The 230,686-nt window shown below is 41.2% G+C and carries 245 protein-coding genes, 1 tRNA gene, 1 other RNA gene, 1 pseudogene, 3 riboswitches and 1 other annotated feature (2 of these 252 cut by a window edge); of the genes and pseudogenes, 36 read left to right on the top strand and 212 right to left on the bottom strand.

What is annotated here, in order from left to right:
• From ACCB35_RS13400 to ACCB35_RS13445, 10 genes are all read right to left on the bottom strand, one after another.
• Window positions 1–783: the 5' portion of a carboxypeptidase M32 gene (locus ACCB35_RS13400; RefSeq protein ID WP_374054136.1), read on the bottom strand. The gene continues 732 nt to the left of window position 1, outside the view; 783 of the gene's 1,515 nt are visible here — the first part of the coding sequence; its start codon is at window positions 781–783; its stop codon lies beyond the left edge, outside the window.
• A gap of 368 nt (window positions 784–1,151) precedes the next feature.
• Window positions 1,152–3,077, bottom strand: a complete 1,926-nt coding sequence (locus ACCB35_RS13405) for an ATP-dependent DNA helicase (RefSeq protein WP_374054137.1) — start codon at window positions 3,075–3,077, stop codon at window positions 1,152–1,154.
• 203 nt (window positions 3,078–3,280) lie between these two features.
• Complete coding sequence (locus ACCB35_RS13410; RefSeq protein ID WP_374054138.1) at window positions 3,281–3,454, bottom strand: hypothetical protein; 174 nt, start codon at window positions 3,452–3,454, stop codon at window positions 3,281–3,283.
• 95 nt (window positions 3,455–3,549) lie between these two features.
• Window positions 3,550–4,689: a class I SAM-dependent RNA methyltransferase gene (locus tag ACCB35_RS13415; protein WP_374054139.1), complete on the bottom strand. Its 1,140-nt coding sequence runs from the start codon at window positions 4,687–4,689 to the stop codon at window positions 3,550–3,552.
• Between the two features lie 150 nt (window positions 4,690–4,839).
• An RNA gene (gene rnpB, locus ACCB35_RS13420) (RNase P RNA component class B) lies at window positions 4,840–5,225 on the bottom strand.
• Window positions 5,226–5,285: 60 nt separating this feature from the next.
• Entirely contained in the window at window positions 5,286–5,594 is a 309-nt protein-coding gene (gpsB, locus tag ACCB35_RS13425; RefSeq protein WP_044336402.1) for a cell division regulator GpsB, read from the bottom strand.
• Window positions 5,595–5,710: 116 nt separating this feature from the next.
• The gene (locus ACCB35_RS13430) at window positions 5,711–6,268 is read right to left on the bottom strand and encodes a DUF1273 domain-containing protein (protein ID WP_374054140.1); all 558 of its coding nucleotides are present in this window, start codon (window positions 6,266–6,268) and stop codon (window positions 5,711–5,713) included.
• 256 nt (window positions 6,269–6,524) lie between these two features.
• Entirely contained in the window at window positions 6,525–6,878 is a 354-nt protein-coding gene (locus ACCB35_RS13435) for a CotD family spore coat protein (RefSeq protein ID WP_044336400.1), read from the bottom strand.
• 332 nt (window positions 6,879–7,210) lie between these two features.
• The gene (locus ACCB35_RS13440) at window positions 7,211–8,470 is read right to left on the bottom strand and encodes a ribonuclease H-like domain-containing protein (protein ID WP_374054141.1); all 1,260 of its coding nucleotides are present in this window, start codon (window positions 8,468–8,470) and stop codon (window positions 7,211–7,213) included.
• Between the two features lie 44 nt (window positions 8,471–8,514).
• Window positions 8,515–10,752, bottom strand: coding sequence for a DEAD/DEAH box helicase (locus ACCB35_RS13445; protein WP_374057023.1), 2,238 nt, complete (start codon window positions 10,750–10,752; stop codon window positions 8,515–8,517).
• Window positions 10,753–11,014: 262 nt separating this feature from the next.
• Between ACCB35_RS13445 and ACCB35_RS13450 the strand changes: the two genes are divergently transcribed.
• Window positions 11,015–11,458 (top strand): Hsp20/alpha crystallin family protein, encoded by a 444-nt coding sequence (locus ACCB35_RS13450; protein WP_374054142.1) that lies wholly within the window; start codon window positions 11,015–11,017, stop codon window positions 11,456–11,458.
• Window positions 11,459–11,514: 56 nt separating this feature from the next.
• On the opposite strand, the gene ACCB35_RS13455 is transcribed toward ACCB35_RS13450, so the two are convergent.
• The gene (locus ACCB35_RS13455) at window positions 11,515–12,003 is read right to left on the bottom strand and encodes a YppG family protein (RefSeq protein ID WP_374054143.1); all 489 of its coding nucleotides are present in this window, start codon (window positions 12,001–12,003) and stop codon (window positions 11,515–11,517) included.
• A gap of 203 nt (window positions 12,004–12,206) precedes the next feature.
• On the opposite strand from ACCB35_RS13455, the gene yppF reads away from it, so the two are divergent.
• Window positions 12,207–12,389, top strand: a complete 183-nt coding sequence (gene yppF / locus ACCB35_RS13460) for a YppF family protein (protein ID WP_374054144.1) — start codon at window positions 12,207–12,209, stop codon at window positions 12,387–12,389.
• Between the two features lie 26 nt (window positions 12,390–12,415).
• On the opposite strand, the gene ACCB35_RS13465 is transcribed toward yppF, so the two are convergent.
• The 3 genes from ACCB35_RS13465 to ACCB35_RS13475 form a co-directional block, all read right to left on the bottom strand.
• Complete coding sequence (locus tag ACCB35_RS13465; protein WP_374054145.1) at window positions 12,416–12,772, bottom strand: YppE family protein; 357 nt, start codon at window positions 12,770–12,772, stop codon at window positions 12,416–12,418.
• Between the two features lie 70 nt (window positions 12,773–12,842).
• A complete protein-coding gene (locus ACCB35_RS13470; RefSeq protein ID WP_374054146.1) occupies window positions 12,843–13,097 on the bottom strand; it encodes a hypothetical protein in 255 nt (84 codons plus the stop codon).
• A 487-nt stretch (window positions 13,098–13,584) separates the two neighbouring features.
• Complete coding sequence (locus tag ACCB35_RS13475) at window positions 13,585–14,622, bottom strand: DUF2515 family protein (protein WP_374054147.1); 1,038 nt, start codon at window positions 14,620–14,622, stop codon at window positions 13,585–13,587.
• A 115-nt stretch (window positions 14,623–14,737) separates the two neighbouring features.
• On the opposite strand from ACCB35_RS13475, the gene recU reads away from it, so the two are divergent.
• The gene (recU, locus tag ACCB35_RS13480) at window positions 14,738–15,346 is read left to right on the top strand and encodes a Holliday junction resolvase RecU (protein ID WP_374054148.1); all 609 of its coding nucleotides are present in this window, start codon (window positions 14,738–14,740) and stop codon (window positions 15,344–15,346) included.
• A 103-nt stretch (window positions 15,347–15,449) separates the two neighbouring features.
• The gene (locus tag ACCB35_RS13485; protein ID WP_374054149.1) at window positions 15,450–18,164 is read left to right on the top strand and encodes a transglycosylase domain-containing protein; all 2,715 of its coding nucleotides are present in this window, start codon (window positions 15,450–15,452) and stop codon (window positions 18,162–18,164) included.
• A 284-nt stretch (window positions 18,165–18,448) separates the two neighbouring features.
• On the opposite strand, the gene ACCB35_RS13490 is transcribed toward ACCB35_RS13485, so the two are convergent.
• From ACCB35_RS13490 to ACCB35_RS13585, 20 genes are all read right to left on the bottom strand, one after another.
• Window positions 18,449–19,099, bottom strand: coding sequence for a hypothetical protein (locus tag ACCB35_RS13490; RefSeq protein WP_374054150.1), 651 nt, complete (start codon window positions 19,097–19,099; stop codon window positions 18,449–18,451).
• A 381-nt stretch (window positions 19,100–19,480) separates the two neighbouring features.
• Entirely contained in the window at window positions 19,481–19,996 is a 516-nt protein-coding gene (locus ACCB35_RS13495) for a YpoC family protein (RefSeq protein ID WP_374054151.1), read from the bottom strand.
• Complete coding sequence (nth, locus tag ACCB35_RS13500) at window positions 19,993–20,649, bottom strand: endonuclease III (RefSeq protein WP_374054152.1); 657 nt, start codon at window positions 20,647–20,649, stop codon at window positions 19,993–19,995. Before nth ends, ACCB35_RS13495 begins: the two co-directional genes overlap by 4 nt.
• Window positions 20,650–20,747: 98 nt before the next feature.
• Window positions 20,748–21,458: a DnaD domain-containing protein gene (locus ACCB35_RS13505; protein ID WP_374054153.1), complete on the bottom strand. Its 711-nt coding sequence runs from the start codon at window positions 21,456–21,458 to the stop codon at window positions 20,748–20,750.
• A gap of 140 nt (window positions 21,459–21,598) precedes the next feature.
• Window positions 21,599–22,891 carry an asparagine--tRNA ligase gene (gene asnS, locus ACCB35_RS13510; RefSeq protein WP_156142288.1) on the bottom strand — a complete coding sequence of 431 codons (1,293 nt, stop codon included), beginning with the start codon at window positions 22,889–22,891 and terminating at the stop codon, window positions 21,599–21,601.
• A gap of 145 nt (window positions 22,892–23,036) precedes the next feature.
• Window positions 23,037–24,227 (bottom strand): pyridoxal phosphate-dependent aminotransferase, encoded by a 1,191-nt coding sequence (locus ACCB35_RS13515; RefSeq protein WP_374054154.1) that lies wholly within the window; start codon window positions 24,225–24,227, stop codon window positions 23,037–23,039.
• A gap of 17 nt (window positions 24,228–24,244) precedes the next feature.
• Window positions 24,245–24,721, bottom strand: coding sequence for a DUF5590 domain-containing protein (locus tag ACCB35_RS13520; RefSeq protein WP_044336384.1), 477 nt, complete (start codon window positions 24,719–24,721; stop codon window positions 24,245–24,247).
• 12 nt (window positions 24,722–24,733) lie between these two features.
• Window positions 24,734–24,904, bottom strand: coding sequence for a YpmA family protein (locus ACCB35_RS13525; RefSeq protein WP_082051082.1), 171 nt, complete (start codon window positions 24,902–24,904; stop codon window positions 24,734–24,736).
• Window positions 24,905–25,072: 168 nt separating this feature from the next.
• Window positions 25,073–25,918, bottom strand: coding sequence for a hypothetical protein (locus ACCB35_RS13530; RefSeq protein WP_374054155.1), 846 nt, complete (start codon window positions 25,916–25,918; stop codon window positions 25,073–25,075).
• 76 nt (window positions 25,919–25,994) lie between these two features.
• Window positions 25,995–28,796, bottom strand: a complete 2,802-nt coding sequence (gene dinG, locus ACCB35_RS13535) for an ATP-dependent DNA helicase DinG (protein ID WP_374054156.1) — start codon at window positions 28,794–28,796, stop codon at window positions 25,995–25,997.
• A gap of 115 nt (window positions 28,797–28,911) precedes the next feature.
• Entirely contained in the window at window positions 28,912–29,295 is a 384-nt protein-coding gene (gene panD / locus ACCB35_RS13540; protein ID WP_044336378.1) for an aspartate 1-decarboxylase, read from the bottom strand.
• The gene (gene panC, locus ACCB35_RS13545; RefSeq protein ID WP_374054157.1) at window positions 29,280–30,158 is read right to left on the bottom strand and encodes a pantoate--beta-alanine ligase; all 879 of its coding nucleotides are present in this window, start codon (window positions 30,156–30,158) and stop codon (window positions 29,280–29,282) included. Before panC ends, panD begins: the two co-directional genes overlap by 16 nt.
• Window positions 30,155–30,994 (bottom strand): 3-methyl-2-oxobutanoate hydroxymethyltransferase, encoded by an 840-nt coding sequence (gene panB / locus ACCB35_RS13550; RefSeq protein WP_374054158.1) that lies wholly within the window; start codon window positions 30,992–30,994, stop codon window positions 30,155–30,157. Before panB ends, panC begins: the two co-directional genes overlap by 4 nt.
• Window positions 30,995–31,267: 273 nt before the next feature.
• Complete coding sequence (locus ACCB35_RS13555; RefSeq protein WP_374054159.1) at window positions 31,268–32,251, bottom strand: biotin--[acetyl-CoA-carboxylase] ligase; 984 nt, start codon at window positions 32,249–32,251, stop codon at window positions 31,268–31,270.
• Window positions 32,236–33,432 (bottom strand): CCA tRNA nucleotidyltransferase, encoded by a 1,197-nt coding sequence (locus ACCB35_RS13560; RefSeq protein WP_374054160.1) that lies wholly within the window; start codon window positions 33,430–33,432, stop codon window positions 32,236–32,238. The genes ACCB35_RS13555 and ACCB35_RS13560 overlap by 16 nt, the downstream gene beginning before the upstream one ends.
• Before the next feature lie 45 nt (window positions 33,433–33,477).
• Window positions 33,478–34,599, bottom strand: a complete 1,122-nt coding sequence (gene bshA, locus ACCB35_RS13565; RefSeq protein WP_374054161.1) for an N-acetyl-alpha-D-glucosaminyl L-malate synthase BshA — start codon at window positions 34,597–34,599, stop codon at window positions 33,478–33,480.
• 4 nt (window positions 34,600–34,603) lie between these two features.
• Window positions 34,604–35,305 carry a bacillithiol biosynthesis deacetylase BshB1 gene (bshB1, locus tag ACCB35_RS13570; protein WP_374054162.1) on the bottom strand — a complete coding sequence of 234 codons (702 nt, stop codon included), beginning with the start codon at window positions 35,303–35,305 and terminating at the stop codon, window positions 34,604–34,606.
• Window position 35,306: 1 nt separating this feature from the next.
• Window positions 35,307–35,714, bottom strand: a complete 408-nt coding sequence (gene mgsA, locus ACCB35_RS13575; RefSeq protein WP_044336365.1) for a methylglyoxal synthase — start codon at window positions 35,712–35,714, stop codon at window positions 35,307–35,309.
• Between the two features lie 12 nt (window positions 35,715–35,726).
• On the bottom strand, window positions 35,727–36,497 hold the full coding sequence (gene dapB / locus ACCB35_RS13580; protein WP_374054163.1) for a 4-hydroxy-tetrahydrodipicolinate reductase: 771 nt from the start codon (window positions 36,495–36,497) through the stop codon (window positions 35,727–35,729).
• Complete coding sequence (locus ACCB35_RS13585) at window positions 36,484–36,837, bottom strand: nucleotide pyrophosphohydrolase (RefSeq protein WP_044336361.1); 354 nt, start codon at window positions 36,835–36,837, stop codon at window positions 36,484–36,486. Before ACCB35_RS13585 ends, dapB begins: the two co-directional genes overlap by 14 nt.
• A 161-nt stretch (window positions 36,838–36,998) precedes the next feature.
• On the opposite strand from ACCB35_RS13585, the gene ACCB35_RS13590 reads away from it, so the two are divergent.
• The gene (locus ACCB35_RS13590; protein WP_044336359.1) at window positions 36,999–37,868 is read left to right on the top strand and encodes a YitT family protein; all 870 of its coding nucleotides are present in this window, start codon (window positions 36,999–37,001) and stop codon (window positions 37,866–37,868) included.
• 80 nt (window positions 37,869–37,948) lie between these two features.
• Here ACCB35_RS13590 and ACCB35_RS13595 read toward each other — a convergent pair whose 3' ends face one another.
• The 32 genes from ACCB35_RS13595 to ACCB35_RS13750 all read right to left on the bottom strand — a co-directional run bounded on the left by ACCB35_RS13595 (window position 37,949) and on the right by ACCB35_RS13750 (window position 65,944).
• Window positions 37,949–38,629 (bottom strand): zinc metallopeptidase, encoded by a 681-nt coding sequence (locus tag ACCB35_RS13595; RefSeq protein ID WP_044336358.1) that lies wholly within the window; start codon window positions 38,627–38,629, stop codon window positions 37,949–37,951.
• Window positions 38,630–38,688: 59 nt separating this feature from the next.
• Window positions 38,689–39,480, bottom strand: a complete 792-nt coding sequence (ypjB, locus tag ACCB35_RS13600) for a sporulation protein YpjB (protein WP_374054164.1) — start codon at window positions 39,478–39,480, stop codon at window positions 38,689–38,691.
• Window positions 39,481–39,546: 66 nt separating this feature from the next.
• Window positions 39,547–40,131: a DUF1405 domain-containing protein gene (locus tag ACCB35_RS13605; RefSeq protein ID WP_374054165.1), complete on the bottom strand. Its 585-nt coding sequence runs from the start codon at window positions 40,129–40,131 to the stop codon at window positions 39,547–39,549.
• 75 nt (window positions 40,132–40,206) lie between these two features.
• Complete coding sequence (locus tag ACCB35_RS13610; RefSeq protein WP_374054166.1) at window positions 40,207–40,977, bottom strand: c-type cytochrome; 771 nt, start codon at window positions 40,975–40,977, stop codon at window positions 40,207–40,209.
• A 48-nt stretch (window positions 40,978–41,025) separates the two neighbouring features.
• Window positions 41,026–41,700 carry a menaquinol-cytochrome c reductase cytochrome b subunit gene (gene qcrB, locus ACCB35_RS13615; RefSeq protein WP_044336350.1) on the bottom strand — a complete coding sequence of 225 codons (675 nt, stop codon included), beginning with the start codon at window positions 41,698–41,700 and terminating at the stop codon, window positions 41,026–41,028.
• Between the two features lie 13 nt (window positions 41,701–41,713).
• On the bottom strand, window positions 41,714–42,223 hold the full coding sequence (locus tag ACCB35_RS13620; protein WP_044336348.1) for a ubiquinol-cytochrome c reductase iron-sulfur subunit: 510 nt from the start codon (window positions 42,221–42,223) through the stop codon (window positions 41,714–41,716).
• Window positions 42,224–42,363: 140 nt separating this feature from the next.
• Window positions 42,364–42,828, bottom strand: coding sequence for a YpiF family protein (locus ACCB35_RS13625; protein WP_044336346.1), 465 nt, complete (start codon window positions 42,826–42,828; stop codon window positions 42,364–42,366).
• A 173-nt stretch (window positions 42,829–43,001) separates the two neighbouring features.
• Entirely contained in the window at window positions 43,002–43,541 is a 540-nt protein-coding gene (locus ACCB35_RS13630; RefSeq protein ID WP_044336344.1) for a ReoY family proteolytic degradation factor, read from the bottom strand.
• A gap of 130 nt (window positions 43,542–43,671) precedes the next feature.
• The gene (locus ACCB35_RS13635; protein ID WP_374054167.1) at window positions 43,672–44,913 is read right to left on the bottom strand and encodes a tetratricopeptide repeat protein; all 1,242 of its coding nucleotides are present in this window, start codon (window positions 44,911–44,913) and stop codon (window positions 43,672–43,674) included.
• 53 nt (window positions 44,914–44,966) lie between these two features.
• The gene (locus tag ACCB35_RS13640; protein ID WP_374054168.1) at window positions 44,967–45,890 is read right to left on the bottom strand and encodes a hypothetical protein; all 924 of its coding nucleotides are present in this window, start codon (window positions 45,888–45,890) and stop codon (window positions 44,967–44,969) included.
• 102 nt (window positions 45,891–45,992) lie between these two features.
• A complete protein-coding gene (aroA, locus tag ACCB35_RS13645; protein WP_374054169.1) occupies window positions 45,993–47,285 on the bottom strand; it encodes a 3-phosphoshikimate 1-carboxyvinyltransferase in 1,293 nt (430 codons plus the stop codon).
• A 12-nt stretch (window positions 47,286–47,297) separates the two neighbouring features.
• Window positions 47,298–48,401, bottom strand: coding sequence for a prephenate dehydrogenase (locus tag ACCB35_RS13650; RefSeq protein WP_374054170.1), 1,104 nt, complete (start codon window positions 48,399–48,401; stop codon window positions 47,298–47,300).
• 78 nt (window positions 48,402–48,479) lie between these two features.
• A complete protein-coding gene (gene hisC, locus ACCB35_RS13655; protein WP_374054171.1) occupies window positions 48,480–49,580 on the bottom strand; it encodes a histidinol-phosphate transaminase in 1,101 nt (366 codons plus the stop codon).
• Window positions 49,581–49,617: 37 nt separating this feature from the next.
• Complete coding sequence (aroH, locus tag ACCB35_RS13660) at window positions 49,618–49,983, bottom strand: chorismate mutase (protein WP_374054172.1); 366 nt, start codon at window positions 49,981–49,983, stop codon at window positions 49,618–49,620.
• 77 nt (window positions 49,984–50,060) lie between these two features.
• Window positions 50,061–51,143, bottom strand: coding sequence for a 3-dehydroquinate synthase (aroB, locus tag ACCB35_RS13665; protein WP_374054173.1), 1,083 nt, complete (start codon window positions 51,141–51,143; stop codon window positions 50,061–50,063).
• Between the two features lie 3 nt (window positions 51,144–51,146).
• Window positions 51,147–52,319 (bottom strand): chorismate synthase, encoded by a 1,173-nt coding sequence (gene aroC, locus ACCB35_RS13670; protein ID WP_374054174.1) that lies wholly within the window; start codon window positions 52,317–52,319, stop codon window positions 51,147–51,149.
• A 214-nt stretch (window positions 52,320–52,533) separates the two neighbouring features.
• Window positions 52,534–53,307 (bottom strand): protein-glutamate O-methyltransferase CheR, encoded by a 774-nt coding sequence (locus ACCB35_RS13675; protein ID WP_374057024.1) that lies wholly within the window; start codon window positions 53,305–53,307, stop codon window positions 52,534–52,536.
• 134 nt (window positions 53,308–53,441) lie between these two features.
• Entirely contained in the window at window positions 53,442–53,888 is a 447-nt protein-coding gene (gene ndk, locus ACCB35_RS13680; RefSeq protein ID WP_044336325.1) for a nucleoside-diphosphate kinase, read from the bottom strand.
• Window positions 53,889–53,990: 102 nt separating this feature from the next.
• Window positions 53,991–54,953 (bottom strand): heptaprenyl diphosphate synthase component II, encoded by a 963-nt coding sequence (gene hepT, locus ACCB35_RS13685; protein ID WP_374054175.1) that lies wholly within the window; start codon window positions 54,951–54,953, stop codon window positions 53,991–53,993.
• A 27-nt stretch (window positions 54,954–54,980) separates the two neighbouring features.
• Window positions 54,981–55,682 carry a demethylmenaquinone methyltransferase gene (locus ACCB35_RS13690; protein WP_044336321.1) on the bottom strand — a complete coding sequence of 234 codons (702 nt, stop codon included), beginning with the start codon at window positions 55,680–55,682 and terminating at the stop codon, window positions 54,981–54,983.
• Window positions 55,683–55,687: 5 nt separating this feature from the next.
• Window positions 55,688–56,521 (bottom strand): heptaprenyl diphosphate synthase component 1, encoded by an 834-nt coding sequence (locus ACCB35_RS13695; protein ID WP_374054176.1) that lies wholly within the window; start codon window positions 56,519–56,521, stop codon window positions 55,688–55,690.
• A 196-nt stretch (window positions 56,522–56,717) separates the two neighbouring features.
• Window positions 56,718–56,942 carry a trp RNA-binding attenuation protein MtrB gene (gene mtrB, locus ACCB35_RS13700; protein WP_044336317.1) on the bottom strand — a complete coding sequence of 75 codons (225 nt, stop codon included), beginning with the start codon at window positions 56,940–56,942 and terminating at the stop codon, window positions 56,718–56,720.
• Window positions 56,943–56,952: 10 nt separating this feature from the next.
• Window positions 56,953–57,519 (bottom strand): GTP cyclohydrolase I FolE, encoded by a 567-nt coding sequence (folE, locus tag ACCB35_RS13705; protein ID WP_374054177.1) that lies wholly within the window; start codon window positions 57,517–57,519, stop codon window positions 56,953–56,955.
• A gap of 223 nt (window positions 57,520–57,742) precedes the next feature.
• Window positions 57,743–58,015 (bottom strand): HU family DNA-binding protein, encoded by a 273-nt coding sequence (locus ACCB35_RS13710; RefSeq protein ID WP_034758336.1) that lies wholly within the window; start codon window positions 58,013–58,015, stop codon window positions 57,743–57,745.
• 690 nt (window positions 58,016–58,705) lie between these two features.
• Window positions 58,706–60,184, bottom strand: coding sequence for a stage IV sporulation protein A (gene spoIVA, locus ACCB35_RS13715; protein WP_044336311.1), 1,479 nt, complete (start codon window positions 60,182–60,184; stop codon window positions 58,706–58,708).
• 251 nt (window positions 60,185–60,435) lie between these two features.
• The gene (locus tag ACCB35_RS13720) at window positions 60,436–61,146 is read right to left on the bottom strand and encodes a hypothetical protein (protein ID WP_374054178.1); all 711 of its coding nucleotides are present in this window, start codon (window positions 61,144–61,146) and stop codon (window positions 60,436–60,438) included.
• Window positions 61,147–61,177: 31 nt separating this feature from the next.
• Window positions 61,178–61,378: a DUF2768 domain-containing protein gene (locus ACCB35_RS13725; protein ID WP_044336309.1), complete on the bottom strand. Its 201-nt coding sequence runs from the start codon at window positions 61,376–61,378 to the stop codon at window positions 61,178–61,180.
• A 389-nt stretch (window positions 61,379–61,767) separates the two neighbouring features.
• Window positions 61,768–62,814, bottom strand: a complete 1,047-nt coding sequence (locus ACCB35_RS13730; RefSeq protein ID WP_374054179.1) for an NAD(P)H-dependent glycerol-3-phosphate dehydrogenase — start codon at window positions 62,812–62,814, stop codon at window positions 61,768–61,770.
• 16 nt (window positions 62,815–62,830) lie between these two features.
• Window positions 62,831–64,141, bottom strand: a complete 1,311-nt coding sequence (gene der / locus ACCB35_RS13735) for a ribosome biogenesis GTPase Der (RefSeq protein WP_374054180.1) — start codon at window positions 64,139–64,141, stop codon at window positions 62,831–62,833.
• Window positions 64,142–64,309: 168 nt separating this feature from the next.
• Window positions 64,310–64,501: a hypothetical protein gene (locus ACCB35_RS13740; protein WP_044336302.1), complete on the bottom strand. Its 192-nt coding sequence runs from the start codon at window positions 64,499–64,501 to the stop codon at window positions 64,310–64,312.
• A gap of 1 nt (window position 64,502) precedes the next feature.
• A complete protein-coding gene (locus tag ACCB35_RS13745; protein ID WP_374054181.1) occupies window positions 64,503–65,393 on the bottom strand; it encodes a YIEGIA family protein in 891 nt (296 codons plus the stop codon).
• Window positions 65,390–65,944: a hypothetical protein gene (locus ACCB35_RS13750; RefSeq protein ID WP_374054182.1), complete on the bottom strand. Its 555-nt coding sequence runs from the start codon at window positions 65,942–65,944 to the stop codon at window positions 65,390–65,392. Before ACCB35_RS13750 ends, ACCB35_RS13745 begins: the two co-directional genes overlap by 4 nt.
• A gap of 163 nt (window positions 65,945–66,107) precedes the next feature.
• Here ACCB35_RS13750 and ACCB35_RS13755 point away from each other — a divergent pair, with 163 nt between their 5' ends.
• Window positions 66,108–66,239, top strand: a complete 132-nt coding sequence (locus ACCB35_RS13755) for a YpzI family protein (protein WP_082051080.1) — start codon at window positions 66,108–66,110, stop codon at window positions 66,237–66,239.
• Window positions 66,240–66,762: 523 nt separating this feature from the next.
• On the opposite strand, the gene fni is transcribed toward ACCB35_RS13755, so the two are convergent.
• The 8 genes from fni to sleB all read right to left on the bottom strand — a co-directional run bounded on the left by fni (window position 66,763) and on the right by sleB (window position 73,668).
• Window positions 66,763–67,821: a type 2 isopentenyl-diphosphate Delta-isomerase gene (gene fni / locus ACCB35_RS13760; protein WP_374054183.1), complete on the bottom strand. Its 1,059-nt coding sequence runs from the start codon at window positions 67,819–67,821 to the stop codon at window positions 66,763–66,765.
• 12 nt (window positions 67,822–67,833) lie between these two features.
• Window positions 67,834–68,967 carry a 30S ribosomal protein S1 gene (gene rpsA, locus ACCB35_RS13765; protein ID WP_044337917.1) on the bottom strand — a complete coding sequence of 378 codons (1,134 nt, stop codon included), beginning with the start codon at window positions 68,965–68,967 and terminating at the stop codon, window positions 67,834–67,836.
• 122 nt (window positions 68,968–69,089) lie between these two features.
• Entirely contained in the window at window positions 69,090–69,668 is a 579-nt protein-coding gene (locus ACCB35_RS13770) for a 1-acyl-sn-glycerol-3-phosphate acyltransferase (protein ID WP_044336292.1), read from the bottom strand.
• Between the two features lies 1 nt (window position 69,669).
• Window positions 69,670–70,338, bottom strand: a complete 669-nt coding sequence (gene cmk, locus ACCB35_RS13775; protein ID WP_374054184.1) for a (d)CMP kinase — start codon at window positions 70,336–70,338, stop codon at window positions 69,670–69,672.
• Between the two features lie 101 nt (window positions 70,339–70,439).
• Window positions 70,440–70,652, bottom strand: a complete 213-nt coding sequence (locus ACCB35_RS13780; protein WP_374054185.1) for a YpfB family protein — start codon at window positions 70,650–70,652, stop codon at window positions 70,440–70,442.
• Window positions 70,653–70,686: 34 nt separating this feature from the next.
• Window positions 70,687–71,334: a flagellar brake protein gene (locus ACCB35_RS13785; protein WP_374054186.1), complete on the bottom strand. Its 648-nt coding sequence runs from the start codon at window positions 71,332–71,334 to the stop codon at window positions 70,687–70,689.
• Between the two features lie 151 nt (window positions 71,335–71,485).
• A complete protein-coding gene (ypeB, locus tag ACCB35_RS13790) occupies window positions 71,486–72,832 on the bottom strand; it encodes a germination protein YpeB (RefSeq protein ID WP_374054187.1) in 1,347 nt (448 codons plus the stop codon).
• 14 nt (window positions 72,833–72,846) lie between these two features.
• Window positions 72,847–73,668, bottom strand: coding sequence for a spore cortex-lytic enzyme (gene sleB / locus ACCB35_RS13795; protein ID WP_253275476.1), 822 nt, complete (start codon window positions 73,666–73,668; stop codon window positions 72,847–72,849).
• Window positions 73,669–73,936: 268 nt separating this feature from the next.
• Between sleB and ACCB35_RS13800 the strand changes: the two genes are divergently transcribed.
• Window positions 73,937–74,281, top strand: a complete 345-nt coding sequence (locus ACCB35_RS13800) for a hypothetical protein (RefSeq protein ID WP_044336282.1) — start codon at window positions 73,937–73,939, stop codon at window positions 74,279–74,281.
• 99 nt (window positions 74,282–74,380) lie between these two features.
• Here ACCB35_RS13800 and prsW read toward each other — a convergent pair whose 3' ends face one another.
• Window positions 74,381–75,067: a glutamic-type intramembrane protease PrsW gene (gene prsW / locus ACCB35_RS13805; protein ID WP_374054188.1), complete on the bottom strand. Its 687-nt coding sequence runs from the start codon at window positions 75,065–75,067 to the stop codon at window positions 74,381–74,383.
• 87 nt (window positions 75,068–75,154) lie between these two features.
• Here prsW and ACCB35_RS13810 point away from each other — a divergent pair, with 87 nt between their 5' ends.
• Window positions 75,155–76,132, top strand: a complete 978-nt coding sequence (locus ACCB35_RS13810; protein ID WP_374054189.1) for an asparaginase — start codon at window positions 75,155–75,157, stop codon at window positions 76,130–76,132.
• Window positions 76,133–76,207: 75 nt separating this feature from the next.
• Here the strand turns inward: ACCB35_RS13810 and ACCB35_RS13815 are convergent, their stop codons facing one another.
• From ACCB35_RS13815 to ACCB35_RS13845, 7 genes are all read right to left on the bottom strand, one after another.
• Window positions 76,208–77,173, bottom strand: coding sequence for a YpdA family putative bacillithiol disulfide reductase (locus ACCB35_RS13815; RefSeq protein WP_374054190.1), 966 nt, complete (start codon window positions 77,171–77,173; stop codon window positions 76,208–76,210).
• A 258-nt stretch (window positions 77,174–77,431) separates the two neighbouring features.
• Window positions 77,432–78,709, bottom strand: a complete 1,278-nt coding sequence (locus tag ACCB35_RS13820) for a Glu/Leu/Phe/Val dehydrogenase (protein WP_374054191.1) — start codon at window positions 78,707–78,709, stop codon at window positions 77,432–77,434.
• A 699-nt stretch (window positions 78,710–79,408) separates the two neighbouring features.
• Window positions 79,409–79,993 carry an adaptor protein MecA gene (locus ACCB35_RS13825; protein ID WP_374054192.1) on the bottom strand — a complete coding sequence of 195 codons (585 nt, stop codon included), beginning with the start codon at window positions 79,991–79,993 and terminating at the stop codon, window positions 79,409–79,411.
• Window positions 79,994–80,063: 70 nt separating this feature from the next.
• A complete protein-coding gene (locus ACCB35_RS13830) occupies window positions 80,064–80,975 on the bottom strand; it encodes a B12-binding domain-containing protein (protein ID WP_374054193.1) in 912 nt (303 codons plus the stop codon).
• Between the two features lie 97 nt (window positions 80,976–81,072).
• Window positions 81,073–81,837: a metallophosphoesterase gene (locus ACCB35_RS13835; protein WP_374054194.1), complete on the bottom strand. Its 765-nt coding sequence runs from the start codon at window positions 81,835–81,837 to the stop codon at window positions 81,073–81,075.
• Window positions 81,830–82,213 (bottom strand): hypothetical protein, encoded by a 384-nt coding sequence (locus ACCB35_RS13840; protein WP_374054195.1) that lies wholly within the window; start codon window positions 82,211–82,213, stop codon window positions 81,830–81,832. Before ACCB35_RS13840 ends, ACCB35_RS13835 begins: the two co-directional genes overlap by 8 nt.
• A 59-nt stretch (window positions 82,214–82,272) precedes the next feature.
• The gene (locus tag ACCB35_RS13845; RefSeq protein ID WP_374054196.1) at window positions 82,273–82,908 is read right to left on the bottom strand and encodes an HPP family protein; all 636 of its coding nucleotides are present in this window, start codon (window positions 82,906–82,908) and stop codon (window positions 82,273–82,275) included.
• Between the two features lie 151 nt (window positions 82,909–83,059).
• Here ACCB35_RS13845 and ACCB35_RS13850 point away from each other — a divergent pair, with 151 nt between their 5' ends.
• The 3 genes from ACCB35_RS13850 to ACCB35_RS13860 are packed head-to-tail and all read left to right on the top strand — an operon-like array spanning window position 83,060 to window position 84,141.
• Complete coding sequence (locus tag ACCB35_RS13850; protein ID WP_044340146.1) at window positions 83,060–83,281, top strand: spore coat associated protein CotJA; 222 nt, start codon at window positions 83,060–83,062, stop codon at window positions 83,279–83,281.
• A gap of 6 nt (window positions 83,282–83,287) precedes the next feature.
• Complete coding sequence (locus tag ACCB35_RS13855) at window positions 83,288–83,548, top strand: spore coat protein CotJB (RefSeq protein ID WP_044340145.1); 261 nt, start codon at window positions 83,288–83,290, stop codon at window positions 83,546–83,548.
• 23 nt (window positions 83,549–83,571) lie between these two features.
• Window positions 83,572–84,141: a manganese catalase family protein gene (locus tag ACCB35_RS13860; RefSeq protein WP_044340144.1), complete on the top strand. Its 570-nt coding sequence runs from the start codon at window positions 83,572–83,574 to the stop codon at window positions 84,139–84,141.
• Window positions 84,142–84,265: 124 nt separating this feature from the next.
• On the opposite strand, the gene ACCB35_RS13865 is transcribed toward ACCB35_RS13860, so the two are convergent.
• The 7 genes from ACCB35_RS13865 to ACCB35_RS13895 all read right to left on the bottom strand — a co-directional run bounded on the left by ACCB35_RS13865 (window position 84,266) and on the right by ACCB35_RS13895 (window position 90,549).
• The gene (locus tag ACCB35_RS13865) at window positions 84,266–84,721 is read right to left on the bottom strand and encodes a DUF2663 family protein (RefSeq protein WP_374054197.1); all 456 of its coding nucleotides are present in this window, start codon (window positions 84,719–84,721) and stop codon (window positions 84,266–84,268) included.
• Between the two features lie 129 nt (window positions 84,722–84,850).
• On the bottom strand, window positions 84,851–85,996 hold the full coding sequence (locus ACCB35_RS13870) for a glycosyltransferase family 4 protein (RefSeq protein WP_374054198.1): 1,146 nt from the start codon (window positions 85,994–85,996) through the stop codon (window positions 84,851–84,853).
• Window positions 85,997–86,047: 51 nt separating this feature from the next.
• Complete coding sequence (locus ACCB35_RS13875; protein ID WP_374054199.1) at window positions 86,048–86,563, bottom strand: phosphatase PAP2 family protein; 516 nt, start codon at window positions 86,561–86,563, stop codon at window positions 86,048–86,050.
• A gap of 180 nt (window positions 86,564–86,743) precedes the next feature.
• Complete coding sequence (locus ACCB35_RS13880; protein WP_374054200.1) at window positions 86,744–87,433, bottom strand: LysM peptidoglycan-binding domain-containing protein; 690 nt, start codon at window positions 87,431–87,433, stop codon at window positions 86,744–86,746.
• A complete protein-coding gene (locus ACCB35_RS13885; RefSeq protein WP_374054201.1) occupies window positions 87,426–88,025 on the bottom strand; it encodes a lysostaphin resistance A-like protein in 600 nt (199 codons plus the stop codon). The genes ACCB35_RS13880 and ACCB35_RS13885 overlap by 8 nt, the downstream gene beginning before the upstream one ends.
• A 9-nt stretch (window positions 88,026–88,034) precedes the next feature.
• Window positions 88,035–89,501 carry an ATP-dependent DNA helicase RecQ gene (locus ACCB35_RS13890; protein ID WP_374054202.1) on the bottom strand — a complete coding sequence of 489 codons (1,467 nt, stop codon included), beginning with the start codon at window positions 89,499–89,501 and terminating at the stop codon, window positions 88,035–88,037.
• A complete protein-coding gene (locus ACCB35_RS13895; RefSeq protein WP_374054203.1) occupies window positions 89,479–90,549 on the bottom strand; it encodes a helix-turn-helix domain-containing protein in 1,071 nt (356 codons plus the stop codon). Before ACCB35_RS13895 ends, ACCB35_RS13890 begins: the two co-directional genes overlap by 23 nt.
• Window positions 90,550–90,773: 224 nt before the next feature.
• Here ACCB35_RS13895 and ACCB35_RS13900 point away from each other — a divergent pair, with 224 nt between their 5' ends.
• A complete protein-coding gene (locus ACCB35_RS13900; RefSeq protein WP_032087848.1) occupies window positions 90,774–91,022 on the top strand; it encodes a ferredoxin in 249 nt (82 codons plus the stop codon).
• A 110-nt stretch (window positions 91,023–91,132) separates the two neighbouring features.
• Here the strand turns inward: ACCB35_RS13900 and ACCB35_RS13905 are convergent, their stop codons facing one another.
• From ACCB35_RS13905 to ACCB35_RS13985, 17 genes are all read right to left on the bottom strand, one after another.
• Window positions 91,133–91,702, bottom strand: a complete 570-nt coding sequence (locus tag ACCB35_RS13905) for an ECF transporter S component (protein ID WP_374054204.1) — start codon at window positions 91,700–91,702, stop codon at window positions 91,133–91,135.
• Between the two features lie 154 nt (window positions 91,703–91,856).
• Window positions 91,857–91,990: riboswitch (FMN riboswitch) on the bottom strand.
• A gap of 113 nt (window positions 91,991–92,103) precedes the next feature.
• A complete protein-coding gene (locus ACCB35_RS13910; protein ID WP_374054205.1) occupies window positions 92,104–93,021 on the bottom strand; it encodes a peptidoglycan DD-metalloendopeptidase family protein in 918 nt (305 codons plus the stop codon).
• Between the two features lie 385 nt (window positions 93,022–93,406).
• Window positions 93,407–94,645, bottom strand: a complete 1,239-nt coding sequence (locus ACCB35_RS13915; RefSeq protein ID WP_374054206.1) for a hypothetical protein — start codon at window positions 94,643–94,645, stop codon at window positions 93,407–93,409.
• Window positions 94,617–95,171, bottom strand: a complete 555-nt coding sequence (gene sigX, locus ACCB35_RS13920) for an RNA polymerase sigma factor SigX (RefSeq protein WP_374054207.1) — start codon at window positions 95,169–95,171, stop codon at window positions 94,617–94,619. Before sigX ends, ACCB35_RS13915 begins: the two co-directional genes overlap by 29 nt.
• A gap of 283 nt (window positions 95,172–95,454) precedes the next feature.
• A complete protein-coding gene (locus tag ACCB35_RS13925) occupies window positions 95,455–97,221 on the bottom strand; it encodes an ATP-binding protein (protein ID WP_044340135.1) in 1,767 nt (588 codons plus the stop codon).
• Window positions 97,218–97,934 (bottom strand): response regulator transcription factor, encoded by a 717-nt coding sequence (locus ACCB35_RS13930; RefSeq protein ID WP_044340134.1) that lies wholly within the window; start codon window positions 97,932–97,934, stop codon window positions 97,218–97,220. The genes ACCB35_RS13925 and ACCB35_RS13930 overlap by 4 nt, the downstream gene beginning before the upstream one ends.
• 116 nt (window positions 97,935–98,050) lie before the next feature.
• Window positions 98,051–99,226 (bottom strand): c-type cytochrome biogenesis protein CcsB, encoded by a 1,176-nt coding sequence (gene ccsB, locus ACCB35_RS13935; protein ID WP_374057025.1) that lies wholly within the window; start codon window positions 99,224–99,226, stop codon window positions 98,051–98,053.
• Window positions 99,210–100,877, bottom strand: coding sequence for a cytochrome c biogenesis protein ResB (locus ACCB35_RS13940; RefSeq protein ID WP_374054208.1), 1,668 nt, complete (start codon window positions 100,875–100,877; stop codon window positions 99,210–99,212). The genes ccsB and ACCB35_RS13940 overlap by 17 nt, the downstream gene beginning before the upstream one ends.
• Before the next feature lie 34 nt (window positions 100,878–100,911).
• Window positions 100,912–101,442 carry a thiol-disulfide oxidoreductase ResA gene (gene resA, locus ACCB35_RS13945; RefSeq protein ID WP_374054209.1) on the bottom strand — a complete coding sequence of 177 codons (531 nt, stop codon included), beginning with the start codon at window positions 101,440–101,442 and terminating at the stop codon, window positions 100,912–100,914.
• 257 nt (window positions 101,443–101,699) lie between these two features.
• Window positions 101,700–102,431, bottom strand: coding sequence for a pseudouridine synthase (locus ACCB35_RS13950; protein ID WP_374054210.1), 732 nt, complete (start codon window positions 102,429–102,431; stop codon window positions 101,700–101,702).
• A gap of 147 nt (window positions 102,432–102,578) precedes the next feature.
• Window positions 102,579–103,106, bottom strand: a complete 528-nt coding sequence (locus ACCB35_RS13955) for a spore maturation protein (RefSeq protein WP_044340130.1) — start codon at window positions 103,104–103,106, stop codon at window positions 102,579–102,581.
• The gene (locus ACCB35_RS13960) at window positions 103,107–103,700 is read right to left on the bottom strand and encodes a nucleoside recognition domain-containing protein (RefSeq protein WP_044340129.1); all 594 of its coding nucleotides are present in this window, start codon (window positions 103,698–103,700) and stop codon (window positions 103,107–103,109) included. It lies immediately after the preceding gene.
• Window positions 103,693–104,853 carry a D-alanyl-D-alanine carboxypeptidase family protein gene (locus tag ACCB35_RS13965; RefSeq protein ID WP_374054211.1) on the bottom strand — a complete coding sequence of 387 codons (1,161 nt, stop codon included), beginning with the start codon at window positions 104,851–104,853 and terminating at the stop codon, window positions 103,693–103,695. The genes ACCB35_RS13960 and ACCB35_RS13965 overlap by 8 nt, the downstream gene beginning before the upstream one ends.
• Window positions 104,854–105,002: 149 nt before the next feature.
• Window positions 105,003–105,494, bottom strand: a complete 492-nt coding sequence (locus ACCB35_RS13970; RefSeq protein WP_374054212.1) for a DUF3907 family protein — start codon at window positions 105,492–105,494, stop codon at window positions 105,003–105,005.
• Entirely contained in the window at window positions 105,495–105,647 is a 153-nt protein-coding gene (locus ACCB35_RS13975; RefSeq protein WP_374054213.1) for a hypothetical protein, read from the bottom strand.
• 13 nt (window positions 105,648–105,660) lie between these two features.
• Entirely contained in the window at window positions 105,661–106,254 is a 594-nt protein-coding gene (gene scpB / locus ACCB35_RS13980; RefSeq protein WP_374054214.1) for an SMC-Scp complex subunit ScpB, read from the bottom strand.
• Window positions 106,247–107,005: a segregation/condensation protein A gene (locus ACCB35_RS13985; protein WP_374054215.1), complete on the bottom strand. Its 759-nt coding sequence runs from the start codon at window positions 107,003–107,005 to the stop codon at window positions 106,247–106,249. The genes scpB and ACCB35_RS13985 overlap by 8 nt, the downstream gene beginning before the upstream one ends.
• Before the next feature lie 181 nt (window positions 107,006–107,186).
• On the opposite strand from ACCB35_RS13985, the gene ACCB35_RS13990 reads away from it, so the two are divergent.
• A complete protein-coding gene (locus ACCB35_RS13990) occupies window positions 107,187–107,708 on the top strand; it encodes a DUF309 domain-containing protein (RefSeq protein WP_374054216.1) in 522 nt (173 codons plus the stop codon).
• 29 nt (window positions 107,709–107,737) lie between these two features.
• On the opposite strand, the gene ACCB35_RS13995 is transcribed toward ACCB35_RS13990, so the two are convergent.
• From ACCB35_RS13995 to spoIIM, 17 genes are all read right to left on the bottom strand, one after another.
• On the bottom strand, window positions 107,738–108,109 hold the full coding sequence (locus ACCB35_RS13995; RefSeq protein WP_374054217.1) for a GNAT family N-acetyltransferase: 372 nt from the start codon (window positions 108,107–108,109) through the stop codon (window positions 107,738–107,740).
• A gap of 362 nt (window positions 108,110–108,471) precedes the next feature.
• Window positions 108,472–109,773: a diaminopimelate decarboxylase gene (gene lysA / locus ACCB35_RS14000; RefSeq protein WP_374057026.1), complete on the bottom strand. Its 1,302-nt coding sequence runs from the start codon at window positions 109,771–109,773 to the stop codon at window positions 108,472–108,474.
• A 77-nt stretch (window positions 109,774–109,850) separates the two neighbouring features.
• Window positions 109,851–111,329, bottom strand: coding sequence for a spore germination protein (locus ACCB35_RS14005; protein WP_044340122.1), 1,479 nt, complete (start codon window positions 111,327–111,329; stop codon window positions 109,851–109,853).
• Window positions 111,322–111,891, bottom strand: a complete 570-nt coding sequence (locus ACCB35_RS14010) for a stage V sporulation protein AE (protein ID WP_044340121.1) — start codon at window positions 111,889–111,891, stop codon at window positions 111,322–111,324. Before ACCB35_RS14010 ends, ACCB35_RS14005 begins: the two co-directional genes overlap by 8 nt.
• A gap of 22 nt (window positions 111,892–111,913) precedes the next feature.
• On the bottom strand, window positions 111,914–112,336 hold the full coding sequence (locus ACCB35_RS14015) for a stage V sporulation protein AB (protein WP_374054218.1): 423 nt from the start codon (window positions 112,334–112,336) through the stop codon (window positions 111,914–111,916).
• Window positions 112,326–112,946, bottom strand: coding sequence for a stage V sporulation protein AA (locus ACCB35_RS14020; RefSeq protein ID WP_044340119.1), 621 nt, complete (start codon window positions 112,944–112,946; stop codon window positions 112,326–112,328). The genes ACCB35_RS14015 and ACCB35_RS14020 overlap by 11 nt, the downstream gene beginning before the upstream one ends.
• A 253-nt stretch (window positions 112,947–113,199) precedes the next feature.
• A complete protein-coding gene (gene sigF / locus ACCB35_RS14025) occupies window positions 113,200–113,964 on the bottom strand; it encodes an RNA polymerase sporulation sigma factor SigF (RefSeq protein WP_044340118.1) in 765 nt (254 codons plus the stop codon).
• A gap of 12 nt (window positions 113,965–113,976) precedes the next feature.
• Window positions 113,977–114,420, bottom strand: coding sequence for an anti-sigma F factor (spoIIAB, locus tag ACCB35_RS14030; protein WP_044340117.1), 444 nt, complete (start codon window positions 114,418–114,420; stop codon window positions 113,977–113,979).
• Window position 114,421: 1 nt separating this feature from the next.
• Window positions 114,422–114,772, bottom strand: a complete 351-nt coding sequence (gene spoIIAA / locus ACCB35_RS14035; RefSeq protein ID WP_044340116.1) for an anti-sigma F factor antagonist — start codon at window positions 114,770–114,772, stop codon at window positions 114,422–114,424.
• 128 nt (window positions 114,773–114,900) lie between these two features.
• Window positions 114,901–116,067 (bottom strand): D-alanyl-D-alanine carboxypeptidase family protein, encoded by a 1,167-nt coding sequence (locus tag ACCB35_RS14040; protein ID WP_044340115.1) that lies wholly within the window; start codon window positions 116,065–116,067, stop codon window positions 114,901–114,903.
• A gap of 488 nt (window positions 116,068–116,555) precedes the next feature.
• Window positions 116,556–117,860, bottom strand: coding sequence for a pyrimidine-nucleoside phosphorylase (locus ACCB35_RS14045; RefSeq protein WP_374057027.1), 1,305 nt, complete (start codon window positions 117,858–117,860; stop codon window positions 116,556–116,558).
• 59 nt (window positions 117,861–117,919) lie between these two features.
• On the bottom strand, window positions 117,920–118,735 hold the full coding sequence (locus ACCB35_RS14050; RefSeq protein WP_374054219.1) for a purine-nucleoside phosphorylase: 816 nt from the start codon (window positions 118,733–118,735) through the stop codon (window positions 117,920–117,922).
• A 101-nt stretch (window positions 118,736–118,836) separates the two neighbouring features.
• Window positions 118,837–120,021, bottom strand: coding sequence for a phosphopentomutase (gene deoB, locus ACCB35_RS14055; protein ID WP_374054220.1), 1,185 nt, complete (start codon window positions 120,019–120,021; stop codon window positions 118,837–118,839).
• Between the two features lie 208 nt (window positions 120,022–120,229).
• Window positions 120,230–121,123: a site-specific tyrosine recombinase XerD gene (gene xerD / locus ACCB35_RS14060; protein WP_044340111.1), complete on the bottom strand. Its 894-nt coding sequence runs from the start codon at window positions 121,121–121,123 to the stop codon at window positions 120,230–120,232.
• A gap of 6 nt (window positions 121,124–121,129) precedes the next feature.
• Complete coding sequence (locus ACCB35_RS14065) at window positions 121,130–121,357, bottom strand: YqzK family protein (RefSeq protein WP_374054221.1); 228 nt, start codon at window positions 121,355–121,357, stop codon at window positions 121,130–121,132.
• A gap of 201 nt (window positions 121,358–121,558) precedes the next feature.
• Entirely contained in the window at window positions 121,559–122,017 is a 459-nt protein-coding gene (locus ACCB35_RS14070) for a Fur family transcriptional regulator (RefSeq protein WP_044340109.1), read from the bottom strand.
• 111 nt (window positions 122,018–122,128) lie between these two features.
• The gene (gene spoIIM, locus ACCB35_RS14075; RefSeq protein WP_044340108.1) at window positions 122,129–122,782 is read right to left on the bottom strand and encodes a stage II sporulation protein M; all 654 of its coding nucleotides are present in this window, start codon (window positions 122,780–122,782) and stop codon (window positions 122,129–122,131) included.
• 139 nt (window positions 122,783–122,921) lie between these two features.
• On the opposite strand from spoIIM, the gene ACCB35_RS14080 reads away from it, so the two are divergent.
• Complete coding sequence (locus tag ACCB35_RS14080) at window positions 122,922–123,500, top strand: GNAT family N-acetyltransferase (protein WP_374054222.1); 579 nt, start codon at window positions 122,922–122,924, stop codon at window positions 123,498–123,500.
• A gap of 54 nt (window positions 123,501–123,554) precedes the next feature.
• Here ACCB35_RS14080 and ACCB35_RS14085 read toward each other — a convergent pair whose 3' ends face one another.
• Window positions 123,555–124,103, bottom strand: coding sequence for an NUDIX hydrolase (locus ACCB35_RS14085; protein WP_374054223.1), 549 nt, complete (start codon window positions 124,101–124,103; stop codon window positions 123,555–123,557).
• An 82-nt stretch (window positions 124,104–124,185) separates the two neighbouring features.
• Here ACCB35_RS14085 and mciZ point away from each other — a divergent pair, with 82 nt between their 5' ends.
• Window positions 124,186–124,311: a Z-ring formation inhibitor MciZ gene (gene mciZ / locus ACCB35_RS14090; protein ID WP_044340105.1), complete on the top strand. Its 126-nt coding sequence runs from the start codon at window positions 124,186–124,188 to the stop codon at window positions 124,309–124,311.
• A 79-nt stretch (window positions 124,312–124,390) separates the two neighbouring features.
• Window positions 124,391–125,314: an aldo/keto reductase gene (locus ACCB35_RS14095; RefSeq protein ID WP_374054224.1), complete on the top strand. Its 924-nt coding sequence runs from the start codon at window positions 124,391–124,393 to the stop codon at window positions 125,312–125,314.
• A gap of 89 nt (window positions 125,315–125,403) precedes the next feature.
• On the opposite strand, the gene ACCB35_RS14100 is transcribed toward ACCB35_RS14095, so the two are convergent.
• The 4 genes from ACCB35_RS14100 to ACCB35_RS14115 form a co-directional block, all read right to left on the bottom strand.
• On the bottom strand, window positions 125,404–125,634 hold the full coding sequence (locus ACCB35_RS14100) for a YqkE family protein (RefSeq protein WP_082051340.1): 231 nt from the start codon (window positions 125,632–125,634) through the stop codon (window positions 125,404–125,406).
• A gap of 136 nt (window positions 125,635–125,770) precedes the next feature.
• Window positions 125,771–126,433 carry a CoA transferase subunit B gene (locus ACCB35_RS14105; protein WP_374054225.1) on the bottom strand — a complete coding sequence of 221 codons (663 nt, stop codon included), beginning with the start codon at window positions 126,431–126,433 and terminating at the stop codon, window positions 125,771–125,773.
• A gap of 18 nt (window positions 126,434–126,451) precedes the next feature.
• Window positions 126,452–127,144 (bottom strand): CoA transferase subunit A, encoded by a 693-nt coding sequence (locus tag ACCB35_RS14110; protein ID WP_044340101.1) that lies wholly within the window; start codon window positions 127,142–127,144, stop codon window positions 126,452–126,454.
• A gap of 38 nt (window positions 127,145–127,182) precedes the next feature.
• A complete protein-coding gene (locus ACCB35_RS14115; protein ID WP_374054226.1) occupies window positions 127,183–128,370 on the bottom strand; it encodes an acetyl-CoA C-acetyltransferase in 1,188 nt (395 codons plus the stop codon).
• 174 nt (window positions 128,371–128,544) lie between these two features.
• On the opposite strand from ACCB35_RS14115, the gene ACCB35_RS14120 reads away from it, so the two are divergent.
• The 4 genes from ACCB35_RS14120 (at window position 128,545) to ACCB35_RS14135 (ending at window position 131,594) form a co-directional block, all read left to right on the top strand.
• Entirely contained in the window at window positions 128,545–129,447 is a 903-nt protein-coding gene (locus ACCB35_RS14120; RefSeq protein WP_374057028.1) for a hydroxymethylglutaryl-CoA lyase, read from the top strand.
• Window positions 129,448–129,505: 58 nt separating this feature from the next.
• Window positions 129,506–129,637, top strand: a complete 132-nt coding sequence (locus tag ACCB35_RS14125; RefSeq protein WP_257141176.1) for a hypothetical protein — start codon at window positions 129,506–129,508, stop codon at window positions 129,635–129,637.
• Window positions 129,638–129,756: 119 nt separating this feature from the next.
• The gene (locus tag ACCB35_RS14130; protein WP_374054227.1) at window positions 129,757–130,683 is read left to right on the top strand and encodes an alpha/beta hydrolase; all 927 of its coding nucleotides are present in this window, start codon (window positions 129,757–129,759) and stop codon (window positions 130,681–130,683) included.
• A gap of 23 nt (window positions 130,684–130,706) precedes the next feature.
• Window positions 130,707–131,594, top strand: a complete 888-nt coding sequence (locus tag ACCB35_RS14135) for an aminoglycoside phosphotransferase family protein (protein ID WP_374054228.1) — start codon at window positions 130,707–130,709, stop codon at window positions 131,592–131,594.
• 28 nt (window positions 131,595–131,622) lie between these two features.
• Here the strand turns inward: ACCB35_RS14135 and ACCB35_RS14140 are convergent, their stop codons facing one another.
• The gene (locus ACCB35_RS14140; protein WP_374054229.1) at window positions 131,623–131,955 is read right to left on the bottom strand and encodes an iron-sulfur cluster biosynthesis family protein; all 333 of its coding nucleotides are present in this window, start codon (window positions 131,953–131,955) and stop codon (window positions 131,623–131,625) included.
• A 130-nt stretch (window positions 131,956–132,085) separates the two neighbouring features.
• Here ACCB35_RS14140 and ACCB35_RS14145 point away from each other — a divergent pair, with 130 nt between their 5' ends.
• Window positions 132,086–132,301, top strand: a complete 216-nt coding sequence (locus ACCB35_RS14145) for a CDGSH iron-sulfur domain-containing protein (RefSeq protein WP_034758155.1) — start codon at window positions 132,086–132,088, stop codon at window positions 132,299–132,301.
• Window positions 132,302–132,351: 50 nt separating this feature from the next.
• Here the strand turns inward: ACCB35_RS14145 and ACCB35_RS14150 are convergent, their stop codons facing one another.
• Complete coding sequence (locus ACCB35_RS14150; RefSeq protein WP_374054230.1) at window positions 132,352–132,684, bottom strand: YolD-like family protein; 333 nt, start codon at window positions 132,682–132,684, stop codon at window positions 132,352–132,354.
• Window positions 132,685–132,704: 20 nt separating this feature from the next.
• Window positions 132,705–133,967 (bottom strand): UV damage repair protein UvrX, encoded by a 1,263-nt coding sequence (locus ACCB35_RS14155; RefSeq protein WP_374054231.1) that lies wholly within the window; start codon window positions 133,965–133,967, stop codon window positions 132,705–132,707.
• A gap of 273 nt (window positions 133,968–134,240) precedes the next feature.
• Here ACCB35_RS14155 and ACCB35_RS14160 point away from each other — a divergent pair, with 273 nt between their 5' ends.
• Window positions 134,241–134,543: an EthD family reductase gene (locus ACCB35_RS14160; protein ID WP_374054232.1), complete on the top strand. Its 303-nt coding sequence runs from the start codon at window positions 134,241–134,243 to the stop codon at window positions 134,541–134,543.
• A 73-nt stretch (window positions 134,544–134,616) separates the two neighbouring features.
• Here ACCB35_RS14160 and ACCB35_RS14165 read toward each other — a convergent pair whose 3' ends face one another.
• The 5 genes from ACCB35_RS14165 to ACCB35_RS14185 form a co-directional block, all read right to left on the bottom strand.
• The gene (locus ACCB35_RS14165; RefSeq protein ID WP_374054233.1) at window positions 134,617–135,402 is read right to left on the bottom strand and encodes a glucose-1-dehydrogenase; all 786 of its coding nucleotides are present in this window, start codon (window positions 135,400–135,402) and stop codon (window positions 134,617–134,619) included.
• 12 nt (window positions 135,403–135,414) lie between these two features.
• Window positions 135,415–136,266, bottom strand: coding sequence for a GRP family sugar transporter (locus tag ACCB35_RS14170; RefSeq protein WP_044340155.1), 852 nt, complete (start codon window positions 136,264–136,266; stop codon window positions 135,415–135,417).
• A gap of 251 nt (window positions 136,267–136,517) precedes the next feature.
• Window positions 136,518–137,042: a hypothetical protein gene (locus ACCB35_RS14175; protein WP_374054234.1), complete on the bottom strand. Its 525-nt coding sequence runs from the start codon at window positions 137,040–137,042 to the stop codon at window positions 136,518–136,520.
• A 49-nt stretch (window positions 137,043–137,091) separates the two neighbouring features.
• Window positions 137,092–137,886, bottom strand: a complete 795-nt coding sequence (locus ACCB35_RS14180; protein ID WP_374054235.1) for an SDR family NAD(P)-dependent oxidoreductase — start codon at window positions 137,884–137,886, stop codon at window positions 137,092–137,094.
• A 16-nt stretch (window positions 137,887–137,902) separates the two neighbouring features.
• Entirely contained in the window at window positions 137,903–138,862 is a 960-nt protein-coding gene (locus ACCB35_RS14185) for an MBL fold metallo-hydrolase (protein ID WP_374054236.1), read from the bottom strand.
• Window positions 138,863–139,128: 266 nt separating this feature from the next.
• Window positions 139,129–139,352 (top strand) — a binding site (T-box leader).
• Between the two features lie 48 nt (window positions 139,353–139,400).
• Between ACCB35_RS14185 and proC the strand changes: the two genes are divergently transcribed.
• The 3 genes from proC (at window position 139,401) to namA (ending at window position 142,553) form a co-directional block, all read left to right on the top strand.
• Entirely contained in the window at window positions 139,401–140,210 is an 810-nt protein-coding gene (proC, locus tag ACCB35_RS14190; protein WP_374054237.1) for a pyrroline-5-carboxylate reductase, read from the top strand.
• Window positions 140,211–140,283: 73 nt separating this feature from the next.
• A complete protein-coding gene (locus ACCB35_RS14195; RefSeq protein ID WP_374054238.1) occupies window positions 140,284–141,438 on the top strand; it encodes a glycosyltransferase in 1,155 nt (384 codons plus the stop codon).
• A gap of 98 nt (window positions 141,439–141,536) precedes the next feature.
• Window positions 141,537–142,553: an NADPH dehydrogenase NamA gene (namA, locus tag ACCB35_RS14200; protein ID WP_374054239.1), complete on the top strand. Its 1,017-nt coding sequence runs from the start codon at window positions 141,537–141,539 to the stop codon at window positions 142,551–142,553.
• A 54-nt stretch (window positions 142,554–142,607) separates the two neighbouring features.
• On the opposite strand, the gene ACCB35_RS14205 is transcribed toward namA, so the two are convergent.
• The 4 genes from ACCB35_RS14205 to rnz all read right to left on the bottom strand — a co-directional run bounded on the left by ACCB35_RS14205 (window position 142,608) and on the right by rnz (window position 146,864).
• Window positions 142,608–144,236, bottom strand: a complete 1,629-nt coding sequence (locus ACCB35_RS14205) for a peptide ABC transporter substrate-binding protein (protein ID WP_374057029.1) — start codon at window positions 144,234–144,236, stop codon at window positions 142,608–142,610.
• Between the two features lie 168 nt (window positions 144,237–144,404).
• Window positions 144,405–144,508, bottom strand: a riboswitch (SAM riboswitch).
• Between the two features lie 80 nt (window positions 144,509–144,588).
• Window positions 144,589–145,359, bottom strand: coding sequence for a GNAT family N-acetyltransferase (locus tag ACCB35_RS14210; protein WP_374054240.1), 771 nt, complete (start codon window positions 145,357–145,359; stop codon window positions 144,589–144,591).
• A gap of 26 nt (window positions 145,360–145,385) precedes the next feature.
• Window positions 145,386–145,925, bottom strand: coding sequence for a histidine phosphatase family protein (locus ACCB35_RS14215; protein WP_374054241.1), 540 nt, complete (start codon window positions 145,923–145,925; stop codon window positions 145,386–145,388).
• Window positions 145,926–145,937: 12 nt separating this feature from the next.
• Entirely contained in the window at window positions 145,938–146,864 is a 927-nt protein-coding gene (rnz, locus tag ACCB35_RS14220; protein WP_374054242.1) for a ribonuclease Z, read from the bottom strand.
• Between the two features lie 313 nt (window positions 146,865–147,177).
• On the opposite strand from rnz, the gene zwf reads away from it, so the two are divergent.
• Both zwf and ACCB35_RS14230 read left to right on the top strand, forming a co-directional pair.
• Entirely contained in the window at window positions 147,178–148,686 is a 1,509-nt protein-coding gene (zwf, locus tag ACCB35_RS14225) for a glucose-6-phosphate dehydrogenase (RefSeq protein ID WP_374054243.1), read from the top strand.
• A 16-nt stretch (window positions 148,687–148,702) separates the two neighbouring features.
• On the top strand, window positions 148,703–149,323 hold the full coding sequence (locus ACCB35_RS14230; protein ID WP_374054244.1) for a cyclase family protein: 621 nt from the start codon (window positions 148,703–148,705) through the stop codon (window positions 149,321–149,323).
• 61 nt (window positions 149,324–149,384) lie between these two features.
• Here ACCB35_RS14230 and ACCB35_RS14235 read toward each other — a convergent pair whose 3' ends face one another.
• From ACCB35_RS14235 to mce, 10 genes are all read right to left on the bottom strand, one after another.
• A complete protein-coding gene (locus ACCB35_RS14235; protein ID WP_374054245.1) occupies window positions 149,385–149,948 on the bottom strand; it encodes an ATP-binding protein in 564 nt (187 codons plus the stop codon).
• Window positions 149,949–150,040: 92 nt separating this feature from the next.
• The gene (locus tag ACCB35_RS14240; protein ID WP_374057030.1) at window positions 150,041–151,060 is read right to left on the bottom strand and encodes a serine hydrolase domain-containing protein; all 1,020 of its coding nucleotides are present in this window, start codon (window positions 151,058–151,060) and stop codon (window positions 150,041–150,043) included.
• Window positions 151,061–151,105: 45 nt separating this feature from the next.
• Complete coding sequence (locus ACCB35_RS14245; protein ID WP_374054246.1) at window positions 151,106–151,666, bottom strand: GNAT family N-acetyltransferase; 561 nt, start codon at window positions 151,664–151,666, stop codon at window positions 151,106–151,108.
• Between the two features lie 257 nt (window positions 151,667–151,923).
• On the bottom strand, window positions 151,924–153,330 hold the full coding sequence (gene gndA, locus ACCB35_RS14250; protein WP_374054247.1) for an NADP-dependent phosphogluconate dehydrogenase: 1,407 nt from the start codon (window positions 153,328–153,330) through the stop codon (window positions 151,924–151,926).
• Window positions 153,331–153,525: 195 nt separating this feature from the next.
• Window positions 153,526–154,779, bottom strand: a complete 1,254-nt coding sequence (locus tag ACCB35_RS14255; protein WP_374054248.1) for a DNA polymerase IV — start codon at window positions 154,777–154,779, stop codon at window positions 153,526–153,528.
• 21 nt (window positions 154,780–154,800) lie between these two features.
• On the bottom strand, window positions 154,801–155,031 hold the full coding sequence (locus ACCB35_RS14260) for a chemotaxis protein CheW (RefSeq protein WP_374054249.1): 231 nt from the start codon (window positions 155,029–155,031) through the stop codon (window positions 154,801–154,803).
• The gene (locus ACCB35_RS14265; RefSeq protein WP_374054250.1) at window positions 154,988–155,272 is read right to left on the bottom strand and encodes a chemotaxis protein CheW; all 285 of its coding nucleotides are present in this window, start codon (window positions 155,270–155,272) and stop codon (window positions 154,988–154,990) included. The genes ACCB35_RS14260 and ACCB35_RS14265 overlap by 44 nt, the downstream gene beginning before the upstream one ends.
• Window positions 155,273–155,450: 178 nt before the next feature.
• On the bottom strand, window positions 155,451–156,575 hold the full coding sequence (locus ACCB35_RS14270; protein WP_374054251.1) for a tripeptidase T: 1,125 nt from the start codon (window positions 156,573–156,575) through the stop codon (window positions 155,451–155,453).
• Window positions 156,576–156,650: 75 nt separating this feature from the next.
• Entirely contained in the window at window positions 156,651–158,198 is a 1,548-nt protein-coding gene (locus ACCB35_RS14275) for an acyl-CoA carboxylase subunit beta (protein WP_374054252.1), read from the bottom strand.
• 4 nt (window positions 158,199–158,202) lie between these two features.
• A complete protein-coding gene (gene mce / locus ACCB35_RS14280) occupies window positions 158,203–158,616 on the bottom strand; it encodes a methylmalonyl-CoA epimerase (protein ID WP_374054253.1) in 414 nt (137 codons plus the stop codon).
• A gap of 190 nt (window positions 158,617–158,806) precedes the next feature.
• Here mce and prli42 point away from each other — a divergent pair, with 190 nt between their 5' ends.
• Window positions 158,807–158,902: a stressosome-associated protein Prli42 gene (gene prli42 / locus ACCB35_RS14285; RefSeq protein WP_148969555.1), complete on the top strand. Its 96-nt coding sequence runs from the start codon at window positions 158,807–158,809 to the stop codon at window positions 158,900–158,902.
• A gap of 83 nt (window positions 158,903–158,985) precedes the next feature.
• Here prli42 and ACCB35_RS14290 read toward each other — a convergent pair whose 3' ends face one another.
• From ACCB35_RS14290 to ACCB35_RS14375, 18 genes are all read right to left on the bottom strand, one after another.
• On the bottom strand, window positions 158,986–159,489 hold the full coding sequence (locus ACCB35_RS14290) for a L,D-transpeptidase (protein ID WP_374054254.1): 504 nt from the start codon (window positions 159,487–159,489) through the stop codon (window positions 158,986–158,988).
• Window positions 159,490–159,510: 21 nt separating this feature from the next.
• Window positions 159,511–160,497, bottom strand: a complete 987-nt coding sequence (locus ACCB35_RS14295; RefSeq protein ID WP_044340074.1) for an aromatic acid exporter family protein — start codon at window positions 160,495–160,497, stop codon at window positions 159,511–159,513.
• Window positions 160,498–160,603: 106 nt separating this feature from the next.
• Entirely contained in the window at window positions 160,604–161,320 is a 717-nt protein-coding gene (locus tag ACCB35_RS14300; protein WP_374054255.1) for an amino acid ABC transporter ATP-binding protein, read from the bottom strand.
• Complete coding sequence (locus tag ACCB35_RS14305) at window positions 161,313–161,972, bottom strand: amino acid ABC transporter permease (RefSeq protein WP_044340072.1); 660 nt, start codon at window positions 161,970–161,972, stop codon at window positions 161,313–161,315. Before ACCB35_RS14305 ends, ACCB35_RS14300 begins: the two co-directional genes overlap by 8 nt.
• 69 nt (window positions 161,973–162,041) lie before the next feature.
• On the bottom strand, window positions 162,042–162,824 hold the full coding sequence (locus ACCB35_RS14310) for a transporter substrate-binding domain-containing protein (RefSeq protein ID WP_374054256.1): 783 nt from the start codon (window positions 162,822–162,824) through the stop codon (window positions 162,042–162,044).
• Between the two features lie 563 nt (window positions 162,825–163,387).
• Window positions 163,388–163,825, bottom strand: coding sequence for a BrxA/BrxB family bacilliredoxin (locus ACCB35_RS14315; RefSeq protein ID WP_044340070.1), 438 nt, complete (start codon window positions 163,823–163,825; stop codon window positions 163,388–163,390).
• Window positions 163,826–163,941: 116 nt separating this feature from the next.
• Window positions 163,942–164,979, bottom strand: a complete 1,038-nt coding sequence (gene meaB / locus ACCB35_RS14320; RefSeq protein ID WP_374054257.1) for a methylmalonyl Co-A mutase-associated GTPase MeaB — start codon at window positions 164,977–164,979, stop codon at window positions 163,942–163,944.
• The gene (scpA, locus tag ACCB35_RS14325) at window positions 164,979–167,135 is read right to left on the bottom strand and encodes a methylmalonyl-CoA mutase (RefSeq protein ID WP_374054258.1); all 2,157 of its coding nucleotides are present in this window, start codon (window positions 167,133–167,135) and stop codon (window positions 164,979–164,981) included. The genes meaB and scpA overlap by 1 nt, the downstream gene beginning before the upstream one ends.
• Window positions 167,122–168,903 (bottom strand): methylmalonyl-CoA mutase family protein, encoded by a 1,782-nt coding sequence (locus ACCB35_RS14330; protein ID WP_374054259.1) that lies wholly within the window; start codon window positions 168,901–168,903, stop codon window positions 167,122–167,124. Before ACCB35_RS14330 ends, scpA begins: the two co-directional genes overlap by 14 nt.
• A gap of 211 nt (window positions 168,904–169,114) precedes the next feature.
• Window positions 169,115–173,461, bottom strand: coding sequence for a S8 family serine peptidase (locus ACCB35_RS14335; RefSeq protein ID WP_374054260.1), 4,347 nt, complete (start codon window positions 173,459–173,461; stop codon window positions 169,115–169,117).
• 514 nt (window positions 173,462–173,975) lie between these two features.
• Window positions 173,976–175,295 carry a dihydrolipoamide acetyltransferase family protein gene (locus ACCB35_RS14340; RefSeq protein WP_374054261.1) on the bottom strand — a complete coding sequence of 440 codons (1,320 nt, stop codon included), beginning with the start codon at window positions 175,293–175,295 and terminating at the stop codon, window positions 173,976–173,978.
• Between the two features lie 29 nt (window positions 175,296–175,324).
• Entirely contained in the window at window positions 175,325–176,308 is a 984-nt protein-coding gene (locus ACCB35_RS14345; protein WP_044340065.1) for an alpha-ketoacid dehydrogenase subunit beta, read from the bottom strand.
• Window positions 176,309–176,322: 14 nt separating this feature from the next.
• Window positions 176,323–177,321, bottom strand: coding sequence for a thiamine pyrophosphate-dependent dehydrogenase E1 component subunit alpha (locus ACCB35_RS14350; RefSeq protein WP_044340064.1), 999 nt, complete (start codon window positions 177,319–177,321; stop codon window positions 176,323–176,325).
• Between the two features lie 110 nt (window positions 177,322–177,431).
• Window positions 177,432–178,856 (bottom strand): dihydrolipoyl dehydrogenase, encoded by a 1,425-nt coding sequence (gene lpdA, locus ACCB35_RS14355; RefSeq protein ID WP_044340063.1) that lies wholly within the window; start codon window positions 178,854–178,856, stop codon window positions 177,432–177,434.
• A gap of 19 nt (window positions 178,857–178,875) precedes the next feature.
• The gene (gene buk / locus ACCB35_RS14360) at window positions 178,876–179,997 is read right to left on the bottom strand and encodes a butyrate kinase (protein ID WP_374054262.1); all 1,122 of its coding nucleotides are present in this window, start codon (window positions 179,995–179,997) and stop codon (window positions 178,876–178,878) included.
• Between the two features lie 136 nt (window positions 179,998–180,133).
• Entirely contained in the window at window positions 180,134–181,231 is a 1,098-nt protein-coding gene (gene bcd, locus ACCB35_RS14365; RefSeq protein ID WP_044340061.1) for a branched-chain amino acid dehydrogenase, read from the bottom strand.
• Window positions 181,232–181,273: 42 nt separating this feature from the next.
• The gene (gene yqiS, locus ACCB35_RS14370) at window positions 181,274–182,182 is read right to left on the bottom strand and encodes a phosphate butyryltransferase (RefSeq protein WP_374054263.1); all 909 of its coding nucleotides are present in this window, start codon (window positions 182,180–182,182) and stop codon (window positions 181,274–181,276) included.
• A 136-nt stretch (window positions 182,183–182,318) separates the two neighbouring features.
• On the bottom strand, window positions 182,319–184,388 hold the full coding sequence (locus tag ACCB35_RS14375; protein ID WP_374057031.1) for a sigma 54-interacting transcriptional regulator: 2,070 nt from the start codon (window positions 184,386–184,388) through the stop codon (window positions 182,319–182,321).
• Window positions 184,389–184,521: 133 nt separating this feature from the next.
• Here ACCB35_RS14375 and ACCB35_RS14380 point away from each other — a divergent pair, with 133 nt between their 5' ends.
• On the top strand, window positions 184,522–184,761 hold the full coding sequence (locus tag ACCB35_RS14380) for a DUF2627 domain-containing protein (protein WP_044340058.1): 240 nt from the start codon (window positions 184,522–184,524) through the stop codon (window positions 184,759–184,761).
• A gap of 13 nt (window positions 184,762–184,774) precedes the next feature.
• Here the strand turns inward: ACCB35_RS14380 and ACCB35_RS14385 are convergent, their stop codons facing one another.
• Complete coding sequence (locus tag ACCB35_RS14385; protein WP_374054264.1) at window positions 184,775–185,509, bottom strand: glycerophosphodiester phosphodiesterase; 735 nt, start codon at window positions 185,507–185,509, stop codon at window positions 184,775–184,777.
• 182 nt (window positions 185,510–185,691) lie between these two features.
• Here ACCB35_RS14385 and ACCB35_RS14390 point away from each other — a divergent pair, with 182 nt between their 5' ends.
• Entirely contained in the window at window positions 185,692–185,955 is a 264-nt protein-coding gene (locus ACCB35_RS14390; RefSeq protein WP_374054265.1) for a hypothetical protein, read from the top strand.
• 164 nt (window positions 185,956–186,119) lie between these two features.
• Here the strand turns inward: ACCB35_RS14390 and spo0A are convergent.
• The 27 genes and pseudogenes from spo0A to ACCB35_RS14525 form a co-directional block, all read right to left on the bottom strand.
• Window positions 186,120–186,898, bottom strand: a pseudogene (gene spo0A, locus ACCB35_RS14395) (sporulation transcription factor Spo0A).
• Between the two features lie 312 nt (window positions 186,899–187,210).
• Window positions 187,211–188,500, bottom strand: coding sequence for a SpoIVB peptidase (gene spoIVB / locus ACCB35_RS14400; protein WP_044340054.1), 1,290 nt, complete (start codon window positions 188,498–188,500; stop codon window positions 187,211–187,213).
• Window positions 188,501–188,625: 125 nt separating this feature from the next.
• Window positions 188,626–190,335 carry a DNA repair protein RecN gene (recN, locus tag ACCB35_RS14405; RefSeq protein ID WP_374054266.1) on the bottom strand — a complete coding sequence of 570 codons (1,710 nt, stop codon included), beginning with the start codon at window positions 190,333–190,335 and terminating at the stop codon, window positions 188,626–188,628.
• Window positions 190,336–190,452: 117 nt separating this feature from the next.
• Window positions 190,453–190,902, bottom strand: coding sequence for a transcriptional regulator AhrC/ArgR (gene ahrC, locus ACCB35_RS14410; RefSeq protein ID WP_044340153.1), 450 nt, complete (start codon window positions 190,900–190,902; stop codon window positions 190,453–190,455).
• Between the two features lie 569 nt (window positions 190,903–191,471).
• Window positions 191,472–192,308 (bottom strand): TlyA family RNA methyltransferase, encoded by an 837-nt coding sequence (locus ACCB35_RS14415; protein WP_374057032.1) that lies wholly within the window; start codon window positions 192,306–192,308, stop codon window positions 191,472–191,474.
• 2 nt (window positions 192,309–192,310) lie between these two features.
• The gene (gene dxs / locus ACCB35_RS14420) at window positions 192,311–194,203 is read right to left on the bottom strand and encodes a 1-deoxy-D-xylulose-5-phosphate synthase (RefSeq protein ID WP_374054267.1); all 1,893 of its coding nucleotides are present in this window, start codon (window positions 194,201–194,203) and stop codon (window positions 192,311–192,313) included.
• A 21-nt stretch (window positions 194,204–194,224) separates the two neighbouring features.
• Window positions 194,225–194,857 carry a hypothetical protein gene (locus ACCB35_RS14425; RefSeq protein WP_044340050.1) on the bottom strand — a complete coding sequence of 211 codons (633 nt, stop codon included), beginning with the start codon at window positions 194,855–194,857 and terminating at the stop codon, window positions 194,225–194,227.
• Between the two features lie 703 nt (window positions 194,858–195,560).
• Window positions 195,561–196,433, bottom strand: coding sequence for a polyprenyl synthetase family protein (locus tag ACCB35_RS14430; RefSeq protein ID WP_374057033.1), 873 nt, complete (start codon window positions 196,431–196,433; stop codon window positions 195,561–195,563).
• Window positions 196,434–196,454: 21 nt separating this feature from the next.
• Window positions 196,455–196,688 carry an exodeoxyribonuclease VII small subunit gene (gene xseB / locus ACCB35_RS14435; RefSeq protein WP_044340049.1) on the bottom strand — a complete coding sequence of 78 codons (234 nt, stop codon included), beginning with the start codon at window positions 196,686–196,688 and terminating at the stop codon, window positions 196,455–196,457.
• On the bottom strand, window positions 196,675–198,042 hold the full coding sequence (xseA, locus tag ACCB35_RS14440; protein ID WP_374054268.1) for an exodeoxyribonuclease VII large subunit: 1,368 nt from the start codon (window positions 198,040–198,042) through the stop codon (window positions 196,675–196,677). Before xseA ends, xseB begins: the two co-directional genes overlap by 14 nt.
• A 117-nt stretch (window positions 198,043–198,159) precedes the next feature.
• The gene (gene folD / locus ACCB35_RS14445) at window positions 198,160–199,026 is read right to left on the bottom strand and encodes a bifunctional methylenetetrahydrofolate dehydrogenase/methenyltetrahydrofolate cyclohydrolase FolD (RefSeq protein WP_374054269.1); all 867 of its coding nucleotides are present in this window, start codon (window positions 199,024–199,026) and stop codon (window positions 198,160–198,162) included.
• Between the two features lie 21 nt (window positions 199,027–199,047).
• On the bottom strand, window positions 199,048–199,434 hold the full coding sequence (gene nusB / locus ACCB35_RS14450; protein ID WP_044340046.1) for a transcription antitermination factor NusB: 387 nt from the start codon (window positions 199,432–199,434) through the stop codon (window positions 199,048–199,050).
• 492 nt (window positions 199,435–199,926) lie between these two features.
• On the bottom strand, window positions 199,927–200,337 hold the full coding sequence (locus ACCB35_RS14455; protein ID WP_034758025.1) for an Asp23/Gls24 family envelope stress response protein: 411 nt from the start codon (window positions 200,335–200,337) through the stop codon (window positions 199,927–199,929).
• A 23-nt stretch (window positions 200,338–200,360) separates the two neighbouring features.
• Entirely contained in the window at window positions 200,361–201,713 is a 1,353-nt protein-coding gene (accC, locus tag ACCB35_RS14460; RefSeq protein WP_374054270.1) for an acetyl-CoA carboxylase biotin carboxylase subunit, read from the bottom strand.
• 15 nt (window positions 201,714–201,728) lie between these two features.
• The gene (gene accB, locus ACCB35_RS14465) at window positions 201,729–202,238 is read right to left on the bottom strand and encodes an acetyl-CoA carboxylase biotin carboxyl carrier protein (RefSeq protein WP_044340043.1); all 510 of its coding nucleotides are present in this window, start codon (window positions 202,236–202,238) and stop codon (window positions 201,729–201,731) included.
• Window positions 202,239–202,549: 311 nt separating this feature from the next.
• The gene (locus ACCB35_RS14470; RefSeq protein ID WP_044340042.1) at window positions 202,550–203,098 is read right to left on the bottom strand and encodes a SpoIIIAH-like family protein; all 549 of its coding nucleotides are present in this window, start codon (window positions 203,096–203,098) and stop codon (window positions 202,550–202,552) included.
• 14 nt (window positions 203,099–203,112) lie between these two features.
• A complete protein-coding gene (spoIIIAG, locus tag ACCB35_RS14475) occupies window positions 203,113–203,766 on the bottom strand; it encodes a stage III sporulation protein AG (protein ID WP_374054271.1) in 654 nt (217 codons plus the stop codon).
• On the bottom strand, window positions 203,756–204,379 hold the full coding sequence (gene spoIIIAF, locus ACCB35_RS14480; protein WP_374054272.1) for a stage III sporulation protein AF: 624 nt from the start codon (window positions 204,377–204,379) through the stop codon (window positions 203,756–203,758). The genes spoIIIAG and spoIIIAF overlap by 11 nt, the downstream gene beginning before the upstream one ends.
• An 18-nt stretch (window positions 204,380–204,397) precedes the next feature.
• The gene (gene spoIIIAE, locus ACCB35_RS14485; protein WP_374054273.1) at window positions 204,398–205,594 is read right to left on the bottom strand and encodes a stage III sporulation protein AE; all 1,197 of its coding nucleotides are present in this window, start codon (window positions 205,592–205,594) and stop codon (window positions 204,398–204,400) included.
• A gap of 28 nt (window positions 205,595–205,622) precedes the next feature.
• Window positions 205,623–206,015: a stage III sporulation protein AD gene (gene spoIIIAD / locus ACCB35_RS14490; RefSeq protein WP_172655798.1), complete on the bottom strand. Its 393-nt coding sequence runs from the start codon at window positions 206,013–206,015 to the stop codon at window positions 205,623–205,625.
• A 14-nt stretch (window positions 206,016–206,029) separates the two neighbouring features.
• Window positions 206,030–206,236 (bottom strand): stage III sporulation protein AC, encoded by a 207-nt coding sequence (spoIIIAC, locus tag ACCB35_RS14495; RefSeq protein WP_034758004.1) that lies wholly within the window; start codon window positions 206,234–206,236, stop codon window positions 206,030–206,032.
• Between the two features lie 72 nt (window positions 206,237–206,308).
• Window positions 206,309–206,824, bottom strand: a complete 516-nt coding sequence (gene spoIIIAB / locus ACCB35_RS14500; protein ID WP_374054274.1) for a stage III sporulation protein SpoIIIAB — start codon at window positions 206,822–206,824, stop codon at window positions 206,309–206,311.
• A complete protein-coding gene (gene spoIIIAA / locus ACCB35_RS14505) occupies window positions 206,825–207,748 on the bottom strand; it encodes a stage III sporulation protein AA (RefSeq protein WP_374054275.1) in 924 nt (307 codons plus the stop codon). It lies immediately after the preceding gene.
• A 248-nt stretch (window positions 207,749–207,996) separates the two neighbouring features.
• The gene (gene efp, locus ACCB35_RS14510) at window positions 207,997–208,554 is read right to left on the bottom strand and encodes an elongation factor P (protein WP_034757996.1); all 558 of its coding nucleotides are present in this window, start codon (window positions 208,552–208,554) and stop codon (window positions 207,997–207,999) included.
• A 38-nt stretch (window positions 208,555–208,592) separates the two neighbouring features.
• On the bottom strand, window positions 208,593–209,657 hold the full coding sequence (locus ACCB35_RS14515; protein ID WP_374054276.1) for a M24 family metallopeptidase: 1,065 nt from the start codon (window positions 209,655–209,657) through the stop codon (window positions 208,593–208,595).
• Between the two features lies 1 nt (window position 209,658).
• Entirely contained in the window at window positions 209,659–210,105 is a 447-nt protein-coding gene (gene aroQ / locus ACCB35_RS14520) for a type II 3-dehydroquinate dehydratase (RefSeq protein WP_374054277.1), read from the bottom strand.
• A gap of 94 nt (window positions 210,106–210,199) precedes the next feature.
• A complete protein-coding gene (locus ACCB35_RS14525) occupies window positions 210,200–210,769 on the bottom strand; it encodes a YqhR family membrane protein (RefSeq protein ID WP_374054278.1) in 570 nt (189 codons plus the stop codon).
• 284 nt (window positions 210,770–211,053) lie between these two features.
• On the opposite strand from ACCB35_RS14525, the gene ACCB35_RS14530 reads away from it, so the two are divergent.
• On the top strand, window positions 211,054–211,416 hold the full coding sequence (locus ACCB35_RS14530; RefSeq protein WP_374054279.1) for an SA1362 family protein: 363 nt from the start codon (window positions 211,054–211,056) through the stop codon (window positions 211,414–211,416).
• A gap of 16 nt (window positions 211,417–211,432) precedes the next feature.
• Here ACCB35_RS14530 and ACCB35_RS14535 read toward each other — a convergent pair whose 3' ends face one another.
• The 3 genes from ACCB35_RS14535 to ACCB35_RS14545 form a co-directional block, all read right to left on the bottom strand.
• The gene (locus tag ACCB35_RS14535) at window positions 211,433–212,314 is read right to left on the bottom strand and encodes a patatin-like phospholipase family protein (RefSeq protein ID WP_044340031.1); all 882 of its coding nucleotides are present in this window, start codon (window positions 212,312–212,314) and stop codon (window positions 211,433–211,435) included.
• Window positions 212,315–212,418: 104 nt separating this feature from the next.
• Complete coding sequence (locus ACCB35_RS14540) at window positions 212,419–214,989, bottom strand: vitamin B12-dependent ribonucleotide reductase (protein WP_374054280.1); 2,571 nt, start codon at window positions 214,987–214,989, stop codon at window positions 212,419–212,421.
• Window positions 214,990–215,340: 351 nt separating this feature from the next.
• Window positions 215,341–216,177 carry a biotin/lipoate A/B protein ligase family protein gene (locus tag ACCB35_RS14545; protein ID WP_374054281.1) on the bottom strand — a complete coding sequence of 279 codons (837 nt, stop codon included), beginning with the start codon at window positions 216,175–216,177 and terminating at the stop codon, window positions 215,341–215,343.
• A gap of 212 nt (window positions 216,178–216,389) precedes the next feature.
• Here ACCB35_RS14545 and ACCB35_RS14550 point away from each other — a divergent pair, with 212 nt between their 5' ends.
• A complete protein-coding gene (locus ACCB35_RS14550) occupies window positions 216,390–216,773 on the top strand; it encodes a rhodanese-like domain-containing protein (protein ID WP_044340028.1) in 384 nt (127 codons plus the stop codon).
• Window positions 216,774–217,234: 461 nt separating this feature from the next.
• On the opposite strand, the gene gcvPB is transcribed toward ACCB35_RS14550, so the two are convergent.
• From gcvPB to gcvT, 3 genes are read right to left on the bottom strand one after another with little or no spacing between them, the layout of a single operon-like run.
• On the bottom strand, window positions 217,235–218,698 hold the full coding sequence (gene gcvPB, locus ACCB35_RS14555) for an aminomethyl-transferring glycine dehydrogenase subunit GcvPB (protein ID WP_374054282.1): 1,464 nt from the start codon (window positions 218,696–218,698) through the stop codon (window positions 217,235–217,237).
• A complete protein-coding gene (gene gcvPA / locus ACCB35_RS14560; RefSeq protein WP_374054283.1) occupies window positions 218,691–220,037 on the bottom strand; it encodes an aminomethyl-transferring glycine dehydrogenase subunit GcvPA in 1,347 nt (448 codons plus the stop codon). Before gcvPA ends, gcvPB begins: the two co-directional genes overlap by 8 nt.
• A gap of 16 nt (window positions 220,038–220,053) precedes the next feature.
• The gene (gene gcvT, locus ACCB35_RS14565; protein ID WP_374054284.1) at window positions 220,054–221,160 is read right to left on the bottom strand and encodes a glycine cleavage system aminomethyltransferase GcvT; all 1,107 of its coding nucleotides are present in this window, start codon (window positions 221,158–221,160) and stop codon (window positions 220,054–220,056) included.
• 179 nt (window positions 221,161–221,339) lie between these two features.
• A riboswitch (glycine riboswitch) is annotated at window positions 221,340–221,431 on the bottom strand.
• Window positions 221,432–221,605: 174 nt separating this feature from the next.
• Here gcvT and ACCB35_RS14570 point away from each other — a divergent pair.
• Window positions 221,606–223,306 carry a DEAD/DEAH box helicase gene (locus ACCB35_RS14570; protein WP_374054285.1) on the top strand — a complete coding sequence of 567 codons (1,701 nt, stop codon included), beginning with the start codon at window positions 221,606–221,608 and terminating at the stop codon, window positions 223,304–223,306.
• Entirely contained in the window at window positions 223,275–224,066 is a 792-nt protein-coding gene (locus ACCB35_RS14575; protein WP_374054286.1) for a YqhG family protein, read from the top strand. The genes ACCB35_RS14570 and ACCB35_RS14575 overlap by 32 nt, the downstream gene beginning before the upstream one ends.
• Window positions 224,067–224,149: 83 nt before the next feature.
• On the opposite strand, the gene ACCB35_RS14580 is transcribed toward ACCB35_RS14575, so the two are convergent.
• The 9 genes from ACCB35_RS14580 to comGA form a co-directional block, all read right to left on the bottom strand.
• On the bottom strand, window positions 224,150–224,329 hold the full coding sequence (locus ACCB35_RS14580; RefSeq protein WP_044340022.1) for a YqzE family protein: 180 nt from the start codon (window positions 224,327–224,329) through the stop codon (window positions 224,150–224,152).
• Window positions 224,330–224,377: 48 nt separating this feature from the next.
• Window positions 224,378–224,887 carry a shikimate kinase gene (locus ACCB35_RS14585; RefSeq protein ID WP_374054287.1) on the bottom strand — a complete coding sequence of 170 codons (510 nt, stop codon included), beginning with the start codon at window positions 224,885–224,887 and terminating at the stop codon, window positions 224,378–224,380.
• Window positions 224,888–224,890: 3 nt separating this feature from the next.
• Window positions 224,891–225,130 carry a hypothetical protein gene (locus ACCB35_RS14590; protein ID WP_374054288.1) on the bottom strand — a complete coding sequence of 80 codons (240 nt, stop codon included), beginning with the start codon at window positions 225,128–225,130 and terminating at the stop codon, window positions 224,891–224,893.
• 109 nt (window positions 225,131–225,239) lie between these two features.
• Window positions 225,240–225,743: a competence type IV pilus minor pilin ComGF gene (gene comGF / locus ACCB35_RS14595; protein WP_374054289.1), complete on the bottom strand. Its 504-nt coding sequence runs from the start codon at window positions 225,741–225,743 to the stop codon at window positions 225,240–225,242.
• Entirely contained in the window at window positions 225,670–225,996 is a 327-nt protein-coding gene (locus tag ACCB35_RS14600; RefSeq protein WP_374054290.1) for a hypothetical protein, read from the bottom strand. The genes comGF and ACCB35_RS14600 overlap by 74 nt, the downstream gene beginning before the upstream one ends.
• The gene (gene comGD, locus ACCB35_RS14605) at window positions 225,980–226,420 is read right to left on the bottom strand and encodes a competence type IV pilus minor pilin ComGD (RefSeq protein ID WP_374054291.1); all 441 of its coding nucleotides are present in this window, start codon (window positions 226,418–226,420) and stop codon (window positions 225,980–225,982) included. Before comGD ends, ACCB35_RS14600 begins: the two co-directional genes overlap by 17 nt.
• A complete protein-coding gene (gene comGC / locus ACCB35_RS14610) occupies window positions 226,420–226,725 on the bottom strand; it encodes a competence type IV pilus major pilin ComGC (protein WP_044340016.1) in 306 nt (101 codons plus the stop codon). Before comGC ends, comGD begins: the two co-directional genes overlap by 1 nt.
• 103 nt (window positions 226,726–226,828) lie before the next feature.
• Window positions 226,829–227,851 carry a competence type IV pilus assembly protein ComGB gene (gene comGB / locus ACCB35_RS14615; protein WP_374054292.1) on the bottom strand — a complete coding sequence of 341 codons (1,023 nt, stop codon included), beginning with the start codon at window positions 227,849–227,851 and terminating at the stop codon, window positions 226,829–226,831.
• Complete coding sequence (gene comGA / locus ACCB35_RS14620) at window positions 227,835–228,875, bottom strand: competence type IV pilus ATPase ComGA (RefSeq protein ID WP_044340151.1); 1,041 nt, start codon at window positions 228,873–228,875, stop codon at window positions 227,835–227,837. The genes comGB and comGA overlap by 17 nt, the downstream gene beginning before the upstream one ends.
• A gap of 165 nt (window positions 228,876–229,040) precedes the next feature.
• Here comGA and ACCB35_RS14625 point away from each other — a divergent pair.
• Window positions 229,041–229,112 (top strand) — tRNA-Gln (locus tag ACCB35_RS14625).
• 354 nt (window positions 229,113–229,466) lie between these two features.
• Here the strand turns inward: ACCB35_RS14625 and ACCB35_RS14630 are convergent.
• Window positions 229,467–229,847, bottom strand: coding sequence for a Spx/MgsR family RNA polymerase-binding regulatory protein (locus ACCB35_RS14630; protein WP_374054293.1), 381 nt, complete (start codon window positions 229,845–229,847; stop codon window positions 229,467–229,469).
• A 219-nt stretch (window positions 229,848–230,066) separates the two neighbouring features.
• Between ACCB35_RS14630 and ACCB35_RS14635 the strand changes: the two genes are divergently transcribed.
• Window positions 230,067–230,686: the 5' portion of a helix-turn-helix transcriptional regulator gene (locus ACCB35_RS14635; RefSeq protein WP_374054294.1), read on the top strand. Its footprint extends 79 nt past the window's final position; the window shows 620 of its 699 coding nt (coding positions 1–620); its start codon is at window positions 230,067–230,069; its stop codon lies beyond the right edge, outside the window.

Consider the following 230,686-nt stretch of genomic DNA (forward strand, 5'->3'; position numbering starts at 1 on the left):
AGCTGTTCTCCAATCCTTCTCGTCATATTTAGTTGTTACCCTTACGTCACCAGGGTTTAAACCAATCGCAAACGGATGGACCGTTTCATCAAGTCTTCCTGAGTTGAAATCATATCCCATTTGTTCAAGAATCTTTAAACTGAATTCCTTTTGCTTAGCCTTTGGAAAGTGTTCAAAAAGGAAATCGGTTTTCGGCTTATTTTCCGAATCGGAAATTTTATGTACTAGTGGGACTATTTGATCCCGTAGATCACCAAATACTTTATCTAACACTTCTACCGTTACACCTGGCTCATACATATCCAGTAACGTATTATATTTATTATCTTCGTAGCCCCAATAATCAATAAATCGTTTTGTGAATGCCACCAGTTTTTCTAAATAAGGCTGAAACATGGTGAAATCCGCTTTTTCTTTTGCCTCTTCCCAGACACCTTCTGCTTTCGACTGTAACACTACATACTCCCTGTATTCAGAGGCAGGAATTTTTTTATTCCGATCATACTCTTTTTGACACTCTTCCAATAATTTTTGTGTCATCTCATCCAACTGATTCAATACTGGAGTGAGTTTTGCTAAGTAAGCTGCCATTTCATTGGAAGTGGACATTTCAAACAGCTCAGAGGAAAGCATCCCTATGACTTCAGACCGTTGTTCTGCACCATTCTTTGGAGCGCCGGTCCGTAAATCCCAGAACATCAAACCAAGTGCTTCGTTGTAGGCCGACATTTTTTTAACATAATCATGAAATTGATCTTTTGTCTCTAGTATTGATTCTTTCATTTTTTAAAAGCCCCCTTTTTAACATTCAATCTATTTTATCATATTTTTCTGGCAACTTGGGTTCGGAAAGATTGATAGGAGAGGGAATTATCATTGAAGAAAAGTAATCATGGCCCTTTTATTGTCTAGTTTCAACTGTATTTTACGACTTTTCCAGGTTTATTATCGACTCTTCCAGGTTTATTATCGACTTTTAAGATATATTATCGACTTTGAACCATTTATTATCGACTTTTATAATATATTATCGACTTCGACTCATTTATTATCGAATTTGATTCATTTATTATCGTTCACGAACGTAAGCTCTTACACCCAGAAGATCCATTAAAAAAACCGCCCATTAAGGCGGTTTCAACTTTATTTGGCTATGCGTTCAATACTTCAATCCCAACGGGTAAAACGGATTCTACCAATTCTTTATGTGAAGTTTCTGCATCATTCATCAGAACATGGATGCTCCCCTTGTCTTCACTCGTCCGAATCAGACGTCCGACTCCTTGTCTCAAGCGAAGGATCATGTAAGGAATATCCACTTCTTCCACAGAATGAGTGGCATGCTTGCGTTTCGCATCAAAGACAGGGTCCTTTGGAGGGAATGGAAGTGAGTAGATAATGACCTGTGAAAGGGACTCTCCTGGCACGTCCAAGCCTTCCCATAAGTGATAAGAGCACAGGACCGTTGACGTTTCCTGCTGGAACTGCTCTACTGTATCACTGATTTCTCTGTCACCTTCATATATCACATTCCATGCTTGATCAGCCTGTTGCATCTGATACGACCTAAAGGCATTCATTTCATCCTTGGAGGTGAAAAGAATCAACGATTTCCCTTGATTACTCTTCAGTTTGTCCAATACATACTGATTTTTGGAATGTACTCCGGAATTCAGTGAAGGAAGATACGCTTTCATCATGTTCTCGTATTCATATGGGGATTCCACTGAAAATTTTTCATATTTCTCAATCCCCAGTGATTGAGAAACATAAGAGAAGTCTCCTTTATAGGAAAGTGTTGCCGAAGAAAAAATAAATGGGATATTTTGAGAAAAAACCTGTTCTCTGAGAATCTCCTCGACTAATCTCGGCATCACCACAAAGGTGTGCTCTTCCTCTGATGTTTCCAACCAGTAAATTCCTTTTTCATCGTCTAAAAACAGTTTCAACGAATACTGGATCTGTTCCAGATATTCTTCCACTACCTTTAAAAGATAATCATCCATAACGTACATTTCAGATTCAAAAACGAGTTCATTCAACAGGTTTTCTATTTTCTCCGTTATAGCCCTTCCTTGCTTTAATATAGCTTCTGTCCGAATGATGTATTGTCTATCGGAGCCTGACTCCCCTTTGGATTCCTTCTCTAGTAGCCCAAACCACTTTTCATTGTCGAGCATGATATCTTCAATGATATAAAGGGTCTCCTCCCTCATATCTGATGATGACAGCTTCTCCAATAATCCTTCAAGTGTCTCCATCCTCATCCGATAAGTCATCGCTTTTTGAGAAGCAAATTCCAATAAGTGACCTTCGTCAAATACTACAGAGCTTGCTTCCGGCAAAAGTGGTAGCTGGCCTTCCCGTTTACGGGAGTCTTTCGTCCAAATATGTTCCATATAAAAATCATGGGAACAGATGATCAAGTCTGCTGCACTTCGGTAATGTTCGCGATGAAGGGTAAGGCCGCATCGATGACGGTAGGCACATGACATACAATCCTGAAGAGAATCCCAGCCTACACTATTCCATTCATCGTCAGATAGATGAGCATATTCTCTTCTATCTCCATAATGACTGAAGCTTTTCATGGAAGAGTTTTCGTGGACAAAACCCGGTAATTCCTCCCACATGTCCTGGAAATCCTCGTTCAGAGGAAGGTTTTCTTCTAGTTTCTTTATACATAGATATTGCTCTCTGGATTTTGCCAATCGAACATCTATATCAAGGTCCAGTGCCTTCTCAAGCTTCTGGATGTCCCCTTCTTTTTTTACAATCTGCTCAATGAGTGTTTCATCAGCACACGCAATGATTGCCGGCTTACCTGTATATCTGGCATACGATAACGCATATAAGAGATATACAAGGGTTTTCCCCGTACCCACACCTGCTTCTGCAAACATAACCTGTTTGTTTTTATAGGCTTGATTAAGCTGAAAGGCCATAAATACCTGTTCATCCCGTAAATCAAATCCCTTTTCAGGCAATAAATCATAAAACACGTCACCGATCCAGTCGGATAATGCTTCATAAAAGGATTGCTCTTTGGTTAATTCAAATGGTAATTTTCTTCTCATGAGGACCTCCTGCGTTACACAATATTTCTAATTTACTAGAATTCTTTCGAATTGAAAAGATAAAAACGTAATTTATTCATGGCTCTTAAGATGAGCCTTTAGTTTAAAGTTTTCCGATGCCCTTAACAAAAGAAAAGAGACGCTCCATATCAAGGGTAGATCTACCACTTGTATGGATGTCCCTAGTCTCCTTTAGAATACACTCAGTCGTATATTCTCTTTTTTCTTAACAATTCATATTGAAAAGCCTGATCCAGGTTTTTCGCCGCTTCGTGTAAGTCTGGTTGAATGGCTGTTCCTTCTTCACCTGCAGTGGAAGAAATAGAGCTTTGTAATGCCTGATAGATTTTGTGATAATCGATGAAAGAATGGTCCATCCTCTTTCACTCCTCTAAAAATGATAGAACTATTATACGCAGGAATTGAAGAGGATATTCTGACCTTCTTTAACTTTTTTTCGGACTTAAAATGGTTACCCTTTTCTCGGAGGACGCGGGCCAAAGTATTGGTAGTAATCCGTTCGTATAAATCCGTTGAACAATTTACGTTTTTTGGTGGCTTGCTTCCCATAAAATTGTTCAAAATTTTCATGGGACGTCATCATATATACCGACCAGGTTTCCAGTTTTTCAAAGGCTTTGCCCATTTCTTGATACATTTTCTCAACCTCTTTACGTTCACCTAGACGTTCACCGTAAGGAGGATTTCCGACAATGATGCCATACTCCAAATCTGAAGTGAAGTCTCGTACTTGCATTTGCTTAAATTTCACTAAATCCCCAAGACCTGCCTCCATTGCATTCTCTTTCGATACTTCTATCATCCGGTGATCGATATCGGTTCCCAATATTTCAAGAGGCTGGTCGTAGTCAGCCAAATCTTCTGCTTCCAGACGCGTTTTTTCCCATACATCCTCAGGCATCATCGGCCATCTCTCGGACAAAAACTCTCGGTTAAATCCAGGGGCAATGTTTTGACCGATCAATGCCGCTTCGATTGGAATGGTACCTGACCCGCAGAATGGGTCCACAAATGGACGATCAGGATTCCAGGTCGTTAGTTGAATCAGTGCTGCAGCCAGCGTTTCTTTTAAAGGAGCTTCACCTTGTCCAATTCGATATCCCCTTTTGTGAAGACCTTGTCCACTAGTATCGAGGGTGATGCTTGCCACATCTTTATGGATCGCCACCTCAATTTTAAACAAGGGGCCCGTTTCCTCAAGCCAAGATGTACGTTTGTATGCCGTACGTAAACGTTCAACGATTGCCTTTTTTACGATCGCCTGGCAATCAGGTACACTGTATAGCTTGGATTTAACTGATTTGCCCTGTACTGGGAATTCTGCATCGACAGGAAGGAAATTCTCCCACGGCAGTTTCTTTGTATTTTCAAATAGTTCATCAAAGGAGTACGCTTTAAAGTCTCCAACAAGTATCTTGATTCTGTCAGCAGTTCTTAGCCACATATTGGCTCTTGCTATAGCCGTTTCGTCACCTTTGAAGATGACTTTCCCGTTCTCCACCTGACAATCGTAGCCCAGGTCCTTCACTTCTTTCGCGACAATCGCTTCCAAGCCCATCGCTGCCGTCGCTATTAATGTATATGTATTCATTTTGTCACCTCGTTATTGAGTATCTCTATTTAATAGTATTGTCTTGTTTCCCATAAAATAAAAAGGACTGATACAAAAGAGCAGTGTATTACCTGCATGTATCAGTCACTTGCATTATTTAAGCCATATTGCTCTTATCCCGTAATAGTGTTCTGTAAGCCATGTTTTGTTCCGTTGTACTGCAGGCGACTGTTCGTCTCGTACTCGGGTGGTAATCATCTATCTACAAAGGAAATTCCTTTGTCCCTCTCTTCGTTCAATTCCTCCGAGAGGATTCCCCTACCAAATTTGGGTTTCTCGCTCGTGGGGTTTACCTCGTTCCACTCCTGCCATTTCTAACAGGACTTCGTCACTGTGGCACTTTCAAGGTAGTCACACCATATCCAAAAGGACTTAGGTGATTTCCCTGCCGTCAACTCAATACTTGAGCTGCCCTAGCTTATGAATTGGCTAGGCACGAACACTACGTGCATCTCAGCACCGTGCGAGCATGGACTTTCCTCTACAACATTAAGTTGCAGCGATTACCCAAACACCATTAAGGATCAGCAATAACTAATTATACTGTAGTTCCCCCAAGAATTCAACTGGAAATATTAGTCGTATAATTTGTTGCCAAATACATGTTTTTCTAAATTAGACAAGCGCTTGAGAATATCGAAATTCGTTGTGCCTGTCTGTTGAGCAGGAGCAGCGGACCGTTGCTTACTGGCACCCTCTACTTGCTTCTTCAATCGCAGGTTTTCTTGTTGAAGATCTTCTATTTCTTGATGAAAGGTTTCATAATCTTTAATAATCAAATCTAAAAATTTATCTACGTCTTCTTGCTTGTATCCCCTCATACCACTTTTAAATTCTTTTTCAAGGATATCCTTAGCCGTTAATTTCACTTTATCTGAAATCATTATTTTCACCTCTATATTTATCACTATCATTTTTTCAAATAACCATCATTTTGTCAATTGTAATTGTTATCGGGGGTTATAAATTTCCGAATGGTCAATGAGTGATAAAGCCCCCTCTACTCATTCTTCCATTGCTCTTCTTCGACAACCCATTGCAGATCATGGAAGGTAATCGCCCTTATTTCAAAAGATGGATCGGACTCTTTCTTCTTCTTCGCTTCTTGATAGAAGTATTTAGGAGAGCCTTCTTTTTCTTCATCGTACAGTATCACTAACGTTTGGCTTTTTTGCAAGAATAATTGATTTTTGTTTCGAAACTGCTGAGGGCTCTTATAGGGTTCTTTCGAAATAGATTCGATAAAATCCGCTTGAGAAAGGATGAGTTCATAGTATTCCTTATTCTGGTCGTTCCAGTTTTCCTCTTGAGAGATAAAAGGAGTCAGTATAGCCAGTTTAAGATCTGGATAATCTTCTTGAAGTTCAAACACCACTTCTGCCCCCCAAAGTTCTACGCCAAGCTGCCCACTAATGAGCACCCATTCTAATTCTTCATCCAAAAGAGATACTAATTCTTTCTTTAGAGCTTGCTTTATGTAGTAAATCGCTTTGTCATCCTGCTTGAAAATTCCTAACTCAAAGGATTTATACCCGGTTATGCATGCAACATTACTCAAATGCAAAACTCCTTTAGTAAACTTTCAGGGCAAACACGTCTATTTAAAGCTTAGTATACCCTAATCCTTTACACTCTATTGTAACATATTTTACGAATTGCGACGTCATCAATCCTTATATCATATAATATTTACAATCATAAAGAAGAGATGACTCTAATAAGCCTTAGTCACTTTAGCAGAGTAACACGGCGTGTCACTCTGCATTTGAAACTAATCTTTTAGAGGCATCCCTCTGTTATCTTAACTCTGAATATTACCGTCCCATACCATACGGTCCGAATGGTGGTCTTGGACGAGGTCCGAATCCCGGTCCACCTGGGCCTCCTGGGCCAAATCCTGGGCCACCTGGTCCAAATCCTGGTCCAGCAGGTCCTCCTGGTCCCCCTGGTCCACCGCCACAATTAAAGTGTTGGTGTGAAACACTGTCTACTTGTGATTGTGTTTGCGGGAAATAATGTTTATGTTGATACATAACATTATTTACATTTGTCGTGTGAGTAGGGTGAATGTGCGGCACCTCAAAGGTATTGCATGTATGTTTCACACAACATTTCGTCGGGTGCATGACTGCAGGAAGTACTTGATTAGGTCTTGGTCTTTTATACATAGAAACGCTCTCCTTTCATCTCTTAGTTGTTACACTAATAGCCTATGAAAGGGAGAGGGTACATGTACTAATGAAAATACCTATTTTTAGGAAAACAATTCGTAATCTTACATAAAGCTATATAAAGTTTCCGGATAATTGGTAAACACAAAAGCCGTTAAACCAATGACGACAAAGAACAAAATTAAGATTGCCCGGTTCATTTTCATCATCCCATCTAAATATTAAATATTTTCAACACAATTAACTATTTTACAACTTCTTTTGAAAATTCTCAATATAAAAATAAGGAGATTGGACCATTTTTTTAGCATTTTTTAAAAGTTCTAGTGTCATCGGGATGGAAGGTCTGCTTTCTTATTTATTTTTCTAGTTAAACGACTCATTCGATGGTGAAGTTTCCCCATAAAGATTTCGTGTTGTTTCCTGTTCCGGTCTTTGGTTTCATGCATCAAAGATTCTAGCTGCTCACATCTATTCAACGCAAGATTTAGATTCTTTGTTTTGTGTTCATACACTTTAGCCAACTCCAGTAATACGACTTTTCTAATGGAAATAGGGGCTTCTTTCCACATTTCTTCCCATAACTCTACCGCCCTACTCTCTTCTTTCTCTTTTTTGTATTGAAGAGCGAGATGGTGCATTGCTTCATAATTCGGTCGATCACTCTCGTTTATTATCTCTTGGTAACGTTCTTTAGCAATCTCTTTATTTCCCGTATATTCAAGCCACCTTCCGACTTCAAACCGCTCATGTCCAGTTGATTGCTTATGGACATTCAATAATTGAAAAGTCAAATGGGTATAGAGAGTGATCAATGACAATATATCCAGCTCATTATGGGTCATAACCTTAAAAATACCCTCTGGATCTTTACGCTCTATATAATCGAAATAAATCATAGGAGCTAAATACCCCGGAACATCATCCACTCTATTAAACCCAAGAATCTTACGCTCGACGTTGATCAACTTAACGGATTCCAGCTTGTGCTTAAATAATCTTCTGGATCCATGGTAAAGATCAAAATGTCCAAATGCAGGTAATTTGGGAACATGGTCTTTAATGAGTGTATGCCTTGTCTTTACTTGAGGCCAATCGAACGCTTTTCCGTTATACGTTACAAGGGTGTTATAATCCACATTACTTAAAAAGCTGTGATAAAGAGGTATTTCACTTCCCGGTTGCGGCAAAAAGTGCTGGGTCACAATCACTTCTGTTTCTGTCACTTTCCCATGCCCTAATAAAAAGATCGTATTTCCAACTCCTCCACCTAAACCGGTCGTTTCCGTATCGAAGAAAAACATTTCTTCATGATTAAGCCCTTTGGAAGATAAGGGATGCTCCCCGGTAAAATCTTGCCAAGCATCCACCGCTTTAATAAAATCCTTAAATGTGTAATCCCCATGCTGATGATCGATTGAATATCGTTTCTCCCTGACCAGACAAAAATCACCGTCTATATAGTACGCAGTCGAACCATTTTGTTTCCATAAATCAATAAATGGGAAGTCCCTGGCTTCTTGCTCTATCAAGGAAAGCTGAACTTTGTTCTCTTCAGCATCTTCTTCTCTAATAATATGTTTCTTCATTCTTGATAATTTATTTTTAAGAGACAATTCGTTCCCTCCCTCTCTTATTGAAGGAAAAGATGAAGAAGCTTTAATGCATCCAATTTGGCAGTGTCCAGTGAATGATCCGTTCCAATACACGAAGGACAGCCAGTCTGACAAGGACATCTCTCGATCATGTCAGATGTCTCCAGGAGGATTCTCTCCATCTGTTCATACACCTTCTCACTTAAGCCGATTCCCCCGGGGTACCGATCGTAAATAAAGATCGTAGGCTGTTCATTGTGTGCAGCCTTTATTTGAGGGACAACGAAAATATCGCTCGGATCGCACATAACAAATAATGGAATAATTGATTTCAAGCTTTGAGCTGCCCCGATAAGGCCTTCTTCCAGACGCTCCTGACTAAATGAAGCATCATCTTTTAATGAAATCCAGCTGGAACTCGTATGCAGCTCCTCTTCAGGCAAATGGATAGGCCCCGATCCGATATTTTCGTGCGTATCAAATTTGATTTTCTTGAAAATCGTTGCCATTGCCTGAACAGTCACGTCCCCATATGCTACCTCATACATTTCCGACATTCGAGTCTTGTCAGTTTCCAGTACTCTCAATTGTACAGCGAGATTTGCATCGGTGAAATAATCCACATCAACTTCCCTTACATACGCTTTCTTTTCATCCCAATCAAGTTCTTCTACTTGGAATTGAACCCCTTGATGCAAATAAATCGCTTCATCATGCAATAAGGTCATGGCTGAGAAACGATCCATCTCCCCTATTACTTTAACGGCGGAGATATCGGTTTGATCAATAATGATGACATTTTCCTGGGAAGCTGAGCGAAGGCTAATGTTATGAGCAGGAAATACATCATTCATCCAATACCATTTTTCACCATTCTTATGTACCACCCGCTCCTCTACTAAAAATTCTAAAATATCATCAATCTCGTGCTTACCAAATTGTTCACCTTCTTTAAAGGGGAGCTCATAGGCAGCACACTTAATATGATCAATAAGAATAATCAAATTATCCGGATTAATTCTCGCGGTTTCAGGGGTTTGCTCGAAGAAGTAATCAGGATGTTCAATAATGAACTGATCTAAGGGGCTTGAGCTTGCCACCATGATCACCAACGATTCCCCATGTCTTCTCCCAGCTCTACCCGCTTGCTGCCAAGCACTTGCGATCGTTCCTGGATAGCCGGTCATGATGCATACTTGTAATTGACCGATATCGACCCCTAATTCAAGAGCATTCGTACTAACAACTCCGTAGATTTCACCAGTTCGTAAGCCTTTTTCAATCTCCCGGCGTTGAGTCGGGAGATATCCTCCCCGGTACCCTCTGATTGATTTCGCTCCTAATTGACTTTTAACCAATTCTTGTAAGTAGGTAAGAATAATTTCGACTCTTACCCTGCTTCTGGCGAATATGATAGTTTGCACTTTATTCTTCAAAAGCTCACCAGCAATTCTCCTTACCTCAAGAGTCGCACTCCTGCGTATATTCAACGGTTTATTTACAATGGGAGGGTTATAGAATACGAAATGCTTTTTGGCACTGGGTGCTCCGTTATTATCAATCAAATTCATTTTTGTACCGGTTAAGTTTTCTGCCAGCTCTTTAGGATTTGCAATCGTTGCAGAAGTACAGATGAAAATGGGGGAAGCTCCATAAAACTCGCAAATTCGCCTTAATCTCCTGATCACATTGCTTACATGTGAACCAAAAACTCCTCTATATATATGAAGTTCATCAATAATGACGTATTTAAGATTCTCAAAAAGAGAAACCCACTTTGTATGATGAGGAAGAATCGCTGAGTGGAGCATATCGGGATTCGTTATGACAATATGCCCTGCCTTCCTTACTTTCTGACGTATATTAGCAGAGGTATCCCCGTCATATGTATAGCTATTTATAGAAGCTTCTGCCTCTGAAATGATTTCATTCAACTCAGATTTTTGATCTTGTGCCAGTGCTTTTGTAGGAAAGATATATAACGCTCGTGCATCCGGGTTATCCATAATCGTTTGTAATACAGGAAGATTATAACAAAGTGTCTTCCCCGATGCTGTAGGAGTGACCGCGGTGAAGCTCTTTCCTTCCATTGCCAGCTGAAAAGCGGAATGCTGATGGGTATAAAGATTTTCAATTCCTCTTTTTTGCAGCGCTTTTTTTATTTTTTCATTTATCTCATACGGCAGATCGACCAATTGCGCTGGTTTTTCATCTATGGTATTCCAGTGAACAATCTGCTTATTAAAATCATCGTCTTTTTTAAAATGTTCGATCAACTGTTGAAGGTTGTTTTTCTTGAACACAGGTACCACCTCCTCCATTCATTTTACCGAATCTATGTTCGAAACTAAAGTAAAAAAAACACGATTCTTTTACCATAGTTATCCAATTAAAAAGTGAAGGATTGTAAGATGGATGAACTTAGAGACTTCTTTTCCATTTTACAGATGAGTTTATAATGCGATATAGGAGAAATGCACATATTCAGCAGGCATTCATACACTAGTATGAATACGTTTGCCTGAAAGGAGTATACCCATGTCGAACGACAAAAAAGGTTTTGGTGACCTGATGCATTCCATGAACGAATTTTTTCATGAAAGACCTATGAAAGGAATGCTTCAAAGCATTGACGAGTTTTTCACATCATCTTCTAACCCCTTTGGTTCTTTTCCAGTCGAATTAACCGAAACAGACAATTACTATATCATGACTGCTCAACTACCAGGTATTAAGAAAGAGCAGATTCAGCTTGATGTGTTCCCTCAGTTCATTACGATTTCTGTAACCAATAAGGAAGAATTCTCCGAGGAAAATGATCAAAATCAAATGATCAGAAGGAAGCAATCCTTGAAAAAGAGCAGCAGGACCATTCCATTTCCAAGGGTTGTAAATGAAAAGAATGTGAAGGCTTCTCATAAAGACGGACTACTTACAGTGAAAGTGGGCAAGGAATTCGGAAAACGAATACCAATAGAATAAAGGCCCTATTACATTTGAAGAAGGAGCTGCCAAATTGGCAGCTCCTTTTAGTGATCCTAAAGTTTAAATATTCCACCTAAGCCTTTTACCAAAGAGGAAACTTGATTGATAGCCCCCATCATTTGTCCTGTTGTATTCATCATTTTATTAAAATCAAGTGATCCGTCCTGTGATTTGAATGAATTCATGATTGAACTTACTCCTCCAGACGGAGGTTTAGCCATGAAAGAGGCTTTCGGATATGGATTCGCAAATGCCTGCTGTTCCATTGCTTTCATTTGATACGGATTGTATTCTTTCTGCTGAAGAGGATTTTCAAAATATGGATTCATTTGCTGGTGATTCATCTGCTGGTATTGGTTCATTTGAAACGCCGATCCAGGATATTGGGCTTCTGGCTGTTGATAATAACCGGGTTGGAAAGATCCATAATTTGGAGGTCTCATCCCTTGAACATGATAGTTCACTGGTCCCATATTCGTTGGCTGTGAATGATAAAAAGGATAGTAGTTACGCATCTGTCTCTGATTAGGTAAAGAATTCATACTTAGCCCCCTTACTTTATAATGGTTACTATACAGTATGTTTCACCTGGATTAATGGTGAAAGAACCCATAAAGATATTTCGACAAACACAAGAAGAATGTCGGAAGTTACACTATTCTTACAACTTAAAGAAAGGGTTTTCTATGATAGGATAAAAGTAGATGCTTCGCATGAAATATAAGTATAATTGGGAGGAATAAAGATGAACCTGAGTGAACTGCTGAAGAGATACGAAAGTAGTAAACATTATCAAGCAACAGATCAACAAGAACTTCTCACAATGGCCAAAAAACTTTATATTTCTAATGAGATTTCTTTGCACCACTATAAAGAGCTGGCGAAGCAAATTAATAAAATAGAAGAAAAAGCACTTTCCACCCCATAATAAAGAGGCTGCCGATCGGCAGCCTCTTATTTTTCATTCAATTCATCCAATTGTGTTTGCAATACATATGAGACAGATTGATAATGACTGATGAACCGGTTGTAACTCGACTCTGGAAAGAAACAGTGAATCGACAGCATTTCGATATTATCGAACGTGTTTATAATTTGAGGGAAATGCAGGTGTTTTGGCCTTTGTTCCTTGATCCATTTCAAGGACAATTCTTTCCAAGCATCATTTTTAGCTTTTACTTTATCAGCAAAAGGTTTTACTTCGGTGTAAAAGTCCCCTTTTTCACCTGACTCACGTCTGCCTTTATATTCTTTCATCATCTGCTCAACAAGGATGATCAATTCCCCCGTTACTTGCTTCAATTCTTTCAAATAAAGCCCTCCGTAAAAAATGTAGACAAAAATAAAAAGTAGCACAAGGCTACTTTCTTATAAATTCAGTTTAAGACGTCTTATACGATAATTCAAGTTTTTGTAAAACAAAGGACTTTTCTCTATTTTTCATAAGAGCGGTTTTAAATTCCACTTTTCTCTCCACTAAGCTCAATTTACTGTCGATTTTCTGAATCTGGTTCGTTAACGAATTCATTCCTTCTTGCTCTTCAACTGAGATTCGATCGTGCAGACTTTGTTCCAATTGATTTAAACTTTCTTCAATTTCAGCTAATTTTAACATAATATCTTGTTTTGGAAGCATTGTGAATCCTCCCGCCTTTTTTTGGATTAATACTGTAATTCTCTCTTTATGACCTGTTCCCTTCCACCTTGACAAAACTAGAAGCGTTTCGGCAAAGAAAGTGTTAAAAGGACATTCCGTTAATTATGTTTCGACACTCCCTGAATAAAAGCAGAGGAAACAAGAAAATAATATAGGTGGAGGTGTTACTCAATGAAAAATCAGAAAAACAAACAAAACAAACAGCAAACTACAAATTCAGCCCAAACAAAAGCCTCAAAAGGCAACCCTAAACTAGAAGGCGAAAACCGTCCCGCGACATAAAAAAGCGGAGGCGGCTTGCTCAGACCCGACAAGCATAAGACGAACCACCCGGAAAGGCGCACTTGGCCTTTTTGGGTGGTTCGACTTATGACCTCGAGGGTCTAGCCGCCGGAGCTGGCCAAATAAAAAAGCGGAAGGGCTTGACCAGACCCGACAAGCATGAAAAGAAGAGACCGACGCTATTTTAAAGCGTTGGTCTCTTCTTCTTTCCCCTCCACTTACCAATCTTTGTGAATACACCTTTTATGTTTGCCACTTTCTCAAGCTGCCTTTGCTTACGAAAATACCAATGTGATAATTCGATTCTATCGGGAAGTTTTAGCTCTTGATACCATTCCTTATCAATATCTTTTTGAATCGACCAGTCCGTATGGGTCTTCCAATGGTGTGGAATATATACATAAGCCTGATGGAGCATTGGCGTATTCGTTTTGGGCGCACTTTTACAAAACTGTTCGTAGTCCTTTCTAGATCCTGAATGCTCTACTTGTAAAGCGAAATTCAAAAAGGAAGAATGGTAATCAGGTTGAAATAAAATCTTAAATAATCGATTTCCTAACTGGATTCTGTTTTCGATTTTTCTGAAGCCATGGACACTCGCACCTAAAAGCTCTCCCTCTAATGTAGGAAATAGTACGGAGCTGAAATGCAGATGATCTTCTATGAAAAATAGAGATGAGCCAAACACCCTCTTCTTATAAACCTCATGGTCAATGACTGGTTCTTGAATGAGGTGCTGCTCATTAATAATTAGTGAATGAACTAATCTGTGGTCGTCTCTCTCCTCCCAGTAACGATTCCACTCTTCTTCCATGAAGCTTGAAATATGAAATTCTTTAGACAAATGAAACATTTTCTTCTTATATCTCGTCGAATAATGGTAAAGAAGGAGTTGGGGAAACGCATCCTGAAAAATACTCCAGTTCGCTCTTTCGTACGTCATAAATAGAGCATCGCGAGTCGCCGGATGTAAAAGGCGTGGAAAGATATCACCCTTTAAGTCGGTCATATTCCATCCGGCATTTCTTGATACCATCGAAGCCAGAAAAGACCATTTTATTTCCGGATGAAGAAGGAAAAATTTTTGATAAGCCATCGTTCTTGATATATTATCTTGATTGTGCAGATACACTAAATGGTTGATTTCATGAATCCACTCATTTGTACGTTTAGGTTCAGGTATATAGGGTAAAAAGCGATAAGTATTGCTGGATTTTTTCATCCTTTTTATTCCCCTTTCTCCAGTAGTCCTAGAATAAGGAGATTTGTAAACAATTATTCACACAAATTGGAGTGGTTTCTGTTATGATATAGATTAGTCTGCGAGGTGAATTACCATGAAATTCCATTATCCTAATGGAAAGAAATATGTGGAAGCGACATTACCCTCAAAAAAAACAAAGGCCAAACCGAAACAACTATCTTATAGCAACAGAGGTATGACACTTGAAGAAGACATTAATGAGACGAATCAATATTATTTAACGTTTCATAAAGCAGTCATTCACAAAAAACCAACACCAGTCCAAATAGTGGATGTTCACTATCCTTCAAGAAGTGCTGCCGTGATTAAGGAAGCTTACTTTAAACAGCCGTCAACGACGGACTATAATGGTGTGTATAAAGGAAGATATGTCGATTTTGAAGCAAAAGAAACAAAAAACAAAACGTCTTTTCCACTTCAAAACTTTCACGAGCATCAAATCAAACATATGGAAAGTGTCCATAAACAAGACGGCATTACCTTTGTACTAGTAAGGTTTTCGTCTTCGGAAGAAGTATTCCTGCTCCCCTATAAAGCTCTAAGGTTTTACTGGGATCGTATGATAAATGGCGGAAGAAAATCAATCAAGCGAGAAGAACTTGAAGATAAAGGAGTGCCTATTCCTTTGGGACTCCATCCACGAGTGGATTATTTAAAAATAGTTCATCAGTTATATTTTTAGTTTATAAAAAATGAGTTAATCTATAATTTATCTCAATATCAGTAGTATATTTTAAATCTTAGACAATACTAAAAACACAGAAGATTGAAAGTGAGGAAACAATATGGCTGGACAATATAAGTCAAGGGAAGAAAAACGCCTGGCCCAACAAAAGTCAAAATCGACAAAGAGCAAGAAAAAGGGCTCTTTGGTTAAGCGCGTCATTATATCATTATTTATCATCGGTATTATCGGGATGCTTGCTGGCGCTGGATTATTTGCTTATTATGCATCCAGTGCCCCTAAGCTTGATGAAAAATTACTAAAGGATCCGATTGCATCTGAAATTTATGATATGAACGGAGACTTAATCACCACAGTTGGAAAAGAGAAACGGGAGTACGCAAACTTCGATGACATCCCTCAGGTGATGCAAGATGCGGTACTGGCTACAGAAGACAATCGATTCTATAAACATAACGGAATCGACTTGATTCGTTTAGGGGGTGCCGTCATTGCCAATGTAACAGGTGGTTTCGGTTCAGAAGGTGCTTCGACAATTACCCAGCAAGTAATCAAGGGATCTTTTTTAAGCCCTGAGAAAACGTTAAAAAGAAAAGCTCAAGAAGCATGGCTGGCTCTTAAGCTTGAGCAGGAATATACAAAAGAAGAAATCTTTGAGATGTATTTCAATAAGGTGTATATGTCCGCTGGAATTAACGGTATGGCTACCGCTGCAGACTACTATTACGGTAAAGACATCAAAGACATTGAGCTTCATGAAGCGGCCCTGATTGCTGGACTGCCTCAAAGCCCGAACAATTACAACCCTTTCAAGTACCCTGAAAAAGCGGAAAAGCGACGAAATATCGTTCTATCTTTAATGGAGCAGCACGGTAAAATCAATGAAGAAGAGAAAAAGAAAGCACAAGCGGTTCCAATCACTGAGGGATTGGTTTCAGCTGAAGAAGTTGAAAAGAAAAACGGAAACAAATATCCCGCGTTCGTGGATGCTGTTATTGATGAAGTACAAAAAATGGGTGACTACAACCTATTCTCAGACGGTTTAAAGGTCTATACAACCGTTGACCCGGATGCTCAAAAACGTTTGGAAGAAATTTTAGCAGGTGAAAATACCAGCTTCAGTTATCCGGAGAATCCTGAAGAGCCAATGCAGGCCGGGGTAACCCTTATGGATACGAAAACTGGAGAAATCAGGGCGATTGGTGGCGGCAGAGAACAGGATCCAAACGTTCAGCGTGGATTTAACTTTGCGATCGATACAAAACGTCAGCCCGGGTCTACGATCAAACCATTAATAGACTATGCACCTGCAATCGAGCATTTAAAATGGTCGACCTATCATATTTTAAAAGATGAGCCTTATAAATATTCTGATGGAACAGAACTCAATAACTATGATGGTCAATTTAAGGGACCTATCACGATACGTGAGGGCCTCTGGGATTCTCGAAATATTACTGCCCTAAAAGCCTTTCAGGAAGTCGGTCCAGAGAAAGCAGAGGAATTTGTCAATGGTCTCGGATTAAAATTCGATCACTATTATGAATCTGCATCAATCGGTGGTGTGTCTCCCGGCGTAAACTCCGTCCAAATGGCAGGTGCTTATGCCGCCTTTGGTAATGAAGGAATTTACAACAAGCCCCATACGGTTACAAAAGTGGTATTACGCGATGGTGAAACAGAGATTGAAAATGATAACAAACCAAAACCTGCAATGAAAGAATACACAGCTTATATGATTTCTGATATGCTGCAGAGCGTCATTGATCACCCAAGAGGAACCGGTATTTATGCCAAGGTGCCAGGATTACCGATGGCCGGGAAATCAGGTACGACGAACTATTCTCAAGAGGAACGCGAGAAATATGGAATTGCTAAAACAGACGCACCAGATTCATGGTTTGTTGGCTATACGACAAACTATACAGCGGCTGTTTGGACCGGGTATAAGACCCGCTCCATTCCACTCTCACCTAGGGATAGAAGAGTATCACAATACATCGTCAGTGACTTGATGAGCTATGTTCACGATGGAGTTGACACACCTGACTTTAAAAAGCCAGACAGCGTCGTTGAATCCAAAGTTGAACTAGGAAGCAATCCGGCAAGACTACCAAGTAAATACACGCCGGATGACCGGATAATCACGGAGCTCTTCGTCCGTGGAACGGAACCTTCCAAGGTTTCACAAGAATTCGACAAGATTGATTCTCCTTCAAATCTGAAAGGTAAATTCAATAAGAAAGATCAAACCATTACTCTTGCGTGGGATTATGGTAAAGAAAAGGACGTTCAGTTTGAAGTGGCGGTTTCAATAAATGGTGAAGCGAAACAAGTATTAACAACAACAGATAAGAAGGGATTAAATGTTGAAAATATTCAATCCCAAGGAACTTTCACCTTTGAGGTTGTAGCAATTTCAGGAGATCAGCGCAGTAATCCTGCAACGGTTAATGTTGATGTCAAGGCTACTGATGGTGAAGATGAAGAAAACCAGGATGAAAACAATGATGAAAATCAAGACAACAATGGAAATGGGAACGGTCAAGGAAATGGGAATGGTCAAGGAAATGGAAATGGAGAAGATTCAGGTGGTGGTGAAGATACTGGTGGAGACACTGGTGACGACGAAGGCACTACTCCTCCACCTGAAGGAGATGGGACCGGTGATGGAGGTACAGATGACGGCACTGGAGATGGCACCGGAACCGGAGATGGGACTGGAGACGGCACTGGTGACGGCTCAGGTACTGGAGATGGCGCCACGAATGGTGCACCTGCTACCCAATCAGAATCCAGAAGAGATCAAGAATAAAGTAAAAGGCAACGAGAACATATTCTAACGGGTTCGGTTTTGAAGTACAAAATTTGAATTAACAGTGCTTTTCGCACGGCAATTCGCAGTAAAATCAGCAGGCACCTTAGCAGTAAAATTAACACGAAAAAAGCTCGGAGCCATTATGCTTCGAGCTTTTCTTATAGTAGCGGCTTTGTTGAAGATAAGCACCCGTTAGTTTGAGTAGATTTATTCACAAGCTTTTTTATAAGAATGCTATCCCGCTTTCCTTTTATCACGTTTTACGTTGCAGAATAAAATAATTAATCGATAAATTTAAATGTTGCATATTTTCCTTTTTCAATAATGGATTTATATTCTTTACTTCCGTTTTTTTCTTCTAATAATGATTTCATTTTTTCATATTTGTAATTATAATGCCTCTTATTGTTAAATCCAGATACCCGTATTGTAGGATGGTCTAGTAGTGGTTGCAAGTTGCCATCCAAAACATTTGTTTCATAAGGAGAGAATTCGATTAATTTAGGGAAATTATTTAAAAAAGATAAATTATCAATACTTCCGCACGAATAAAGACGGAGAACACGAAGGTTTTTTAGTGACATTAAATCTTGGCCAGGAACAAATTTTTTCGATTGATTAATTTTTAGAATTTCTAAATTATCCGATAAACCAGATAATCCACTGTCACTCGATAATTTAGTACAATAATGTAAATCCAGACGTTTTAAATCTGATAATTTCTCTATACCTTTGAAATCTTGTATATTAGACCAATTTAATTCTAAATACCGAAGTCCTTCAGGAAAATTACTAAAATTCCCAAACTTACTCTTTTTGTGATGCCAGAGAACTAAATATTCGGTATCCTGTGTAACCTGTTCTAACTTTACCTTTTCATTTTGAAAGTTAATAAAACTATAAAGATTTTCAGGGATTTCCTCAAACCACATTGTATTATATCTCCAATAATCTATCTGAATCACCCCATTTTTTAGTTTTTAAACTAAACTGTTATTGAACTAAACTGCTTCGTTAGTTGAATAAGCCTCATTATCATTTTAACATAAATATCCAGAAACCTTCTCGCTATTTTTAACATACGAATTCGCATAGCAATTAACACCGTTTTAGCACACTGACAATAATTTCAGTCACTCTGCTAAAAGGTGTGCGAATTCTAGTGCTAAGACACGCATAAAGTTATAGAAAACATTGATATATCAATAAAAAGAAGCAGTCCAATTCAGTTGCGAATTGGACTGCTAATTTGTTTGCAAATTTAGCTTTTGTACTCGAAAACCGAACCCGTTAAACATATTCTCGTTGCCTTTTTACTTTTCTTTAGACCGTTTTAAAGCCAGTGATTTAGCATATTGTTTATGCTGTTCCTCGAATAGCTGAGATAACTGTATGAATGAATGGAATAAGGTTGGATTGTTTCTAATAAATTCGATTCTTTCCACTGCGTTTGCGGGTTTAATGGATAATTGATCGATGTGGGAGTCTTCATGATTCAGTCTTACCGGCAGGGAATTACTCCAGAATAAAAGCATATAAAATTGAGAAATGCTTTTTTTCATGGCATGCAATGTATTCTTTGAGCGTTTTTTATATAACGTTTTAAGATACTCCTCTTCTTCTCCCCAGCTCTTCAGAATGGTACCTACATATAATTCATGATCGATCCAGGGAAATGAACCTGTAGCCACCTCATTGAAATAGAGAATTTCATAAGCAAAGAAAGGGTCATCAGGCCTGATATGAGAAGCATCCACTCTCACTTTTGAGTCAGGAAAGAAAAAGGGATCGATTAGCTGGGACGGGATGTACAAGATCCTTTCCTTCATATGTTACCCTTTTTCTTTAGTCTCTTTTGACCTTCTCTGCATAAATCGACCAGCGGGCAAACATCACATTGAGGGGATTGAGCTTTACAATGATATCGCCCAAAGAAAATCAACCGGTGATGAGTTTCGGACCATTCTTCCTTCGGTATTTTTTTCATTAACGTTTTCTCTACTTCTAATACGCTATCTTTCCATCGGCATATCCCTAATCTCTTACTTACACGTTCAACATGGGTATCTACTGCCAGAGCCGGCACCCCAAATGCCACCGATACTACTACATTTGCAGTTTTCCTTCCTACTCCAGGCAGTTTCACTAATTCTTCATGACTTTCAGGAACATTTCCTCCATGTTCCGTCAAAATAATCTCACATAGTTTACGAATGTTTTTTGCTTTGTTTCTGTACAACCCAATGGAGCGTATATCTTGTTGAAGTTCTTCCAAAGAGACATCCAGATAATCTTCAGGTCGTTTATATTTTTCAAATAAGCCTTTTGTGACTTTATTTACTAAGGCATCAGTACATTGTGCCGATAAAAGGACCGCGATTACCAGCTCAAATGGATTCTCATGACGGAGCTCACAGTGAGCGTCGGGAAACATCTCTCGCATTTCATCTAAGCATATTTGTATTTGTTTTTTATTTAACATGTGACTCAATACCTCCACCTTGTACTATAAATCCTACTATTACCCGACATAAAAATAGACCAACCCTCAAGCAAGTGAGAGTCAGCCCTTTTATCGTCTTATTGCTCAAGCCAATTATAAAATGGTACTGATTTTCGTTTAGGAGAAGCACTAGTATCATTTGAAGCTGCAGGTTTTTGATGTGAACGGAAGCGTTGACTTTGGTTTCGGGCATCTTCGATGGTTTTCACACCGTTTTTCTTCCATTCGAAAAGAATGCGATCGATATATCTAAAATTCAGCTTCCCTGAAATGACAGCTTCTCTCAATGCTGCTTTAATAATAATAGCATTATGATCATCCTGGTCCAACCACATGGCCAACGTTTCGCATTCTAATGGAGATAGTGGTCGACCAAATTCCTGTTCAAATGTGGTGTAAATGTCTGCTTCTTCTTCCATTGATTTCTGCATTTGTTTCATTTTGGAATCTTGTATCACGAATTCAGCCATTTTTTCCCATAACGGATTGAGAGAATACTTTTCAAAAAGGATTCCATCTGCAGAAGATCCCTCTTCAATAGATAGAAATTGCTGTTGGATTAACTTTCGTAATATAGATGAACAGTATTCAGTAGAAACGCTCATAGGTTCAGAGAGCTCTTCTGGCGTTGGAAAATAGTTACCCTTTTCCAGATGACCATAAATATGCAAAAGTAAAACGAACTCTGACTCATTTAAACCTAATGTATTGTAATTTGATAATAATAATTGCGGAATGTTAAGTGTTCCCTCTTCGATCCAGGACACCATTAAACGTTTATAATCCATATTCGGCACACCTCACTCACTAGTATATCATGGTTCAGTATATGTGGACATGCTTATGAATTAGAAGAAAGATGGAAAAAAGAAAAGAACCGGTCGGCATTGCTCTAAAAGCAATCCGGCCAGCTCCTTGTTTGTTAGTATTAAGGGTACAAACGGTTTAGTAGACGCGGGAATGGGATGGTTTCCCTCACGTGTTCTACTCCGCTGATCCAAGCCACTGTTCTTTCAAGTCCAAGACCGAAGCCTGAATGAGGAACAGATCCATATTCTCTTAATTCCAAGTACCACTTGTAAGCATCTGTAGCAAGTTCATGCTCTTCAATGCGAGCTTTCATCAACTCTGCATCGTGGATACGCTCTGAACCACCTATGATCTCTCCATACCCTTCCGGAGCGATTAAGTCAGCACATAATACCACATCATCACGATCCGGATCTGGTTGCATATAGAACGGCTTTAAAGATGTCGGATAATGAGTGATGAACACAGGTTTATCATAGCTTTCAGCAATGGCTGTCTCGTGCGGGGCACCGAAGTCATCTCCCCACTCGATGTCATCAAAGCCTTTTTCATGTAATAATTTTAGAGCATCGTCATACGTAATGCGCGGGAATGGTGCTTTGATCTGCTCTAATTTAGACGTATCTCTCCCCAAGCGGTCTAATTCAAGTTGACAGTTTTCCAATACTGATTGAACGATGTAAGAAACATATTGTTCCTGTACTTCGAGGTTATCCTTAAAGTCATAGAACGCCATTTCAGGCTCAATCATCCAAAATTCGATCAAATGACGACGAGTCTTTGACTTCTCCGCTCTGAATGTTGGTCCGAATGAGAATACTTTTCCTAATGCCATGGCCGCTGCTTCCATATAAAGCTGACCACTCTGAGAAAGGTAGGCATCTTCTTCAAAATATTTAGTGGCAAATAACTCAGTCGTTCCTTCCGGAGCACTTCCAGTCAGAATTGGAGGATCTACCTTGACAAATCCTTCTTGATTAAAGAATTCATATGTTGCACGAATGATTTCGTTACGAACTTTCATCACTGCATGTTGTTTACGGGAACGAAGCCAAAGGTGACGATGATCCATCAGGAACTCTGTTCCGTGCTCCTTTGGTGTAATTGGATAATCCACTGCTTCATGAATCACTTCTACGCTTTTCACTTGCAGTTCATATCCAAAAGGTGAACGGGAGTCTTCTGACACCGTTCCTGTTACGTACAGAGACGTTTCTTGAGTCAATGATTTTGCTTTTTGAAAGATTTCTTCTTCCACTTCACTTTTCACGACAACACCTTGAATGAATCCAGTTCCATCACGAAGCTGAAGAAAAGCAATTTTTCCACTTGAACGTTTGTTGGCAAGCCATGCACCGATGGTTACTTCTTCACCAACAAACTTACTTACTTGAGATATAGTAGTTTTCACGATTTTTTCCCTCCAAAAAAACTAAGACGCTTATGTATCGTTATTTATTATACATTTACCCTTATCCCGTCGCAATAGATTGAGCAAAACGAGATGATTTTAAGGAAAAAGCAGACCGAAACAAACGCGGCCTGCAAACCTTGTATTATTTGCTTTTCCTAACAACAAATTCATGTATTCTCTCAATTGCTTTTTCGAGTGCATCCAGACTTGTGGCATAAGAAAGACGGATATTATTGTCCGATCCGAACCCTGAACCAGGAATAACCGCTACCTTAGCCTCTTCCAGAAGAGCTTTGGTAAATTCGTCGACATTGTTGTAGCCTGTTTTCTCAGCCGCTACTGACACATTCGGGAACAGATAGAAAGCACCTTGAGGTTTTAAACAACTAAACCCTGGGATATTGTTTAATTTATCAAAAACAATGTTTAAGCGCTTCTCAAACGACTGTCTCATATCCTCTACTGGCTGTTGATCTCCTAAATAAGCAGCAACCGTCCCATATTGTGAAGTTGTCGTTGGGTTAGAGGTAGAATGACTGGCAAGATTTGTCATTGCTTTAATGATTGCCTCGTTACCTGCGGCATATCCAATCCTCCATCCCGTCATGGAATGAGATTTTGACACCCCGTTGATCACGATGGTTTGCTTTTTAAGTTCTGGAGACAATTCAGCAATAGAAGTGTGTGAGTTCCCGTCATACACAAGCTTTTCATAAATCTCATCTGAAACGATCAAAACATCATTTTCTAAGCACACATCCCCAATCGCTTGTAACTCATCCGAAGAGTACAGCATGCCTGTAGGGTTACTAGGTGTGTTAAGGATGACCGCTTTCGTCTTGGGAGTAATCGTCTCCTTTAACTGCCTTGGAGTCACTTTGTACTGATTCTCTTCTTTCCCTTCAACGATAACGGGAATTCCTCCGGCAAGCTTCACTTGTTCAGGATAGCTAACCCAATAAGGAGTAGGAATAATGACCTCATCACCTTCGTTTAATAGCACTTGAAATAATGTATACAGGGCATGCTTTGCCCCACTTGTTACGATGATTTCAGAAGGTGCATACGTAAGTTTCTGGTCTGTCTCAAACTTGTGGATGACGGCTTCTTTTAATTTGGCCATTCCACCAGATGGAGTATATTTGGTGTGGCCCTCAGTCATGGACTCATACGCAGCTTTGATGATATGTTCAGGCGTATTAAAGTCTGGTTCCCCTGCACCTAAGCCGATTACATCAATTCCTTGTGACTTCATTTCCTTTGCTTTTGCAGTAATTGCTAAAGTTGTTGATGGTGTTAATGCACTTACTCTGTCAGCTAACGTAAATTTCATTGATGTATTCCCCCTGATCATAAATTTTCAATTTTTCTCCACCATTCTCCTGTTGAAAACAGCAGGTAGAAATAATTTAAATTGTCTTGTTGATCTAAATAGGTAATTTCCCAAACAGGCCCGACGGATTCATATCCTAAACGGACCGATAACAATTCTTTAGGTTGCTTTTCATCATTTAGTTTATTGATTGCCTCTTCTTTTGAAATACCATCTGCCCATTTTTTTTCAATTATTTCCCCTTTTTTATTGGGTACCCAAGCCACGAGTTTCTCGTTTTGATCATCCTTACCTGTCACCACAACATATGACTTAGAGCCGTTGTAGAAGCTTGTGCTTTCAACATCGACGATAGCCGTTTCAGTTTTGACCCGGTCTAGAGCCTTTTCTGCTTGATTATTCAATGGGTTCCGGGAAACTTGATAAAGTACAATCGAAGCCGTTATCCCAAGGACGATGAACAATAGTGCGATAATCTTTATCCATTTTTTCATTACAATCACTCTTTATGTACGATAAATTGTTAATACTGCTTGATTCTGATCTTCCGGATCTAAGGCTAAACCAAACATATAATCATCTTTTTTTAATGTTCTATTCAGTGTATCAACGACTTTATATAAGTTATCCGTATATTCGATACGAACGGTGGAAAGAATTTCAATTCGGCTCTCCATGGTGTTCCTCCTTTTTCCCGCTTACCTATGGCATTTCCTTATTAAAAAACTCTACACACATTATAACAACATTAAAGGCTAATATGGTAGAGGTTATCACAAAAACTATCTGCTAATTCTCACTCATTCAGGCTGACAAATATGTCAGCCCTTCTTTATTTAATGGTGTTAATCTGTATGGCCTTCTTCTTTAAACACTCCATCTTCTTGATCAAAAGTCAGCACTTCGTAGTTTCTCTTATTAAATTTAATGGCTATCAATCCATGCTGGCCTGTCAAATACAGGTCAATCCACGCCTCGTTGATGGCTTCGAGCATTTCACCATTAAGGAGTCGTTTCTTAGAACGATAAAGCAAAGCCGTTTGAGGGTCGATATGCCTCAGAAGGCTATGGGACATGTTTTCCGACTTTGAGTGAAGAGGTATTTTTACAATGTTGACGTTCTTTAAGGGTTTTGTTAGCAAAACCTCTTCAGAATGCAATGATTGCGAGCTGAGCCACAAAAAGCGATGGTGATAAAAGGTTATTGAGAAGTCTAATCCTTCTCGATTCTCATTGCCTTCATGCATCACATTTAACGCCAACTCTTTCGAAAGTGAGTAAGACTGATTCTCTTGAATGGTGTGTATGGTATAGGAACCTATTTCCGATATAGCTTCAGCCAGAGATTTACCCACTATTATCTCTTCTATGGAGTATTTCTCCCCCAGCTCAGTAATCATATCCTCGTGCACTTCTCTTTTCTCCGTGATGATGATTCCCTTTATATTTTTAATACGAATTTGATTCAAATAATAATATAACTGATTGCTCTCCTGAAGAGGTCCGGTATTGATTAAATAATTTTCTCCAGAAGCTAAATGAAGTACAGCTACCTCTCCTTTAATTACAGGAAGAAAACTAATTGCATACTCCTCATGTGATACATGTAAATCTACCTGAGGCACTTTCATTCCATTGGTGTTTGAAATGACGATGAGAAAAGACAGCATTACCATTAAGATGACTCTCATTTTCAATCCTCCAGTTTCACATCTACTCTTTAGGTTGTGTTAAAGAGGAAAATTTATCACTGAAGTTTAATCTGTTTTAGAGCCATTCTTCAATCCATGAAACCAAATCAAATAAATCCCCTTCTTTTACTTCCATTGAAGGGATAGACTGGAGGAAAGCCTTTCCGTACCTTGTCGTCATCACTCTGCGGTCATACACAATTACGATTCCACGATCACTGCTTCTTCTAATCAGCCTCCCTACCCCTTGCTTGAAACGAATAATGGCTTCAGGTAAAGAGTGAGAGGAAAATGGGTTTTTCCCTCGAGCTTTCAGGATATCTGATTTTGCCTGATTGACAGGCTCGTCCGGTGGAGAAAACGGAAGTCTGACCATGGCAAGACAAGAAAGGTCTTCTCCTGGAATGTCTACCCCTTCCCAGAAACTGCTCGTTCCAAATAATATAGCCTTATCGAATCGCTGGAAATTCTTTGTCAGTCGTGTACGACTCCCTGAGGTGATTCCTTGTGCCATTAATACATATTCCTCTAATAAACCACTTTCTTTCATCAACTCATACGTTTTCCTTAACATATCGTAAGACGTGAATAAAATGAGCATTCGCCCTTTCGTCGCTTGTGCGACCCCTATTAAATGAGAGCTTATTGCTTCAATATACTCTTCACTTTGAACTTGTTGTATTTCAGGGACGTCTGTTGGGACGAATAATCTTGAAACTTCATTATAGTCAAATGGAGAAGTAAGCTGTACCTGTTTTACCCCCTGGTCGACAAGGCCTATTTCGTTTAAGAAGTAATTGAAAGACCCGCTGACGGTAAGGGTAGCTGAAGTCAGGACCACACTTTTCTTTTTGGCAAAGATCTCATCATGAAGCTTGCGATCGACGGTAACAGGTTGAGCTTGTATGGAAAGACTGTTAGGTAATGACCTTGTGTCTCCATCAAGCCAAAGAACATGGTTGTTCATATCCCTTAAAAATACCGTTTGAAAATTCATTCTCAACTCCGTGAAATCCACTAAAAAGCTGTAGAACTCTTCAATTAAGGCTTTTTCTTTATCAAGAAGTTTTATCTTCTTATCCTTGATTGCTTCAAGTACCTGCAGAAACTCTCTTTCTACAAACTTCATTCCTGAAATGACTCGTTCCATGGCCATGAGAACAGGTTGAAAGTAAGTGCTTTTCTTCATGTCATCTGTAATTCTCAGTTGTATTTTTTGTATCCCGGTTCTCTTTTTGGCTTTCTTATAGAAAACGCTCGTTAACACTCCAATGGCCTCTTCCAAGTCAACGTAAAATTGGCCAATACGTGCATCCAGCTCAAATGAATGAATATTCATTTCAATCGAGTGACTGGAAATAAGCTGATCCAGACGATAAAACAACTGTTTTTGGTCCAGTGTTCCTAATTGGGAAGTACTGAACTTAATGGAGAGATAATCCATTACGACTCCAAGATGCTGTCTTGCTGACTTCTCCAGATGATGAGCCTCATCTATTACCAAATATTCGTAAGGAGGAAGCATGCTGCTTTCATTCACAATATCAGTCAGAAGCATTGAGTGATTCGTAATGATGATATCTGCTTCTTGAGCACTCTTTCTTGCGAAAAGATAGAAATCTTTCCCTATCCATGGATCCTTTGTATGAGGCAAGTGCCAGCCATCATGTTTTAAACGATTCCAGAATAACTGCCCTCCCGAGGTGAGGTTAAGTTCATCCATATCACCGGACTCTGTTCGTGTCAGCCAGACTAAAATCTGCATTTTTGTTAGAACTACATCATACTGAGACTCCTCTTCACGGAGGGACTGTTCAAACTTAAACAGGTTTATGTAATGGTTTTTCCCTTTTAACAGGACGGTTTTGAATGGTATAGGGCTTATTCTTTCCAATAATTTAATTTCTTTATGAAGTAATTGCTCCTGCAATTGGACGGTGTATGTACTGATAACCACTCTTTCCTGAGTCGACTTGGCAAACATGACCGCTGGCCATAAGTAGCCCAGTGACTTTCCAACCCCTGTTCCCGCTTCTATGACCACATGACGGGATCCATGAAAAGCATGTTGAATCTCATTCATCATGTCCATTTGCTGTTCTCTCTTCTCATAGAAGGGGACATGTTTTTTTAAATGCTGTTCTATATTGGGTTCATCAAAAAGGAGCTCTTCTATAGGTGATTCATCTTTCTTTGAAGCAGCTTTCTTCAGAAGAGCCAGTCCTCGGTACACCTCTAACTGTGGTGGAAGGTCCTCTACGTGCTTTTGTTTCTCACTCACAATACTGTCAAACAATAAGGAGAGATCACTTTTCAAATGATGAGAAAGCTTGTGTAGCTTTTCGAGTGTGACTAATGGAAGCTTTGACAATTCTTCAATAAAATATAGAAGGATTTCAGCTGTCACATAGGCATCACTGTCTGCTTGGTGAGGCCTTACATGGCTTAAATCCAATGAATTGGACAGTTCCGTCAGTTTAAAACTGTCTGCCGATGGTAAGGCCACTTTGGCTAACTCTACTGTATCAAAGGCAGGTCCTGTAAATGGATTATAGCCTGCCTCTTCCAGTTCTGCTTGAAGAAATGAAAGATCGAATTGAACGTTATGGGCAACAAAAACGCCATGATCCAGCAGCTCAAGTATTTTAGGTGCAATTTCATGAAAGGCTGGAGCTTCCTTGACCATATCATCATTGATCCCCGTTAACTCCTCAATAAACGCAGGAATCGGTTTTCCAGGTGACACAAATGAAGTGTATTGATCAATGATTTTTCCGCCTTCTATAATAACCGCTGATAGTTGGATGATTTTTTCTCCTTTTTTAGGAGAATTTCCTGTTGTCTCAAGATCGATAACAACCAGTTTAAATGGGTACATGTTATTCACTGCCTTTATATAGATCCTACATCATTCTCTTATATTTCTAAATAAGTGTACCATAAACAAAAAAGCAAGTCTCCTATTCACAAATTAGAAGACTTGCCGATTTCTTTTATAGTATTGTTGCTTCCGGTTCTGTTCCGATCATATCGATGATGCGGTTATTTTCTCCCATGATGGCTACTTTCGGAATATGGTCATGAACCATTTCTTCAGCTACCAACTTATATGATATGATGATGACAATATCACCTCTTTGCACAAGTCTTGCAGCAGCTCCGTTCAAACATATGACCCCGCTCCCTCTTTCACCTGGAATAATATAGGTTTCCAAACGGGCTCCATTGTTGTTGTTTACAATCTGAACCTTTTCGTTCGCCATCATACCGACTGCATCTAATATATCCTGATCGATTGTAATGCTTCCAACATAATCTAAGTTCGCTTCCGTCACAGTCGCTCTATGGATTTTACCACTCATCATCGTTCTAAACATTTTAAATCCTCCTCTGGTTCTACACTGATGATTATATTATCAATCAATCTGGCCTGCTGAAATTGAACTGCCAAAGCGATAATGATTTCCCCATGTAAGCTAGTCAATTCCGCTAGCTCAGGGTAGGTATACACTTCCACATAATCGATTTTCCCTGATGTATTTTCTTGGATGTTCTCTGAAATCATAGAAATAATGGCATCGGGATTTCGTTCCCCATCTTCAATGCTAATTTTAGCTTCTGCCAGACTTTGATAAAGAGTAGGAGCCTCCCTTCTTTCTTCTACTGAAAGGTAGACATTTCTTGAGCTTTTCGCCAATCCATCCTCTTCCCTGACGGTAGGCACCCTCACGATTTCCACCGGAAAGAAATAATCGCTCACTAACCCTTCCACTACTGCTATCTGCTGGGCATCCTTCAGCCCAAAATACGCTCTCGTCGGCTGAATAAGATGAAACAATTTAGTCAGAACGGTTACCACTCCGTCAAAATGACCTTCCCGTTTTCGTCCGCACAATACTTCTACCCGCTCCGTCACACTCAAGGTGACAGATTGCGTCCCTTTGTACATTTCTTCTACTTCAGGAATAAAGAGTATATCAACCCCAACATCCTTTGCTAACTCAGTATCTCGTTGAACATCACGGGGGTAGCGGTCGAAGTCTTCATTCGGACCGAACTGCAGGGGGTTTACAAAGATACTCATCACGACAGTATCGTTGTTTTTCCCCGCTTCCTCCACCAGAGTCAAGTGGCCTTCATGAAGGTACCCCATTGTAGGGACAAATCCGATAGAGGCCCCGGAAGTCTTTTCTTGTTGTATCGTACGCTGTAAATCTAATAATTTTGTTATCACTTTCATTTTTTCATTCCACCATAGAGAGCATCCAATTCTTCCTCACGCATCGTAAAGGAATGGTCATCTGTCGGGAAGCTCTCCCCTTTAACTTCTTCTATATAGGTTTTTATACTGCTATGAATGGCTTCTGATACGTTGCTGTATTGTTTAACAAACTTAGGCACACGATTCACTCCGTATGTTACAAGATCATGGAACACTAACACCTGGCCATCGGTTTCACTGCCCGCCCCAATTCCAATCGTCGGAATCGTCAAGGCTTCTGAAATCTCTTTGGCTATTTGCTTTGGTACACACTCTAACACAAGTGCAAAAGCACCTGCCTGTTCACATTTTATGGCATCATCGATCAACTTTTTGGCCGTGTCGGCTGTTTTCCCTTGTACTTTATATCCACCAAGGACACCAACGGATTGAGGGGTTAAGCCTAAATGAGCCATAACGGGTATGCCTGCACTTGTTAGGAAATGAATACGATCAATCACATGATCTCCCCCCTCAACCTTCACAGCGTGGGATCCTCCCTGTTGAAGGATCTGAGCCGCTGTTTTAAGAGTTTCATCTCTGGACAGGTGGTACGACATAAACGGCATATCGGTGACGATAAAGGTATCTTTCGCCCCTCTTTTTACGGCTTTCGTATGATGGATCATATCTTCAACTGTAACGGGTACTGTTGAGTCATAACCCAATACAACCATTCCGAGGCTGTCACCTACAAGGATGACATCAATGCCCGCTTCTTCCGCTATCTTGGCACTTGGATAATCATAGGCTGTAAGCATGGAAATCTTTTCTCTCTTATCCTTCATCTTAAGAAAATCTGTTGTTTGTTTCATTATGTCCTCCTTCTTCTCAGTCAGAGGTGACGAAACGAAATGAAAGCACTTTCATAACAGAAATAAAAAAACCTCCTGAATAAATGACAGAAGGATCATAAGTGTTTAGTATCATTGTTTCGACCCTCTGTCCCAGTCCGCAATGGATCAAGGCAGAAATTGTATTAAAATGCTGAACGTCTAAAGGGTGCAGTTCCAAGGATACTGCCCAATGAGATTATACCATAAAAAAACGAGATGGAAGCAATCGTTTAGCTTCCACCTCGTCTTTCCTTAAATATTCACTTCAATATCCGCTGAATAAATTTGATGAACGGTTCCCGTTGAGTCCTCGATTTTTAGAACTCCTTCATCCGTTATTCCCAATGCTTTACCTTCAATCGTTCCATTTATGGTACGGGCACGGATTTTCTTCCCGATACTGATTGCATAACTCTCCCATAATAGCTTGATAGGTGTAAAACCTTCTTTCATATAGATAGAATACAGGGCTTCAATTCGTTCTAACACTTTTTGAACAATTTCAGATCTTGAAAGGGTATCTCCTTGTTCAATGGCAAGTGAGGTTGCAATCGTCTGAAGTTCATCAGGAAAGTGTTCCTTCGTATGATTCACATTCATGCCGATACCGATTATAATGGAATTTATTTTATCAGATTCCGCTTGCAGTTCCGTCAATATTCCCGTCACTTTCTTTCCGTCAATAAGAATATCATTCGGCCATTTGATTTGAGGATGAAGGTCCGTTACTTCTTCGATCGCTTGAACGACGGCAACTGCAGTAATGAGCGTAAACTGCGGTGCCTTTTGGGGTGGAAGAAGGGGTTTTAAGATCAGACTCATCCAAATTCCTGTTCCCTTTGATGAGTGCCATTCTCTCATCAGCCTTCCTCTTCCGGCTGTTTGTTCGTCCGCAACGACCAACGTACCCTCTGCTGCACCGTCGCCAGCAAGCACATGTGCGATCCGTTGTGTACTTTGTACCGACTCTTCATAATGGATCACTCTGCCTAACGTTTTCGTTTGTAATCCCAAGCGGATCTTACTTTCTGTCACACTATCAGGGGTGTCAATAATTCGATATCCTTTTTTTCTTACGGCCTCTAAAACAAAGCCTTCTTTACGAAGTTCTTCAATATGCTTCCAAATGGCCGTTCTTGAACATCCTGCAATATCAGCCAGTGCTTGTCCGGATAAAAATTCCTGATCTGATTCAGACAAAGCGTGAAGCAATTTCTTCTTTATAGTCGATTGCATGTCTGCAGCCACCTCCTTATCATTTCTTTATCGTTCGTGATTGTCCCGGTTATAACTGCGGTTTCAATTTCAGCCAAACATTCCTTCAGCCATGGACCGCCTTTTTTGTTCGCCCATGTCATTAGGTCATTTCCTGTTACATCCAGCTGCTGTCTGGATGTAATCGCTAAAGAATGATATTCTTCCTTCACCGCTTCTACAGAAGAAACCGGTTTGGATTCTATGCATTCATAGACTTTCTCAACGTTAATGGCTGCTTCCATACCCGCACGATAAAGCAAAGGCTTAGACCAGCCGGATTTCCTTCTTAACTGCAGAATTTCAAGCTCCTTCGACCGATCCCGTACCGTTTTCGTGGGGAGTCTCCAGCTTTTAAGAAATTCCTGGGGATCAGTATCCCCAAGGTAGGCTAAAAGAAGTAACCATGCCTGGTCCTTATTTATGTCTTCTAATCGAGGAAGATCCGCAACCTTTTGAAGAGCTTCTTTATGGTGAGTGAAATGAGGGAGTTCAGTATATAGATTGGTACGAACAAGAAGGATAAATGCTTCTCGTTTCCATTTACCTCCTGCGATCTTCTCGAACTCCATCGTTTTTCTTTCAACGGCAATATGCTCCAGCAATTTAGAGTGCTCCTTTAGAGCATTCAATGTACCAGACTCGATCTTGAAGCCTAGTTGGCTGACAAACCGGACTCCCCTCATCATACGGAGGGCGTCCTCTGTAAACCTCAAATCCGGTGATCCCACTGTTCTGATCACGCTGTTATGTATATCTTCCTGGCCATTAAAAGGGTCAAATATCCTACCCTGTCCATCCATGGCGATACTATTCATCGTAAAATCACGCCGCTCCAGGTCCCCTTCCAGTGAACGGATGAATTCCACCTTATCAGGTCTTCTAAAGTCAGCATATGTAGATTCTGTTCTGAAGGTTGTGATTTCATATTCCCTTCCTTCATCTACGACCAGAAGGGTTCCGTGTTCAATGCCGATATCAATCGTCTTCGGAAATATCTCCTTTAATTCTTGAGGATAGGCAGACGTAGCGATATCTACGTCATTAATAGGCCTATTCAGCAAGTAATCCCTAACAGAGCCTCCAACGAAATAAGCTTCAAACCCTGCCCTTTCAATTTTCTTTAAAACGGGTACGGCTTGTTGAAATATAGACGGTAACAATTTTTACACCTGCTTTACTCAGATCTTTTCCTTCAGACTATTTTATTATAGAAGCGCTTCGTAGATCTGTTCATACTCTTTGACAATCTTACTGGAGTGAAACTTTGTTCTCGCCGTTTGTAGTGCATTTCCCGAAAGTTCCTTGTGAAGCTTCACATCTGTCAGTAATTCCAACGATTTTTCTGCAACCTGAGAGACGTTCCCGATTTCACATATAAAGCCATTGTAGCCATCCTCAATCACTTCAGGGATCCCTCCTACATTCGTTCCAATGCTCGGTACGCCACAAGCCATAGCCTCAAGGGCTACTAAACCAAAGCTTTCCTTTTCGGAAAGAAGCAGCTTAATGTCACTAATCGAATAAAGCTCTTCTAAGTTATCCTGTTTTCCAAGGAAAAGGACTCGACCTTCTAATCCAAGTTCTCTAACCTGTTTGCAAATCACCGTCATTTCAGGTCCGTCCCCAACAAGGAGAAGTTTAGCCGGCATCTCGTTTTGTATAAGATTGAACGCAGCTACAACATCTGTGACCCTTTTCACGCCACGAAAGTTGGAAACATGGATAATGACCTTTTCATTATCCCTAATTCCATATTCATTTCTAAGGTGCTGAGAATCTACTGCCTTATACACTCTTTCATCTATGAAATTATAGACCGTTTGAATTTCTTTATCCGGTTGGATCAAATCATTGGTTTGTTTCACCAAAGCGGAAGAAACTGCGGTGACCACATCAGACTTTTCAATACCGAATCGAATCGCTTTTGTTAAAGAAGGATCATAACCAAGCACAGTAATATCGGTTCCGTGCAGGGTAGTAACAATCTTTACATCTTTACCAGACATTTGTTTACCCAAAATGGCACAGACTGCATGTGGGATCGCATAATGCACATGAAGGATGTCCAGGTTCTCACGTTCTATAATTTCAGCCATTTTATTCGCCAGTGCTATATCGTAAGGTGGATATTGAAACACTGAATACTGACTCACTTCCACTTGATGAAAGTATATGTTGTGATACATTTTATTTAACCGAAATGGAATGCTCGAGGTAATAAAGTGAATTTCATGGCCTTTCTCTGCTAATAATTTACCCAGTTCAGTAGCTACTACGCCTGAGCCACCAACGGTCGGGTAGCAGGTGATTCCTATTTTCATTTTCATACCATTAATCTCCTAACAAATCTTGATGCAATATTAGGGTATTATAGGAGAAGAATCCTTCAGCGTACCGTAAGCCGGCTTCTTTCCCCATCATTCGCTCCCTTGCTTCAACCGCTTCAATGTAGCCTTCTGTTAAAGGAGTGGACACCCCTTCAGGCCCTTGGGTAAACTGACTCGAATATGCTTCTAAGCTCCGAATCTTCGTATGCATATGCGCCTCGATGTCCACTACAAATTGAGGTTTATGAAAACCGTTGATCATATAAAAATACAGATTTTCCGCTTTATGAGCCTGGGTAGTGGAATGGATCTTCCTAATTCCAGCTGAGAAAAAAGCTTCTTTAATCAAGCGTGCCGCATTTCCATGATCAGGATGACGATCCTTTTCATATGGAGCAAATACCGCTTTCGGTTTGTGCATTCTGATCATGTTAACCACTTTCTGAATGTTTTCATCTGTTATGTAAACTCCCCTATCAGGAATATCTAGGGTTTCTCTCTTGCAGGCACCCAGTATGCGTGCAGCTGACCTTGCTTCTTCTTTGCGTAAAGAAACCGTCCCATTCGAAGAAAGTTCTGCCTCTGTCAGATCGCAAATCACAATCTTCTTTCCTTCAGCTGCATATTTCGCAATGGTGCCGCCCATTCCAATCTCCACATCGTCGGCATGAGCTCCGAATGCAAGGATGTCAACTTGTTGATCCACGTTACTCCTCCTTATCCTTTACCACACTTCGCCACTCGATATCCCCTCTTTCAAGCCCTTTCACCAGTACTTCAGCTGTTCCCATATTGGTTGCTAATGGGACTGAATATACATCACACAGTCTGATGAGGGCAGATACGTCCGGTTCATGGGGTTGAGCTGTTAGAGGATCTCTAAAGAAAAGAACAAGATCCATATTATTATTAGCAATATAGGAGCCTATCTCCTGGTCTCCTCCCAGGGGACCTGACCGGAAACGATGGACAGATAGTCCCGTTTCTTCCCCGATTCTCTTTCCCGTTGTTCCCGTAGCAAAAAGAGCGTGCTTCTCTATTATCGGCTTATAAGCTAAAACAAAACGAATCAGATCATCTTTTTTCTTATCATGAGCTATTAATGCGATGTTCATAACACTCATCCTTTAATCTAAAATATTTTCCAACCCGTACACCAGTGTATCCAGTTTCATGACAGTATCAACGGAAACCTTCACTCCCGACATGAAGCTTCCCCTGTTAAAAGAGTCATGACGAATCGTTAAAGTCTGACCCTCCGCTCCCAACATCACCTGTTGATGAGCGACCAGTCCCGGCAGGCGAACACTATGGATGTGCATGCCATCAACATTTGCTCCCCTTGCACCTGGGTGTGTTTCTTTTTCATCATGGTGCCCCTGCTGCTTCGATTCTCTCACTTCCCTGATCATTTCGGCTGTCTTAACGGCAGTCCCTGAAGGAGCATCCAGTTTTTGGTCGTGATGTAATTCAATGATTTCCACATCGTCAAAATACTTAGCAGCCATCTGGGAAAATTTCATCATGAGCACTGCACCAATCGCAAAATTAGGAGCGATGATACATCCCAATGACTTTGATTCTGCCAGGACCTTTAATTCATTTAATTCTTCTGTAGTAAAACCTGTAGTTCCAACAACTGGTCTGACACCGTATTCGAGTGCTGTTTTCGTATGGTGATAACCCACCTCTGGAGTTGTCAGGTCGATAAGCACATGTGGTGTTTGAGCCTGGAAGCATGTTTCGATATCAGCGTATACCGGTACATCTATATCTATTTCTTTCTTGTAATCAATCACACTAATAAGCGTAAAATGTTCAGTATCCTTTACTAACTGAACCGCTTCTTTCCCCATTCTTCCTCTTGGTCCAGCAATCGTGACATTAATTTGTTCCATCTTCATCCCCACTTTCAATTCTTGTCCAGCGATTTTTATCTCTTGTATTAAATTTATGCATCACACGATCGTGGGCCTCTTCCAGGCTGATATCAAGGGAGTTTGCCAGGCAGATGACCACAAACAACAGATCCCCGAGCTCTTCCTCAATCGTTTTTTCTTCCTCTGAATTCTTTTTTGGTTTTTCTCCATAATAATGATTCACTTCTCTCGCCAGTTCGCCAAGTTCCTCCGTGAGCCTCGCAACCATTGCCAATGGACTGAAATATCCTTCTTTAAATTGACTTATGTATTGGTCTACTTCTTTTTGTAATTGATCCATCGTTTTTTTATTATCCATAAGAAGTCACACTCCTTCATTATCTCCTATCATGTTAGCTAAATCCTTCCCGTTTGACAAATATTACGTTTGATTTATTAACTCTTCATTGCTAGTTTGTTTTTCTTCTTATATAATGTCTCTGTCAACGAGATAATACGAATAAAAGGAGGGAATCACAGTTGTTTGGATTACGTTTGAAAAATATATTATTCATCCTGTTGGGATCAGCTATATTCGCTTTTGGACTTGTTCATTTTAATATCCAAAATAAGCTGGCTGAAGGCGGGTTTACCGGAATCACACTTATCCTATATTTTTTATTTGACATTGATCCGTCGTACTCCAACCTAGCATTAAATATACCCCTATTTTTCATAGGATGGAAGCTTCTCGGAAAGAAAGCTTTTTATTATACTGTACTCGGTACCGTCAGCCTTTCTGTATTTCTATGGATTTTCCAAAGATATCAAATGACGATCAACCTCGAAGGCGATTTGTTTCTTGCAGCATTGTTCGCAGGTGTCTTTATCGGGGTGGGTCTTGGGATCATTTTCAGATACGGAGGAACAACAGGCGGCGTTGATATTATCGCTCGACTCGCCCATAAGTACATAGGATGGAGCATGGGGAAAACGATGTTTATGTTTGACGCCGTTGTCATTGGAGCGTCTCTCATTACGTATCTGGAATACAGGGAAGCCATGTATACGCTGGTGGCTGTATTCGTTGCGGCAAGGGTCATTGACTTTATGCAGGAAGGGGCATACTCAGCCAGAGGTGCCATGATCATTTCCGATAGCCATGAAGAAATCGCTACTGTCATCAATGAAAAAATGGATAGGGGAGTAACCGTTTTAAGGGGGCATGGTTCGTTCACGAAACAAGACCGGGAAGTGCTCTACTGCGTGGTTGGTAAAAATGAAATCGTCCGGCTCAAAAATATTATCACGAGCGTCGATCCACACGCCTTCGTCTCCGTCACGGTCGTGCATGACGTACTAGGTGAAGGCTTTACGTTAGATGCAGATAAAAATCCTTTGCATGACTAAAAGGTAGACCCTCTAAACGGATCTTCAGGCAAAAAAAAGCCGGGCTCAAAACTTGAGTCCGGCTCCTTCTTTATATAGTATCAATCGTCATTATTCATCCCAGTAAAGATTAACACAAGCCTTAGTAATTCAATAACCGCAACTGCTGCAGCCGCTACATACGTCATTGCCGCGGCGTTCAACACTTTACGTGCATGTCGTTCTTCTTCATTACGAATCAGACCAAGTGAAACAATTTGATTCATAGCCCGGGAAGAAGCATTAAACTCAACAGGAAGGGTGATCAATTGGAACACTACCCCTGCTGCCATCAGAATGATACCAAGCAGGAACATCCCTGTCATTTGAGTGAACATCCCGATCAGTAAGAAGATCCAGGACATATTGGAGCCTATGTTCGCTACTGGAACCAAGGAATGACGGAATCGTAGGAATGCATAGCTTTCAGCATCTTGAATCGCATGGCCGACTTCATGGGCCGCCACAGCTGCTCCCGCTACAGAATGTCCGTGATAGTTATCTGGTGACAAGGCAACCGTTTTGGTAATCGGGTTGTAATGATCACTTAAAAACCCCCTGCCTTCTACGACCTTCACGTTGTGTAAACCATTTTCGTCCAGAATCCTTCTAGCCATTTCCCTGCCTGTCATACCGGAAGTAGTGGCTACCCTTGAATATTTCTTGAACGTACTTTTTACCCGCATTTGAGCTCCAATTGGAATAAGAGCAATGAGTAAAAAGTAAATAATAAATCCTGCCATTATCGCAATAACCTCCAGATGTTTAGATACCTAAATTTTATAGTGCTATAACCGCGCTGTCAATTTTTTTGGCGCTCTGACTTTTTTGCCTCACCCTGTCCTTTATATTTTCTCCAACCTACATAAGATAATGTAGAGACAATGATACTGCCCGTCGATATGATCACCCACCAGAGGGATGGGTCCGCCTCATCCTCTTGTTTATTCTCAAACAGCTTCTCAAGGTCAGTTTCCAGGGATGTTAATTCGGTCATGGTTTCCGTGCCTTCCAATACGTCTTGCCGGTAATGATCGAGGTAAGATATCCTGGCGTCCAGCGCTTGAGCGCGTTCTACCGGAATATCTATTTTAAGACTTGGTTGGATAATATTATATTTCGATAAAAACACATTTAATGTGGTATGGTATTCTTCAGCATTTCCATTTTCCGCTGCCGACTTCACACCATTAAATGCTTCCATTATCGGGTCTTCCATTTCGACCCACAAAGGCTGATATTGACTGCTTAAAGCGTCCATCACAAGGCGGAACTTTGTAACGGCGTTCACCTTTTGTTCCATGTCAGCAGAGGTCTGATTGATGCTCTCCACTGCCAGATTATGTGAGATGGTGAGAATTCTAAGCTCATCCATTGAAAAAGACCGTTGGGCACTCAAGGATGCAAATTCATCAGAGAAATAAACCAGTAGATGTTTCGCTTCTTCATATCTTCCAGCCTTTGTCATTTGCAAGGCCTGGTCTGCAACTTCATCAAGCTCGTTCATCGGAGACGTCGACTCTACTGCATTTAATGGGTGAGGTATTAAAATGAGAAAAAAGAAAAGCGCGATAAAGAATTGGATAAATTTCATACTTGTCCCCCCTAAAACTACTAGTAAAGTTTATGAAAGGGTGGACAAGAGTAGACCAAAAAAAGACTATGGCATCGTATGAATATTTAATCGCTTCGTTTTTCGTGTAAAGTAAAAAGCGATTGCGATCGATGCAATACTTAACCAGAAAGTGAAGTACCCAATATGCTGTATGTACATATACAATCTGGAGTATACAGGAAACTGCATGTAGACGTAATCAATTATGTCATTATGGATGGTCCAGATTCCACCGGCAACAATATGCCAGATCTTCACCCGGTAAAAGGAAGAATACAATATCCCTTGGACCGCCATCGCTCCGTGTGACGCCATGAGCATATAACCCTCCCAAGGTAGATCACCGGCAACCCAAAGCGTTAACAAATTCATTACCACGGCCCATATCCCATATTTAAATAGCGTGATAATGGCTAACACTTCAACTAAGGGCCAATTGCGATTTAGTAAAAATGCTATGAGAACAAAACAAAAAAACAGGCTTGCTGTCGGGCTGTCGGGAACAAACACTAAAAATTGGGAGGGGGTATTTCGTAGTTGAGGGATATACCATATATAACCGTATATAGTGCCAAATAAGTTCACAATGAGAAGCAACCATATAAACGTTTTGTTCTTCAAGATGGACATGATCCAGAGCATGTATTTAATCCTCTCTTTCAAGTAGAAAAAAAAGAGCCAACGTAAGCCGGCCCTTTTTCACTATTATTCTTTTAACCCAGAGATGAATTCAGCCAGTTTGTCCAGCTCTTCATCTGATCCTTTAAATAAACCTGCAGGCATGCCTGGTGGTTTACCGTTTTTAGCGATATCCGCTACTTCTTCAGGTGAGAGGCCAGTTGCAACTAAAGAAGGTCCTGCTCCACCTTGCAGATTTTCACCATGACAGTTAATACAACCATTTTTCTGGTCTGCATAGATTTTATAACCTTCAGATTCTTTATCGATATCCACTTCAGCCTGGATCTTACCTTGTTCCTTCGCTGCTTCCCAGTCATGAGTCACAACTGATTCCCAAGTCAAGAAATATGTTGCTGCAAGTGCCAATAACATGAATCCTACTGCAAATGGACGTTTCGTTGGACGACGTTCAGGTCCTTTGTCGATAAATGGTGCAAGCAATAGCGCTCCAAATGCGATTCCAGGAATAATGAATGCTCCAATAACATTATAAGGTCCAGATGCGTATGTGTATTTAAGTAATTGGTATAAGAATAAGAAATACCAGTCAGGTAATGGAATATATCCAGTATCTGTTGGATCGGCAACACGCTCTAACGGTGATGGATGAGCAACCGTTAAACATAGATAACCGATTAGGAAAACAGCTCCAACTAACCATTCTTTTAGTAAGAAGTTTGGCCAGAAAGCCTCTGTTTTTCCAGGGAACTCCGAATAATCTTTAGGAATATTCGGCTTTCTGTCTGCAGGTACACGTGAGTCCCCTACAAACTTCATCCCTTTTCCTCGATGCATAGCGTCCCCCTCCTTCTAATTTAAGGTTCATTAATATATGTTCGTATCTTATAGTGGTCCTGAAATACCTTGCTTACGGATCATCAGGAAGTGAGCCCCCATTAGTCCAAGCAATGCTGCAGGCAGGAAGAATACATGAATAGCGAAGAATCTCGTTAGTGTTTGTGCACCAATGATAGAAGAATCTCCTGCGAGTAAGATCTTCACTTGCTCACCGATGAATGGTGTAGCAGCTGCGATTTCAATACCAACCTTCGTAGCGAATAGCGCTTTCATATCCCACGGTAATAAGTAACCAGTGAAACCAAGTCCTAACATTACGAAGAAAATAAGTACTCCAACAACCCAGTTCAATTCACGAGGTTTTTTGTATGCACCTTGGAAGAAGACACGTAGTGTATGTAAGAACATCATTACGATAACCAAACTAGCTCCCCAGTGATGCATTCCACGGACAATTTGTCCAAATGCAACTTCATTTTGCAGGTAATACACAGATTCCCAAGCGTTTTTAATATCTGGAACATAGTACATTGTCAGGAACATTCCAGATAAAATTTGAATTACGGTAACGAAGAATGTTAAACCACCAAAGCAGTAAACAAACGCTGAAAAGTGATGCGCCGGGTTTACATGTTCAGGTACTTCGTGGTCCGCAATATCGCGCCACAAAGGCGTAATGTCCAAACGCTCGTCAACCCAATCATAGATTTTGTTCAGCACAGATTACGCCCCCTTACTTAACATATTTATTTGGTTCAGGTTGTCCAAGGTATAAAATACCGTCTTTTTCTTTTGTTGGATATACATCCAACGGTGCTGTCGGTGGTGTACCAGGAACATTCTTCCCGTTTTTCTCATACAGACCACCATGACAAGGGCAATAGAACTTGTTTGGGTTACTCTTGTCGCCCGCCCAGTTAACAGTACATCCAAGATGCTTACATACTGGTGAAAGAGCAACAACATTTCCTTCTTTGTTCTTATAAACCCATGCAGTTTGTGTTACTTCTGATGTGTACCACGCATCTTTTTGTTCATAAGAGAAATCGACACGTACTGGTTCATTCGTTAACTCTGAAACTTTTTGCTTTGTCGCTTTAAATTCTCCAGCAGCTGAAGTTTTTAATACTGGATCTACAGCAAATCGAACCATCGGCATTAACATTCCTGCCGCCATGAAACCGCCTACACCCGTAAGTGTATAGTTAAGGAATTGACGTCTAGATACACGATGTTTGCTCATCCTTTTCCCCCCTCTATCGTAAGGTAAGTCCATCGGACATATTTCGCACAAATATAAAACTAGGACATAACTATGATATATTAAACTCTATACAAGGTCAATAACTCTCTAATCTAAATGATGGAAACAATGTGAAGTTTTTATGAATTTTTTTGCCATTTTTGTACAATCACATTTAAGAGTTGCTTCACCTGATCTTCCATGATGGAATGTTTGTACTGTTCCTCTAAATGCTCAAGCGGTATGGAGGGCACCCAGATCAGGCGGTCATGCAATTCCCCCTCTACCTTTTTCCACTCACTGTCCGATGTCAGAAAGAACGTATGTTTCACTCCGCTTGCACTTAATTCCTCTGCCCACTGGGTTAATCTTGAAACCTCTTCCGCCCTTGAGGCAGTCATTACATACGTGAATGGCGGCGTCATGATCATCCTGCCTTTGAATTGTCTTTCAAGGTGAAAGGTGAGTAGAGTTATAAATTCGGATTGTGCTGCAGATACTTTGATATCCTTCCCAAAATCAACAGGAACAATCGGAATGACAGCAGTATCTATGTATTCTTTTTCAGATTCAAAGACTTCAATATCTTTTACGTTCCAATTCATGTAAAACCCTCGTTTCGTCTTTCATTTTTCACTTCCCATCATATCACTTTATAACTCCCTGTTAAAAGCGATTTCACTTTTTGATTTTATTATGTTCAATAATCCTTTTTCCTATCTAACTATTCAATAAAAAAATCGAATGAAGAGATGTCTTTTTCTCTTCATTCGACCTTTTAGCTTAAGCTGTTCAATTCTTTTGTTAATTTCTTGAATGACTTTTCATCACCCGTATCAAGTGCCTGATCAATGGCCTTCAGCAACCGATCACGTTGAAAGGTTTGCAAACTGTCTTTAAGAAACTGCTCAGCCACAATCCTGTCTTTTTCATTAATCAATAAATACTTTGGCATAAACGGATTTTCTTCAAGTACCGCTGCAAATTGATAACTTGAATTTGCCTTACTGAAGTTCAATTGAATGTAAATATCTTCGTCTTTATTTAAACGAATGTCGTGAAATGACTTTTCTGCATCTGTTGTCATAATATTTTCTTTATAAAAGCGGAATGGCACATCCTCAACACAATGTGTGGACATCACAAGCCCCCTGGGACAGTACTGGGACTCTTCCACAAAATGAACTTTTTTCATTAATTGATCATGACTCATCAGGTAATTCAGTATCCATACACATTCTCTTCTTTTTAATTGATATCGGTTCAGAAACCAGCGAATAAATTCTTTCTTCTCGTTGACAGAAACAGGGGTGGTCATGGTTTTCCCTCCTCTGCAGAATCCTTTTATAAGGTCCGTTTTCCTTTTCACAATTTAAAAACGTTAGCTACTCTAAGGTGTTCTCATGTGCTTACACACCAGTCAATTCCCTTTGTACCACCGACGTCGATCAGTCTTGTAATCTTTCAATTAACTCCTGCCACTCGTCATTTGAAGGATCCATTTCAATCAGGTGTTCATATACTTCTATCGCTTCACCTCTGAGTCCTTCTTCTACTAAAAATTGTCCGTACTCTAGTAAAAACTCTTGATGATTCTTAAAGTAAGTATATGCAATACGGTATTGTTTTAATGCATGATTATATTGTTCAAGCCCTTCATAAGCCTTGGCAAGGTCCCAATTGATTTGAGGCTCTTCTTCCCCTTCGACCGTAAGCATCTGGGCAATTTCCAATACATCATCAAATCGGTCCTGTGTAAAGAATAATTTATTAATAACCAAAGCTGCTTCTACATAACCGGGATCTAATGCTAAGGCTTCCCTTAAAAATGCTTCTGCCTCACTCTCTAATCCAAGCTTCAAGGAAATCTTTCCACCGAACAAATTCAGTTCCTTGTTGTATTCATCCTGCTTTACGCCTTCTTGTATGGTTTCAATGCTTTCCTGCAGCATTTCTTCATGCTCATATGATTTCGCTAATAATAAATACACCGAATGATATTCAGGGTCTAACTCCTTAACGGAAACAAACTTTTCAATGGCTTTTTCGTAGAATCCAGCCTGATAAGCGGTAAAGGCGTAACCGAACAGAGTATTTATTTCAAGATGTTCCTTAAGTGCCTTTTCATAATGTGTCAAAGCTTCTTCAAAGGCTCCTCCCACACTATAAGCTTCTGCTAATCTTTGATGAACATTTGTACCACCAATCTCAGTGGTCCCATTCTGGATAAGAGTTTGATAGTGCCTTATTGCTTCCAGGAACCTGCCTGTTTCGGAATATAGTTCCCCCAGGCCAAAATCAATGACGGGCTCATCGGGTAATAACCTCTTGGCTTGTAAAAGCTTTTGTTCACTTACTTCAAATAAGCCTTGGATTTGATATAAATCTGCCAAGAGAAGCAATGCTCTTGGATAGATTGGATCTTTTTCATCCAGTTCTGCAAGTTTGTTTATTGCTTCTTCTTCGTTATCCATTTCCACCAGCACTTCTGCAAGTTCAATCAAGAGCTCTCCCTCGCCCGGATAGTACTGAAGGAGATTTTCATACAATTCTTTTGCTTCATCAAGAAACCCTAAATGGTGTAATTCTTCAGCCAGGCTGAATTTCTCTTCATGGCTTCCAAATTTCAATGCTTGCTTATACTCTTTCTGTGCTTCTTCCAATTTTCCTTCTTCTAAAGAAGATAACATTCGTTCAGCGTATGACATGGTCAATCCCTTTCTATAAAAAAGCTTATATTCATTTAAATAAAGTACCCCGGTGTTTGGATGATTAGTTCTTCACCCGCCCCAGGATAAAAATAGCCTCTATCATTTAAGTAATAATATTTTCCTTTGCTCATAGTACATTTTAGCACATGAGGACCGGTTTGAAATGGTAAGGGCTCAACACCCTCCTCTTCGACTTTCATATAGAGGTTATAACTTATTTCTCCACCTACTAAAAAATTTCCTCTAAGGGGGTAAATTCCAATTTTCTTCAGTTTCTCTAAAGACATTGGTTCTTTTTGAGGGATTTCATTTGAAAGATGAGGGATTTTCTCGTTTCCCATCGAATTTTGCCATATTTTAAGATGCTTTATTTTTGTTTTTTTGTCTATGTTTGTCGTAAAAAAAGGGACAAAAGTAATAGGGTAATCATATAAAAAACCTTTGATCCATCCCCAGCGAATCTCCTTGAATGTTTCTATTTCGTCAATATTAACCCAGACGACAGGAATCTTATGTCTTTTGCATGACCGGATAATCGATGGAGTAATAAGATTTGCGGATGTTTTTAATCCTATTGTGTAGTCAAGAGGACTGTTAAGCAAGGAGGTTTTGCGTTCATTTAATTTAGATAGAAATTCAAATTCGTACTTTAAATCAAATGCCGTCAGGACTGTGGTACACCCTTTATTGATAAATTCATCTACGTAATAATTCTTGATTGAAAGGAAATCCTTCCCTATAGGTACCTCTAAATCACACATGACATGTCCGGGAGTCATCATGAAAGATGAAACATCCATCCTCATGTAGCGATAATATGAAAAGCTGTCTCTAATGGCCGATATTTTATCGTCTTTAACCAGCAAAGAGGTTTGAGTGACTTTGGAATCTTTAACCCAATTCGCATTTTCAATAATGTACGTGCTCAATTCGTCATCACCTTCCTTTATAGACAAGCTATGAAAGAAGGGGCGAAATCATGCTATGCATTCATATAAAAGGAGAGGTGAAAGGACTAAACCCCAGTCCAAACACCTCCCTCAAAGAGTTCATGTACATTATTTCTTTATCAGATGATTTATATGCTCAAAGAAAGCTGGATACGAAATGTTCACTGCACCCGCTCCTTCAAGATAGACGTCAGAATCCGTTATTAAAGAAGCTACAGCCAGTGTCATACCAATCCTGTGATCACCCCAGGAATGAACCTCACCGCCATGTAATGGCGTTTTCCCTTCAATGATCATCCCGTCATCCGTTCCTCGAATGTGAGCCCCAAGCTTCCCGAGCTCTTGAACAATGGCATCGATACGATTTGTTTCCTTAACCTTTAATTCTTCTGCATCCTTAATGGTTGTCTTCCCCTTTGCCTGGGAAGCTAACAAAGCGATAACAGGAATTTCATCAATTAACGAAGGAATCAGGTCTCCCCCAATTTCAATGCCAGTAAGATCAGAAGATTCCACCAGGATGTCACCTATCGGTTCACCATCTTTCGAACTCTCCATTATTTCTAAGGATGCACCCATTCGCTTCATCACTTCAACAATTCCTACGCGGGTTTCGTTAAGACCGACATTTTTCAGCAGCACTCTGCTACCAGGTACGATTGCAGCAGCTACCATAAAGAATGCTGCTGAGGAAATATCCCCTGGGACATAAACTTCAGTCCCTTTCAATACCTGACCGCCCTTTACTTTGATTGTATCTCCATGCCGCTCGATATGACCCCCAAATTCGATGATCATTTTTTCTGTATGATTTCTCGTTTTTTCCGGTTCTTCAATTTCAGTTATTCCTTCAGCCTGTAGTCCTGCTAAAATCAGGGCAGATTTCACCTGTGCACTGGCTACAGGTAATGAATAGTGAATCCCTTTGAGGTTCCCTCCCCGAATCGATAATGGAGTATAGTTACCTTCAGAACGACCATCTATTATTGTCCCAAACTTCTTCAATGGTTCCGTCACTCTTTTCATTGGGCGTTTTGCAATCGAGTCATCCCCAATAAGGACTGAATGAAATGGTCTTCCAGCCAAAATCCCCATGATAAGACGAGTAGTGGTACCCGAGTTCCCTACATCCAGGATGTCCTGTGGTTCTGTTAAATGATCCCACCCTTCGCCCTGAACAATTACTTTCTCCTCTGTCACTTGAATGTCTACACCTAACTTACGGAAGCATTCGATTGTACTTAAACAATCCTCTCCCATAAGAAAATTATGTATAACTGTTTTTCCTTCAGCAACCGAACCAAACATAACAGCCCGGTGAGAAATAGATTTATCCCCAGGAACCTGCAGTTCTCCATTTAGACCTTTTCGGGGGTTTATTAATTTCTTCTTTCCTTCCATCCTTATCACCCTTTATCCTAAGAATAATTCATAGCCCGTATTTTCTTTTAAACAGTTTAGAGCTCTTTCTCTATCTTCCAGTGTTTGAAAGCTAATGACTAATACTCCGTAAATATCCTCCCTCGTTTCCAGGATTCTAATGTTTGTTAAGCTTATGTTTTCATGAGCGAGGTAAGCTGTAACTTCAGATATCACCCCCGGATAATCCGGAACGTCCACAAATAGATCATAAAATGAGGGGATTGCCCCTTTTTCAAGGATTGGAAGATCATCCCTAAAGGTTTTCGCTTCACTAAAATAATCAAAAATTTTCTGTGCATCGTTCTCTTCGATGATGGTCATTACCTCATCCATCTCAGCTTTCCATTGTTTGAGGAGAGAAAGCAACACCGTTCTGTTCTGAAGCGTGATATCCTTCCACATTGTCGGATTTGAGGAGGCAATCCGTGTAATATCACGGAACCCGCCAGCAGCCAGTCGACGCAAATATGGGTGCTGTACAGATGATTCTTTCGCCTGATGAACAAGAGAAGCGGCAACAATATGTGGAAAATGACTAATCGTACCCGTTAATTCATCGTGTTCCTTTGGTTCTACGATCAGAAATTTGGCATTGGTTCCTTTCAGCCACTTTTGAAGCTCTTCCACTTTTTGGTCTGAAGCATCGGGACTGGGAGTCAACATATAAAAGGCATTCTCAAATAAGATTTCTTTTGCAGCTGCGACACCACTTTTATGAGAACCCGCCATTGGATGACCACCAATAAATTGAAACCCTTTTGAAGTCAACAGTTCGGAACACTTCATAATTTGTTCTTTCGTGCTCCCTGTGTCGGTGATTAAAACCGTTTCTTTTAAGGAGAATGTTTGAAATTGTTCAATGATTCTTTCAGTTTGAAATACTGGAGTCGAAATGATGATGAGGTCTGCTTTTTCAGCAGCAGACTGTAAGGAAAGAGTCATTTCATCGATAATTCCCAGTGACCTCGCCAAACGTAATTCTTTATGATTAACATCATGGCCAATGATTTTAGCATCGGGGTGTTCGCTCTTTATACAGAGCGCCAATGATCCTCCGATTAATCCCATGCCAATGACCAATACCGTCCCTTTCATAATTGCCCCCCTCATATGATTTGAAAAAAGTCGGTAAGGGCTGACATAGCGAAGCCCTTCCGACCATCTTTTTCCTTTTTACACTTGGTTTTGAAGGACTATAAATTCCTTCATTTTTTCAATAACCTCTTCGTTTTGATCATGAGAGCCGACAGTTACCCTTACAGAGTTAGGATACCCCAGAGCCTCTCCGGAACGCACAATGTATCCTTTGCTCATTAAGTATTGGAATACATCATCACCGCTGACACCGAAATCGATTAACACGAAATTTGCCTGTGATGGAAAAAAGTTCAGACCGTGTTCCCGGCAGAACTGGTAATACTGTTCCAATCCTTTGCGATTGCTTTCCCTGCATTCTCTGATAAACTCCTGATCTTCAACCGCTGCGGCTGCGGCTCCTTGACCTAAAGAATTATTATTAAACGGTTCACGGATCGGCTCTAACTTCCTAATCACATCTTCATTCGCAATTCCGAATCCTACCCTAAAGCCTGCTAATCCGTAAGCCTTTGAGAAAGTACGTGTAATTAATAATTGAGGGTACGATTTTAATAATTCCAATGAATCATAATAATCCTCGGCCACGACATATTCATAATAGGCTTCGTCCAAAACGACCAATACATGTGCGGGAACAGCATCCAGGAATGAGATGAGCTCTTCACTGCGAATATATTCCCCTGTTGGATTATTTGGTGAACAAAGCCAAACGACTGAGGTAGTTTCATCAACTTCAGCAAGCATTTGGGTTAACTGATGTCTACCAGCCGGATCAAGGGGAACTTCTCTTACCTCCGCCCCTTCAACAATAGCATTGTGCTTATACTGAGGGAAGGTCGGTTTCGCCATTACCGTGCTCTTATCACCATCTAATAAAGCTCTTGATATGATCTCTATCACTTCATCTGAACCATTCCCGAACAGTAATTGTCCAGGGCCAACAGATAGCTGTTCAGCCACCTTCATACGCAATTCTTTAGCGTAGCCGTCGGGATAAATGGCATGTGAAAAAGCGTTTGTTTTTAAAAAGGTTTCCACCTTTTTTGAGCATCCAAATGGATTTTCATTGGAAGCCAGCTTCACTACTTTCTCGAGATTGAATAGTTCTTTCACATCATCCATCGTTTTCCCGGGCTGATATGCTTTAAGATTTTGAATTTGAGATTTCCACTTCATGTTTAACTTCCTTTCAGACGTTTTCATCAAAGAGAGGCTAGTTATCTTTCAAGTCAGGACGTAAGCTGACTGCATTTTTCATGTAAATATGTTGTATGTCTTTCTGAGATGTTGAAGTATTATAGTGAATCATCACTCTAATACAGTATGACAATCCATGAGGGATATCCAACTCTTGCATGCACATAACGGGTACATATTTCCATTCTTCGAACCTTCTTAATGCTTTAGCAGGAAATACGCTCTTAATATCACTCGTGGCAGAAATAAATACTGATGCAACATCCTCTGCCATAATATTATTATGTAAAATCATTTCCTTTAAGAGACTTTCAGTTGAAAGGAGAACTTCCTTTTCATTGTCACAATCCGTCGTAGTGGCGCCTCGAACTCCCCTGATCATTCTTCCACTCCCTTTTTCTCCTTTGATTAAACACTCTCTTTTTGTTCTTGCGGGTTTTATTAAATCCAGAGTAGGCTTTACAACTGCCGGATAAACTCATCTGCCCGTCTTAAATCCCCGTCAGATACCTTCACCATCAATGGCTCGCCAATATCCTTCAATAACACAAAAACAGGATTTCCGAATTGGGACTTTTTATCATGCCTCATTCCCTCATATAATCTGTCAAATGTGATATGAGAGGGAATGTTTAGATTGTATCCAAGTGTAGTGACCCATTTAATAAATTCTTGTAGATTAAATGAAAGTCCGCAATACTGTTCACTAAGATAGAGAGCAAAGATCATCCCGATCATTACCGATTCACCATGAGTGCGATTTCCGTACCCGCTGGCACTTTCAACAGCGTGCCCATACGTATGTCCAAAATTTAAAAAAGCTCGTATATTCGACTCTCTTTCGTCCTTTGAAACAATATCACCTTTTACACGAATCCCTTTCATTAGGCAATCCGTTAAAAATTCCTTATCCATTTTTTCCGGAGAATGGAACGAATGCATTAATTCTTGTAAAAAGGTTCGATCGGATAAAAAAGCATGCTTGATCACTTCTGAAAATCCTGATAGCACTTCAGTTCTAGGTAAAGTTGTAAAATAATCTAAATCAAAAAACACACCTTCAGGCTGATAAAACTGCCCTACCATGTTTTTACCCAAGGGATGATTGATCGCAACCTTCCCTCCAACAGCACTATCATGAGCCAGTATCGTTGTAGGTACGCCTATGAATGGGATTCCCCTCATATAGGTGGAAGCGACGAAACCAGCAAGATCACCGATTGCCCCTCCTCCGAATGCTATCACCAGGGACCCTCGATCGATATGGTTTTTCAGGCCATGTGTGATGGCTTCTTCATAAACGGCAAAGCTTTTCGCGTGTTCGCCATTAGGAGCCTCATAAGTCGTCACTTCATACGATTGACTTAAAATCTCTGAGAAAGCTGTTCCATGGAGCTTGTAGACCTCTTTATCGGCAATGATCCATAATTTAGAGATAGTAGGAAAGGTCTTTTTAATAAAAGAAACAATTTCATTCGTCATTTCTACTCCAATTTTCACTTCATACGTTTTAGAAGCAGTTTGAATGGTTACATGTTTCATTCATTAATACTCCCTTGACTCTTGTCGTTGTCTATTAATATCTTCAGAAAGCTTATCGAATTGATCACTGTGAAATTGCTCTACAATTGCAGATGCAAGCTCCCATGCAACTACGGCTTCTGCCACTACGCTGGCAGCCGGTACGGCACAGCTATCCGATCTCTCGATGCTTGCTTTAAATGGCTCCTTCGTTTCAATATCCACGCTTTGCAATGGTTTATAAAGGGTAGGAATGGGCTTCATGACGCCTTTTACTCGGATTGGCATTCCAGTCGTCATACCGCCTTCAAATCCGCCTAAACGATTCGTTTTTCGGTAGTACCCTTGTTCTTCACTCCACGCGATCTCATCGTGAACTTCACTTCCAGGTTTTCGGGCCATTTCAAATCCTAAGCCGAATTCGACCCCTTTGAATGCGTTTATACTCATCACTGCCATGGCAATCTTCGCATCAAGTTTGCGATCATAATGAACGTAACTTCCTACTCCTGGGGGCATACCTTCTACGATGACTTCCACAACCCCACCAATGGAGTCTCCATTTTGTTTCGCCTGATCTATTAAGTCCATCATTTTTTGTGCCGCTTCTTCATCCAGGCATCTTACCGGAGATTCTTCGGTTATATGCTTGAGTTCACTAATAGAATCATAGTGTAGTTTCTCTGCTTTAATGCCACCAATTTCAAGAACATGCCCGACAACCTCGATACCTAATAGCTTTAACAATTTTTTGGCAACGGCTCCTGCCGCCACTCTAACAGTCGTTTCTCTTGCTGACGACCTTTCTAATACATTTCTCAGGTCCCTATGTCCATATTTCATTCCACCAACCAGATCTGCATGCCCCGGTCTTGGCCTTGAAATCTTTCTCTTTACCTCTTCTTCTTCTCCAGGCTCGAGAGCTTCGATACCCATTACTTTCGTCCAGTGAGTCCAGTCTTTATTCTCCACAACCAGTCCTAAAGGAGATCCCAGAGTGTATCCATGTCTTACTCCCCCAACAATGGAGGCCTGGTCCTTCTCGATTTGCATTCTTCGACCACGACCATACCCTTTTTGCCTTCTTGCCAGGTTATCATTGATATCCTCTGCTGCTAAAGGCATTCCAGCAGGCAGGCCTTCAATGATGGTCGTTAATTGTGGTCCATGTGATTCTCCAGATGTTAAGTATCTCATTTACTTTCCCCCTTCAACTCGTTAAAGAATTATGTACCAATATAACATAGAATTTATGTCATTTCCTAGTCCTTAAGTTTAAAAATTTTCTAACAATCTCTTTCCCTAAGATTAAAAAACGATGTGAACCCAATACATATGAACGCATCAGCTGAATGGTTACCATTAAGGAACCATTCAGCCGTATACTATATGCAGGTTGACATCGTCGTTTTTATATTTTTTTGTAGAAGAATGTGTCTTCTGTTTCAAAGCCATATTGAGAAGGATTAAAGAGTTGTTCTGTACTGCCTACAAATAGTACGCCGCCAGTTTTTAGTGAAGCATTGAATTTTTTATATAAAATGTTTTTTGCTTCTTCTGTAAAATAAATTAACACATTTCTGCAAACGATCAAGTCATAGTTCCCTTCAAACGGGTCAACCAAAAGGTTCTGTTGTTTGAATGTAACGGTTCTCTTAATTTCTTCATTCAGTTTAAAAAAGGGAGTTTCTTGAGTGAAAAATCGGGCTTTCATCTCTCTTGGGACCTCATTTAGTGATCGCTCAGGATAGATACCGTTCTTCGCTCGCTGAATCGCATTCTTATCAATGTCTGTAGCGTTGATGCATATTTGAGAAAGGGGCATGTACTTTGATAGCATCATAGCAAGGGTATAGGGCTCTTCCCCTGTAGAACAGGCTGCACTCCAGACTTTAGGGGTTTTCTGTTCACGTAACATTCTGGGTAAAATTTTCTTTTCAAGTACTTCCCACCGTTTGTAGTTGCGGTAGAACTCTGTAACGTTAATCGTCATCCGATCCAGGAACTCTTCCATTTCCTCTCTGTCCCGGGTCATGCTTCTGAAAAACTCTTGAAAACTCCCGTATCCCCTCTTTTCATAAAGGGCCGTTAATCTACGCTTCATTTGGGCTTCTTTGTAAAGGGATAAATCAATTCCGGTTTTGCGTTTTATCCCCTGTATGAATTCATAATAATCATTGGACATCGGATTCACTCTCTTTGCACCTTTTAAGTATGGATCTATATTAACTATATCGAACATTCAAGTGAAAAGTTAAACCGAAAAGCAAAAAAGCAAGTCGTCTTAAACGACTTGCTCTTCTGGTTATTATACGAAGATTAATAAACCCACTCATTCATTAACTTAGAATATTCAACTAGTTCCTCTTCTTTGAAGAATAATCCGATTTCTCTTACAGCGCTTTCTGCTGAATCGGATCCGTGAATAATATTCTTTCCGACTGTTAATCCGTAATCACCGCGGATTGTACCAAGTGCAGCATCCTTAGGATTTGTTGCACCCATCATTCCACGAGCTGTCGTGATAACGTTTTCACCTTGCCAAACCATTGCAAATACAGGTCCGGAAGTGATAAAGTCAACAAGTTCTCCAAAGAATGGTCTTTCCTTGTGCTCACCGTAATGCTCTTCAGCAAGCTCATTTGAAATGCTCATTAGCTTTGCCCCTACTAATTGAAAGCCCTTTTTTTCAAAACGTGATACGATATCACCGATTAACCCTCTTTGTACGCCGTCCGGCTTTACCATTAAAAATGTTTTTTCCATCTTCCCCACTCCTAAATATGTATGTATAGAAGTCCTAAGGACATCCCACGAAAATAGTAACACTGATTGGGGTTTTTGGCAACGTTTCCATTTTAAATTTTCTTAATATTTTCTCTTGCCGATATAGTTTGCGATATTTTTCAAAGTTTTCTTCACACGGTTATAAGGGAGATGATTTAAATCTTCCAATGCCCTGTCCAAATACATTCTACTAAGCTGATGGGATCGATCTATCGCATCCGTTGCTAAGATGGACGAAATGATTTCTTTCATCTCTTCAGGAGAAGTGTATTCAGTCACTCTTTCGATCTTCGTTTTCAGTTCAGGATTTTCCATTGCATATAAAATCGGCAGGGTGATATTCCCTTGCCATAGATCACTCCCAGCAGGCTTTCCAAGTTCTTCCTCACTTGCTGTAAGATCTAATATATCATCTGTAATCTGAAAGCTCATTCCCACATTATAACCAAAGCGAAAGAGGCGTCGATGGATTTCAGCAGGAGCACCTGATGAAATAGCGCCTATCTGACAGCTGACAGCAATAAGCAGAGCCGTTTTCCGTTTGATTCTGAGCAGGTAATCTCTCAGGTTTTGATCAAATCGATATTTATCTTTTATTTGAGCGATTTCACCCTTACACACTTCAACAATGGTACGAGAAAGTATTTGGTGCGCTTCAGGTGCTTTAATATTCGTCATATACTCGAGAGCACGTGCAAAAATGTAATCCCCGGTATACATAGCGATACGATTGTCCCATTGAGCTTTAATCGTCGGCTTTCCTCTTCTTAATTCTGCATCATCAATTACGTCATCATGAACGAGGGATGCCATATGAATTAACTCTAAAGCCACTGCTACATTTTTCACAATGTTAATATCATATTGTCCGAATTTTGCAGACAGCAAGACGAAAACAGGTCGGATTCTTTTACCACCTGCTTGTAGAAGGTGAAGGGACGCCTCTTGTAATAGTTGTGATTCTGACTCAATCGCAACTTCAAGTTCCTTTTCAATTTCATCTATATCCGTTTTTAGAAACGAATACATCCTGTTTAGCTTCATAGTTTTTCCACCTAATTTACGAATTTCTTACTTTCTGCCTGAATGCATAGCAGCCACTCCGCCACTATAGGGTTTCACGTGTATATCTTTAAAGCCTGCTTCTTCAAACATCTTTGCAAGCTCTTTCATCCCCGGAAAATCCCTTGCCGATTCCTGTAACCAGGAATATTCAGTAAAGCTCTTAGCAAAAATCTTTCCAAACATAGGCATCACAAAGCGAAAATACAAGTAATACATCTGCTTGAATCCGAACATGGTTGGTTGAGAGGTTTCAAGACAAACAGCCATTCCACCAGGCTTTACCACACGATTCATTTCTTTCAAAACATGGAGATAGTCTGGGACATTTCGTAAACCGAAGCCGATCGTAACATAATCAAACGTGTTATCTTCAAATGGCAGCTCCATTGCATTGCCGTGAATGAGCTCGATATTGTTCAAGTGGGAATGTTCTACTTTATCCCTGCCGATCGAGAGCATATTTTGACTGAAATCCAGCCCCACTACCTGTCCCGTTTCACCGACTTTTTCCCCTATCGCTAACGTCCAATCCGCGGTTCCACAGCAAACGTCCAGTGCCTTTGAGCCCGGCTCCACATTCATATGTTTCATGGTGTCTTTTCTCCACTTTTTATGTTGCTGGAAACTAATTACCGAATTCATCTTATCATAATTTGAGTATATCTTTTCAAATACTCCGTGGACTTTTTGTTCTTTGGACTGCTGCATTTCGTTTACCCTTCTTCCGCATATAGTTTCGTCATAGGTTGAGGCTCAGCATAAGGCAATAGCTCTACAATCAGCTTTTTAAAATATGGTGTTACCGGTTCTATCTTCTCTAGCTGAGTTTGAATGTTTTTCTTCGTTGACCCGATTAACTTATCCAGCTTTGAAAGCAAATGTCTGGACTCTTCCTTCGTTAGCTTTAAAGACGGTGTCTCGCTGCCTGAATCAATTGTTAATGTCGACAGGGCTTTTATGAAGCTCGTATCCTGGGCATGTTCTATACAAATTCTCTCTTGAACAAGCTTCTTGTATAGTAGGGCTTCTTCAACAATCATGCTCCATTTATCATCTTCAAAAAAACGAAAGAAGTTCGAAACGATCGCTGATTCTCTTGTCTTTAAGCTTGCCATTAGCTCATCAAGATTTTGATGTTCCTCTTTGTAGATGGAAATTTTGCTTTCGTTAATCTCTTTAATCGCTTTTGCTAATGTCGCGATAAGGTCTACATCATCTGTGTCAGCAAGGATTTTGTAATAGAGGCTGCTAAAGTATACTCCTGCAAGGACCGTAAGCTGTCTCTCCTTCAATGGATCAAGCTCAGAGATTGTAACCTTTTCATGGGTATCAAGGGCTATCTGCAATAACATGGCAGTCGAAATCCATTGTACAACTTCTTTATTCAAGGTCCGTCCCTCATTGACAAAAGGAAGGAGCAGGAAATAAATTCGGTCTCGATCAATGTATGGTTGATCGATGTATTCCTTTAAATAAGAGTGATGTAACTGCTCTTCTATGTATTGATGAATGATATTCGCTTGATGGTTACAATCAATGAATTTCATACCCTTTAATCCCCATTTCTACTATGTATCGGTCTAAAAATTTCAGCATTAAATATTATATCATAAAATCTTCAACAATAGGGAGTCGGACTTGTCCCTATATAAACCTGAGTATAACAAAGGGGACGACTACGAAGCTCACATCTTCTTAGTCAGTCCCACCTGTATCTCCCTTGGAACGTAAATTCTCGGAGTATTATTTCTTGTTATCACTTTCAACTTCACCGTAGCTTGTAACGATGGTTGCTTTCCCTCTAACTTTAATCGCAGAGGTATGATCAGTAAACTGAGCGATCATGACTTCACCTTTATCAAGCTTTTCTGAATGATGGAACCGGGTATCCGTTCCCCTCGTCAACCCAATCACATTCACACCATCTTCAATCGCTTTAATCACGATATAATCATTTGAATTCGTCATTGGCTCACTCCTAATTCTTTATAAAAGAAAGAACTTCGCTGCGTGCTTGAGCGTTTTCTTTAAACGAGCCTCTTACAGCGGTTGTCACTGTACTTGAACCAGGTTTCTTCACGCCTCTCATTGTCATGCACATATGCTCTGCTTCAACCACTACCATGGCACCATGAGGCTCCAGGGTTTCCATGATGGTATCTGCCACCGTGGAAGTGATTCTCTCTTGAAGCTGAGGACGTTTCGCTACAGATTCAACTGCTCTTGCCAATTTACTTAAGCCCGCCACTCGACCGTCTCTTGGAATATACGCCACATGAGCTTTCCCGTAGAACGGAACCAGGTGATGTTCGCACATTGAGTAAAATGGAATTTCCTTCACCAGCACAAGCTCTTCATGCTCTTCACTGAATATTGTTTCAAAGTATTCTTTCGGATCGTGATCGATTCCGGAAAATACTTCTGCATACATCTTCGCCACGCGTTTAGGCGTATCTAATAAACCTTCTCTATTAGGATTCTCTCCAATAGCTTCTAAAATTAATCGAACTGCTTCTTCTATTTGGCCATGATTGACTTGTGCCATTATGTTGTCCTCCTAAAATAACTTAAAGAAATAGTAACATTGTTAATATTAGCACAAGCCCATAATGTCATCAAAGACTAGTGCTTTAGAAGTTTTATAATATTATAAAACAGTCTATAATGGAATATTATTTCGTACATATTTTTTATTAGGAGAAACCATACTATAAATGAAAAAAGGCCGCATAAATATGCGGCCTTACTGATACGCTCAAAGTATGTAATTATTTTACAGCTTCTTTAAGCGCTTTACCTGGTTTAAAAGCAGGTACTTTGCTTGCTGAGATTTCGATCTCTTCACCTGTTTGTGGGTTGCGACCTTTACGGGCTGCACGCTCACGTACTTCGAAGTTACCGAATCCGATTAATTGTACTTTATCACCGTTTGCAAGTGAGTTTTGAATTGTATCGAAAACAGCGTCAACCGCTTTTGTAGCGTCCTTCTTAGATAGCTCAGCAGCTTCTGCAACAGCATTGATTAGTTCTGTCTTGTTCATGCCATTCACCTCCTCCCAAGGAAATGTCTCAGTCATGATTCATTTACTTTAATATCATTAGTAAACAAGTTTAGCGAATTCTATACATAAAGTGTAGAAAAAACGCTTGAAAACGTTGCTGAATCAATATTCAACAACAATTCTGTTAAAAGATTATCACAATAGATTAACCTTAGCAAGAATAAATCAAGAAATAATGGGAATCTTTTCTTATTTGAAACACAAATGTAATAGAATCCCTTTAGAGCCCTTTGTTCTTGCCGTCTATTCAACCTATCACTTCTTTCGAATGACTGCAACTATTACCCTCATCCTTCAGGTACTCTATCTTACTTCCCAACCTGATTATCCTCTAAACATCCACGAGGTTTTTTATATGTGGAAGAACCGATATAACTATTGGTGTTTAATTTGGATTCACACACTAAAAACCCTTTGAAATCAAGGTTTCCTTCGATTTAGCCGGCTAATTTCCATGTCATTTCCGACCCGTTAGCTCAGGGGGGATTTATAAATATTCACTTCGAAAACCAGTCTCTCAAATAAGGTAAAAAAGTTCGAATCATGTTTGGGAATAATAGAAATAAGAAAACCAATTTCTTTTGTTTCGTTCCTTTTATTCCACCCAAAACCTTTTCAGACATTCATTTTTCCGCAAAAAAAAGGACCTTCCAAGGAAGGCCAAAAGATTTATAGAATGATGGCGATTAATCCACCCGATCCTTCATTTATGATTCTTTCGAGCGTGTCTTTCAGTTTATATCTTGCATTTTCCGGCATTAAAGATAGTTTCGCTTGTATTCCTTCTCTCACGATGGAGCTTAAGCTTCTTCCAAAGATATCAGAATTCCAGATGGAAAGTGGGTCATCTTCAAAGTCTTGCATCAAGTAGCGCACCAGTTCTTCGCTCTGCTTTTCTGTACCGATAATCGGTTCGAACTTAGACTGTACATCCACCTTAATCATGTGTATGGATGGTGCCACTGCTTTTAAGCTGACTCCGAACCTTGACCCCTGCCTGATGATTTCCGGCTCATCCAGGCTCATATCATTTAACGACGGAGCAGCAATGCCATATCCAGTCTGCTTCACCATTCTTAATGCGTCAGAAATCTGGTCGTATTCCGCTTTCGCATGGGCGAAATCCTGCATTAATTCAAGGAGGTGATCCTTTCCACGGATTTCCACACCGACAATCTCCTTCAGTACTTCATCGTACAGCTCATCCGGAGCATACAGGTCGATTTCCGCAATCCCTTGACCCATATCGATTCCAGCGAGTCCTGCACGTTCAATATGATCAAATTCACTGAAGTAATGAACAACACGATCTACGTCCCGTAGGCGTTTAATATCCTTAACAGTTTCTTTCACGGCTTCCTGATAGTTCTGTCTGAGCCAATGCTCTTCTTTCAGAACCATGACCCAGCTTGGAAGGTTCACATTCACTTCCAGTACCGGGAATTCAAATAGTGCTTCTCTAAGCACATTGAGGACATCTGAGTCTCTCATGCTTTCCACACTCATGGAGAGTACCGGGATATCGTACTTATCTTGAAGCTTCACTCTTAGGTCTTCTGTCTCAGGAGCATGAGGCCTTGCCGAGTTGATTACCATGATGAATGGTTTACCTACTTCTTTCAATTCCTCAATAACTCTTTCTTCCGCTTCGATATAATCCCCTCTACCGATTTCCCCGATGGAACCATCCGTTGTTACAACAACCCCGATCGTGGAATGTTCCTGAATGACTTTACGCGTGCCGATTTCAGCCGCTTCATGGAACGGTATAGGCTCTTCATACCACGGTGTATTTATCATTCTGGGTCCATTTTCATCCTCGTATCCTTTTGCACCCGGAACCGTATATCCCACACAATCTACCAATCTCACATTCACTTCCAACCCCTCATCCACGTGAACGGAAATGGCTTGATTAGGAACAAACTTTGGTTCTGTAGTCATGATGGTCTTACCTGCAGCGCTTTGAGGTAGTTCATCCTGCGCTCTTGCACGTTCTGATTCACTGGCGATGTTAGGAAGGACTACAAGTTCCATGAATTTCTTAATGAATGTTGATTTTCCTGTTCTAACTGCTCCTACCACACCTAAATAGATATCTCCGCCTGTTCTTTCGGCAATGTCCTTAAATAGATCGACTCTTTCCAAGAGATTCCCTCCCATCTTATATTCCAGGGATGTTTCATCCGTGTATTCTGTCTCACATTCTATATTTATGATGTTGTCCTAATGACTTATGACTATTAATATGCTTTTTTTCCCTCCTTATGATTAAAAGTATAAAAATTTATTATGTCTGAGCATTTATGATCATTTGTTTTGGTGAAATTCCCCTAAAAGGATGACATAAAAATAATAACCCTTCTCTTACAATATATTTTGCAAGAAAAGGGTTATGCCTATTTTGTCATAAAGACAGGTTCGTTATTTTCATCCACCGTATAGGGTAAAGAATACGCCGGAACAAAAAAGGTGTCCTCGACAAGTAAATTCCGGATATCTACACCAGGTTCAAGTTCTTTATCATTGGTTTCGATCTTTTCAAATAAGTCCATTGAGTAATCTACAAAAATATCACCATCACCATTAATGACAAGGGGAAGATTTTTGTTTGAATAAGGGCTATTCACATACACTTCGCCATCGTAACCCAGTTCTTTATAATTTAATGTGTACACATTATTGGCCACTTCCTCTTTAAATGGCGGGTAACCTTGAGCTTCAATTCTGATTTTCAATTCTCTTATTTGTTCCGCCAGCCTAAGGTCAAAAATCTTGACTTGAGGATCTTCCTCCACGTCAGTCAAAACATATTGAAAAATCCCACCGTTTTCAAAAGCATTCCCTGGAATCTCCGCCAAGTACTGAGGGGAAAGCTTTCTGAAATCAATCGGATACTTCTGATAAAGGGGCGTATCCTGGTCTCTTGTTTTAATCGGAAGTAACCCATCATTGTCCTTCTGATAGGTTTCGACCGCATCTTGTACAGCTTTCACCTGTGTTTCATAAGGAATCTGATTCTGACTAAGCTCTTCTTCAGGGTACAAACATCCAGAAAGAATACTCATAGCTAAAACAAGAAGAAATGCAGTTAAACCTAAGCGCTTCAATCTAAAAACGTCCTTTCAATTGGGCAGCCACCTAATTGGTTGGTCCACTAAATACTATATAGATCATCATGAGTCCACCAGCAATCATCAGTATGTAGGCCATGAATGCTGTTATAAAACGCAAGAATTTTTGTTTGATTTTATACCGGCTAAAATAGATCGTTAATATGGCAAAAAACATGAATCCCATAGATGCAAACGAAATCCACATCTTCATCATTGAATCCAACATACATCCCTCCTGTTATCGAATGTATTATATCATAAGATTTTTACAAAGGAATAGAAAAGAATGGTTGTTCATCAATCTGTTACAAACGATAGAGAGACTTTTCCTGCATATCATCTTCCTTTAGGAGAACTTTTCAAAAAAAAGAGCCTCTCATGCATTTCATCATCGATTGATGTTAAAATACATGAGCTGCTCTAAACAAAGGGAGACCTACCCATCCATAGGCAAAGCTGTATATATTCATCACAGTGTATGCAACAGGATCATGGTTCGCATCCTCGAATGCCTATTATTCCAAGATTAATTCATCGTTTTTTAAAGAAATGTCCAATTCTTTGAAATCATTAGTCTTGAAGTATGATAAGGGCGCCCTATGAAAAAAAATCAGCTTAATTTAACCGCTCACCGAGAATATTCACAAGGTCTTCCATTTCGTTTGTTTTACCACGACCCATTAAATGGTCAACCGCTTCTTTCGCTTCTACCTTATTAAAGAGCACATCATACAGAGCATTGGTAATCGGCATATTCACTTCGTACTTTTCTGCCAGCTGGTGAGCCGCTTTGGTTGTCCGTACACCTTCTACGACCATCCCCATATTGTCCAGGACCTCATCAAGGTTATGACCCTTACCAAGCATGTTTCCCGCCCTCCAGTTTCTTGAGTGTACACTAGTACACGTAACAATCAAATCACCAATACCTGTTAAACCTGAAAACGTTAATGGGTTAGCTCCCATCTTAGTTCCCAAACGGGCTATTTCTGCAAGTCCTCTCGTAATAAGAGCAGCTTTTGCATTATCTCCATATCCTAGGCCGTCTGTAATTCCGGCTGCAAGGGCAATGATATTCTTTAGGGCCCCACCAATTTCAACCCCGAGCATATCCGGATTCGTATACACACGAAAATTCATGTTCATAAATAAGTCCTGAATCTCTTCAGCCGCCTTCATATCCTTAGAGGAAACGGTCACAGTCGTTGGGTGTCTGAGACTCACTTCTTCTGCGTGACTAGGTCCAGACAGTACCACCACTGTATGTAATTTAGCAGGATCCATTTCATCTTCAATCATTTCTGAGATTCTTAGAAGGGAATCAGGTTCAATTCCCTTACTAACATGGACAACGGTTAGTGGTGCACTCTGAACCTCTTGAATCTGCCCCAATACTCCACGAATCGCCTTCGTTGGAACAGCCAGGATGATGGTATCAACGCTTTCTAAGGACTCTTTAAGATCGTAATAACCTTTGATGGATTCTGGCAGGTTAACCTCCTTCAAATACTTTTGGTTGGTATGATGAGTATTAATTTCATCGATCTGTTCTTTTTTGTGTCCCCATAACCTTACTTCCAAGTCATTATCAGCCAGGACCATAGCAAGAGCCGTACCCCAGCTTCCTGCGCCAACAACAGTTATTGTCTTTGAACTTTTCATTTTTACACCCACCTTATTATTTTCTTGCGCGAGCAATAATACGAATAGGAGTTCCTTCAAATCCAAATGCATCACGGATTCTATTTTCCAAGAATCGTTCGTATGAGAAGTGCATTAATTCAGGATCATTAACAAATACCACAAAAGTCGGCGGTTTGACAGCTACTTGCGTGGCATAGTAGATCCGGAGTCTTTTACCATTGTCTGTTGGAGTCGGGTTCATTGCCACTGCATCCATGACCACTTCATTCAACACGCTGGATTGCACTCGCAGAGCGTGATTTTCACTCGCCATATTAATGATCGGAAGCAATGTATGGATGCGTCTCTTCGTTTTGGCAGACAGGAAAACAATCGGAGCATAATCAAGGAATTGAAAATGTTCGCGTATGTTCTTTTCCCATTTGTTCATGGTTTTCTCGTCTTTTTCTACGGCGTCCCATTTGTTCACTACGATCACGACTGCACGGCCTGCATCATGAGCATACCCGGCAATTTTCTTATCTTGCTCGATAATCCCTTCTTCTCCATCAATGACAGATAAGACGACATCGGAACGTTCGATTGCTCTGAGCGCTCTTAACACACTGTACTTTTCAGTGGTTTCATATACTTTACCTTTTTTCCTCATGCCTGCGGTATCAATGATTACATAATCCTGTCCATCATAGGTATAGGAGGAATCAATCGCATCTCTTGTAGTCCCTGCAACGTTACTCACAATCACACGCTCTTCACCTAGCAAAGCATTGACTAAGGAAGATTTCCCAACGTTCGGACGGCCAATCAATGAAAATTTGATCACATCTTCCGCATAATCCTCTTCTTCTTCATGTTTGAAGTTTTTCACAACTTCATCAAGAAGATCTCCCAAGCCAAGTCCATGTGAACCTGAAATAGGATACGGCTCGCCAAATCCTAAAGAGTAAAAATCATAGATCATTTCTCTCATTTCAGGATTATCAATCTTATTAATGCCCAGTACGACCGGTTTCTTCGAACGATAAAGGATTTTTGCTACGATTTCATCCGCTGCTGTTACTCCTTCACGTCCATTCGTCAAGAATACGATCACATCCGCTTCATCAATAGCGATTTCAGCCTGCTGTCTGATTTGATCCAGGAATGGTTCATTCCCGAGTTCAATTCCGCCTGTATCTATAATGTTAAATTCATGCGTCAGCCACTCAGCAGAACTATATATACGGTCTCTTGTTACACCAGGTACATCTTCAACAATGGATATTCGTTCTCCAACAATTCTATTAAAGATCGTGGACTTCCCAACGTTTGGACGCCCTACGATTGCTACTACTGGTTTTGTCACGTTATTCACCCTTTCTGTAAGAAGGTTGTCCTATTCTTACATTTCCTCTTTTTAGCCATTTCAATCATAATCTATGCATAAGAAGGACTGGCCCTTAAGGTTTCGTTTCCTTATGGGACAGTCCCCCCCTAACTTAACTATTCTATCAATAAAAGAATAAACTGGCAATCAATGTTTTACAATGATAAATAGCCCTTCATCCAGTTCATGAGCAATGCCATCCAGTATCGCCTCTAAATTCGCACAGATTTTCTGCAATTCTTCATCTGTTTTACAATAAAAGACGCTTGTTCCACTTGGAACCTTTTCAGGGGATGTCGTAACCGTAGCGAGAATAAACTTCTGGATAGATGTACTCACTCTAATCTCCCCCTTCTTTATTTGCCTTTGATTCAGACGGCATTCTTATCGCATTTTCCAAAGTCGGTACCTGCCCCAGAATGGCAATCGCTTTTTCAACATCTTTCCTCTGGGGAAGGAGGAATACACCTATTCGTCCATCATCCAAATCCCTTTTAGCAAGGGGGGTTAATGCAGGAGTTCCTGAATCTTTAAAAATCCCCAACGAAGTAGACATATCATGAAGAATCGCTTGCCTTTGACCAAGATTTGCTATCGTCGATCTGGCATCAAATGATTTTGGGGAAAGAACAAACCCCATTCCATACCTTAAAATTTCTTCTTGCCTTACCTTTAATCCGATATTCATGATATAAATATTATCAACGTAAAGTCCTGCTCCATCGAAATGAGGCTTAACATATTCGATGTTTACAATGTCTTTCAACCTGCCTCCAGCCATCAATTTATGAGAAGCGAACATACAAATCGCACTGATCAAAAGTGCAACATAGAAGTTAAACACAATAAAGGCTATAGTGGCTAAGAGAGAAGTGAAAATAACCAAGTAATTACGACTTTCAAAGGCTATGGCGATTCCCTCGATGTATGTAGCCCCTCTCGGAACAAGTTCATAAGCATCTAATTCTGTTAATGTATTTCTCTCCATATTTCGTACGTCCCGAAATTGAGAAGCAGCAACGGTCAAAAAGGTAATGGCCGTAAAGTTCTCCTCAAGCAAAGCAGGAATCGCAATAGTACCTAGGCCAGCAGCAATGAATCCAAGAGCGATATGTATAATCTTCCCATGCAAATAAGTGGGATATTGGCGATAGTCTGTACGCAGCATATAAATTCTGGTTAATGTCCCCACTACTACTCCGAAGATGACCGGATACACATACTCATTCATAGATTTTTCATTTCCCCTTTGTTTGTTTGTACTTTGACGTTAAATAGCTGATTTATTTCTCCAAACACCTTGATGGTCAGAAGGATTCCAGTAGAAATAGCCAAGACATCCAGATAAACAGGACCACCGATAGGATACATAAACCCTACCTTCTTTAATGGAATGCTCAGAAAGACCTCTCCTACTATACTGCTCCCTGTAATTGCGATCATCCGGTGCATGTATGAAGATGAGCTATAGAAAAGAACACCCAGGAAAGCAAGGAATAGAGCAATGATAAGGTTTCGATCAATGAACATAAGGACAGGATCATAAATAGCCACTAATCCTATGCCTGCATATAGCATCCCCATCGTCAGAATGGCTACAAGCATGTATAACTTCTCTCTCAAACTGAAAATTCTTAAGTAATGGATACAAATAAGACCTATAATAAAAACCGGTGCTGCGACCTCCACAGAACCTACTTTCACACCATAAGGAAACAGGCATAATAGCACTAAACACATGAATGAATAACGGAAACGATATGGGTGTGCCTTTTTCATCATAAACGTCGTATAAATCCAAATTCCCCAAAGCAACCAAAAATACAGGATCCCATCCACAATCGCTCACTCCCTCCTATTATCTACATTATGGAAAATCTTTATGTATCTCATTCATGTATGAATCAACTTTTCAAAGAAAAAATAAGAAAGGGAGGTGTTTACGATGGGTAAAGATCGTCAAGAAAAGAAACTAAAACAAAGCAAACGAGTAGAATCAGACCGGGACCAGGGCCTGCACTACAACGGAGCAACAAGCCTGCAAGGACCGGAAGAAGCCAAAAGAGAACAGAGGTAACCCGAAAAGCGGAGGCGGCTTGATCAGAGGCGAAAAGCATAAGGCGAACATGCCGGAAAGGCGCTTTTTGCCTTTTTGGCATGTTTGACTTATGACCTCGAGCCTCTAGCCGCCGGAGCTGGACATATCGAAAAGCGGAAGGGGCTTGCTCTGGGGCGACAAGCATAAGACGAGTAACCCGGAAAGGCGCTCTTTGCCTTTTTGGGTTACTTGGCTTATGACCTCGAGCCCCAAGCCCCTGGAGCTGGACATATCGAAAAGCGGAGGCGGCTTGCCCAGGCCCGACAAGCATACTGGGCTTGGAAATTTCATGGGCAAACAATAATCCAGCCGAAATTCTATTTAATTCGGCCGTTTTAAATGAAAATACAGCGGAAATGGTCTGGAATCCGGCCGTTTTGAACAAAAATCCAGCCGGATCATGGCATAATCCAGCCGTTTTACAAAAATATCAAAAAAAAAAAAACACAACTCAACTCATGCAACAAAAAAGAACGAATTCTCAAAAGAGAATTCGTTCTTTTTACTTATTAAACGTCCTATTACTATATTCTCCAGGATTCAATCCTCTTACTTCCAACCAATGATACACATCACCGGACAAAATAAGCGGTGCTCTGTGGAGTTCATCTATCCGTCTGCACCCAAGGGCACACATTAAAAACCGAATATCCGTATGAATCTGATTCACTTCATCAATGGTATCCTTTAGACCGGATTCCAGAAGCTGTTTGAGAATGACTCCGGCCATCCCTACAGCGGATGCCCCTAAACCTAGAGACTTGACGATGTCTAAGCTATTCTGGACACCCCCGGAAGCAAGAATCGGCTTCAAGGATGTTGCATGGCTCTCAGCGATTGCTATGGCAGTAGGAATCCCCCAATCATCGAAAAAATCCAACATTCGTTCTCGTCGTTGATTTTCGATTTTCGAGAAGTTTGTTCCACCAAAGCCTCCAACATCTATGGCTGAAATATTTGAGCGGGACAAGGATTCCGCAGCCTCTTTACTGATACCAAAACCCGTCTCTTTCACAATGACAGGTACTGAAATACCACCAGCAATTTCCTGTATTCTCTCCAAGGCGCCTCTGAAGTCACGGTCACCTTCAGGCATGGTTAATTCCTGTATGACATTTAAGTGGATCTGAAGGGCATCGGCTCTAATCATCTCCACGGCATCTTTTGCCTGTTGAACAGTTGCTTCGCTCCCTAAATTCCCAAAAACGATTCCGTTTGGATTATTCTGGCGAACGATTTCATATGTCTTTCGTTCAGAAGGGTCTTTAAGGGCAGACATTTGAGAACCGACAGCTATCGCCAGACCGGTTTCCCGTGCAAGGATTGATAATTCTTCATTGATTTTAGAGGTTGATTCTCCACCGCCCCCTGTCATAGCATTTATGAAAATTGGCGAACTCCAATTAAGTTCGCCAATTTGTGTTTGTAGATGAACTTCATCTACTGCTATATTCGGTAAGGCCTGGTGGACAAAAGCAACTTCATCAAAACCTGTTCTGCGCTGTTGACCAGTTGATAAAGCGTAGTTAATGTGGTCTTGTTTTCTTTGAGCTCTTGTCACTATTCATCACCATTACTTAAGGTCTTTTAATTTGTCACCGATCATTTCACCCAATTGGAAACCGGTATTCTCTTCGGGCATTTCGTAATCCGTTACTTCTTCCTCTTTTTCTTCAAGGGACTTAATGCTTAACGATAAGCGCTGCTCGTTCTCGTTAACATCGAGTACCTTCACTTTCACTTCTTGATTTTCCTGAAGGACTTCATGTGGGGTACCGATGTGTTTGTGTGATATTTGAGAGATATGAACAAGCCCTTCGACACCAGGTAACACTTCTACAAATGCTCCATAAGATACTAAGCGTTTAACCACTCCGTCCAGGACACTGCCTTTAGGGGCTCTCTCAGAAATATCACTCCAAGGTCCAGGTAGTGTTTCTTTAATGGATAGTGAAATACGTTCGTTGTCACGATCGACGCTTAATACTTTCACTTGTACTTTTTGTCCCTCGGTTACTACGTCTGAAGGCTTTTCAACGTGTTCATGGGAGAGCTGAGAAATATGGACCAATCCATCTACTCCACCGATGTCTACGAACGCTCCGAAATCTGTAATACGCTGAACTGTACCCTCAAGGACAGCACCAGATTCAATATCCGTAAGAAGCTGTTTCTTCTGCTGCTGCTTTTCTGCTTCTACAACAGCACGGTGTGAGAGGATTAGACGATTTTTCTCCTGGTCCAATTCCACAATCTTGAACGTTAAAGTTTTATCCTTATAGTCCGAGAAATCCTCAACATAATAATCTTCCACTAATGATGCAGGAACGAAACCCCTGACCCCAAGATCAACTACAAGTCCGCCCTTTACAACATCCTTCACTTCCGCTTCAAAGACGTCGCCATTCTCAAAGCGAACTTTCATTTCTTCCCATGCTTTTTCTGCATCTACTTTACGTTTAGAAAGAACCAGAAGTTCTTCTTCAACTTTCGTCACGATTAACTCAAGTACATCCCCTTCACTGACTACATCAGAAGCTTTTTCGATATGAAGGCTTGAGAGTTCACTAATTGGAATGATGCCATCCACTTTGCTATCTTGAACGTCAACTAAGACTTGTTTCTCTTCAACCTTAGTGACTGTTCCTTTAACTTTTTCACCAATTTCAAGATTTTTCACTTCAATTCCATTCATGTCTTCCATTATGTACTCCTCCTTAATCCATGACTGCAAAGATTTTGATAATTGTGAGACTTCACAATTTAAAATATTCTTTCTACTAACTTCTAATAAATACTACTATTTGTCAAGCGAGAAAGCTCATGTTATTAATGCTCGTGTATGAGTTTTTCAATATTCTGCATGATAATCTCAGTCGTTTTCTCTGCATTTAATCTCTCTTCGCGAATGCCTTCCATAGGAATGGGGGGCCCGAAAACGACTTTTAATTTCTTGAAGGGTTTATATGGTCCTATGATCGCACATGGTACAACGTAAGCATCGGAACGAAGAGCAAAGAATCCGGCTCCAGCCAATCCCTTACCTATTTTCCCTGTCTTACTTCTAGTACCCTCTGGAAACAGTCCTAAAACATCACCTTGTTTAAGAACCTGTAAACCTTTCCGGAGTGCTTCCCTGTCACTCATTCCCCTTTTGACCGGGAATGCCCGTAAATCAGGTAATAGCTTACCCAATACCGGGACACTGAAAAGCTCCTCTTTAGCCATGAACGAAACAGGTCTGGGAGCTGATATCCCTACCACCGGCGGATCTAAGTTATCAATATGATTGGCACATAACAGGACTCCCCCGTCCTTAGGAAAATGCTCTAACCCCTGTACTTCGATACGATATAGAGGGGTAAGAATCGATTTAACGAGACCTTTAGCAAAGGAATACAAGTTCACATTAACCTTTCCTTTCTACTAACATCATAATTTGATCCACTACTTCTGAAATGGACAATGAAGTTGTGTCTATTTCAATTGCGTCATCCGCTTTCTTAAGAGGAGCCACTTCTCTTTCTGAATCGATTTTATCACGGCGAGCGATGTCTTCTTTCAATTGCTTCAAGTCAGAAGGAAATCCTTTCGATACATTTTCTTCATGTCTTCTTTGAGCTCTTTCTTCTACACTCGCTAATAGGAATACTTTAATTTCAGCGTCAGGAATTACGTGAGTCCCGATATCTCTTCCATCCATTACAACAGCACCCTGTTCAGCTAACTGTTGCTGTCTATTCACCATCTCTTCTCTAACTTGAGAATGAACCGCCACATGAGATACAGAATTGGTAACGACGGCTTGACGAATTTCATCTGTCACATTTTCTCCGTCTACATATACAATTTGACCATCTTCAGTCGGTTCAAGCGTGATTTTTGTTTGAGCTAATAATTCCTTCAACTCATTTTCATCATGCAAGTCTATATTCTGTTTCAAAGCTTTATACGTTAATGAGCGGTACATCGCCCCAGTATCAATATAAAGATAAGATAATTTCCCTGCTACAATTTTCGCCACAGTACTTTTCCCTGCAGCTGCAGGACCATCGATCGCAATTCTTAATTTCTTCAACTAATCCACCTACTTAATTTCCTAATAATTTTCTTACCTATTTTAACATAAATCTCACACCACGTTGAAAGAATCTTTATTCAAAAAAAAAGAGCAGGCAATCAATTACCTGCTTTACCGGATAAGGTTTCGACTATTTCGCTGTACTCCATTTTTTCGACGCCTTCATAAAAAACGATCTTATTGAGCTCCGGAAGGATATTTAATTCATGGATGACAAATTGTACCGCTATTAATAAAATGAAATGAATAATGACTAACTTGATTAATATTCGCTCAACGGATTTAATTGTAATCACCCTTTTCCTATTCATAATTATAGAAAAAGTATGTGTAAATTGTGGAATTTTATTCAAGTAACCCTTTTTTTCTTAAATTTAACTGTCTTTCAAAACAATATCTTAAAATAAGCTGACGTTGATTTTCTGTTAAATGTACAAATTCAATACTTGCAACTTTTTTGTGACCTTTTTCCCAGACGCGGATAACTTTCCCTTCTATTTCTACATACTGGTTCTCACCCGTTTGCATAGGTAAAACGATGGTAGTTGATATGTTAGAACCACTTTTTAGGTCCATTCCCTCTCTCACCAATACCGCGCATCCTCCTGCACTTATATCCTCTGTAATCGTAGGAAAATAATTCTCATTTATTTTTATTGAAATATCTGTGTTCGCTTCCACTCGCACAAACTGTCTTCTTTGGACCTTTTCTAAACCTTCCTCACCTGGATAATGAATGTGGATCATGGGTATTTTCGATAGTTTGCGACCCTTCACTTCTGTTTCAAACATAAGTACTGTCTGTTCATGAACGATGAAGCTTGCTTTAAGTTGTGTACCATCTATTAAGAAGACGGCTTTCTCTGTTTTTGTATGAATAGGGTAATCGATAAAGAGCCCTTCTTCCCCGATCTCAACGACCCGGCACCTATACCGTTCAAAGCTATCATTATGTATGGGTTCCAACTGCAACGTTGTGCCTATTTTTATCATAGTAAAATACTCCCACTTCCCGTTTTGTGTATCTATATTATGGCATGACATTCCTCACCTTTCCATACCTTTTTAAATCTCTATTCTGAATTTTTCTACATCTAAAGAATAGGGACGGACCTCCACATCTGAGGTCCGTCCCTTTAAAAGCTTAGACGACTTCTTCATAAATCGGTTCTGCTTTTCTGAGCTTCTCTACTTTTTCTTCTTCTCCTGTGTTTGCATTGATAAATATTCTAAAGGTATCTTTACCCAGCATACCTAAGAATTCGTAGCATAGCACTTCTTCATTAAGATCATTCACAATTACCGCTTTGCGTTCTTCCATTACTTTTAGATTAGGGTTTGTCGTTTCTTTAGCTTCTGCTTGTGTAATGGACGGTTGTCCGATTTCTCTGTCATGATTATTCTTCAAGTATTCTTCGGCAGCAAAACCGACGATTTGTCCATTATCCAATGCTACCTTAATTTTAACAGAGTCCGGATATATCCTTACACCGTCCAATACTGTCACATAGGTGAAAATACCAATGTTGTCATACTGTGCACTTTCAAATAGTTCTAATTTCTCAAAGTCGTTATCCTCCAGGAAGGCAGTCGCTTTCTCCGCCGCTTTATTTAAGCTGATTTTTGCTTCCTGGACTTCCCGATTGTTGATATACCAGATTGGATACCCACCTTTTTGAGTAATATCCATACTTGCATGGGTTTTACCTTTTTCAACCGTAACACTATAAAATTTATAGTCAGAGCCTTTTCCGCTCTTTGTTACTTTTGCATCAACCTTCTCACTTATCCCGGAATATTTTCTTAAGATTGAAACAGCCTCGTTCTTTGAAATCTCTTTCCCTTTAATCTTCTGAAAATTCTGGTCTTTCTTCTCGGTATTCACAAATGTTGTAGAACCAAAGTTTGCTTCATCATATCCGGAAACATTTTTTTCAACGGTTTTAAAACCATCGATAATGGTGTTATCAGCCTGTTCATTTCCAGACGCCAAAGCAAGCTCTACATCCATCCATCTCAGGTTGTTCTCCATAACCAGATGTTGAACCTTTCTTAACTGATTCTGAATATCTGCACTTTGCTCATATAAATTTTCAAGCGATTTATATTCTTTATCCGTTAATGGATTCTTGTCTAAATCCCTCACTGCTACTCGGTAGCTGAAATCTCCAATATTACTCAGGAACTCTTCTGTTTTATTAAAAGGCAGAAGTGTTAATGGAAGCTGCCCTACATCGCTGTGTGCCTGTGAAGTTAACCTCCACACATCGGCGAGGGCCGGAGATAATGATTTCCTTGAATTCATTGCAAGAGTCGAACCGATTTTATCGTGAAGCAGATCCACTTGATAAGTTAACTCATGAAACGCTCTTTGATAGTTGTTTTCAGCATTGATTAATATCGCATTTTTTTCCTGATGCTCTTGATAACCCCAGAAAGCGGTTCCTGCAACACCAAGGACGAGTACCGTAATAAGAATGACACGTAGCAATTTAATTCACCTCTTTAACTACAGAATATGTGCTTTCCAATTTTCTTGATTTGTGGACGTGACCATATCCACTTGCTTGTTGCTGTCACAGGGTTAAAGTAATAGAGAGCACTTGAAGAAGGGTCCCAGCCGTTTATGGCATCTAAAACTGCTTCTTTCGCTTGTTCATTTGGAGTCAACCATATTTGTCCATCTGCTACGGCTGTAAAGGCACCAGGCTCAAAGATAACCCCAGCAGCTGTGTTCGGGAATGCTGAGCTGTCGATTCGATTGAGAATCACTGCCGCTACTGCAACTTGTCCCTCATACGGTTCACCACGAGCTTCTCCATATACGGCATTTGCCATCAATTGAATGTCGTTTTGTGAAAATCCATTAGGCGTATTCACTGCAGTTGGCTTGGATGGCGTAGGTGTCGGTTTAGGAGCTGGCTTCTTTTGAGGAGCTGCTTTCCCACCGGATTTCCCGCCTTCAGGACCTTTTTGTTTATTTAAATCTGTTCCGCCATAGTGGCTGAAATTGTTGCCTTTTTCAATTTGTTTTTTTACAAATTGCTTGTTATACTTTGATGCTTTCACCAGTTTTTGTTTCGTTTTCGGTCCTGCCAAACCATCAATGGGAAGTCCGAACTCATATTGAAAGTTTCTTAGAGCCCAATATGTGCCCCACCCAAATACTCCATCAATATCACCGTTATAGTATCCGATATATTGAAGTCTGGATTGCAGCTCGATTACATCCTCACCTGTTGCGCCATGTTGGATTACTTGATTAGAAAAAGCGTCTGCCTTCTCTCCTTCAGATGAAATCATAAAAAGAGAACACATAAGCACCATGACGACTGAAGTAGAAATCAATTTGAAGCGACTATTCATAATGCTTTAACCTCCATATCTTCAATTAACATTAACTCTAGTTTTTGTAGAGGCTCCCATTTTATACAAGTGAATAATAAAAATTAGCAAGTCTAAATGCGGAAGCATTTCGATCTTGGGCTGCAAGCACTTTGATAAGACTCTGTAATGTACCAGCAAAAGCCATGTAAACAATCGGAGTTATAATGGAAAAAGGATTACTTCAAACAAATCGAAGGGGGAGGTCATGATGGAAGATTATTTAGCAAAATCATTAGATGAGTGGAAAGAAGATATTTCAGAGGTGTTGGATCAGATTAATACTGACTACGAAGAGATAAAGAAGGAACTGAAGGTGTATTCATATAAATACGGCATTACAAAGCAAGTCATCCAATCAACAGTGAATGAGGAAATCATTGATAATATCAGGGAAATGTATCATAAGCCTTTTGAAGAAAAGTACAATGAACTAAAGGAATACATACGTGAATTGGATGAAAAAAGAAAAGTGTTTCAAATGTTCGTGAATAAAATTGAGGAAGTGAAACGGAAAGAAGCACCCAAAACCGACCTGGCAGCTGCTTACAAATAAATAGTATATAGGACCGCCTCCAGCAAAAGGGCGGTTCTTTTTTGCCGGGAATAAGGGTATCTGAAAAGCAAAAGAGACGCTTCAAATAGAAAGCGTCTCTTAAATAATTTCTTTCTCGAATTCATTACCCGTATATTTCTTTTCTGTTAATCGATGAGCACTTTTCACTTTTTTCAAACCCAGCCACCATAAGAAAAACATAAATGGAACCATATAATAGACCCAGTTTTTCTCGGATAAAAAGATGTAATTATATGTTCCGTGTAACAGGATGGGCACAAAAATCGCAATAAAAAGCCACTTATGTCTTTCTTCACTGGAGGAGAACTTTGCTTTCCCTAAGTAATATCCCATAATGACACCGAACAACGCATGACTCGAAACTGGCAGGATCGCCCTACCAAACGCATGCTCTACACCGTTTGCAACCAAATACAAAATATTCTCAACAGTAGCAAATCCAAGTGACACACTTGCACCATAGATAATTCCATCATAAGGCTCGTTAAAATCAACATGTTGGAAGATTGCAAACATCAATATAAACCATTTAAAGAATTCTTCAAAGAGTCCGGAAGAAATAAATGCCGTCGACCAGGTTGAAGCAATTATCCCTTCAACTTCTAAAACATATTGTAAAAACATAATAGGAAAAGTAATAAGGGCCCCATACATAAAGGTTTTGAACACTAGCGTAACAGGTTCCGCCTCATATTCATCCCGTAAATAAAAGTAACTTAGCAATGCTAATCCTGGTGCTATACCCGCTGATAAAATCACCAGCATAAAAAAGTCCTCTTTTCTTTCGGTTTTCTTAATCGTATCATGATAATGTAGTAATGGAAATAGGAATTTATTTGGTTGGAGGAATGAATGATGAAGAAAGATATTTTGGTCATACATACAGGCGGTACGATCTCCATGATGGAGGACGAACATACTGGTGCGGTAATTCCGGGGAAGGAAAACCCTCTTTCAGTACAAACGTCCATCGTATCGAATTTAGCAAATTTAACAGTCGTTGAAGCATTTCACTTACCTTCCCCCCATATAACACCGGCGCATATGCAACAATTAAAAGAGATAATCGAAACAAAATATAGGGAAAAATCATTTGACGGAGTCATCATTACCCACGGAACAGATACGCTCGAAGAAACTTCCTACTTCCTGGATTTGACCCTTTCTCTTCCAGTATCCCTTGTCGTGACAGGAGCAATGAGATCAAGTAATGAGATTGGAGCGGACGGGTTATATAACCTTATTTCATCCATTAGGGTAGCAGCTGATGACAAGTCAAAAAACAAAGGTGTTCTGGTCGTTCTGAATGACGAAATCCATTCGGCTAAAAACGTGACCAAAACTCATACAAGCAATGTATCTACCTTTCAAAGCCCACAGTATGGCCCGATAGGCATTGTGACGAAAAGGGGCGTTCTCTTTCATCACCAGCCTACTTCAAGTGAACACTATCATGTTTGTGACATTTCAAAGAGAGTGACGCTGATCAAGGCTTATGCCGGAATGGACTCTGGCTTATTGATAGCAATAAAAGATTTACAATTTGATGGGGTGGTGATTGAAGCATTGGGGCAAGGAAATCTCCCACCTGATACGGTCAATGGAATCAATGGGCTGTTAGCTGCAAATATTCCTGTTGTCCTGGTTTCGAGATGCTTTAATGGGATTGTTCAGGATATATACGGCTATTCAGGCGGGGGGAAACAACTGAAAGAAAAAGGGGTTATCTTCTCAAATGGTCTTAATGGGCAAAAGGCGAGAATTAAATTAATGGTTGCTCTTTCCCAAACTGATGACCTCAAAGAATTAGAAACGATTTTCAAGAATTAACATTGTCTCTCCGTTCGGCCAAAAAGTAACCATTATATAAGAAAGAGGCTCACATTTAGAGCCTCTTTCTTTTCATCATATATCTTTTTGGATAAGGGATTCAGAGATTAATCCTCCATGCAAACGGCCATTTTCAATAAAGATTTCATTCGCATTGTTACCTGCAGCGATGACACCTGCAATATAGACACCTTCTACATTCGTTTCCATCGTTTCAGGATGATAGGCAGGTCTTCCTGTTTCCTTATCAATATCAATTCCCATTTTAGTCAGGAAAGTATGATCCGGGTGATAACCAGTCATGGCAAACACAAAGTCATTTTTGATTTCTTTTTTCTCCCCCTTTACATTGTAAATTACAGAGTCCTCCGTAATCTCCTCTACACACGAGTTGAATTCCATCGTTACTTCGCCATTCCTGACAAGGGCATCAAAGTTCGGGAGAATCCAAGGCTTCACACTCTTTGAGTACTCACTTCCCCTGTAAAGTACGGTTACTCTTGCTCCCGCTTTATTCAATTCAAGTGCTGCATCGACCGCTGAGTTTTTCCCTCCTATCACTGCCACATCAGTGTCAAAAAAGGGATGCGCTTCTTTAAAATAATGAAACACCTTCTGTAATTTTTCTCCTGGAATCTCTAAATAATTAGGATGATCATAGTAGCCGGTCGCAATGACAATCGACTTACTTTCATACCTTCCCTTAGAAGTGTAAACGGAGAAACGGTCATTTTGCTTTTCAACTTTATGAACAGTCTCGAATCGGTTGATTCTTAATTGTTTCCGTTTCGCCACTTCACGATAATACACGAGTGCTTGATTTCTTCTTGGTTTATGTTCTTCGATAACGAAAGGAACGTCACCGATTTCAAGCTTCTCACTTGATGAGAAAAAGGTTTGATGAGTGGGATAGTGGTAAATGGCATTCACGATATTCCCTTTTTCAATGATTAAAGGATTGATTCCTTTTTCTTTTAAACTAATAGCTGCAGACAACCCACAAGGTCCCCCACCAACAATAATGCATTCTTCCATTTTCAAATTCAGACACTCCTTAAATTCCTCTATCTGAATGGTGATTTACTTTCGTGCACTTCAGATGTAAATATTCTCTACTCAATTATTATGGAATAAGATTGTGTTTAGGTCAAAAGGAAGCACTCGCATCTTTTAGTCCTGTCTTCAATATTATCTCTAATAACAGCTAAATTTATCGTACAATACTATTTAATACCTTTAATAAAAAAGCCAAATAAAAAAAGGATGAGATAGCGTCCATCTCACCCTCAGTACTTTAAATTAAATCCAACCTCTGAATCGGCATGCTTCTGCCATTTTTCTAACGCCTACCATATAAGCCGCTAGTCTCATATCGACTCGTCTGGACTGCGAAGTTTCATATACATTATTAAAGGAGCTGACTAGGATCTTTTCCAGCTTCTCTTCCACTTCTTCTTCAGACCAATAGTATCCTTGATTATTTTGTACCCATTCAAAGTAGGAAACCGTCACTCCTCCTGATGATGCTAAGACATCCGGCACTAATAAGATTCCCCGCTCTGTCAAGATTTTCGTGGCTTCCAATGTAGTAGGGCCGTTGGCAGCTTCCACCACAATGCTTGCCCGAATATTGTGAGCATTCTTTTCTGTAATCTGATTCTCAATTGCTGCAGGCACGAGAATGTCACAATCAAGCTCTAATAGTTCTTCATTTGTAATCGTATTATTAAATAGTTTCGTAACCGTTCCAAAGCTATCCCGACGATCCAGCAAATAATCGATATCCAAGCCATCCTCATCATGAAGACCACCGTAAGCATCAGAAATCCCAATCACCTTTGCACCTGCATCATGCATAAACTTTGCCAGGAAACTTCCAGCATTACCAAAGCCTTGCACGACGACTCTTGCCCCTTCAAGCTTAATTCCTTTTTTCTTGGCTGCTTCATGGATACAAATCGTCACGCCCTTTGCGGTTGCCGTTTCGCGACCGTGAGATCCTCCTAGCACCAATGGTTTCCCTGTAATGAACCCTGGAGAATTATACTCATCTATTCGGCTGTATTCATCCATCATCCAAGCCATGATTTGAGAATTAGTGAAGACATCAGGAGCTGGAATATCTTTAGACGGCCCGACAATTTGGCTGATCGCACGTACATAACCACGACTCAACCGCTCTAATTCTCTAAATGACATATCCCGGGGATCGCAAATGATTCCCCCTTTACCTCCACCGTACGGAAGGTCGACAATTCCACACTTCAAACTCATCCATATAGACAGTGCTTTCACTACTTTTTCTGTAACATTTGGGTGAAAACGAATCCCCCCTTTTGTCGGTCCAACTGCATCATTATGTTGAGCACGGTATCCCGTGAAAACTTTTACTTTCCCGTCATCCATCCGGACTGGTATTTTAACTGTTAACATACGTACAGGTTCTTTTAATAATTCATATACTTCTTCTGAATACCCCAATTTATCAAGTGCAAGATGAATAACCGTTTGTGTAGATTTCAGTACATCGTGTTGTTCAGATGCTTGGTAATTTTCTTTCCCCTTTTCGGCTACCATGTATGTAAACCTCCCAGTATCCTTCACTGTTTAACGGATCCTCGTCCGCTTTCATGACATAGTATACACGTTTGATTTCCTCTTGCAAAGAAGGAAAATTAAAAAAAGAGCATTTTTTTGAAAACGCTATCATAATCGAAAAGCGGAGGCGGCTTGGTCAGAGGCGACAAGCATAAGTCGAACATGCCGGAAAGGCGTTTTTGGCCTTTTTGGCATGTTTGACTTATGACCTCGAGCCTCTAGCCGCCGGAGCTGGACATATCGAAAAGCGGAAGTGGCTCGCCCTGGGGCGACAAGCATAAGACGAGTAACCCGGAATGGCGCTTTTTGCCTTTTTGGGTTACTTGGCTTATGACCTCGAGCCTCTAGCCGCCGGAGCTGGATGACACTAAAGCGGAGGCGGCTCGTTCAGGCCCGACAAGCATAAGATGAATTGACCGGGAAGGCGTCCTTTGCCTTCTTGGCCAATTTAGCTTATGACCTCGAGGGACTAGCCGCCGGAGCTGGATGACACTAAAGCGGAGGCGGCTTGGTCAGTCCGCCTCGACATATGAGATCCTTGAATCACAGCAACCATCCCCATAACAAAAAAACACTTCCAGGAATCACCCTAAAAGTGCAAAACAATACCTATATATCCTTCAATCATAGTAAAACATATATCAAAAGGGGGTAAAGATACGGTCCCACATACCGCAATCAAAAATAAAACAAAATCTTATCAATGGAATCCTTTAGTAAGACGGCACGGCCATATTCCATAAGGATATATTTCGAAATGTTTGAATACTGGCCGTATTCAGCGCAAATTGCCTCCAAAATAATGCTATCGCATTCTAGTAAATTTTCTATAAGTAAGTAATAATTATTTTCATAATAATAAATACTTAACTGAACAAGACGATTGTTTACCTTGCTCAATTCGTTGATGCGCTTAAGGAGGTTCAGTACATCCTCGAAATCATCAAAATATACGAGCACATCATGATCATTCACGGACTTCATGATACCGTTTTCTTCTTCCCAATCAGAAAAGTCATCTTCTGACTCCAATGTGAGGATCATGCATATTTCCTGATCATCAAATGACTCAATCTCCACGGTGATTTCCATCTGTGTTTCGATGCCGAACTTCCCTTGGACTTCATCCAGCATATCTTCAAAAAGATCATGCCACATATAGGAATCTTTCCATTGATCCTGTTCAAATAAGCCTTTTTGCTCTAATTCTTCCACACTAATGGAAAATTTTATTTTGTTGTCAGAAATTCTTTCGAGCTTCATCTTCGTACCCCCTAGAGTGTGCGATTTATCACCATACTATGTAAGGGGCAGAAAACAGTGCATAATCCGCTTATAATTTACTTTTCAGCCATTGTTCCCAATCGGATTTGGTTTGTCCTACGATGTGTTCCTGGAATTGCTCTTTTTTGTCTCCTGGGAGAGTGTCTATTGCAAACCCGCCGATCCCAATTTCCAGGTCTTCACGCTCAACCTTTAATGAAGTGACAAGTGACAGCAGGTTGTCTACATTTTCTCGTAAGGTGCATGAAAAGAACAAAAACTTAGGATTCACTTCGTCAAGAACCGTTTCTATATCATTTTCTTTTATACTGGAACCTAAATAAATTACTTCAAATCCCTTTCTTCTTACATAAAGAGTAAAGATCAACAATCCTAATTCATGCCATTCCCCAGGGCCACAAACCGCCACTACTTTAGGTAAGATACCGTTGTGTGGAAATGAGTGCATGATGATGCCGATGCGAGACCTGAGTATCGATGTTGCAAAATGTTCGTGTGCAGTCGTGATTTTCCCGTTCTCCCACAGGTCTCCGATTTTCACCAGTAGGCTGCCCAGGATATCAATCACTACTTTATCAATCGTGTAAACAGCAAACGACTGGTTGATTAATTCATGTGCTTTTGTTTCGTCAAAACTTAAGAGGGCTTTCAACAAATCATCTGAGAGGCTCTGAGTACGGTCCTTTTGTTCAGAGGTTGTGATTTCATTTTCTTCCAGCTCTTGTTTGTCAAGCAGGGCAACAGCCTGACTTATGGTAAATCCCTGGTTGACCTTTTCAACCAGCCATTTTAGTATATTTAAATGCTGTTCAGTGTATAGACGGTGACCCGATTCATTTCGTACAGGAGCAATTATATGATATCTTCTCTCCCATGCCCTTAATGTACCTGGTTGAATTCCTAAAATTGTGGACACAGCTTTTATATTGTATTTGCCTTCTAACTTCTTATCATTGCTCATAAATAGTCCCCCAAGTAATTCTCTTCTCTCTGAAATTATAATCGAGAAACTGATTTGTGTAAAATTTGTATAGGTAATGAATAACAAATGTTCATTTTTATTCTTTATCGATTATCATCAAATGGGTTTCTGCCGGAGCTCCCAAGCGTAATGGAAGTGCAGTGGTCCCATAGCCGTTACTTACTAATAGGGTGGTCTGAGGGAGTTTTTCAAGTCTTCCTTTTTTATACAATCCCCAGCCGAACAAGCGAATTTGTCCCCCGTGTGTATGACCGCTTAACATCAAGTCAATACCCTCTTCTTTTCGTACCTGCCTAACAAGTCTCGGGTCATGGCTGATTAAAAGATTAAATTCGTGGGGGGATGTTTTCTTTAAAGCAGAAGGGTAGGAAGCTCTTTGCGTACTCTCATCGTCTACTCCAATCATGTTAATCATCCCGTTATGGATAGGTACTTTAACTGAATCATTTACGATTTCAATGACTCCCTTTTGTTTGAATATCTCCTTCATCCGGTTCGTATCCACTTCATAATCATTATTGCCCCATACAAAATATATAGTACCAAGCGTCAGCAGTTTATCTAAATTTCGTTCAACTCTTGAAAATGGAACTCCTTTTTCAAGAAGGTCACCGCCAATAATGACAAGATCGGTTTTTCCCTTCACTACTTCTATAATGTCATCTGAAACTTCCCGTTTATGAATATCTGATATAAAGAACAGGGAAATCGGCTTCATATCATCAGGAAAATCCGGAAGCTTCACCTTTTCCGTTTTAACAACATTTCGACGTGCTTCATATAACATAAAAAAGAGGAGTATGACTCCCCCTGCTAGTAATAAAAGACTAAATTCAAGCATTGTGGCCTCCTTGTCGGCGAAAATCTATAGAAATAATACCATAAAAAATGGATAAAAAGGAAAAAGCAATTGTCTGCCACATCCCAAAACAACTTAGTAAATAGATGATCACTAGATGAAATGGAATGATGAGTAATTCTTTATGTAGTTTACCATTCATTAATCTCAGAATAGAATACAATTCAAATTTCAATAAACTACCTTGAACCAATAACCCTCCCATGAAAGCAATCATTGCCGCAAAGAATGGTACCGGATTTAAGACTAATTCAACAATGAACTCAGAGCTGTCAAGTAATTCTGCTGCCGGAAACCATTTAATGAATAAATACCCTAAAAGAAACGTGATAAGCAGTTTAGCAGTATGATTGATCAAAAAAATCCCTCCCATAAATCTTATGAGAGGGATTTTTTTTCATACAGGGTTTCGGTCAATTATTCATCTTCTTGAATATCAAGAATGCGGAATCCTGATTTCTCTAACTTATGAAGGAATTTATCCATATTATCCTTCTTTTCTACCTTTAGTACGATACGTCGTAATAACTTATCGGTTTCATCAAAGGTAACAAGGGATATGACCGATTCTGAATACTGTTGAATGATATCCCCAAGGCGGGCAATCCTTCCTTCTGTTTCCACAGAAGAAAAGGCGATGCGGACTCCTTTTTGATCCATCCCAAATGCACTTCTGAATTGATCAAGTACATCAAAGCGGGTAATCAGACCAAGGAATTTTTTATCTGCCCCTACGACAGGGAGAATCGGAGAATCCTTTAATTCAATCAATGCATTTTCAAATACATCTTTTTCTGTTATATGTTTGTCGGTATCCGCGATAATATCTCGAACCTTTTTCTCCCTGAGAAAGGCTTCTTTATCCATCCCTGAAAGGAAGAAGCTCTGATAGATATTGTAACGAGTTGCTACCCCTCTATATTCATCATTCGAGAGGACTGGTACTCCATCAATTTTATGATGCTCCAGTACTGTAAGCGTCTTTTCAATTGAATCATTTTCATCTACCACATAGCATTTGTGTTTCGGTATCATGGCACTCTTAACAAACATTTGACCACCTCATTATTAATATCCTACCTTTTTAGTATTCAACATTTTCACAGGTTTTCCCTTCATATTAAAGAATATAAATTAATTAACATGTTCTATTTGTCTATTTCATATGTTGTTACGAAGGATTTTCTTTAAAGGAGGGATTATCATGCATGAATTTTATAAAGCTTATTATCCATATGTAAGTCCATTCGATCCGTGTAAGCCTATCACACGCAAGGTTTATTCAACTCCTCCAAACCTTTACTTAGGATTCCAGCCTCCCAACCTGGAACAATATTCACCTAAGGAAGCGTTACAAAAAGGCACTCTTTGGAAAGTGTTTTATGATCCCTACTATAGTCCCTATGAAAAGATGAAGGGAGAGTAAACTGACATGAAACAGCTTCCCCCCCATTATTATGAAGTGCTGGAAGAGTTACAAGCCGTTGATTTCGTTATTCTCGATCTTACGCTATATCTCGATACACACCCAGAAGATTATGATGCAATCTCTCAATATAATATGTACGTAAAAACCCGAAAACAAATTAAGAAGAAATTTGAAAAGGAATTTGGTCCTTTGACCAACTTTGGATATAGCTATTCCAATTACCCTTGGGATTGGAAAGACGCTCCGTGGCCATGGCAAGTTTAAAGAAATAAGGAGGTGCAGTGACAATGTGGGTTTATGAGAAGAAGCTTCAGTATCCTGTTCGAGTGAGTAGCTGCAATCCGAAACTGGCTAAATTTCTGATTGAGCAATATGGTGGTGCAGATGGTGAACTTGCCGCTGCCCTAAGGTATTTAAATCAACGCTATACCATCCCGGACAAAGTCATTGGATTGTTAACGGATATTGGTACAGAGGAATTCGCTCACTTGGAAATGATTGCAACGATGGTTTATAAATTGATAAAAGATGCAACACCACAGCAGATGAAGGACGCAGGACTCGACCCTCATTATGTTAATCATGATGGAGCGATCTTCTATCACAATGCTGCGGGTGTTCCATTCACTACATCGTATATAGCGGCAAAAGGAGATCCGATTGCTGATTTATATGAAGATATCGCTGCTGAAGAGAAAGCAAGGGCTACCTATCAATGGATAATAAATATGAGTGACGATCCAGATTTAAATGATGGCTTGAGGTTTTTAAGAGAACGTGAAATCATCCACTCCCAACGCTTCCGTGAGGCAGTGGAAATACTTAAGGACGAGAGGGATAAAAAGGTGTTCTTTTAATGAATGGGAATGCTGAATTGGCTCATTTCATCGTGTAAAGGGAGAATGGGCCGACCCTTTTTCCATTTCAAAATAAGCACCAAATAACGAGTATCCCATGGACTCGTTTTTTAGTGCTTGCATCTCACTTACTTCCATGAAATAAGTTAATATCCCATTCTCGTTTCATTTTTTCAAACACATGATGCCTTTTTTTCCACGCTTCCTCTTTCCATAAATCTTTACTTCGATCAATGATTTCACACCTTAATGCATGATATTCTTTTTCTTTTTTCTCTTTTTTTTCATATAAGATTTTTGTAGCGCCGAAGAGTCCAACTAGTAACATCGTAATAAATAAATGAAAAGAGCTGGACACAAATACAGAAAACATCTCTGCAAATGAATAAGAATAAGGCCCAATGACATATTTCGTCACATAATAGAGAAAAAAGAAGGTAGCAAACAGTGCTGCCCATAAACTATAGAGGTGCAACACTTTGGCTTTATCAAACTTTTGTTTTTTTTCTATCAAATTATGTAGCATCTGCCGCGTGGCAAGATCTGTCCATTCTCCAAAATCGTTTCCAGCATGATTCAATACCATCCTCTCCTTCCCTTCCCTTCCCTATAGTTTATGAACTTGTCCACATAGATAGAATAGTAGAATAAAAAAAGGACCTCTTTCAGATCCTTTACGCTCATTTATAAGATAGGCTGAAAAGTATCTTCACCCAAGCATTTGTTTTTGATTTCGGTAGAAGCCTATTTCTCCAAATTCCATAATAAGTTGATCAAAGATGCTATCCCAGGATTGGTTTTGAGCCATTTGGAGAGCCTTTCGTTTCATATCCAGAAGACGGTCTTCATGTAATATTTCCTCGATATGGTGAATAAATGAAGGGTAGTGATGGGCTTCCGCTATTCTTCCTGTTTGGTCATGATCTACTATATTCGTCACGCCCCCTTTATCAGCCACCACCGCTGGTAAACCGGATGCGAACGCTTCTAATACCACGTTTCCAAACGTCTCTGAAGCAGATGGAAAGACGAATAGGTCAGAGGATGCATACACTTCCGCGAGTTCTTTTCCTGTTACATAACCTGTAAAAAGGACATCTTCTCCTTTGGTTTTTTCCATCAGTTCATTCTTCATGGGTCCATCGCCTACAATAACCCACTGAACCTGATTCTTTAATTTTTCGGGAAGATGCTGAATGGTTTTCCAGAGTGTATCCAGGTCCTTTTCAGGCGCCAACCGGCCTACATATAGAAGAATGTATTTCTTGTTAATATTGTATTTTCTCCTTAGTTCAGAACTCCGTTTTTCAGGGGAATAGGTCTGACAATCGACTCCCCTTCCCCATATGGATAAGTGGGTAAAACCCTGTTTTTCTAAATGAATTTTCGTTTCATTCGAAGGGACAAAAATTCGATCCGCCTGTGAATAAAACCATTTCATATATTTCCACAATAATGGGGTCACCCACATCATTTTGTAGTAGTTCAAATACAGATCAAAATGGGTGTGATAAGAGGCTGCGAGGGGGAGATTCATTTTCTTTGCCCCACGGACCCCATACAGTCCCATGGTAAGAGGTGTGGTTACATGAATCAGGGTGGGCGAAAAATCTTTCAATTGCTTTTCAATCGTTTTGGGATTGGCGATAGCTGTTCTGCATTCTGGGTAAAAGAAAAAAGGAAAACTTGTGAAGGAGTGTACATTTGGATAGGATCCTTTTTTCTCTTGAGTATCCGGAACGAATACTTTGTACTCAATCCCTCTTTTCTCATAATGATTCGTCAACCTTTTCAACGTTCTTGCTACTCCGTTCACTTGAGGATGATACGTATCGGAAAACAATGCAACTCGCATGTACACTTCCCCCTTTGTAATTGGCTGGCAATCTGTAATCCTATGGGTTTATCAGATAAACAATAGAACCATTAAAGTGGTGGCAAATGAAAGAAATGCCCCTGCCAATACATCTGAAGGATAATGGACCCCCAGAACTACCCTTGAATATCCAACTAGCCAACTTAATGGAAATAGTACAAGGATCGTTGCCGGATACTGAATCATAAAAGGAATCGAAATGGAAAAAATAGCGGTTGAGTGACCAGACGGAAATGAATGATCTTTGAACTCATAGCCGTGTACCATTGCATTGGGTAATGATAGATAAGGACGTATCCTTTTGACCAATTTCTTGATGATGGTCATAAAAATATGACTGATACATAATGAAATCATTGCAACCATTACGGTCTTCTTCATAGGTGAATAGTACTGACTTATGAAAAACAGGATCAGAATGGAGGCTATCGTTAGCCTCGCTCCTCCGAGATGAGTCACATAACCAAAGAATGATCGATATAGCTGTTTACTTCCATTAATTCTGTAAAACAACAAATCATCTACTTTTTGAAATCGTGTAATCATTCTGTCCACCATGTCAACCCCTTCTTTCGCTTATAGTCCTGTCATTTTTATTATATTTTCAGTTTGTAACACTTCTAATAAACCAATGTAAATATTATTGAAAATTGTTGCAAAGGAATTGTAAATCATAATTGAAGACCAATAAAGCACCCTCTCCAACTGACTTGGGGAGGGTGCCTGTTATTGGTCTAATGGAATTTCCAATACTTGTCCTGTCTGAATTTCATTACCCTGAATATGATTCCACTCTTTTATCCGGTCAACCCCTGATTGGGAATTGTAGTATTTCATCGCAATGCGGAAGAGTGTTTCCTGAGGTTGTACAGTATGATACACGATTTTGTACTCTGGCTCTTCTTCCTTTGGTTCCTCTTCTACTTCTTCTTCAGGCTTTTCCTCTACCTTTTCTTGTTTAGCAGGTTGAGAAGCAGGAGGAGCGGAAGCTTGTTCCTTACCATTATTAGAAGAAGCGGTCTCTTTAGACGGTTCTTCTTTTTTTTCCTCTGTAACAGGCTCACCTTCATTACTGAAATCAGACTCTGTCCCTCTCTCCTCGTCATCAATTTCTGACTGATCGTAGCGAACCTCTTCCACGTCGTCCACATCTTCAGACATGACCACAAGGGGACCATTTCTGTCATCGAAATAAGAATAAATGCTGAACACAGTCAATGGCAAAAGAATAAAGAACAAGAGAAGCATACTAATCAATGGATATTTCATTTTCAATTTGCTCTTCTTCTTTTTCCCCCTATGCAGCTCACTTCTGGCCGGGAGAGGCTCTCTTCTTTTGTCTGGTAAGCCCTCTGGGATTCGTTCAATTTTTTGCTTTAATTTCGCTGCCTGATCTCGATATGGGTCTTTACTCATGAGACATCCCTTCTTTACTTCCTTGTCTTCCTTTCTTACGCATGTGTAAACCCAGTAAGAAATCGATGACAAAGTGCATGATGATTGTTACCAATAAATTTTCTGTTTGTTCATAAATGAAACCGATCCAAAAACTAAGCAGTACAATATTGACAATTAAAAACCAGTGAGCCCAATACCTGAAATGAATGAGAGCAAATATAATGCTGGAAATGATTAAGCCAAAGTGAAATTGCAGAACGCCTCTAAATAATATTTCTTCACTGAAGCTAATGAAAAAAGCCAATAAAGCAATTTCACCAATGTTTCTATTCGTAAATATTCGAGCATTTACTCCGCCATCATCATAATATTTACTCGGTAAATGCTTCATTAATACGATGTCGATGGCCACTATAACTAAGCCGCTTGTTAGTCCAATAGTTAATATAGCGGGGGACAAATAGAACTGATTCCAAAATTCAGACCATGTGTCAAATAAAAATATACCTAATCCTAAAGCAATCGTTAATAGTAATATTTGAGTAAAATACAAATGAAATGTTAACTGCTTCTTGGTAAGCTGTTGTATGATTTCCCCTTGTTTCTGCATCGTTACCACTTATCCTAATAATAATTTTTCCAACCTATTTTCCCATGTTGTTTCAAGTGGAGCGGCAGCAGTGTAAGGCTGACTCTTGAAATCCTTAAGGGAATAACCGCATTGATCGCAACAGAAGCCATTCTCCTTATGAAGCACTTCGTCGAAATAATCAAGGAGTTTCTCTCTTCTGCAAGAACTGGTCTGCATCCACTCGATCATGTAAAGCAGTTTGTCCTTCTTGTATTGTAAACGATTGTTCCGTATTTGTTTCATTTTTTCTATTAATCTACCATCACTAAGTGTCTGCCCTTTAGTCAGCTCATCTGTATAATAAGTAAGGAATCGATACTGAACCTCTGATAGTTGCAATAGATCTACTATCTCTTTTATCTGACCCTGTCTGCCTCCCCTTACATATCCTTGTATTTGTGCGTCTTCAGGTAATTCACTCTGAATAAGCTGAAGAGGTATCGAGAGGTCTTGTTCAGAGTATAACACGACAGACACACTACTTTCTCCATCACGTCCAGCTCTTCCAATTTCTTGTAAAAACGCTTCTATACTTGAGGAGAAATGAAAATGAATGACAAATCGAATATTTTCTTTATTTACACCCATTCCAAAGGCTGAGGTGGCACATATGATCCTTAGCTTGTTGGAAAGGAATTGCTGCTGAATTAAAATCCGATCCTCCTGCTCCATCCCACCATGATAGTGGGCGACACCAGTCACACCTTTCTCCCCAAGCCATAAAGAAACGTCTTCTGCCATTCGTTTACTTGAGAAATAAATAATTCCCGATCCATCCCATGTTGTAACGCATTCTAAAAGGGCATCCAGCTTTTCGCTATGATTTGTGACCTTCTCTATAAACAACCCTATATTTTCACGATCCACCGAGTAGACTTTTTCTACTGCTTCATCCATTTGAAGTACTTCCCTGATGTCCTTCCTTACTTCTTCAGTAGCAGTGGCCGTCAACGCCAATGTGGTTGGATTACCAAGCTTGTCTTTTAGTTCCCCAAGCTTCAAATAATCCGGCCTGAAATCAGGTCCCCATTGAGAAATACAATGGGCTTCATCCGTGACGAACAGGGATATATCTAACTTTTGAAGGGATGAGATGATACCGGGGTTCATGAGCATTTCGGGAGATATGAAGATGTATTTGTATAGATGTAATTGTTCAAGAGCCGCTCTTCTCTCCATATACGGTAAAAATGAATTCAGCGCGATTACCCTTTTTTCTCCCATGACTTTCATCTGCTCCACTTGATCCTGCATTAATGACAGAAGGGGAGATACAATTAATACTTGTCCCCCCAATAGGTATCCGGGTAATTGATAGCACAGAGACTTACCGGTTCCTGTAGGGAGCATCGCAATCGTATCTCGTTGATCCAGGACGGATTGAATGATTTCCTCTTGTCCTTCTCTAAAAGTAGAATAGCCAAATCTCTTTTTAAGCTCTTCCTGCAACTTCACCGTTCTCACCTGCCTTCGCAATCGTTACTCGAATTTGAAAATAAGATAAATGAGGAAGCTTTTCTTTGATGGGTTTCAGCCTTTTGGTTTGCGTTTCTTTCATCACCATCAATACATTCTGATATTCCTCTTGAGAAATAAAAGGCTCAATGTCAAATTCTTTCTGGGTTAAAATTAATTCGATCACATGATCTTCAATGGTATTTATTTTTAATTCACGTATACGTGAGATTTCTTCAATTGTATGTCCTCTTTGATACAATTCATATGTTTTGCTTGTAGAAATGGTCAAATTTTGTTGTTGATCACTTTTTAAGCTAATGGAATATAATATAGGATAAGTAGAACATTCCTTTTCTACTATTGATAACATACCATGTATTAAATTAAGGAATTGAAAGCGGAATTCCTCTTGATGCATATTTAACTTCTCCGCAACCTGCAGTTCGGTCCATCCATAATCCTTGTATCCCGTTAAGCGGAAAACAAAAATGGTGGGATCCAAGGTTTGGGATAGCCTGGTTAACAGACTGTGCAACTCCTTATATAGAGCGGAAGATAAATTTTCGATATTAGGGTTCGCTTTCAGACAGCCCTTCACCCAATCCTGGATATTTTTGTTGCGTTGTACAGGAAAATAGAGCGTTTCCTGCTGCTTCCCGTTTGAAAGTACTTGGATAAGGAGGCTTAATTTCCTCCAAAATAAAATCGTTTGATCACCGTATACGAGACCGTTCATATTAGAAGGAAAAGCGTCACCTTGAAAAGATCCTTTAACAGCGATAGCACCTTCAGGAGTGACAATCGCTTTTCCACTTTCATCGACAATGATATATCCTTCTTTCTCTAGTTCCTTTACCTTTTGATTAAAGTATGCTCGTTTAAGCTTTGGTAAAGAAAGAAAAAATGGATGTAAATAAAAGAGATGCGCGTCCTGAATCGACTGAGAAGACTTTTTTCCTTTTAAGATATGAAAAACAGAATAAATCGATCGCTCTCCATTTATTTGCATAAAGCAATACAAAATCACATAATTAAGATAGGTCAATTCTCTACTCCTTAACATGTAGGTTATTGTCAAATATTGTACCATGAATTTGTTCTATAACCATGTTTTGTTTTTTATATATAGGATAAAAATAAAAAGAAGAGCACCTAACTATTGAAATGTTATACAATCCTCTATAAAATAAACATTAAGTGATTTTTCACAAACTTACATTGTGTATAATGATGAATTATATAGAATTATTTATTCGGGAGGTTTTTTCTTTGCCAAAATATACGATCGTTGACAAGGATACATGCATTGCATGTGGAGCATGTGGGGCTGCTGCACCAGATATTTACGACTATGATGACGAAGGTATCGCATTTGTAACATTAGACGATAACCAAGGAACGGTTGAAGTTCCTGACGTATTAGAAGATGATATGATTGATGCATTCGAAGGTTGTCCTACTGATTCCATTAAGGTAGCTGACGAGCCATTTGATGGGGATGCACTTAAGTTTGAATAGTAATCACAGAAGCTAAGGAGAAACTCTCCTTAGCTTTTTCTTTTTACGGTGATAACCTTAGAAAGAAAAACCCCTCAATGAAATTGAGGGGTTTAGGATTTATATTAGCTTTATGCCGCTTTGTTCAGGGCTGCCTGCCTTGATAGCCAGCCTTGAAGACGGACAAATAGTAAGATGAAGACCGTTGTTACTAGAATTCCTTTTAGAATGTTGAATGGGACAATTCCTGTAATGATAATTTCAGCTGGTAGCTCAAAATTCATAAAGTATTTATAAGCAGGCAGGAACACAAAGTAATTTAGAATTCCCATGCTTATACTCATGATCAAAGTACCTGTGATGAGACCAATCAACAGTCCTTTTTTAGATTGAAAACGTGAATAAATATAATATGTCGGTAGAATTAAAAGTACTCCCGCCATAAAATTGGCTACATGACCTATTGGAACGCCGGTATCGCTTCCTGTCATAATGTAGTCAATCACATTTTTAAATAATTCAATTAATATCCCTGCCAGCGGACCTAATGTCACAGTCGCAATTAAAGCGGGCACGTCACTAAAATCTACCATTAAAAACTTTGGAAATGGTGGAATCGGGAAGTTGAACAGCATTAACACATAGGATATGGCACTTAACATACCAACCGTTACAAACATGCGCGTATTCATTTTTCTCATAAACCTCTCTCCTTTAGGAGATTCATCTCATATCGAAGATAGCTCTAGCCAAAGGTAGCATTAAAAAACCCCTAGATACGTGTATCTAGGAGAATGATAAGGCATACCCGAATAAACGTCTAGCTTCCCATTTTCTAAACGTTTTGGCATAAACCCTCATCTTCTCCCATCCAGACTATACTGTCGGCTTTGGAATCGCACCAAATCCTGCCCCAAAAGGCTCGCGGGCTTAGAAACAAATGTTTCATCACCGCCGGTAGGGAATTTCACCCTGCCCCGAAGACGAATCTTTATTTTTTTATACATTTCCATTATACATAAGGAGAGGGATTATGTGAAGGAAAAAGTTCGAATTCGAAATAAATGTGACAGACCTTGATTTTATCAGTCTTACCCAACTATTATTGGAGCTTTAAAACTTGTTGTGGGTAGATAGGCGTCTTAAGATCCAGCCCGTTCCAAGCCACCAATTCATTCACATCAATCCCTTGTTCAACTGAAATAGAGTATAAAGTGTCTCCTTGTTTCACTACATACTTACTCCCAGCAGCTGATTGAGGAATGGCTAAGGACTGATTAACCACTAAATTGGTATCATTTAACCCATTGGCACTTTTAATATCCTCTACAGATATATTGTACTGCTGAGAAATCCCCCAGAGGGTCTCTCCTTTATGTACGATATGATTTACCTTTCTCTCATTCGATTGATCTAATTCTCCAGAACTTACATCCTGGGTCATTTCAGGTGTTCCAGAAACACCCACTGCCTGAAAAGGATCTTTCTCATGAGCAAACACAAGCTGTCCAACTTCACCTTGTCCAAAAACCATATAGGGATCGATTGCATTCACCTTATCAATCGTCCATTCCCCCCTATGCACTTCAAAATGCAAGTGGGCTCCTGTCGACCTGCCTGTATTTCCTAAACTTCCAAGCTGTTCACCTTGAACCACCTTTTGATTTTCTTCTACAAGCCTGTTTTCAAGATGAGCATACACGGTTTCGTATCCGTTTTCGTGCCTTATAAATACCACATGACCGTAGCTTTTTGAAAGATATGATTTAGTGACTTTACCTTTAGCTACTGAATAGACAGGAGAACCAATATCTCCTCCTATGTCCATACCTTTATGTGTACCTGACCTTGTCCCATACGAGTCGGTTATCACACCTTCAACTGGAAATGTCCAGGATACCGTTTCCTCCGCAATTTCATTCATCTCTGCCTTCGCTATCTTTCCAGTAAAGAACATAATGCTCACACACAAAGCTAACAGAAATACGATCAATAACCTTCTCACATAATCCAAAATCATGCTTGTCCTCCTTAGCCATTTAACGCAATACCTTTATTTCTTCCCGACTGACGCGCCACTTCCGCTACCTTTTCATGTATTAACCCATTCTTACCTTCTCACCTTCATTTCATGCACTCCCCACTATATGTACATGCCCCATTCAATATTCATAAGAGAATGAGATAATTTTCCTTTGAGTAGTTTGTCTAAGTTTGAGATAAATATACAAGGAAAAGCGGAGCCGACTGCTTAGGCCCGACAAGCATAAGATGAATTGGTCGGGAAGGCGCTTTTTGCCTTCCTGGCCAATTTAGCTTATGACCTCGAGGGGCTAGCCGCCGGAGCCCGACATAAAAAAAAGACTGGAACGGATTCCTCTCCGCTTCCAGTCTTTCTTTGATACCTAATTTTTGAACGTTTTCTTGTTTGGGCTGATAGGAGTCTCAATGGGTTCGTTGAACATGAATCCATTCCAGCTTTCCTGTTTAATGTTTTCAAATTGAACTCTTTCGTACCCTGAGCTTTTGCTTGTCAGTAAAATGCCTTCAATCATTTCCATGGCTGTTTCATTGTCTAATGTTTCTATGTCCAGTTCATTTAAGAAATTGATGGTCAGATATTCATCTGATTCTGTCACACTGATATTGATGTTTTTCGGAATTACACTTTGGAAAAGGCTCGTTTCTGGGCTTTTCATTGCCTGAATGGACTCTTTGACATTTCCTCTATTGATATTATCCGGTACAAGGAAGCGTTCTCTACCATCGGGTGAATATAGATAATATGCCGTATGAACCTCTTCCTTTAGATTGACTTTTGAGAAATCCCCGGTAGAACTGAATTGGGGAACTGACCCATCTTGTTCTTGAAGTACGACTTCGTTTAAATCCTGATGTTGAAATGAGTAAAGCAGCGAATGATAAAATGCATATTCCACCGAACTACTTCCACTATAAGAATGATCGGCATCCAAAGTGAAAATGACTTTGCTGTCTCCAAGGGTGAAGTTTCCTTTTAGGGGAAGAAAGTCTTCCATTCCCCAGCTTCCTTCAGGTAACTCAGCTGCAATTTCTTCATGACGGGTCAACCAGCCTTCTTCCCCTTCTGCCGGAGAATCGACAATTGAAATAGGAACAGGCACCGCTTCCGGTGAAACGAGTCCATAAGAATAGTAGTCCTGCCCTTCCAAGTCTTCTTCATATAAAGATAATCTTTCTGCCGAAGTTGGTTGAAGGTCTTTTTCAGTCTCAGTCATATTAAGCCCGCTATTATCCTTTTCTTCTATCATTTTCTCTTTATCGTTATCATAGATCATATCTGATTTGTCATCTGATTTGGCCAAGGAATCTTGTACTGAATTCGTTGCTGAATCACCACCTGAAGATTCAGTTGATTTCATCTCTGATTTTTCCATACTGTTTTCATCGAATTGATTTAATACGGTTGGAGCAAGCATGACCATGATGAAGATGGCTGCCAGCGCCGCGACTGTTGGAATAAGACGGTTAACAGCAATAAACGTCTTTTTGTTCTGACGTTCTATTTTTGCATATATCGTTTGAGGAGTTCGATCATCATTGATTTGAGGAAGCTTTTTGACGAGGTCCTCTATATCACGATCTTTCCATTCTGACTGCTTCAATGTCTCTTTCCTCCTTTTGTAACCGTTGATTCATTTCAATTCTTAACCATTTAATGGCTCTATGCTGGGTCGTTTTTACTTTACTTTCCGTCCAGCCTAAAACTTCAGATGTTTCAGCAATGGAAAGTTCTTGTAAGTATCTCATAATAATAACCATTCGATAATCCGTCGAACACATTTTCAAACATTCGTACAATACTTGAATTTCTTCCTTCGCAACGGCGATTTCTTCCGGGAGTGCCACGTCGTCTGTCACATCATTCCGACTCCAATCGAACTTATCCAATATTCGATTCTTCCAATTCTTTTGTTTTCTGAAATGGTCGATGGCTACATTTTTTGCAATCGAAAAAAGCCACGTTCTTTCGGAACTTTTGCCTTCAAAACGCTCATGTGATTTAAGCACCCGGATATATACTTCCTGCACCAGATCTTCAGCCTGCTGCCTATTCTGTACCATGTATATTAGAAATTGAAATACATCTTGATGATAATCAGAGTATAATTTCTCAAAAACGGAGTCCACTTATTCCCCTCCCCGTCAATTTATTAGTCGTTATTTCTGTAAAAAAGTTACACACTATCAATATAGTATTTATCAGATAAAAAGGAAAGACTTATATTCACTGGAGTTTTCCTTCAAATAAAAAGTCAACAGGGTACTCCTCCCCCTGTTGACTTCTTCTGTCATCCCTACTTATTTTCATCACTTTTTCAACAACGTTTTCTACGAGCATCCTAAAAATAAAGAATGTTTCCCATGTAACAAGAAAAATCGTCAAGTTTCTATGGATACCATCGATTCTTGGCTAAATAGGAAGAAAGAAAGTGAAGGTTGTCCCTTGATCGACTTTACTTTGCACTTGGATATGACCTTTATGGGACTCTATGATGTTCTTAGCGATCGCTAATCCAAGACCTGTGCCCGACTTCCCTCTTGTCCTGGCTTTATCCGCTTTATAGAAGCGCTCAAATACGAAAGGAAGATCTTCTTCAGGAATTCCTGAACCTGTGTCTTTTACGTTAAACAGATAACCTCCCTTACTTTCCGTCAGGGACACGGTTACCTCTCCGTCTGTAGGGGTATGTCTTAAAGCATTATCAATAAGATTGGTTAAAACCTGTTCGATCCGGTCCGGGTCCATATGAATTTCATTTTTAATCCCTACATCACTTTCAAAGAATATAGAGACCTTTTTTTCTTTGGCCAGTCCAATAAATTTATTTGTCACTCTTTCGGTGAAAGGCATGACAGCTATTACGTCTTTATTAAGAGTGATATGTCCTGCTTCCATACGGGCCAAATCCAGAAGATCATTGACCAAACGACCCATGCGCAATGATTCATCATAAATAATTCGGGCTATTTCTTTCTTTTCTTCTTCTGTTTCAGCAATATCATCAACGATCGCTTCGCTATATCCTTGAAGCATGGAGATTGGCGTACGAAGTTCATGAGAGACATTTGCAATAAAGTCTTTCCGGAGCTTATCCAACCTTCGCTCTTCTGTCATATCGCGGACGACCGCCACTGCCCCCCGGATGTTGTTGTTGTTGTAAAGGGGACTGATAATCACCACATACGAACGTCCTTGCAGACTCAGTTCACCGGTCTGCTCCATTTCTGTCACGACCACACTCTGCAATAATTCTTTTACAGTAGTAGGGATTGCTTCTTCACTGCTTTCACTTTGTTCATAATACCAATGCTGCAGGAATCGATCCGCAGGTGGATTGGTAATTAAGATGGTGCCGTCTCGATTAAAGGTGATGACGCCATCAGCCATACTGCTTAAGATTGAGGAGAGCTGCTCTTTCTCCTGGCTCAGTGCGTTAATGTGAAACTTTAACTGCCTGCCCATCTGGTTAAATCCTGTTGCAAGTTCACCGATTTCATCCTTCGTCAAAATCGGAACCTTTGTATCAAATTTACCCTTTGCTACCTCAAAGGCTGCTTCCCGCATTTTCCTTAGAGGTGCCGTGATACGAGTGGAAAGGAAGAAAGCAAAAATGGTGGTTAAGATAATGGCAATCCCGGCAGCAAGCAAAATCAGTTTCGTTGTTTGACGGGTAGTATCTTTAATCACACCAAGAGACTGATAGAGATACACAGCTCCATCTTCTTCATCGATATGCAAAGGCGTCCCGACAATAATGACGTTTTCATATCGGTTCGAAGACAATTCTGAGGATAATTCAATCTCTTTCTTAACGGTAATTTCTTTTGTTTTCGCAGATTGAAGTTGTTCATCCTCTGAAATATAGTCGTGAATAGTCTTTTGAAATACTGTAGAATCCTGGGAATAAAGTGACTCATCTTGATCTAAGGAGATAATGATATTAACTGGATCATCAATAATTTCTTTTCCCAGCTCCATCCCCAGCTCCAGGTCTTTATGATTCTCAATGACTCTCGCCACTTTTTCTGCCGTTTGGGTTAATTCTTTTTCAACCACATCGACGTGATAGTTTTGAAAGAATTCCAGTAAAAGAATCGTAAGGATAAATAACACAAAGGAAACCAAGAGCAGAATCGTCAGCCATAGCTTTCCTACTACACTACGCCACAGCCTCATTCATTCGTTACCTCGAATTTGTAGCCTACCCCCCATACGGTGACAATCATTTTTGCAGCCATCTCAGAAACTTTATTCAGTTTTTCTCTTAATCGCTTCACATGAGTATCAACTGTGCGCAAGTCTCCGAAAAATTCGTAATGCCATACTTCCTTGAGCAGGTGTTCACGGTCAAACACTTTGTCTGGGGCTTTGGCAAGGAAATATAACAATTCGTATTCCTTCGGTGTCAGATTCACATCTTTTCCATCAGCCGTTACCCGGTGGGCATCATTATCGATGGTAAGATGAGGATACACAATCAAATCCTTCGTCTTCGCATCTGTTTGAATAAAGCTCGTCTTTGAAGAACGTCTTAATAGCGCTTTCACCCTTAGTACCACTTCGCGAGGTGAAAAAGGTTTCACTATGTAGTCGTCGGTTCCAACTTCGAACCCTTGCACCCTGTTCACTTCCTCTCCTTTAGCAGTAAGCATGATCACCGGGGTCGCCTTCTTTTCACGAAGGTGCTTACACACTTCGATCCCGTCCATACCTGGCATCATGATATCCAATAAGATACAGTCGTAATTATTTTCTAATGCCAATGCTAACGCTTCTTCACCATTTTCAGCTTCATCAATCTCATAGTTTTCTCTTTCAAGATACATTTTTAATAATCTACGAATCCGGTCTTCATCATCTACAACTAAAATTCGAATGTTTTCCTCCATGGGTAGATCCCCCTTTTGTCTAATTAAACCATATTATCCTATATTTTATATGAAAAAAGAAGCTGACTCAAAGAGAATATCACTCTCGTTGTAGTCAGCTCCCTCCCGTTCAGCACTTAAGCGTATGAATGCAGTCCTGCGATAATAAGGTTAACGGCCACAAGGTTGAACAGTATAATGGCAACCCCGATGACGGCTAACCATGCAGATTTCTCACCGTGCCAACCTTTAGAGAGGCGTAGATGCAGAAAGGCTGCATAGAATAAGAATGTTATTAATGCCCACACTTCTTTGGGATCCCAACCCCAGAATCGCGTCCAGGCAATCTGCGCCCAGATCATGGCGAAGATAAGCCCTCCCAGTGTAAAGACTGGAAAGCCGATTAATACCGAGCGGTAACCGATTTCGTCCATCAGGTCCAGATTCACATTTTTAACCAAAGGCTGTAATTTCGCAGCTATTCGCTTTCTGAAGATTAAACGCAATAGAAGATAAATTCCTGTTCCAATCAAAAATGACCAAATAACGGTATTAAGTTTCTTAGCGTTAATAAGGGCGGGCATTTCAACCAGTGGCTTCATTACGTTGTCGGTTAATAATTGGCCTTCATTGGGCCCGACAAGAGCCGGGAGTGTGTACTCAGAAATCGCTTCGGCCCCTTCTTGATTGACATATTGAAAGTTCGCTTCGTAATTCCCCAGGGTAAAGGCAGTTGATGCCACAATAAACCCTAATACGACAACTAGAGAATACATGACGGTTTCAAGCCAAAACGATTGCTTGCTCCCTTTTGTATGCTGTACTGATTTCAATAAATAGATTAACCCTGCCACAAAACTGATGGATAAAATCGCTTCTCCTGCTGAAACAGTTGTGACATGAATTTTCAACCAATCACTTTGAAGAGCAGGAATCAATGGACTAATGTCTTTAGGGAACATGCTGGCATAGGCGATCACCAATAGTGCAAACGGCAATGCAATGACACCCAGTATAGTAGTCTTATACATAAAGTAAAGAATGATAAAGGCTCCTACAAGCGTCATTCCGAAAAAGGTTGTGAATTCAAATAAATTACTTACTGGAGCGTGTCCTGCTGCTCCCCATCTTAAAAAGAAGTAACCTAATTGAGAGATAAATCCGATAAGGGTCAAAACAATTCCAATCAAGCCCCATTTTTGCTGATTCGTTTCAGTTGTGTTTTTTTGGCGGATACTACCTCCAAAAAACAACGTAGCAATCAAATACATGATGAAGGATACATAGAGTAAATTACTACTCCACTCTGCCATTGTTATCGTTGACATCCTCATTCCTCCTTACTTCGTCTTTTTGTTGTTGATCTTCAGGATCCTGAATTCCGGTACCTTCCAAAACGAAGTTGATTTCATTTTTTAATCCATGCCAGTTTTTATTCGTATGACCGGCTACGATGACTCCATCTTCAGTTCGCCTGATCCAGATTCTTCGGTGGTGCCAATAAGCTCCTTGTACGACACCTATCATAAAGATGGCTCCACCGACGGCCAATATCCAAAGAGTGAGATCCTTATGAACGGTTAAAGCAGATACATCTCTTGTCTCAACACCCGCAAATGACAATTTATATTCATTGTCACCAAGGGGTTCCAGGTTTTGCTGGATTCCTACAAAGCTCACTTCACCATCGGGTTTTTCAGGTGAGAACAATTTGAAAAGGAATGCAGGATTATTCGGTAGAGGAGACTTGGTTTGCGGCTCTCCTTGTTCATTAAATCCAGAGAAATCAGGATAATATCCCATTAACTCTACTTTATAACCTTCTTCAAATGAGTAGGTATCTTGAGGATCGAATAGATCGACGGTGAATTTGCCGAAGCTTTCCCCGGTCCCTTTATTATCAAATGTAAAGGACATTGATTTAAATTCATCCAACTTGTAGCTTGTTTGGTATACGGCAAAGTTTCCAAATTTCAAAGGGTGATTTACTCTGATTGAATCCTCTTTTTCCACTTCCCGGTCAGCCGTTTGTCCTGGAAGTTTATCTCCGGATTCTTTATAGAGTACCACGTCAGACTGGAAATTCTTTGCGATGGTCCCATTCTTATCAATGGCTTCCCCAAATACTTCTTTGTCCTTGTCTTTATCGTATGTCTCTAACGTAAACCCTTTATTTTCTAAGTAATATTCTTGTTTCGTACCTGGAACGGCTCTCGTTTCACCTTCACGGATCCACACGGTTTCATCAATATACATTCCGGGAACGAATCTTAGCATGCCCCCGAATAGAAAAATGATAAGACCGATATGATTCACATAGGGACCCCATCTGGAAAAACGATTTTTCTCTGCAAGGATGTTGCCGTCCTCTTCACGGATCTTATATTTTTTTTGTGTTAATTTTTCTTTTATTTTGCTTATAGAGTCATTGATTTCTACCATTTCTGTTTTCCCATAGATTCGTTGACGCTTCAGGAAACCAACATGTCTGGAAACGCGTTGATTCTTGAGGGCACGATAGAGGGGAATCACCCGGTCCAGACTGCAAATCACGAGTGAAACTCCAATCGATGCGATTAATAGTAGATACCACCATGAACTATATAAATCATGGAAACCTAACGTGTAATATAACTCTCCGAAAAAGCCGTATACATCTTCATAGTACTCATTTGCCGGCTGTCCATTCGGAATATATTGTTCCTGAGGCAAAATCGTGCCGACTGCAGAGGCGATAAGTGTGATGACAATTAACCATACGCCAACTTTTACAGATGAAAAGAAATTCCAAATCTTATCGACAATCGATTTATTATACGTTTGGGAACGCCTTGCACTACCTTCATAACGCATGTCATGTAGCTTCTCGTTCTTCGCTTCATCCGTTAAAGCCCGTCCACAGGATTCGCAGAGAACAGTACCATTCGGGTTTACATGACCGCATTCACATTTGATCTCTTTCATGTTAAAACTCCTTATTTCAAGTTAAACTGCTGAGCTAAGGCTTAACGCTCTCTAAATCTTCAATGATATCGTCTTCTGACATCGTACCAGTAATGATTTTTTCAATTTCACCTTGAGGGTTGATGAGGAATGTAGTCGGTAAAGGATCTATACCGTACGCGTTTTGAACTTCCTCTTCTTTGTCTACTAAAATAGGGAACTCCAACCCGTGTTTAGACACGAATCGATTGATAAGGAAATCTGATTCTCCCACATTAACAGCCAATATCTGTACACCTTGGTCTTTATATTTCTCATATTGATTGTTCATATATGGCATCTCTCTTTCACATGGTTTACACCATGTTCCCCAGAAATTCAGGAATACCCCTTGGCCCTCATAGTCGGACAAACGATGTTTATTCCCTTCCATATCTTCTAGTACAAAGTCAGGCGCTTGGTCACCCACCTTTAACTGCCCTCTTTCATCCTTCGTAAAGTTTGCATACAGGGTATATGCCACCGCAGAAGTAAGTACAATGAGAATAATTGTCCGGATGAGTAATCTGCGTTTTTTCTTATTCATGTACGTGTGCCTCCCATATTGAAATCGTTCTCAAGAATGGAAAAGTTTTTTCTCTCTTTACAGTAGCAAAGGGCCTGACATCATAAGAATTCACTTATGAGATCAGTCCCTGCCATAATGTAATATCCATTCCTTCATAATAAGCAGGGAAATGTCCCTTGGATTTCAGGGTAAAATTCCTTTCCCATTATATCATTTATCACTTTAGAGATAGTGTAAATTATATGAAGGATATGTGACACTTTCCAACCTATTCTTTATCGGATACTTCCTGTTTCAGCCAGTGTTCTCAGCTGTTTCACTTCATGTGGAGTAAGTTCTCTTCCTTCTCCTGCGTTCAAGCCATGAAGAGTCAGGAATGCGTATCTTTCCCGTTTCAGCTTTTGAACCGGATACCCAAGCGCTTCGAACATCCTGCGCACTTGACGGTTCCTGCCCTCATGAATGGTAATTTCGACGATGGATTTCCCTTGTTTCTTATCGATGCTTAACACTTTCACTTTTGCTGGAGCCGTCATGCCGTCTTCCAGTTTAATCCCTTTTTCAAGCTCTCTTATTTTAAATTTAGGCGGGATGCCTTTTAATCTTGCTACGTATGTTTTTTCAATTTCGTTACTTGGATGCATCAGGGAGTTAGCGAAGTCTCCATCATTGGTTAAAAGAAGAATACCTGACGTCTCATAGTCCAGTCTTCCTACAGGATAGATTCTTTCTTGTATTTCAGGGAAGAAGTCCGTTACAACTTGACGGTCTTTATCGTCAGTCACAGCTGAAATGACACCTCTTGGCTTGTAAAGCATATAGTATACTTTGTTTTCTCTCTCAATCTGAATTCCTGTGACTTCAACTCTATCGGAGTTAGAAACCTTTGTTCCTAATTCTTTCACTACTACACCATTGACCTTTACTTTACCTTCTATAATTAATTGCTCAGCTTTTCGTCGAGACGCTACTCCACTATGAGCAATAACCTTTTGTAATCGTTCCACGGTATTTCACCTCATTTAATTTTCAATACATTTGTCTTCATGAATTATTACATAATCCAGGCAAAATAGAAAGGTATAAAGAAAAATCGACCTATTCAGTCGACTTCTTTATACCTCATTGTTTCCTTTATTTATAGATGCCAACCCTTAAAACATGACCGTGACAATGAATATGGCAGCAACGATTCCTACGACATCTGCCAGTAATCCAACTTTAAGGGCGTCTCCCATTTTCCGGATGCCTACCGCTCCGAAGTACACGGTCAATACGTAAAGAGTCGTATCTGTACTACCCTGCAAGGTTGATGCAAGTCTGCCGATAAAGGAATCAGGCCCGTGGGTAGCGACAATATCACTCATCATACCCAGGGCAGCTGTTCCTGAAATCGGCCTGATGATGGCAAGTGGTACAATTTCAGGCGGAATACCAAGTGCAAGCAACCCAGGACGGATGAGGTTCACAAAGAACTCAAGAGCTCCCGATTCTCTAAAAATAGTAATTGCCACAAGCATTCCAATGAGAAAAGGTATGATCGATACGGCAATTTTAATTCCTTCTTTTCCCCCGTCTACAAACACTTCATACGTCGGTACCTTTTTAAGGGTGCCATAGATTAATATGAAACCAATCATAATGGGGATTAACCATAATGAAATGGTGGATATCCATTGCATTTACTTCACCTCACGACGAGTACGTCTGTAATGAAAATAACGGTCAATCAGTATGGCTCCGATGGTCGATAGCATTGTGGCAATTAAGGTCGGTCCTACAATTTCAGTTGGAGAGGCTGAATCATATTTCATACGGATCGCAATGACCGTTGTGGGAATGATGGTAAGACTTGACGTATTGATCGCTAAGAAAGTAATCATAGACCTGCTGGCATAGTCTTTTCCTCCGTTAAGCTCCTTCAATTGCTCCATTGCTTTGATCCCGAGCGGTGTTGCTGCGTTTCCAAGGCCAAACATATTGGCCATCATATTCGATAATATATATCCCATTGCAGGATGATTATCCGGCACTTCTGGAAATAACCTGGTTACAAAAGGTCTGAACAGCTTGGCCAGTTTATCCAAAAGTCCCGCTTCCTGAGCAATCCTCATGATTCCCAGCCAAAATACCAATACGCTGACTAATCCTATACAGAGAGTGACGGCTTCATTGGCAGATGTAAAAATGGCTTCGTTTACCTCTTCCATTTTCCCATTTATTATGGCGAACACTAAACCGATGATGGTCATTCCGACCCAAATGAGATTAACCATGATCCCTGACTCCTATAAAGGACTCGAAGGAGTATGCCCAAAACTTCCACCAGCTTTTTTCTTTTTCAGTCCCGCCCGTTGTTTTAAAGAAAATGGGAAGAGTGTCTACTTCTTCGCCTTCTAAATACACAACAGCCTTCCCGACTACTTCAGGTACATTTTTATTCTTTAACCAATCCTCTTTAGGCTTTAACATTTTGTACTCTACCTTCACATCATCTACTTCATCATCTTGAAGGGTTAGGACAGATTCCCGTTTAAGATAGGCATGATCTTTGTATATTTCGTCTTCCATTTTAGCAATCGTACCTTTTTCCAGGACGATTCTATAATCATATTGCTTAAACCCGTATTCAAACATTCCAATATGATCATTCCAATCATCGGGACCATTTAGTGTAACGGCAATGAGATTCTCTCCATCCTTGGAAGCTGTGGACACAAGCGTTCTTTTGGCTCGTTTTGTGTAACCCGTTTTCCCACCCGTACTGTGTTTATATAATTCTGTCAGTAATCTATTTTTGTTCTTCCACTTACGGTCCCATTTTTCTTCTGGATTTGGTGCAGTATGAACCTTGGTTCCTGCAATCTTTTTGTATAATTCGTTTTCCATTGAATATCTCGTTAGTACTGCCATATCATACGCAGTAGAATAGTGGTCCTCATGATCATCCAGACCATGGGGATTGGAAAAATGAGTATTTTCCATTCCGATTTCATTCGCCTTTTCATTCATCATATAAACAAATCCGTCCAGACTTCCTCCAACATATTCTGCGATGGCAACTGCCGCATCATTCCCGGACCTTAGCATAAGCCCGTACACCAGATCTTCCAGCTTGATCTTCTCCCCTGCTTTTAAGTAAAGGGAAGACCCCTCCGTACCCGCTGCATTCGAAGAGACCGTTACATCTTTATCCATCTTTCCGGACTCTACTGCCAGAATAGCGGTCATGATCTTTGTAATACTGGCAATTCGACTTTGACTGTGAGCATCCTTTTCATAAAGTATCCTCCCTGTCTCCTGATCCATTAAAATCGCCCGCTCTGAACTGACAGAAGGTGCCGCCTGAACTTCATTGGAAACGACTACAAACAATAAAGTTAAGATAAGGAAATAATATATGTAAAATTTCACTCTCTTACGATTCACACCCATCTACTCCTTTGGTTCTAACGTGTTTGTACAAGTTTATGCAGGACAAGGGGTAATATGAATGAAAATCCGGAAATTCCAGCACAGTACACTTCAAAGGTCCACACAAAAACACAGCTGAGTCTTTCAGCTGTGTCTCCCAAATTCTATTCTTTTGATTTCAGCCTTTGGTTTCGATACTCGATCTCGAATTCGATCAATTCCTCCCGCATGCTATGAAACTCTCCTTCCACACTTTTTAACAAGGAAGCGAAGCAGCCGGGAGGTTCTTGCCGAAACCGGATACAACTGCCCTCGGGATAAGAAATGCGACGATCTTCAAACCATAGATTATATCGCGGGGAATAATATTCTTCTATACATTTATGATAAATTTTATAAAGGATTCTTTCGGCAGCACCCTTTTGAAAAGGTTCATTTTGAACAATCATTCCACAGGCATCCAGTCCTTCTTCACAGTAGACAAGAAGTCTTCTTAAATTTGAAAGCAGCCCTTCGTAATAAGCTTTATCTCCATATTTTTCCTCCAACAGACCTTGAATGGTAACGGTATTTATATAGCTTTCAAATTGAATAATCGTATTTTCAAGAAAGGATTGTATGTCAAGCACCTGAGTTTTCACCATGAAATCGTTCATCTATTCCCCTCCATATTTCTCCACCCAGTTCCATTTTATCAGTTGAATGCGAAGAAAATTCTCTTCCGTTCGAATTTTCAGCACGAAAGACCCATAAAAATAGGCAGGACCTCCTGTCATATAGCCGGGTTCCTGCCTATTCACTCTATTCACGTATGATTTTACCCTATTCTTTCGAATCCATCGTTTCCTGAAATTTCTCAAAGAATAAGTCCGCTTCATCCTGCATGAATTCATCCTCTATATTTTCAGGCAAGGGTGGAAGTTCATCTATTCTCTTTAGTCCGAAATAGTCCAGAAATTCTTTCGTCGTTCCAAACAGATAGGCCCGACCCGTCCCTTCTGCCCTGCCGACTTCCTTGACCAGCCCTTTTGACGTCAGGGTCTGAATGGGACGCTCGGTTTTAACACCTCTGATTTGTTCAATCTCCATCCTGGTGATCGGCTGCTTATAAGCAACAATAGCCAGTGTTTCAAGAGCTGCTTGAGATAAGAAGCTTACATTTGGTGACTCGACCAATTTCTTCAAATAATCGGCGTTGCTTTTTTTTGTCACTAATTGAAAGGTATCAGCTATATCAATCATATAAATTCCCCGATTGACATCCTTTTCATAATCCAGCTTTAACTCTTCAATCACTGCCATCGCTTCCTGCTCTCCGATCTCCAGAACGGAACAGACTTGCTTAAGTGAAAGACCTTCATCTCCTGCTGCAAACAATAAGCTTTCCAAAATCCCTTTCCAATTACCGCTATTCAACAAGCACTACCTCCTCTCCTGCTTCAACAAATATTTCTGTGAAGTTATTTTCTTGGTTGACAATGATTTGCTTCCTCTTCATTAATTCCAGCACAGCAAGGAAAGTAACGACAAGATGTTCTTTATTATCAGTTGGGAAAAGACTCGTAAATGATGTACGCTCTTTGATATTTCGTAAACTATGAAGAATGTCATTCATTCTTTTCTCAATGGATATTTCCTGTCTGGTAATTCTGGTTTGAACGGGTTTTTGCAACTTCTTGCGCCTCAATAATTTATGAAAAGCTCCTAACATATCATATAAAGACACTTGGACTTCACTATTCTTCAAATCCACTTCTTCCGTGAATTCCGAAAGATCACTTGGGGGCTTTGTATACACTTGTCCCCGTTCTTCCTCACGATGCTTCAGCTCATTTGCCGCTTCTTTGAATTTACGATACTCGATCAATCGCTCAACTAGTTCGTCACGTGGATCTTCTTCTTCAAATTCAATTTCATCGTTTAGGAGACCTTCATCATGTTTGGGTAGCAGCATTTTACTTTTAATGGCTAATAATGTCGCAGCCATCACTAAGTATTCACTGGCAACATCAAGCTGCAAATTCTTCATCGTCTGTACATATAACATATATTGCTCAGTAATTTGAGCCATAGGAATATCATATATATCAATTTCCAACGAGTTAATCAGATGCAAAAGAAGATCTAATGGACCTTCAAAAGCGTCAATTTTCACATTGTATTCCACTTTATCACCAAATTTCTAATTACAGTCATTCCTGATAGCTACTTAATAGTATAGTAGATTGACCACTAATCTCCAATAGAAAGTTTTTGTATAGGATGGTTGTACCTGTCGTTTTAGCAAAGGTATAGAATGTGCTACACTTTAAATATTCAGACACTCAAAATATGAAAGGAGGTATCACATGGCATATCCTAAACCTTATTTAGAATTCTTAATGTATTTCCACGGAAATCGTGATTACTTCGAATGTCATGAAGTGTTAGAAGAATATTGGAAAGAAGTGGACCCCAAGAACCGTTCTTCCCACTGGGTAGGTTTAATCCAGATAGCTGTAGGTTTTTACCATTACAGAAGAGGTAATCTTTCCGGGGCAGCCCGAACATTTAAGAAAGCCATCCAAAACATTGAGATGAATCAGGAACAACTCACTCAATTAGGGATACATGCAGCTGAACTCCAGAACATGCTGGTTGATATCAGTCATGAACTAAGCATGAATCAGCCCTATAAAAGCATAAATATTCCCGTTATGGAGGCTTCCCTTATTAAGCAAGTTCAATCACTATGTGAAGAAAATGGGTACTCATGGTGTTCTCCAAGTGATTTAACGAATAATGAGCTCATTCACCGCCATTCCCTACGTGACCGTACAGAAGTCATTTTGGAGCGGCAAAATGCATTAAAACGAAAAAAAAGAGGCTGACCACCTGCGAATCCTGGTGGCCCTCCTCTTTATTGTTCCTCGTCCTTTACTTCTTCTTCAATCTCATCACACTTTTCAAAAAATGAAGCAGTGTCTGAATTCGGCTTCACTACATACTCTGAATGCATGTCTCTAAGCTGCTTCACCATTGATTTCCCAATTCCTTCATGGCGATGGGATGGGTTTACGGATATATGCTGAATCTCTAATGTGGTATCTGTCTTCAAGACTCCAATCAAGCCTACTATGTCCTCTTCTTTCCATAAAAAGAGCTGCCAATTGTCTTCAGTTTCGTAATGCTTCATCGTCTGTTGAAGCTTTTTCAAATCCTTTTCATTTGGCATGAAAGATAATAATCCCATTGCGATCTTTTCAAACGCCTTTTTATACCGAATTAACATATTTACCCCTCGTTATGTTTTATGCCTAATCTATTTATTTCCTATTTTAGACAAAAACTAGAAATTTAATTGATATGAATGTTTATTTATCTTACTAAATTTACTTTTATTAATCAACTTTAACCAATCAATTTCCAGCCAGGAACATCCAGTAGATGACTCCCCACACGATGCCGGCTACTAATAAAAACAAAAACAATCTCCTATTGCTGATCTTCATAAATGACTCCTTTGTCTATACTATATTCACCTTTATATATCATTGTTATTGTATAGTAAAATCATTATTTGTTAAAGTATGTTATTCAGTATAAAAAAAAGTAGTCTTTAAGTACGATATACTTAAAGACTACTTTTCCGGCTTATTTAAACATTACATCAAGTGAAATCATATCCTCATACGTCTCTCTTTGCACTGCTAACCTCGCTTCTCCATTCTCCACAAACACGACAGCCGGACGGGGAATACGATTATAGTTATTCGCCATCGAATATCCATATGCACCTGTACAGAACACGGCAAGAATGTCACCAGCTTCCGATTCCGGAAGGGGTAAATCCCAGATCAACATATCTCCTGATTCACAGCACTTTCCAGCGATCGATACAGTTTCTTCCGGGTTTTGATCTGCTTTATTCGCAATCAGGGCTTCATATTTTGCCTTATAGAGAGCGGGTCTGATATTGTCACTCATTCCTCCATCAATCGCTAAGTACTTTCGGATGTTTGGCACTTCTTTTCGTGAGCCCAATTTATAAAGGCTGGTGCCTGCATCACCCACAAGGGAACGACCTGGTTCGATCCAGATTTGCGGCATCTCGAGATTGTACCTTACAACTTCCTGTTTTACTGCAGAAATCATTTCCTTCACATATAGAGCAGGCGGGAGCGGGTCATCATCCTTCGTATAACGGATACCAAATCCACCGCCTAAATTGATTACTTTAGGGTCAAAATCATAGTGTGTTCTCCACTCAGCTACCTTCTCAATAATTTTCTTGGCAGCAAGAATGAAGCCTGTTGTTTCGAATATTTGTGATCCAATATGACAATGCAACCCCAATAATTCAATCCCCTCGTGGCTCATCGCCTTTTTCATAGCTTCCTCGGCTTGACCATTCCCCAAATCGAATCCGAATTTGGAGTCCTCTTGTCCTGTTAAAATATAATCATGAGTATGGGCTTCAACCCCAGGCGTCACTCTTAACAAAACCTTTGTCATTTGTTCAGTTGAGAGTGAAATCTCATTCACAAGTTCCAATTCGTAAAAATTATCAACCACAATACAACCTATTTCGTTTTTAATGGCCATCATCAGTTCTTCCCTGGACTTATTGTTCCCATTAAAATGGATGCGATCAGGAGGAAATTCTGCCTTTAACGCAGTGTATAACTCCCCTCCTGAAACCACATCCAGTGATAATCCCTCTTCTTTCATTAATTGAAAGACCGCGATACATGAAAATGCCTTACTGGCGTAGGCAACCTCTGCCTTCACTCCAAGGGAATCAAACGTCTCTTTAAATCCTCTTGCCCGTTCTCTGATAAGTGCTAAGTCATAAACGTAAAGGGGAGTACCATATTGTTCTGCTAACTTTGTGGTACTCACCCCGCCAATAGTAAGTTGACCGTTTTGTATTTCTGCTGATCCATGAAGATGCATGAAACGTCTCATTCCCCTCTTTAATGCTCTACTAATTAAACGTAATTTACCACAGAATGAGAGTTGTTGCAATATTTCTAAGATTTCGCAGGTTGTTTATACTTATTTCTCGGTTGCACAATGCTGGGTCTGATTTTTGCTCCCGGCATAGAGCGGCGAATCAGGATTTGCATGAATGCTTTAGGACTGAATGGCATTAACGGCCATAGATATGGTGTATTCAACGATTTTATATTTGTAACGAATAAGATATAAAGGGTTGTACCCACCATCAGTCCAGGTATATGGAAGAAGGCAACTGCGATTAGAAGGAACAGTCTGGCCATCTTGTTCGCAGCACTCAGTTCATAACTTGGTGTAGCAAACGTACCAATCGATGCCACGGCTACATACAGAATGACTTCAGGTTGAAAAAGCCCTACATCAATGGCTATTTGTCCTATTAAGACAGCCGCTATCAGACCCATTGCAGTGGATAATGGGGTCGGGGTATGAATGGCTGCCACCCTGAACATTTCAACCCCGAAATCGGCTATGAACAACTGAACAATAACGGGAATATTCGTCTGTTCATTTGGTCCTACGAATTTAATAACCTCAGGCAAGAGGGATGGATCCAACACAAATAAATACCATAGCGGGAGTAAAAATAGCGAGGCTAATATCCCAAGGAATCTAGTCCATCTGACAAAGGTCCCGACAGCCGGTGACTGTCTATATTCCTCCGCATGCTGAAGGTGATGGAAATATGTCGTTGGTGTAATGATGACACTTGGTGAAGTATCTACAAAAATAAGAACATGTCCCTCTAATAAGTGAGTGGCTGCGACGTCTGCTCTTTCTGTGTATCGAACAAGAGGATATGGATTATATCCTTGCTTCACAAGGAACTCTTCAACCGTTTTATCCGCCATCGTCAATCCGTCGATCTTAATACTTTTCAATTCTTTCTTGATGACTTCAATTAAGCTCGGATTTGCAACATCATTTATATAGGCAATGGAAATGTCAGTTTTAGATCGTTCTCCGATACGAAATATTTCAAACCTCAATCGTGGATCCCGAATTCTTCGTCTTGTTAAAGCGGTATTAACGATAATATTCTCTACATATCCATCCCGGGAACCACGTACTACCTTTTCAGTATCAGGTTCCGAAGGCTGTCGCCCAGGATAGCTGCGTACATCAACAATGATTGCGTCTTGATAGCCTTCGACAAAGACTGCTATTAATCCTGATAGCACTTCATCAACTGCCTCTTCGATCGTTTTTACAGGCTCAACCGATTGATGAACAAGGCGATTATGTACAATTTCATATAATCGGCTCGTTGCACGCTCATGATCATTGATTTCTACAAGTTCCTCCACGATTTGAATAATATAGGAAGCATCAGTCAACCCGTTTATATAGTAGATGTGGACTCCTTTTTTCAAAATCATGAGTTTACGTACACCTAAATCAAAGCTTTTGTTTAATCCTACATGATTCTTCATGTACTCTTCTATAACACCTAAGTCTTTTGATATGGGTGTTTCTTTCGTTTTCTCAGGCATGATATCCGCTCCTTTCCAAGATGATTTCAACAGCCTTTTTCGTAATGGGTGAGCCTTGTGAGTAGTGATCCCTTTTAGCCATTTTGCCAATATCACCAATTCCGACAATGACGGGAACATCCAGCTCATCAAGGCAATAAACCGTATCACCCGTTAACCTTCCCAAGTCCATTTCGGGTACACCAAATTTATCTACCCCATATGGAGTTAGTTCACCAAATTTATCAATGCACACATCCACTCTTGTCCATTCAGCCTGCCTGGTTTTACTTGCTACCGCAATGATTCCGAGGACCTCTATGCCAGGGTGGTTCGCAACATGCTTAAGAGCCCTTTCCCCTGCACCTTCTCCAATAAATCCACTATCATCAAACATCACAAAGACGGGGTCATTCTTTGCACTTCTGATTAATTTCACAATCTCTGGCCCTGATAATACAGAAGGATTTCCTTTTGAGCTCGAGATACATCGGCCACCATACTCTTTGGCAACGCACTCGATTGCCCGCTTCGCATATTCATCTCCGTCTGTAATCAGGATCACTTTTCGTTTGTCATCCATATGAACCCCTGCCTCTTGCTGTTTATTGATGAACCAAGTAGAGCCAATGAAAAAGTGAGCCGGCAATTTTCCCAAACACAATCGCCATAATGAGAATGACGATTTGACCTTCGATCCCAATCCGCTTCGCCAAGATCGGGAAAACATTCAATACCTCTGTTAATGCAGCCGCCAATAGCCCTATGAACACTCCGCTGGCTAAACCGATGGGCAAAAGAACGAATGGGGAAAAATGCAACGTATAATTATTTAAGCTGACAAATCCTCCAGCCAGTGCTCCAATAATGACAGCCAGTTCATAGTGATGAATCATTTTCATTGTTTTTGTTAATTGAGTCAACCTTGGGATGATTCCTAATACGGTTAAAAATGCTACAAAACCGGAACCAACGGCCAGTCCACCAGCAAAACCAATAAATACTGTGATCAATACACTAATGGTCATCTAATTTTTTCTGACTTTCTTTATTCTCATGCATGATGACATACTGATCTAAATCCTGCTGGTAATTAAACATTTCAACTTCTAGTGGACTCGGCTCTTCATTAAGTCTCTTTCTGAACACATGGTTGAAAAATAAGATCATCCCAAGACCTAAACCGAATGAATAGGGAACTTGGAACAATAGAGGATGAGGATCCTCTTCACCTGTCACGAAATGATACAGCCTTTGATGAACTTCCCTCATGCTTACATCTTCATGGAAATTCATAATTGCCAGGGCCGCACCGATGAATAATAGTAACCAAACGCCAATGAAGAGAGGAAGAGAGATTTTCTTTTTCTCATAGATCACTTCAATAATACTTTGTGTGGGTCCTATCGTTTGAATATCAAGATCCGAGAAGTTTTTGCATATGTCCCTTATCACCGTCATCACATCGACCACAATGATATTTTTATCAGATGGAGTCACTTGATGGATCGGGATTTGTCTTAATTCTTCTAAAATATTTTCAGGTGCTATGATTTGAGCAAGCTGACCAAGCTTGACCATACTCTCTTCCCTTACCTGCACTCGATGACGTAAGCGTATATACAGAATACCTTCCATGCAGTTCACTTCCTGAAAACATGATTTTCCCTTCGTACCAATAGTATGGATTAACGGAAATAATTTATGTAATGTCTGGATGTGGCCGATAAGAATGATGGGGGAGTAAATGCGGTGTTATATAGTATTTGAGGGATCTAAGGTATTGAAAATGGCAACAATTTCACAGGAAGAAGAAGGTGGGGTCAGTAAATAAACTGAAAATAACCTTATCGTTTCAAAATGGTTCTTTGAAACGATAAGGTTATTTTGCCTAAGATTCTGTATGCATATGATCTTTCATTGTTTGTAATATTTTCTTCTCGAGCCTCGATACCTGGACCTGGGATATACCGAGTCGATCTGCTACTTCCGATTGGGTTTGGTCTTTGTAATACCTTAAATACACAATCAGCCGTTCCCGATCATCCAATTCCCGGATGGCTTCTTTTAAGGCTATTTTGTCAAACCATTTGTTATCGGTATTGTCGGCAATCTGATCCAATAGAGTAATGGGATCTCCGTCATTTTCATATACGGTTTCATGAATGGAAGATGGAGCCCTGCTCGCTTCCTGAGCCATGATCACTTCTTCTACCGAATACTCGAGATGCTCGGCAAGCTCACTCACCGTAGGAACCCTCCCAAATTTCTTGGAAAGTTCATCCTTGGCTTTACGGATTTTGTTTCCCATTTCCTTCAGGGAACGACTTACCTTTACCGTTCCATCATCCCGGATGAACCGCTGGATTTCCCCGATGATCATCGGAACAGCATAAGTCGAAAACTTGACGTCGTAGCTTAAATCAAACTTATCCACTGATTTCAGCAATCCGATACTGCCTATTTGAAAGAGGTCATCAGGTTCATATCCCCTATTGAGGAACCGTTGGACGACAGACCAAACCAGGCGCATGTTTTTTTGGACAATTAAGTCCCTGGCACTTTGGTCACCGTCCTGACTCTGCTTTATGAGTTCTTTCACCTCATGATCCTTCAAGAAGGTCTGTTCCTTTTCATTTTTAACTTCGACATCCATGGGCACGACTCCTTAATTGCATAGCGCTTTACTATTGGTCAAGTGCTTCTTTAGTCTTACCGTGGTGCCTGTACCTGGGTGTGATGACACTTCTATTTCATCCATGAAATTCTCCATAATGGTAAAGCCCATTCCTGAACGCTCAAGCTCTGGTTTGGATGTGAACAATGGTTGGCGGGCTTCCTCTACGTCTCCAATCCCTATTCCCTCATCACGAATGGTCATATCAATGAAGCCATCCTCTTCCATAATGACAGATATATAAACGGTACCATTGGGTCTATTTTCATATCCGTGGATGATGGCATTCGTCACAGCTTCAGATACGACTGTCTTGATTTCGGTCAACTCATCCATCGTCGGATCTAACTGCGCAATAAACGAAGCAACGGTTACTCTGGCAAAGGATTCATTTTGGCTTAAAGAACTGAATTGAATGTTCATTTCATTTCTCATGTTATGCGACCCCCAATCTTTGTAATGCGTTTTCTTCAGACGGCTCAAGACGGATAATCTTAAACAACCCTGACATTTCAAATAATCGGTTTACAGAAGGGGAAATCGCACACACAACCATTTCTCCGTGCTTTTGTTTGATCTGCTTGTATCGGCCTAAAATCACACCTAAACCTGAACTATCCATAAAGCTTAATTCCTCTAAATTCAAAATGATATGCTTCACATTTTCACTTTCAATCAGATTCGAAGCTTTTTCCCTGAGCTCATCAGCAGTATGGTGATCCAACTCACCACTTAAACGGACACACAAAACATCTTTTTTGACTTCTAAGTTAATAGCAAGACTCACTATCAGAAAGCCTCCTTCTCTGTCGTATAGTGAGTCATTTCGCTATTCTTTTAGTGAATTCCTTCTCCATGACAAAACTAGAAGGAATTCGTCATAATTAGAGGTTATTTTTATCAGTGATCACGGTTTTACTTCCCAACTTTCGTGAAAAGTCCAAAGGATTTTTTGTATAACTCCCACCAGCTTGCGTCTTTCACATTTTTCTTTGCAACGAGAGTGCTTTCCAACACTTTTTCTCCTTTGTTCATGATGACAAGGGTCCCGACTTTATCTCCTTTTTTGATAGGAGCCTTAAGGTCTTTAGAGAGTGTTATTTTCTTTTCTACTTTATCCAATTTTTCACCTTTTTGTGTTAACAGGGAAATAGGCTCTTCCGTCACTGCATCAACTCTGTTTTGTTTCCCTTTCGATACTTTCACTTGTGCCAGGGAGTCTCCTTTTTTGAATAGAGGTTTGGTTGAATACTGATTGAAGGCATAATCCAGCATTTTACTTACCTCGTTGTTCCGCTCTTTAGGCGTCGGTGCTCCGAACACGACAGCAATGACTCTCATATTATCTTTCTTCGCCGTTGCCGTTAAACAGTATTTCGCTTCATTTGTGAATCCCGTTTTCAGTCCGTCTACTCCGTCATAGAAACGAACCAATTTATTTGTATTCACCAACCAGAACTTTTTATCCGTATCTTCACGCAGGTACGATTCATAACTGCCTGTAAACTTGGTGATTCCTTCATATTTTAGAAGTTCCTTGGCCATCATGGACATATCATGTGCCGAACTATAATGATCTTTGGATGGTAATCCTGTCGGGTTTTTGAAATGAGTGTCTTTCAGTCCTAACTCTTGTACCTTTTTGTTCATCTTCTCAACAAAGGCTTCTTCACTTCCTGAAATATGCTCCGCCATGGCTACTGATGCATCATTGGCAGACCCGATCGCAATTCCTTTTAGCATTTCTTCGACAGACATGCTTTCACCTGGCTCCAGGAAAATTTGCGAGCCACCCATCGAAGCGGCATATTCACTTGCACGAACCTGGTCTTCCCACTTTATTTGACCTTTTTCAAGGGCTTCCATGATCAACATCATTGTCATAATCTTGGTCATGGATGCTGGTGCCAGCTTTTCATGGCTATTCTTCTCATATAATACCGTTCCAGTATCCCGCTCAATCAAAACGGCTGATTTCGCTACTTCAGCTAATTCCGATTTCTTCTCCTGGGCAAACCCCATTGAAGGAAACAAAAAAGCTGCTAAAACAAATGTAATGACTATATACGCAAAACGTTTCATCCAACTGTCCTCCAATCAAATCTCGTTTTAAATCAATACTCATAGACCCATTTTTTCCAACTGCATCATTTTTATACAAACATTGGTAAAAAAGTGGGGTTGGCCTATGGATGATAGGTTGTAAGTGATAATAATGGTTGAATGTTGGTTAAATTTGTAGGGTGATTCTTCAAAATGGGGATAGAACGATGTTTTTTTCTCAAAATCACTGAGATGCAGCGATTTGTCGGGAGAAATCAGCTCTTTTGAGTGGGAGAGAGTGCTATTGAAAGTAATTACGTCATTTGCATGAATAATTGCGTCAAAATTCAGTTTATTGCGTCTGTTTGAGATGGAATTGCGGCAATTTAACGTTAATTGCGTCTTCCACACCTGGAATTGCTGATTTTTCCATTATACGGTATCCGCATATCCCGTCAAATTCATAAAAAAGCCTCTGCCAAAAGAGGAATAATCCTCTTGGCAAAGGCCCCGATCAAAATTAAAAATCAACCCGTGATTTCAGTATGAATCAACGTAGGTGCTGTCACATGTTCAGATGTCACTTTGATGCTTTCATATAATTTTTCTTTTACGTTATCGATATTCTCATCATTGCTGTAAATGGTCACAAGTGAATCTCCCGCTTTGACCGAATCGCCAATTTTCTTGCGAAGTTCAAGACCAACCGCTAAATCGATAACAGAATCCTTGGTTGCACGGCCCGCTCCTAACCACATGGCAGCCGTCCCTACTGCATCGGCCACGATTTCTGATACATAGCCATCTTCTTTCGCTTCAAGCTCAACCTTATATTGCGCCTGTGGAAGTTTTGATGGATCATCCACAACGGATGGATCTCCACCTTGTGATTCCAGGAATACTTTAAAGTTCTCAAGAGCCGATCCATCTTCAATCGCTTTCTGTAATAGCGCTCTCGCTTCTTCCAATGTTGATGCTTTTTCAGCCAGGTATACCATATGACTTCCAAGAGTTAAGCATAATTCTGTTAAGTCTTCCGGACCTTCACCTTTTAACGTATCGATTGCTTCTTTCACTTCAACTGCGTTACCGATCGCGAAGCCAAGTGGCTGACTCATGTCGGAAATGACAGCCATAGTTTTTCTGCCAACGTTGTTTCCGATATTAACCATTGCTTTTGCAAGGTCTTTTGAATCGTCCAAGGTTTTCATGAATGCTCCGGCACCCGTTTTAACGTCAAGTACGATAGCATCAGCACCAGCAGCGATCTTTTTACTCATGATGGAACTTGCGATCAGAGGAATGCTATTGACCGTTGCCGTCACATCACGTAATGAATAAAGCTTTTTATCAGCCGGTGTTAAATTACCACTTTGTCCGATAACGGCTAACTTATTTTTGTTCACTAATCGGATGAATTCATCGTTTTCAATTTCCACATGGAAACCTTCGACGGACTCAAGCTTATCGATGGTTCCTCCGGTGTGTCCAAGTCCTCGTCCACTCATCTTCGCTACAGGTACTCCAACGGAAGCAACCAGTGGTCCGAGAACCAGGGTCGTTGTATCACCAACACCGCCTGTAGAATGCTTGTCTACTTTAATTCCTTCAATGGCAGACAGATCGATTTGATCTCCTGATTCAACCATTGCCATCGTCAGATCTGCTCTTTCTCTATCGCTCATGTCTTTGAAGAAGATGGCCATTGTCAGGGCACTTACCTGATAATCAGGGATACTTCCATCTGTATATCCTTCAACGATATATTTAATTTCTTCTGTAGAGAGTTCTTTACCTTCACGCTTCTTCTCTATTAAGTCAACCATTCTCATTGTATTCACCCGCTCCTCTAGTATTGTCAAAGGGAAGTACCTTTAGTTTCTAACAACTCTTAGATTGATTTCACGATCTCTTTTACATATGCCAGGAAGTTTGCACGAACCATTTCAGTTGTCTCCATCACTTCATCATGGGAAAGAGGTTGATCAAGGATACCTGCTGCCATATTAGAAATGCAAGAAATTCCGAGAACTTTGATTCCGCCGTGACGAGCGACAATCACTTCAGGTACAGTCGACATTCCAACCGCGTCTCCACCAAGCGTTCGAGCAAGACGGACTTCAGCAGGCGTTTCGTATGTAGGGCCAGTATTACCCACATACACACCTTCCTGCACTTCAATAGAAAGCTTCTCTGCGATTTCTTTCGCTTTTTGACGCAGTTCTTTACAATAGGCTTCTGACATATCCGGGAATCTTGGTCCTAAGCGGGAATCATTAGCCCCAATCAGTGGATTGCCACCCATATTATTAATATGATCCGTGATCAGCATCAAGTCCCCGGCCTTAAAGCTTTCATTCACTCCACCGGCTGCATTTGTCACGATTAAGACTTCGACGCCTAGTTCTTTCATAACTCGGACGGGAAATGTGACTTTATCGAATCCGTACCCCTCGTAGTAATGAAAGCGCCCTTGCATGGCTACGACTTCCTGACCCGCCAATTGACCGAACACAAGCTGCCCTGCGTGTCCTGCCACTGTCGAAACAGGAAAGTCAGGGATTTCTTTATAAGGTATTTTCACTGAATTTTGGATTTCATCAGCTAACACACCCAACCCTGAACCAAGGATGAGTCCGATTTTCGGTTGGCCTGTGTATTGGTTTTTTAAATGGTTTGCTGCATTTTGGATGTTTTCGTAATTCATGTTCATTACTCCTTTATTATCATTCAACGTAAAGAGGAGGAAACGGGCCGATGTTCCTGCACCTTCATCCCTCTCCCTTTCAATATTTATTCCAGGAATATCTATTTCAATTCTGATAAGAAACTTCGACCAAACTTCGGCATGGTCACATTAAAGTTGTCTGCCACGGTAGCGCCGATATCTGCAAATGTTTCAGAGATAGGCAGCTCTTTCCCTCCGTCAAAGCGTTTTGAGTATACAAGAAGTGGAACATATTCTCTTGTATGGTCTGTTCCTGGTGCGGTCGGATCGTTCCCGTGATCGGCTGTAATGATAAGAAGATCATCTTCCGTCATTTTTTCGAACACTTCAGGAAGACGTGCATCAAATTCTTCTAACGCCTTTCCATATCCTTCTGGATCGCGACGATGCCCGTATAAAGCATCGAAATCTACTAGATTCAGGAAGCTTAAGCCTGTGAAGTCTTGGTCGAATGATTGAATGAGTCCGTCCATTCCGTGCATATTATGTTTCGTACGAATCGATTCGGTCACTCCTTCGCCATTAAAAATATCGGAAATTTTACCAATGGCGATCACGTCAAACCCGGAATCCTTCAGTTCATTCATTACGGTACGGTTAAAAGGTTTTAATGCGTAGTCGTGACGGTTGGATGTACGTTTGAACTCGCCTGGTTCACCTACGAATGGACGGGCGATCACACGACCTACAAGGTATTCCTCTTCTTTCGTGATTTCACGGGCTATTTCGCAAATTTTATACTGTTCTTCAATTGGAATGATCTCTTCATGAGCAGCAATTTGAAGGACAGGATCAGCTGAAGTGTAGACAATGAGAGCTCCTGTTTCCATATGCTCTTTTCCTAATTCTTCAATAATCTCAGTTCCACTTGCAGGCTTATTTCCAATGATCGTTCTGCCTGTCTCAGCTTCAAGTTTTTGAATCAATTTTTCCGGGAACCCGTCTGGATACGTTTTGAACGGTTTATCAATATTCAAACCCATTATCTCCCAGTGCCCAGTCATCGTGTCTTTTCCAACTGAAGCTTCCTGCATTTTCGTGAAGTATGCTAACGGCTTGTCAGCTTTTTCAATTCCTTTCACTTCTTTTATATTGGAAAGTCCAAGTTTTCCGATATTGGGCATGTTCAGCCCATTCATATGTTCAGCGATATGTCCAATCGTATCCGTTCCTTTATCATTGAATAATTCAGCATCAGGCGCTTCACCAATTCCCACTGAATCCATGACGATTAAATGAACTCTTTTGTATGTATAGTTACTCATTCAAGTAAACCTCCTATATGTTGTTCCTTATTTAAAAAAGCGGTTACATTTTTAATCTATAATCGTATCTTACCCTTATCTGCATTATAGCAATCGACAGGATTTAACGTCAGAAGTCTGACATCTACATTCTACTTTTTCCTTTCAAAAAAAACAAGAGAGATCCCTTAAAGAATACTATTTTCTTTAAGACATCTCTCTTCAACTTTTAAGCCCGCGGATGAAATTGTGAGTATACATCCTTTAAGCGTGTTTTCGTTACATGTGTATAGATTTGGGTGGTGGAAATATCTGCATGACCGAGCATTTCCTGGACGGCTCTTAAATCTGCACCATTCTCCAATAAATGGGTAGCAAACGAGTGCCTAAGCGTGTGAGGAGTTAGATCCTTCTCAATATTGGCCTTCTTGGCAAGAGCTTTTAAGTTCTTCCAGAAACCTTGTCTTGTCAAACCCTTTCCATGATGATTTAAAAATAGATGATCGTCCCGGTGCTTCTTGCTTCTCAATTTCAACCGGGAATCTTGCAGGTAATTCTCAAGAACATTCATTGCTGTCTGTCCGATGGGGATAATACGCTCTTTGTTCCCTTTCCCGATACATCGTACAAAACCCATGGTCAAATGGACGTCATCTAATTTAAGTTGAATGAGCTCACTTACCCTGATTCCGGTCGCATAGAGGATTTCAAGCATCGCTTTGTCCCTCATGCCAAGGGGGGTAGATTCCTCAGGGGCTTCAAGTAAAGCCTCCACTTCAGCGATGCTCAATATCTTCGGAAGGGTACGCTCTGTTTTCGGAGTCTCAATATGGACAGTCGGATCTTGTTCCGTCGTCTTCTCCCTTAATAAAAATTGATGAAAAGATCTGATTGATGCCACATGGCGGGCAACTGTCTTAGAGGATTTCCCCTGGTTTTTTAAGTATCCGAGAAATTGGACAATATTCATTCTCGAAACGGCGTTCAGTTCCGATACTTCCTCAACCTTTGTTAAGTATAGTGCATAATTCTTTAAGTCACGCTGATACGACTCGATCGTATTCTTTGCCAGTCCTTTTTCTACTATTAAAAAATGCATGAAATCTTGAATATGGTCCTCCACACTGCATTACTCCCCGTTCATATAAAAAAATAGTAACCGATCATACCAATGGCTTTCTTCATCGGTCACAGAAGAATATACCTTTACTGCCGCTCCCTCTGGTTCATCATATCTGTGATAACCTTCATATTCCTCACTGATCCACATGATACCATAGTAAAACAAAATCGTTGATCCAGTAAATAAAATAAACACTTTAATGGTTTGCCACACCATTTTAAATCCTTTTATCATTATGTCGTCCTCCATATTCATTGGTACTTTTCCAGCACGTCTATTAATACAAGCTATGACGTTTTTAAACTGTTTTATACCTTATGGAGTTATAAACTGTGAAAATTTCTATTCAAATATGAAAAAAGCCTTAAAGAGTATGTATGGGATGTTTCAAGAGTGAAACAACGACAGGAGTCTTTAAGGCTTTCAGGCATCATATTATTCTTCTGGGTCCTCTTCTTTATCCTGGCATCTCGAACAAATGCCATGAAAGGTAAGGCGGTGATCTTTTATTTTAAACTTCCAATCTCGTTCAACAATCGTTTCCACGTCTTCTAAGAGATCTTCTTGAATTTCATCGACCGCTCCACATTCAATGCATACTAAATGATGATGAAAGTGGGCTGCCCCTTCTTGTCTGAGATCATAACGGGACACACCATCGCCAAAATTGATTTTATCTACAATTTTCAGTTCAGATAGCAATTCCAACGTACGATATACGGTTGCCAGTCCGATTTCCGGAGATTTTTCCTTAACGAGGAGGTATACATCTTCGGCGCTTAGGTGATCTTCTTCATGTTCTAATAACACGCGTACCGTTGCTTCGCGCTGTGGCGTAAGCTTGTAGCTGGCAGAATGAAGTTGTTTTTTTATTCGTTCAATACGGCTTTCCATGGTCCTCTCCTCCCTCGTCAATGTCTTTACTATTATATCAAAAAGGGAGGAATAAGCAAAATAAAATTATTATAATTAAACAAATAAAACCATTCTTATGTAAGAATGGTTTTATTTTATTTTCGAAATAACCGCTTCCATTAAATTGGGGGAAAGATAAGCCTCTATACTGGCTGCAATCGTGACAATCCCGATTGCTACCACCAAAAAAATCACGTATCTGGATAAGAACGGAATCATTTGAAACTGCATCGATGAAGTCTGCCTCATGAAAATCTTTCGAATCAACGTAAGGGAGAAATTGGCGCTGATCGCTCCTATGAAAATAAACGCCGGAATAATAATGATATTTTGCGGTAAGACGCTGACAAAGGATAATAAAAACCCGCTCCACCCCATTTGATTCACCAGGAATCCAACCGAAAACCCCACTACTACACCCTTCATAAATAATAGAACGAAGATGAGGGGGAGTCCGATAATCGAGATGCCCAGTAACCACATCAACCCGAGGTACTTTACATTATGAAGGAAACTCTGACGGAACAATTCTTCCGCTGACGTCATGCTCCCATCTTCCATTTCGGTGAAGAACTTACTTAAATAGAAATACAGGTCTTCCTTTTGGGCAAAAGACAATGAGTTGACCACGATTGCTCCAAAAATGATCCCCATTAGAAACAACGTTATGATAAATAAATAGATTGAGGAATGTGCTTGTACATGTTGAACGAGTGGATTTGAATTTGATATTTTTTTGCGCATCACAGTGCTCCTCCTAGACATCGATTACTAAACTATATGTAGGGAGGGACACGTTTATTCTCCTCTCTTCTATTCTATTGAACTTCCATGGAGATGAACGTATAATCATATAAACCTTATTATGGAAGTGGAGGAATACATGATGAAAAATCCAAGTCTAATCGAGTTTCCTGATCGGATCGAAACTCCCCGCCTTTACATCAGACCGTGCATGCCCGGTGACGGATCCGACGTGTTTCGCGCCATCTCCGAATCAAGGAATGAATTCAAACCGTGGCTTCCCTTCGCCCGTAAAGAACAAACCCTTGAAGACGTGGAAGCCGGGATCCGGCATTCCTATGGGGAATTCATCAAAAAAACCGACATACGACTACATATATACTTGAAAGAGTCAAATGAATTTGTTGGATCGACTGGACTTCACCGCATCGATTGGGACGTACCCAAAGTGGAAATCGGATATTGGCTATACACGAAGCACACAAAAAAAGGCTATATGGCTGAAGCCGTGAAGGCGTTAACCCATTTCGCCCTGCACGACCTTTCCTGTAAGCGGGTGGAGATTCGTTGCGATGAGAGAAATACCGGTTCACGGAGGGTACCTGAAACACTGGGCTTCATGCTTGAAGGAATCATAAGGCATGATCGTCTAGATGAGAGCGGGACAGAGACACGTAATACGTGTGTTTATTCTCTGATTCCCGGTGACCTCGATTAAGATTGGATCACTGCATGAAAACAGGACAGCCTATTCAGGCTGTCCTGTTTTCTCTTATTTTACAAACTTCTGAAGTTGCAGATATTGAACAGCATAAGCCGTTTTTGCATCGTAAATGCGCTGTTCCTTTATTAGCTGCGCCGCTTCCTCGACTGTCACTTCAATCAACTCCACAAATTCATCTTCATCGGTTTCTTTCGATTCCTGAATCGGATAAAGATCGTGGGCGATATACAAGTGAACGAGCTCATCCGCAAATCCGGGAGACGTGTAAAACGATATCAGATGCTCCAGGTTGTCACAGCCGTAGCCCGTTTCTTCTTCCAATTCACGAAGGGCGGTTTTATCCGGTTCTTCCCCCGGCTCAAGTTTTCCTGCAGGAATTTCGATGATGGATTTCTCCAGTGCTTTGCGATATTGCTCTACCATGACAAGTTTCCCCTCTGGTGTTAACGCAATAACGGCAACAGCCCCAGGATGCTTAATCAGTTCTCTCTTGGAAGTCTTTCCATTGGGTAGCTCTACTTCATCCACATGAAGATCAATGATTTTCCCTTGATAGATCGTTTCCGTTGTGATCGTCTTTTCTTCAAATTTTTTCATCGTTCAACTCTCCTTGTTCTGTCATTGACCTTGTCCTCATACATTTTACCATATCCCATTCGAGGAACGAGGTGAAAGCCCCTTGAAGGTAATTGCTGAAAAAAACCGGATCATCCTGGTAGGGAAGGCATGGGAAATCAGGGCGAAACTAAAGCAATATAATCAGACTTACGCCACGGTGAAGGAATGGATTGAAGCCAATCGTTGAAACCAGCCGTTTCTTTTGTTTATTCATCCCGACTTTCGTTAATATAATAGAGAGTGCTAATGTCGAAAGGACGGATACAATGGAAAAAAGACAAATAGGAAACTCGGATTTATTTGTATCAAAAATGGGACTCGGTTGTATGTCACTCGGAACCGAACAGAAAGCTGCCAAGGAAATTGTGCAACATGCTTTAAAAAATGGGATCAATTATCTCGATACTGCTGATTTATATGACTTTGGTCAAAATGAAGAGATTGTGGGGAAAGCCATCCGTGAGGTCCGTGATGACGTTATTCTTGCCACAAAGGTAGGAAATCGCTGGGATGACGTGGAAGATGGCTGGCGCTGGGACCCTTCCAAATCCTATATCAAGTCTGCTGTTAAGAAAAGCTTATCCCGCATGAAAGTAGACTATATCGACCTTTATCAGCTTCATGGCGGGACGATTGAAGATCATTTTGAAGAAACGATCGAGGCTTTTGAAGAATTAAAGAGTGAAGGTTTGATTCGCCATTATGGAATCTCCTCCATTCGGCCGAATGTCATTAAGCGATTCCTGAAGAGTTCTTCCATTGAAAGCGTGATGATGCAGTACAGCTTACTGGATCGCCGTCCTGAAGAATGGATGGACTTGCTGGATGAGAACAAAGTGGGCGTCATTGCCCGGGGGCCTTTGGCAAAAGGACTACTATCGGAAAAGATGCTTTCCAAAGCTTCTGCCAAAATGAAAGAAAACGGGTATCTCGACTATTCTTATCAAGAGCTTCAAGAGACGATAGAGTCCATTCATGGAAAAATGGGAGACACCCGTTCAATGAACGAACTTGCCCTTCAATATGATCTCGCCCATGATTCGGTCGCTGCCGTGATTCCCGGGGCAAGTTCTATCCAACAGCTTCAGGAGAATATCGATGCTGTGAATGCATCACCATTATCTCCTGAGGAGGTAGACATGCTTAAACAGCTGACAAAGTTATCCCGTTATGAGCAGCACAGGGAATAATGTGCAAAAAATAAGCAGGTCAGGGTTATTCATTCCCTGCCTGCTTATTTTTTTGTCCGCTTGATGAGGCACTACTTCCACATCTCTCATCAATCCTTGTAATTCTTCCAATTCATATTGCTTTCATTCAGTAGCTCTTCAAAACTCTTATTCTTTTCCCGCTGCTTTTTCTCTTCTATTTTACGAAGACGCTCTTCTTCTTTTTTCACAGACTCTACTTTTTCAAGTTCTTCCTTCTTTTGCTTTAATTGTTCGAAGAGATCCTGGTTGATTGAATTCTTTAATGTCAATTCTGCTTCCTGTTTCTTTTTCTTGGACATGTGGTGATTCCCCCTATCTGTCATAGTTATAAATCTTTTTTTGAATATAGTCAAAGTTGAGGGTTTGGGATTTACTCCACTAAAAATAAAAAGCCGGCCAAAAGGAGTGTCCATCCCTTTTAACCAGCTCTCAACATTAATAGGCTTCCAGTTTCACGTCTTCATCAACGATCAACGTCGCATCCGTGGATGATTGGATGTCTTCCACAGAGAAGCCGTCCGCTACTTCACGAAGCAGTAAGCCTTCATCCGTGACATCCATCACAGCGCGATCCGTGATGATCCGGTGCACAACGCCTTTTCCTGTCAGTGGCAAGGTGCATTCTTTCAGGATCTTACTTTCACCTGCTTTATTGACATGCTCCATGATGACGATAATACGCTGGGCTCCGTGAACGAGATCCATCGCTCCGCCCATACCTTTGATCATTTTCCCAGGGATCATCCAGTTGGCAAGGTCACCGTTTTCGGCTACCTCCATTCCACCCAGGATGGCGATATTGATATGTCCTCCGCGAATCATCCCGAATGACTCCGAACTATCAAAGTAAGAGGAGCCTGGAATGGCTGTAACGGTTTCTTTCCCTGCGTTGATGAGGTCTGCATCTACTTCTTCTTCGGCTGGATATGGTCCTATTCCGAGTAATCCATTTTCAGATTGAAGTACAACCTGTTTGTTTTCTGTGATATAGTTGGCTACCAGTGTAGGCATCCCGATTCCTAAGTTGACATAGAAACCATCTTCAATTTCCTTTTCCGCTCTTCTTGCTATTCTTTCACGCATTTTGGCACGATCCATCCCGTTCCACTCTCCCTTCTATGCTTGTTTTACTGTTCTTCTTTCAATGCGTTTTTCTTGCTCAGCTTGAATCAGTCGCTGCACGTATATGCTTGGTGTATGAACTTCATTCGGATTGATGTCCCCGATTTCAACAAGCTCTTCTACCTCGGCAATCGTCACTTTTCCTGCAGCCGCGATCATCGGGTTAAAGTTTTGAGCCGTTTTGTTGTAGATCAGATTCCCCATCTTATCGGCCTTCCACGCTCTAACAAGGGAGAAATCTGCTGTGTAGGCTTCTTCCAGCAAATATTCTTTTCCATTAAATGTGCGTGTTTCTTTCCCTTCGGCTACCGGTGTCCCGACTCCCGCCGGCGTGTAGAATGCAGGAATCCCTGCTCCCCCGGCGCGGATCTTCTCAGCAAGCGTTCCTTGAGGAACCAATTCCACTTCCAGCTCACCAGATAGGACCTGTCTTTCAAATTCTTTGTTTTCCCCGACATAGGAGCCTATCATTTTATCAATCTGCTTATTTTTCAATAATAAACCTAAGCCCCAGTCGTCTACACCACAATTATTTGAAATGACGGTCAGGTTTTTCACACCTTTTTCTACAAGGGCAAGAATGAGTTTTTCAGGGATCCCGCACAGACCGAATCCTCCAACCATTAAAGTGGCTCCATCGTGGATGTCTGCCACCGCTTCGTCATATGAAGTGTACACTTGTTTCATTGTATTCCCTCCTCGAATCTAGTTTTCGCGGTCTTTACTTATTTGTGAAGTTCAACGACAGTTGCAACGCCCTGTCCCCCACCGATGCAAAGGGTAGCGAGACCGTTCTGGACGCCTCTTTTCTTCATTTCATGAATCAGCGTCACAAGAATCCGCGTTCCACTTGCTCCAATCGGATGGCCCAGCGCGATGGCTCCCCCATTCACATTGAGGGCATCCCTTTTGAATTGAAGTTCTTTATCCACCGCTAATGATTGGGCGGCAAATGCTTCATTTGCTTCAATTAATTCCATATCCTCAATCGTCAGCTTTGTTTTTTCCAATACCTTCTTAACCGCAGCAACAGGACCGATCCCCATAACGCTTGGATCGACACCGGCATTGGCGTTCCCTTTGATCGTCACCAGTGGCGTGATGCCCAGTTCATCGGCTTTCTTCTTCGACATGACGACAACGGCAGCAGCCCCATCATTGATGCCGGATGCATTTCCTGCTGTTACACTGCCATCTTTTTTGAATGCAGCCCGAAGACCGGAAAGCTTCTCGGCAGTCGACCCTTTACGGGGGAATTCATCCTGCTTGAATACCACAGGGTCTCCTTTTCGCTGAGGGATATGTACCGGGACAATTTCATCATCAAATCGGCCGGATTCAATGGCAGCAGCAGCCTTTTGCTGGCTCCAGGCCGCAAATTCGTCCTGTTCTTCCCTTGTAAGAGAATAACGGTCACATAGATTTTCTGCCGTCACACCCATATGATAATCATTAAAGGCACACCATAAGCCGTCGGAGATCATGCTGTCGACCACCTTCTGGTCACCCATTTTGTATCCTTCTCTTGCTCCTTTTAGTAAATATGGAGCCTGACTCATATTTTCCATTCCACCTGCAACGATGATATCTGCATCCCCGGAAAGGATGGCCTGCGTTGCCAGGTGGACCGTTTTCAATCCTGATCCACACACTTTATTGATGGTCAAGGCCGGTACATGCTCAGGCAGTCCCGCTTTGATGGATGCTTGACGGGCCGGATTTTGACCTAACCCTGCCTGCAACACATTCCCCATGATCACTTCGTCTACATCGGCTCCATTTAAACCAGCCTTCTCTAAAGCCTCTTTAATCACAATCGCTCCAAGTTCCGAAGCTGAAATGCCTTTTAATGATCCGTTAAAACTTCCGATGGCTGTGCGTACTGCACTGACAATGACGACTTCATTCGACATCTTTCTTCCTCCCTTTCTCTTCTGACTGATCGATTTGCACGTATTTACCTTTAAAAACAGTTCCACTTTAACTCATTCTATGTAAGCGGTTAAATTCCTCTAAATTTGTCAAAAAATTTTTATATTGATTTATATGTCGAAATTTTCTTAAAATGAAGAGGGAGGAGTGAAATGATGCATTTACCTAAAAAAGCTACGATTATTGAAGTTGGCCCGAGAGACGGGTTGCAAAATGAAAAGAATTTTGTCCCGACGGACGTGAAAAAAGAATTTATCCTTCGCTTGAAACAAGCGGGAATCAAGGAAATGGAGCTGACTTCGTTTGTTTCTCCAAAATGGGTTCCGCAAATGCAGGATGCCAGTGAGATTGTCGACTCCTGCATGACAATCGATTCCCGGGATATTGTTCTTGCTCCTAATCAAAGAGGGATTGAACGGGTCTATGAAACAGGCTGCAGGTCCGTGGCAGTATTCGTAGGCGTAAGTAACACCTTTAATCAGAAAAACATCAACAAGACAACGAATGAAGCCCTTGAGGGCCTGGCTCCTCTTATTTCTGGGCTGAAAGAACGGGGCTACTTCGTAAGAGCCTGTATCTCTACCGCTTTCTACTGTCCATATGAAGGAAAAATCTTACCGGAGGACACCCTTTCTCTATGTAAGAAATTTGTTTCTTTAGGTGTGGACGAATTAAGTGTCGCTGATACGATTGGTCAAGCTAATCCTTTAGAAGCCCATGATCTGTTTGCTTTGCTGAAACAGGAATTACCCCACACATTACTGACAGCGCATTTCCATGACACACGGAAGATGGCACTCGCTAATATCCTAGCGTCGCTGCAAGCGGGGATCGACCGCTTCGACACTTCCGCCGGGGGACTCGGGGGCTGTCCTTTTGCCCCTGGTGCAACAGGGAATGTAGCGACTGAGGATGTAGTGTACATGTTGGAAGAAATGGGGATTTCCACAGGTGTGGATCCCGAGAAGCTTGCAGTGGCCATTGAGCTTGTGAAGCCCCATGTCAGCCGCCCGATTGAAAGCGGTTACTACCGCCTGTATGAATTGAATCAATCGTGAATACGTCCCCTCTTCTTAGAGCATTCTATACCAGATAACCCTTAAGGAGATGAGTCACATGAGCCAAAAACGCGATAAAGGATTCAGTCAAAAAGGAAAACCCAATGCAGATACAGTTTCACATACCATAGCGAAAGAAGAACTGGATAAAGCCATTCATCCTACTAAAGGACAAAATGCTAAATCGTAAGTTCCATACCTGAAAAGGTGTCTCTCCCAGAGGCACCTTTTTTATTTCCCCTTCAAAATTCCTCTTTTTTCCTTCATTTGCTACAATATGAGTAAATGATTTTCCCAGAGGTGATGACGATGAGAAAAAAACTGGCGATCCTGGGCGGAACCCTTTCCTCTATCGGTCTGCTTGGCGTTTATATTACCAATCGATTTATGTATTTACCGAAAAAAGGGGATGACTTCATCCGGGCACGTGAAACGGAATCTACCCGGCTGATTGAAGAGGAATATGACTCCCTTCCTAAAGAAGAGGTGCTGATCCCTTCCCGATACGGTTATGACATTAAAGCGGTCTTCGTGAAGCCCCACCCCCATAATAAATTCATGATCTTTTCCCATGGTGTGACGGAAAATAAATGGAACTCGATCAAATATATGAATCTCTTCCTCAAACAGGGATTCAATGCCGTGATTTATGACCACAGGCGTCATGGGGAATCCGGCGGGAAGACGACAAGCTACGGATATTTTGAAAAATATGATCTAAAGGCCGTGGTGGATGAGCTGATCCGTCGTGAAGGGGAGGATGTCTTCTTCGGAATCCATGGGGAGTCCATGGGTGCAGCCACCCTGCTCCTTTATGCCGGCAGCGTGGAAGACCGGGCGGATTTTTACATTGCCGACTGTCCTTTCTCCGACTTTGGTGAACAGCTCTCTTACCGCATGAGTGTAGAAGTGAAGATGCCTGCAAGATTCCTTCTTCCCCTCGTCAATCGGACGCTAAAGCTCCGGCAAGGGTATACTTTAAAGGATTTATCACCTATTTCGGTTGTCCAAAACATCCAAAAGCCCGTGTTATTCATTCACAGCAAAAATGATGACTTTATCCTGCCTCAAATGACAAAGGAGCTGTTCGAAAAAAAGCAGGGCCCAAAGGAGCTTTTCCTCGATTTCCACGGGACCCACGCCCAATCGTATAATGACAATCCTGAACAATACGAAGAGCTGATCCAACGGTTTCTAAAACAATTTGTGCTAAACGAAAAGGATGTTGTCTCTTGATTCCTGCTGATTTCAAATCAAAAATGCAAACCATGTATGGCGAGTCAGGTGCAGGGTGGCTTTCGAACGTGGAAGAGCTGCTGCTGTCCTTAAAGAATCGGTTCCACCTAACCTACGGTGAGCCTTATTCATTGAGCTATAACTTTGTGGTACCGGTCCAGATCGGGAATGAACGGGATGCCGTTCTGAAGGTCGGATATCCGAACAACGATTTTTCCAATGAGTTTCATGCGCTTCGGGATTTCCAAGGGAAGGGCATGGTGGAGGTCATAGATTTTCATAAGGAAGAGGGATGGATTTTATTAGAGCGCCTGATCCCTGGAACTCCCCTGCACTCCGTTATGGATGAAGTAGAGGTCCTGCATGTGTTCTCCCGTGTGGCCGAGCGACTCTGGCATCGGCCTGTCAGCTCTCATCCCTACCCTACGGTCCACTCCTGGTCAGAAGGAATCGGCCGGCTCCGTGAAAGATTCAAGGGAGGAAGCGGGCCCATTCCTGAAGAGCTCGTCTTGAAAGCTGAAGACCTTTTTCCTGAGTTGCTCGGTACTTCCACAGATCTCTTTCTCTTGCACGGTGATCTTCATCACGGGAATATACTCTACTCGGAGTCTTCAGGATGGACGGCCATCGATCCAAAAGGACTCATCGGCGAGCGGGAATATGACTGCATTCAGTTTATGTTGAATGAATGGAAGAAATGGGAGGTGCCTTTGGAGCTGCTCCGATACAGGACCCGGACTATCGCTTGCCTTCTTTCCCTCTCTTATGGGCGTTTGATCCGATACGGGTTCTGTCATTCGATTCTTTCTGCGTCCTGGTCTGTAGAGGATGGATGGGGTGGATGGAAAACCGGGGTTTCTATGGCCATGATGTTTGACGAGTTGATGAGGGAAAATGAGCTGACCCTTTGATCTAACTAAGAGTCAGCTTCGTTTCTTTTCATTCCCCTGGAAACATCAGAAAGTTCATTCTCCCATTTATGATCTGCCCCGGGCTTTTTAATTGGAATGTATTGCTTTGCGAAGAAAAATCAATCTTCAGTTCTTCATCAAGAAAGACCATTTTTGACTTTTCTACAAGGATCGGTAAGGTGTTGGTTTCTATTTTTATATCTTCACCTTTAACTGGTTGATGGACAAACCATAAGGTAGGAATGCCGCTCACCACACAGCCGCAGCCTTCTGTATCGTATTTTAATTTCAGGTGACCCTTTTGTGTCCCGATTTTATCTTGAATCTTTCGGGTTGCTTCGTTCGTTAGTTGGATTTTCATTCGACGACCTCCTCTGTCCCTTATCCTATCATATTTCATTTGATTCCTTTAGAATATTGCTTTTTTACTCTTTTCACCTTACTATCGATAGTGGGGATTCTTTTGTATTTTCTAGAAAGGGTGGGTTTTCATGACAAAAGCTCAAATTAAAGTGAATGATAACGGTTCTTTTCGCGTAAGCGGCGATGTGGAACTGATTGATGCCGACGGAAATGTATTTCCAACTAAACAAGTGTTTACTCTTTGCCGCTGCGGTTTATCAACCAACATGCCGTTTTGCGACGCTTCTCACAAAGGGAAATTTGAATCATGTGTGCGTGCCGAAAAGGTATTGGACGAAGAATGAATGCTACGAAAAGAGAGACTTCACCCGAAGTCTCTCTTTTCATTGGAACATCAATCAAAAAAGCGAATGTCCACGATGCTTGCAAGCGGAATATAGTGTACGTCTTCGAACCTGTCTACGACGTGGAGCTTCCCATCCAGCGGGTCGGCATGATGAACGGTTCCAATCGATAATTGATGACGATGCTTCGTGTAGTGGGTAATCGATACCATTCTACCAAACTCCATCGCCTCTGCCACGACTTCATTCATCCTGTCCAGCTCCTGCTCGTCAAGTTCGATCCTCTTTTCGTACGTATCTTCCTTTGCCCAATCCCTTAAGAGTTTCACATGCTCGGGCAGCATCATGGATGTCCATTTGATTCTTCCTCGATCGCGGATCAATACTCTCACCTCTCTATTCCTTACGATTTATGTCCGCCCACCAGACGGGCACGATGCCTTGCTGTCCCGGCTTCCGTATAGGAAACCGCGCGGAGCAGGGCGCCTGACCCGTATTTGTTCCGGATGCGATCCACTACATACCCAAGTTCCCGCCTTTCCCAGCGGTCCGGTTCGAAAAGTGAAACCTGCAGCGCCCCGTCCTCTACGATATTCGAAAGGGCGATGTTGATTTTCCGTACGGTTTTTCCATTGTAATTTTCTTCGAATAATTCCAGGCAGACCCGGTACAGATCCATGGTGATGTTGGTCGGTTCCTCTATCGTCCGTGACCGGTGGAACCCCCCGCCGAATTCTTCGTGGCTGTAGCCAATCCCAAAGCTGATGGTCCTGCCTGCCTTGCGGTGGGTCCGGGCGCGTCTTGCGACTTCTTCGCACATTTCTAAAATGACGCGTTTGATTTCTTTTTTCTCCTTATAGTCCCGCAGTAGAATCTGCCCCTTGCCGAAGCTGACCTGCCCATCCATGATCGGGGCCCCGATTTCAGATAGATCCACCCCCCATGCATGGTAATAAAGCTGATTGCCCATCACACCGAACTTCGCCTCAAGCTTTTCCAGGTCATACTTCGCCAATTGGCCGATAGAGAAAATGCCCATGCGATTGAGGGTCTTCTCAAGACGTCCGCCTATCCCCCACATTTCACGGAGTGGTGACAGTGGCCACAGCTTTTCAGGGACGTCTTCATATGTCCACTCGGCAACCCCCTTTTTCTTTGCTTCAAGATCCAGGCACAGCTTGGACAAGAGCATATTGGGTCCGATTCCTATGGCGCATGGAAGCTGAAATTCCCTTTCCATATCATCTTTGATTTTGCGGGCGATGGTGGTCGCGTCTCCCCAGAGACTCGTCGCTCCATCAATCTTGATGAAGCTTTCATCCACGCTGTACGTATGGATGGCATCCTTCGGCACATAACGATGAAACAGGCGGGTCAGCTCCGTGGAAATCCGGACATACGTCGCCATTTTCGGCTCTACAAGCCGGATGCGCGGGTCGTTTGGAATTTCAAACATCCGCGACCCCGTTTTGATCCCAAAGTCCTTCTTCATCCTGGGCGAGGCCGCCAGCACAATACTTCCCTGCCGACTTTTATCCCCGACTACAGCCAAGTGGCATTCAAGGGGATCCAGCCCCTCCATGACAGCCGAACAGCTAGCATAAAAGCTCTTCATATCGATGCACAAAATCTTGTGGTGTGGCAGCACACTGTAATCGACAGTCATATCTTCGTCCTCCATTTTACCTAAGTAGAACAAACGTTCTCATATAGTATATCTATGATTTTAACCGAATATACGTTCCCTTTCAACTTAAATAAATGGAAACCGAGAGAATAAAAAGAAAAGCGGAGGCGGCTTGGGAAGGCCCGACAAGCCCTAAAAGTGAAACACGAGTCAGATTATGTCGATATTTTTGTCATGAAATACATAGTCGTATTTTCCTATAATTGCTAAAATTCAAATGAACACACATTAACAGGACTAGGGAGGCGTAACATGGCGAAAGTGATTGTGATGTATGAAAAACCGAAGGATCAGGAAGCGTTCGAGGAATATTACTTCAACACCCATATGCCGATCGCAGGAAAGGTACCTCATGTAAAAAATGCGAATGTACAGCGGGTATTATCCAATCAAAATACGGATTTGTCGCTCTATTTAGTAACGGAGATCGAGTTTGAAAACAAAGCGGATATGAAAGAGGCCTTCAAGTCAGAAGAGTGGAAAGCAGTCGGAGATGACGTTCCCAACTTCATGAAATACTTAGAAAAACCACCAATCATCACCATAGTGGATTAAAAATACTTACACTCAAAATACAATGGAAAAGGCCAAAATCACTTGGTGATTTTGGCCTTTTCCTATTTATGCATCAGCCTTTTCCGGCTTGGAATCCCGGATATTTCGTCATGCCCCCATCGGCAATGAGTGTCGTTCCGGTAACGTAGCTTGCCTGATCGGAGGCGAGAAAAGCCGCGCAGGAAGCAACCTGTTCGGGTTCCCCGATATACCCCATGGGAATGAGCTTTTCCACTCCCTTTTTCTTTTCGGGATCGGAAAATTTCTCGGCATTGATGGGTGTATCAATGGCACCCGGAGCAATATTGTTTACCCGGATTCCATCCGGTGCGAATTCTAATGCAAGACTTTCCATTAATAATTTCACCCCACCCTTACTGGCTGCATAGTGAGCAAAGTGGGGCCAAGGGATGATTTCATGCACGGAAGAAACATTGATGATCGATCCCTTGATTTTGTGCTCGAGCATGTATTTCGCCGCTTCACGGCATCCAAGAAATGTGCCTGTTAAGTTCGTATTGATGACCCTTTGCCAATCTTCAATTGGCAGGTTTTCAGACGGAACTTCATTTTCGATCCCCGCATTATTCACGTAGAGATCAAGACGGCCATACGTATCGTGGGCAAAGCGGACAAAACCCTGAACGTCTTCTTCTTTTGACACATCCCCCTGAATGATGGAGGCGGTCCCCCCGGCTTCTTCAATTTCCTTTACCAGTTCTTCAGGATTTTCTTCTTCTTTAAAATAATTGATGACCACCTTACAGCCTTCACTGGCAAACCGTTTGGCAATCGCCTTCCCTATGCCTGTGGCAGCCCCCGTGATAATGACAACCTTACCCTTTAAATCTGAATACATTTTCATTCCTCCTTAATCTTTCGTGAAGCCTAATAGAACGCCACCGATAATGATCAGAATACATCCTGCAATAACAAGAAGAATCTGCTTCCTGGATTTCTTTTCACCTAAGAAAAACAAACCTCCAAGGGTAGAAATGACGATTCCCGTCTGGGACAGGGAGAAGCTTGTAGCCACTCCGATGCGGGGAAGGGCTAGAAGCAATCCCAGATTCCCCGATGCCCACATAAGACCGGTTAAAATATTGCGTATAGTATATTTTGTAAAGGGCTTATGCCTGAAAGTGATGACAACGGCCCCGATGAACATTCCGATCGCCTGTGGTAAAATGGCTTCCCAGCCGTCAATATCAAACCATCTTAAAATGACGACATAGGCTATGTATCCACAGCTGGATAGCAATAAAGTCAGTAAACCCTTTTTAAGCTGAGATTGATCATCACCCTCGGATTTTTGAGTGAACGAGGTTAATATAACACCAATAATAAGAGCTAAAACGGCCCCGCTTCCGAGGAGGATCGTCTCAGTTGTTTTCCATTCTTTAAACACTAAAACGCCAAAAAGAGTCGTTCCAATCAGCTGCATTCCCGTTGAAATCGGAACGGTTTTCGCAACTCCGATGAACTTTACACTCGCTAACTGATTGACTTGACCGACTGCCCAGAAGACGCCTGAAATGAAGCCGATCCCCCAAACAAATAACGTCAATTCCGGGGATTTGATGAAGAAAACGCCTATGGCAAACAGCAAGGAACCAATGGTGATTCCAACCGTTTGGCTATAAGCATTCCCTCCAAGTTTTACACTTACAAACACAAGACTCCCCCATGCTATTGCGGGGATCAGGGCCAAAAGAATCCCTATCATACATCCACATCCTTTTTCCAACAATAGTAATAGTTTTCCTCTGAAACAAAAATTCTAGCCGTTTAGGCTAGAAAATCATAAATATTTGCCGCTCCATGATGCATACCCTTATTTTATCCGGTGTAATCTCAAGGTGAGGTGGAAATATGGGCCGTCTCGTAACGAAAACGATCCTGGATCAGCTGGAATAAAAGCATTTGATCACAAAGAAGAAAGCATTGGTTTATAAACCAACGCTTTCTTCTTTGTCATTTTGTAGATGTATGAATGGGCACGATCACCCGGTCATTGTCCACATTCACAATGACGTGTACATCTCTGTTAATGGAGAGGTCTTTGAATCGTAATGAATATAAGCCTGTGGGATTTTTTTCAATGGATTGTATAACGACTTGTGAAAATCGAGGGTCTTTCATGACTAATGTAACGGCGCGTTCTTCGGTTTTACTTTGTTGATCCGTCAGAAAAATCAATAGATCGGCAGAAGCTCTGCGAGGGAATGACTCCTGGAGCTTACCATTAAATGTCACATTTATTTTTTTCCCGATTTGAATATCTTCTTTATGTAGTTTTTTTTCCTTATCTGTCTTCATGACGGTTTGGTCATCAAAAGAAAACCAAACATCATTGATAAGCACTTGATTGCTTTCGATCTGGGTAACAAAGCCTATGAGATTTGCGCTGGCTTGAGATGTATTTACAGATGTCGAAGACCCGCAGCCAGTGAATAGAAAAAAGAAACAAAGTATCAAAACAGACAAACTCTTCTTCATAGACTCCCCCCTTATTAGATTAGACGGACGAAAGCATGATTAGGTTTCACTATTTTTTGAAAAAAAGGGTATTTCCTACTTTCTCTACAAAAGATGGGAATAATTGATAGAACACACTACCCATATTCATCCATCTGGGCAAATTAATTTCCCGCCTGTTGGTAAAAAGGGACCCTACCACCTTTTGAGCGACTTCTTTCGGATCAAGCATATACTTTTCCACATTTTTAACATATGTCCCGGATTCATCGGCAATGGAGAAAAAGTCTGTGGCTATCGGACCAGGATTAACCGCTGTCACCTTTACCCCGTATCTTTTGGCTTCCATTCTCAGGCTATTTGTATATCCTAATACAGCATGCTTAGAGGCAGAGTACGCACTCGACTTTGGTGAAGCGAACTTACCTGCCTGAGAGGCGATGTTGATGATATGACCAGAACCTTGTTGACGCATATAAGGAAGGACTGCTCCGGTACATGCCATAAGCCCAAGGACATTCACATCCATCATTCCCTTTACATCCTGAAATGATGTTTGATGTGCTTCCTGGAATATCCCATAGCCTGCGTTATTGATCAAGGCGTGAATCGCTCCAAAGTCCTTCAGGATGGTGGTAAAGGTGCGTGGGATTTCGTCGTAATCCGTTACATTTAAAGGATATACTGCTACTTTACAATTGAATTCTGCTGTCAGCTTTTCTTTTAATGATTCCAGGAGATGTACACGGCGAGCAATCAAAGCAAGATTCCCGCCATTTTCTGCTACTTTAATGGCCATTTGTTCCCCGATTCCTCCAGAGGCACCGGTAATCACAATGGTTTTTCCTTTTATTCTACTGTTCATTTATCGTCACATCTTTCTAGGCAAAATAATGATAGATTCCATCATGCATTTCTTTCTTTATGTAGTGAAGAGATTCCAGGTAGTCTAATTGCCCGATTGTTTCAGACAGAGTCAGACCAAGTTCTTTTCGATATACGGAAGGAAATAATGTCTTACATATGTCGAATACGGTCAGGCGGTTACCTTTGACCATTTCCAGCACACCTCGTGCTCTTTCATCCTGTTTCCCTAATCGCCTCGGAATTAACCCGTGAACATCCTCAATATTGTCCCCATGACCTGTGTAGGCAAGGGAAATGGGAATATCCAATAACTTTTTCAAAGACGCATTGTATTGTAGCAATGGCTTTGAACGTTCGCGGTCCCCTTCAAAAGGAGGTTCAATGAGTGGATTAGGGGAAATATTCGCGAGTATATGATCTCCGGCTATCAACACACCGTCCCTCTCCCGGTAAAAGGATAAGTGACTCTGAGCATGTCCTAACGTTTCAATGACCGTCCAATCTTCCATTCCGGGAATGGTGTCCCCTTCTCTTATTTCATGATCTAATTTTCGATCCCCCATAAATTTCAAAGGACTCTTAAATGTATGAATGGACTGAAGATACTCTTTAGGCAATCCAGATTCAATGGACAATTGAAGGAAAAACCGATCATACACTTCATGAAAATAGTCGTCGCGATGCAGCCAAAACTTGTTATAGTTGTGCCCAAATATTTTAATAGAGGAAGAGAACCGATCGAGTAGCCCGGCATGATCCGGATGATGATGGGTCAGAACGATTTGTTCAATATCGTGAGGTGTATAACCTAAAAGGGACAATTGCTCGGTCAGTTGTAACCAGGCTGTATCTGTAAGGGGGCCAGCGTCCACCAATGTCAAGGCGTCCCCCTTCACTAAATAAACATTCACATCTCCTACTGCAAAAGGAGTGGACAGCGTAATTTTTGCGATATTATTCACTAAGGTTGTCATATTTTCACCACATTCTTCATAATAAAAAAGGAGAGGCACACAAAAGATCGGACCCACGTGCTTTTCCCGTCTAGAAATTCATTACTCTTACGTTAACAGAAAATGAATGACTCTTCATTTAATAGTGTACATTTTTTCCTAACAAATGTCATTTTTAAATTGATTGAATAGACTGAAATAAACACTTGACAAATATGCGATCTTTCTATGATAATCACCTATAATATACGTTTACTATCCGTAAGTAATTTTACATAACACTAAAAGAAAAAGCGATGATAAAGACTAGTAATGAATAGATGATGTTAGAGATCGGTGCTCACCGGCTGAAAGGCACCGTCGTCCTCTCTATTTATGAACCTGCCTTTTGAGCGTCTTAAAGCAGAACGTTTTCCAGCGTTACTTGGAACTAAAAGTGTGTTCATTTCATCAATTGAGGGGTGAACAAAACAAGGTGGTACCACGGAAGAGAGACCCTTTCGTCCTTTATGGATGAAGGGGTCTGTTTTTTTTTCAAAAATGGAGGAGGAATGAATGAATGAAGACATTGTTTATTGGAGCAGGTTCGATAGCTCACGCTTTAATGAGTGGAGCACTGAAAGCCGGTGTATTGAAGAATGAAAATGTGTATGTAACCAATCGGGCAAACCAGCAGCGTTTAGAAGAAATCGCCCATCAATTCGGTGTCCGTCAGATAGATCATGATTCCTCATACGATGTCGTCATTCTCGCCATGAAACCGAAAGACTTTCATGAAGCATCAGAGACGATCAGCACCTATCTTTCATCGGATACATTGGTCATTTCTGTTTTAGCCGGAATCACAATGGAACATATAGGCGACAAGCTTGGTTATAACGGACCAATAGCTCGAGCGATGCCAAATACAAGTGCTGCCATGGGAAAATCGGCAACGGCAGTATCGTTTAATCCACATCTCTCCCAAGCTCAAAAGGATTGGACGGCAGCGTTATTTCAATCCGTTGGAACAGCAGTGGAAGTAAAGGAAGAACAATTGGACCTTATTACGGCTCTATCAGGCAGCGGTCCTGCTTATATCTATTATGTAGCGGAATTACTTAAGAATGCGGCAGTAGAGTTAGGTTTGCAGGAGGAACTCGCTAAAAACCTCGTTACCCAAACGATTGCAGGGGCAAGTGCGATGATGGAAGAATCAGGTTTAGAAGCCAGGGAACTCAGGAGAAACGTAACCAGTCCAGGTGGAACGACTGAGGCAGGGATTGCTACATTGGAAGACTACCAGGTAAGAGATGCGTTTTTCCAATGTGTCTCTTCAGCGAAAGACCGATCTGAGGTACTTGGTAAAGAATTAAAGAAGCAGTCCTAAGCTATTAACCCACCATGATTCGCAATTTTCATGTTTCATTGATAAAATCAAAGCAAAAAAGAAGGTCGACAGAATGATCCTCCTACTACTCCTACTTTGTGCTGTTCTTATTGTCTGGATTTTTATCGGGATGGATGTGTGGAGGGGCTTATCTAACATCTCTTCCATTGATGAGCTATTCCATCCATCAAGTAATGGACCACTCCTATCCGTGATTGTTCCAGCTAGGAATGAAGAAGAGACAATTACGGACAGCATTCTTTCTCAGCTGCAGCAGGATTATCAACAGATCCAATGGATACTCGTCAATGACCGTTCAACGGACGGAACTCCGGAAAAACTCGAAGCACTAACGGAAATGGATAAGAGAATAAATGTGCTTCATATCGACTCACTGGAAAAGGGATGGCTCGGGAAAAATCAGGCATTATATAAAGGGTATCAGATATCAGAAGGAGAACTCATCCTTTTCACAGATGCCGACGTCATTTTTAATGATCCGAGCATCCTGACAAAAGCAGTGTCCCTGCTTCGAACACAGAAGCTGGATCACCTGACACTGGCTCCACATATAAAATCACAATCCTTCTGGCTAAAAAGCTTTGTTGCTTTTTTCTTATTCGGTTTTTCTTTTTATAAGCGACCCTGGAAAGCAAACGACCCCTCCTCTAAGATAGGGATGGGCATTGGCGCCTTCAATCTCATCACAAAATCTGTTTATGAGGAAATAGGTACCCATGAGAGGATCAAGCACATGCCCGATGATGATTTACAGCTAGGGATCCAAATAAAGAAACACCACAAAAAGCAATCCTTCCTCACTGCCCTCAAGTCTCTGGAGGTGGAATGGTATCGCTCATTGAAAGAAGCTTTTAACGGCTTAGAAAAAAATACGTTTGCCGGTCTTCATTATTCCTTTCTACTTGTATTGTTTGCCATGTTAGGAGTCTTCTGCTCTACTGTACTTCCTTTCATAACGATTTTCTCAGGGGAGACCCCGATTCGAATCGTAAGTATGATAATCATTCTTTTCATCGGTATTACCTATTTAAAGGTCATTAAACAGATGACGAAGGAGACTCCCCTTCTCTTTCTCGCATTACCTGTAACCGCCCTTTTATTTATCTATTCCATAGGACGAGCCACGTTTTTAACCTTTAAACGAGGCGGAATCGAATGGCGTGGAACAGTTTATTCGTTTAAGGAACTGAAGCAAAAAAAGAAGTAAAGCACATTTCTTTCCGAACAAAAAAGGTGTTGTTATACTTCATGTGTAGTACTATTTAGAAACCCGAAATAAATACCACGTCATGGAAGGTGATTAAAATGAACGTAAAGCTATTTCAACCATATTCGCTTAAAGAGGTAGAACTGAAGAATCGAATTGTAATGGCACCTATGTGCATGTATTCTTCCCATAACGAAGATGGAAAAGTTGAAAACTGGCATCGCACCCACTATACGAGCCGTGCTGTCGGTGGTGTCGGCCTCATCATTCAAGAAGCAACTGCGGTCACTCCCCAGGGGAGAATATCCCCGCAGGATTTAGGCATTTGGGATGACGAACATATTGAAGGGTTGAAAGAGTTAGTGGGCTTGATCAAGGAACAGGGGGCAAAGACCGGGATTCAGCTTGCTCACGCAGGAAGAAAAGCCGTTCTTGAAGGAGACATCCTTGCTCCATCTGCGATTCCATTTAATGAAGAGATGAAGATGCCCGTTGAAATGACGGCGAATGATATTAAAGAGACTATAACGGCATTCATTAAAGGAGCAGAAAGAGCGAAGAAAGCGGGCTTTGATGTGATTGAAATTCATGGGGCACATGGGTATCTCATCAACGAATTCCTGTCTCCACTATCCAATAAACGTACCGACGAATACGGTGGATCTGCAGAAAACCGCTACCGCTTCCTTCGTGAAGTCATCGATGGAATTCAACAAGTGTGGGACGGACCTCTACTCGTTCGTGTTTCTGCCAAAGATTATAACGAAGAAGGATTGGACGTTGAAGACTATGTTGTGTTTGCCCAATGGATGAAGGAACAAGGAGTCGATCTTATCGACGTAAGCTCCGGTGCACTTGTACCTGCGCGAATTCCAGTGTTCCCTGGTTATCAGGTGAAACTTGCCGAGACCATAAAAAAAGAAGCGAAGATCGATACAGGTGCAGTCGGGCTGATTACAACAGGTATACAAGCAGAAGAAATCCTGCAAAACGAGCGTGCTGACCTCGTCTTACTTGCTCGTGAATTGCTTCGTGACCCATACTGGCCAAGAACGGCAGCCAAAGAGTTGGGTGTAGAGATAGAAGCGCCTAAGCAGTATGATCGCGGCTGGTAAGAATACGGAAAAAGCGCTCAATTGGTAACCAATTGAGCGCTTTCTTTGTATGGTCTATTTTTCTAAATAAGCGTATTTATATCCATATTGAGCACCAAACTTATGAATGAATACATTCTCCACTGAACCCTTTTCTAAATAGGCTACACCTTTTTGGTAGACCGGTGAAATCGCCATTTTTTCAAACAGGATTTTTTCTGCTTCTTGAAGAGCCTTCCAGCGCTCTTCTGGTTTCTCTAACAATTCTCCTTTCGACTTTAAAATTAACGAGTCAAACTTCTCATTTGCAAATCCAGTCCGATTAAATGGACTCTCTGATAGAAGCATATCAAGGTAAGCCATTGGATCTGGATAATCAGCTGACCATCCAGATAAACTGATTTCATATTCCATTTTATTTTCCAATTCTATTTTTTGTTTAAAAGGCTGTTGTTTGATTTTAATCGTAAGCCCTTCGAGATTAGATTCTAATTGGTTTTTAATATACTCCCCGATTTTCCGGGAAGATTCCGTGTCGTAATTAAGTAATTCCACTTCAATAGAATCAATGTTTTCTTCATCCATTGCTTCCTTCCACAGAGCTTGCGCTTCTTTTAGGGTTCCTTCATTCAGGGGTCCAACGGTATCTCTGAAGTCCTTTCCATCAGGCCCTTTCGTTAATCCCTTTGGAACAAAATAATAGGCAGGCAAAGACCCGTCGTTTAATAGCACATTCACCAAGTCCTCTTTATTGTATGCCAGATCGATTGCCCTTCTGGCTTTTTGTTTCGATAAGATAGGATTTTTTTGATTTAGTCTAAGGAAAAACATTCTACTGTCGGAAAAGCTTTTGAAGTCAGGGCTCTCCTTATATTGATCTACTAATTCAGCCGATAGAACCACTTGATCAATTTCATCAGTATTAAATAGGTTTATCGCCGTAGAAGAATCTTTTACGATATCAACTTCAATTGCATCCAGATTCACTTCAGAGTGATCCCAGTAGTGTTTATTTTTTTCTAATAAATAGCTTTGCTCGTGCTTCCATTCTTTCACAACAAATGGTCCGTTGTATAACGTTGTATCCGCTTCTAAGCCGTACTTAGATCCACTATCTTCCACATACTCTTGTGAGAGGGGCGCAAACATTGGAAGTGTGGTTAATTGTAAGAAATAAGGAACCGGATGTTCTAATTCTACTTCCAGAGTATGTACATCGATAGCTTTCACACCCAGCTCGTCCGGTCCTGATTTTCCTGTATTGATTTTTTCGGCATTTTTTATATCGTATAGGATGTAAGCATACTCTGCCCCCGTATCAGGATTAACCCCCCGTCTCCAAGAGTAAACGAAATCATCCGCTGTGACTGGCTCTCCATTTGACCACTTGGCGTCTTTACGTAGATGAAACGTATAGGTTTTCTGGTCTTCACTTACATCGAAACTCTCTGCTATTGCCGGCTTTGGATTATCCTCTTCGTCCAGTTCGAATAAGCCTTCAACGACACTTGCCAGTACCTGGGCAGACACTGTATCTGTTGTCAAAGAGCTATCCAATGTCGGCATTTCAGCCGTTTGAACAAGACGCAAAACCTGCTGATCTTCACTTCCTTGTTTAACATCTGAAGTGGCATTTTGATTACATGCTGTTAAAAGTAAACATAAAATTATAAAAGCAAAATACTTATTGATTTTTCTCTTTATCGAACCCATACTATTTTCCTCCTAGTAAATTCCTCAATCATTATTGTCCTTGACATATGTACCCTGGTAACTTCTTAAAACTTCCCCCTTTCAATAAAATAAAAAGCCCTCTTCTTGAAAACAAGAAGAGGGCTGATTTAACTATGAACTAACATACCTAAAATGATCTCCTTATCTTTCAAGCGATATGCTTGCTGGAGTTGGCACAGTACTATAATAAGTCTGTTGCCGAGGTTTCAAAGGGCCAGTCCCTCCACCTCTCTGGATAATGGAAAAATTATTAAATTATAGAAAAATATACACGATGAAAACAATTATGTCAATATAATAAAACTCACATTTTGAACATCATCTATTCGGGTTGTTCAGTCTCATACACCTTCTGTACCTCATACCTGAAACCTAAACAACGATAGTTTTGTTTTCGATACATCAATCTCGGAGTATCTTCCCCATCCGCTACCAATATCACGGTCTTATCAGGGAATTGCTTCATCACAAACTGTTGAAGCCTTGCCCCTATCCCCTTTTTTTGAAACATTTCATGAACCATCAGCCCATCGATTTCTGCTGTATGATCTTCAATGATCACATCCACGGATCCGGCCGGGGTCCCCTTATAGAAAGCGAGTAGCTGCACCAAACGGGGATTCTGAAAATTCCTCTTATGCATATCCACCTTTTGATCGGCAAAATCGGGGCCATACTCCAAATCCTGCTCGTATTGAAATGCAAGGTACGCATTGAGCTCCGCCTCGGTCACTTCCCTTACTTCGATATCAGGGATGTCTTCAAGTATTGGGAATTGACCTGGCTCGATAAGATACAATTCATTGAAACCTGTCTCATATCCTTCATCCTTAAAATAATCCATCAATTCCTCTGAAGGTTTATGATCGTCAGGAAAAAGAAACTTTACATGCTTCTGGCCTTTTGATTGATGAAATTCCCTCAAGAACAGGGCAGCCTCTTTAAATTCAGCCAGCGTTGGATGTTTTTTGAATTTAAGAAAGTTACTATCATACCTTGTTAACATTTCTGGAAAATGAATATGTTTATAAAGCTCATTCTCACCTATTTCATGTCCTGGATTATAAATATGGTCAAATGTGATTTCCTTCATTCGTACTCCCCTTTTCCTCTATGAACTTACTCCCATATCCGTTGAACAGATGCCCCGTCTTCTTCGACTTTTACAACATACACATCAGGATTGGAAAGGGCGAACAGCTCATCATATCCGTATTTCTCATCAAACAGTCTTAAAATCAGCGTGGTTAAGTTTCCATGACTCACGCAGACAATATGATCTTCTTCTTTTTTTAATATGTCTTCTATAAAAGACCTTGCTCTCTCCGTCGCCTGATCATTCGACTCTCCGCCTGGTAACGCAAGGGAAAAGTCCTCAAAACTGTCTTTTAATTTTTCCATCCAATCAGGAAGATCATGATCACTTAATATTCTTTCTCCTAAACGATCATCTTCCTGTACGGTTAATCCCGACTGATTTGCAAAGGGAGCGATTGTTTCAACGGCTCTCACAAACGGACTGGAATATATCGCTTGAATGGGTCGTTTTTTTAAAAAAGCAGCCAATTGGTTCGCTTGATTCTTTCCTTTTTCCGTTAAATGCGCATGAAGCGGTTGTCCTTCCGCTTTTGCGTGACGTACGATATAAATCGTCTTCATCCCTTCACCCCTCTACTTCTTTAAAGGTATGACATATTCCATAAAATCCTTGGCTATATACGTATCAGGGAACACTTCCCTTGCTTCCCTCTCCAACTCTTCCCAGGACTCTTTGGCATATCGAGAGGAAATATGGGTTAAAAACAGCAATTTAGCCCCTGCTTCTAAAGCTGTCTCCCCCGCTTGCTTTGTCGTCGAGTGGTAATACTCACGGGCCATTTCCTCCTGATCCCGATTGAAAGTCGCTTCATGAATGAGTACATCTGCTGACCTTCCTAAATCGACAGCATTTGAACAAACCCTGGTGTCTCCAAGAATCGTCACAACACGCCCTGGAATCGAAGGTCCAAGAAAATCCTTTCCATTGAGCTCTGTGCCGTCTTCCAACTGGACGGTTTCGCCTGATTTTAATTTCTTGTAGACGGGTCCAGGTTGAATACCTATCCCCTTTAATCGGTCAACTTGAAGGACACCCGGTTTATCTTTTTCAACCACACGGTATCCGAAAGTCGGCAAGGCATGATCCAGCTCCCTCGCCTCGACTATAAATCCTTCATCTTCGAAGATGGCCCCTTCCTCGATCTCAATCACTTCAAGGGGATATTGAAGATGCGTCCGACTGACAGATAGAGACACGTGGATATACTCTTTGATTCCCTTGGGTCCATATACCGTAAGCTGGGACTCCCCACCTTGGAAGGAGCGGCTCCCTAATAACCCAGGCAATCCATAAATATGATCCCCGTGTAGGTGTGAGATGAAAATTTTTTCTATTCTTCTCGGTTTCAAGCTAGTATGTAAAATTTGATGCTGCGTTGCTTCTCCACAATCAAAAAGCCAAACCGCACCGCGCTCTTCTAATAATTTCAAAGCAATACTGGTTACATTTCGGAGTTTAGCGGGTACCCCTGCCCCAGTTCCTAAAAATAATAGTTCCAACTTATTCACTCCTAAAATGAGCTATGCTGCCTTTATTTTAGCACATCCTACGCTTATTTACCTTTCCCTTCCATAGAGAATGAAGAATTTTCATCATACTCAGTTAAACAAATCGGTAATAAGAATGAGAATTAAAGCCAACATAATGACGAAGATGCTCGTGCATAAAACGCTTTCATTTTTCCCATTAAAAAAGTCATCAGCATATAATTTGCTAAATGAACCAGAAGTCTTTAAAATTAAGTAATTGTATAGGATATGAAATAAATAAGAAGAAATGCAGCTAACAATAGCATCAAGATAAAGTGAGGTCATGACATTGAATAATTCAAGTACACCATCATCTCTCATTACGATTTTTGGAGCGACAGGTGATTTAGCAAAAAGAAAGCTATATCCATCTCTTTATCATTTGTTCCGTAAAGGGAAAATCTCAAAGCGTTTTGCCGTTGTAGGGGTCGCTCGACGTGAATGGTCAAATGAAGAGTTTCAGGAACATGTAAAAACATCAGTACATAAAGCGTTAGGCAGCAACGAAAACATAGATGAGTTTGTGTCTCATTTCTACTATCAACCGAATGATGTTTCAAACAGCGACTCGTATAAAGCGTTGAAGAATCTTTCTGATGACCTGGATGAAACGTATGAATTAGAAGGGAATCGCATTTTCTACTTAGCGATGGCACCTGAATTCTTCGGAACCATTACAGAACAGCTGAAGGATCAAGGTGTAACCGATACAAATGGTTTCCAACGACTTGTCATTGAAAAACCATTCGGTCACGACCTGCCTTCAGCCGAAAAACTGAACAGCCAGATCAGGGAATCGTTCTCTGAGGATCAAATTTACCGTATCGACCACTATCTTGGGAAAGAAATGGTGCAAAACATCGAAGTCATCCGTTTCGCCAATGCGATGTTTGAACCCCTATGGAATAATCGATATATCTCAAACATCCAAGTCACTTCCTCTGAGGAGCTGGGTGTTGAAGATCGTGGACGCTATTATGAAAAAAGTGGAGCTCTCCGGGATATGGTTCAAAACCATCTGCTTCAAATGGTCGCCCTACTAGCCATGGAGCCCCCAATCAAATTGACGACAGACGAAATCCGCAGTGAAAAGGTCCGTGTGTTACGATCCCTGCGTCCGTTTGAACATGAAGAAGTGAAAGATTATTTCGTTCGAGGTCAATATGGCCCTGGAACATCCGGCAACCAGGATCTCCCAGGTTATCGCGAAGCAGAAAACGTGGATGATCACTCGAATACTGAAACATATGTTGCCGGGAAACTGATGATTGATAACTTCCGTTGGGCGGGTGTTCCATTCTATATCCGCACAGGAAAAAGAATGGAAACAAAGTCAACGAAGATCGTCATCCAGTTCAAAGATATTCCTATGAACCTGTATTACAACCCGGACAAACCACTTGCACCAAACTTATTAGTCATTCATATTCAGCCTGAAGAAGGGATCACCCTTCACTTAAACGTGAAAAAATCCGGACAAAACATTGAAACGACTCCAGTGAAACTAAACTTTGCCAACACCAGTGTAGACGGGATGAACACGCCGGAAGCATATGAAAAGCTTCTATTCGATTGCCTGCGCGGGGATGCAACCAACTTCACTCATTGGGATGAAGTGAAGTTATCCTGGGCATTCGTCGATAAGATTTCTGAAGTATGGGAACATACACGTGACGGAGAATTCCCGAACTACGAAGCAGGATCAATGGGTCCGAAAGCAGCCGACAACCTGCTGGCTAAAGACGGCTTCTACTGGTGGCCGATTGCGAATCTAGACGTGGACCAATGCTAAGGAAGGTGTGGAAATAATGAAAATTTATGATGTAACAGCCCCAATCTTTAACGGAATGCCGGTTTATAAGAACAAACCGGAAAAACAACCTACGATCGATACAAAAACGAATGGTCATGTAACAGAGTCCCGCATCTCAATGGATGTTCATACAGGAACACATGTAGATGCTCCCCTTCACATGATCAACGACGGTGAAACAATCGAAACGATCGATATCGAGCAGCTCGTTCGTCCCGTTAAAGTATTCGACCTAACAAAAGCAGATGAGAAAATCAGCCTCAAAGATATCGAAGGATTAGAAATTGAAGAGAATGATTTCATCCTCTTTAAAACAAAAAATTCATGGGATACCGAATTCAACTTTGAATTCATCTATGTAGCAGAAGATGCAGCGGCGTACCTTGCAGACAAAAAAATCTCAGGGGTTGGAATCGATGCACTTGGTATCGAAAGAGCCCAGGAAGGACACCCTACTCACCGCAGCTTAATGGGAAGCGGCGTCATCATCATGGAGGGACTTCAACTGAAAGACATTGAAGCCGGACAATACTTCATGGTTGCCGCTCCACTAAAGATTGAAAACACCGACGCATCACCTGCACGTGTGTTGTTGTTTGATGAATTGATCGGGTGATATTCGAAAACGACTCTCTAGTTTACTAGGGAGTCGTTTTTTTGATTTGTTAAAAATGCACCTATCTTCTACTATGAGAAACGTTTAATATCTTCCTAATGACAATTTCCAAGTCATCGGAATGTCTGATGACATATAAATAATCAGCTTCTCCTTCACCAGGTGCGGCTACATCTTTGAAGTAACCATCAGTCTGTTGACGTTTTAGCACTTCTTCAAAAGTAGTGGCGCTCCTGAAGATGCCTGTACTACGCTCACTGTTCGCCACTCTGGCTTGAAGAACCCGCTCGGGGATATCCAAATGGACGAGGATCGTGGTTAATCCCTTCTGATTGAAACGCTCCAGCAGCTTCAACCGTCCACTGCGGCTCAGATTCGAATTACAGAGAATGAGATGCAATGAAGTCTCATTCATGGCGTAGTCGACAATGGTTCGACTGACGGCATACTTGAGCGTATTAGGGCCTTCCATTGGAAGCAGGTACCTATAAAAGGTGTTGATGAATTCTGCATGGTTATCCTGGTCGATCACAACGGAATTCTGCAATTGTTCTTCCAAGCTCCTGGCAAAGGTTGATTTTCCGCTATGAGTTTTACCGACTGTCATGATTACAAGCCTTGACATGAATGGACCTCCAATTCTTATTAAAAAACTCAATTTCCAGATGTATAGTTTCTTAATATTTTCTTTGTGCTTTGAAAGTTTTTCTGCTTTCGTCAATCATTTAAAAAAGCCTTATAGACGTCCCCAATGACCCCTTTTAATTGATGAACACCCAAGTCTGTATTGGTCATGATGACCAAACCACTATCCAATTGTGGATATGCCACCATCATGCATTGAAAACCAACGCCCCAGCCAAGTGATGATATTTCGATTCCCTTGTCGTTTTTATCCAGGAAGACCCCTAGTCCGGTCCATTCCTTACCACCTTGTGGATTGATCATTTCAGCTGCTTTACTGGACGAAATTTTGAGTTTGCTTTTCCCTTTTAACGCATGAATAAGTTCAACCACTACAAGGGCTAGATCAGTTGGGGTTGTCCACAGTCCGGAAGCAGCAGGATACGGATAGATTGGATATTTACCTTTCACTACTTTTCCGCCACTCGTATGACCGCAAGAGACATTTTGAAATGGAGGACTAAATGTACTATTTTTCATATGTAATGGCTGAAAAAGACGTTCCCTCATGACTTCTGAAAAAGGGTTCCCAGTAACATCTTCTATCAACAGTTGTATGATACAGAAGCCTGCATCAGAATAGTGAAAGTCCCTTTTAGGGCCATATTTCAATTCAATAGGAACCTTACAATAAGGGGATTTCCCTTCTAACAGGTCAACCATCGTCGGCGTTCCGAACTTTGAATTGAATTCATTGAAGCTGCCTTCAGGATCGACAACCCCCGATTGGTGACTAAGTAATTGTCTTAGGGTAACATCTCCATTATATTTATGTAGAGGAACCTTCCATGTTGTTAGCATTTTATTTATGTCTTCATCTAAATCCAGAATGCCTTGTTCCGTCAAGGTCATCACCAATATGGCGGTTAGAAATTTACTGATTGAACAAGCACTGAAAATCGAATCACTTTCCACCCGTTTATCCGTTCCTGCTTCGAGTAAACCGAAGCATTCTGTGCCGCTGATGCTGCCACTCTCAATGACTGCCATGCTTAATCCCGTTACTCCATACTCTTTCATGCGCTTTTGTATGTTGATCATTTGTGGTTTCATCATATCCCCCATCGTTCTATTAAATATGTTCCGGCTCCAGCAAACTCACGACCTGAAGTTGATGGAAACATCTTTCATCGATTTCTTCCATATCATATGATCAGACCCGTTACCCCAATAATCCTTCAGCCAATAATCAGGCTGCCCAAATTTTTTCATCCATATCTTTTGGGCAACGCCATATCCACTATCCAGACAGAATTCCTGGATTCCTTTGTTTAGAAAAGTAAGGAACATGACGTTTAATAGTAATGTCCCTACACCACGCCCTTGATGATCGGGATGCACAAACACCGTTCCGACTTCATATATCTCATTCAATGCCCCGTCAGTACAGGTGCGAATCAGTTCACTGGCAGGACCGTATTCAATGGTGCCGATGATGTCATCGTTCTTTTCTGAAGCGATTAGAAAGCATCGGTTCGTCCCATTAGTGTCCAAGTCATTTTTTAAGTATTGTTTCTTGCTCTCTATTTCACTTTCGATGTCATCAAACAGCTCCGCTAGACCTTCTATGGCAAAGGTATGCTTTATGACTGTAGAAAAAAATTGATTCAGTTCTTCCTGGTCTTCTATTCGTGGTCTTCTTATTTCAATGGTAGGCACTGAAAATCACTCCTTGATAACCTGAAAAATGAAAGGGTCCAGAACTCTATTCCCCCTCATGTTCTGTAATATATCGTTGAATTTCAAATATATCTCTTTCATTCATTATGTGTTAAGTAGTTCCCTTTTGATTTCACCCACATGAATGCCTGCTTTTCTTATGTAATATTATGGTATCATATCCGATAGAATGTTTTATATATCTTTCAAAAAATAAAAACCCCTCTCCTAATAGGAAAGGGGTTATACTCAACTGATTATTTCATCCACTCAGTATGGAAAGTACCTTCTTTGTCCACGCGCTCATACGTATGGGCACCGAAGTAATCACGCTGAGCCTGGATCAGGTTTGCAGGCAGGGTTTCTGTACGGTAGCTATCGTAGTAAGACAGTGCGGCAGAGAAGCCGGGTACCGGTACACCATTTTGGACGGCTACGCTGATGACTTCGCGAAGTGCATATTGGTAACTTTCTACGATCTCTTTGAAATAAGGATCTAATAGAAGGTTTGAAAGATTAGATTCACGGTCGTAAGCTTCTTTGATCTTTTGCAGGAATTGAGCACGAATGATGCATCCTCCGCGGAAGATCATTGCGATATCCCCGTATTGAAGATCCCATTTGTACTCATCAGATGCAGAGCGCATTTGTGCGAATCCTTGAGCATACGAACAAATCTTGCTCATGTAAAGAGCTTTACGGATTGATTCAACCAACGCTTTTTTATCGCCTTGGAATGGTTTCGTGTCAGGTCCTTTCAGCATTTTGCTTGCTTTCACACGTTCATCTTTAATGGCTGAGATGAAACGGGCAAAGACAGACTCAGTTATGATCGGTAAGGAAACACCGAGGTCTAATGAACTCTGGCTTGTCCATTTTCCTGTACCCTTTTGCCCTGCCTTATCCAGGATGACATCGACCATGGGTTTTCCTGTTTCCTCGTCCTTCTTTGTGAAGATATCTGCTGTGATTTCGATGAGATAACTATCAAGCTCGCCTTTATTCCAGTCGGCAAATACCTCATGAAGTTCCTCGGCACTTAAGCCCAGGACATTTTTCATCAGGAAGTAGGATTCTGCAATCAGCTGCATATCTCCGTACTCGATGCCGTTGTGCACCATTTTCACATAGTGCCCGGCGCCATCAGGACCGATATACGTCGTACAAGGGTCGCCATCGACTTTCGCAGCGATGTCTTTTAAGATAGGAGCGACTAGGTCGTACGCTTCCTTCTGTCCGCCAGGCATGATGGAAGGACCAGTAAGAGCACCTTCTTCTCCACCGGAGACACCCGTTCCGATAAAGTGGATGCCTAATTCGCTTAATTCGTGATTGCGGCGGCGCGTATCTTCGAAGAACGTATTTCCTCCGTCAATCAGAATGTCCCCTTTTTCCAGGAACGGCTTTAATTGTTCAATGGTTGCATCAGTTGGATTTCCTGCTTTCACCATCAAGAGGATCTTTCTAGGTTTTTCTAGAGAATTAACGAATTCTTCAATCGTATATGTAGGAACGACATTCTTTCCTTTAGATTCACTAATCATTTCATCCGTTTTTTCACGGGAACGATTATATACAGAAACAGAATACCCTCTGCTCTCAATATTCCAAGCTAAGTTTTTACCCATTACGGCTAGACCGATAACACCAATTTCTTGAGACATGTCATTAACATCCTTTCATGAATACTGGTTTTTTCTTTTTTAAACTATCAACATATGAAGGAAAACTCCAGCTGATTAGTTTTTCAAAAGCTGTTTGTCGCACTCTATTTCAATCTAACAAGAATAGTGTGGTGATGCAAATAATCCGTTTGAAGTGTTCACCATCTACCTTAAGGTGTCCTCGATCTTTCCGGGTCATTCCCTCAAAAAATCTTTGTTGAAGCTTGTGTCCTGTTTTGAATCAAAGGTTTTCTTCTTGTTCTTCCCTTTAATTCCTTGAGAGATGGAATCTTTCCCGAACTTTTCCTGGAGTTGTGATAAAACATTATAAAGCGGTTCCTTTTCTGCCACCTTTTTATAAGAGAATAGGTCCAGTTGTTCAGTTGCTTCACTCTTTTCCACGATATCCTGGGCGGTGACACCCAAAAGTCTTACGGGATCTCCATCCCAGTGCTTCAACAATAAGTCTTTAGCATAATGAAATAAATCTTCTTTTTTATATATCGGATTTTCCAGCTTCTTGCTTCTCGTAATGGTTTTTCTGAATTTATCCCTGATCATGAGCTGGATCGTCATCCCCAGAACATCTTTCTGCTGCAGGCGTGAGGACACTTTCGCGCATAGCTTCTCTATAACCGTTAAAAGCTCATGTTGATTCGTCGTATCCTTTGGTAACGTGGTAGAGTTACCGACACTTTTATAATCATAAATTGAATCAGGGTCTACACTTCGGCGATCAATACCATTTGCACGCTCCTTGAGTCGTAAGCCATTGATCCCGAGGAGTGATTTCAGTTGAATATCATTGGCGTGAGCGAGATCATTACAGGTTTGGATTCCGATTGTATTGAGTTTCTGGGCGGTTTTCTCTCCAATTCCATGCATCTCGATGACAGGAAGGGGCCAAAGCTTTCCGGGAATATCACGCTTTCTTAATACGGTGATTCCCATAGGTTTTTTCATGTCTGATGCGGTTTTAGCAAGGAATTTGTTAGGAGCCACACCGATACTGCAGGGAAGATCGAGTTGACTTTTAATTTGGGATTGAATGTCTGACGCAATTTCTAACGGAGTGCCTTTTTCAAAGGAGTCGGTGATATCCAGATACCCCTCATCAATAGAGACAGGCTCCACTAATTCAGAATATTGTCTGAGGATATCAAATATTCCTTTTGAGGCTGCGCGGTAACGGTCAAAGTTAGGCGTCATGATAATGAGGTCGGGGCACAGTTTTTTGGCTTCCCAAAGAGGCATTGTCGTCTTCACTCCGAAGCTTCTCGCTTCGTAGCTGCATGTCACGATGATGCCTCGTCTCTCTTGGGGATTCCCGGCAATAGCCAATGGTTTGCCCCTCAGTGTTGGGTCGAAAGCCATTTCAACAGAGGCATAAAAGCTATTCATATCAACATGAAGGATCACTCGTCCGTTTTTTGGATAATGTGAGTTCATTTAAATCGCGGCTTTCTTTGTCTAATTTTGATGTGTTATTTGCTCGTTCACGTAATTCTTTAACTCTCTAATACCTTCTAAACTCTCTACTAAAACATCGGGGTCGATCTGGGTGATGAGAGAATCTTCAAGATTGATGATCCCTGAGAAATAGTTTGTTTTTGAATAAGAAAGTAAACCTACATTTGTAAAAGAGTCATTCGGTACTTCAAGAATCTCTTTCGCTTCTTTTACGACCAGACCGATCTGCATCGTTTCTGTGTGAACGACGAGAAGAAACATTCCTTTTTTCTGCACCTGCATTCGTGTTATAAAGGATATTTGCTAAATCAAGGACAGGGATCAGCTCTCCCCTGACCTTTACAAGTCCCAGGACAAATGAAGGCAGATGAGGGATGGGCCTCACTTCTTCCACTCTTTCAATCGATACTACATTCTCAATCGGTAGAGCATATTCTTCTTTTCCAGCATGAACTACAACTACTTTCGGCATGGTATGACGTCCCCTCTTAAACTTCTCATCTTTATTCTTCTAATGTACCATAATTTAGAAAGGTTAGGTGATGATTTTGAGAGAAGAAAATGTCCACGAACGACGGATGATCCTTCGTTTGTGGACATTGTATTGTATGAGTGCAATTAGAGGCGACAAGCAAGCCGCCTGCGCTTTTCTATTCCCCCGCTACCTCTTGAATGATCGCTACAACCATTTCAGAGAGCTTGTTCAGTTCTTCAACAGGCATTCTCTCGCTCTTCGTGTGGATTTCTTCGTAGCCTACAGCCAGGTTGACTGTCGGTACTCCAAATCCTGCGATTACGTTTGCATCGCTTCCGCCACCGCTTGTCAGAAGCTCGCTTGGACGACCGATTTTCTTCGCGGCACGTTTCGCCACTTCTACTACTTCGTCACCGTCTTTGAACTTGAAGCCTGGATACATCACCTGTACTTCAACTTCCGCTTTTCCACCCATTTCTTCTGCTACGGATTCAAATGCAGATTTCATCTTTTCTACTTGAGCTTCCATTTTTTCAGGCACGAGTGAACGTGCTTCTGCAAGAACATCCGCTTGTTCGCATACGATATTCGTTGCTTTTCCACCCTCGAAGCGTCCGATGTTTGCTGTTGTTTCTTCGTCGATGCGGCCGAGTGGCATTTTGGATATCGCTTTAGCCGCAATCGTGATGGCAGAAACACCTTTTTCAGGAGCCACACCGGCATGTGCTGTTTTTCCGTAAATCGTAGCTTTTACTTTTGCTTGTGTAGGGGCAGCCACAATGATATTCCCTACTTTCCCATCGCTATCAAGGGCAAAACCGTATTTCGCTTTTACCAGGGATGAATCCAGGGCTTTCGCTCCGACTAGTCCTGATTCTTCCCCTACTGTGATGATGAACTGGATATCACCGTGAGAAATATTGTTCTCTTTTAATACTCGAACAGATTCAAGCATTGTTGCAAGACCTGCTTTATCATCTGCTCCCAGAATGGTTGTGCCATCAGAGTAAATATAGCCATCTTCTTTAAGGGTTGGCTTAACCCCTTTTGCAGGAACAACTGTATCCATATGAGAAGTGAAGTAGATGGTATCTACGCCTTCTTTATTTCCTTTAAGAGTACAGATAAGGTTACCGGCACCATGACCGGTTTGACCCATCGTATCATCTTCAAATACGTCTACTCCAAGATCAGAGAATTTTTGTTTTAAAACTTTTGCAATTTCAGCTTCTTCCTTCGTTTCAGAATCGATTTGAACCAATTCCATAAATTCATTTAGTAAACGTTCTTGATTAATCATTTAGTAGACCTCCACAATATGTATTCACTTCTATAGTATAGCGTGAATAGCCTTGTTCAACAAATCGTACCACTTCTACAATGGAATATTCCCATGCTTTTTCTTTGGTCGATCTTCCCGTTTGTTTCTCATCATTTCCAATCCTTGAATCAATTTGATTCGGGTTTCACGAGGATCTATGACGTCATCCACCATTCCACGGGACGCAGCCACATATGGATTGGCGAATTTCTCACGGTACTCTTCAATTTTCTGCTCCCGGAGCTGTTCCGGATTCTCACTGCCTGCAATTTCCCTCGCGAAAATAATATTCGCAGCTCCCTGTGGACCCATGACGGCAATCTCTGCATTCGGCCAGGCAAACACCAGGTCAGCTCCGATGGATTTACTGTTGAGAGCAACATACGCCCCTCCATACGCTTTCCTTAATATCACTGTCATTTTCGGGACCGTAGCTTCTGAATAGGCATAAAGGATCTTTGCACCATGACGAATGATTCCGCCATGCTCCTGCTTGATACCAGGGAAGAAACCTGTTACATCTTCAAAGGTGATTAAAGGTATATTAAAGGAATCACAGAAACGGATAAAACGTGCTGCTTTGTCAGAGGAATCGATGTCCAGTCCTCCTGCCATGAATTTTGGCTGATTACAGACAAGTCCCACTACCTCTCCTTTAATTCGGGCAAGTCCTACGACAATATTTTTTGCGAATTCTTTTTGAACCTCCATAAAGCTATCTTGATCCACAATTTCATTAATCACGGTGCGGACGTCATATGGGCGAATCGCATCAAAAGGAATAATATCTGTTAAATTGCCACGGTAATCATCTTCTTCATTCACCTCTAGGCGAGGAGGCTTTTCTTCATTATTCTGAGGTAAATAAGCTAATAATTTCCTAACTTCCAGGAGAACCTCTTCTTCGGTTTTCCCTCTGAAATGAGCATTCCCGCTAATGGAGTTATGAACCTTTGCTCCACCTAAATCTTCAGAACTGATTTTCTCACCGGTGACGGTTTCAATTACTTTAGGCCCCGTGATGAACATTTGACTTGTATCGTCCACCATAAACACAAAATCCGTGATGGCAGGTGAATAAACCGCTCCTCCTGCACAAGGTCCCATGATGACGGAGATTTGTGGAATCACTCCCGAATAAATGGAGTTTCGATAGAAGATATGTCCGTATCCATCTAAAGATACGACTCCTTCTTGAATTCTTGCACCACCAGAATCGTTTAGTCCAATAAATGGCGCTCCATTTTTGACTGCCAGATCCATGACATGTGAGATTTTCTTCGCATGCATTTCCCCCAATGCCCCGCCAAATACGGTGAAATCCTGAGAAAATAAGTAGATAGGATTTCCGTTTACTTTCCCGTAACCTGTAACGACTCCATCTCCAGGGCCCTGAACCCCGTCCAGTCCGAAGTCTGAACAGCGATGCTCAATGAATGGATTCAATTCGACAAAGCTGCCCGGATCCACTAAAATATCGATTCGTTCTCTCGCAGTCAGTTTTCCTTTTTCATGCTGCTTATCTATTTTTTTATCTCCGCCGCCTAATTCCACTTCTCTTCTGCGATCATACAATTCATTAATCTTTTCATAGATATCCATTATGTTACTCCCCTTTGATGTTTGATTTATCACATAGTTCATATAGTACACCGTGCGCTGACCTTGGATGCATGAAGGCAACCGCAGCCCCTCCAGCCCCGGGTTTTGGCGTTTCGTTGATCATCCGGACTCCTTTGGCTTGCAGTTCCTTGATCCGTTCTTCAATTCCTTCAACACCAAAAGCAATATGGTGAATGCCTTCTCCTTTTTTCTCAATGAACTTTGCAATCGGACTTTCATTATGTAACGGTTCAAGTAACTCAAGCTTAATATTCCCACCATCAATAAATGCTACTTTCACACCTTGATTTCCCACCTCTTCAACCTTGACCAGTGAGAGCCCAAGAGTATCTTCATAAAACGCGAGAGCATTGTCTATTGATGATACTGCTATTCCGATATGATCTACCTTTTTCATCCCTATCATCCCCCTGTTGTTTACACACTCCACCCGTATAGTATTCGATGAATGTTGTCGAATTTCCTCCTAAACCGGCGAATAATTAAAGCGTTTTCTTTTATGCCAACGGTTGTTTTCTCTCACCATTCACGATAAAATAGAGTTGAAATTCACCTCTTTAAGGTGATATGAAGAATGGAGAGATACAATGGGTAATAAAAAATTACAAAAAATAATTGTATTTGTCATGCTGTTTGCGATGATTGCATCGACGATCATGGCAGGACTGACTTTCTTATTATAAAAGAATATTGAACCGTATCATTTAAGGGACATGCCCTTTTAGAAAACAAAGGATCTGCTTTCGCTAGTCGAAAGCAGATCCTTTTATTTTATCGCACCTTGCTCTTTACCTAACTGATAGAAGCTTTTGTTCGTTTTGACGACTAGCACCTTTGTTCCGACAGGCACCTGATCAAACAGATATTCAACATGTTTGTTGTGCATTCGAATGCATCCATTTGAGATATATTTGCCTATGCTTGAAGGTTGATTCGTACCATGGATTCCATAAATCCTTCCGTCTGTCCCCTTGGCGTCAAAGCCGATCCATCTCGAACCCAATGGATTCCGCGGGTCTCCACCCGGAATATTCTTCTTACGGTAATAAGGGTTCTTGGCTTTGACTGTTACATTAAATAGTCCTTCCGGGGTGAGGGTCGTCGTTTTCCCTGTTGCTACCGGGAATGTGTTCTGGATCTTCCCTTCGTCGATATAGGCTAATTGATTGCTTTCCTTGTTCACGATAATAAACGGATCCCCGGGCAACGGATTCCTTCCAAGTGGCCAGATGGGAGAAGCGAACAAGATAATGGCGAGAAGTATACGCATCCTATCACCTTTTTTCGTGTTTTAGGTGTAGTGTACTTCTCTTTGATCATTTTCATCCTTCTTTATTCCTTTAAACGAGCTTTTTAGTAGAAGATACTGTTCCATCTCCTGGACGAACTGATAAAGGGCCGCACGGGTTTCGAACTCTTCCCTAGTCTTCGGTAAATCCATTTGCTCAAATTCCACTTTCATATCGTACAATTTCTTCAGATAAAACAAGGCAGTGTTTCCCGGATGTATGTGATCACTAAGCTCATCCAGAAATTCTGCAATCCGATGTCCCTGTTCCACTGTCAAAGAGATCGATGTAGCAATCGGTAAAATACGCTGTAGGATTTCGAACTGTTTTTCCCTCATTTTAAAATACAGATAATATAAGTTCTCATGTCGTAAAAAGTGATTTTCAACATCCTTGAATGCAAGGGTCTTCGCTTCTTTAAGTAATTGTTCCGTTTCAGTGATTTCTTTACCATCCCAATGGCTATCATTTGTTCGAAGGTAGTTGATCATTTCACAAAAGATCTTATAGAAATTGGCTTCAATCTTTTCTTGATATTCGATCATCTTTTTATCTACACTCGGCATATAAAGGTTCATGATAAGAGCAATCCCTATCCCGATGACAATGATGCCTAATTCATTCTCGAAAAGCCCCAAGGTCACGTTACCCGCGGAATAAATATGTAAAATGATAACGGAACTGGTGACAATTCCTTCTTTGATACTCAGGGCAACCGTAATCGGAATGAACACAAGTAATAGCAAGCCGATGACGGCAGGGTGATAGGCAATGAATTCAAAGAACGCAGCAGAAATCATCATGGCAATCACACAGGCCAGAAAACGGCTCCATGATGCATTCACCGATTTCTTCTTCGTGTTTTGAATGCACAGAATCGTCAATATTCCGGCAGATACAAAGTTATCCAGCTGGAACCACTGTGCAATACTGATCGCAACGGCTGTTCCGATCCCAGTCTTAAGTGTTCGGTACCCGATTCGAAACATTCATTTTTCTCCTAACTCTTTCTTTTTTAACTTCTATAGAATACCATAATTCCCCTTGAACATAAAAAGGAGGATTAACGAAACTGTTCGCTAATCCTTCCATCGTTCATAGTATTTTTTCTAGGAATTCTTTTCCCCGGTCGCTTTGCGGGTTCGAGAAAAACAGAAGAGGCTCTCCTTCTTCGACGATCTTTCCATCGTCCATGAATAAGACTCTGTCTGCTACTTCCCTTGCAAAACCCATTTCATGGGTGACAATGATCATCGTCATCCCTGAATGAGCGAGTGATTTCATGACCTCCAGCACCTCTTTGACCATTTCAGGATCCAGTGCAGACGTCGGTTCGTCAAACAACATCACTTTTGGTTCCATGGCAAGTGCCCTTGCAATGGCCACACGCTGCTTTTGACCTCCTGATAGACGGTTTGGATATTCAACACTTTTTTCTTTCAAACCAACTTTTGTCAGGAGGTCCGTCCCTAATTTTTTAGCCTCTGTTTTGTTCAGCCCCTTCACTTTCACTGGAGCGTAGATCACGTTTTCCAACGCTGTCATATGAGGAAAAAGATGAAAATGCTGAAATACCATGCCTATATCTTGTCTCACTTTGCTTATATTTTTTCCATTCACAACAGCTTCTTCAAAGTATATCGATCCTGAAGTTGGTTCCTCTAAATAATTCAGGCAGCGGAGAAGAGTGGATTTCCCGGAACCGGAAGGACCGATCAATGCGACAACCTCCCCTTTTTCCACGGAAAAATCGATACCTTTTAATACTTGAAGCTTTCCAAACGACTTTGTAATCTTTTCTGCTTTAATCATTTCCACGTAGTCTCCCTTCCAGCGCTTTCCCTAATAAGGTCAGAACCATGACAAGCACATAATAAATCAGTCCGGCAAATAGGAGTGGTTCGAAAAAGGAATACAAATCACTTCCCACCATATACGAACGTCTCATGACATCGGCTGCCCCGATAACTGTGACGATGGCGGATTCCTTCGTAAGGGTGATAAATTCATTCATTAAGGCCGGCAGGATATTTTTAATGGCCTGAGGCAGAATCACGTCTTTCATCATCAGCCGATAAGGAACCCCAAGGGCCATGGCCGCTTCCTTTTGACCTTTATCCACTGCATTGATTCCCGCTCGAATGATTTCGGAAATATAGGCAGCTGAATTAAGGGAAAAAGAAAGGATGGCTGCTGTATACGGTTCGATCTGGGTTCCAAAAAGCTGTGGCGAACCATAAAAGATGATCATTAACTGGAGAACTAAAGGAGTCCCCCGGAAAACCGATGTATAAATGTCTGCAAGTAACGTTAAAGGCTTGATGGAACTTATTTTACAAAGAGCAAGCAGAATACCGAACGCAAATCCAAGTATTCCCGCTAACCCGACAATTTTAAGAGTGACCTTCAATCCTTCTAAGATAAAAGGAATTGAAGGAATCAATTGTTGAAAATCAAGTGGCACTGTATTCTCCTCCAATCATACTATTAAATAGGAAGGGCTAACCGATGATGGGTTAGCCCTTCTATCAATCTACTGTTCTCCGTCAAACCACTTTTCAGCCAGTTTATCCAATTCTCCATTTTCTTCAAGCTTCTTCAACGCATCATTGAATTCACTTGTAAGTTCACTGTCCTTCGGAAAAGCAACAGCAGATCCGGCATCTTCTTCATTCACGTCCATCGTATTTCCTTGAAGTTCATCATTTTTATCCAAATAACCGTTTGCAACTGTATTTTCTATGATAATGGCATCAAAACGTCCATTTTGGAGATCCTGTATCAGCTCAGGTATACGGTCACGCGTCTCGACTTTTAATTGGATGGATGTGGAAAGTTCTTCTGCAGCATCCTGTTGGATGGAACCTAACTGAACCCCAACCGTTTTTCCATCAAGGTCTTTTTCGCTTTGAATTCCGCTCTCTTTAGTTGAGATGATCATATCTTTTGCGGTGTAGTAGACATCACTGAAGTCAACGTTCTTTTGTCGTTCCGGCGTAGGGGTCATAGCTGAAAGCACAAAGTCCACCTGGCCTGTTTTAAGAGCTGATATTAATCCGCTGAACTCCATATCTTTGATCTCGATTTCATATCCAAGTTCATCTGCCAGCAAATGAGCCAAGTCAATGTCGTATCCGATAAATTCATCACTGTTTGCCGTATCGACGTATTCAAATGGTTTATAGTCAGCAGACGTACCCATGATCAGTTTCTTAGGGTCTCCTGAAGCAGTCTCTGCATTCTCTTCTCCTGCTCCGCATGCAGCTAGAGTAGTAGAAACGATCAGTAATAATAATAGAGATAATAGCTTTTTCATTGTAGTTCCTCCTTAGTTGGTGTGTATAAATATAATATATAATGTATATTAATTACTATATTCGTATTGTAGCAGAGATTAATTTTTATGCAATAGTTTTTATAATTATAGATTAATATTTATATTTTCAGAAAATTAAAGTGATTTTTATTAAGTTTTTATAAGTTAGAGTAAATAGAGAAGGATGAATATTATTCAAATTATATTCATTAATAGTGGAATTGAGCATCTTCGAAATTTCTGGCTGTCTCAATCGAGGTAAGTTTCACTAATAATTGAGAGGAATTGAGTATGGATCCGGTAAGAAGGATCATTTTAATGGAGATTTTAGAATTGGATTAAGCTTCTCGGCAATTTAAGGACCACACCCCTCTTCATAATCCTTAATTGGGTCATTATTTAATTTTTTGCGTCGCTTTCCCATCATTTTTGTCATTATAATAATAAATTACGAATTCTGGTAAAAAAACGGAATATATCAACTCCCAACTTCCAACCAACATAAAAACCCGTCAAGCTTCTCACTCTACCTGTGAGAAACCTGACGGGTTTTTTCATCTTATTTACACTTCTTCACAATATTGATCGAAGTAAGATTGAATTTTGTTCACAACCGACATTGGATCGTGACCTTCAATTTCGTGTCTTTCTACCATCGTCAGTAGCTTTCCATCTTTTAATAGGGCAAACGACGGTGAGGATGGCGGGTAACCGGTGAAGTAACTGCGTGCTTTCGCTGTAGCTTCTTTATCTTGACCGGCGAAAACCGTTACTAATTGATCCGGTCGTTTATCGTAGTGAATGGAATGAGCTGCTGCAGGGCGTGCGATTCCTCCGGCGCAACCACAAACGGAATTGATCATCACGAGTGTTGTACCTTCTTTAGCGAAAGCTTGATCTACTTCTTCTTCTGTTGTTAACTGAGTATAACCGGCTTGTTCGATTTCTTGACGGGCCTGGCGAACAACATCATTCATTAATAAATTGAAATCTATATCCATGCTTGAACTCTCCTTTTAATCGCTGACTTAATCATTCTCCATAAAACAGGAAATTTGATATACCCCTATCATAACAATTTCAAACCATATCTTTCAATTAAAATTAACTAAACCATTCAATGAATTGCTCCTTTATACAACGTTAGCAATTCTTCTACTGCCTGAGAAGTCGTAAAATCTCCTTCCTTCACTCGATTTTCCATGTGAGGGAGGGCGGACTTTATGTTTTGGTGAAAAAAGAAGTCTGAGAGGACTCTTTCTTTCAACATCGTATGAAACCATTCCTGCTTTTGGAGAAGTCGCCTTTCTTGAAAGACTCCCTGTTCTTTTGATTGCTCCTCAAACTGTAGGATCACATTCCACATTTCTTTCAATCCCTCATTCTTCAAGGCAGAACAGGTATAAGCCTTTGAGCTCCAACCTTTAGTTGCGGGAGTCAAGAAGTGGAGGATCTGGTTCAGCTCTCTTCTTGTTTTCTCAGCAAGAGGTTTATTTTCTCCATCCGCTTTATTGACAAGTAATGCATCGGCAAGCTCCATGATCCCCTTTTTCATTCCTTGAAGCTCATCCCCGGCTCCTGTGATGACGAGCAAGAGGAAGAAATCCACCATTTGCCTCACCATCACTTCACTTTGACCCACTCCAACGGTTTCAATGATCAATAGATCATATCCGGCCGCTTCGCATAAGAGAAGCGTTTCACTGGTTTTCCGGTGTACTCCGCCAAGTGTACCTGCAGTGGGGGAAGGTCTTACAAAAGCACGGGGGTTTTTCGATAATTGTTCCATCCTTGTTTTATCCCCCAGAATACTGCCACCGGAAATAGAAGAGCTGGGATCAATCGCAAGGACGGCAACCCGGAGGCCCTTCTCACATAACATCTCCCCAAACGCTTCTATAAATGTACTTTTACCGGCTCCCGGCACACCTGTAATGCCGATCCGGAAACTTTTACCCGTATAGGGCAGGAGCTCATGCAACAGTTCCTGTCCCATGGCATAATGTTGTTCTGCATTGCTTTCAATCAGCGTGATGGCCTTTGCCAAGGAGCTACGGTCTCCATTCAAGACCCCGTCCTTTAATTCGGTGATCGATACAGAATCGTTTTTCTTCTTCACAAACCGCTTCTTTCGCACTGAATCATGCTCTGCCATTATTCAGCCACTTCCTCATAGCCAAGCACTTCGTAAATTTCTTTGATAACCTTTTGTGCCGCAACGGGTATGATCGTCCCTGGTCCAAAAACGGCAGAGGCGCCGTTATTCAATAGGAAGTCATAATCTTTAGCGGGAATCACTCCACCAATGACAACGAGAATGTCTTCTCTTCCTAATTTCTTTAGTTCCGCTACCAGTTGAGGCAGGAGTGTTTTATGTCCTGCGGCTAATGAACTTACACCGATGACATGCACGTCATTTTCGACTGCTTGCAGAGCCGTTTCTTCCGGCGTCTGGAACAATGGTCCGATATCCACATCAAAACCAAGGTCTGCGAACGCCGTGCTGATCACCTTAGCACCTCTGTCATGACCGTCCTGTCCCATCTTTGCAATAAGGATACGGGGTCTTCTTCCTTCGTTTTCCAAAAACTCTTCTGTCATTTCTTTTACTATATTGATTTCTTGTTCATTTGAAAAATTCGAGCTGTACACCCCGCTTATACTTCTAATGGTCGCTTTGTGCCGTCCCGATACTTTCTCTATCGCATCGGATATTTCTCCTAATGTGGCACGTGCTCTTGCTGCATCAACCGCTTTCTCAAGGAGATTCCCTTCCCCTGTTTCTGCTGCATGGGTTAATGCTTGAAGCGTTTCGATCACTCTCTCATCATTTCTTTCTTCTTTAAGCTTTTGGATTCGTTCTACTTGTTTTTGTCTTACAACCGTATTATCGATATCCAGTGTTTCAATCGGGTCTTCCTTGTCGAGGCGATATTTATTTACGCCAATAATCGCTTCGTCTCCTGAATCAATCATCGCCTGTCTTCTGGCAGCCGCTTCCTCGATCCTCATCTTCGGCAATCCGGTATCTATCGCCTTCGTCATGCCGCCAAGCTCTTCGATTTCTTCGATATGTTCCCATGCCTTCTCCATAAGTTGATCCGTCAAGGATTCTACATAATGGGAGCCTGCCCATGGATCAATCACTTTCGTAATGCCGGTTTCCTCTTGAAGATACAGCTGTGTATTACGGGCGATCCGTGCTGAAAAGTCTGTCGGCAGCGCAATCGCTTCGTCCAGTGCATTTGTATGAAGGGATTGTGTATGACCCATGGCTGCCGCATGCGCCTCAAGTAATGTACGAATGACATTATTATAAGGATCCTGCTCCGTTAGACTCCAACCGGATGTTTGGGAGTGAGTCCTTAGCGCCATGGATTTAGGATTCTGAGGGTTGAATGTTTTCATCATTTTTGCCCAAATCCTTCTTGCCGCCCTCATTTTGGCTACTTCCATGAAATAGTTCATGCCGATGGCCCAGAAGAATGATAGTCTCGGTGCAAATGAATCGATATCGATCCCTGCCTTGAGACCAGTCCGTACATATTCAAGACCGTCCGCCAATGTATAAGCCAGCTCAATATCGGCAGGTGCTCCCGCTTCCTGCATGTGATATCCCGAAATACTGATGCTATTAAACTTCGGCATATGTTTGGATGTATATTCAAAAATATCGGCAATGATCTTCATGGATGTTTCAGGAGGATAAATATAGGTATTCCGCACCATATACTCTTTCAAAATATCATTTTGAATCGTACCGGACAGCTTCTCCTGCGAAACGCCCTGTTCTTCTGCCGTGACGATATAAAATGCAAGAATGGGCAGCACCGCTCCGTTCATCGTCATGGAAACAGACATTTGGTCAAGAGGTATTCCATCAAACAGAATCTTCATATCCAGAATCGAATCGATGGCTACTCCCGCTTTCCCTACATCCCCCACTACACGCGGATGATCTGAATCATAGCCGCGATGGGTTGCTAAATCAAAAGCAACAGATAGTCCTTTCTGCCCCATACTTAAATTTCTTCTATAGAACGCATTGCTTTCTTCTGCTGTTGAAAATCCTGCATACTGCCTTACGGTCCAAGGACGATTCACATACATCGTCGGGTACGGTCCCCTTGTATAAGGAGCCAAGCCTGGGAGGTCTTCTCCATGGGATATATCCTTTGAGTCCGCTTCTGAATAAAGAGATTTAATGACGATCTTCTCATTTGTCTCGTAGGTGCTGACTGTCAGAGAACCATCATTCGTTCTCGTTTCTTTCGAATAAGGGTTGATTGCTTGCCAATCAGGCTTTGTCATTGTCAATTCCCTCCTCCCAGATGATTAATAGCTCATTTACTTTTTCCAGAATGTTTTGCTTGTTGTAAATGGATCCATTCAGTCCTATACGAACCCACTCATGCTCATCAGATATTTTCCCTGCTGCGTCAATCACAATGGTCGAATCAATATGATGAATGGACTCAATCAGCATGGGCAGTTTATCTTCATATTCTTCCTCTGTTCCACAAATCACATAGTACGGATAACGGGTTTCTTCCACAAATTGAAGTACATCTTCCTTAGAGAAGCACTCTTTACTTTGATTCGCATGAATGCCCCCCGTCGCTAAAAATCCTTTTACAAAATCAACCCGGGGCTTGTGGGTTTTTAACTTTCCTAACCCTATTAAACCTGCCACCGGTTTACTTGTCAGCTTATGTGTCCTTTCTCTTAATCTTTCAAAAGGAAGTGACAAACGCTCACCCACATTATTAGATGTTAGAGTTTGAACTGTCTCTTCAAGGTTTGAATAGATATTCGTCCCGATCATAGAGTTTTTTCTTGTGGCTAAATCATGAATGCGAGACGCTCTCACTCTATTTATTTTTTCATGTATGGAACCATTTTTCAGGCAGACAAGAATTCCTCCGTCTCCATCGACCTGTTGAAATTCCTTCCATGCACGCTTACCTACCTCTTCTGATAACCATTCCACATAATAAGAACCGCCTCCAGGGTCGACCACTTTATCCAAATGAGCTTCTTCCCCAAGGATCAGTTGAGTATTCCGGGCAATTCTCTCAGAAAACCCGTTCACTTCCCCACTCACTTCATTGAATGGAGCAACAAGAAGATAATCCACCCCAGCAAGAATGGCAGAAAACGCTTCTCCTCCCCCGCGAAGCATATTGACATACGCATCGAGTGTGGATTTGTTCAACTGAGACGTTTCAGCACTGCAGCTGACCGAATGTGCGATCGCTTGTTCTGAAAGTCCATAAGACGATAATACCTCTTGCCACAATTTCTTAAATGCTCTGATCTTGGCTATTTCCATAAAGAAATGACTGCCTACTGCAAAATGAAAATGCATTTTCTCAGCAATCTTTTCTATGGTCCATCCTTTTCTCTGAAGTGCTTCAATATAAGCTACCCCTTCACTCAGACCGTATGCCAATTCCTGCGTGGCACTTCCTCCACTATTATGATACTGGGCAGAATTAATGATTATGGTCTTCAGATAAGGCAGATACTCATCTACGTCTTTTACAACTTTCAACCAATCTTCAAATAACTCTCGATTTTCATTTATTGGATCAAAGCCCATTACACCTTTGATGTCCCTCAGTTCAGGTATTTCCATCAGTCGCTGAATAGAGAGTGCTGTCTTTTTTTCAATGGAAAAGACAGGAGTCTCAAACTCAACGACTTCTTTTATAAATTGATGGAAGCCTTCTCTTAAGTCTAAGTCACCTACTTGAAATGAAACACAGTTCTGCCCCCGGGATAATGCATCCTTCATTGCAGAAGTGAGTTCTTCCCAAGAGCCCCTTTTGACCGGTTGAGCGATGAACCATTTTGGAGTCCTCTCCAATTTCCCTTGAACATTAGGGATATAAGCATTTACCCTATCCACTCCAGGTAGATCTTCTTTCGTGTATAACGGTTTAAGTTCAATATTTTCATAGGTTTTCGTATGTAAGGAACGAATCCCTTTCCCCTTTAACGCTATTTCAGCTGCTTCCTGCCATTCTGTAAGTGTTCGTCGACTGAATGATTGCTCTTTCATATCACTAAGCTTCATAGTACCCCTCTTTCGACCTGCATGATTGTAATCGTTTACATTTGAATCTGAAGAATCTCACTTAACTAGCATGAGTGCACATTGAACATTCAAAATGTTTATACTAATACTATTTTAGTATATAAAAGAAAACGTATTTCTTCAATCTCTCTGGTAAATGAATCAAAAAAGAAAGAAGAGTCGACGGGGTCGACTCTTCCTCCCTTAAGCTTTATTTCTTTGTATTGATATACAATTTACCTTCTGCACGTTTCGTTGTGACATTTCCATAATCATCGGAAATCTTCACTTCAATAAGTGCTCCAGGTGCCTTTACATTTGAAGTGGCTGTATAATAACCGACGTAGTGACCTTCTGATGTTTCCATCATTGGAAGCTCATTTGCGTTTGATACTTGTGCCCCTGCATTTGTCAGTGGCATGTGGATGACAAATGCGGCATCTAATCCAGGCTCACTGTCAAATTCAATTTTCACAGATTCACCGCTCTTCAGGTAAAGATCTTCTGTCGGAAGGAGATTGTCAATAGAAATGTCACCAAATTTAGCGAAAACTGTCACGCTTTGCTTCTTTTTGTTTCCTGCTTTATCCTTCGCTACTACCTGAATGACATTTTCTCCTTCATTCAGAAGCAATCGGTGAGTGAACTGCCCATCACTAACAGAAGCTTTCTCGCCGTTCACTTTCACCCAGGCGAGGTTTTCATCTGAGATCGTTCCTTCAACTGTGATGGCCTCACGATTTGTTTTCATCCCTTCTTTCGGAGACGTGATGGCAAGCTCAGGCTTCACTTGATCAAGTGTGATGGTAACAGGCTCGGATGGTCCCGTCATACCTTGTTCGGTTGCTGCTTTCGCTGTTATCGCATTCTCTCCATTGTGTAATGAGACATCCGCAGAGAATGTTCCATCCTCCATTGTTTCTGCTGTTGCCACTTCTTCGTCACCATTAAATAGATGGACCGTCGTGGTTGGGGCAGATGTCCCTTCAACGGTAACCGACTCATTATTTGTAAATGATCCATCTTTCGGTGATGTGATGACCGGCGCAGTGACTTCATAATTCACTGTTGCACGAATCATATAGTTCCCTTCATCTTCAGGTGCTTGTGACCATGCACCTCCGACGAATTGCCAGCTTCTTGCGGCATATTCGCCATCTTCATCTGTTCCAAGTCCTGGCGCATTCGGATTTGGAGCTGATTGAATGTAAACCATGTAGAAATCACCGTCCACCATGATGCCATGCTGGCTAAGATCTACATGTGTCCATTCCCCGTTACGTAAAGCAGTTCCATCAAACGGACCGGCAACTTTCTTACCAGGAGCGCCATCAGGACCAGATGCATCATAAACGGCAACTTGGAATTCAGTTCCGCCTGGTACTGGCCATTCTGTATCCCAGAATCGGAATAGTCCACCTGTAACCAATGCAGTTTCATTGCCTTCTTCAAGAGACATTTTCACAGCCCAGCCATTACCTGCATCATAGAATGCACGTGCGTTTTCAGCTGTTCCATCATCGTAACCAATTTCACCAGGATACCCGATGAAAGGCTCTAATGAAACATCGGCATTTGTGACTTCTCCACCTTCAACTGTTACTGTCATTTCCTTACTATAGTAGTAAGGTGCAACTACCTTAAGGGTGTACTCACCTTCATATGCCTCCAGTTCATATCCACCATTTTCATTCGTTTCCACAGGTTCCACAACAGCATCTTCAAGTAAGAAGACAGTAGCTCCCTCAACAGGTTCTCCAGAAATTTCATTTGTGACTGTTCCCGTAATATTCCCTTGAGGAATTTCCTCGAGTGTAAAATTGGCGGTAGATGTTCGGTCTGCTTCAATCGTTACACTCTGCGTTTGAGATCTGAAACCATAGGTTGAAGCTTGCAGGGTAAAGTCACCTGCTGCATGAGTCATTTCGTATGAACCATTTGCAGGATTTGTATAAACAGAACGGCCTGTTTCCAGGACACTCACTTCTGCTTGAAGCGGAAGTAATACCGGTGCCGCTTTGTCTTCTGCTGGTTCTTCTTTCGTAACTTTTTTATCCAAATTTATTTTATTCGGATTCACACTCGGTTTCTTCGAAATAGACGATGACGTCTCATCCTTCGATTTCAATCCAAGGTTCATCTTTTTAGCTGGAAGAATCGATTCACCACTTAGTTTCACATCATCAACGTACCAACCTTGTTTCACTACACTTCCATCTGTTGTCACATTAAAAGCGACGTAGATGCGCTGACCGGCATATTGACTTAGATCCACTTCTCCATCAATCCAGCCATCCGTATTGCCATTTACACGAAGCGTCTGTGTCCACGTCTCACCATCAGTGGATACAAAAACATGACCGTAATCATAGTTTCTTTCAAGCTCGTGCCACTGCTTGAATTGTAAAAAGCTATTGCCTTCTGGTAAATCGATCGGAGGCATTTGTAATGACATGTTGGCACTGTTGTCATACGTACCATCCAGACTTGTTGCATATACCTTTTCTCCTGAAGTAGCTGCTCCAGGACCATTTACCGGTACACCCCACTCCCAGCTGTTTCCTGGTCCATAAGAATTCCAGCCACTTGGAGAAGACTCAAAGTCCTGCTCATATCCGACTGTGATTCCCGGAAGAAGAGTGACAGAATAGGCATCCGTTTCTACTTCATTTCCGCCAAAGTCCATTGCGGACCATTTATAGGTTACACTTTCTCCTGTCAGTGCTTCTCCAGGAATGGTCGCCTCATAAGTTCCTGATGTATAGTCGCCTGCAGATCTTGTTGCTTCAACAGACTCCCAAGCACCATCCTGATTTTGATAATGTAATGTAACATTCGTCACACTCACATTATCATTTGCTTCCGCTTGTAGTGGCAGATTCATTCCTTCAAATGCTTCACCAGGGGCTTCATGACTGATTACTGGAGCTTCAGAGTCATCCCCCTCTTTTGAAACTTGCCCTTCTACTTTTCCAATACCGCTTATTACGGATGAAACGGCATCGAATGCGTTAACCAAGCCATGACCATATCCATTATTAGGCGTTTCAGGGAAAGTACCGTCAGTCAATGGAACAGCCGTTGACATTAAGATTTCTTCCATTTCGTCAACCGTCAAACTTGCATCCACTTGTCTCAATAATGCTGCAACTGCAGAGACGTGGGGACCAGCCATTGATGTACCATTCCATCCGCCTTCATAGTTACTTCCCGGTACTGAAGAACGAATATTCACTCCCGGTGCGGAAATTTCAGGTTTAACTTCCTCATATGGAGAAGGACCTTGAAGTGAGAAGCTTCCGAGGTTGTCATTAATATCTGTTGCACCTGTAGCAAAGGACTCTGGGTAATTTGCCGGATTAGCGATTGAACCTGGGCCACCAGGATTAAATAACGTCGTATTACCTGCTGAAAACTCAGGGAATATTTCGGCCGCTCTCCAGGCGTTCACCATATCCCGGTACCACTCATCAAGACCGGGACCGCCACCCCAAGAGTTATTGACAACATCAGGAGCCATCTCCGGATGAGGGTTGCCCTCTGAATCCTTTGGAGCCAGGATCCATTCTCCCGCTTCTAATAAATCAGCATCTGTTCCTCCATTAGCCGTGAATGCTTTTACTGCAATCCACTTCGCTCCCGGAGCAACGCCGATCTGATTGCTCCCGTCAGGTTCTGAACCAACCATTGTGCCTGTAACATGCGTACCGTGACCATCATCATCATAAGGTGCACTTTGCCCGGCTGTTGCATCAAACCAGCTGAACTCATGATCAGGGGCATCAGGATTTTGAGGGTCATATCCTCTATATTTTCCCTGTAAAGCCGGATGGTTCCATTGAACACCTGTATCAATCGATGCTACAACGGTTCCTGCTCCATCAATTCCCATATCCCAAACAGCCGGAGCACCCACTCGGTCGATATTCCATTCAATGGAAGCAGGGCTGTTTTGAACTTCTTTTTCTGCAACGCCAGCTGCACCTTCTGCTTTTGCCGGTTGAATGAGTTGACGTGTTTCATTCGGTAAGATCTTATCAACTTCTGCAAATGTTGAAATTTTCTCCATTACTTCTTTCGTAGAAGTAACGGCCATTCCGTTTACAACATAGAAGTCTTTTATTTCTTTTACTGCCCCGGATTTCTTCTGTTTCGTTAAGTATTCTTTCACTTCTGCCTGAGATTCAAGGGCCGTGGCTCGAAGCTCGGAGACGACCATATTTCGTTTTAATAGTTTTTTGCTGTTAGCAGACAGCTTCTGCTTTTTCGCTTTTTCAGCCGCCTTCTTAGCTACAGCCTCTGTATCCAGCTGCTCCTTGAATTTCACTAAGTATGTGACATGCTTATCTTTCTTGAATTGATCTTGTAGTTTCGATGTGATCTTTGATTGTGGATTCACTTTTGCTGATTCGTTTGCTGAGGTGGATGGTTTTTCTTTAGCCAGTGCTGATTGTGAGGTATTCGCTGCCCCTGCATTGAATGGAAACATTAACGGGACAAACATTACTAAGGTGAGTACAATGGATAACCATCTTGCCTTACGCTTTCTACTTGTCATCTAATTCCCTCCCAGTAATTTATGATTCCTTCAGTAAAACCGACACCTCCCTGCTTCATCTACTTGGTAAAAAGTAGGTAATAAACCAAAGATAACCAATACAGATGTAAAATGTTGTAAGTTTATGTCGTTTTAAATCTGAATATTCAGAAATTAATAGAAAAGTCACGTGTTTTCTCCTTTCTAGTACGTACATAGTCACAAAAAGAATATAACTGCAGGAATATTCTGGGGTATCAGGAACTTTTCACAGGGTAAAAGGATGGGGTATGCCTACTTTTTTAAGTTTAGCAAGAAATAATTGAGCGAGAAGTCACAGGATTGTATTCTTGTATAACGGCAACTGGAAAAACGTCCTATTCTTGACGAAACATTTCATATTAGAATATTCTTCCAGGAATGTTTAACCCCATTTTCCCGAATCATTGGGATAATCATTTATTTTTTCTGCTCCATTCTATCCAGAAACAAAAAAAAATAAGGACTAACCACCCAGGGTCAGTCCTTATAACGATTAATATACAGATGTATTTTCTTTTGAAGTGTTTTCTAAGATTTCTTTCACACGCTGTAAGAATCTTCCGCAAACCAGACCATCCAGAACACGGTGATCGAGTGACATACATAAGTTCACCATGTCTCGGACTGCGATCATTCCGTTGTTCATGACAACCGGACGTTTCACAATCGATTCTACTTGAAGGATTGCTGCTTGCGGATAATTAATGATACCCATTGATTGTACTGAACCAAATGACCCGGTGTTGTTGACAGTAAATGTACCTCCCTGCATATCTTGGGAAGTTAATTTACCGCTGCGTACTTTTCCGGCAAGCTCAGTGATTTCTCTTGCAATACCCTTGATCGTTTTTTCGTCTGCATTTTTGATCACAGGCACATACAGTGCATCGTCTGTTGCTACTGCAATGGAAAGGTTGATGTCTTTCTTCTGAACAATCTTGTCCCCGGCCCACATAGAATTAATTTGTGGATACTCTTTAAGGGCTTGAGCAACAGCTTTCACGAAAAATGCGAAGAAAGTAAGATTAAAGCCTTCACGCTGTTTGAACTCCGTTTTAAGTGAGTTTCTATAATCAACAAGGTTTGTAACATCCACTTCCATCATCGTCCATGCGTGAGGAGCCTCATGCTTGCTTCGAACCATGTTGGATGCGATGGCTTTACGAATTCCCGAAACCGGGATTTCAATATCACCAGGTACAACAGGAACGTTCGCTGCAGGCGCAGATTGCTTGGCCGGTTGTTTAACCGCTTGTTCTTTCACCGGTGCTTGCTGAGGCGCCTGATCTTCAGCCTTAGGCGCCGGAGCATCTCCTGCTTTTGGAATACTACCTGACTCAATGATCTTCTTAAGATCTTTACGAGTGATACGGCCGCCATTCCCAGTTCCTTCCACTTGATTCAGATCAATATCATGCTCTTGAGATAGCTTTAATACGGCAGGGGAATATCTTGTTTTATTCCCACTATCTTTACTTGGAGCCTTCGTTTTAGGTGCCGATTGAGGTGCTTGATCCGATTCTTTCTTAGGCGTTTCTTTCGGAGTTTCTTCAACAGGTGCAGAACCTTCACCTTCCACTTCAATCGAACAAATGATTTCTCCGACTTCAAGAGTGTCTCCTTCTTCAGCAATTAATTCTTTAATGGTACCTGTGAAGGATGATGGTACCTCTGCATTTACTTTGTCCGTTTGAACTTCCGCAATCGGATCATATTTATTGACGGTATCACCAGGTGATACCAACCATTTACTTATCGTACCTTCTGTAACACTTTCCCCTAGCTGAGGCATTTTCATATTTTCAATACCCAATGAGGAACCCTCCTTACTGTCTAATGTTATTAAAATTCTGCAAGTTCACGCATTGCTTTTTCTACTTTGTCCGGGTTAATCATAAAGTATTTTTCCATTGTCGGTGCATACGGCATTGCAGGAACATCAGGACCCGCAAGGCGTTTGATAGGAGCATCAAGCTCGAATAAACAGTTTTCAGCAATAATCGCAGAAACCTCACCCATGATGCTTCCCTCTTTATTGTCTTCTGTCACCAGGAGCACTTTACCTGTTTTTGAAGCTGCTTCAATGATCGCTTCTTTATCTAATGGATAAATCGTACGTAAATCCAATATGTGCGCTTCGATTCCATCCTGGGCAAGCTTTTCCGCTGCTTGAAGTGCAAAGTGAACACACAGACCATAAGTGATCACTGTGATGTCCTCTCCTTCACGCTTCACGTCTGCTTTCCCGATTGGAAGAGTGTAGTCATCCTCAGGCACTTCACCTTTGATCAGGCGATAAGCACGTTTATGTTCAAAGAATAATACTGGATCTTCATCACGGATAGCAGCTTTCAGTAAGCCCTTCACATCATAAGGAGTGGATGGCATGACAATTTTCAATCCTGGTTGATTAGCGAACACGGCCTCAACCGATTGTGAATGATATAGAGCCCCGTGTACTCCGCCACCGTAAGGAGCACGAATGACCATCGGACAGCTCCAATCATTATTCGAACGGTAACGGATTCGTGCTGCTTCAGAGATGATTTGGTTCACTGCCGGCATGATAAAGTCGGCAAACTGCATTTCGGCGATCGGTCTCATGCCATACATGGCAGCTCCGATTCCAACTCCGGCAATGGCTGATTCCGCAAGTGGTGTATCAATGACACGGTCTTCTCCAAATTGATCATACAGTCCGTGAGTCGCTTTGAATACTCCACCTTTTTTACCGACGTCTTCTCCAAGAACGAATACTTTCTCGTCACGTTCCATTTCTTCTCTAATTGCCATTGTTACGGCATCAATATATGAAATTACTGGCATGATTGAATTCCCCCTTACTTCTCTTCTGCGTAAACATACTTCATAGCTGATTCTGCTTCAGCATATGGAGCGTTTTCTGCATAATCCGTTGCTTCGTTCACGAGCTTCATAATGCGATCATTGATTTCTTTCTCAATATCATCGTTCATGACGCCTGTTTCTTTTAAGTAAGCACCAAACGTGATGATTGGATCATTTGTTTTCGCTTTCGCTACTTCATCGGGAGAACGATAGCTTCTGTCATCATCATCCGAGGAGTGAGGAGTCAAACGATACGAAACCGTTTCAACCAATGTCGGACCTTCTCCACGACGACCACGATCTGCTGCTTCTTTGACAGCTTTATAAACTTCGATCGGATCATTTCCATCAACAGTGATTCCCGGCATACCATACCCAATGGCACGATCGGACACTTTCTCACACGCTAACTGCTTTTCGATTGGAACTGAGATTGCATATTTGTTGTTTTCACACATGAAAATAACAGGTAATTTATGTACACCAGCAAAGTTTGCTCCTTCATGGAAATCTCCCTGGTTGGAAGATCCTTCTCCGAATGTCACAAACGTTACAACATCTTTCTTCTCCATTTTCCCGGCAAGGGCGATACCAACGGCATGAGGAACTTGCGTGGTTACAGGAGATGAACCCGTTACGATATTATTTTTCTTTTGCCCAAAATGACCAGGCATCTGACGTCCGCCCGAGTTTGGATCTTCTGCTTTCGCAAAACCTGATAACATCAACTCTTTAGCCGTCATCCCGAATGTTAATACCACACCCATGTCTCGGTAGTACGGAAGGACATAATCCTTTTCACGATCTAAAGCGAATGCAGCACCGACTTGAGCAGCTTCCTGACCTTGACAAGAAATAACAAAAGGGATTTTCCCCGAACGGTTCAGTAACCACATACGCTCATCGATTTTTCTAGCAAGAAGCATGGTTTCATACATTTCTAATACTTTCTCATTGGAAAGTCCTAACTCTTCATGACGATTTTCTGCCATTTTGTTTACCTCCTACACAATCTAATGGTTGGAAAGGTAGAGAGGACCTCTACCTTTCCTATTGAAATTAATTGTCTACTTGTAGCTCAAGAACAGTAGGCTACGCGTTTCTATGAGTGAATTGCCTTTCCATCTACAGCAAGGGCTGCCTCTCCGATCGCTTCTGACAGGGATGGATGAGGGTGGATTGTGTGCGCGATTTCCCATGGGGTTGCGTCCAATACTTTAGCCAGTCCCGCTTCTGAAATCATGTCTGTTACATGTGGACCGATCATGTGCACACCTAGAATGTCATCGGTATCTTTATCTGCAATGATCTTGACGAATCCATCCGATTCACCATATACAAGTGCTTTCCCGATTGCTCTGAAACTGAATTTTCCGGTCTTCAAGTTATATCCCTTTTCTTTTGCTTCCTGTTCCGTGATCCCTACGCTTGCAATTTCAGGATTACTGTAGATGCATTTTGAAATGAGGGAATAGTCAATAGGGTGAGGTTTCTCATTCGCCATATGTTCCACAGCTGTGATTCCTTCGTGTGATGCAACATGAGCTAATTGAAGTCCACCGATGACGTCCCCGATCGCGTAAATATGAGATTCCTTTGTTTGGAAGAAATCATTCACTTCAATAAAGCCTTTTTCCACTTTAATATCTGTGTTCTCTAAGCCAATGCCTTCAACGTTCGCTTGTCTGCCTACAGATACAAGGATTTTCTCTGCCGTAAAGGCTTTTTCTTCTCCTTTATGCTCAGCTTTGATCGTGACCTCTCCTTCTCCTTTTTCCAAGGTTTCAGGAAGCACCTTAGCACTTGTAACGATTTTAACGCCTTTTTTCTTCATCAAGCGCTGCATTTCTTTAGAAATCTCATGATCCTCGGTTGGTACTATTTTATCAGCGTATTCCACAACGGTTACCTCAACATCAAAGTCAGACAGCATGGAAGCCCATTCTATACCGATGACTCCTCCGCCAACGATGATGATCGATTTTGGCAAAGCCTCAAGTGAAAGCGCTTCATCCGAAGATAGAACGTATTCACCATCAATATCAAGTCCTGGTAATGAACGAGGTCTCGAACCTGTTGCAACGATCACATTTTTAGGGATCAGCATTGCATTATCTTCACCGTTATTCATTTCAACTGAAATCGTGCCTGGCATAGGGGAGAAAATGGAAGGTCCCAAAATACGACCCAGCCCTTCAAAGACATCGATCTTACCTTGTTTCATCAAGTGTTGAACCCCTTTGTGAAGCTGTTCAACAATCCCGTCTTTTCTGGATTGGACTTTCGTGAAATCTAATTCTACCCCATTGATCTTCACACCAAAATCTTCACTATGTTTCGCTGTTGCATATACTTCAGCACTGCGAAGAAGAGCTTTACTGGGAATACATCCTTTGTGTAAGCATGTCCCGCCAAGCTTTCCTTTTTCAACGATTGCTGTTTTTAATCCAAGTTGAGAAGCGCGAATGGCGGCTACGTAGCCACCAGTTCCTCCCCCTAGAATGACTAAATCATATTCTTCTGCCAATCTTGAGTCCTCCTTGCTCTTATACTCTCGCTTTTTTCTTTACTGGTCCTGGGTACACTTTATAGTCCTCTTCATTTCGCAAGACCCTCAATGCCCCTTCCGCAAGAGCTTGCAGTTCATTTTCTCCTGGTTGAATCACGACATCCGCTATCCAATTGATTCGATTGCTTATCGCCTTTACAAATTCTTTACCATAAGCAAGTCCACCCGTTAGCACAATGGCGTCTACTTTACCATTAAGGACGGCACTCGCTGCCCCTATCTCTTTAGCAATTTGATACGCCATCGCATCATACACGGCTTTGGCATTTTCATCGCCATTTTCAATCATCTTCTCTACTTTTACCGCATCGTTTGTTCCAAGATAACCGACTAAGCCACCTTGACCAACGAGTTTCTTCATGATTTCATCACGGTAATAATCACCTGAGAAGCATAGGTCAACTAAATCACCCGCTGGAACAGTACCTGCTCTTTCAGGACTGAATGGGCCATCGCCATGTAAACCATTATTCACATCCACGACTTTCCCATTGCGGTGGGCACCGACGGTAATTCCACCACCCATATGAGTGACGATCAGGTTTAGGTCCTCATATTTTTTTCCGAGTTCCTTTGCGACTCTTCTTGCTACCGCTTTCTGATTTAATGCATGGAAAATACTCTTTCTTTCAATGAGTGAAAACCCTGAAACACGGGCAAGTGATTGTAGCTCGTCCACTACAACTGGGTCGACAATATAAGACGGAATGTTTAATCCAGAAGCAATTTCAAATGCTATAATCCCACCAAGGTTTGAAGCATGCTGACCTGAGAATCCTTCTTTAAGATCCTTCAGCATGTCATCATTCACTAAGTATGTGCCGCCTTCTATCGGTCTAAGAAGGCCCCCACGGCCACAAACAGCACTTAGCTTCGAAATGTTGATCCCTTCTTCATCTAACGTTTGAAGAATGGTATCCTTTCTGAATTCATACTGATCAATGATGGTTGGAAATTCATTAATCTTTTCTGTATCATGACGAATTGTCTTTTCAAAGATAGATCGATCATCATCGAAAACACCAATTTTGGTTGATGTCGATCCAGGGTTAATGACTAATATTCGATGTTTGTTCTCTTGCACTGTTGTTACCTCCATTTGGGTAGCTGTTATTGTAATGTTTGTACGTAGAATTTTTCCCCTATGATAGATAACCCCTTAATCTGTTCGATGTTCGCATTAACAGGGAAGAAACGCTCTACTTTTGTTAGAAGTAAAGCGTTTTTTCTTCTAATTATCCACGTCTGCTTAAAATATGTTGACCGTTTTGTAAGAACTGGCTTCTTGAACGGCGCATTTTCTCGATTCTTTCTTCAGCCATACGATCAGCAGCAACGTAAGTTGGAACATTATCACGTTTAGCGATTTCAATAACCCGCTCAACGTTGTTGTACACTTGCTCCACTTTTTTCATCGCTCTTTCACTATTGTAACCGTATAATTCATCCGCTACGTTGATGACTCCACCTGCATTGATGACATAGTCAGGTGCATAAACGATACCCATTTCATGGATTGCGTCACCATGACGAGTTTCTTTTAATTGGTTATTTGCAGCCCCTGCAATGACTTTTGCTTTTAGCTGAGGAATGGTTTCGTCGTTGATGATCGCTCCCAGTGCACATGGTGCAAAGATGTCACAGTCAACACCATAAATATCGTTGATGTCAACAGCTTTTGCCCCGAATTCATCTACAGCACGTTGTACCGCTTCTTTATTGATATCTGTAACGATCAGATGTGCTCCTTCTTCGTGAAGGTGACGACACATATTGTACGCAACATTTCCGATTCCTTGAACAGCGATCGTTTTTCCTTCAAGTGAATCAGTTCCGAATGCTTCTTTCGCTGCCGCTTTAATCCCACGGTATACGCCGTACGCAGTTACCGGAGATGGGTTCCCTGAAGATCCAAACGCTGGTGAAATACCTGTGACATAATCTGTTTCTTCATGGATCAAGTCCATATCAGCAACTGTTGTTCCCACATCTTCAGCCGTAATATAACGACCGTTCAGTCCTTGAATGTAGCGACCGAATGCACGGAACATTTCTTCATTCTTATCTTTGCGAGGGTCACCAATAATGACCGTTTTCCCTCCACCTAAATTAAGACCTGCTGCAGCATTCTTGTACGTCATACCACGTGCAAGGCGAAGCGCGTCTTCAATCGCCGCTTCTTCCGATTCATATGTCCACATACGAGTCCCGCCAAGTGCAGGTCCAAGTGTAGTATCATGAATCGCAATGATTGCTTTCAAACCTGATGATTCATCTTGACAAAATACCAATTGCTCATAATCATATTGTTCCATATAGCTAAAAATTTTCATTTTCATTTCCCCCTAAAGTCTTATATATTTTGATTTATATCACTATTTATTTGAAGCAGAGCATATAGCCAGTGCCAGTGAATATAGTTTACTTTCTGCACTGTCCGCTCTGGATGTCAATACGATTGGTGCTTTCGCTCCAGCGATCACAGCTCCTACTTTCGCTTTTGCAAAATAGATCAGGGACTTGTAAAGAGCATTACCAGTTTCGATATTTGGAACGAGAAGGATATCCGCTTGTCCAGCGACTTCACTTTCAATCCCTTTATGTTCAGCAGCGTGGTGTGAAACGGCATTATCCAATGCTAATGGACCATCCACGGTACAATTTCGGATCTGTCCTCTTTGATTCATCATCGTAAGAGAAGCGGCATCAACTGTTGCCTGCATAGCCGGATTAACCACTTCAACCGCCGCTATCGGAGCTACTTTTGGATGGAGAACACCGATTGAACGGGCAATCTCGACGGCATTTTCAATAATTTGCGCTTTTTGCTGGAGATCAGGTGCAATATTCATCGCTGCATCCGTAATAAATGTCAGTCTATCAAACCCTTCCACCTCAAAAGCTGCCACATGTGATAAAACATTGCCTGTTCTGAGACCCCACTCTTTATTTAACACTGCTTTTAAAATAACAGCAGTAGGGACATTCCCCTTCATAAGGGCACCTGCTTCATTTTCCTTCACAGCCTTCACTGCCAGTTCGGCTGATTTCTGTGGCGAAAATGCATGCTTGATTTTAATGCTGCTGTGAGATCGAAGTTGCGGTGCGACCTCTTCTATAAGAGAGATGATTTTTTCTTTATCGCCAAAAAGTAAAAATTTGGCCATATCTTTTTCAACTGCCATGGCGACAGCACCAAGGACTTCTTTATCTTCTGCAGCTGCTACCGCTACAGTGGAATTTTCTATCCGGGTTGCTTTTTCCACCAAAGATTGTAGATTCATGTATGTCGTTTCAACCCCTTTTTTCTGTTATTATGTTCCCATCAAACTACATGCAAGAACCGTGCCAACTTCAAACGCCCTGAAAACGCTTTATTAAGTCATGGTTATACCTGCAAATTATTTCATACTACGCAAATTATTTCATGCTAGTTGTTTCAATGTTATATTTTTCAATTTTATAATACAAATTTCGAACAGACACATTTAATGCTTTAGCGGTTGCTGTTTTATTACCATTATTCTGCTCCAAAACCCTTTGGATTATATTTTTTTCATATTGTTCCACTTGCGTTCCGAGATCCTTAACGGTTCCTTCCGTCTCGTAAGGAACTTCTTTAACAAGGCTTTTGGATGTATCATCCAGTTGGGGTAAATGCTTTATGTCTATCTTCACTTCGTTGTAATTCATAAAGATAATGGCCCTTCCCAATACATTTTCAAGCTCTCTTACATTACCCGGCCAATGATAATTCATTAAGTTATTCATCGCCTGCTCTGTTACCCCTTCAACATTTCTACCGTAATCCTGATTGATCTTCGTAATAAGGGTTTCGGCAATGCGGGGAATATCTGATTTGCGATGTCTTAGTGGCGGAATCTGAATAGGCATTCGATTGAGCCGGTAGTAAAGATCTTCTCTGAAAGAGCCGTCAGCGATTCCTTTTTCAAGATTCACATTTGTCGCTGCAATGACCCGGACATTAATCTGGATGGATTTTGTCCCCCCCACACGAACGATCTCATTCTCCTGCAGGACCCTCAGTAACTTAGCTTGAGTATTGGCACTCAATTCCCCTATTTCATCCAGAAAGATACTGCCATTATTCGCTTCTTCAAACAAGCCTCGCTTACCACCCCGCTTCGCTCCTGAAAATGCACCTTCTTCGTACCCAAATAATTCACTTTCCAATAGGTTCTCTGATAATGCAGCACAATTGACCCTCAGGAATTTGTTGAACTTTCGATCACTCGCATTATGTATAGCGTGTGCAAATAATTCCTTTCCTGTACCGGATTCACCCCTGAGAAGAACAGTGGCAGGCGTTTTTGCCCCTAATTTAGCTTGTTCCACCGCAATCATCATTTCCTCAGAATCCCCGATGATGTCTTCAAACATATACTTTGCTTCAAGAGTGCGAATAATTCTCCTGGCCCGATCCAACTCCTGAGTAAGTGACTGAATTTCAGACATATCATGAATGACACCTACACTCCCCTTGAGTTTACCATTCACGATTATAGGAGCTACATTGACAATGACTTCTTTCCGCTTCGGCCCTACCCGCATCCTCGTTCCCCTGATGGCTCTTCTTGTTTGCAGGACTTTCAAGTGGATACTCTCTCCTTCAGAAATGTCTGCCGTTGCCGGTTTTCCAATTACTTCTTCTTGGGAGAGTCCTGTGATTCTAGTATAAGCAGGGTTTATTAATATCCCTTTTCCTTCTTCGTCGACTACAGAAATCGCATCATCACTGGAATGAATGATGGCTTCAAGCATTGTTTGAATTTCTTTAAGATTCGTGATCTCCTCTGCAAGATTCACGACTTCCGTAATATCTTTGAATACAGAAAAAGCTCCGATGATTTCATCATTGTCCGTAATCATTGGAATCCGATTGGAAATGATCTTCAGCCCATTGTCCAAAACAACTTCTTGATGAAATTCAGTTCGTCGCGTTTCAATCGTGTTGGTTAATTTACTCTCGGGAATCACATCAGAAATATGCAACCCCATTACGTCTTCCTGGTCCTTACCGATCATCCTCTGTGCACTTTTATTGAAGAGCATCACATTTCCTTGATCGTCTATTCCGACCATACCATCATCAGTAGAGTTAAAAATGAGGTCTCTTTTAAAGGATTCACTTGTTAATTGATGGATAAGATCTTCCTTCTCTTCCAGAAGTTTTGAAATAAGAAAGGCAACACTGCCTGGAATAATAACGGTGTTCCTTCCCCGCTTATCTCTTATATTTTCAAATACTTTTTGTTCACCGGTCACTTCAATGACGATATCAACAGAATCATTCAGGAAATGTCGCCAATCAGTACCAACTGGTATCCCCAGCTCTTTAGCTAACACAATCCCTGAAGCGGTTTCATTTAGGTCTACAACGGCGATCACTTTCATGACGGAAGCTTCGTGTAGGATTTTTAAAATGGCTGTTCCACCCTTACCCCCGCCGACAATCAGAACCTCTTGCAACATTTTTCACCCCGGCTCTCGATACCTGCAATTTTTTTCACAAGCATAATGTTACACTACTTTTCGAAACTTGACAATTTTCTAGTTGGAGTTAGAATTTTAGTATGGAAACAAAAAAGGAGTTATGCACCTCATGGTCCGTCTAATTGCCCTGATTATTATGTTAATTCCTGGCGCTCTCGCTGCTCTCGGGATTAAATTGATGAGAGATATGTTATTTGGCATTCTGCAGTCTCCCATTCCTTATTTGTGGCTGCAATTTGTCATTGGATTAGTATTCTTTATATGCGGTCTCGGTTTTATTGCAGGATTTGTACTGCATCGTGATCGAAAACGCAATAAAGTACAATCCCGATTCAACAAAAAAGGCTAGCGCTTGGTATGCGCTAGCCTTTTTTACTTTCTCTCAGCTTCCATGCATTTTCAGGATAGTCCGTTACAAATGCAGTGCAACCTACATTCAGTAATCTCTCCATTTGTTCCACTTTATTCACCGTGTAAGGTCTGACACAAATGCCGTTATTCATCGATTCCATTATGATTTCATCCTTGACTGCTTTCAGGTTGGGGTGTATCGCTTTCGCCCTTAGAGATTGGGCATAAATCCACGGCATGAATAATCCTGATGAGTATAGTGGCGCAATTTCAACGGCAGGCTCCAGCCGGTAGCACGCTACAATCGAGTAATGATTAAATGAAGAGATGATGATCCGGTCTTCAAATCCAAATTCCTTAATTAATCCGATTACTTTTTCTTCCAGTCCCTGATAGTCCATGATGCTGTTCTTCAACTCAATATTACACAGTAAGTCATTGCTCTTTAACCACTGAAATACCTCCCTCAATGAAGGCACACGATTTTTTTTAAACAACTTACTTTTAAATTTATAATTCGCTTGCAGTTTTTGAATTTCCTGAAGCGTATAGTCTTTGACGAACCCTTTCCCATTTGTGGTGCGATCAACCGTTTCATCATGAATCACGACGATTTCTCCATCTTTCGTCAGTTGAACATCCAATTCAATACCGTCTGCCTTTACTCTTTCAGCTTCATAAAACGCGTCCATAGTGTTTTCCGGGTGAGTCCCGGCTGAGCCACGGTGTGCAAAAATCAGTGTCATGAGTTCACTCCTTTTTCTTAAGTTAATCTCATTCTATATGTAGATATCCAGACCATTCCCTTGTTGAATGAATGTGCGTCTAAACCCATTATATACTTATTTATATTCTCCTCAAAGGATGAGTTCTCTTCAAAAAAAAAAAAATCCTGAGTCACTCAGGATTTTTTTGTTTCCAATGGTAAGTGCAACATCTATTAGAACCAAGAGCATCTTCTTCTGCGGCGACGGTCTTCGATACCTGCTACATCGTCTCTGTCACAACGGCGTACAGCTCTGCAGAAATCTTCCCCTCTAATAAAAGCTCTTACAGGAACTCTAAAGTCGTCTCTATCTCTGTCAAAAGCACCAGCTACATCATCTCTATCACGGAAGCATCCCATACTCTCACCTCCCTTTTCTTGTTTTTGCATTACACTGTATCATATGTATCAAAGGACAAGCTGTAAGGGCGAACTACCAGATATTAAAAAAAATGAGGCAATTGTTACTGAGGAAGTAGAAAAGATCACAGAACGCTTATCTTCAAACCAAAAAACCCTACGAAACCAATTGGCTCATAGGGTTTTAATATGAATTATTCAATTCGATGATTGGCCCAATCCTTACTTTTTCATGAAGCCATATGTTCTAAACGAAGCTTATCAGCAACCATAGCGATGAATTCGGAATTTGTCGGCTTAGCCTTGGACATACTCACTGTGTACCCGAATAAAGAAGAAATTGAATCGATATTCCCTCTGCTCCAAGCCACTTCGATCGCATGACGAATCGCTCGTTCTACTCTTGATGCTGTAGTGTTGTATTTTTTGCGATATCAGGGTAAAGAACCTTTGTAATTGAACCAAGTAATTCGATATCGTTGTAAACCATAGAAATCGCTTCTCTTAAATATAAGTAACCTTTAATATGTGCCGGCACACCAATTTCGTGGATGATACTTGTAATACTTGCATCTAAATTTCTTGGTTTCTGCTCTGTATGCATTCTGGATGAGGAAGGTTTTTTGATGATTGGGTTTGATTTACCGCTGACTTGTCTAATATGACTCACTAGATTTTCCATATCAAATGGTTTTAGGATGAAGTAAGAAGCTCCGAGGTCGACGGCTTTCTTTGTTACATCTTCTTGACCGAAGGCTGTCAGCATAATGACATTAGGGATGCTCTTCTTTTCACGAAGTCGTTCGAGCACTGCAAGCCCGTCCAAATGAGGCATAATAATATCCAAAACCAGGACATCCGGATCCACTTCTTCTAACAAATCTAAACAATCTTGGCCATTATGAGCAATTCCTACTACTTCCATATCATTTTGTGAAGCAATGTAGTCTTCCAATAAAGACGTAAGTTCACGGTTATCATCCACAACACATACTTTAATCGATTTCACTACAGGTTTCCTCCTCAATCCTAATTAATTCATCTCTTTATTTTTATTCTAAATTACTTTTTCGACAATGCAACCTAAATTCCTTTTATTTTTGAAAAAAACTTGAAAAATATTATATTTTCTTTGATTTTCTAAAGATTTCTTTATATTTCGACCCTATTCGATATTCGCTCATCGGTTTGTCGAATAATCTTTATTTTAACAAGTTATACGTCTTTTTGGCAAACTGTCCTTTCGGAAACACCTTTTTTATTCAAAAAAAGAACCCTTATAAGCACCCACGATCGGGACTTTAGTAAGGGTTTTCCACTTTTAGCTTGCTCGGTCATGATTTTTCTTGTAAATATCGATTCCAGCTTCACTAAGCATCCATTCAATGTGTACACCATATCCGCTTGTCGGATCGTTTACAAATACATGTGTCACAGCCCCGACGACTTTTCCGTCTTGGATGATGGGACTTCCACTCATGCCTTGCACGATTCCACCTGTTTTCTCCAATAGCTTGGGATCTGTTACTTTTAATACCATCCCTTTTGTTGCCGGATACTTCTGAGGTATGGTACTGACAATTTCAATATCGTACATTTCTACATCTTTCCCATCTACCACAGTCAATATCTGAGCAGGTCCTTCTTTCACTTGGTGGGAAAGAGCGATGGACATTGGTTTATCCATCAGATCATTATCAATGGTCTGATTTAATTCCCCAAAAATCCCGAATGGGCTGTTACGGGTAATGTTCCCGATCACGTTTCGATCAGAAGAAAAACGGGCTAATTTTTCACCTGGTTTACCGTCCTTTCCTTTGTGAATGGACGTTACTTCTGAATGGACAATTTCTCCGTTTTCAACCACAATCGGTTTTTTTGTATCCATGTCTGAAATGACATGGCCCAGTGCCCCATATTTCTTGGACTTCGGGTCAAAGAACGTCATTGTGCCGATTCCAGCTGCAGAATCACGAATATACAAGCCTAATTTGTAGTTATTTTCCCCTTTTTCTTTTAACGGAAGCAATTGAGTCTTTACAGTCTCTTGTTCACGCTTAATCACAACATCTAATGATTTGGAATCTTCTCCTGCCTTTTGAACAAAAGGAGCAACATCCGCAAGCTCTTCAATTTTCGTTCCGTTTATTTCAGTAATCATATCCCCTACTTGAATTCCCGCTTTTTCGCCGGGAGACATCTTACCTGACTCTGTTTCAACTAGATGATGACCTACCACCAACACCCCGACAGTATTTAATTTCACCCCGATGGATTGACCACCCGGGATCACCTTGAAATCTTTCAGTACTTCTACATCGACTTTTTTAATGGGTAACCCAGCTAATTCAAAGACAACTTCATCTTTACCTACAGAACTTCCTTGAATCGAGAGCTGACCTTCTTCTTCATTCAATTGAACATGTTGATTATCAGACGAACCCATCGTTGTAACGGATGCAGCCTTAGGGAGAGCAACTTTATCCCCTTCCATTACCCTTACAGAGTTCGGTGTATTGATAAATTGTTGAACCGGTTTGTAAAAACCAATAAGACAAAGCGAAACAAGGAGAATTCCACCTATACATTTTCTTAACCAATCTAAACTCAATATATTCACTCTCCTCGTTTCTAGTCCACACACACTAACTATCGGCTACAGTTTTAATTTTGCCTTTATAAGCTACATTTATAACTGGTAATCATGAAAAAAAGCTACCCCAATTGGATAGCTTTTCATGTTTCTTTTATGGATCCTGCTAATTGCAGTAATTCCTTTGCGTGTTCTAATGTTAAATCTGTAATTTCCACTCCCGAAATCATTCTGGAGATTTCTTTGATCTTTTCCTTCTCTTGAAGACGTTTGACCATTGTGCTCGTTCTTCCGCCTGAAAGTTTTTTCGAAATAAACAGGTGACAATCTGCCATTGCAGCTACTTGCGGTAAGTGAGATATACACATTACCTGGGAATGAATGGCAACCTGGTAAATTTTTTCAGCAATCGCCTGTGCCACTCTTCCGCTGACTCCTGTATCGACCTCATCAAAAATGATGGAGGTAATTCCCTGGTGCTTGGAAAAAATCGTCTTCATGGCCAGCATAATACGGGAAAGCTCCCCACCTGAAGCAACTTTGGATAACGGCTTTAAAGGCTCCCCTGGATTGGTGGATATGTAAAACTCCACTGTGTCCCAACCATCCTTTTTAAAATGCTGAAAGGAAAACGATTCATTTTCTCCACTTTTCACAAAGCGAACTTCAAATTTCGTTTTATCCATATAAAGTTGCTTAAGCTGTTCATGAATACTTGCTGTTAATTTTTTCGCCCACTGCTTTCTCGTTTGGGACAGATTTTTTGCCTCTAATGATAAATCTTTCTCAAGTGATTGTAATTTACTCTGTAAATGTTCTACATGAGAATCTTTGTTCATGATGGTTTCAATTTCTTCTTCAATCTTTGAACTATAAGCCAGGATTTCTTCTACAGAAGACCCATACTTTCTCTTTAGACCGTTGATCTCATTCAGTCTCGCCTCAATAAGATCCAAACGGTTTGGCTCAAATTCCAATTGATCTAATTCTCCCCTCACTTGATGAGCGGCATCTTCAAGCATATAGAAAGCATTTGAAACAGATTCCAAAGTCTTTTCATATTGAGAATCAACTTCTGCAGCTGTCTCGAGATGACTCATGGCTAGCCCCGCCCAGTCCAGCCCTTTTCTCTCACCTTGAATACTGTCATAGGAGGTCTGCAGCGCCTCAAAAAGCTTTTCAAAGTTCATAAGTTTCCTTTTCTCTTCTTGTAGCTCATCATCTTCGTTTAATTGAAGGTTTGCATCATGAATTTCATTCAGCTGAAACTGAATCAGATCCAAACGATGTGCCATCTCCTGCTCGTTCTCATTAAGCCTGTTAAGCTGCTTATAAATAGAAAGATACTCTTTATATACTTCCCCGTAACTTGAGAGACCAGAAGCAATCTCTTTCCCTCCGAATTGATCCAATAAGGAGAGGTGAAGGCTATCATTCATCAGTTCTTGATGCTCATGCTGTCCATGTATATCAATGAGCGAAGCCCCGATTTCCCTCATGATCGCAATCGTCACGAGCTTGCCATTGATTCTGCAAACACTTTTTCCACTGCTCGAAATATCCCTTCGAAGAATGATCATTCCTTCCTCGATTTCTATCCCGAAGCTCGCTGCTTTCTCAATGCATGGATGAGTTTCATTATCAAGAATAAATAACCCTTCAATTTCAGCCTTTTTCTCCCCATGCCGCACGTATTCTGAGGATCCTCTTCCACCAACCAGTAAATGAATGGCATCAATGATAATCGACTTACCTGCTCCGGTCTCACCTGACAAAACGGTCAGTCCTTCTTCAAAGGAGAGAGAGAGGGATTCAATTATGGCGAAATTTTTGATTGATAGTTCTTGTAGCAAAACGTTCACCTCAAATAAAAAGGAACTTTTCCTAAAGAATAGAAAAGCTTCCTATTGGATTTTGTATGAAGGGCTGCCTTACAAACAGCCCATTAATTTTATGATTGATTCTGCTAATTAAAGCATATCTAAAAATCGTTCTGAAACAATCTTTGTCTCTTCTTCAGTGCGGCATATGATCAAACATGTGTCATCTCCACAAATGGTCCCTAAAATCTCTTCCCAGTCTAAGTTATCGATTAAAGCACCGATCGCATTGGCGTTACCAGGTAGAGTTTTCATTACTAGCATATGCCCGGCCTGGTCCACTTTCACAAACGCATCCGTCAGGGTACGCTTAAGTTTCTGAAGGGGATTGAAGCGCTGATCAGCAGGCAAACTATATTTGTATCTGCCGTCCATTAGCGGGACTTTAACTAAATGCAGTTCTTTAATATCCCTCGACACGGTGGCTTGAGTCACATTAAACCCTGCATTTTTAAGGCTTTCCACTAACTCATCCTGCGTTTCCACATCTCTATTCGTAATGATTTCTCTGATTTTAATATGTCTTTGCCCTTTGTTCATCATAGAACATACACCTCTTACATTTGATTAAAACCTGTATAAATATACCTCTACGCTTATGTTAGCCTATTTTGTAGGGAAGTACAATAAAAAAGAAAAGCGGAAGGGGCTCGTTCTGGGGCGACAAGCATAAGTCTAGTAATCCGGAAAGGCGCTCTTTGCCTTTTTGGGTTGCTTGACTTATGACCTCGAGCCCCAAGCCCCTGGAACTGGACAATGAAAAGCGGAGGCGGCTTGGGTAGGCCTGATAAGCATAACGAGTTGATCCGGAAAGGATTGTTGACTGCGACAGATTTTCATGAAGTTTTGCCCTTTTTGGTAATGCAGCGGGTCATTTTTTTAAAAAATGACATTAAAAGTCATGACCCTCTGTTTTGGATAGCCTTTTGGAACATAAATTCAGTGAAGGGACTGTTATATTTTCAAAATTGACTCATTTATTTTCAATATTAAAGTTTTATTTTCAAAACTGACTCACTTATTTTCAATTCTAGGATTTTATTTTCAAAACCATACTTAGTGCAACAGGGACGTCAAAAAGCCACCCTCCGAAGAAGAGTGGCCCTATTTTACTGCTGCGTTTTCGCCTTAAGTTGATGATGCGCATCCTCTATCACTTCATCTGGTGTAGTGGCGAGAAGGGACTCTCCTTCACCCTCTTGACCCGACCATTTCAGATGGATCAGGAATTCAATATTCCCATCTCCACCTGTAATAGGAGAATAAGACAAACCGGCGATATGATAGCCTTCTTTAATTGCTAACGCCATGACCTTCTCGATCACCATCTTATGCACGGCAGGATCTCTTACGATTCCTTTTTTTCCCACCTGGTCCTTCCCAGCTTCAAACTGCGGCTTGATTAAGGCAACGCAGTCCCCACCAGGTACCAATAATGTTTTTAGGACAGGCAAGATTAAGGAAAGGGAAATGAAGGATACATCGATGGATGCAAAGCTTGGCATTTCTCCTTCCAGATCAGCCGGGGTGACGTAACGGAAGTTGGTTCTTTCCATGACCACGACCCGCTCATCCTGTCTTAACTTCCAGGCTATTTGGTTGTATCCTACGTCAAGTGCGTAGGACATCTTAGCACCGTTTTGCAGAGCACAATCCGTAAATCCCCCAGTGGAAGCCCCGATATCAATCATCACTTTATCAGCCACGTCCACATCAAAGACCTGCAGAGCTTTCTCAAGCTTTAAGCCACCACGGCTCACATATGGAATCACTTTCCCCTTTATCGTGAGGGGGATGTCTTCACTTACTTTTTCCCCGGCCTTGTCCAATCTCATTTCATTTGAATAGACAAGTCCCGCCATGACAGCCCGTTTCGCTTTTTCTCTCGTTTCAATTAATCCTCGTTCTACCAGAAGTACGTCTACACGTTGTTTTTTTACTTTCATCATTAAGCCCTTTTTTGTTTTTTTGGTGTGATCGTCAAAATGCGATCCACTACGTTTTCTTTGGTCATGCCGATTTCGTTCAATAATTCCTTTACGCTTCCATGCTCGATGAAATAATCAGGAATACCGATGCGGTCGATCACTGCATCATGGAAGCCTTGTTCCTGCGCAAACTCAAGCACACCACTTCCAAAGCCGCCTTGAAGCACAGCCTCTTCGATTGTCAACACAGGCATCTCTTCTTCCAGGATATTTTTCAGCATTTTCTCGTCCATCGGTTTGATGAAACGTGCGTTTACAACCCTAACCGAAAGCCCCTGCTTTTCAAGGTCAGCAGCAGCTTCCATAGCCATTGGTATGGTCGTGCCAAAGGTCAGGATTGCAGCATCCGTTCCTTGTTTCAATATCTCCCACGTTCCAATCGGGATCGTTTTCAGTTCAGCATCCATCGGCACTCCATAACCGTTTCCACGAGGGTAGCGCAACGCGATCGGACCATCATTATACTGTAGGGCCGTATTGACAAGGTGTTGACCTTCATTTTCATCCTTCGGCATCATGATCACCATATTCGGTAAATGCCTTAAAAAGGCGATATCAAACACCCCTTGATGCGTTTCACCATCGGCACCGACTAATCCGGCACGGTCAATCCCGATGAAGACATTCAAGTTTTGTCGGCAAATATCGTGAACCACTTGATCATACGCTCTTTGCAGGAATGTTGAATAAATGGCAAGGAACGGTTTCATTTCCTGGGTAGCAAGACCCGCTGCAACAGTTGTGGCATGCTGCTCGGCAATCCCTACATCAAACATTCGATCGGGGAATTCTTCAGCAAACCCAAGCAGTTTGGACCCTACAGGCATGGCTGGAGTAATTGCGACAATTCGTTCATCCTCACGGGCAATCTTTCTGACGGTCTCACTTACAAGACCACTCCAGGAAGGTGGTGCATTTATAGGTTTAATCAGGTCCCCTGTGTCAATTTTGTATGGACCTGTACCATGCCATGTGCCCTGCTTATCTGATTCCGCAGGATGAAACCCTTTCCCCTTTTTCGTTATGACGTGTAAGAGGACAGGACCTTTCGTTTTCTTTGCATACTGGATGTTTTCAGATAGATCATTATAATCGTGGCCATCGATTGGTCCAAGATAGGTAAATCCTAATTCTTCAAAGAACATACCTGAAACGAAAAGATACTTTAAGCTGTCTTTTACCCGCTCAGCCGTACTCGCTAATTTGCCTCCGACAGCAGGGATTCGTTTAAGGATATATTCCATTTCATCCTTCACCCAGTTATACTTTCCGGCAGTGCGCAATCGGCCAAGAACACTGTGAAGGGCTCCGACGTTCGGGGCAATGGACATTTCATTATCATTTAAAACGACGATCATATCTTTCTTTTCATGACCAATATGGTTAAGTGCCTCGAGTGCCATACCGCCCGTTAAGGCACCATCTCCGATTACAGGGATAATGAAAGAATCTTCTTTTTTGACATCCCTGGCGATTGCCATACCCATGGCTGCAGATAATGAAGTGGAGCTATGTCCCGTCTCCCATACATCATGCTCGCTTTCATTGCGTTTTGGGAAACCACATAACCCTTTATATTGTCGCAAGGTATCAAACTGACAGGCACGGCCAGTCAAAATCTTATGTACATAGGACTGATGACCAACATCCCAAAGGATTTTATCTTTTGGGCTTGAGAAATGCTTATGAAGGGCAACTGTTAATTCGACCACCCCTAAGTTTGGACCAATATGACCGCCAGTCTTAGATAGATTCTTTATTAAGAAATGGCGAATCTCTTGACTGAGCGCTTCCAATTGTTCATTTGACATATTTTTAAGAAAAGAAGGCTCCTTTATTGATAATAAATCCATGGGGTCCACTCACTTTCATCACTAAATATTTTGTTTCGCACGCTTGTAACGTTTTTTCTTGTTTTTATCTTTCTTGTCTTTTTTATCTTTAATCACTACGATGTGAAATCGGTCTTCAAAAAATTGTAGAACTTTACCAACTCTAAATATTATATCCTTAGAATAGGTGATAGCAAACGTTTTTCCAAGCGCTTTGCCTCCAACCGTCAAGGAAGCTATGATACTTGTCAATGTCACACTCACAATATATTCCTTCAAAGAGCCTCCTTCAAGCTGAAAAGAGACGGCTAGTTGAATGATGACAATTGCTGACGCAGTACCACTTATGATACCTGAAATATCGCCGATTACGTCGTTACAGAAGCTTGCGAACCGGTCTGCGTTCCGGACGATTTTGATTGAATAACGTGCACCGTATACTTTTTTCGCCGCCATGGCATGAAAAGGGGTCTCATCAGCAGCCGTTGCAGCAATCCCCAGCATATCAAAGAAGATTCCGATAAAGACGATGATTAATACAACGACCAGTCCTGTATACCATCCGACTCCATTTAAAACCATATTGGATGTAACTGAAAAAATAGCCGCTAACACAAATGTGATAACGGCAATGCTGACACTCCACTTTATTGAGTTTTTCATTGTTTCATTCATTATCGTTTAAACACACCGTTTCTATTGTGTATATAGTATCAAAACTATGTAATTGGATGGTCATATAAAGAGTAAAAATTGCAGCTTAGGTCCAGTAGGTTTTCCCAATCAGATACCGGATGTTGCCATACCGGCGGTTTCCCTTTAAATCCGACTTAGCCGCGTCACCACAAGCTAGACTGGATTACCACTTAGTCCGCACTATAATCCTCTTTATATGTCCGAATATGAACAGTCTAGGAGTTTTCCTCAACAGTCCTTAACGCAATCCTTAGCCTCTTTTGCAAAGAGGATTTCATATGGGCGAAAAAGCACATATCAATGGCCAACTGATGTGTACCTTGTAACCATAATCCCCTCTCTCTTCACTCAAGGCAGGCTACGCTGCTAGTGAATCATCACATCGCAGGTTCATACTTTGCTCTTATTGCATATGCTTATGCCAGCATAAGAAACAAAGCCTCCGCGGCTTGCGGGTCAACGCCCACATGCCATTGTGGATCGCCCTCAAGCCTTACTCCCAGATATGACCCAAGGCTGGGCGCCTCAAGCCAATTCCAGGAACTTCATCGATGTGCCCTTTAGTGGATTTTTAGGCCCACCTTCAGGATTGGTGGACTGACTAGAATACTGCACCACCCAAATTTGCATTCTATAGGTATTATAACATATGTTAAATAATTTGCTCAAACATAGAATGGTTTTAATGATTCCGGGCAACGATTAATTGGGCAATTTCGGTAAGGAGACTGGAATCGATTGTCATTTGATCTAGCTTGGATAACGCTTCGTTCAAGTGGAAGTGAAGCTTTTCCTTTGCCCCTCCTATCGTCAAGAGACTTGGGTATGTACTCTTATGTTTCGATTGGTCGCTCCCCACTGGCTTTCCAATAATTTCTTCGGAACCTTCAATATCAAGAATGTCATCCTGAATTTGAAAGGCAAGGCCAATATGATAAGCAAATTGCTTTAGTAGTTCAAGCTGCTCCTCCGACGCATCGGAGATAATCCCGCCTGCCAATACACTAAACGTCAGTAACTTTCCTGTTTTATGCTCATGAATGCTTTCGAGCTCTTTTACAGAAAGCTTCTTATTTTCCCCTTCAATATCCGCTACTTGTCCACCAACCATGCCTTCAGGTCCTGCACACTTTGCTAAAAGACCGATGAGCCTTACCTTGTTATTATCTGTAAGTCCCTTGTCCTCTGTGATCATTTGAAAACTGTAGGTTAGTAAAGCGTCACCGGCTAAAATCGCCATCGCTTCCCCAAACATTTTATGATTGGTCGGCATCCCTCTTCTCAAGTCGTCATCATCCATGGCAGGAAGATCGTCATGAATCAAGGAATAGGTATGAATCATTTCAAGGGCAGACGCAGTATTTAATCCAAGTAAAGGGTCCTTGTTAAAGGCTTTGATCGTAGCAAAAAGGAGAAGGGGACGAATTCTCTTTCCACCTGCTTGCAAAGAATAGATCATAGCTCTCTTCAAGTTAGAAGGCAAAGAAAGGCTGTCTACAGTCTTGACCATATGGTTGGTAATCGTTTCTCCATGCTGTTGTTGAAACTCTTTCAGATCAACGTGAGGATTCACCCTTTATTCCTCCTCATTCAGATCGAAGGCTTTTTCCCCTTCATCTGTCATCATTTTCGTTAATTGGTTTTCAGCTTTTTGCAACGTATCATGGCAGTATTTTGAAAGATCCATTCCTTTTTGATAATATTCTAACGCTTTCTCTAACGGAACTTCTCCCTCTTCTAATTTCTCAACAATTTCTTCCAGTTGTTCCATAGCAGTTTCAAATGATAGTTCTTCTTTAGACTTTGCCATTATTTTCACGCTCCTCAACGGATTCAACTTCGCAATGTATTTTTCCATCCCTGACATTTATCTCGAGACGGTCACCAGCTTTGACTTGCTGAGATGATTTGATCAATGTACCTTCATCCTGATATACCAGGCTGTATCCCCTGTCCATGATTTTCAACGGACTGAGGGCATGTAAAGTGGACAGTGCTGAGCTGAAACGATGATTTTTTCCTTTCAGCACTTGTTTAAATTGCTTCTCAAGCACTCTTTGCATAAATAAGACCCGTTCATGCTGTATGGTGATGAGTTGTGATGGGTGAACACGCTGCAGCCTTGAATGGAGCCCGGACAATTGATCCCGGTTTTGTTTCACATGCAAGCTTATATTCTTCTGCAGCTGATCGGTCAGCCGGTCGACTTTTTCAATTTTTTGTTGATACAGATTACGCGGATTTCGTAAAGCGTAGGACTTAGTTAAACCATTTAAGCGGCTGCGCTCACTTTGAAGCTTTGTTTTAAACGATTTAATCAGTCGTAATTTACGATTCATGATTCTTTCCAGCAAATCATCAATGTGGGGGACCGCTAATTCTCCCGCTGCTGTTGGGGTAGGGGCTCTTAGATCGGCTACAAAGTCAGCAATCGTAAAGTCTGTTTCATGTCCTACAGCAGAAATAACCGGAACTTTCGACTCAACGATTGCTTTGGCCACGATTTCTTCGTTAAACGCCCATAATTCTTCAATAGAGCCACCGCCACGGCCGATAATCAATACATCTATATCTCCCAGATCGTTAACCTTCCTAATTGCTCCGGTAATCGACCCTGCCGCTTGATCACCTTGAACCAAAGCAGGAAAAACGAGGATTTCTCCCACTGGATATCTCCTTTTGATGGTTGTGATAATATCTCTGACGGCAGCACCTGTTGGGGAGGTAACAACGGCTATCCGCTTCGGGAACTTAGGGATCATCCGTTTTCTGCTTTGATCAAAATAACCTGCTTTCTCGAGCTTTTCTTTCAGCTGCTCATAGGCTAAATATAGCTCACCGATTCCGTCAGGCTGCATTTCTTTTACATAGATCTGATATTGACCGCCTGATTCGTAAACAGAAATATCTCCCCGGATCAACACATTCATTCCATTTTCGGGTATGAATTTCAGTGATTGATTATTACTTGAAAACATGACAGACAAGATACGTGCTTTTTCGTCCTTTAGGGTAAAATACATGTGTCCACTTGAATGCCTTTTGAAATTAGAGATTTCCCCACGAACAAATAGATTGGACAGATGGGGGTCTCTATCGAATTTACGCTTTATGTATTTTGTCAGAGCTTGTACCGTTAAATAACGTGTTTGATCGAGTTCCATGCTCAAGTGACTCCTTTTCCCCTGGCATTTTGTTAAGGCTTTCTATGTAGGAATACGGAAAGGGACCAGCGATTAGCTGTCCCTTTCCGTTTTATGTTACCTATAGTGTACTATTTTTTAACGGTTTTGGCGATTAAGAGTGGCCCATTCTGCAGATTTCACTGTATTGTACAGTAACATCGTAATGGTCATAGGACCGACCCCACCAGGAACCGGTGTGATTTTCCCGGCCTTTTCCTTCACTTCTGAAAAATTCACATCTCCACAAAGTCCGCCGTTTTCATCACGGTTCATTCCGACGTCAATGACGACGGCTCCAGGTTTAACGTCTTCTGCGCCGATTAAATTCGCTTTTCCTACCGCTGATACGATAATATCAGCTTGCTTTGTGTAGAAGGACATATTCTTTGTTTTCGAATGACAATACGTAACCGTCGCATTTCGATTCAAGAATAAGTGGCCTGCCGGCTTCCCGACAATATTACTTCTTCCTAGAATCACGACGTGTTTACCTTCTACTGAAATATTTTCATATTCAAGCATCTTCATGATTCCAAGTGGCGTGCAGGAATAGAAGGTATCTTGATTGGTCACCATTTTCCCAATGGAAACGGGGTGAAACCCGTCCACATCTTTAGATGGGGAAATCGTTTCAATCACCGTTATTGGATTAATATGCTCAGGGAGAGGCAGTTGGACCAGAATTCCATGAATATGGCTCTGTTCATTTAACTCTTCAATTTTATTCAGCAGTTCATCTTGAGTCAAACTGGATTCATATTGATAAAGCTCTGAATGAATCCCAAGATTACTGCACGCTTTTCTCTTCATTTTGACATATGAATGAGAAGCATGGTTATCCCCTACCAGGATGACAGCCAGGCCTGGAGTGACATCCTTTTCCTTCAGCTCCCCGATCTGACTTTTTAATTGTTCACGATAATGACCTGCAATGAGTTTGCCATCAATTATAGAAGCTGACATTCCACTCGCCCCCAACCATTGTTAAGATTGACTTACCTTTGAAAGAACACCATTGATAAACTTGCTGGATTGGTCATCACCAAAGATCTTTGCAACTTCAACCGCTTCATTGATGACTACCTTATTCGGAACATCTTCGACAAACAGCAGTTCATACACTCCTAAACGCAAAATGTTACGATCTACTTTTGCCAGGCGGTCAAATGACCATTTCTCAAGGTTTTCACGAATGTGCCCATCGATACGTTCCTGATTCTCGATAAAACCGAGAACAAGCTGTTGAAGATAGGCATCCATCTTCTCCTCTTCCTCCAGTACATTAGTTAATGCAACTTCAGGCTCAATCCCACTCATATCTATTTGAAATAACGCTTGTAAGGCCTTTTCACGAGCAACTCTTCTCTTCATCTTATATTTACTCCTTTTAATCCATCAATTTTCATACCTTTGATAATAGCACAAACTAAGGGCAATACGCACGCCTATGTAAAAAAATCAATATTCTGACAGAAAAGCGGAGGGGCTTTGAAAGAGGCGACAAGCATAAGATGAATGGGCCGGGAAGGCGTTCTTTGCCTTCTTGGACCATTTAGCTTATGACCTCGAGCCTCTAAGCCCCGGAGCTGGACAATCAGAAAAGCGGAGGGGCTTTGCCCAGAGGAAAAACGTAAATCGAGTGTCAACTATGCGTGTTCCAACACCCCTTGAGAAGAATCCGGCCGAAATTTCAATAATTCCAGCCTTTTTGATGAAAAATCCAGCCGAAACCTTCAGGAATCCAGCCGTTCCTGGAAATAATCCGGCCGATTCACGCAATAATCCAGCCTTTTTACAAAAAATACCAATTCAGAAACAAACCCACACAAAAAAGAACGGCCCCCTAAAGGACCGTTCTCTCCATTACATTTCGTCTTCAATTTCTGCTTCAAATTTTTGATTTTCAAATTGAACGCCTACGATATGAACATTTACTTCATCTGCTTCTAAAGCAGTCATGTTCAACAAGGCTTGACGGATGTTGTCTTGAATTTTTTGAGCGACCGTCGGGATCGCTACACCGAATTTCATGATGCAGTAAACATCCACGATGATTCCTTCTTCGGCAAGCTCCACTTTGACGCCCTTACCGTGGTTTTTCTTTCCGAGACGCTCGACGACACCTGTTGCGAAGTTCCCACGCATTTGTGATACGCCTTCAACCTCTGAAGCTGCGATACCTGCAATCACTTCAATCACTTCAGGTGCGATTTCAATTTTCCCAAGACCGTCTTTACCGTGAGACATTTGTAAAAGGTTTTGATTTTCCGCCATTTAAGGCACCTCCTGAATTCACACTAGGATTTCATTACTTCATATTTCTCTAAGAATTTCGTATTAAATTCTCCACCAACAAAGGTTTCATGTTCTAATAGTTTCAAATGGAACGGAATGGTTGTGTATACACCTTCAACGACAAATTCACTTAGGGCGCGTTTCATTCTTGAAATCGCTTCTTCACGTGTCGCTCCATAAGTAATCACTTTGGCAATCATGCTATCGTAATATGGAGGGATCATATATCCAGGATATGCGGCTGAGTCGATTCTTACGCCAATCCCGCCTGGTGGAAGATACATTTCAATCCGGCCCGCTGAAGGCATGAAATTCTTCTCTGGATTCTCTGCATTAATACGGCATTCAATGGCCCAACCAGTGAATGTTACTTCTTCTTGTGTAAGAGAAAGCTTTTCTCCTGATGCCACGAGAATCTGCTCCTTAATTAAATCGACACCTGTGACCTGTTCCGTAACAGGGTGCTCCACTTGTATACGGGTATTCATTTCCATAAAGTAGAATGTTTGATTAACGTAATCATATATAAATTCTACCGTGCCTGCACCAGTATAATCAACCGCTTTGGCTGCTTTTACTGCTGCTTCACCCATTTTAACACGAATTTCTTCGGTTAAAGCAGGTGACGGTGTTTCTTCGATCAGTTTTTGAAGGCGGCGCTGAATCGTACAGTCACGTTCTCCAAGATGGATCACGTTGCCGAAATTATCAGCCAGCACCTGGATTTCCACATGCCTGAAGTCTTCAATGAATTTTTCAATGTAAACACCAGGGTTACCGAATGCAGTCATGGCTTCTTGCTGAGTAATCGTTACTCCTTTAACAAGCTCTTCCCGGCTTTTTGCCACACGGATCCCTTTTCCTCCACCACCGGCAGTGGCTTTGATGATGACAGGATATCCCATGGATTCCGCAAGCTGTACAGCATCTTCTGCATCTTTCACAATTCCTTTTGAGCCTGGTACAATGGGAACGCCCGCTTCCCTCATAGTTTCACGAGCCACGTCTTTCGTCCCCATCTTCGAGATCGCTTCTGGTGAAGGACCAATGAAAATGATATTGCAATCGCGGCACAGGTCTGCAAAATCAGAATTCTCCGCTAAAAAACCGTAACCTGGGTGAATGGCATCACAATCTGTCAGTTTTGCCACGCTGATGATATTTGTAAAGTTCAGGTAGCTGTCTTTCGATGCAGTTGGCCCAATACAATAAGCTTCATCTGCTAATTGAACATGAAGGGCTTCTTTATCTGCTTCAGAATAAACGGCTACACTTTCGATGCCTAAATCTCGGCATGCACGAATAATACGTACCGCAATTTCTCCTCGATTGGCGATTAATACCTTTTTTATCATATCTATTTTCGCTCCTTATTCAGGTTTGACCAAGAATAACGGCTGTCCATATTCAACTAATTGACCGTCTTTTACTAAGATTTCAGTGATTTCACCTTTTACTTCCGCTTCAATCTCATTAAATAGTTTCATCGCTTCTACGATACATACGACAGAACTTTCATCGACTTTATCCCCAACTTTAACATATGGACCTGCTTCAGGAGAGGAAGATTGATAGAACGTCCCTACCATAGGAGACGTGATTTTATGTAGGTTTGCATCTTCTTTTGCTTGTGGAGCTTCTTTTGCTTCTGTATTTACAGAAGGAGCTGCCTCCTGTGCAGGTGCCGGAGCCTGTTGTACAGCTTGAGCTGCAGGTCTCGCTTCTTCAGCTGCTTGAGTAACTTGCGGTTGCGCAGCTACTGTAACACCATTGCTCTTTTTAAGTTTTATTTTCGAACCCTCATGTTCGTATGTAAACTCATCAACACTAGAATGACTTACAAGTTTGATTATTTCACGAATTTCTTGGATTTTTAACACGGTTGACACCCCTCTTATAGTTTTAAAAATTATGACTAGCTACTAATATCATACGATAATACCTCGTATAAATTCAATATGTGATTCCTACCATTCTGTAAAGCGCATACAACTCTACTCTCTATTCTAGACCTTTTCGCTGAAAAAATAAAATAATAGAAAGGATTTTTTATTTCTCTGTTATTACGAGTCAGTATTTATAGGGTTTGAAGTCATTTTGTGGCAGAAATGCAGCCCCTGAAGCCTATTAAACTTCCTCCTTCAAAAAAAATGCCACTCAAAGGAAATTCTTTGAGTGGCTTTATTTTAGTTTAATTTGTTGGCTGAAACTCTACTGCTACAGGCTTCATTTGTCCCACTTCACTCATCACGAGGCGGATGATTTCATTCGCATCTGCTGTTGAATGTTCTTTGTCAGACTTCACGGTAATACGGATGTTTTCACCGTTAGCTCTGACTAAGGCATCTTCGTAACCCATTGTTTTGATCATTGTCTCTAAAACAGATTCTGTCATGGCTAACTCTCTCAAGTTTTCCATTTCTTCATAGGCGGCACTCTTTTCTTCTGCTGATACATCGGCGTTGGCTACTTTTGCTTCTAATTCTTCACGAAGCTGTTCGCGTTGGTCCAATACTTCAATTCTTAATGCTTCAAACATTTCATTTCCAGCAGCGTCCGTTACCACTTCCATATCAGACATGGTTTCTTTACCATCTTCCTTGGCTTGTTCTTTTCCGTCCTTTTCTTCATAAGCCATATCTGTCACTTGCTGCGTTGGAGAAGTAATGTAGTATACTGATAGCACGATCACAAGACTCAACATCGTTAATAACCAAACCGTTTGTTTTTTTAGTAACATCTATCATTTCCCCCTTATTTTTTGGGCAGAACCGATACCCGGTGACTTGGTACGTCTAATCCACGGGTAACAGCCTCTATGATCCATTTTTTGATTTGTATATTATCGGCGCCTTTTGCTACAACAAGGACACCGCTGACTTTAGGTTTTTTAGTTTCTTTCACAATGGGAACTTCTTTCTCTCCATCCCTCACGATGACCATTTCTTCCTCTTGTGATTTATCCTCTATCGATCGTTTTCCACCTTGCTTATCTTCTTCTGAGGTTGTTTGTGACTGTGTGGATTCATTCTTTTCATATATTTTTGACTCAGTTGCCTCTACATTGACCACAACATGCACATCACTCACCCCGACAATCTGATCCAGGGCTTCTTTCAGTTGGTTTTCGTATTGATCTTCGTACCCTCTCATAGAGCCATCCGATTCCTTATGGCCTGAGCCGAATGTAGCGACTTCTTCAGGAACTTTTTCGTCTACTGATTTCGAGACCTCTAAGCTGCTATCCTTGCCCCAAAGATCACTGATCAGCATAAAGGCGACACCTATCAGTAGCACAATGAGAAAGTATTGAAACTTATTTCCTTTTTTATCCTTTGGCGGTGAATTCGCATTTTCCTTTGACAGCCATTCCTTCAATGCGTTAAGCGGACCTTTATTAAAGTTCATCGGCTTCCCCAGTCCCCCCTTCAACTGTAATGATTATTTTGTCTGGTGTAAGATTCCATTGCTTGGCAAGTAAGGAGGCCATTTGGGACGTACTTTCTTCAGGCATTTTCTTTCTCGGCTCAGCTCCCGTATCGATCTCCACGTTCTGAACAGTTTCAATCGTGGTGTTTTCTTGTTTTTCTTTTACAATCACTGTCACTTCTGTGATACTATCCGGGACATTCTCCAAATCATCTGCTTTTACCACAACCTTCTCAATGACCTTACCGTGTTCATCCATCATCTCCTTTTCAGCTTGTTGTTTCATTTGGACAGCCATCTGTTCTAAAATATATGCACGTTGTGAGGCTTGTATTTCTTTTTTCTTCATTTCTATTAAATTTTCTACTGAATTATTCCGGGAATCTCCATTTATATCAACTGATTCGAGCACCGTATCAAAATCGGTTGCCATCAATTTAAACAATGGTGTCAGGATGATAGTGATCAATAATAAGCCAGTCACGATTTTCGCATATTTTTGCATATTGGAGCTTGGAAGAAGCATGTCAATGACGGTGGCTAAGAGAACAAAGATGATAATATTTGTAATCCAATCGGTGAGAAATGACATGACGGTACTCCTTCCTCTTTATCGCATCATCATCGTGATATTTCCTGCTGCAATGATGACGGTAAGACTCAAAAAGAACATAAAGGACACAATGGCAAGGGCCGCAAAGACATAAATTACACTTTTCGCAATGATATCGAGACATTCAATCACCGGCCCGCCACCGAGTGGTTGCAGTAGTGCCGCTGCTAATTTATAAATAAACGCAATCATGAGGATCTTGATTGCCGGAAAGGCTGCAATGATAAGAACAATGGCCACACCAGCGATTCCCACCGTATTCTTTAACAGAACGGAAGCGCTGATCACTGTATCGGTGGCGTCTGTGAACATCCTTCCGATCACAGGTACAAAATTCCCTGTCACAAATTTCGCTGTCCGAATGGTAATCCCATCTGTCACCGCTGCCGTTGCTCCCTGGACGGATATAACACCAAGGAATACGGTCATGAAGGCTCCTAGTAACCCTATGCTCCATGTACGTAATAACTGCGCCAGCTGCGTCACTTTATAATGACTGGAAAGGGTACTTACAATACTCAAAAGGGCCGCCAGGAATAGCAGGGGGAGAACGACATTTTGAATCAATAAACCGCTTGTATTCATTAAAAAGATAATCACCGGATGGAAAAATGCTGCAGACACAACTCCTCCAGAAGCGGCAATGAGAGCTAACATTAGCGGGATGAGGGCGATAATGAAGTGAATCATGGTGGAAATGGCATCCCGGGTGTAATCGATCGCCACATGAAAACTATTAAGGGCGATGATGATCAACACCATGAAGACAATACTGTATGCAACCTTGCTCACACTCCCTCCTTCAAATGCATTCTGCAGGGATTGGAGAAACATACTGAAGATCGTGAGCATGATCAGTGTTCCTAATAGCTTTCCATTCATCACAAGTTCCTGGAAGGCAAACTTGAATATCCCACTGAACCATGCTTTAAAGGAAAACTCTTTTTCTCCTTTTATGAAATCAACCAAACTGCCTTTTTGACTTTCAGGAAGATAGCCGCCGTATTGGTCGACGATGCTATTCCAGAACCCTTTTAATTCTTCAATTCCTAACTGATCTATCTGTTGATCAATCATTTGCTGCTGAATTGTTGAATCGGGAGGATTCTGTTCATCCCCTTCTTCTGCTTGTCCACTAGAGGCGCCAATGAAAAAGATTACGAGTGCTATGACGAGTATTCGATGTAATGGCAACAATTTTTTCCACCTCTTAACGTTTCGCTTATCCAGTTGGGATCATGTTGATAATCGTTTCGATGATCACTGTTAGGATAGGTACCGCCATTGCTAAAATTAAGATTTTCCCTGCAAGTTCCACTTTCGCCGCAAGTGCCCCCTGCCCGGCATCTTTTGTAATGTGAGAAGCAAATTCCGCTATGTAGGCGATGCCGATAATTTTGAGAATGGTCTCTACATACACCATATTTACATTTGCATTTGCAGCAAGTTTCTCAATCATATGAATGATGGAGTAGATTTGATCGATCAGAAACAAAAAAATTGAACATCCAACAAACACAATAAGCAAAAAAGCAAAATTGGGTTTCTGTTCTTTCACGATCAAAGCCAGAAAGGTCGCTACCAGTGCTATACCAACAATTTGAATGATTTCAATCGCGGACGCCCCCTCTATCCTTGATATAAGAAGACTGATTTAATCTTCTGGAACAAGTCATCGACAATCGAGGCCACCATAAACAGAATATAGATGAATCCAAAGAGGGTAACCCACTGTGCATATTCCTTCTTTCCGACTTGATCTAAAATCGTATGCAAAAAGGCCACCACAATCCCTACCCCTGCGATCTTAAAAATAATATCCACATCAATTCCCATATTTGTTTCCCTCCTGGTTTCTATAAGCTGTTCCCGCAAGCGATCGGTATTTATAAATGGTATGGAACATGGTTAAAGTAATAGAATGATCAGTAATAAACCCGATAAAAAGCCTAAACTCTTTGTCATCTTTTCATATTTCCTCTGCTTCTCAATGGCTTCCGATTCTTCTCTCTCCAGATGTTTTAGCGCTAATTGTATATGTTTCTGTTGCGTCATCATGTCGTGTTTGCCAAGGTTTTCTCCGAATTGTTTGAGGATCTCATACTCACCTGTTTTAAAAGCCGTTAGTTTCCATATATCAGTCAGGCTTTCTTCCCACGCTTTCTTCACTGAAATCTCCCGTTCCGTCAATTTCTTTGAGAATGTTTCAAAGAACCAAGAAACAGGTTTTTGCAGCTGCTTGGAGATCTTTCTTGATGCTTCATGCAAGGGGGTATGGCTGTAAGTGATTTCTGCTTCCAAAGACTGAAGGGCTACCTTCAACAACCGTAGCTGCCTCGGTCTTTCCGTTAAATATTTTGACACTTCGAAACCAGCCCAGGAAGTAGAAAGCAAGATAAAAACAGCACCGATTAGTTTAATCATTTATGTCACACTCACTTTTTCCAGAAGAGATTGACCATGTTCATTCCACACTTCATGAACCTTACCAGGCTCATCCCCTCTCCTTAGTTCAATAAACCGCTCGATGGTTTGAAGATTCACAATGTCCTTGATAACGGGTCTCTTCGCTACTTCAACAAATGTAGATCCATGAGTCGTCATCACAAGGGTAATACCGGCATTAACGGCTTCCTGGATAGCTTGACCATCTTCTATCCGCCCAATCTCATCCACGATAAGGACATCGGGACTCATGGAGCGGATCAGCATCATCATCCCTTCAGCTTTTGGACATGCATCCAACACATCAACCCTTGGCCCGAACAACAGCTGAGGGATTCCATTTACACAGCCGGCAATTTCGGAACGTTCATCGACAATACCGACTTTAAACGGGGGGATATTTTTGTCCGGGACGCCCGTCGATATCATACGTGCAAGGTCTCTGAGCAATGTGGTCTTCCCTGTCTGCGGCGAACCGATAATCATCGTATGCTTCCAGCCATTATCATAAACATATGGGAATAAAGATTGAGCTATGCCAAGCTTTTGTCTCGCAATACGGATGTTAAAGGAAGACAGATGCCGAATTCCTTTCACCACACCACCTTCTAGAATAACCTTTCCGGCAAGGCCGACACGATGTCCGCCTTCAATTGTGATATAGCCTCTCTTCAGTTCCTCTTCCAATGTATAAAATGAATGCCCGGATAGTTTGTTTATGAGCTGTTCGCTATCTTCCTCGGTAACGGTATAAGAAAGAAAATATGGCTTCCCCCTGGCCGTAACCTCCAACACACGGTTGGTACGAACCCTAATTTCTTCAATTCGGTCAATAAGATCTTGTGGAAGGCTCAGGACTTTATCAGAAATAGTGCTGGGTAGTAAGGCTAGAACTTCTTGCATTTTAAGTACCTCCTAATCTTGTTCCACTTCGGAATATATGACGTCGCTCTTCATACATGCTTCCCGATAATACAATGTATTCTAGTAAAATAAGATTATGACAGTAGAGTTGGAAGATTTGAGGTGGGGATTGGAAGTTTTGAATTGGGGTGAGGTGGATGAGGGGGATGGGGATGTCGATTCATGACAAATTCATAACACAAAAAAAGCCTGAACGAGAGTAATCCCGTTCAGGCTTTTCATATTATTTATCCACGTGATACATAAGATCCGTCAGTTGTATTAATGATTAATGTGTCTCCTTCATTGACGAAGAACGGAACGTTAACCACCAATCCTGTTTCAACGGTAGCAGGTTTTGAACCACCGGAAGCAGTGTCACCTTTGATGCCCGGTTCTGTTTCAGTTACTTTCAATTCAACTGAGTTTGGAAGTTCAACTCCTAGAGTTTCTCCTCCATACATCATGATGGACACTTCCATGTTTTCTTTCAGGTATTTCAATTCATATTCGATTGAAGAAGCAGGAAGTTCGATTTGATCATAGCTTTCGTTGTCCATGAATACATGCATGTCACCATTCGCATACAGATATTGCATTTTACGGTTATCAATTTGAGCTTTCCCTACTTTTTCACCAGCACGGAATGTTTTTTCCTGGATGGCACCAGTGCGAAGGTTACGAAGTTTAGAGCGAACGAATGCTGCTCCTTTACCCGGTTTAACGTGTTGGAAATCAATTACTCGCCAAATCCCGTTGTCGACTTCAATTGTCAAACCTGTACGAAAATCATTTACTGAAATCATGTTTTTTCCTCCTATTGTCTAGTAGACCTGTGTAGGGACTACAATGGTAGAATGATTAAATCTTTTGTAGAGTGTGTCAGTGTTTCATTGGAATCTTCTGTTATGAGTGTATCATCTTCAATACGAACACCGCCTACACCTGGAACATAGACTCCCGGTTCGACCGTTACGATCATTCCAGGTTCCAATACCACATCGGAACGGGAGGACAATCCTGGTCCTTCATGGACTTCAAGACCGATTCCGTGGCCCAGTGAATGTCCGAAATACTCATCATAACCTTTTTCTGTTATGTAATCACGAGCAATAGCATCCGCTTCTTTACCTGTCATACCCGGCTTGATCTTTTCCATGGCAAGGAGCTGTGATTGTAGAACGACATCATAGATCTCTTTCAATTTCTCACTTGGTTCTCCTACAGATAAGGTACGTGTCATATCGGAGCAATATCCTTTATAGTATGCACCATAATCCAACGTTACAAAATCACCTTTTTCAATCACTTTATCACTGGCAACCCCATGAGGAAGTGCAGAGCGATTACCTGAAGCAACGATGATATCAAATGATGAAGATGTCGCTCCCGCTTTTCTCATGAAGAATTCTAATTCATTGGAAACTTCTAACTCTGTCACACCCGGTTTGATAAAATCTAATATATGCTTAAATGCTGCATCGGCAATATCCGCGGCATCCTTAATTATCTTAAGCTCTTCAGGTGTCTTAATCAAGCGTAACTTTTCCACCAGACCTGATACCGGGACTAGTTCTGCTTCCAACACTTCACGGTAGCTCTCATACGCACTATATGTCAGGTAGTTCTTTTCAAAGCCCAATTTCTCAATCCCAAGTTTTTTCGCTTGCTTGGCTACTTCTTCATGGATTGGTCCGGTATGCTGTACGATTTCATAATCAGCTGCCTGCTCGGTTGCTTGCTCGATGTAACGGAAATCTGTTATGAATAATGCTTTCTCTTTAGAAATTAAGACAACACCTGATGAACCCGTAAAGTTCGTCATGTAACGACGGTTATAAGTACTGGTCAAGAGAATTCCGTCAATTCCGTTTCCTGAAAATGTCTCGCGTAATCGTTCAATTTTCATCTTATTCCACTCCCTTAATATTCTTTATGATCGCTTGTAACGCCAGTTCGTAACCAAACAGCCCAAATCCGACGATCTGGCCAACCGTTTCAGCTGCCACGACAGATTGATGTCTAAACGCTTCACGGGCATGGATATTTGATATATGCACTTCCACTACCGGTACCGATACCGAAGCCACTGCGTCTCTTATGGCATAGCTGTAATGCGTGAATGCACCGGGGTTCAATATGACACCCCCATATCCTTCATCCTCTGCCTTGTGTATGTAGTCAATCAATTCCCCTTCATGGTTCGATTGAGCTGAAAAGAGTTGAAAACCTTCATCTTCTGCTTGTTTCGATATCTTTTCCTCAAGCTGAGGCAGGGTGACATGTCCATAAATATCAGGTTCACGTTTACCCAGCCTATTTAAATTAGGACCATTTAAAAGCAAAATTTTAACCATATGTAAACTCCTAAAAAAATAGAATGTTCATCATGAACATTCTAACATAAACCCTTTACCTATACCTACATAATTGTCTGATAATGAGGATTTATCAATGTGAAACTTCCCCTGATTTTTCTTTCTGATCTTGATGCCTCAATTCATTTTCTTCATAAGAAATGGAGTAGCCAATAAATACACCATACAAAATATACAAGCATAAGGTTGTGATCAGGGTGTGATAATCAATGGATGTAAAGGATTGAATGCTCGGAAAGAGTGGATTGAGCAGTAAAAAGAAAGCTAAATATAACGCTACACCGTAGGCAGCCCCTACCCACATAGACTTGAATTTCCGTAATAAACCATAATAAATGAGGGCCACACCTATAGAAATCACTCCGTACGCCACAATGGAAAGGACGATCCCAATCCATTTGTCCACCCAGTCACCAACCGCCCACGGCTCAAAAATGATATTTGGCTCGATTTTCGTAAAGGAAAAAAAGTAACAAAGGTAAGAAATTGAACTCCATAACATCCCGCCAATAAAGCCCGTAACTACAACCATCGCCATGAACGATAGTGGTTTTTCACCCTGATTCTGCTCTAAACGTGGATTTTCCTTGCTTTCTACTGTTCCATCCTGGATCTTTTCATGTTGTCCCTTTTGTTCCGCCATCTGTAACACCTCCATTCGTAGTATGTCCCATTGATTTAAACATTTGCATGGTTTTACTTATTTTTCATCTGTAGGTGATGAGGGAAATATGGATGTTAAATCCTATCTCTAGTCCTCTGATTCATTTTTTAGTAAAATAGAGAATATCTTTCCCAAGTTTCAGAAAAATAACTTCAGCAATATTTACAGAAAATCGATAACTAATATGGTTAAATAACAAGGAATTTGTCTAGAATAATAGTATAGATATGTATAATGGATTGTATTGTAAGGAGGTGGCTTTGTTGAACGCTCGTAATATCTTTGTGTTCACATTAATATTGTTAGCTATTGTTGGGCTCTTTACTTCCCTATTTGGAAATCCTTTAGGGCTAGTAAAACAATTACTTGTTACAGCAGCTGTGATTGGAATTATCTACTTTATTTACCGAAGATGGTTCAGCGGAAGGCGAGCTGGTAATAGTAATGAACAGAGAGCGTTTCTTAAAGCAGCCAAACAATCGAAGAAGCGTCATAAGAGGAAGTCTTCAAGTAGGCCTCAAGTATCAAACGCCCAAAAGAAACGTTCGATACGAAAGAAATCCAATGCCAATCTGACTGTTATTGAGGGAAAAAAGAATAAGAAAAACAATCGAGCCTCATTTTAGGAGCTCGATTGTTTTATTAATACGTCCATTTTTGCAGAAAAGCTTCAGCTTTTGTTTTTCCGTACTGGATTAGTTCTGTTTTCCTTTCCGGGGTTAACTCGAATTCCGTAGTAAGAACTCCTTCCGTAGGAATAAAGATGATGTTTTTTTCAAGTTTTCTGGAAATGTATCTGGAATCATGTGCATCTTTCATCGTAGTAAAGAGGGCTTCATACATATCGATCGCATTTTTGATTTGTTTTTTGGGCTTCCCCACTAGATCGTGACTCAACTTAACCCCGATGACCGGCCTCACTTTTTTCACATTTTCCCGATCGAACAGCCACATAGGAAAATTACTGAGCACTCCACCATCCACCATGAAACTTATTCCTTCTAAAGATCGCAGCTTTACAGGTTCGAAGAAGAATGGAAGACTTGCACTCATACGTATCGCCCTGGCCACCGGAAAGGTTTCTTTCGGTATGCCGTACTTCTCGAGATCATCTGGAAGAACTAATAACCTGCCATTCGATAAGTCCGAAGCGATGACCCGGAGTGAATGGGGTGGTAAGTCGGCAAATGTATAAATCCCTCTTGCTTTAAGCTTCTCTTCCACCCAGCTTTCGAGGGCCACTCCTTTATATAAACCTAAACGATAGTAAACCCGGAACCATTTTATGATGGGTAGAGAGATGATTGCGTTTGAGTCCAGCAATTTATTAAAATCTAAATCATCCATGATTTTCAAGAGCTCCCTGCTCGAATAGCCTGCAGCAATAAATGCTGCAATCACGGCTCCCGCACTCGTTCCTGCGAGCCTCTTAAATCTGTAGCCCTTCTCCTCCAATGCTTGATATGCCCCAATCAAGGCGAGCCCCTTGATGCCCCCACCTGAAAAAACGCCATCGATGTCCACAGGCTCCACTCCTTCTTTGTCTCTTACTACATCTTTAATTCACAAGGAAGGATTTTAGACTAAAAAAAATAGGAGGGGAACCAGTCCCCGCCTATCTTCATTTATTATAATCCGCACTTCAGTTGAGCACCGCAGTTGGTACAAGTATTGCAGCCGCCCATATCTTTCACCGTACCTTTACGGCAGACCGGACACGTATTCCCGACTTCAGAACCAATAGTGACGTCAGTTGAACGCACATCTTGAATCGTATCGAGTAATACGATCGGCTTTTTCGATGTAGGAATGTCCTTTTGTTCCTGTTCAACCTCGTCATCAAAGCTGTTTTCTTCTGCTTTGAGGGTAAGAACTTGTGAATCACGGCTTCCGTCAACGTACACCGTACCACCTTTTGCTCCACCTTTATAAAGTCGCTCATACACTTTTTCTACTTGCTCGACCGTATAACCTCGAGGAGCATTGACTGTTTTCGAAATAGAGCTGTCGATCCAATTCTGAATCACACATTGGACATCGGCATGTGCTTGTGGTGCCAGGCTCATGGAAGAAACAAACCATTCCGGAAGATTGTCAGCATCTGCATCCGGATTTCGCTTCAAGTAATCCTCTACAATATCTGCTTTCACTTCAATGAACTTACCAAGACGTCCGCTTCTGTAATATGTGAATGAGAAGTATGGTTCAAGACCAGTAGATACTCCAACCATCGTACCTGTTGAACCTGTTGGGGCAACGGTCAATAGATGAGAGTTTCGAATCCCGTACTGTTGAATGTCATTCCGTACATCCTCCGGCATTTTATTCATGAAACCTGTTTCCACAAACGCTTTTCGCAAAGCTTTCGTTTCTTCGTCCATACCTCCAGTAAGGAATGGGAAGCTTCCCTTTTCCTTGGATAATTCAACGGATGCACGATAAGCGGTTGTTGCGATGACTTCAAATACTTCATCCACAAGTCTGTTGCCTTCTTCAGAACCGTATTCTTTTTCACAGTAGATCAATAAGTCTGCAAGACCCATTACACCAAGGCCGACACGGCGCTCACCAAGGGCCTGCTTTTTATTTTCTTCAAGGAAGTATGGAGTCGCATCGATGACATTGTCCTGCATGCGCACACCCACTTCAACGGTACGCTTCAATTTTTCGAAATCAACGGTTTTTGTCTCTTTATTGGCAAACTGAGCAAGGTTGACAGCTGCCAGGTTGCAGACTGAATATGGAGCAAGAGGCTGTTCACCACATGGGTTCGTAGCAACTACCTTTTGACCATATGCCTTCGCATTCGTCATATCATTTGCGTTATCAATAAAGAAGATTCCAGGCTCAGCTGAATACGTTGCACAAACATTGATAAGATTCCAAAGCTCTTTCGCTTTGATCTTACGGTAAGTACGTACTTTGTATCCAAGCTTTTCCCATTCTCGCACGTCACCCACATTGTGCCATTCTTCATTATAGTATTTCATTTGCTCTTCATTGTAACTTTCAACATCCGGGAAACGGAGTTCATACTCTCGATCGTTTTCCACAGCTTCCATAAAGTCGCTTGTCAGGCAAACCGAGATATTGGCACCCGTCAGGAATTCTGAATTATGGACACTGTAAGTTCCGCCTGTACGCAGCTTTTCTTCTGCATTCTTAAGGATCTTCGCATCAAATCCCCCGTAGCCAGGGATTTGTCTATAATTAAGGATTCCTTGATACATCGCTTCCTCTTGTTCTGTAAGAGGTGTGAATTTCAGCTTATCCTGAGCTGCCTTTTTAATCGTTTCATCTTCTGTATTTTCAAGAAGATAACGCAGAATACGCGGGTTTTGCATTTTAGAAATGATGAATTCGATAATATCGGGATGCCAATCTGAAAGCATGATCATTTGTGCCCCACGTCTTGATCCGCCCTGCTCAACCAAATGAGTCAATTTGGCGATGTCATCCAGCCATGAAACGGAACCTGAGGATTTACCGTTCACGCCTTTTGCAAGGGTATTGCGCGGACGAAGCGTCGATCCGTTCGTTCCGACACCCCCGCCCCGGCTCATGATCTCCATCACCTGCTTGCGATGTTCCGAAATCCCTTCACGTGAATCCTGTACAAAAGGCATCACATAACAGTTAAAGTATGTTACGTCCGTTCCGGCACCCGCTCCGTAAAGCACCCGGCCAGCTGGAACAAAATGCAGGTTCACCAATTCATGATAGAACTTTTCAAACCAAACTTGTCTCTTTTCAGGAGTTTCTTCCACTACTGCCAAGCCTGTTGCGTTACGCTTCGCAATTTGTTCGTAGTAGACTTCCAGAGGCTTTTCGATTACATCAAGTGTTCTTGAAACGATACCGGTTTCCATTTCTTCCGGCTTGTCGATGGCACTTCTGTACTCTTCTTCGATCCAAACATCTGCTTTCTTCGTTTCCCAGTCGATGCTCGAAATGTAACCTAATCCTCTTGCAGGGAATTTAGGATCTTCTTTGATGGTGAGGACGACAAAGTCTCCCTCGGAAAGAGTGATCTTTTCCGTGTCTTTGAAAGAATAACGATCAATCATGACAAGACGGGATACACCTTTGTGTGTAGTATTCATATCCGGTGTAATGGGATGTACTTGAGGAAATAATCCGATATCCTGATTTAATCTTTCGATGTTTAATTTCATTGTGTTTTTCGACGCAACAGTCATAAAGACAACTCCTTCTATCTCAAATCTTTCATTTGTTTGTTATTTACTATGATGTGTAATATCAAATAATACGATATCATAGCTCTCTTCGAAAAGCAATAAATAAACACAACATATAGTGTGTAAAAAATTATTCTACACACCATATATTGTGTTTCAGGTCAATAGGTCATTTGTTTGTCAAACGGATAATAAGCCAATAAAAATAGAAAACAGGAGGAAATAATAGAAAATCATATAATACTCCGACCATTTCTATTAATTTAGAACTTGATATAAATCCAAGTGGCGTAATAGTTGGTAAAATAGGAAAAAAGCGACAAGCATCGCTTTTTTTCTACAAAAAAATTTTTATCGTTTAAAGTTCCAGTCATCTGATTCGTAACGGGTACTGGCAAGGTCCACAACATATTGTGTTTCCTCTGCGGAAAGTTCATATGGTTCCAGGTGGATATTCAATCCTTCTTCAAAGCCTTTTTTGAACGCTTCCTTCGCCATATCCATGGTAACTGTTTCAGAACTGATTTCGTTCATCGCAACGGCTTTACTTTTAAATGCTCGTTGCATACGCTCTTTTACCCTGTCAGATGGATAATTAAACAGGCTGAACAATTTGTCTTCGTCGAGATCCAGGAGGATAGAACCGTGTTGAAGGATGACACCCTTTTGACGCGTCTGGGCGCTGCCTGCCACTTTTCGGCCTTCTACCACCAGTTCATACCAGCTTGGTGCATCAAAACAAACAGCTGAACGTGGATTTTTTAATCCTGCCCTCTCCTCTGCTGTTTTCGGAACAGCAAAGTAGGCTTCAAGACCAAGGCCCTGAAATCCCTTCAGAATTCCTTCCGAGATGACACGATACGCTTCCGTTACGGTTTTAGGCATTTCAGGGTGATCTTCTGAAACAATGACGCTGTATGTCAATTCATGTTCATGCAGAACCCCTCTGCCTCCGGTCGGCCTTCTGACGAACCCCAGTCCGTGCTCCTTGACTGCCTGAAGATTGATTTCCTTTTCTACCTTTTGGAAATAGCCAATCGATAGTGTTGCAGGATCCCATCCATAAAAACGAATCGTCGGAGGAATCTTCCCCGCGCTATGCCAATCCAGTAGCGCTTCATCAAGGGCCATATTATAAGAAGGGGAGCAATTCCCTGAGTCAATGAATCTCCATGTTTCTTTTTTCATGCATCATACCTCATTTACGTCTTCTCTTTGATATTTTGTTATGTAATCATTCACCTTCAATTAAGTCCGTTACTAGTCTATCAAATCCAATCGAAAAAACAAAGAAAAACAGATTGGAAAGTGTTTGCTATAAAATAATAAATTTGTTTTGATTCTCGGGGCTTTCATGAATATAATAGAAGATAGCGCAATTGTAGAAAGGAGCATGAATGATGGAAGGATTATATATTCTTTTAGTCGTACTTGGTGGAATCATTGTTTATTCACTCTTTACGTTCTTCTATCAAAAGAGAATTGTAAATACATTGACTGAAGAAGAATTTCGAGCAGGATATCGTAAAGCTCAATTGATAGATGTTCGTGAAGCGAATGAATTTGAAAACGGTCACGTACTCGGCGCACGAAATATCCCACTCTCTCAAATTAAAATGAGACAAAAGGAAATCCGTGCCGATCAACCCGTTTACCTTTATTGCCAAAGCGGACTCCGCAGCGGACGAGCAGCTCAAATGCTTCACCGCAAAGGGTACCGAGATCTTCACCAATTGCAGGGCGGCTTTAAAAAGTGGACAGGTAAAGTAAAACATAAAAAATAATGTGAAAGGATTGCCTTTGGGGCGATCCTTTTTTTGATCGGTGGGAGTAGTGGGATGGATTGCGTTGGTGGTTCTAGTGGTAGTATGCATAATCCCATCATCAAATGGGATTATTTGTAATTTGGCTGGATTTTTGATAAAAACGGCTGGACTCCTGTTCATTTCGGCTGGATTCTCGACCAAAACGGCTGGATCCCTGTTCATTTCGGCCGGATTATCGACCACCACGACCAAATTCCGCGCCTATTTTGCTGAGTGATCCACCATATCTGCTTAATTACTTGTCTTACTATGCTAATAGTCCCTATAAACGGCCAAATCACGTCTTTTTCACTTGAATTACAGGAGATAACACCACAATCACCACAATCACCTCCGCCCCATTTCTCTTTCAATGAAGGTCCGTCCCTCAAAAAATCCCCGCAGCGAATCGCTGCAGGGATTTTCGTTGTTACCTATTATTAGCTTTCTTTTGAATAACGAAGTACTGGTTTTCTTGCTGCAAGTGTTTCGTCCATACGCTTGACGATGGTTGTGTGTGGAGCTTCCTGGACGATTTCAGGTGTTTCTTCTGCTTCTTTTGCAATTTGGATCATTGCATCTATGAAGGAATCCAGGGTTTCTTTTGATTCAGTTTCTGTCGGTTCAATCATCATGCACTCTTCCACGTTCAATGGGAAGTAAATCGTTGGTGGATGATATCCGAAATCAAGGAGTCGCTTCGCAATATCCAATGTACGGACACCAAGCTTTTTCTGGCGTTTTCCACTGATGACAAATTCATGCTTACAATGACGATCATACGGAAGATCAAAGTGAGGTGCCAGTCGACGCATCATGTAATTTGCATTCAGAACGGCATTCTCCGTCACGGCTCTCAACCCGTCCGGACCCATCGTTCTGATGTACGTATACGCACGAACGTTGATTCCAAAGTTTCCATAGTAAGGTTTCACACGACCAATGGAGTCAGGTCTGTTGTAATCGAATTCGAATGTATCGCCATTTTTCACAAGGACCGGTTTTGGAAGGTATTTAATCAAATCTTCCTTCACACCGACTGGACCACTTCCTGGGCCTCCGCCTCCGTGAGGACCGGTAAACGTTTTATGAAGATTTAAATGCACGACATCAAATCCCATATCCCCCGGTCTGGCTTTTGATAATACAGCATTTAGATTGGCACCGTCATAATACAGCTTTCCTCCAGCTTCGTGAATGATTGCAGCCATTTCCAGAATGTTCTCTTCGAATAAGCCGAGGGTGTTCGGATTTGTCAACATAAGTGCCGCTGTATCCTCTCCTACCACACGCTTAAGATCCTCTAAATCAACTAAGCCATTTTCATTCGATTTAACCGTTATGGTATCGAAACCTGCTACAGTGGCACTGGCCGGGTTCGTTCCATGAGCTGAATCCGGTACGATGACCTTCGTACGGTGGGTGTCACCATTTGCTTCATGGTAAGCACGGATCATCATAAGACCCGTCCACTCTCCGTGAGCGCCTGCTGCAGGCTGCAGGGTCACCTCATCCATACCTGTGATTTCTTTCAAATGCTCTTGAAGATCATACATAAGTTCAAGCGCGCCTTGAACACTTTCTGCTTCTTGTAGCGGATTGATATGGGCAAATCCATTCAGGCGTGCAACGTTTTCATTCACCTTTGGATTGTACTTCATCGTACAAGACCCTAATGGATAAAAACCGGAATCCACACCATGATTACGTTTTGATAATGCTGTATAATGACGCATGATATCCAGTTCAGATACCTCTGGAAGCTCTGGTTCTTCCGAACGGATATAATCCGATGGAATGAGATCCGATAATTCCACCTGTGGTACATCTAATTCAGGTAAGCTATAGCCGACACGGCCTTCTTTAGATAATTCAAAAATAAGAGGTTGATCTTTCTTATTCATGACAATCCCCCAATTCTGCTACAAATGCGTCGATTTCTTCTTTGCTGCGAAGTTCAGTAACAGCCACCAGCATGTGCTGTGCCAAGCTGCCATCCACTAGTCCAAGATCATATCCGCCAATCATTTCTTTTCCTAAAAGCTTTTGATTGATTTCTTTGACCGGCATATTTACCTTTACGACAAACTCATTAAAAGTTGGTCCTTCAAATGCAATGGAGAACCCTTTTGCTTTAAAGGCTTCTTTTGCATAATGTGCTTTTTGGATATTTTGAAGTGCCATTTCTTTGACACCCTGTTTACCAAGTGCAGTCATGGCAACAGATGCCGCGAGTGCATTTAATGCCTGGTTTGAACAAATATTCGACGTGGCTTTATCACGACGGATATGCTGCTCACGCGCTTGAAGAGTGAGAACAAATCCTCTGATTCCATCTTCATCAACCGTTTGACCAACAAGACGGCCCGGTACTTTACGCATAAGCTTCTTGTTCACGGCGAAGTATCCACAGTGAGGTCCACCAAAGGCACTTGGAATGCCAAATGGCTGTGCATCACCAATGACGATATCTGCACCTAATTTCCCGGGAGGTGTAAGTGCTCCTAATGCAAGCGGGTTTGAGGATACCACGAACATCGCTTTTTCAGCATGAGTCACTTCTTCGATCGCTTTTAGTTCTTCCACCCGGCCGAAGAAGTTAGGATATTGGACGATTACCGCTGCAATTTCATTACTCATTAATTTCTTGAGTTCTTCCACGTCCGTTACACCATTATTGTGGGGGATTTCCACCACTTCGATATATTGACCTTTTGCATAAGATCTTAAAACATCACGAGATTCCGGATGTACGGTACTTGAAACCAATACCTTTTTACGACGGGTCTGACCTGCACTAAGCATAGCTGCTTCTGCCAATGCCGTTCCTCCATCGTACATGGAAGAATTGGCTACATCCATGCCAGTCAGCTCACAAATCATCGTTTGAAATTCAAAAATAGCTTGAAGTTCACCTTGAGATATTTCCGGCTGGTACGGAGTATAGGCTGTATAGAACTCAGAACGTGATAATACATGATCAACGATGATCGGCATGTAGTGGTCATATACTCCTGCCCCTAAAAAGGATGTATGACTTTTCAAGTCAGCGTTCTTCGCTGCCATTTTGGTCAGTTCTTTTACCAATTCCGTTTCAGACTTCGCTTCTTTGATCTTATAATCCCCTTTGAAACGAACCTTTTCAGGGATATCTTCAAATAGATCGTTAATGCTGTTTACTCCTATGCTGTCTAACATTTCCCTTTGATCCTGCTCTGTCATCGGTAAATAACGATGCTTCATGACCGTCATTCCTCCCCTATTTCTTTGGTCTTTTATAAAAAGGTGTCGCTACTACTTTGGCTTTCAACTTTTTCCCTCTGATTTCAACCAGTACTTCTGTTTCTAAAGAGGTAAACTCTTTTTTTAGTAATGCTAATCCTACGTTTTTCTTTAATGTCGGCGATTGCGTACCGGTTGTAACTTCCCCTATCTCTTCTTCACCGGAATACACTTTGTAGCCATGACGGGGAATTCCGCGATCGATCATTTCGATCCCGACGATTTTTCTTGAAGCCCCTTCTTCCTTTTGCTGTTTCAGCACTTCCTGACCAATAAATGGAACCTCTTTCTTCACCTTTACGGCGAATCCGATTCCCGCTTCGATCGGTGTGATCGATTGAGATAATTCTTGTCCGTAAAGGGCAAGATTCGCTTCAAAACGCAATGTATCACGTGCACCCAGTCCACATGGGAGTACCCCATGTTCCTTTCCTGCATCCAGGATTGCTTTCCAGATTGCAGCCGCATCAGCTGCATCACAGTAAATCTCAAATCCGTCTTCCCCTGTGTAACCGGTACGTGAAACAAGTGCATGCTTACCAGCTATATTCACTTGGGTTTGGAATTTGAAAAATCCGATATCGCTGAGTGAATGTTCGTTTGTAAGTATTTGTAAAACCTGTTCGGCAAGTGGACCTTGGAGTGCCAATTGCGCCATATGTTCAGAAATATTGTTAATTTCAACTCCATCGACTTCATGTTCTTTAAGCCACTGAAAATCTTTATCTATATTTGCTGCATTGACGACGAGCAAATAATCATTATCTTTAATTTTATAAACTAATAAGTCATCGACCGTCCCACCGTTTTCGTAGCACATAGCCGTATACTGAGCCCCTCCGTCTTTTACTTTGGAGACATCGTTTGTCATCATTCTTTGTAAGTAGTCAAGAGCCCCTTCACCCTTCACTTCAATTTCTCCCATATGAGAAACGTCGAATAGTCCAGCTCGGGATCGTACCGCCTCATGTTCTTCTTTAATACTTGAGAATTGCACTGGTAAAGCCCAGCCACCGAAGTCGATGGTCTTTCCTCCATACTCTTTGTACACTTCGTATAAAGGTGTTTGTTTTAACTCTGACATGACTTTTCCCCCTTTATCTTCCTTACATGCATAATTCTTAACCACGTTTAATCCCATGAAAAAAGGACAGAAAAACCCCTTTTCATAAAGAAGTTTTCTCTGTCCTTGCACCTGAAAGTTTACCGAAGAACGGCTTTCCCCTTTGGTGGTTTCCTGTACGGAAACACTCTCCAGAGCTGCGTCCAACAAGAGTCTTTTTGCCTGAGAGATTCACACTTAAACGTGTTTGCTCCTTCGGCGCTGTATGCACAGTCTCTCCCCTTGTTATCATTCGCCAATATTCCTTAAAACATTTGGTCATACTAGAAATATACAGAAGAAATGTTGTAAATGTGAATGTTCGGATTTTCGAGTTTTTTAAACATTAGAAAATCTATTTTCATCCTACCATTAAATACGAGGATTGAGCAATCATTTTTATTAGAATTAAGGAGATGTTTTTCAGATGAACGTTGAGGTTTTATTTGATGAAGAATGGGGCGAGGGTCTCGAGAATTTAATTGATAACGATGGCCCATGGGGGAATTGGGAGCTTTATAAGCTTGCAGTCGAATTTGAACATCATCTTGCAATTCCGAACTTTGAAGGCCTTCAGGCGCCAAAACATTTGGCAAATGTCACTCCGCTCCCCCATCAGCTTGAAGCAGCAAAGCAGGTTGTCGAAACAATGAACGGAAAAGCGATCCTTGCAGATGAGGTCGGGTTAGGTAAAACCATCGAAGCCGGGTTGATATTGAAAGAATACATGATAAGAGGATTAGTGAAGAAAGTATTAATATTGGTTCCCGCCTCCCTGGTCTCTCAATGGGCCTATGAATTAAACAGTAAGTTTTTCATTCCGGCTGTTCCCCAACGAAAAAGTTACGTATGGGATCAGTGCGATATTGTCGTCTCATCCATGGATACGGCTAAGAGGAGCCCTCATCGGGAAAAGGTGTATGAACAGGACTATGATTTAGTGATTATAGATGAAGCTCATAAACTAAAAAATCATAAAACAAAAAACTATGAATTTGTCCAAAACTTAAAGAAGAAATTCTGCTTATTGCTGACGGCCACACCGATTCAAAATCGTGTCGAGGAGATTTTCCATCTTGTTTCTCTCCTTAAGCCGGGACATCTTGGAAATGAGTCCGGATTTTCTGACAGATACAAAAAGGGTGATCGTACCCTTCAAGAGGATGAACATTTAAAGAGCCTCATTAACAAGGTGATGATTCGTAATAGGCGGAGCGATACGGGTATTGAATGGACGAAACGTCATGTCAAGACAGTTTTAATTGATTTTAACGAAGCTGAAAGAGATTTATATAACAGCATCGATTTGCTTAAGGGTGACTATGATGAGTGGGCTAATTCAAGCTCCTTCTCTCTGTTAACTCTTCAAAGGGAAGCATGCAGTTCTCGTGAGGCTGTATTTTATACTCTTAAAAACATGCTGGAAAAGAAGGAAAACCCGACAGCAGCTTTTGAAAATACAATTGGCACACTTATGAAAAAAGTAGAAAACGTGACAATGAACTCCAAGGCCCAGAAAGCACTTGAAATCGTGCAATCGATCAATGATAAAGTGATTATTTTTACAGAGTACCGGGCGACACAGCTCTATTTGCAATGGTTCTTAAAACAGCATGGAATAAGTTCAGTACCGTTTCGAGGTGGGTTTAAGCGGGGGAAAAAGGACTGGATGCGTGAGCTCTTCCAGAAGCATGCTCAGGTGTTGATTGCAACAGAAGCCGGCGGAGAAGGTATCAACCTTCAATTCTGTCATCACGTAATCAACTTTGACCTGCCTTGGAATCCTATGAGATTAGAACAGCGAATCGGTCGTGTACACCGGCTGGGACAAACAGAGGATGTTCATATCTACAATTTCGCGACTAAAAACACTGTAGAAGAACATATTTTAAAACTTCTTTATGAAAAAATTAATCTCTTTGAACGAGTTATAGGGCAATTGGACGAAATTCTGACCCGCCTGGATTTCCGCGACTTCGAAGAACATGTAACCGATATTCTCTCTTCGTCCCGGTCAGAAGGAGAAATGAAGATTAAAATGGAGAATTTAACGAGTATGATTCAATTTGCTGAACAATTAAAGGAGGAGAAATCAAATGCAGCAGCACGAAATTCATCGATTTCTTGAGAGATACTTCGTGGCTAATGGGTGTGACCTGGTTGCGAACGGAGATGGTCACATGACCGTCCAGCTCACGATTGAATTGGATAAGGAGCTGATGAACCGCCCTTTCTACTGGCACTACCTTGAGAAAACGGGAGGTGTCCCTAACCCGATGTCTTTATCCCTAATAACGAATCCAGATAAAGCACCTGAAGACTTAAAAGGAGAACCTATTCACTTCGGTTCCCCGCGGTTACACCAAATCTTTCATTCAACACGAAATTTGGCAGGGTATATACGTTTATATGAAAATCGGCATACACCAAGTGGTCAACAAACCCCGCTTCATCCATGGCTCGGGCTGAACATCAAAATATCGTATCAATCCAATCGTAAAAAAGACAACATCCGAAGCATCGGACTAAACCTGATCAATGGAATCATTCAAGAAAACTTTCATTCGTCATTGATGTCCAGAAACTTGACACCTAAGATTCCTGATTTCTCTTTCACACTCACACCGATCATTAAACCCAAAAGTGGGGTGAACCGAATACAGACGTTTCTGTATGAAGAAATCAAAAAAGAGCCCGTTGAATGGGCTGAGCAGGCACGTAAGACGTGGGAGGAAGATCTACAATTATTGAATCACTTTTATGGAGATCAAGAGGAAAAGCCCGAATCGTATTTCTTGGAGCAACAAGCATTAAAAGAGCAGTATGAACCTAAGATTTCCATTGATATTATCAATGGCGGGATTTTTTACTTACAGAACAACAATTAATCGTTAAACGGAGTAAGTGCTTCAGATGCTTACTCCGTTTAACTCCATACAAAAAGACTACCCATAAGGTAGCCTTATACACACTATTTGTTTTTCTTAAACATGATCATGAAAGCATATGGGATGATCCCGAACCAGCGAAATAGGAATGGTTCTCGTTCATTCTTCCGTTGCTTCTTTATACTTTTACGTTCATGAGGTGATTTTTCATAATGTTGGACAAATGTTTGTGTTATGAATTTAACATAATCATTCACTGACATAAAAGCACCACCTCCCACTTTTATCAGTATGCCCGGCTAATAAGTGATTTATTCAGCTTCCGCCCCTAGATGAGGCAGGATTTCTTGAATAACCTCTTCTACGGTTTTATTGTCTGTATGAATCGTTTTGGAACTTCCACTATCATACAATGGTAAGCGGCGATTGAATAAACTTGATAAACGTTCCCTGGAGTTATTTTGTACGAGAGGACGATTCTCGTCCCCTTTTAATCGGGACCATAATGCATCAAAAGGACAAGACAGGTGGAACACTAATTCCTGTTGACGTAAGATCTCCCTGTTCTCTTCTCTTTCAACCACTCCGCCACCCGTTGTGATTATCGCTTGTTCGTTGGCTAACTCAAGGAGCACATCGCTTTCAAGATCCCTGAAATATTCTTCTCCATGTTGATTGAAGATCTCTTTAATAGGCTTTTTCTCTTTATTCTCAATGTAACTGTCCATATCAATGACCGGAAGACCCAGTACCTCTCCAAGACGTTTTCCAATCGTTGTTTTTCCCACTCCCATAAATCCAATAATGAAAATCGGTCTCATATTCTACTCCCAACTTATAATGTGTTTTGTTTCCCTATTATACACAACCGTCGTTGGAAGAAAAACCTTCTCATCGCGTTGGAATGTCACCTTCAATTGCATTTCATACGGGTTTAACATCTCGCTCTGGGTCAGGATTTCACCATAATTGCCTATCATCTGTTTGGAAGTAACCAACCCACTCTCCCTCTCCAACAATATCGCATGGGACACACTTACGTTTCTTTCATATATGTTTTTCATGTTTGTTAAGTATAGGTACTTACTTATAAAAAGATCCTTTGCAGCAAAACCTATTGATAAAACAATCATAAGAAGCACTAACGTATAGGGCAAGATAAATCCTTTATTGTTAAGGTATTTCTTCTCCTTGTCCGGTTGAAAAGTAAAAGAATTCCCCCTCCACTTTTTCTCCACCCACAAACTCCAACTCCATATGCACTCCCTGGATAATGGAAGCAAAGCTAAATGAATCCACTGCCTGTAGAACGACTTCATGTCCTCGATTATTTACCCTCCTTCGAATAGATTGATTATACTTTTCATACGAAATGGCTTGACCACTCACTATAAAAAAGATCTTATCTGGCGTGACCACTACACCTTCGCCTCTCCATAACTCATCCCTCAAGCTTTCATTGAAGAGATTCCATTCATAATAATGTGGAGGGACCATATCATTCTTAATCGTAGAGAAACCCTTCATGATGAGTGGAATGCATAGTGAAATCATGCAAAATACTGTAAAGGTTAACAGTGAATCGATTAATGTATACCCTTTGTTATTCACCCTTTGAGATACACACTTCATTGAGTCCGGTACCTCTTTCATGATATTGAACACACGCTTCTTCATTGCCTCCGTCTTTCCAATTAAGCTCATACCTGACCCCTCCATACATTCTTGAATGATTCACGTACACGTCACTGACGATTGCCTTCTCCACCCCTTCTTCAAGAAATTTCAAAGCCTCTACTTCATATTGAAGTCGCTTTAGTTGAGAAGCATAGTGGATGAGAAACGGGATGAAAATGCTGGCAATCATAAGTACACAGCTGAAAGCAATTAGGGTTTCAGGCAGTGAAAATCCCTTAATATTCTTGTACATAAAATCTCCCTTGTCCAATTTGAAACATGAGTTGTAGTATCCTATCGCCCATCTTAAAATTCACCTTTCCGAACCGGTTTGTATTCCCATCCGGAAAGAATGTGATGTCTTCCAAGCTGTTTGATGATATGTGGATGGAAGATGAAAGCTCTCTCGAGACGATCGTCTGCCTTGAAAGTGTTTTCGCAACGTATTTATTCGAGGTAGGGTAAAAGGTTAAAGTAATGGGAGTTTGATTACTGATGCTGTAGCTTTGAATTTGATAGAGGTCTGATTGGAGCCGGGAAAGAAAAAGGTCCTTTTCATTATGTTCTTTCATGGGAAGGACGGAAAAGCTGACCCATGATAGAAGGGTCGTGAAAATCAATAAGATGACAAGCATCTCAATGAGGGTATAACCCGCTTCCCCCTTTATATTGTTCATTAATTAGAGGTCACCTTCCCTTCAGCATCAATGGTGATGGCACTACCGTCGGGGCAGGCTTTATAATCTTCATTTAAATATCCATCTGCAACAAGCATATCTATGGTGACCGGTAGCGATTTTCCATCCATTTTGTAGGCTTCAACCTGTCCTTCCACCATGTGAACAAATGCCTCGCAGCCTTTGGAGTTAATCGAACTGCTTTGGTTGGTGACGTTGGGAATCGTAATAAAAAGCAAAACAGATATGACTAACAATACAATCATCATCTCGATTAGAGTGAAGCCTTTTTCATTCTTGAGCATTGTGTTCCTCCTTTGGTTTTGGTTATGTGTTACCGGTGTGACTTTGCATTTAATTTGCTGTTGTGCCCAGGCATTGCAGGTATTGGCCTTTTCTATGAATTTTCTAGATCCCCTGCATCATCTGAAATAGCGGCATCATAATGGAGAAGTAGATCGCCATGATGAATAAACCTACAAAAGTAAAAATCATCGGCTGAATATATTTAAGCAATGAATTGATATTCTCCTCTAATTCCTGAAAACAAATCTCGCTATAAAGTTGCAGTTCTTCTGCTAATCTTCCGTTTGATTGCCCATGGTGGACAACGATGGATAGCTCTTTTTGAAAAAAAGGGAGGGATGTGAAGCATTCATGAAATGGCTTTCCTTCTTTTAATCCTTTAATCAATTTCATTGAAACGTATTGTAATGTCGGTCGGAAGGATTGACTTTCAATGATGAGCAGGGACTCAGTGATGGATACTCCACTTGTGAGAAGAAAACTTAATTCTCTTGCAAAAAAGTGTGAGTGACCGAGCATTAAATATTTTGACAGATAAGGGATTTTGCACAGGGTGATTGAGATTTTAATAGGAGAAATTCTTTTTTTGAACAGGAAGAATAATATGGTAGAGAAAATGAGCGATAATAAAAATGCACTAAAAATCACTGGGAAGCTTTCGATGAAGTGCAAGAGGTACTTTAGATTTGCTGAAGGTTCATATCCTATAGAAGTATACAAAGATTGAAATCTTGGAAATAGCACCTTTCGAAGTAAGACCATCATTAAGATCGCTACGATTACGAGCATTAATGGATACTGAATGATCTGTTGTATTTTCTGCTGGTTTTTCCTTCTTTTTATAAGGTAGTTTCCTGCTTCTGATAGAGTGGGGCCCATTTGACCGTGATGCTCGGCAAAATAAATCTGTGCACTGACGTGACTCGGTATGTTCAGCTGTTTGTGGATGACCGAGGAGATGGACTCTCCTTTTTGTAATGATCCCATCATTCTCTTTTTTAATTTGATCGTATTCTTTTCTTTAGGGAGCAGGAGAAATTCGATGGCCTCTGAAAAACTATACCCTTTTTGGAGTAGGTCTCCAAGTCTCTTAAGAAATTTACCTTGATCATCGTTTTTCTTCATGAACCCATTTCCTATATTCAAGTTCTGAAACAAATCCTAGTGCCACCCCCTTATTGATTAGAGTTTGGAGTGTGTGATACTGATGCCGTGCTTTTTCACCTTTCGCCTCTTTCAGCACCTCCTTCAAAGCACTTCCAGTCACAATTTCATATACGGATGCCATGTTCAGATTTTTACCTCGATGGCATTTCCCACCACACTCTCCTTTGCATACCGCACATACTAACTTTAGTAATCTCTGAGCTGAAACTGCCAGCAGTGTCTGTTCAATGTCATGCCACTCAATTCCTAATTCCATTAAACGATAGATCGCCCCTTTTGCATCTCTCGTATGCATTGTAGAAATTACCAAATGACCCGTTAAGCTTGCCCTTATTGCAATCTCCGCCGTTTCCCGATCTCGGATCTCCCCCACCATGATGATATCCGGGTCGTGCCGCAAAATCGCTTTCAAGCCGGTGGAATATGTTATCCCCGCTTTTTCATTCACTTGTATCTGCACCATATCCTCCTGCATCTTCTCCACGGGATCTTCCAGTGTGATCACATTACGGTTCAAGGCTGCCGAACAATGGTGAACAAGGGAATACAAAGTCGTTGTTTTGCCACTGCCTGTCGGTCCTGTGAACAAAATGAGACCATGAGAATACATCAGGAGGGCAAGTAACTTTTTTGCAGAGGCAGGATAGAGTGACATCTTTTCGATTGGTATTTGATATTTTTGAGGGAGTATTCGAATGACGAGACTTTCTTTTAGATGAGTCGTTGGTAAGGTAGAAATTCTGAGAGATAGGGGTGTGTTTCGGACGGTAAGGCTGAAGGATCCACTTTGAGGTTTTCGTTTTTCGCCAATGTCCATGGAGGCCATGAATTTTAAATGGGCAATTAATCGTTCTGCCTGATCAGGGTCGATGGTCTGGAATGGAACCAATGCTCCAAGTTTCCTGAATTGTATCAAGTAATCTTTGGTTCTGGGTATTAAATGAACATCTGTTGCTTCACTGCTGAAAGCTTTTCCAATCATTACTTCGGATAGGGATTCCACAGAATGAAATATAAATTGGCACCGCCTTTCTGTTTTCCTAAGTAAAGATATACGACATCAATTTACAAAATCCTTCTTTTATTTCAAAAAAGTTTGCATAGAACTTTTTAATCTAGTCATACTATATCTTGTAACAACATTCAATGGGCTATAGCCAAGCGGTAAGGCATCGCACTTTGACTGCGACATGCGTTGGTTCGAATCCAGCTAGCCCAGTTAGAAAAGCGGAGGCGGCTTGCTCAGGCCCGACAAGCACAACTGGGAAATCCCAAAAGGCGTTCTTTGCCTTATGGGATTTTTCAGTTGTGACCTCGAGGGGCTAGCCGCCGGAGCTGGACAATCTAAAAGCGGAGGCGGCTCGTTCAGGCCCGACAAGCACAACTGGGAAATCCCAAAAGGCGTTCTTTGCCTTATGGGATTTTTCAGTTGTGACCTCGAGGGGCTAGCCGCCGGAGCTGGACAATCTAAAAGCGGAGGCGGCTCGTTCAGCCCCACAATCATATTGAAAAAGGCGGGCACTTTTCATAAAGTGCCCGCCTTTTTCAATCCAACCTATTATTCATGTTATATTCAACTACTTTTCTTCAACGATCTGTTCTTATTCGCAAGGCTTTGTAATCCCTCTGGATTGTATCCGACCACCAGCTTTTTACCGTCTGTTAACAAGGGTCTGCGGAGAAGTTTTGGTTCATCAATAATTAATTTGATCACTTCCGATAAAGGTAAATCGTTTACGTCTTTCCCCAAGTCTTTAAAGGTTTGGCTTCTTGTAGCCAATATTTCATCCAGTCCATCGGTTGTTAGGGTTAGAAGCTCAATCAGTTCTTTATGTGTAGGCGTCTCTCTGAATAGATGTCTTTCATCGAAATCAACGGAATGTGCAGTTAACCATTTTTTGGCTTTTCGGCAAGAGGTACAGCTTGGATAAGTAAAAAATGTCAGGTTATTCACTTTCATGACCTCCTAAAATTAAACTTGCTTGTTTATAATTTGTTAAACATATTGTATATTAGTTGTATAACTTTTGTACAGTAATATCCCTTGGAAATTTGTGAACTTTTTTAAAACACTCGACAAATCAAGCTATAATAGGCTTTACTGGTATATCCATTCTTTTCCTTGATATTTATAATGGAGTTAAAACCAACAAAAAATGAGGTGTTTTTTTGGATGGATATGACATTGAAGGTTACAAGTGCACTTTCAGACCCTACCAGGTATTCCATTTACTTATACATTAGTGAGAGAAAACAAAAGGTATCGGTTCAAGATATCGCCGAAGAGTTCCAGATTCATCCGAATGTTGCTCGATTACATCTATCGAAGCTTGAAGAGATTCGAGTATTGCAATCAGAATATGTAAAGACAGGCAAAGGCGGCAGGCCAGGAAAACGATATATTCCTTCTGAAGAAATCGTGCAATTATCGTTTCCTCCCCGTGACTTCCGTTTACTTAGCGATCTCTCCGTTGCCTCATTAGCTAAGCTTGGGGAAGAAGGTTTTAATGTTCTGGTGGAAGTGGGTTATGAGTATGGTAAAAGCCTGGTGAAACCCTACCTCCAGAGTCATGACTTATCCCTGCTTGAATTATCACAAGCCGAAAAGTTACATATTTTATCGGAGATTGCTGCATCAATCGGTTTTTCTTTAGATGAGTCAATTAGTGATACAAATCAAATCAATTTCCACTATGATCATTGCCCTTTTAATGAAATTGCTCAGTTGGAACCCTTGTACATATGCGGTTTACACAACGCCTTATTAAAAGGGATGTTTGAAGCTCTATACTC

This window comes from Rossellomorea sp. FM04394 (genome assembly GCF_041889765.1).
Classification (GTDB): Bacteria; Bacillota; Bacilli; order Bacillales; family Bacillaceae_B; genus Rossellomorea; species Rossellomorea aquimaris_B.

Excerpts from the sequence above, each read along its gene's own strand:
- ACCB35_RS13405 (WP_374054137.1), bottom strand. The coding sequence starts at position 3,077 with ATGAGAAGAAAATTACCATTTGAATTAACCAAAGAGCAATCCTTTTAT.
- ACCB35_RS13410 (WP_374054138.1), bottom strand. The coding sequence starts at position 3,454 with ATGGACCATTCTTTCATCGATTATCACAAAATCTATCAGGCATTACAA.
- ACCB35_RS13415 (WP_374054139.1), bottom strand. The coding sequence starts at position 4,689 with ATGAATACATATACATTAATAGCGACGGCAGCGATGGGCTTGGAAGCG.
- gpsB (WP_044336402.1), bottom strand. The coding sequence starts at position 5,594 with ATGATTTCAGATAAAGTGAAATTAACGGCTAAGGATATCCTTGAAAAA.
- ACCB35_RS13435 (WP_044336400.1), bottom strand. The coding sequence starts at position 6,878 with ATGTATAAAAGACCAAGACCTAATCAAGTACTTCCTGCAGTCATGCAC.
- ACCB35_RS13440 (WP_374054141.1), bottom strand. The coding sequence starts at position 8,470 with ATGAAGAAACATATTATTAGAGAAGAAGATGCTGAAGAGAACAAAGTT.
- ACCB35_RS13450 (WP_374054142.1), top strand. The coding sequence starts at position 11,015 with ATGTCGAACGACAAAAAAGGTTTTGGTGACCTGATGCATTCCATGAAC.
- ACCB35_RS13455 (WP_374054143.1), bottom strand. The coding sequence starts at position 12,003 with ATGAATTCTTTACCTAATCAGAGACAGATGCGTAACTACTATCCTTTT.
- yppF (WP_374054144.1), top strand. The coding sequence starts at position 12,207 with ATGAACCTGAGTGAACTGCTGAAGAGATACGAAAGTAGTAAACATTAT.
- ACCB35_RS13470 (WP_374054146.1), bottom strand. The coding sequence starts at position 13,097 with ATGCTTCCAAAACAAGATATTATGTTAAAATTAGCTGAAATTGAAGAA.
- ACCB35_RS13475 (WP_374054147.1), bottom strand. The coding sequence starts at position 14,622 with ATGAAAAAATCCAGCAATACTTATCGCTTTTTACCCTATATACCTGAA.
- recU (WP_374054148.1), top strand. The coding sequence starts at position 14,738 with ATGAAATTCCATTATCCTAATGGAAAGAAATATGTGGAAGCGACATTA.
- ACCB35_RS13485 (WP_374054149.1), top strand. The coding sequence starts at position 15,450 with ATGGCTGGACAATATAAGTCAAGGGAAGAAAAACGCCTGGCCCAACAA.
- ACCB35_RS13490 (WP_374054150.1), bottom strand. The coding sequence starts at position 19,099 with ATGTGGTTTGAGGAAATCCCTGAAAATCTTTATAGTTTTATTAACTTT.
- ACCB35_RS13495 (WP_374054151.1), bottom strand. The coding sequence starts at position 19,996 with ATGAAGGAAAGGATCTTGTACATCCCGTCCCAGCTAATCGATCCCTTT.
- nth (WP_374054152.1), bottom strand. The coding sequence starts at position 20,649 with ATGTTAAATAAAAAACAAATACAAATATGCTTAGATGAAATGCGAGAG.
- ACCB35_RS13505 (WP_374054153.1), bottom strand. The coding sequence starts at position 21,458 with ATGGATTATAAACGTTTAATGGTGTCCTGGATCGAAGAGGGAACACTT.
- ACCB35_RS13515 (WP_374054154.1), bottom strand. The coding sequence starts at position 24,227 with ATGAAATTTACGTTAGCTGACAGAGTAAGTGCATTAACACCATCAACA.
- ACCB35_RS13520 (WP_044336384.1), bottom strand. The coding sequence starts at position 24,721 with ATGAAAAAATGGATAAAGATTATCGCACTATTGTTCATCGTCCTTGGG.
- ACCB35_RS13525 (WP_082051082.1), bottom strand. The coding sequence starts at position 24,904 with ATGGAGAGCCGAATTGAAATTCTTTCCACCGTTCGTATCGAATATACG.
- ACCB35_RS13530 (WP_374054155.1), bottom strand. The coding sequence starts at position 25,918 with ATGAGAGTCATCTTAATGGTAATGCTGTCTTTTCTCATCGTCATTTCA.
- dinG (WP_374054156.1), bottom strand. The coding sequence starts at position 28,796 with ATGTACCCATTTAAACTGGTTGTTATCGATCTTGAGACAACAGGAAAT.
- panD (WP_044336378.1), bottom strand. The coding sequence starts at position 29,295 with ATGTTTAGAACGATGATGAGTGGTAAAATCCATAGAGCGACTGTGACG.
- panC (WP_374054157.1), bottom strand. The coding sequence starts at position 30,158 with ATGAAAGTGATAACAAAATTATTAGATTTACAGCGTACGATACAACAA.
- panB (WP_374054158.1), bottom strand. The coding sequence starts at position 30,994 with ATGAAACAAACAACAGATTTTCTTAAGATGAAGGATAAGAGAGAAAAG.
- ACCB35_RS13555 (WP_374054159.1), bottom strand. The coding sequence starts at position 32,251 with ATGCAATCGACTATAAAGAAGAAATTGCTTCACGCTTTGTCTGAATCA.
- bshA (WP_374054161.1), bottom strand. The coding sequence starts at position 34,599 with ATGAAAATGAAAATAGGAATCACCTGCTACCCGACCGTTGGTGGCTCA.
- mgsA (WP_044336365.1), bottom strand. The coding sequence starts at position 35,714 with ATGAACATCGCATTAATAGCTCATGATAAGAAAAAAGATGATCTGATT.
- dapB (WP_374054163.1), bottom strand. The coding sequence starts at position 36,497 with ATGGAACAAATTAATGTCACGATTGCTGGACCAAGAGGAAGAATGGGG.
- ACCB35_RS13585 (WP_044336361.1), bottom strand. The coding sequence starts at position 36,837 with ATGGATAATAAAAAAACGATGGATCAATTACAAAAAGAAGTAGACCAA.
- ACCB35_RS13595 (WP_044336358.1), bottom strand. The coding sequence starts at position 38,629 with ATGGCAGGATTTATTATTTACTTTTTACTCATTGCTCTTATTCCAATT.
- ypjB (WP_374054164.1), bottom strand. The coding sequence starts at position 39,480 with ATGAAATTTATCCAATTCTTTATCGCGCTTTTCTTTTTTCTCATTTTA.
- ACCB35_RS13605 (WP_374054165.1), bottom strand. The coding sequence starts at position 40,131 with ATGTCCATCTTGAAGAACAAAACGTTTATATGGTTGCTTCTCATTGTG.
- ACCB35_RS13610 (WP_374054166.1), bottom strand. The coding sequence starts at position 40,977 with ATGCATCGAGGAAAAGGGATGAAGTTTGTAGGGGACTCACGTGTACCT.
- ACCB35_RS13620 (WP_044336348.1), bottom strand. The coding sequence starts at position 42,223 with ATGAGCAAACATCGTGTATCTAGACGTCAATTCCTTAACTATACACTT.
- ACCB35_RS13625 (WP_044336346.1), bottom strand. The coding sequence starts at position 42,828 with ATGAATTGGAACGTAAAAGATATTGAAGTCTTTGAATCTGAAAAAGAA.
- ACCB35_RS13630 (WP_044336344.1), bottom strand. The coding sequence starts at position 43,541 with ATGACCACCCCTGTTTCTGTCAACGAGAAGAAAGAATTTATTCGCTGG.
- ACCB35_RS13635 (WP_374054167.1), bottom strand. The coding sequence starts at position 44,913 with ATGTTATCTTCTTTAGAAGAAGGAAAATTGGAAGAAGCACAGAAAGAG.
- aroA (WP_374054169.1), bottom strand. The coding sequence starts at position 47,285 with ATGGAAGGAAAGAAGAAATTAATAAACCCCCGAAAAGGTCTAAATGGA.
- ACCB35_RS13650 (WP_374054170.1), bottom strand. The coding sequence starts at position 48,401 with ATGAAAGGGACGGTATTGGTCATTGGCATGGGATTAATCGGAGGATCA.
- hisC (WP_374054171.1), bottom strand. The coding sequence starts at position 49,580 with ATGAAGTGGAAATCTCAAATTCAAAATCTTAAAGCATATCAGCCCGGG.
- aroH (WP_374054172.1), bottom strand. The coding sequence starts at position 49,983 with ATGATCAGGGGAGTTCGAGGCGCCACTACGACGGATTGTGACAATGAA.
- aroB (WP_374054173.1), bottom strand. The coding sequence starts at position 51,143 with ATGAAACATGTAACCATTCAAACTGCTTCTAAAACGTATGAAGTGAAA.
- aroC (WP_374054174.1), bottom strand. The coding sequence starts at position 52,319 with ATGAGATACTTAACATCTGGAGAATCACATGGACCACAATTAACGACC.
- ACCB35_RS13675 (WP_374057024.1), bottom strand. The coding sequence starts at position 53,307 with ATGTCCAATGATTATTATGAATTCATACAGGGGATAAAACGCAAAACC.
- ndk (WP_044336325.1), bottom strand. The coding sequence starts at position 53,888 with ATGGAAAAAACATTTTTAATGGTAAAGCCGGACGGCGTACAAAGAGGG.
- hepT (WP_374054175.1), bottom strand. The coding sequence starts at position 54,953 with ATGAAGCTAAACAGGATGTATTCGTTTCTAAAAACGGATATAGATGAA.
- ACCB35_RS13690 (WP_044336321.1), bottom strand. The coding sequence starts at position 55,682 with ATGCAGCAGTCCAAAGAACAAAAAGTCCACGGAGTATTTGAAAAGATA.
- ACCB35_RS13695 (WP_374054176.1), bottom strand. The coding sequence starts at position 56,521 with ATGAAATTCATTGATTGTAACCATCAAGCGAATATCATTCATCAATAC.
- mtrB (WP_044336317.1), bottom strand. The coding sequence starts at position 56,942 with ATGACGAATTCAAATGATTATATCGTGATTAAAGCGATTGAAGATGGT.
- folE (WP_374054177.1), bottom strand. The coding sequence starts at position 57,519 with ATGGCACAAGTCAATCATGGCCAAATAGAAGAAGCAGTTCGATTAATT.
- ACCB35_RS13710 (WP_034758336.1), bottom strand. The coding sequence starts at position 58,015 with ATGAACAAGACAGAACTAATCAATGCTGTTGCAGAAGCTGCTGAGCTA.
- ACCB35_RS13725 (WP_044336309.1), bottom strand. The coding sequence starts at position 61,378 with ATGTTGGATTCAATGATGAAGATGTGGATTTCGTTTGCATCTATGGGA.
- ACCB35_RS13730 (WP_374054179.1), bottom strand. The coding sequence starts at position 62,814 with ATGAAAAGTTCAAAGACAATAACTGTTGTTGGCGCAGGAAGCTGGGGT.
- ACCB35_RS13745 (WP_374054181.1), bottom strand. The coding sequence starts at position 65,393 with ATGAATGAGTATGTGTATCCGGTCATCTTCGGAGTAGTAGTGGGGACA.
- ACCB35_RS13750 (WP_374054182.1), bottom strand. The coding sequence starts at position 65,944 with ATGATGAAAAAGGCACACCCATATCGTTTCCGTTATTCATTCATGTGT.
- ACCB35_RS13755 (WP_082051080.1), top strand. The coding sequence starts at position 66,108 with ATGGGTAAAGATCGTCAAGAAAAGAAACTAAAACAAAGCAAACGAGTA.
- ACCB35_RS13780 (WP_374054185.1), bottom strand. The coding sequence starts at position 70,652 with ATGAATAGGAAAAGGGTGATTACAATTAAATCCGTTGAGCGAATATTA.
- ACCB35_RS13785 (WP_374054186.1), bottom strand. The coding sequence starts at position 71,334 with ATGATAAAAATAGGCACAACGTTGCAGTTGGAACCCATACATAATGAT.
- sleB (WP_253275476.1), bottom strand. The coding sequence starts at position 73,668 with ATGGTGCTTATGTGTTCTCTTTTTATGATTTCATCTGAAGGAGAGAAG.
- ACCB35_RS13800 (WP_044336282.1), top strand. The coding sequence starts at position 73,937 with ATGGAAGATTATTTAGCAAAATCATTAGATGAGTGGAAAGAAGATATT.
- prsW (WP_374054188.1), bottom strand. The coding sequence starts at position 75,067 with ATGCTGGTGATTTTATCAGCGGGTATAGCACCAGGATTAGCATTGCTA.
- ACCB35_RS13810 (WP_374054189.1), top strand. The coding sequence starts at position 75,155 with ATGATGAAGAAAGATATTTTGGTCATACATACAGGCGGTACGATCTCC.
- ACCB35_RS13820 (WP_374054191.1), bottom strand. The coding sequence starts at position 78,709 with ATGGTAGCCGAAAAGGGGAAAGAAAATTACCAAGCATCTGAACAACAC.
- ACCB35_RS13825 (WP_374054192.1), bottom strand. The coding sequence starts at position 79,993 with ATGAAGCTCGAAAGAATTTCTGACAACAAAATAAAATTTTCCATTAGT.
- ACCB35_RS13830 (WP_374054193.1), bottom strand. The coding sequence starts at position 80,975 with ATGAGCAATGATAAGAAGTTAGAAGGCAAATACAATATAAAAGCTGTG.
- ACCB35_RS13835 (WP_374054194.1), bottom strand. The coding sequence starts at position 81,837 with ATGCTTGAATTTAGTCTTTTATTACTAGCAGGGGGAGTCATACTCCTC.
- ACCB35_RS13845 (WP_374054196.1), bottom strand. The coding sequence starts at position 82,908 with ATGTTTGTTAAGAGTGCCATGATACCGAAACACAAATGCTATGTGGTA.
- ACCB35_RS13850 (WP_044340146.1), top strand. The coding sequence starts at position 83,060 with ATGCATGAATTTTATAAAGCTTATTATCCATATGTAAGTCCATTCGAT.
- ACCB35_RS13855 (WP_044340145.1), top strand. The coding sequence starts at position 83,288 with ATGAAACAGCTTCCCCCCCATTATTATGAAGTGCTGGAAGAGTTACAA.
- ACCB35_RS13860 (WP_044340144.1), top strand. The coding sequence starts at position 83,572 with ATGTGGGTTTATGAGAAGAAGCTTCAGTATCCTGTTCGAGTGAGTAGC.
- ACCB35_RS13870 (WP_374054198.1), bottom strand. The coding sequence starts at position 85,996 with ATGCGAGTTGCATTGTTTTCCGATACGTATCATCCTCAAGTGAACGGA.
- ACCB35_RS13875 (WP_374054199.1), bottom strand. The coding sequence starts at position 86,563 with ATGATTACACGATTTCAAAAAGTAGATGATTTGTTGTTTTACAGAATT.
- ACCB35_RS13880 (WP_374054200.1), bottom strand. The coding sequence starts at position 87,433 with ATGAGTAAAGACCCATATCGAGATCAGGCAGCGAAATTAAAGCAAAAA.
- ACCB35_RS13885 (WP_374054201.1), bottom strand. The coding sequence starts at position 88,025 with ATGCAGAAACAAGGGGAAATCATACAACAGCTTACCAAGAAGCAGTTA.
- ACCB35_RS13905 (WP_374054204.1), bottom strand. The coding sequence starts at position 91,702 with ATGAGAAAAATGAATACGCGCATGTTTGTAACGGTTGGTATGTTAAGT.
- ACCB35_RS13910 (WP_374054205.1), bottom strand. The coding sequence starts at position 93,021 with ATGATTTTGGATTATGTGAGAAGGTTATTGATCGTATTTCTGTTAGCT.
- ACCB35_RS13925 (WP_044340135.1), bottom strand. The coding sequence starts at position 97,221 with ATGAGGCTGTGGCGTAGTGTAGTAGGAAAGCTATGGCTGACGATTCTG.
- ACCB35_RS13930 (WP_044340134.1), bottom strand. The coding sequence starts at position 97,934 with ATGGAGGAAAACATTCGAATTTTAGTTGTAGATGATGAAGACCGGATT.
- ccsB (WP_374057025.1), bottom strand. The coding sequence starts at position 99,226 with ATGGCAGAGTGGAGTAGTAATTTACTCTATGTATCCTTCATCATGTAT.
- ACCB35_RS13940 (WP_374054208.1), bottom strand. The coding sequence starts at position 100,877 with ATGAAAGAGATCAAATGTGAATGCGGTCATGTAAACCCGAATGGTACT.
- resA (WP_374054209.1), bottom strand. The coding sequence starts at position 101,442 with ATGAATAAGAAAAAACGCAGATTACTCATCCGGACAATTATTCTCATT.
- ACCB35_RS13955 (WP_044340130.1), bottom strand. The coding sequence starts at position 103,106 with ATGCAATGGATATCCACCATTTCATTATGGTTAATCCCCATTATGATT.
- ACCB35_RS13960 (WP_044340129.1), bottom strand. The coding sequence starts at position 103,700 with ATGGTTAATCTCATTTGGGTCGGAATGACCATCATCGGTTTAGTGTTC.
- ACCB35_RS13970 (WP_374054212.1), bottom strand. The coding sequence starts at position 105,494 with ATGAACGATTTCATGGTGAAAACTCAGGTGCTTGACATACAATCCTTT.
- ACCB35_RS13990 (WP_374054216.1), top strand. The coding sequence starts at position 107,187 with ATGGCATATCCTAAACCTTATTTAGAATTCTTAATGTATTTCCACGGA.
- ACCB35_RS13995 (WP_374054217.1), bottom strand. The coding sequence starts at position 108,109 with ATGTTAATTCGGTATAAAAAGGCGTTTGAAAAGATCGCAATGGGATTA.
- lysA (WP_374057026.1), bottom strand. The coding sequence starts at position 109,773 with ATGCATCTTCATGGATCAGCAGAAATACAAAACGGTCAACTTACTATT.
- ACCB35_RS14005 (WP_044340122.1), bottom strand. The coding sequence starts at position 111,329 with ATGCCTGAGAAAACGAAAGAAACACCCATATCAAAAGACTTAGGTGTT.
- ACCB35_RS14010 (WP_044340121.1), bottom strand. The coding sequence starts at position 111,891 with ATGGATGACAAACGAAAAGTGATCCTGATTACAGACGGAGATGAATAT.
- ACCB35_RS14015 (WP_374054218.1), bottom strand. The coding sequence starts at position 112,336 with ATGACCATTAGTGTATTGATCACAGTATTTATTGGTTTTGCTGGTGGA.
- ACCB35_RS14020 (WP_044340119.1), bottom strand. The coding sequence starts at position 112,946 with ATGGAAGGTATTCTGTATATACGCTTACGTCATCGAGTGCAGGTAAGG.
- sigF (WP_044340118.1), bottom strand. The coding sequence starts at position 113,964 with ATGGATGTCGAAGTTAAAAATGAAAAGGAACAGACCTTCTTGAAGGAT.
- spoIIAB (WP_044340117.1), bottom strand. The coding sequence starts at position 114,420 with ATGAGAAATGAAATGAACATTCAATTCAGTTCTTTAAGCCAAAATGAA.
- ACCB35_RS14040 (WP_044340115.1), bottom strand. The coding sequence starts at position 116,067 with ATGAAACGTTTTGCGTATATAGTCATTACATTTGTTTTAGCAGCTTTT.
- ACCB35_RS14045 (WP_374057027.1), bottom strand. The coding sequence starts at position 117,860 with ATGAGAATGGTTGACTTAATAGAGAAGAAGCGTGAAGGTAAAGAACTC.
- ACCB35_RS14050 (WP_374054219.1), bottom strand. The coding sequence starts at position 118,735 with ATGAATTACGAAAACATCCAAAATGCAGCAAACCATTTAAAAAACCAA.
- deoB (WP_374054220.1), bottom strand. The coding sequence starts at position 120,021 with ATGAGTAACTATACATACAAAAGAGTTCATTTAATCGTCATGGATTCA.
- ACCB35_RS14065 (WP_374054221.1), bottom strand. The coding sequence starts at position 121,357 with ATGATAAAAGGATTTAAAATGGTGTGGCAAACCATTAAAGTGTTTATT.
- ACCB35_RS14070 (WP_044340109.1), bottom strand. The coding sequence starts at position 122,017 with ATGGAAAGCCGTATTGAACGAATAAAAAAACAACTTCATTCTGCCAGC.
- spoIIM (WP_044340108.1), bottom strand. The coding sequence starts at position 122,782 with ATGCGCAAAAAAATATCAAATTCAAATCCACTCGTTCAACATGTACAA.
- ACCB35_RS14080 (WP_374054222.1), top strand. The coding sequence starts at position 122,922 with ATGATGAAAAATCCAAGTCTAATCGAGTTTCCTGATCGGATCGAAACT.
- ACCB35_RS14085 (WP_374054223.1), bottom strand. The coding sequence starts at position 124,103 with ATGAAAAAATTTGAAGAAAAGACGATCACAACGGAAACGATCTATCAA.
- ACCB35_RS14095 (WP_374054224.1), top strand. The coding sequence starts at position 124,391 with ATGGAAAAAAGACAAATAGGAAACTCGGATTTATTTGTATCAAAAATG.
- ACCB35_RS14100 (WP_082051340.1), bottom strand. The coding sequence starts at position 125,634 with ATGTCCAAGAAAAAGAAACAGGAAGCAGAATTGACATTAAAGAATTCA.
- ACCB35_RS14105 (WP_374054225.1), bottom strand. The coding sequence starts at position 126,433 with ATGGATCGTGCCAAAATGCGTGAAAGAATAGCAAGAAGAGCGGAAAAG.
- ACCB35_RS14110 (WP_044340101.1), bottom strand. The coding sequence starts at position 127,144 with ATGAAACAAGTGTACACTTCATATGACGAAGCGGTGGCAGACATCCAC.
- ACCB35_RS14115 (WP_374054226.1), bottom strand. The coding sequence starts at position 128,370 with ATGTCGAATGAAGTCGTCATTGTCAGTGCAGTACGCACAGCCATCGGA.
- ACCB35_RS14120 (WP_374057028.1), top strand. The coding sequence starts at position 128,545 with ATGCATTTACCTAAAAAAGCTACGATTATTGAAGTTGGCCCGAGAGAC.
- ACCB35_RS14125 (WP_257141176.1), top strand. The coding sequence starts at position 129,506 with ATGAGCCAAAAACGCGATAAAGGATTCAGTCAAAAAGGAAAACCCAAT.
- ACCB35_RS14130 (WP_374054227.1), top strand. The coding sequence starts at position 129,757 with ATGAGAAAAAAACTGGCGATCCTGGGCGGAACCCTTTCCTCTATCGGT.
- ACCB35_RS14135 (WP_374054228.1), top strand. The coding sequence starts at position 130,707 with ATGCAAACCATGTATGGCGAGTCAGGTGCAGGGTGGCTTTCGAACGTG.
- ACCB35_RS14140 (WP_374054229.1), bottom strand. The coding sequence starts at position 131,955 with ATGAAAATCCAACTAACGAACGAAGCAACCCGAAAGATTCAAGATAAA.
- ACCB35_RS14145 (WP_034758155.1), top strand. The coding sequence starts at position 132,086 with ATGACAAAAGCTCAAATTAAAGTGAATGATAACGGTTCTTTTCGCGTA.
- ACCB35_RS14155 (WP_374054231.1), bottom strand. The coding sequence starts at position 133,967 with ATGACTGTCGATTACAGTGTGCTGCCACACCACAAGATTTTGTGCATC.
- ACCB35_RS14160 (WP_374054232.1), top strand. The coding sequence starts at position 134,241 with ATGGCGAAAGTGATTGTGATGTATGAAAAACCGAAGGATCAGGAAGCG.
- ACCB35_RS14165 (WP_374054233.1), bottom strand. The coding sequence starts at position 135,402 with ATGTATTCAGATTTAAAGGGTAAGGTTGTCATTATCACGGGGGCTGCC.
- ACCB35_RS14175 (WP_374054234.1), bottom strand. The coding sequence starts at position 137,042 with ATGAAGAAGAGTTTGTCTGTTTTGATACTTTGTTTCTTTTTTCTATTC.
- ACCB35_RS14180 (WP_374054235.1), bottom strand. The coding sequence starts at position 137,886 with ATGAACAGTAGAATAAAAGGAAAAACCATTGTGATTACCGGTGCCTCT.
- ACCB35_RS14185 (WP_374054236.1), bottom strand. The coding sequence starts at position 138,862 with ATGACAACCTTAGTGAATAATATCGCAAAAATTACGCTGTCCACTCCT.
- proC (WP_374054237.1), top strand. The coding sequence starts at position 139,401 with ATGAAGACATTGTTTATTGGAGCAGGTTCGATAGCTCACGCTTTAATG.
- ACCB35_RS14195 (WP_374054238.1), top strand. The coding sequence starts at position 140,284 with ATGATCCTCCTACTACTCCTACTTTGTGCTGTTCTTATTGTCTGGATT.
- namA (WP_374054239.1), top strand. The coding sequence starts at position 141,537 with ATGAACGTAAAGCTATTTCAACCATATTCGCTTAAAGAGGTAGAACTG.
- ACCB35_RS14210 (WP_374054240.1), bottom strand. The coding sequence starts at position 145,359 with ATGAAGGAAATCACATTTGACCATATTTATAATCCAGGACATGAAATA.
- ACCB35_RS14215 (WP_374054241.1), bottom strand. The coding sequence starts at position 145,925 with ATGAAGACGATTTATATCGTACGTCACGCAAAAGCGGAAGGACAACCG.
- zwf (WP_374054243.1), top strand. The coding sequence starts at position 147,178 with ATGACATTGAATAATTCAAGTACACCATCATCTCTCATTACGATTTTT.
- ACCB35_RS14230 (WP_374054244.1), top strand. The coding sequence starts at position 148,703 with ATGAAAATTTATGATGTAACAGCCCCAATCTTTAACGGAATGCCGGTT.
- ACCB35_RS14235 (WP_374054245.1), bottom strand. The coding sequence starts at position 149,948 with ATGTCAAGGCTTGTAATCATGACAGTCGGTAAAACTCATAGCGGAAAA.
- ACCB35_RS14240 (WP_374057030.1), bottom strand. The coding sequence starts at position 151,060 with ATGAAACCACAAATGATCAACATACAAAAGCGCATGAAAGAGTATGGA.
- gndA (WP_374054247.1), bottom strand. The coding sequence starts at position 153,330 with ATGTCTCAAGAAATTGGTGTTATCGGTCTAGCCGTAATGGGTAAAAAC.
- ACCB35_RS14255 (WP_374054248.1), bottom strand. The coding sequence starts at position 154,779 with ATGAACTCACATTATCCAAAAAACGGACGAGTGATCCTTCATGTTGAT.
- ACCB35_RS14260 (WP_374054249.1), bottom strand. The coding sequence starts at position 155,031 with ATGCAGATCGGTCTGGTCGTAAAAGAAGCGAAAGAGATTCTTGAAGTA.
- ACCB35_RS14265 (WP_374054250.1), bottom strand. The coding sequence starts at position 155,272 with ATGCCGAAAGTAGTTGTAGTTCATGCTGGAAAAGAAGAATATGCTCTA.
- ACCB35_RS14270 (WP_374054251.1), bottom strand. The coding sequence starts at position 156,575 with ATGATTAATCAAGAACGTTTACTAAATGAATTTATGGAATTGGTTCAA.
- ACCB35_RS14275 (WP_374054252.1), bottom strand. The coding sequence starts at position 158,198 with ATGGATATCTATGAAAAGATTAATGAATTGTATGATCGCAGAAGAGAA.
- mce (WP_374054253.1), bottom strand. The coding sequence starts at position 158,616 with ATGAAAAAGGTAGATCATATCGGAATAGCAGTATCATCAATAGACAAT.
- prli42 (WP_148969555.1), top strand. The coding sequence starts at position 158,807 with ATGGGTAATAAAAAATTACAAAAAATAATTGTATTTGTCATGCTGTTT.
- ACCB35_RS14290 (WP_374054254.1), bottom strand. The coding sequence starts at position 159,489 with ATGCGTATACTTCTCGCCATTATCTTGTTCGCTTCTCCCATCTGGCCA.
- ACCB35_RS14295 (WP_044340074.1), bottom strand. The coding sequence starts at position 160,497 with ATGTTTCGAATCGGGTACCGAACACTTAAGACTGGGATCGGAACAGCC.
- ACCB35_RS14300 (WP_374054255.1), bottom strand. The coding sequence starts at position 161,320 with ATGATTAAAGCAGAAAAGATTACAAAGTCGTTTGGAAAGCTTCAAGTA.
- ACCB35_RS14310 (WP_374054256.1), bottom strand. The coding sequence starts at position 162,824 with ATGAAAAAGCTATTATCTCTATTATTATTACTGATCGTTTCTACTACT.
- ACCB35_RS14315 (WP_044340070.1), bottom strand. The coding sequence starts at position 163,825 with ATGGATATAGATTTCAATTTATTAATGAATGATGTTGTTCGCCAGGCC.
- meaB (WP_374054257.1), bottom strand. The coding sequence starts at position 164,979 with ATGGCAGAGCATGATTCAGTGCGAAAGAAGCGGTTTGTGAAGAAGAAA.
- scpA (WP_374054258.1), bottom strand. The coding sequence starts at position 167,135 with ATGACAAAGCCTGATTGGCAAGCAATCAACCCTTATTCGAAAGAAACG.
- ACCB35_RS14330 (WP_374054259.1), bottom strand. The coding sequence starts at position 168,903 with ATGAAGCTTAGTGATATGAAAGAGCAATCATTCAGTCGACGAACACTT.
- ACCB35_RS14335 (WP_374054260.1), bottom strand. The coding sequence starts at position 173,461 with ATGACAAGTAGAAAGCGTAAGGCAAGATGGTTATCCATTGTACTCACC.
- ACCB35_RS14345 (WP_044340065.1), bottom strand. The coding sequence starts at position 176,308 with ATGCCAGTAATTTCATATATTGATGCCGTAACAATGGCAATTAGAGAA.
- ACCB35_RS14350 (WP_044340064.1), bottom strand. The coding sequence starts at position 177,321 with ATGGCAGAAAATCGTCATGAAGAGTTAGGACTTTCCAATGAGAAAGTA.
- buk (WP_374054262.1), bottom strand. The coding sequence starts at position 179,997 with ATGGAGGTAACAACAGTGCAAGAGAACAAACATCGAATATTAGTCATT.
- bcd (WP_044340061.1), bottom strand. The coding sequence starts at position 181,231 with ATGAAAATTTTTAGCTATATGGAACAATATGATTATGAGCAATTGGTA.
- yqiS (WP_374054263.1), bottom strand. The coding sequence starts at position 182,182 with ATGAATCTACAATCTTTGGTGGAAAAAGCAACCCGGATAGAAAATTCC.
- ACCB35_RS14380 (WP_044340058.1), top strand. The coding sequence starts at position 184,522 with ATGGTCCGTCTAATTGCCCTGATTATTATGTTAATTCCTGGCGCTCTC.
- ACCB35_RS14385 (WP_374054264.1), bottom strand. The coding sequence starts at position 185,509 with ATGACACTGATTTTTGCACACCGTGGCTCAGCCGGGACTCACCCGGAA.
- ahrC (WP_044340153.1), bottom strand. The coding sequence starts at position 190,902 with ATGAACAAAGGGCAAAGACATATTAAAATCAGAGAAATCATTACGAAT.
- ACCB35_RS14415 (WP_374057032.1), bottom strand. The coding sequence starts at position 192,308 with ATGAAAGTAAAAAAACAACGTGTAGACGTACTTCTGGTAGAACGAGGA.
- dxs (WP_374054267.1), bottom strand. The coding sequence starts at position 194,203 with ATGGATTTATTATCAATAAAGGAGCCTTCTTTTCTTAAAAATATGTCA.
- ACCB35_RS14425 (WP_044340050.1), bottom strand. The coding sequence starts at position 194,857 with ATGAATGAAACAATGAAAAACTCAATAAAGTGGAGTGTCAGCATTGCC.
- xseB (WP_044340049.1), bottom strand. The coding sequence starts at position 196,688 with ATGGCAAAGTCTAAAGAAGAACTATCATTTGAAACTGCTATGGAACAA.
- xseA (WP_374054268.1), bottom strand. The coding sequence starts at position 198,042 with ATGGAACTCGATCAAACACGTTATTTAACGGTACAAGCTCTGACAAAA.
- folD (WP_374054269.1), bottom strand. The coding sequence starts at position 199,026 with ATGTCAGCTTCTATAATTGATGGCAAACTCATTGCAGGTCATTATCGT.
- nusB (WP_044340046.1), bottom strand. The coding sequence starts at position 199,434 with ATGAAGAGAAGAGTTGCTCGTGAAAAGGCCTTACAAGCGTTATTTCAA.
- ACCB35_RS14455 (WP_034758025.1), bottom strand. The coding sequence starts at position 200,337 with ATGGCGGAAAATCAAAACCTTTTACAAATGTCTCACGGTAAAGACGGT.
- accC (WP_374054270.1), bottom strand. The coding sequence starts at position 201,713 with ATGATAAAAAAGGTATTAATCGCCAATCGAGGAGAAATTGCGGTACGT.
- ACCB35_RS14470 (WP_044340042.1), bottom strand. The coding sequence starts at position 203,098 with ATGTTACTAAAAAAACAAACGGTTTGGTTATTAACGATGTTGAGTCTT.
- spoIIIAG (WP_374054271.1), bottom strand. The coding sequence starts at position 203,766 with ATGAACTTTAATAAAGGTCCGCTTAACGCATTGAAGGAATGGCTGTCA.
- spoIIIAF (WP_374054272.1), bottom strand. The coding sequence starts at position 204,379 with ATGTCATTTCTCACCGATTGGATTACAAATATTATCATCTTTGTTCTC.
- spoIIIAC (WP_034758004.1), bottom strand. The coding sequence starts at position 206,236 with ATGGGAATTGATGTGGATATTATTTTTAAGATCGCAGGGGTAGGGATT.
- spoIIIAB (WP_374054274.1), bottom strand. The coding sequence starts at position 206,824 with ATGATTAAACTAATCGGTGCTGTTTTTATCTTGCTTTCTACTTCCTGG.
- spoIIIAA (WP_374054275.1), bottom strand. The coding sequence starts at position 207,748 with ATGCAAGAAGTTCTAGCCTTACTACCCAGCACTATTTCTGATAAAGTC.
- efp (WP_034757996.1), bottom strand. The coding sequence starts at position 208,554 with ATGATTTCAGTAAATGATTTTCGTACAGGTTTGACAATTGAAGTCGAC.
- ACCB35_RS14515 (WP_374054276.1), bottom strand. The coding sequence starts at position 209,657 with ATGAAAATTGAACGATTACGCGAGACATTTTCAGGAAACGGAATTGAC.
- aroQ (WP_374054277.1), bottom strand. The coding sequence starts at position 210,105 with ATGGTTAAAATTTTGCTTTTAAATGGTCCTAATTTAAATAGGCTGGGT.
- ACCB35_RS14525 (WP_374054278.1), bottom strand. The coding sequence starts at position 210,769 with ATGGCGGAACAAAAGGGACAACATGAAAAGATCCAGGATGGAACAGTA.
- ACCB35_RS14540 (WP_374054280.1), bottom strand. The coding sequence starts at position 214,989 with ATGACTGTTGCGTCGAAAAACACAATGAAATTAAACATCGAAAGATTA.
- ACCB35_RS14545 (WP_374054281.1), bottom strand. The coding sequence starts at position 216,177 with ATGAAAAAAGAAACATGGAGATTCATTGACTCAGGGAATTGCTCCCCT.
- ACCB35_RS14550 (WP_044340028.1), top strand. The coding sequence starts at position 216,390 with ATGGAAGGATTATATATTCTTTTAGTCGTACTTGGTGGAATCATTGTT.
- gcvPB (WP_374054282.1), bottom strand. The coding sequence starts at position 218,698 with ATGAATAAGAAAGATCAACCTCTTATTTTTGAATTATCTAAAGAAGGC.
- gcvPA (WP_374054283.1), bottom strand. The coding sequence starts at position 220,037 with ATGAAGCATCGTTATTTACCGATGACAGAGCAGGATCAAAGGGAAATG.
- gcvT (WP_374054284.1), bottom strand. The coding sequence starts at position 221,160 with ATGTCAGAGTTAAAACAAACACCTTTATACGAAGTGTACAAAGAGTAT.
- ACCB35_RS14570 (WP_374054285.1), top strand. The coding sequence starts at position 221,606 with ATGAACGTTGAGGTTTTATTTGATGAAGAATGGGGCGAGGGTCTCGAG.
- ACCB35_RS14575 (WP_374054286.1), top strand. The coding sequence starts at position 223,275 with ATGCAGCAGCACGAAATTCATCGATTTCTTGAGAGATACTTCGTGGCT.
- ACCB35_RS14580 (WP_044340022.1), bottom strand. The coding sequence starts at position 224,329 with ATGTCAGTGAATGATTATGTTAAATTCATAACACAAACATTTGTCCAA.
- ACCB35_RS14585 (WP_374054287.1), bottom strand. The coding sequence starts at position 224,887 with ATGAGACCGATTTTCATTATTGGATTTATGGGAGTGGGAAAAACAACG.
- ACCB35_RS14590 (WP_374054288.1), bottom strand. The coding sequence starts at position 225,130 with ATGAAAAACATATATGAAAGAAACGTAAGTGTGTCCCATGCGATATTG.
- comGF (WP_374054289.1), bottom strand. The coding sequence starts at position 225,743 with ATGAAGAAGCGTGTGTTCAATATCATGAAAGAGGTACCGGACTCAATG.
- ACCB35_RS14600 (WP_374054290.1), bottom strand. The coding sequence starts at position 225,996 with ATGTACAAGAATATTAAGGGATTTTCACTGCCTGAAACCCTAATTGCT.
- comGD (WP_374054291.1), bottom strand. The coding sequence starts at position 226,420 with ATGAACAATATAAAGGGGGAAGCGGGTTATACCCTCATTGAGATGCTT.
- comGC (WP_044340016.1), bottom strand. The coding sequence starts at position 226,725 with ATGCTCAAGAATGAAAAAGGCTTCACTCTAATCGAGATGATGATTGTA.
- comGB (WP_374054292.1), bottom strand. The coding sequence starts at position 227,851 with ATGAAGAAAAACGATGATCAAGGTAAATTTCTTAAGAGACTTGGAGAC.
- comGA (WP_044340151.1), bottom strand. The coding sequence starts at position 228,875 with ATGATTGGAAAAGCTTTCAGCAGTGAAGCAACAGATGTTCATTTAATA.